We start from the raw sequence: 230686 nt of genomic DNA, 5'->3' as shown, positions 1-230686 counted from the left end.
CGATGGACGACACGCTGGCGGCGGTTCGCGATGCTGCCGCCGAGGTGCTCGCGAATCTGGTGTGACGGGTTGGGGGTTAGCACTCTCAGCTCTAGAGTGCTAACGGTCGCTGCGAAGACGGCGGCATCGTGACGCCCAGTCACCCCTTCCGAGAGTCATCCGAGACAGGAGCCACCTGATATGGCCAAGATGATCACGTTCGAGGACGAGGCCCGCCGCGCACTCGAGTCGGGCATGAACCAACTCGCTGATGCCGTGCGCGTCACGCTGGGCCCCAAGGGCCGCAACGTCGTGCTCGACAAGAAGTGGGGCGCGCCCACCATCACCAACGACGGCGTGTCCATCGCGAAGGACATCGAGCTGGAGGACCCGGTGGAGCGCATCGGCGCCGAGCTGGTCAAGGAAGTGGCCAAGAAGACCGACGACGTCGCCGGCGACGGCACCACCACGGCCACCGTGCTGGCGTGGACCATGGTGCGCGACGGCCTGCGCAACGTGGCTGCGGGCGCCAACCCGATGGCCGTCAAGCGGGGAATCGAGGCCGGCGTCGACGCCGCCGTGGGCGCCATCGAGGACATGTCGATCAGCGTCACCGAATCCAAGACCCATGTCGCGCAGGTGGCCGCCATCTCTGCGGCTGACGGCGACATCGGCCAGCTGATCAGCGATGCGTTCGACAAGGTCGGCAAGGACGGCGTGATCACCGTCGAGGAGTCGCAGACGTTCGGCCTCGAGATGGACCTGGTCGAGGGCATGCGCTTCGACAAGGGCTACATCTCGCCCTACTTCGTGACCGATCCCGACTCGCAGGAAGCGGTGCTCGACGACGCGAACCTGCTGTTCATGCAGGGCAAGATCTCCGCAGTCCGCGACGTGCTGCCGGTGCTCGAGAAGGTCACCCAGGCAGGCAAGCCGCTCGTGATCATCGCCGAGGACGTCGAGGGCGAGGCCCTCGCCACGCTCGTGGTCAACAAGATCCGCGGCACCATCCGCTCGGTGGCCGTGAAGGCCCCCGGCTTCGGCGACCGCCGCAAGGCGATGCTGGCCGACATGGCCATCCTGACTGGCGGTCAGGTCATCAGCGAGGACGTCGGCCTCAAGCTGGAGAACACCACGCTCGACCTGCTCGGCACGGCCCGGCGCGTGGTGGTCACCAAGGACGAGACGACCATCATCGAGGGCTCGGGCGACGAGTCCGAGGTGCGCGGCCGGATCGAGCAGATCAAGAACGAGATCGAGAACACCGACTCCGACTACGACCGCGAGAAGCTGCAGGAGCGGCTGGCGAAGCTGTCCGGCGGCGTGGCGGTGCTGCGTGTCGGCGCGGCCACCGAGGTCGAGCTGAAAGAGAAGAAGCACCGCATCGAGGACGCAGTCAGCACCACCAAAGCGGCCATCGAGGCCGGCGTGGTGGCCGGCGGCGGCGTCACGCTGGTGCGCGCCGAGCAGGCGGTGAGCGCAGTTGCGGACGGCCTCGACGGCGACGAGTCCACCGGTGCGCGGCTTGTCGAGCGCGCACTTGCCGGACCGCTGAAGCAGATTGCCGAGAACGCCGGCCTCGAGGGCGGCGTCGTGGTCAGCAAGGTGCGCGAGCTGGACGGCTCCATGGGTCTCAACGCCGCCTCCGGCGAGTACGAGGACCTGGTTGCCGCAGGCGTCATCGACGCTGCGAAGGTGACGCTGTCGGCGCTGCAGAACGCCTCGTCGATCGCCGCACTGTTCCTCACCACCGAGGCCGTGATCTGCGACGAGCCCGATTCGGGCGGCGGCGCTCCCGGCATGCCCGACATGGACTTCTAGCGGGAGCCTCCCCAACCCCCAAAGAACAGCCCAACCCAATCGAATCGGCCCGGGTCCCCCACCCGGGCCGCTTCGCGCTGTGCTGTCCGCTCTGACTCGCTGCGCTCGCGGGCCGCTCGGGCCCGGGCCCGATGTCTGACTGAGCGGGGCGGAGGGTGCCGGTACCCTGACCGGATGCGGCGGGGGCGCACGATGCGGGTGCTGGTGGACCGCCTGCGGCAGGGCACCTGGCGGCGGACGCCCGATGAGGTAGTGGTCGAGGAACCGCTCGAGATCCGCCTGGACGGGCACATGGTGGCCACCACCATGCGCACGCCCGGAAACGACTACGAGCTCGCGGCGGGCTTCTGCGCGGGCGACGGGCTGCTCGGCGACGCGGCCGTCACGGGCGTGCGCTACTGCGGCGAGGGCCCCGCGGCCGAGTTCGAGTACAACGTGGTCACCGTGGAGACCGGCGGCACGGCGCCGGTGCCGACCCCGCGTCTCGGCAACGTCAGCGCCGCCTGCGGCATCTGCGGCAGCACCACCATCACCGACATGGCCGCGCGTCTGGGACCGCTGGCGGGCACCCAGCACTTCAGCATCGACGCCGTTCGCGCAGCGCTTGCCGCTGTGCCGGGCACCCAGGAGATGTTCGGCCGCACCGGCGGGCTGCACGCCGCAGCGACCTTCGACGCGCAGGGCCGGCTCGACGTGGTGCGCGAGGACATCGGGCGGCACAACGCCGTCGACAAGGTCATCGGCCGCCGGCTGCTCGACGGGCGCAACGACGCCGCCTCCATGGCGCTGTTCGTGAGCGGCCGGGCCAGCTTCGAGATGGTGCAGAAGGCCTGGGCGGCGGGAATCGGCACCCTCATCGCCGTCAGCGCTCCCAGCTCGCTGGCCATCGAATCGGCGCGGGCCGCAGCCATCACGCTGGCTGGCTTCGCACGCGGCGACGAGCTGAACGTGTACAGCGGCAGCCTGGCCGGGATTCCCGAGCGTGCCGGCGAGGCCGCCGCGGGCGCCCGCTCATAGGCTGCCGGCGTGTCGCAGCAACCGGAGGTGACGACGTCGGTCGGCTGGGGTGTGCTGCACCTGTTCTGCAGGCTGACTCCCGCCGCGGACCGCTCCGGCGTGCTCGCCGCCGTTGCCGACACCGTCGATGACGACCACCAGGTGCTGTCCGTGGCCGTGCTGGGACACAAGGCCGATGTCGGCTTCATGGCGCTGGGGCCCGACCTGTGGCGGTTGCGCCGCCTGCAAACGCTGCTGCAGCAGGCCGGCCTCGAGGTTGCCGACAGCTATGTGTCGATGACCGAGGTGAGCGAGTACGCACCCGACCTGCCGCCCGAGATGAAGACGCCGCGGTTGTACCCGCAGCTGCCTCCCGAGGGCAAGCGGGCGTTCTGCTTCTATCCCATGTCGAAGCGCCGTGGCACCGTGGCTGAAGGCAGCGGCAACTGGTTCACGCTGCCGTACGACACCCGCCGCGAGCTGATGTACGAGCATGGCACGTCGGGTCGCAAGTTCCGGGGCCGGATTTTGCAGGTGGTGACCGGGTCCACTGGTGTCGACGATTTCGAGTGGGGCGTGACGCTGTTCGGCGAGCACCTCGACGACCTCAAGGAGGTCGTGTACACGATGCGCTTCGACGAGGCCAGTGCTGTGTATGGCGAATTCGGCACCTTCTACACGGGACTGCTGGCCGATGTCTCCACGGTGCTTGATCGCATCGGTCTCTAGGCGGCGGTTGCGCCCGCTGCGGAGGCGGCAGGGAATTCTGCGACCAGCGATCCGGCAGGTCGCAACGTCGCAGAATTCCCTGCCGCCTCCACAGCTGTGGCATCTGTGCCTGCCGGCTGAGCGTCTTAGTCTGTTCGCAGGCCGGTCCGCTACTGCGATGTCCCGGTACCGGCTAAGGCGTTTTGCGAGGTTGTGATGTCTGAGTACTCGGCTCCTGTTGACGACATGCTGTTCGTGCTTGAGCACATCGCCGGACTTGACGGGCTGGCCGCTCACGAGCAGTTCGCGCACGCCGATCTGGAGACTGCGGGGGCGCTGCTGGACGAGGCGGGGCGCTTCATGTCGTCTGAGGTGGCGCCGCTGAACGTGCCGGGCGACCAGCAGGGCCTGGACTTCGACGAGGGCGTCATCACCCACCCCGACGGCTTCGGCGAGGCCTACCAGAAGTTCGTGGGCGCCGGCTGGAACGGCATGGCCTTCGACCCCGATTTCGGCGGCGGCGGCATGCCGTGGTGCGTGGGCCTGGCGGTGCAGGAGATGCTGACGTCGGCCAGCATGGCGTTCAGCCTGTGCCCGCTGCTGACCCAAGGTGCCATCGACGCGCTGCTGCACCATGCCGACGAGACCCTGCAGCAGACCTACCTGCCCAAGATGATCAGCGGCGAGTGGTCGGGCACCATGAATCTCACCGAGCCCCACGCGGGCTCCGACGTGGGCGCCCTGACCAGCCGGGCCGAGCCCCGGGCCGACGGCTCGTACCTCATCTCGGGCACCAAGATCTTCATCACCTACGGCGAGCACGAGCTGGCCGACAACATCATCCACCTCGTGCTGGCACGCACGCCCGACAGTCCCCCCGGCACCCGCGGCATCAGCCTGTTCCTGGTGCCGAAGTTCCTCGTCAACCCCGACGGGTCGCTGGGCGAGCGCAACGACCTGCGAGCGGTGTCCACCGAGCACAAGATCGGCATTCACGCCAGCCCCACCTGCGTCATGTCCTACGGCGACAACGGCGGCGCAGTGGGCTACATGGTCGGTCCCGAGCACGGCGGCATGCGGGCCATGTTCACCATGATGAACAACGCGCGCCTCTCGGTGGGCCTGCAGGGCCTGTCGCTCACCGAGCGGGCCTACCAGCAGGCACGCGACTACGCCGTCGAGCGCAAGCAGGGTCGGGCCATCGGCACCGAGCTGCCGCCCGGGCAGTCCTCGCCCATCGTCGACCATGCCGACGTGCGCCGGATGCTGATGACCATGCGGGCCAACGCCGAGGCCATGCGCTGCGTCATGTACCTGAACGCGGCTGCCATCGACCAGTCGCTGTCAGCGGCAGATCCTGATGAACGGGCGCAGGCTGACGAGCTGGTGGCCATCCTGACGCCGATCAGCAAGGGCTGGGGCACCGACCTGGGCGTGGAGATGACCTCGCTGGGCGTGCAGGTGCACGGCGGCATGGGCTACGTGGAGGAAACCGGTGCTGCCCAGCACTGGCGCGACAGCCGCATCGCACCCATCTATGAGGGCACCAACGGCATCCAGGCCGCCGACCTGGCATTCCGCAAGCTGCCGCTGGACGGCGGCAAGGCCATGGCGCGGCTCATCGGCCAGATCGGCGAGACCGCCGCAGAGCTGGCGGCCAGCGACGACGCAGACCTCAAGGCGATTGCCGCCCCGCTGAGCGCGGGTGCGGAGGCCTTCGGCAACGCGGCGATGTGGCTGGGCACCCAGCTCGCGTCGGCGCCCAACGACGTGGCTGCGGGCTCGACGCCGTTCATGCGCCTGGCCGGTGTGGTGGTGGGCGGCTGGCTGCTGGCTCGCAGCGCCCAGGCGGCCGCGCAGCTGCTGGCCTCCCAGGGTCTCAGCGCTGCCGAAGCACGTGAAGCCGGCGGCAGCGGGCCCGCTTCGCCGCAGTTCCTGGCGGACAAAATCGCTACGGCACACTTCTATGCCACCCAGATCCTGTCGGGAGCAGCCGGATTGGTGCCCGCCGTCACCGGCGGCGCCGACCTGTTCTACGCCATCCCGGCTGACCGGCTTTGAGGGCACAGATCTCGCATCGATGGCACGGGGCGAGGGCGGGAGCGACGACATGACCGGCGCTGAGCCCGCGAACGGCTCGATCGAGCGGTTGCGGGGCGTCTTCTCTCAGTCGGGACCGGTAGTGGTGGCCTTCAGCGGCGGTGTTGATTCGTCGCTGGTGGCCTGGGCGGCCAACGACGTGCTCGGCGACCAGGCGTACTGCGTGACGGCCGTCTCGCCCAGCCTCGCGACCGATGAGGCGGCCGACTGTGCCGCCTTGGCAGCCGAGTGGGGACTCGCGTGGCAGACCGTCGAGACCGACGAGATGTCGCGCGCCGCGTATCGCGTCAACGACGCCGACCGGTGCTTCCACTGCAAGTCGGCCCTCATGGATCAGCTTGAACCCTTGGCGGCGGCGCAGGGCGCGACGGTGGTGCTCGGCGTGAACCTCGACGACCTCGGCGATCATCGGCCGGGCCAGCACGCAGCACGCGACCGTGGTGCGCGCTTCCCGCTGGTGGAGGCGGGCTTCACCAAGGCCGAGGTCCGCACGGTCAGCGCCGAGCTGGGCCTGCGCACGTGGGACAAGCCCGCCGCGGCATGCCTGGCCTCGCGGGTGCCCTACGGCACGCAGGTGACGGTGCCGCTGCTGGCGCGACTTGATCGGGCCGAGGCGGCACTGCGCCGGCTGGGCTTCGGGCAGCTGCGGGTGCGCGACTACGGGGACACGGCGCGCATCGAGCTGCCGCTTGACGACCTCGCCGAAGCAGTACGGCGGCGTGAAGCCGTCGTGGAGGCGATCAGCGGCGTCGGCTACCGCTACGTCACACTCGACCTGGAGGGCTTCCGCTCGGGCAACCTCAACGGCGCTCTTGCGGACGGCAACTGCGTGGTCCCCACGCCTGCCCAAGAGGCCGAACGATGAGCGCAACCGGCACGGCCGAGCCTGCGAGGCGCATAGACACGGCCGAGCCTGCGAGGCGCATAGACACAGTGGATGACGCCGCCGAGCTGCTGGCCGCCGGGGTGCTCGCTGCGTTGCCCGGCTGGGTGGAGCGTTGTGTCGTCGAGGCCTGCGAGCGGGCAGGCGTCGCCGCTGCGGGGCTCAGCGAGCAGGCACGAGCGGCTGGCGAGCACTGCGCCGCCGCGATCGGCCCGCCGCTGCGGGCGCTGCTGGCGACCGATGTCGACCAGCAGCACAGCACACCCCTGAGCGTGCTGCGCGGCGCCGTGCGGTTTCCCACGCAGGTGCTGGCGGACGGCGGCGTGCCGGCACCCGACCGCGACGACTTCGTCGCCTCCCGATTTCCTGATGATCCCTACGGGCTGACCCCGGCCTCGTTCGCCGACATCGATCCTGAGCTGGGCCCGGTGGGCATCGCCTGGGGCGCAGCGAAGGCGTTCGAGGTGCTGCAGCGCCGGCGTTCGGCCGAGCCTGCGAGGCGCGACGACACGGCCGAGCCTGCGAGGCGCGACGACACGGCCGAGCCTGCGAGGCGCGACGACACGGCCGAGCCTGCGAGGCGTGATGAAGCAGAGGGAATGCGATGACGTCGTTCGGCGAGCGGCGAGCGGCGCTGATCGGGGCTGCCGACGCAGCCGAACTGCCGGCGGCGCTGTCGGCACTGACCGACTCGTGGCTGGCTGAGCGCTTCGAGACGGAGGCTGCAGCGTGCGGGCTGGCTGGTTCCGAGGCTGAAGGCACGGGCGTGTCGCTGGTGGCCGTCGGCGGCTACGGCCGCGGCGAGCTGTGCCCCGGCAGCGACATCGACCTGCTCCTGCTGCACGACGGCCGTGATGCGCTGCTGGAGGGCGGCGGAGCACTCGGGGACAGCTCGCATGGCGGCAATCTGGCCGACCGCCTGTGGTACCCGATCTGGGACGAGAAGCTGAAGCTGGGCCACGCCGTGCGGTCGCTGCCGGAAACGCTGGAACTCGCCGCCTCGGACATCGACACAGCAACGGCGCTCGTGGATGCCCGCCACCTCGCAGGTGATGAGGCCCTGACGGCACGGCTCATCGAGGGAGTGGGGGCCGACTGGCACCAGAACGCCTCCCAGCGGCTCGACGAACTGCAGCGTGCCGTGAGCCGCCGTCACAGCCAGAGCGGCGAGGTGGCCTTCCTGCTGGAGCCCGACCTGAAGACCGGCCGTGGCGGGTTGCGTGACGCACACGCGATCGGCTGGGCACAACTGGCGGACGTCGAACTTCCCGCCGCAGACACCGAGCGTCTGGCCGAGGCCTACCAGACGTTGCTGCGGGCCCGGGTGGAGCTGCATCGCACCACCGGCCTGCGCAGCGACGTGCTGTCCGCCGACGACCAGGACGCCGTGGCGCAGCGTCTCCGTGCGGTCGACGCTGACGCCTTCATGGCCGAGATCGCGCACGCCGGGCGCATCATCGCGTTCCTGTCGGACCAGCTGTGGTCCAGCGTCGCCCGCGAGCACGCCGAGCCTGCTGGGTTCGATATCGATATCGCCGGGCTGTCGGTGCGCGACGGCGAGCTGGTAATCGACGGAGATCCGGCGGCCGACGTCGTGCTGGTGCTGCATGCGGCGGTGCAGTCGGCCCGCAGCGGGATGCCGATCAGCCGGACCAGCCTCGACAAGCTGGCCGAGCGCCAGGCACCCTTCCCGGATCCGTGGCCCCACGGCGCCCGAGCGCTGTTCGTGGAGCTGCTGAGCTGCGGGCACAAGGCCATCGATGTCATCGAGACGCTCGACTACTTCGACGTGTGGACCCGGGTGCTGCCCGAGTGGGCGCCCAACCGCAATCGCCCCCAGCGATCCCGCTACCACCGGTTCACGGTGGACCGCCACCTGCTTGAGGCCGTCGCCACCGCAGCCCGCTTCACGCATCGGGTGGCTCGCCCCGACCTGCTGGTGATGGGAGCGCTACTGCACGACATCGGCAAGGGCTACCCCGGCGACCACACGCAGGCAGGGATGCGGCTGGCAGGCCCCATCGCCCGGCGCTGCGGCTGGAGCGCCGACGACGCCGACACCCTGGTGCGCTTGGTGCAGCATCACCTGCTGCTGACCGACGTCGCTACGCGCCGCGACCTCGATGACCCGCTCACGGTCGCCACGGTCGCCCGGGCGGCCCAGACGCCGGAGTTCCTGGAGCTGCTGGCCGTGATGACCGAGGCGGACTGCCTGGCCACCGGGCCGATGGCCTGGGGGGAGTGGACGTCGAACCTGGTGACCGCCCTGGTCGAGATGACCACCGAGCACATGAGCGGTGCCGATCAGGCACCCCCGGGCCACCGTCGGCTGCTGACCCAAGAGGTGGTGGAGCTGATGGCGGCCGGCGAGGTGGCGCTGCGAGCCGAGGACGACGTGCTGACCGTGGTGGCGCCCGACGAGCGGGGCCTGTTCAGCCGGGCCGCGGGCGTGCTGGCGCTGCGCGGGCTCGACGTGCTGCAGGCCGACGCCTATTCGAGCCCGGCGGGCATGGCAGTGTCGTCGTTCCGCATCGTCCCGCCCGACACGCCGGTGGACTGGGACCGGGTCACCTTCGACGTACGCCGGTCGCTGCGAGGGCACCTGGCGCTGGAGGCGCGCATCGCCGAGCGCGCGCGGGTGTACCGGCGGCGGCGGGCACTGTCCGCCACGCGGGCTGCCACCAGCGTCACGTTCGACGCCGAGTCGGCCACCGGGGCGACGATCGTGGAGGTCCGCACTGAGGACCACATCGGCGTGCTGTACAAGGTGACGCGGGTGCTGGCCGAGATGGGGCTCGACATCCGATCGGCCAAGATCCAGACGCTCGCGAACGAGGTGGTCGACTCGTTCTACGTGGTCGGTCCCGACGGGCCGGTCATCGATGAGGCACACCAGCGCGAGGTAGAGCTGGCCCTGCGCCACGCCCTCGCCTAGCGCAATTCTCTTGCCGGTTGCCGCGATGCCCGGTTACAGTCCGAAGTGACGCAGCGCCCCCGGCTCAGTTGGCATTTCTGGTTCGCAGGGGCGCTGCGCCGCGTTCGACGCTAGCCCGCTGCTTCTCAGTAACTCTCGTGAATTTCGGCGCAGCTGATCAATCTGGTTCCTGCTGACGCAGGAACTGCTCCAGCTCGTCGATGAGGCCGTCGGGGTTCTCGACCATCTCGCTGAAGTCCTCGACGGCTTCGGCGGCGGACTCCTCGAGGATCTGTTGCGCGTACTGGGCCAGCGTGTCGTCGCCGGCGACCAGTTCGTCGATCTGGCGGCCGTAGTTGGCGGCGGCGCTGTGTAGCTCGGATTCGCCGAGCGAGACGCCCAAGAACTGCCCCACCCGCTCGGCGAGCGCCAGGGCGGCCTTCGGCGAGGGGTAGTTGTGCACGTAGGTGGGCACGGTGGCCCAGAATGACACGCTGTCAAAACCCGCCCGGTGGCAGGCGTCGTTCAGCACGCCGATGATCCCGGTGGGGCCCTCGTAGGTCGACTGGCGCAGCCCCATGTTCAGGTTGAGGGCAGCGTTGTTGGATGCGCCCACCACATTGACCGGCGCGTTGTGGTGGGTGTCGGTGAGCAGCGCGCCCAGCGTCACCACGGTGGACACGCCCAGCGAATTGGCCATCTCGATGATGACGTCGCAGAAGGTGCGCCAGCGCAGCCGAGGCTCCACGCCGAGCACGGTCACCACGGGCCGGCCGTCGTCGACCTCGCCGATGCGCACGTCGGGCGTGGGCCAGTCGATCTTCCGCTCGCCGTCGGTCACCTGCACGCTGGGCCGCACCGAGGCGAAGTCGTAGAAGTACTCGGGGTCGATATGGGCCACCGGGTGGCAGCGGAAGCGTCGGCGCAGGTACTTGGCGGACTCGGTGGCCGCATCGCCGGCGTCGTTCCAGCCCGAGAACGCTGCGATGAGGATGGTGTCCTTACCGGGTTCGGGTCGCTCCAACCACTCAAGATGGCCCACGTCGGCGAGGCTAGCGGCAGCCTGTTGCGGCCTCACCCTGCAATGAGGCGCGCCCGCTGCGGAGGCGACAGAACCCTCTGCGACCAGCGATCCAGCAGGTCGCAACGTCGCAGAGCCTCCTGCCGCCTCCGCAGCTATGACATCTGTGCCTTCCGGCCCACACCCTCTGCAAGTTCGGTGGCCGTACGATGCGCAGCGTGGCTGAAGCTGGCTCGGGGAACCCTGATGTCTTGATCGAGGTGTGCGAGTGGGTTGGCGATGAGCTGGTGGGCGCGTTCGCGCGGTTGCACCCGCAGCTGTCGTCGTCGCCGCCGCCTGATGCCGCAGCGTTGGAGCGCATCGTTGGTCATCCCGCCAACACGGTGCTGATCGCCCGCGACGGGGCAGACGAGATCGTGGGTGCGATGATTCTGGTGCTCTTTCCTCTGGCCAGCGGGCTGCGGGCTTGGATCGAGGACGTGGTGGTGGACGAAGCGGCCCGGGGGCGCGGCATCGGTGCCGCGCTCAATCAGCGTGCCATCGAGATTGCCCGGCATGCGGGCGCCCGCACGGTGGACCTGACCTCGCGGCCGGACCGGGAGGCTGCCAACCGCCTGTATGCCCGGCTCGGCTTCAACCTGCGGAACACCAACGTGTACCGGCTCGAACTCTGACTACCGTGCCCGAATCCTGCCAAGCCGACTGAGGAGGCCCGGCCGACATGGATCCTGACAGCATCAACTTGGGCCTGTTCGTCTTGCGGGTCATCGTCGGCGTCACCCTGGCGCTGCACGGCATCGCCAAGTTCCGCGGCGGCATCCGCGGTGTCGGCAACTGGTTCGCCGCCGAAGGTCTGCGGCCGGGCCTGCTGCACGCCTACCTTGCCGCTCTCACCGAGATCGGCGCCGGCTTCGGTTTGGCGCTCGGGCTGCTGACGCCGCTGAGCGCGATGGCGTTCATCGGCGTGATGACAACCGCAGGGTGGGTCGGCCACCGCAAGAACGGCTTCTTCATCATCCGGGAAGGCTGGGAGTACGTGTTTGTCTTGGCTGTGGCAGCAGCGGCAGTGGCGGCTACCGGTCCCGGCGACTGGTCGGTTGACAACGCGCTGGGCCTCGACTGGAGCGGGCCGGTCTGGTTCGTGGTCGCCATCGCCGGCGGTCTGGTCTCCACGCTGCTGCTGCTGGCGGTCTTCTACCGCCCGAATGCACCAGCGGAGCAGTGATTTCTGCGCTTCGCCTGCGACACCCCGGTCCACTGCCCCGCGCCCTGAAACTCCCGCAGTGAGGCACCGGCGATGAGGTGGGGGCTCTTCGGTCGGCTGGTCGGCTACAGCGCGGTCTCGGCCGGCACGGTGGTGGTGACCCAGACCGTGCTGGTTGTGGCCTATGCGGTGCTGGGGTGGCCTGCGGTCGTGGCCAACGTCGTGGCGGTGTGCGTTGCCGCTGGGCCGGCCTACTACGCCAACCGGCGATGGGTGTGGTCTCGCACCGACCGGCACTCGCTCACCGGCGAGATCCTGCCCTTCTGGGCATACAGCCTCGCCGGGCTCGGCATCTCCACTGGGCTGGTTGGGCTTGCAGACATGTGGTGGCAGTCCGCGGTGGCGGTCTCGGCGGCGAACCTCATCGGATTCGGGGTGCTGTGGGCGGGGAAGTTCATCCTGCTGGACCGGGTGCTGTTCGCCCGAGCCGAAACCCAGGCCGGTAGTCATCCCGATGCCCGTCCCGCGGCGGGCCCAACGTCTGAGCACCGATGAACCCCGAGCTGGCGGTGCTGGCCCAGCAGGTGAAGGGCTTCATGCCTCACGACGAGGGCTTGGCGCTGTACCGGGCTGCCGCCGAGGCCGCCCCGCGGGGACCGCTGGTGGAGATCGGCTCGTACTGCGGCAAGTCGGCGGTGTACCTGGGGGCGGCGGCTGCCGCGGTTGGTGAGGTGCTGTTCACCATCGACCACCACCGGGGCTCGGAGGAGATGCAGGCGGGCTGGGAGCATCACGACCCTGAGCTGCTGGACGCCCAAACCGGTCGCATGGATTCGCTGCCCCTCCTGCGGCGGACACTCATCGACGCCGGTCTGGAAGACACCGTCGTGGCCATCGTGGGCGACTCGGTCGCCGTGGCCGCGCATTTCGGCAGCGCGGCGCTGGTGTTCATCGACGGCGGCCACGGTGACGCCCCCGCCCACGCCGACTATGAGGCGTGGTCGCCCAAGGTGATGCCCGGCGGCCTGCTGGCCATCCACGACGTGTTCCCGAATCCCGCCGACGGCGGGCGGCCCCCATATGAGATCTGGCTGCGAGCCCTGGACGACGGCTTCGTCGAGCACGCCGCCAAAGGCAGCCTGCGCGTTGTGCGTCGGCCGCTCAGCTCGTCGACGGTGTCGTCGTCAGGCTCGCCGTCGACACCGCTGGCGTCGTGATGAGCGCGTCGGCGGCGCCGCTGCGCCGGTCGAGCGCGTCAGCGGCCAGCAGCACGGCCGCGGCGGTGTAGCTGGAGCGTTCGGCGTCCGGAAACGTCCTGCTCTGGGGCACCACCCAGCCGGTGTAGTAGCTGCCGTCGGCGTTTCGCATCGCCGACGTGGCCTCGAAGAGCCGGCGAGCGGCGACGGCGTCGCCGGTGCGCAGGTAGGCGAGCGCGCACTCGCAGGTCTCTGCTGCGGTCACCCAGGCCTGGTCGGCCACACAGCGCACGCCTTGAGGCAGCAGGAACTTCGGTGCGGCGGCCGCGAGATGAGCTCGTGCCTGCGCACCGTCGAGCGCGCCGCACAGCACCGGGTAGTACCAGTCCATCGCCCAGCGGTCCTTGGGCTCGAACGAGTCCGGTCGGTGACGGATCAGGCGCTCGATCTCGGTGGCAGACCGCTCCCAGCGCGGGCGCTTGCGTCCCAGCAGGCGCGCCAGGGCGATGCCGCAGCGAAGCGAGTGGGCGATCGACGACGACCCGGTGAGCAATGCATACGGCCACGGTGTGCCGTTGGCGTGCACCGCCCACGGGATGTGGCCGGTGGGTTTGCGCAGGCCGACAACGAAGTCGAGCGCCCGCTCGACCGTCGGCCACATTGACTCGACGAATCCGCGGTCGCCGGCGGCGAGCCAGTGATGCCACACACCGACCGCGACGTAGGCGCAGCAGTTGGTGTCGACCTTGGAATCCTTGATGCCGTCGGCGGTGTAGTAGTTGTGCCAGCTGCCGGCGTCGTGCTGGTTCGTCCGCAGCCACCCGTACGCGTCTTCGGCCGCCCGGTGGCGCCCCGCCGATGCGAGCGCCATGGCGGCCTCGACGTGATTCCACGGGTCCGCGTGCCCGCCGTCGAACCACAGGATGAGACCGTCCGGCTGCTGGCAGGCCTCGATGGCGTCGGCCGTGGCAGCGACCTGCTCGGGCGTGAGCAGCGGCGCAGTGCCGACCGCGAGCCGTGTGAGGCGGTCACGCCCAGTGTCGGGGTCCGCAGCGAGCTCTGAGGGTGCGAACTCAGGCTGCATGTGCGGCTCCCACTGGCTCGGCGACCGGCTCAGCCGCCTCATGGGCCCGGGCCTTGTGGGCGTACAGCACGATCGACTTGGGCAGCACGAGGTTGAGGAACCGGTCCAGCGTGCGCGTCGACTTCGGCGCTGCGGTCATGTCCCACACCAGCAGCCGGTGGTAGGCGCGCACCAGCGGGTGCTGGTCGTTGCGCGGCCCGACCAGGCAGCGCAGCCACCAGTACGGCGTGTGCAGGCCGTGCGCGCCGTGGCTGTCGGAGACGTACAGCCCTGCCGCTGCCAGCTTCGCTCGCAGTTCCTCCGAGCTGTAGATGCGCACGTGGCCGCCGGGCACCGCGGGTGCGTGGTAGTCGGCCGACAGCGCCCAGCAGACCCGTTCGGCGGCTCGCGCCGGAACCGTCACGGCGATGGTGCCGCCAGGCCGCAGCACCCGCGCCAGCTCGGCGATGGCCAGCTCGTCGTCGACGATGTGCTCGAGCACTTCCGCAGCGATGATCCGGTCGAAGCTGGCGTCGGGGTAGGGCAATGCGGTGGCATCAGCCACGACCGCATGGCCGATCTGGTGACCGGCCGGCGAATCGATCTCGCCGGCGTCGTCCATGGCCGAGAACATGTCGGTGACGGCGCGCAGCTCGTCGAGGTCGCGGTCAGACGCCAGGGTGGTGCAACCGCGGCGGGCGCTCTCGAAGGCGTGACGGCCCGCGCCGCAGCCCAGGTCCAGCACGCGGTCGCCGCGCATGGCGCCGAGACGCTCGTAGTCCACGGTGAGCATCAGCGGCCGGCGAACGCCCTGATTCTGGATGTGCGGGGCGGCTGCGTCGACGCATCGGCCAGCAGCGCCCGGTATTGCTCGACGGTCTTGCGAGCGGTAGCCGCCCACGAGTAGTTCGCCGCCACCCGCGCCCGTCCGGCAGCACCCACGGTGGCCCGCAGCTCGGGCTGGGCGAGGGCCCAGCCGATGCGCGCCGCCAGCGCCTCCGAATCGCCCGGGGGCACCTGCAGGCAGGTTTCGCCGTCGGCGCCGGTGACCTCGGGCAAGGCGCCCCCGGTGGTGGCCACCAGCGGCACCCCGCACGACATGGCTTCCACGGCAGGCAGCGAGAAACCCTCGTACAGCGACGGCACCACGGCCAGCTGCGCCTCGTTGTAGAGCTCGACGATGCGCTCGTCGGGCACGCCGCTCACGAATTCGACGCTGCTGGCCAGATCGAGCCGATCGATGAGCCGGCTTGCCGCCGAGTCGTCCTTGGGACGCCCGATCACCACCAGGTGCAGCGAGGGATCCTCGGTGCGCAGCTTGGCCAGGGCTTCGAGCAGGTACGCCAGGCCCTTCATGGCCACATCCGCGCTGGCGGTGGTCATCAGCCGGCCCGGCACCTGCGTCACGTTCTCGAGGGGCCGGAACTGCTGCGGATCGACGCCGACCGTCACGATGTTCAGCCGGGCGGGGTCCACCCCCAGGTCGGTCACGATGTCGTCGAAGCTGTTGGTCGACACGGTCACGATGCGGTCGAGGCGCCTTGCCACCCGGTTCTGCATTCGGGTAAAGGCATAGAAGCGCCGCATGGCGAGCCGCTTGCCGCGGGTCGGCGCATGGGCGATCTCGAGCCGGCGGTCCACGGTGATGGGGTGGTGGATGGTGCCGAGCGTGGGCATGCCCGACCGTCGCAGCCAGTCGATGCCGTAGCCGAGGCACTGGTTGTCGTGCACCAGGTCGAAATCGTCCAGCCGGCTGCGCAGGGCCCCGAATGCCCGCAGGCTGAACGTCAGCGGCTCGGCGAACGACGCCGTGCAGGTGATGGCCCACTCCAGCACATCGATGGGCGAGCGGAACTCGGCCAGCTTGGGCACCCGGAACGGGTCGGGCATGCGGTACAGGTCCAGGCTGGGCAGCTCGGTCAGCTTGATGCCGTCGTCGAGGTGGGGGTAGGGCGGTCCGCTGAACACCTCGACGCTGTGGCCGAGCACCGACAGCTCACGGGCGAGGTGACGAACGTAGATGCCCTGGCCGCCGACCCAAGGATGACCCCGGTACGTCAGCAGCGCGATGCGCAGCGGACGCTCAGCTTCGACCAGCCCAGTGTCGGGTGCCATCGGAGCCTCCGTCCGCAAGCGAGAACCCAGCGAGCGAGCATCCAGCAACGCACGTGCGAGCCGGGCCGCTTCGCCGGGGTCGCGTGAGGCTACTTGCCAGCCTGCCGACGCCGACCCGGACGCCCGGCCGGCGGCGGAGCATCCAGACCCCGTCCCGGTACCGTTCGCAGCGCATGTCTGGCACTTCTGGGGTTGGCGCGGCGCCGGCTGCCGCGCTGCCGGCGGATCATCCGATCCACCGGTTGGAGGACAGCCTGTACATGCGGGCGGCCCGATGCCGGCGGACCGAGCAGGTGCCGGTGTGGTTCCAGCGCCAAGCCGGGCGCTCGCTGCCCGAATACCGGGCGCTGCGAGGGCAGGGCAGCATTCTCGAGGCCATCGCCGATCCGCCTACCGCCGCCGAGATCACCCTGCAGCCAGTGCGCCGCTACGGGGTCGATGCAGCCGTGCTGTTCTCCGACATCGTGGTGCCGGCCTTCGCCGTCGGCTTCGGGATCGACGTGGTGCCCGGCGTGGGCCCGGTGGCGGGCAATCCGCTGCGCAGCCGCACCGATCTGGACCGCCTGCCCGAGTTTGACGCTGATCAGCACACCCCGTACGTGCTCGACACCGTCCGGCTGCTCGTGGCCGAGCTCGACGTGCCGCTCGTCGGGTTCGCCGGGGCACCGTTCACGGTGGCGAGCTATCTGGTCGAAGGCGCACCCTCCCGCCAGCACCTGCGGACCAAATCGCTGATGTACGCCGACACGGCGTTGTGGCACGACCTCATGGAACGGCTGGCATCCATCGCTGTGGCCTCGATGCGATCGCAGGTGCTCGCCGGCGCCAGCGCCGTGCAGCTCTTCGACTCGTGGGCGGGCACGCTGTCGCCAGCCGACTATGCGGAGTTTGTGGCGCCCCACAGCAAGCGGGTCTTCGACGAGCTGGCCGACCTGGGCGTGCCCCGGGCGCACTTCGGCGTCGGCACCGGTGAGCTGCTCGACCAGATGGCCCAGGTGGGCGCCGACATCGTGGGCGTGGACTGGCGGGTGCCGCTCGAGGTGGCTCGCGAGCGCGTCGGGCCCGGCGTGGCGCTGCAGGGCAACCTCGACCCGGCCCTGTGCGTGGCGGGATGGGATGCCGTGCGCCCCGCCGCCGACCGCATCCTGGCCGCAGGCACGCAGCAGCCCGGCTACATCTTCAACCTGGGCCACGGCGTGCTGCCCGAGACCAGCCCCGCCGTGCTTGAACGGCTGACCGACTATGTGCACGCGTACCGGCGGCCGCTGCCGACCCAGCAGGCGTCGAGCCAGCACGACTGAGTGGGGCCGATGACGCCGCAGCGGGTCGTGGTGGTCGGCGGCGGCATCAGCGGGCTGACTGCTGCGTACCGGCTGCTGCATCCGCCGGACGGCGCTCAGGCTCCGCGAGTGGTGCTGGTGGACAGCGCCGAGCGGCTGGGCGGCAAGATCCTCACGACCCCGTTCGAGGGCCGGCCCGTCGACGAGGGTGCCGATGCGTACCTGCTGCGGGTGCCGTGGGCGACCGAGCTCTGCGACGAGCTCGGGATCTCGGCCGAGCGCATCTCGCCGGATGTCGGCGGTGCATCTGTAGCCCATCCCGGCAAGAACAGTCCGCAGCTCACCGCCCTGCCCGACGGACTGATCGGCGGGGTGCCGACCCGTCTCGGACCGCTCCTGCGCTCCCCGCTGCTCGACTCGGCGGGCAAGCTGCGCGCCGCCGCCGACTATGTCCTGCCCCGCCGGTTGATGGCACGCCGATTGCAGCGCGAGGCAATCGACCGGCTGGAAGCGGCAGAAGCTGCCGCTTACGTCCTGCCGCGCCGCCTAGTGGCACGCCGAAGAGGTTCTGACCGGACCGACACGCTGACCGAGGGCGCGAGCGGCAACGTGCGCGTCCTGCCCGGCGCTCCCAGCGTGGGCGACATCGTGCGGATCCGGCTGGGAGCGGCGGTGGCGTCGCAGGTGGTCGGCCCGCTGCTCGGCAGCATCGGCGCAGGCGACATCGACCGGCTGGACGCCGCAACTTCGGCACCCATCCTCGGCCAGGCACTCCAGCGCAACCGCTCGCTCATGCGGGGTTTGCGCCGGATGCAACCGGCGCCCGCCGCGGGCGCTGCTGCGCCCATCTTCGGCAGCTTCGAAGCCGGGATGGGCCGGCTGGTCCAGGCGCTGCTGCAGCGGCTGGACGGATGCGTTCTGCGGCTGGGCAGCCCGGTGGGGGCAATCCGGCGTCCCGGAACCCGATTCGCTGTGGAAACCGGGAACGAAGTGCTCGACGCGGATGGCGTCATCGTCGCTGCTCCTGCTCACGCGGCGGCGCAAATGCTGCCCGGCGCGCCCCGTGCTGCCGCCGCGCTCGGCCTCATCACGTACGCCTCGGTGGCCGTGTTGACGCTCAGCGTGCGCCCCGACGCCATCGAAACGCCGCAGCAGGCTGGATTTCTGGTCACCCGGGATACCGGCTGGCTGACAACAGCCTGCAGCTACGGCTCGGCCAAGTGGCCCAGCTGGTCCGCGGCCACGGGCGGGGACCCCGGCGCTGGCGACGACAGCCACAGTGACGGCGCTCCCGACATCATCCTGCGGGTCTCGGTTGGCCGCGACGACGACGACCGCCACATGCGTCTCGACGACACCGAGTTGCTGGACACCGTGCTGGCCGAGCTGTCGAGCCTCGCCCCGCTGCGGGGCCTGCGCGAACCGGGCGCTGTCGGCGCATGGCGGGTCTCGCGCTGGCCGCAGTCGCTGCCCCAGTACCGGCCGGGTCACGGCCACCTCGTCGAACGGATCGAAGAGGCACTGGCTCAGGAGATGCCGGGCGTGTTCGTGACCGGCGCCGCTTACCGGGGACTCGGTGTTCCGGCCTGCATCCGGCAGGGCAATGAAGCGGCCGCGAAGGTGACCGCACATCTCGCCTCGGCAAGCGCCACCGCCTCGCCGTGAACCGGCTGCTGCGAGACGGCCTCGCCGTCGCCCTGGGTGCGCTCACCATGGGTTCGCTGCCGCCGTGGGGGCTGTGGCCGCTCGGCCCGATCGGCCTGGGCCTGTGGCTGCGCTTCTGCAACCGCGGCGCCGAGCGCTGGCGCGACCGTTTCGAGGTCGCCGCGGCGTTCTGGCTGGGCGCGTACCTGCTCGGCCTGTTCTGGATGACCGAGCTGACCGTGCCGGGATGGATCGTGGCAGTGCCGGTCGAGACGCTCATCATGGCGTTGCCGCTGTCGCTGGTCCCAGCGGCCGGCCGATGGCGCATCGCCGGCGTTCCGGCGGCACTGGTGCTGGGCGAAGCAGTGCGCTGGAGCGTGCCCTTCGGCGGCGTGCCCATGTCGAACCTCGCACTCGGCCAGGTGAGCGGGCCGTGGCTGGGCGCGGCGGCGCTGGCCGGCCCGCTGGGCGTGGTCGCCCTCGTCGGCGTGGGAGCTGTCGTCGTCGAGCGCCTGTTCGCCCGCGAGTGGTGCGCAGTGTCGTGGCCCGCACTGGTCGCGATCGGCGTCCCGATCGCAGCACTGGCGGTGCCCGAGACGACCGTCGACCGGACCGTTACGGCCGCCGTGGTGCAAGCCGGCGGCGAGCTGGGCACTCATGTCGACACGCCCCAGCGAAGCGTGCGACTGCGGCACCTCGACACCACCAACGCTTGGCAGGGCGACGCCGACCTCATGATCTGGAGCGAGAGCAGCAATTCGGCCGACGGGCCGCTCGAGGCCTCCGAGCAATCGGCCGAACTGGAGTCGCTGGCAGCGTGGCGCGATCTGGTCCTGATCGCCAACTTCTACGAGCGATCAGTCGACGCAGAACGCTTCCGCAACGCGACCGTCGCCGTCGATCCCGCGACCGGTCTGGCAGATCGCTACGACAAGGCTCACTTGGTGCCGTTCGGCGAGTACGTGCCCCTGCGCGGCATCGTGGAACCCTTCGCCGACCTGTCGCTGATCTCCCGTGAGGCGATTGAGGGCGAGGGCCCCGGCGTGCTGTCGACCTCGCTGGGCGACATCGCCGTCGTCACCTCCTACGAGGTGTACTTCAGCAACCTCGTCCGCGACGGGGTGCAAGCGGGAGGCCGCATCGTGGCCAACCCCACGCTCGCCTCGTCCTACACCACGTCAGTGGTGCCGGCCCAGTCGCTGGCCAGCGCCCGGCTGCGTGCGGTCGAGTCGGGACGCTGGGTGCTGCAGGCGTCCACCACCGGCTACAGCGCGATCCTCTCTCCCGAAGGTCACGTCATCGAGCGCAGCGACCTGCGCGAGGCCGTCGTGCTGGCCGGCGAGGTCGAACTCCGCTCGGGCACCACGCCGGCGATCTTCCTGGGCTCGTGGCCCCTGATCGTGCTCGCTGCCGCCGCCCTCGGCGGCCAGATGCTGCATTGGGGCCGGGTCCGCCGCAAGTAGCCTTGATTGGTTCCCCACCACGGTGACAGGCCAAGCGTGAGTCATCCGGAAATCCAGGCAGAACAAGCCCATATCGACCGCGCCTATGCGCTGCTGGAGTCGTCCCGGCAGCGGGCGACACGGCTGCGCGAGATGGTCGAGGTGGGCCGCGGCGGCACCCGCCAGGCTCGCTTCGAGCGCGACGTCATCGAGGACGCCGTGGCGGGACGGCTCAGCCAGCTCGAGCTCGGATCGTCGTCGCTGGTGTTCGGCCGCATCGACCGAGAATCGCCGACGAACCCAGCAGCGATCGGACCGGCGGCGAGCCCGGCAAAAACCAGCGCGGACGCGCAGGTGCCCGATGCCACCGGGCCCAGCGAGACCTTCTACATCGGCCGGCTCGCAGTCGCCGACGAGCGGCAGGAACCCGTCGTGGTGGACTGGCGAGCCCCGATAGCGGAGCCGTTCTTCCGCGCCACCGGCGGCAACCCGCTGGGACTGCTGCGCCGGCGGCACTTCGTGTGCCGCGGCCGCGTGCTCGCCGACCTCGAGGACGAGATCTTCGACCTCGACGCGCTCGACGGCGGCCCCAACGGCGGCAACGGCCCCCGGCTGAACGGCCACGGGGCGCTGTACGCCGCGCTCGAGCAGCGCCGCGACGGCCAGCTGCGCCAGGTGGTGGCCACCATCCAGGCCGAGCAGGACGAGATCATCCGCAGCCCGCGCAAGGGCATCCTGGTGTGCCAGGGCGGCCCCGGCACCGGCAAGACCATCGTGGCGCTGCACCGCGCCGCCTACCTGCTCTACACGTACCGCTTCCCGCTGGCCGGGCAGGGCGTTCTGGTGGTGGGCCCCAACCGGCTGTTCCTGCGCTACGTCGAGCGGGTGCTGCCCAGCCTGGGCGAAGCCGGCGTGCACCTGTTCGTGCTGGCCGACCTGTTCAACGAGATCTTCCCCGAGGTGCGTATCCGCGTGGCCGAGGGGCCCGAAGTGGCACGCATCAAGGGCGACGTCCGCATGTCGAACGTGGTGATGAACGCCGTGCGGGACCGGCAGCGCCCGCTGCGCGACGACCTGCGCCTCGAGTTCGGCCTCGGCTATGTCACGCTCGCTGCGAGCACGTCGCGCGCCATCGTGGCCGAGGCCCGCCGCCGCTTCCGCCATCACAACGCCGGCCGCGCCTACGTGGAGCAGGCGGTGTACTCGGCCATGTCGGCCTCGCACCGCCGCCGGCCCGACCCGTCCAAGCTGCGCGAGCGCTTCTCGCGCCATCCCGACGTCATGGCGGCGTTCGAGCGCATGTGGCCGCTGCTGACGCCCGCACAGCTGCTGCGCGATCTGTACGGCTCGCGCGCGCTGCTGCGGTCGGCGGCCGACGGGGTGCTGGACGATGCCGAGACTGAGCAGCTCTACCGGCCCCGCGGCGACAGCGAGATTGACTACGAGTGGAGCGATGCCGACGTGGCGGTGCTGGACGAGGCCTACTCGGTGCTTGGGCCCCGCTCGCGCTCGCGCAAGCGCCGCAGCGACACCGAGATGCGCACCTACGGCCACATCGTGGTGGACGAGTGCCAGGACCAGCCACCGATGGCGCTGCGGATGATCGCCCGGCGGTCGCTCAACGGCTCGATGACGCTGGTCGGCGACATCGCCCAGGCCACCTCTGCCCACGCGCCGGAGAGCTGGCACGAGATCCTCGCTCACCTGCCGTCGGGGCCGGTGGCGCCACGGCTGTCCGAGCTGACGCTGAGCTACCGCATCCCCCAGCCCAGCCTCGAGCTGGCCAACCAAGTGCTCGCCGCGGCCGCGCCCGGCCTGGCCCCGCCCGCTGCGGTGCGCATCGACGGCTCGCCGCCCCGCTTCGTCGCCGCATCGAATGGTGTGGCGCAGGCGGTGCTGGACACGGTCGTCTCGGAGGCGGCCGAGCTGGACGGCGGCTCGATGCTGGTGGTGTCGCCCGCTGAGCACATGGACGGCATTGCCGAACTGCTGGCCGCCGCCGGCGTGGACTTCGGCCGCGCCACCGCTGCGAGCCGCAACGCCACCGGAGCACTGCACCCGCACGTGACCCTCGCGCCGGTGCGGCTGTGCAAGGGGCTGGAGACCGACGGTGTGGTGGTGGTGGAGCCGGCCGCAATGATCGACGAGGAGCCTCAGGGGCTGCGGGCGCTGTACGTGGCGCTCACCCGCGCCACCAAGCGCGTTGCAGTGGTGTCGTCGCGGCCGCTGCCCGAACCGCTTCGCTCAGCGGCTGCGGCGTGCAACACTGGCCGCACTGCCGCACATGCCGATGCGGTCGAGGCGAGCTCGGGAGATTCACATGGCTGACGTCACGGTGACAGTGCTGGACAACGGACCGCTGCTGGTCCGCGGTCCGTGCCAGGTAGCGGACCACGAGGGGAACACGCTGTCCGACGGCGACTCGGTCGTGGCGCTGTGCCGGTGCGGTGAGTCGAACACCAAGCCGATGTGCGATGGCAGCCATAACCAGGGGTTCGATGGGACACTGAACCCGCCTAGCTAATCCGCGCCTAGCGCGCGCCCGCTACGGAGGGTCGGTGTGACACCGGGGCAGTAGTAATGGCGCTGGATGGCTTCTCCGATCCCTGACGGCGATAGTTCGGCCCGGATGCACCCGGCATTGGGGGCGTTTACTGCGCCTACTGCTGAGTGGTTTGCTTCTACTTTTGCGGCGCCTACTGAGTGCCAGGTTTCTGGGTGGCAGAGCATTTCGGAGGGGCGGCATTGTTTGATTGCTGCTCCTACTGGGTCGGGCAAGACGCTTGCCGCGTTCTTGTGGGCCATCGATCGGGTGATGAGCGAGCCCGAGCCGGATCGTGCGCAGCGCACTCGGGTGCTGTACCTGTCGCCGCTGCGGGCGCTGGCTGTGGATGTCGACAAGAACCTGCGGGCGCCGCTGGCCGGCATTTCGCTGGCCGCGGAGCGGCTGGGCGTGGACGTGCATGTGCCGACTGTGGGGGTGCGCACTGGCGACACCAGCGCCGCCGAGCGGCGGCGGCTGGTTACCCGGCCGCCTGACATCGCCATCACCACGCCTGAGTCGCTGTACCTCATGCTCACTTCGCAGGCGCGAGAGACGCTGCGGTGGGTGCGGTGGGTGATCGTTGACGAGATCCACTCGGTGGCGGCCACCAAGCGAGGCACGCATTTGGCGCTGTCGTTGGAGCGGCTGTGCGAGCTGACACGTGACACGGTCGGCCTGCCGCAGCGGATCGGGCTGTCGGCCACGCAGCGGCCGCTGTCGGAGGTGGCCCGGTTCCTGGGTGGCAGCGATCCGGAACATCCCGATTCACGTCATGTCGAGATCACCGATGCGGGCATGACCAAGCAGCTCGACGTGGAAGTCATCGTCGGGGTGTCCGACATGGGCGACCTGGCCGCTGCCAGTGCCGGGGCTGCGCCGAATGGCGCCGTTCGCGTCGATCACGACGACGACTTCGCGGCGCCGCCCGAGGTGGCTCCATCAGATGCAGCACTGGCCCCCGCAGCGGCGCCTCCAGCGACAGCACCGCCCGAGACGCAGTCCCGACCGGACCCGGTCGCACCGCCGCAGACGCACTCCAACAGCATCTGGCCGGCCATTCATCCGCGGTTGCTGGCGCTGGTCTACGCGCACCGCTCCACCATCATCTTCACGAATGCTCGCCGCTTGGCCGAGCGGTTGGCCACCCGGCTGAACGAGCTTCACCTGGAGGGTCTGAACCGAGCGGCCGAGGCCGAGGGCACCTCACCGCCCGAAGGCGCCGAGCTGGTGCGGGCGCATCACGGATCGCTCAGCCGCGAGCAGCGGTTGACCATCGAGGACGACCTGAAGTCCGGGCGGGTGCGCGCCATCGTGGCGACGTCGTCATTGGAGCTGGGCATCGACATGGGCGCGGTCGACTTGGTGATCCAGGTAGCGTCGCCGCCGTCGGTTGCGGCTGGAATGCAGCGCATCGGCCGGGCGGGCCACCAGGTGGGCGAGCCGAGCGTGGGCAAGATCTTCCCCCGTCACCGCGGCGACCTCGTGGAGGCGGCGGTGGTGGCGCAGCGCATGGGCACCGGCGAGATCGAGGCCATCCGCTTCCCGCGCCAGCCGCTCGATGTGCTGGCTCAGCAGGTCGTGGCCATGGTGGCGGTAGACGACTGGTCGGTTGAGGATCTGCTGGCGGTCATCCGGCGTGCCGCGCCGTACGAGCAGCTCAGCGAGGAAGTGTTCGCCTCGGTACTGGACCTGCTGGCCGGTCGCTACCCGTCCGAGGAGTTCCGCGAGCTGCGACCGCGCATCGTGTGGGACCGCACCACGGGGATGCTGCGGGCACGCCAGGGGGCGGGCCGTCTGGCGGTCACCAACGCCGGCACCATTCCCGACCGGGGCCTGTACGCCGTGTTCACCACCGACGGGTCGCGCGTGGGCGAGCTCGACGAGGAGATGGTGTACGAAGCCCGGGTGGGCGAGACGTTCCTGCTGGGGGCGTCGACGTGGCGCATCGCCGAGATCACCTTCGATCGGGTGGTGGTCACGCCGGCGCCCGGCGAGCCGGGGAAGATGCCGTTCTGGCACGGCGACGGGCCGGGCCGGCCGCTGGAGCTGGGCCGAGCCGTGGGGGCGTTCATCCGCACGGTCGGCGACGGGCTGCCTGCAGATCTCGAATCCCACCTGATGCAACTCGACGCCGAAGCGGAGCGCGCCGCGGTCGCAGCCCGGCGCGGCGACGCGGATGCGACGATCGAGCCGTCATCGGAGAACGGCGGCGAGGCAGCGCCGCCGCGTCGAGCGTCCAAAGCCGCCCAGCCGACTGCCCGGCTGCTCGAACAGCTGCAGCGGGAGAACTGCCTGGATCGCTCGGCGGCGGTCAACGTGCTGCGCTACCTGGACGCCCAGCGGGCTGCCACCGGAGCGGTGCCCGACGACCGCACGATCGTGGTGGAGCGCTTCCGTGACGAGATCGGCGACTGGCGCATCTGCATCCTGACCCCGTTCGGCGCCCGGGTGCATGCGCCGTGGGGCATCGCGTTGCAGGCCAAGTTGGCCGAGCAGAGCGCGAACAGCGGGGGCGCGCTCGCGGACGGCATGGGCGGGGTCGAACTGTTGTGGAGCGACGACGGCATTGTGCTGCGGTTGCCCGATGTCTGGTCGCCGGACGATCCCGATGGCGCGGCCCCCAACGGGTCTGCGTGGGACTCGCCGGGTGCGGGCGGCGCGCCGGTGCTGGATGCGACCGACCTGGCGCTCGATCCCGACGAGGTGCGCGAGGCCATCGTCGGTCATCTGCCCTCGACGGCTCTGTTCGCCTCCCGATTCCGGGAGGTGGCGGGCCGGGCGCTGCTGCTGCCCCGAAGGCGGCCCGGCGAGCGGGTGCCGCTGTGGCAGCAGCGCCAGCGCTCTGCAGGATTGCTGGAGGTTGCGGCCAAGTACCCGAGCTTCCCGATGCTGCTCGAGACGTCGCGGGAATGCCTGCAAGAGGTGTTCGACGTGCCGGCGCTGGCCGAGGTGCTGACCGACATCAGGTCCCGCAAGATCCGCATGGTCACCGTGGACACCGACGGTGCCTCGCCGATGGCGCAGAGCCTGCTGTTCGACTGGATCGCAGTGTTCATGTACGGCGGCGATGCGCCGCTGGCCGAGCGCCGCGCCGCAGCGCTGGCGCTCGACCGTGATCTGCTCGCCGATCTGCTCGGTGCCGAGGAGCTGCGCGAGCTGCTCGACGCTGAGGTTCTGGCAGAGCTCGAATTGGAGCTGCAGCGGCTCGCAGACGGGCGCCGGGCTCGCAGCGCCGACGAGCTCGCCGACGTGCTGGCCCGCGTCGGCGACCTCACCGCCGAGGAGCTGTCGTACAGGTGCGAACCGAGTGCCCCGGGTGAGGGTTGGCTGGCCGACCTGCTGGCCGAGCGCCGGGCCGTCGAGCTGCGCATCGCAGGCGAAGTCCGGTATGTGGCCGTAGAGGACGCGGCGCGGTACCGGGACGCGTTGGGCTGTGCCCTGCCCGTCGGACTGCCAGCGGCGTTCATGAACGACGTGCTGGTCGAGGGCACCGATCCCTTGGATGAGCTGGTAGCTCGCTTCGCGGCAACGCACATACCGTTCGAGGCCGAGGCTGCTGCGCTGCGCTGGGGCATCCCGGCAGTCCGGGTGACTGCGGCACTCAGCCGCCTGGAGACGGCGCGCCGGGTGACACGGGGGGCGTTCCGGCCCGATGGCACGAGCACCGAATGGTGCGACACGTCGGTGCTGCGAACGGTGCGGCGGCGCTCGCTCGCACGGCTCCGCCAAGAGGTGGAGCCGGTGCCGCCAGAGGCGTACGCCCGGTTCCTGGCTGCGTGGCACAGCATCGACCGGCCGCGGCGCGGCGCCGACGCGCTCGCCGACGCCATCACGCAGCTCGCGGGCGCGCCGGTGGCGGCATCGATCCTGGAAACCGATGTGCTGCCCGCCCGACTGGTCCACTACAGCGGCGCCGATCTGGACGGGTTGCTGGCCAGCGGTGAGCTGGTGTGGATCGGTGCGGGCTCGCTCGGTCCCAATGACGGCCGGGTCCGGCTCTACTGGCGCGACGAGGTCGCCACCCTGGCGCCGCCGCCCGACGACGCACCCGGCGACCCGATGTCTGCAGCAGTGCTCGCTCACCTCAGCGAACGCGGAGCCGCCTTCTGGCCCGACCTGCTCGCGGCGGTGCACGCCGCGATCTCGGGCGACGAACCCGCCGATGTGTCCAACCTGTCCGAGCGGCTGCTCACGGCGCTGTGGGACTTGGTGTGGGTGGGACTTGTCACGAACGACACGCTCGCGCCGCTGCGAGCGCTGGGCCCACGCCGCGGCGCTCAGCGTTCGCGCAGTACAGCCCGCCGATCCGCAGGCTCAGGGCGCCCGGGCGCCCGACGGGGCCGCTCGGGCGTGCTCACCCGCTCGAGCCCAGCCCGACGACGTCCGGGCCGGCTGCGCACGGGGGGCCCGCCGAGTGCGGCGGGCCGCTGGTCGCTCACCTCGCTGCTGCGCGAACCGGCACCGTCGCCCACCGAGCGTGCCCACGGCGCTGCGCAGGCGCTGCTCGAACGTCATGGCGTCGTCACCCGCCCGGGCGTGCTGGCCGAGGGCCACCCGGGAGGCTTCGCAGCGGCCTATGGCATCCTGCGGGCACTCGAGGAGCGGGGCAGCGTGCGCCGCGGCCATTTCACCGAGGGCCTCGGCGCTGCGCAGTTCGCCACTGCGGCCGCGGTGGAGCGGCTGCGCGACTACTGGGAGGGCACTGGCGACATCGTGCTGCTGGCAGCGGCTGATCCGGCGCAGCCCTACGGCGCCGCGCTCGCCTGGCCGTCCAGCGACGGCCGGCCCAGCCGCACGGCCGGCGGCCAGGTGGTGCTGGCCGACGGCGTCCCGCTCGTCATGCTGGACCGGGGCGGGCGCACGCTGCACACCTTCGAACACGCCGCCGCCGACCTGCGCTGGATCGAGGCGCTGCGCGACGGGCTCGCCGCCGGGCGCCTGGCCCGGGTCGAACTGGGCCGCATCGACGGCACCGACGCCGCCGAGCACCCGATTCACGACCTGCTCATCGAGCACGGCTTCACCCCCGGCTACCGCGGCCCCACGCTGCGAACCTGAGAAAAACCTGAACGTGAGCGCAGGCCGGGCATGCGTAGAGTTGCGCGCTGGCCGGCAACCCCTTGGGAGGCTCTGTGTCTGATTCGGCGACTGTCGCGGCTCCGCCCACGCAAGCAGCCGCACAAGCCATTGCGGCAACCAAGATCTACGGCTCGGGCGACACCGCTGTGCGGGCGCTCGACGCCATCGACGTCACGTTCGCCGGCGGCCAGTTCACCGCCATCATGGGGCCGTCGGGCTCTGGCAAGTCCACGCTCATGCACTGCATGGCGGGACTGGACCGGGTGACCGAGGGGCAGGTGCTCATCGGCGAGACCGACCTGTCCACGCTGTCCGAACGCGACCTCACGCTGCTGCGCCGCGACAACGTGGGGTTCGTGTTCCAGGCGTTCAACCTGGTGCCGACGCTGACCGCCATCGAGAACATCATGCTGCCGATGGACCTCGCCGGCAGCAAGGGCGACACCGCCTGGATCGACGACGTGATCGGGGCCACCGGTCTGGCCGACCGCCTCAAGCACCGGCCCAGCGAGCTGTCGGGCGGGCAGCAGCAGCGCGTGGCGGTGGCACGGGCGCTGGCCGGCCAGCCGCAGGTGATCTTCGCCGATGAGCCCACCGGCAACGTCGACCTCAACACCGGCGCCGAGATCTTGGGCTTCATGCGCAACGCCACCGACGAGATGGGCCAGACCATCGTGATGGTGACCCACGACGCGATGGCGGCGTCGTACGCAGACCGGGTGGTGTTCCTGGTCGACGGCAAGATCGTCGACGAGATCGACGACCCGACGCCCGAGCGCATCCGTGCACACATGAACCAACTCGGCGCCTAGCCGGCACCCGACTCCCATGCTGCGACTCGGCATCAAATCGCTGCTGGCCCACAAGATCCGGTTCGCGCTCACTGCGCTCACCATCGTCATCGGCGTGGCCTTCGTGGTGGCGGCCTTCGTCACCGCCGACTCGCTGCGCTCGGGTTTCGACCGGCTGGCCGAAGACATCAACACCGGCACCGACTACACCATTCGGGGCGAGCTCTCATTCGGCGACATCACCGACGCCGTATCACCCGCGGTGCCCGCCGATCTCGTAGACGACATCGCAGCGGTCGACGGCGTGGCGATCGCCAAGGGCGGGCTGTTCGTGGACGGCGTGATCCCGGTGGACGGCAACGGTGAGGCCGTCACCACCTTCGGGCCGCCGGTGGCGGGTGGCAACTGGCTTGAGGACGAGTCGCTGTCGCAGTTCTTCCTGATCGACGGCCGCTGGCCGGTCGGCGGCGACGAGTTCGCCATCGACGTCACCACCTACGGAGACGACAGCTACGACTTCGAGATCGGCGGCACCTACCAGGTGGTCACGCCCACCGGCCCGCGTGAGTTCACCCTGACGGGAACGGCACAGTTCGGCTTCCCCGAGAACGCCGGCATCGGCGCCATCTTCTCGCTGTTCGAGACCCCGACCGCCCAAGAGGTGCTGGGCTATCCCGGCGAGTTCACTCAGATCAACGCCCGGGCTGAGGCGGGAGCGGACATCGACGAGGTGCGCAGCCGCATCGAAGCCGTGCTGCCCGACGGCATCGAAGTCCTCACAGCGGAGGATTCCGTCGAGGAGTTCAGCGACGCCACCGAGACGTTCATCGGGCCGTTCCAGACGATCCTGCTGGTGTTCGCGTTCATCGTGCTGTTCGTGAGCATGTTCATCATCTCCAACACGTTCAACATCGTGCTGGGCCAGCGCGTGCGAGAGCTTTCGCTGCTGCGTGCTGTCGGCGCCACGCCCCAGCAGGTGCGGAGGTCGGTGCTGACCGAGTCGGCGATCATCGGCATCGTCGCCTCGGTGGCCGGACTGGGTCTGGGCATGCTGGGCGCGCTCGGGCTGAAGGGCCTGTTCAACGCGCTGGGGGCTTCGCTGCCTGGAGGCGCGCTGCCGCTGACGCTGCGCACCGTGCTGTGGGCCCTCGTGGTGGGTGTCGGCTTCACCGTGGCGGCGTCGCTGGTACCGGCGATCAAGGCTTCGCGCATCTCGCCGGTGGCGGGACTGGCGGAGGGCTCCACCAGCGACGAGCGTGCCAGCCTCGGCTGGAAGCGGCTGGCAAGCGGCGGCCTGCTGCTGGCGATCGGTCTGGTGCTGACGGGCATGGGGCTGTTCTTCGACTTCGACGGTGCGACACCGCAGCTCACGACGCTCGGCGCCGGTGCCGCGATCACCTTCGTGGCGGTGTCGGTGCTGAGTCCGCTTGTGGCCCGGTCGGTGGTGTCGCTGCTGGCGCGGCCGCTGGTGTGGATCATGCCGATCTCGGGCCGGCTGGCCCGTGCCAATGCTGCCCGCAACCCACGGCGTACGTCTGCCACTGCGGTCGCGCTCACGATCGGCCTGGCGCTGGTCACCATGGTGTCGATCGTGGGCCAGTCCCTCAAGGTGTCCTTCGGCGAGCGCCTTTCCAGCGCCTTCACTGCCGATTTCATCGTCACGGCGAACACGCAGGCGGGGCTGCCCAAGACGCTCAGCTCCGATATCCGTGCTGCCGGCATCGGCACCCCGGTGGGATTCGATTTCGACCTCGTGCAGATCGAAGCGGATGCGTTGGGGGTTCCGACCGTGATCGAGACCACCCTGACGGCGGCGCGCATCGAAGATCTCCACGAGGTGATCAACATCGATGTGACCGAGGGCGACCTGAGCGGCTTCGATCCCCTGACGGGACTGATGATCCACAGCGACGTTGCCGACAACGACGGCCTCGCACTCGGGGATCAGGTCGATCTGACCTTCGTCAGCGGCGACCGCATCACGACCACGGTCACCGCCATCTTCGACGGCAGCGGATTCTGGAGCAACTGGTTCATCGACAGCGCGCTGCACGCACGAGTGGCGACGAGTGCGTTCGACGACGTCGTTATGGTGCAATCGGCCATTGACGACCCCGAGGCTGCCCGCGCCTCCATCGACGAGGTTCTGGACGGCTACCCGCAGGCCGTGCTGGAGGACCGCCAGGAGTTCCAGGAGAGCATCGAGTCCAACCTCAACACCGTGCTCGTGCTGGTGAACGTGTTCCTGGGCTTCGCGTTGCTGATCGCGCTGGTCGGCATCGTGAACACGCTCACCCTGTCGGTGTTCGAGCGCATCCGCGAGATCGGGCTGCTGCGTGCGGTCGGCATGACCCGCCGACAGATGCGGCGCATGATCCGCTGGGAGGCCGCCGCTGTGTCGCTGTACGGCGCGGTGGTGGGCGTGGTGCTGGGCGCGGCGTTCGGCGTCGCCACTGCCACCGCGATCCCCGCCGACATCATCGACGGCGTGTCAGCGCCGGTCGGCCAGATCGTGTTCTTCTTGCTGATCTCCGTGGTGTTCGGTCTGATCGCCGCGCTGTTCCCCGCATTCCGGGCCAGCCGGATGAACGTCCTCGACGCCATCGCCGACGAGTAGCGGGGATCTCGGGGTGAAGCAGTGCTGAAGCTGGCCCTGCGGAACCTTCTCGACAAGAAGATCCGCTTCGCGCTCACGACGCTGTCGGTGGTGATCGGCGTGACGTTCGTGGTGGGCACCTTCGCGCTCACCGACAGCCTGCGCTCGACGTTCGGCGACCTGGCAGAGGACATCGCCGGCGAGACCGACTTGACGGTGCGGGCCCGCCAGGAGATCGGCAGCGAGGCCGACCGGCCGACTGTGCCCGATTCGTTACTCGGTCAAATCGCGGCCGTCGACGGGGTGGCCGAGGTTGCCGGCACGGTGCAGGCACGCAACGTGGTCATTGTCGACGGCGACGGCAACGCCATCCGGCCCCAAGGCCCGCCCGCGCTGGGCATGAATTTCTCGTCACGGGTCTTCTTCATCATCGAGGGGCGCTCGCCGCAAGGTCAGGAATTCGTCGTCGACGCGACGACGGCGGCGGGCAACAACCTGCAGGTCGGCGAGACCTACACCATCAACGGCCCGGTCCGCGCGGAGCCCTTCGAACTGGTCGGCATCTTCAACTTCGGATCACCGGACGCCAACACCAGCCTCGGGCAGACGATGTCGGTGTTCGACAACGACACGGCGCAGCAGTTCCTGGGCTTCGGTGACCAGCTCATCGAGATACGGGTGCTGGTCGAGGCCGGCGCCGATGTGGCCGAGGTGCAGTCGGCTATCGGGACCTTGGGTCAGGACTACGAGGTGATCACCCAGGAGATTGCCGCCGAGGAGCAGACCGAGCAGTTCCAGAGCGTCCTGAACATCTTCACCTCCATCCTGCTGGTGTTCGCCTTCATCGCCGTGTTCGTGTCGGCGTTCATCATCAACAACACGTTCCAGATCGTCTTGACCCAGCGCGTGCGCGAGATCGGGCTGTGGCGGGCCATCGGCGTCACGCCCAAGCAGGTGTCGCGCTCGATCGTGGTCGAGTCGGCGGTGGTGGGACTGCTCAGCACGGCGATCGGCATCGCCGTCGGCATGGCGGTGAGCGTGCTGATGAGAGCGATCATCCGTGCGAGCGGCTTTGGCCTGCCGTCAGGGCCCCTGGTGCTGCGGCCGCGCACCGTCGTGCTGGCCGTGGTGATCGGGCTGGGCGTCACGATGGTCGCCTCGATCGTGCCGGCCATGCGGGCGCGGCGCATCACGCCGATCGCTGCGCTGGCGCATGACTACCGCATCGAGCGCAGCGGGTGGCGTCGCCGGGTGGCCGTGGGCAGCGCAATCACCGCCATCGGCGTGGTGTGCCTGGCGCTGGGCATGGCTGGCGTCGGCAGCACCGCAGCGGTTCTGGCGCTGACGGGCGTCGGCGCGCTCGTGGCCTTCGTGGGCATCAACGTCAGCAGTCCGGCGATCGCTCGGCCGGTAGTCCGGCTGCTCGGACGGCCCATCGAGGCCATGTTCGGGACGCCGGGCAAGCTCGCACGCGAGAACGCGGCTCGCAATCCTCGGCGCACTGCGTCCACTGCGGGGGCCCTCATGATCGGCGTCACGCTGATGGCGACGGTGTCGGTCGTGGGCGCCTCGGTGAGCAACACCATCGCCGACGTCCTCAGCGACGCCGTGCGAGCCGACTACTTCGTCCGCAGCGAGGCATCGCCGTTCGATCCTGCGACAGGCTTTCCGGCGCAGGTCCTCGACGACCTCGACGACCGCGACGAGATCGAGAGCGTCGTCGGCTACCGGGTGGCATTCGGCGGCATGGTGGTGGGCGGCGAGGTTCGTGACGTCGTCACCGCCGACTTCGACACCGTGGCCCACCACATGGACGGCGATGTGATCGCCGGCCGCATCGCGAGCGGTGATCCGCTCAGCGGCATCGCGTTGCACGTGGACCCCGCCACCGACCTCGGCGTGGCCGTCGGCGACACGCTGGCGGCGACGTTTCCGAACAACGAGACCGTGACCCTGACGGTGGTGGCGGTGTTCACCGACGCCGCCATCTACGGCAACTGGCTGATCGACAACGCCCTGTGGGAACAGCATTTCGGCCGCCGCGACTACCGCTTCGGCACCGCAGTCGCGGCTGACTCAACCGAGCGCAGCCAGGCCGCCGTCGCCGAGGTGACCGCCCGCTACCCCGGCGTCATCGGCGAGAACCGGGTCGAGTTCCGGCAGGCCAACCAGGACCTGGTCGACTCGATCTTCGCCGTCATCACCGTGCTGCTGGGCCTGTCGTTCGTGATCGCGCTGGTCGGCATCGCCAACACGCTGGCGCTGTCGGTGTTCGAACGGACCCGCGAGATCGGCCTGCTGCGAGCCGTGGGCATGACCCGGCGCCAGCTGCGGCGCGCCGTGCGCTGGGAGGCGGCCATCGTGGCCACCTTCGGCGGCCTGATGGGCGTGGTGGTCGGCATGATCCTCGGCGTGGCGGGCTCGCTGGCCACACCGGACTCGTTCATCACCACTGTGGACGTGCCCTTCGGAACCCTCGCCATCTACGTGGTCGCTGCCGGGCTGGCAGGCCTGCTGGCCGCAGTGCTGCCCGCCCGCCGGGCCGGCCGCATGGACATCCTGGACGCCATCGGCCACGAGTGACCGATTTCAGCCAGTTTCAGCCGGATTGAGGCACCGTTTCTAGAATGCCGCGATGACGTGTCCTGCGTGCGCTACTGAGGTACCGCAGGGCGCACGCTTCTGCCCGAGCTGCGGCAACCTGCTTGTGCAGACCGAGGAACGCCGCGTCGTCACGGTGCTGTTCGCCGATCTCGTCGGGTTCACCTCGATGAGCGAGGCCGCTGACCCCGAAGAAATCAAGCATCTCATCGACCAGTGCTTCCAGCGGCTCGTGGCCGATGTCACCGCGTTCGGGGGCACCGTCGACAAGATCATCGGCGACGCGATCCTGGCGCTGTTCGGCGCGCCGACGGCTCACGAGGACGACCCCGAGCGGGCCTTGCGGGCTGCGTTCCGCATGCAGCGCTCGCTGGAGGCGTTCAACGCCGAGCGCGGCCTCGGCCTGCAGATCCGCATCGGCATCAACACCGGCGAGGTGCTGGTGGGGGCGCTGCGGGCGGGCGGCGACTACACGGCCATGGGCGACACGGTGAACATCGCGAGCCGCCTCGAGACGCTGGCCGAGGCGGGCGAGGTGCTGGTGGGGCCCACGACCCAAGCCGCCACGGTCGGCATCGTCAACTACACGCCCCGGGGCGAGATCGGCCTGCGGGGGCGTGACGAGCCGGTGCCGGTGTACCTGGCCAGCGGCGAGCTGGCGCCGCCGGGCCGTCACCGCAGCGCCACGCTCTCGCCGCTGGTGGGGCGCGACCTGGAACATGCCCTGCTGGAGACGGCGATCGACACGGCGGTGGCCCGCAGGCGTGCGGGACTGTGCCAGATCGTGGGTGAGGCCGGCATGGGCAAGACACGCCTGGCCCGAGAAGCGGCCCAGGGCGCCACCGAACGCCACGACGCCATGGTGCTCGAGAGCATGGCGCTGCCCTACGACGAGACCAACCCGCTGCGCTGCCTGGGCGATGCCATCGCAGCCGCGGCAGACGTCGGCGCCGGCGACTCGACGGTGGTGGCCACCCGACGGGTCTCGTCGCTGGTGGCCGATGTGCTGCGCTCTGACAACGGCGCCAACAGCGCGGTCAATTACGAGGAGATCGACGAGATCACCGATGTCGTGCTCGCCGTGCTGGGCCGGGTGGGCAGCGGCGACCCGGCCGAGATCGAGTGGCGGGCCGAGGCCACGTTCCGCTCCCTACGCCGCTTCCTGGGAGCGCTGACGCAGCGCCAGCCCGTGGTGCTGCTGCTCAGCGACGTGCACTGGGCAGAGGAGCGGCTGCTGAGCGTGCTCGAGCAGCTGCTGGCAGCGCTGGCGACCCAGCCGTTCGTGGTCATCACCACGGCCCGGTGGAACGTGGACGAGCAGCGCTGGACGGTGCCGCCGGGCCGTCACAGCACCGTGGTGCTGAACCTCGACCCGCTCAGCCGCGAGGCCACCGCAGAGCTGGCCGCCGAGCTGCTGGGCGGCAGCGTTCCCGCCTACCTGGCCGATCAGCTCTACGAGCGCAGCGGCGGCAACCCGTTCTTCCTCGAGGAGATGTGCGTGCTGCTGCGGGAGTCGGGCGTGGTGGGGCCCGGTGCCCGTCCCGATCATGAGGAGCGATCGCTGGCGGAGATGCCCGACACCCTGCGGGGACTGGTGGCCGCCCGCCTCGACACGCTGAGCTCCCCCGAGCGACGGCTGGTGGACGCTGCGTCGGTGCTCGGCGGCGGCGGCTCCATCAGCGAGCTGCTGGAGATGACGTCGGCCACGAACCCGACGACCAGCGCCGAGGGCGACCCGGCCACTTTCCAGCGGCTGGTCGACAAGGACATCTTCACCAGCGAGGCGGATGCCTGGACGTTCCGCAGCGACGTGGTGCGCGATGTGGCCTACAGCATGCTCACCAAGACTGACCGGGCCGAACGGCATCTCGATGTGGCGCTGTGGCTGGCGCAGAACCGGGACGATCCCGCCGCCGATTCGGTCGGGGTGATCGCCGATCATTTCGCCTCGGCAGTGGAGCTGGGGGCCGACGCCGGGCAGACGGCCGCAGGCAAGTCGGCTGCAGGCGTGGGCAGCAAGGGCGGCGACGGCGACGGCGACGTGTTCGAAGGCGGGATGACCGAGGTGGCGATCGAATGGCTGGGTCGGGCCGGGCAGTGGGCCGCCGCCCGCGACAGCCACTACGCCGCGGCGCAGTTCTACCGGCGAGCCATCGAGATGCTCGGCGACGCCGACCCGCGGCTCATCGACATGTCGTTGGGCAGGGCCTCGGCGCGCCTGCGGCTGGGCGAGTTGCACGGTGCCCATGCCGATGCCGAGCTGGCCCGGGCGCTCGCCACGCTGAACGGCGACCGGATGGCGGCAGCGCACGGGCTGCGGGTGCTGGGCGAGGTTGCGCTGGCCGATGACGAGCACGCCGCTGCCGACAAGCTGCTCGCCGACGCGCTGGACCAGTTCCGCACCCAGGGCGAGGTGCGCGAGGCGGCCGAGTCGCTGCGGCTGCGGGGGCTGGCGGCGCTGCGAGCCGGGGAATACGCCCGCGCCGACCGGTACATCAACGAGGCCAATGGCACGTTCGCGCATCTCGGCGATGAGAGCGGGGTGGCGTGGTGCCTGCAGAACCTTGCGTGGCTGTCGTTCGAGCAGGGCCTGATCGCCGAGTCGGGAGCGCGCCTCACGACGGCAATCGAGCGGTTCGGCGATCTCGGCGACACGGTCGGGCTGGCCACCGCCGAGGGCCTGCTGGCATTCCTGCGCTTCCACTCGGGCGAGCGGGACGAGGCCGAGGAGCTGGCCCGCTCGGTACATGGCATCGCCCACGAGCGGGGCGAGCGGTTCACCGAGGCCATGATGGACCTGCTGCTGGGGTCGCTCAGCCTGTGGTCGGGCCAGGCGGCGGAAGCCGTCGAGCGGGCGAAGGCCGCTGAGCAGGTCTTCCGGGACGTGCACAGCGACTTCGGCGAGGTGCAGGCGCTGGGGCTGCTGGGCCGGGCCTACGCGGCCGTCGGCGAGCTGCAGCGCAGCCGGGCGATGCTGGCCGAGTGCCTGCAGCGCGCGAGCGACATGCCGGGCCGTCCGCTGGAGGGGTTCGCCCGGGCGGTGCGGGCGGGCGCGGCGGTGCAGATGGGCCAGCCCGAGATGGTCACCGAGGACTTGGCCCGTGCCGGCTGGGAACAGTCCGAGAGTCCGCGGCAGCACGAGTCGGGGTTCAGTCCCGGCGAGGCCGCGGTGATCGGCCAGCGCGACCTTGACGTCTCGCTGGGGCTTGCCCTGGCGCAGCTCGGCCACCCGCACGACGCGATCGATGCGCTCGAGGCTGTGCCGACCGCCGACCTGCCGTCCACCTACCTGCATTCGTGTCTTGCCATCGCCTATGCCACCGCCGGGCGCACGGTCGATGCGCTCGAGCAGTCCCGCTTCGCCATGGCCAGCGGCACGGGCACCTACGTGGACGTGCGCAACGCCCTGGTGGCACGGGCTCTCGCACACGCCCGTGACGCGGACCTGCCGGCGATGGAGGCGGCGTTCGAGCAGGTGATGATTCTGAACGACGCCACCGACAGCCGCCTCAGCCAGACCGTCGTGCGCCTCGCCCGCGCCATCGGTCATGAGTCGTTCGATGCGCCCGACACTGCTGCGTTGCGCTCGGAGGCGGAGGTGGCGATCGCCCAGCTCGGGGCGCGGCCGACTGGCTGGGAGACGGCGTTTCGGCTCGCCGCCGGCTTGGAGGCCGCAGCGCCGGTGATCAGCGGTCCGCTGCCCGAGGCCATCCCCTTCCCCGGATTGATGGACCAGTAGCTAGGGTCGCTGCGATGTCAAGGGTGCTGGTTGCGAAGCTCGGTCTGGACGGGCATGACCGCGGGGTCAAGGTGGTGGCCCGGATGCTGCGCGACGCCGGCTTCGAGGTGATCTACACCGGCCTGTTCCAGACGCCTGAGAGCGTGGTGGCGGCCGCCGTCGACGAGGACGTCGACGCCATCGGCATCTCGATGCTCTCTGGCGCCCACGAGGCGCTGATGCCGCTGGTGACCCAGCGTCTGCGCGAGGCCGGCGCCGAGAACATCCCGGTGATCCTCGGCGGCATCGTGCCCGACGGCGATCTCGAGGCGATGCGCGAGGCGGGCATGGCGGCGGTGCTGACACCCGGCGCGACGGCCGACGAGGTGGTGGCCGCTGTGAGCGACGCCATCGAGCGCTCCCAGCAGACGGCTTGAACCTGCTCGCCCGGGACCCGGCGCACGCAGACCGGTAGATTGCCCTGCGTGTCTAGCAACGGTGCCATTGAACGGGTAGGGGTGGTCGGCTGCGGCCTGATGGGGTCCGGCATCGCCGAAGTCGCTGCCCGCAGCGGATGCGACGTCAGGGTCGTCGAGGTGGACGAGGATGCGCTCGCAGCCGGCATGGCCCGCATCGAGAAGAGCCTGAACCGGGCGGTCAACGCCGGCAAGCTCGACGACGCGGGGCGGGAAGCGGCGCTGGGCGCCATGTCCTTCGGCCTCGATCTTGACGAGCTGGCCGACCGGGAGTTCGTGATCGAGGCGATCGTGGAGGCCGAGGCGGCCAAGCTGGACGTGTTCGGCCGGCTGTCCAAGGTGCTCGACGATCCCAACGCCGTGATGGCCTCCAACACCTCCGCCATCCCGATCATGAAGCTGGCGATGGCCACTGACAGGCCGGCTCAGGTCATCGGCATGCACTTCTTCAATCCGGTCCCGGTGATGGGACTGGTGGAGGTCATCTCGTCGTTGCTGACTGCGGAGGACACCGCCAAGCGGTGCCGGAACTTCGCGTCCGAACGGCTGGGCAAGCGTGTGGTGGACAGCCAGGACCGGGCCGGGTTCGTGGTGAACGCATTGCTGATCCCCTACATCCTGTCGGCGATCCGGATGCTCGAATCGGGCTTCGCCTCCACCGAGGACATCGACGCCGGCATGGTGCTGGGTTGCAACCACCCAATGGGCCCGCTGGCCCTGTGCGACCTGATCGGCTTGGACACGACGCTGGCGGTGGCAGAGTCGCTGTACGAGGAGTTCCGCGAGCAGCTCTACGCCCCGCCGCCGATGCTCAGCCGCATGTGCGACGCCGGGCTGCTGGGGCGCAAGACCGGCCGGGGCTTCTACACCTACGGATGACTCCGGCTGGCGACGAGGTGCCGGCGGGAATCGACGCCCCTGCGGTCAGCGAGTGGTTTGCCGCCCATGTGCCGCAGGCCGTCCAGCCGCTTCGCTTTGAGCTGATCGCGGGTGGGCGTTCGAATCTGACGTACCGGGTGCACTGCGGCGATGGCTCGTCGGTGGTGCTGCGGCGGCCGCCCCTGGGTCATGTGCTGGCCACGGCGCACGACATGGGCCGTGAGCACAAGATCATCTCCGGTGTGGGGCGCACCGATGTGCCGGTGCCGCGTGCGATCGCGCTGTGCACTGACGAGGGGGTGAACGAGGCGCCGTTCTACGTGATGAGCTACGAGGACGGGGCGGTGCTGCACTCGGCGGACGAGTCGGCGCTGGTGCCTGACGGCGAACGGGTGCCGCTGAGCCGCCGGGTGGCCGATGTGCTGGCTGAGCTGCACGCGATCGAGCCTGACGATGTGGGGCTGGGCGACTTGGGGCGGCGGGAGGACTACCTGGGCCGGCAGCTGCGTCGCTGGAAGCGCCAGTGGGAGCAGTCCAAGACGCGTGAGCTGCCGATCATGGATGACGTGGCCGCCGAGCTGGAGGCCCGCAAGCCCGAACAGATCGGCTCGGCGATTGTTCATGGGGACTACCGGCTGGGGAACATGATCTCGGGTGCCGGGGAGATCGTGGCGGTGCTCGACTGGGAGCTGTGCACGCTCGGCGACCCGATGGCCGACGTGGGCTACCTGATGAACAACTGGGTGTCGCCCGATGAGCTGTCGGCGGGCACGTCGGCACCCACGCAGGCCGGCGGGTTCGCGACCCGCAGCCAGATGCTGGACTGGTATGCCGACGCGTCGGGGCGCGACCTGTCTCAAGTCGATTACTACCGCGCGTTCTCGTACTGGCGTCTGGCTGCTATATCGGAGGGAGTGCTGAACCGGTACCTGCGCGGGGCGATGGCTGACGCCGAGGAAACCGACACGGACCAGTTCCGCGAGAACGTGGATTTTCTGTCGACGAGCGCTGCCGAGCGGCTTGCCGTTCGCTGATGGCCGAGCAGGACCGGACCCCAGTCGAATCTGACGACCGGGCGACCGGCATGCCTGCCGCTGCCGCAGCCGAGCCGGCGGCGGGTTCGGCGGTCCAGCGCAGCGGCCCGACCAGCGGATCAACGCGGCGGCCCGGGTGCCTGCTGGTTGGCATTGCGGGTGCGGTAGGGGCGCTCATCGGGGCACTGACGGCCGGGTTGCTCCTGGTCATCGTGCTCGCCGGTGACGACAGCCCCGACACTGCTGCGCCGACGAATGCCCAAGCCGCGGCATTCGACTCATCCGCGCAAGCCGAGGCCGACAGCAACATCTCTCAACAAGAAGCGATCGGCGCTGGTGTCGCAGACGACGCTGCCAGTGACGACAACACCGCGGCCCAAGCGACGCCGCCCGAGGGTTCCACCGGCGATGCCGACTTCTGGAGCCAGGTGCTCGCCAACTCCAACCTGTTCGGCACCTCTCCAGATGGCGGGTCCGGCGCCCAGTCAGGCGACGGTTCGGTTGACCTCTCTCCGGATCTTCTTGCCGACATCTGGGCACAGATGCTCGCCGGCGAGTCAAGCGAGCCGGGGGCGCCGCTGGGCAGTCGCATCGAGGGCATCAACATCAAGGCTGTCCTCGAGGCAGTCCAGGAATCCGTGGTCATCGTGAACGCCCCGACCGCCGAGAACCCGGGCCGAGGGGGCTCGGGCTTCATAGTGGCGGCGGACGGCCACATCGTCACCAATGAACACGTCGTCCGGGATGCCGAGACGGTGGAGGTGCGGCTGTTCGGAGGCGAGCTGCTGCCCGCCGAGGTCGTCGCCAGCGACCCGACCCGCGATCTCGCCGTGCTGAAGGTTGACCGGGACGGGTTGCCGGCAGTCCGCCTTGGCTCCACTGAAGGCGTGGAAGTCGGGGACGAGGTGATTGCGATCGGCAATGCCCTCGGCATCGTGGGCGAACCCACGGTGACTTCCGGCATCGTGTCCGGGCTCAACCGCGACATCACGCTGCCGGACGACACGAGGCTGGTGCGGCTCATCCAGACGGACGCAGCCATCAATCCGGGCAACTCCGGTGGACCGCTGGTGAATGCGGCGGGCGAGGTCATCGGCGTCAATACGGCGATTCCGGCCCTGTCGTCAACCAACCGTGGCATCGCCGAAGGCATTGGCTACGCGATCTCGATCGATCATGCCCGCCCGATCATCGATCAGCTGCTCGAGGGCGTCGTGCAGGCCAAGGCATACCTCGGCGTGCGCGTCACGTCGGTGGAGGACTTCATTGCCGCCAACGAGACGCCCGAACAGGCGCCCGAAGATGACTCAGGCGGGGAGCTCGGCGACGGCGGCCCGGAAACCGTCGAGCCCGGCCCCGACCCCGACGACCCGTTCTCGGGCATCGAATTGCTGCCGGAGGTCACCTCCGGGGCGCTCGTGGTGGGCGTCGACCCGGGGGAGGCTGCCGAGCGGGCAGGCATCGAGCCTGGTGATGTGATCATCGAATTCGAAGGCACCGAGATTCTCACCAGCAACGATCTCGTGCTGGAGATCCTGGCGCGGCTGCCGGGGGATCGGGTCGAGATGGGGGTGATCGGCAACGACGGGAAGCTCCGGAAGGTCGAACTGGAGCTCGGTTCGTTCATTCCCGAGGACACCGAAAGTTGATCCGGCGCGTGTCACAGCGGTCCGCGATACTGCGGGGGCTTGCTGAGCGAGGAGAACATGATGACTGACCGAATCTTCGACACCGGAACCGACGACATCGCCGTCGAGATCGCCGACGGTGTGATGACCATCACGCTGAACCGCCCCGACCGTCGCAACGCGATGTCCACGCCGATGATGGAGGGCCTGGTGGCGGCGCTGGCCGACGCCGAGACGGCCTCCGACGTGGGGGCACTGGTGCTGACCGGAGCGGGCGGCGCATTCTGTGCCGGCGGCGATGTAAAGGGCATGGCTGCCGCCGGCGGCGAGGGCGGCGGCAGCCCGCTGCAGTACGACGCCCGGGTGCACAACCAGCGCCGCAGCCAACGGGACACCTCCGGGAAGCTGTACGAGATGCCCAAGCCGACCATCGCGGCGATTCCCGGGGCTGCCGCTGGTGCGGGCCTGTCGCTGGCGCTGGCGTGTGACCTGCGGTATGCCTCGCCGAACGCCATCATGACCACGGCGTTCGCCCGGGTGGGCTTCAGCGGCGACTACGGCGGCACGTGGTTCATGTCTCGGCTGATCGGCTCGGCCAAGGCGCGTGAGCTGTACTTCCTGTCCGACCGGGTCGACATGGACCAGGCGCTGTCGCTGGGCCTGGTGAACGGTGTCTTCGAAGCCGAGAGCCTGATGGACGAGGTGGATGCCATCGCCCGGCGGCTGGCCAACGGGCCCACGGTGGCCTACCGGTACATGAAGGAGAACCTGAACCGGGCAGTTCACGGTGACATGGGCGAGTGCCTCGACATGGAGGCCGCCCACCACATCCACACCGGCCAGACCGACGACCACAAAGAAGCCGCGCAGGCCTTCGTGGACAAGCGCGAGCCGGTCTTCCACGGTCGTTGATCACGTCCCCGGCAGGTTCTCGCCGGCTGGGGCGCCGTGCCTGGCGGCGATGCTCCTGATGGTTCTCTAACCAGCTTTCGATTTCTGCGATTGGCAGCCAGCGCAGAGCCGTACGCTGGTACGGATGCGGGACGAGGTCGAACCGGGTCAGGTTGACTTGGCCCGCGTTCCGCGAGTCCCTCCGGTGGAATCGAGCGAGGAAAACGCGGGCACACCTGCCATCCAGCGCGTTGATCATGACGCGGGGCGCAACGGCTCGGTTGTTGCCGCGGCACCTGTCCCGGCGGCGATTTCGCGAGTTGCCGAGCCGCCTGAGCAGCCGAGATCCCCAGCCCGCCGGGCCGCCGCCCCTGAGCCCGTCTCAGGCGCCGCGTGGCGAGCGCTTGCGGTTGCGTCCATGGGCACCGTGCTGGTGGGTTTCAACAGCACTGCCTCCAACCTGGCGCTGGCTTCGATCCGGGACGGTTTCGCAGGCGCCACGACCTCCGATGTGGGCTGGGGCATCGCCGGTTTCATGATCGGCACGGCGGCATTCCTGCCGTTGGCGGGCCGTCTGGCCGATCGGATCGGCCGCAAGCGCATCTTCCAGCTCGGACTGGCGCTGTTCGCACTGTCTGCTGTGTTCTCCGCCATCGCGCCCACCGTATGGACGCTGAACCTGGCACGGGTGCTCCAAGCCATCAGTGGCGCGGCCATCCTTCCGGCCTCATTGAGTCTTGTGCTGCCGCTGTTCCCCGAGTCCAGGCGGACCACTGCCGTAGGGCTGTGGTCGGCGTCAGGACCGCTCGCTGCTGCCATTGCTCCGCAGGTGTCCACGCTGGTGCTGGCCGTAGCGGGCTGGCGGGTGCTGTATTTCGTGAGCGCCCCCATAGCGGCGCTGCTGTTCGTGGTAGGCCTGCGGGTGCTGCGCGAGCTGCCCACGCCCCCGATGCGTCAGCGGCTGGACATCGTCGGGGCGACTGCTGGCACGATGGCATTGTTGGCCATCGTGACGCCCCTCATGCAGGGCAAGGAGTGGGGCCTCCTGTCGCCGGTGGCCCTCGCACTCGGCGGGCTCGGCGTCGTCGCGCTGGCGGTCTTCGTCGTCAACTCGTTGCGCCACCCCGAGCCGTTGCTGAACCTGCACCTGCTGCGGCGCCGTGCTGTGTGGACGACGCAGTTGGCCAACTTCCTCGTCGGCATCTCCTCGCAGTCGCTGTGGTTGCTGTGGCCGCTGTACCTGCAGAAAGTGTGGAATTACGACATCGCCGTCGTCGGGCTGGCACTGACGCTCGGGCCGATTGCGGCGGGTTTCTCGACGGTCTACTTCAGCCGATTGGGGGAACGCTGGCAGGCGATCCGGCTCTGCCGAACCGGGGCGGCGATACAGATCGCCTCGGTTGGGTGGATGGTGCTGACGCTCGGAACCAGTCCGAACTACTGGTTCGTGATGGCGCCCAGCATCTTCCTGTTCGGCATGGGATGGGGCATGTGCGTGCCGCTGCTGAACAGCGTGGCGCTCAAGGCGGTGCCCGAGAATTTCTTCGGCGAGGTCAGCGGGCTGTTCAACACGCTGCGCTATGCGGCCGCGGCCGTCGGCATCGGCGCGTTGTTCGCGTTGCTCACCGAGGATTCTGGGCCTGGTTCGCTCATCTACTACCAGCGTGCGCTGGTGTTCTTCCTGGTTGCTGCCAGCGTGGGGTTCTTGTCGCTGTGGATTCCGATGAATCGGCCGAACCACTCGCGTAGCTAGAAGGCCGAGCCGGGGGGCGAGCGTTCGTCTCCTTCCGTGTCTGCTGGCCGCCACGCTTCGTGCGCGGTGCCCTGCAGGCGTGTATGGCACGCTGAGCGGCGGTGTCGCTTGATCAGATGCTCCGGCTGTTTGCGGTGGCTGCGCTCGGCTGCAATGTCGCGACGCTCGGTCTGGTGGCGGCTGCGCTTCGGCGCCGCGGGCGTCCTCGGCGGGGCGGGCTCACGAGCGGGCCCGGGCTGCCGGGCGTGGGTGCCCGGACGGTCGTGGGGGCTGCTGCGCTGCTGGCGATTGCGGCCACGCTCGGCTCGCTGTACCTGTCGGAGATCGCCCACCTGGAGCCGTGCCGCTGGTGCTGGTTCCAGCGCATTGCCATGTACCCGCTGGCGCTGGTGCTGATCGTCGGGCTGCTGTTCCGGGACCGGACCGTGTACCGCTACGGGCTGCCGATGTGCGTGGCGGGCGCTGCGATGTCGACGTGGCACTACCTGCTGCAGCACTTTCCGGATCTTGAGGGCGCCACCACGTGCAGCATCACCAGCCCGTGCGCGGTGCGGTACGCGTGGGAGTTCGGGTTCGTGTCGATCCCGTACATGGCGGGCAGCGTGTTCGTGCTGGTGGGTGCGCTGCTGATCTTGTCGCGCCACCGGTCATGAACAGCTCCTGACCATGAGACGGTCCGCGTGGCTCCTACGGTTGAGGCATGAAGTACGAGGATTCATGAGGGAAGTTGCATGAGGTTCCTGTCAAGGCTGATACCCCGATCCACCGGCGGGCGCTGGGCGCTCGGCACCGGACTCGCCGCTGTGGTGGGGGTCGGCATCTACCTGGTCTTCTTCGTCTTTGCGTTCCACCTGATCTTCGTGGACGAGGTGGTCGACGAGGAGGGCCCAGAGTTCGCCGTCGAGGCCGACATCGACGCGCTGATCAGCGAAGCGCTCGACACGGCCACCACGACAGCCGTTGCCGCCGGCGACGCTGGCGAGACCGCTGAGTCCGAGCAGCCGGTCACCGACCAGTCGATGTCGGTGGGCGAACATGCTGATGAGTCGGCGGGGATGACTGAGGGAGGCGAGTCTGATCCCGCAGGCGAGAAGATTGCGAAGCCCGGCGCGACGAGCGACGGCGAATCGGCGGCCGACGCGGACGAACCCGCGGCCACCGCGCCGGCCACCACAGCGGCCGCTCCGCCGCCCACCACGGAGGCTGAACCGGCCGTCCGGGTTGCCTATGTCGGCAGCTTCGGACCCCGGTCGCACCCCGCCGAGGGGACGGCGGTGGTGCTCACCGACGGCACGCAGACCTTCCTGCGGTTCGACGACGACTTCGCCACCGACAACGGTCCCGATCTGAACGTGTACCTGCACACGGCGGGTCCGGACGCATCGGTCGGCGACCTCGTGGACGACTTCATCGACTTGGGCGACCTGAAGGGCAACATCGGGGCGCAGAACTATGTGGTTCCCGCGGGCATCGATCTTGACCGCTACAACACCGTGTCGGTCTGGTGCGTCCGCTTCCGCGTGGTCTTCGGCACCGCCGAGCTGGTGCCGATGAACTGACTTGCTGCCGCTTCGGAGCCGCGCGGTGAGGTGCGCCCGCTGCGGAGGCGGCAGGACCCTCGACGACCAGCGATCCAGCTGGTCGCAACGTCGCCGAGTTTCCTGCCGCCTCCACAGCTCTGGCATATGTGCTGACCGGCTGAGCCTCTTAGTGTTCTGGCATGACGCTGGCGGTGAAGGACGGGCAGGCACACCTGGCTGCGCTCGACACCGACCGGCAGGTGTACCTCGACGGCGAGCTGATCAAGCGGGTCGCGGAGCATCCGGCATTCGCCGAGAGCTGCCGGGCGATCGCCGGCCTGTACGACTTCCAGGCTGCGAATCAGGAACTGATGACGTTCGACATCGGCGACGGGCGGCGGGCCAACCGTGCGTGGCACATGCCTCGCTCGTACGAGGACCTGGTGGCCAAGCGTGTTGCCATGACGGCCTGGGCCGAACTGCATGCCGGCTACATGGGCCGCTCGCCCGATCATCTGGCGTGCGCCGTGTCGGGCCAGCTCATGAACCTTGAGCTGTTCGAAGAGCACAACCCCCGCTGCGCCAAGGCCTATTGGGACTACTACGAGTGGGCCCGGGCCAACGACATCTTCCTGACGTACGTGATCATCAACCCTCAGGGCGACCGGTCCAAGGCGTGGGGCGACCAGTCGAAGCAGATCACTGCCCGCATCGTCGACGAGGGGCCGGATGGGCCGGTGGTGCGCGGGGCGAAGATGCTGGGGACCGGCTCGATCATGGCCGAGGAGGTCTTCGTCGCGAACCTGCAGCCGCTGCAGTCGGGCGAGGAGGATCTGGCGATCTCATTCGCCCTGCCGCTCGACACGCCCGGCGTCACGATCGTGTCACGCAAGAGCTTCGAGCAGCATGCGGTCAGCCCGTTCGACAACCCGCTGTCGCACCGGTTCGACGAGAACGACGCCATCATCTACTTCGACTACGTCACGGTGCCGTGGGAGCGGGTCTTCGTGTACCGCGACACCGACATGTGCCGGCGGCAGTTCCACGACACGCCGGGGCACGTGTACCAGAACTACCAAGCGCAGGTGCGGCTGGTGGTCAAGCTGCGGTTCCTGCTGGCAGTGGCCCGGCGGCTCACCGAGACCATCGGCACGTTGAACATGGTGCAGACCAAGCTCGGCGAGCTTGCCGCCCGGGTGGCGACGGTCGAGGGCTTGCTGTTCGGCATGGAGGCCAGCGGCAGTCATGTCGGCGAGTACTACGTGCCCAACCGGCACCTGCTGTACTCCGCGCAGGTCACCACGCAGGCCCTGTACCCGGCGCTGATCACCGAGATCCGCGAGCTTGCCGGTGGCGGGCTGATCATGCTGCCGTCGTCGTCGGCCGACCTGTCGAGTCCTGAAGTGGCGTCGGTGCTCGACAGCACACTGGTGTCGGCACGCGAGGGCGAGGGCGCGTACGAGCGGATGAAGTTCCTGAAGCTGGCGTGGGATGCCATCGGCTCGGAGTTCGCCAGCCGCCACACGCAGTACGAGATGTTCTACGCCGGCGCCCAGTTCGTGACCCAGGGCCACAGCTTCCGCACCTACGACTGGGACGGCGCCGACCGATTGCTGGACAGGATGCTCGAGGGCAACGACGCCGACTGGGAGAGCCGCTGATGGAGATCCGCAAGATGATGACGTTCGTCGAGGACACTCGCAGCGAGGCGGGGGTCGACGTCGATCCGGTGCTGCGCAAGGTGGCAGTCGTCGCGGTCGTGAAGAACGACTACGCGGGCCGCCATGTTCAGGACCTGTCGCCCTACTACGAGGCCAGCGTCGAGCTCGGCCAAGAGATCTCGGCGCTGGCGGTGGAGCAGATGCAGCCCTACACGGTCATGAGCTACGGCAAGGCCGCCATCGTCGGGCTCGACGGCGAGCAGGAGCACGGCGTGGCGCTGCTGACCACGCCGTACGGCAACGTGCTGCGCGAGGCGGCCGGCGGCGGATCGGCCTGGATCTCCTCGGCCACCAAGCGGGCGCAGCCCGGGGCGTCCATCGACATCCCGCTGGCGTACAAGGATGCGTTGTATGTGCGCTCGCACTACGACGCCATGAGCGTCACGCTGCACGACGCCCCGCTGGCCGACGAGATCGCCGTGATCTGCTGCTTCGCCAACCGCGGCCGCCCCCACCACCGAGTCGGCGGCTTGAGCATCGAAGACGCAGTCGGCGAGGACGGTTTGACCTGATGTGCGTGACGGTCAACATCGGCCCTGTGCTGGCTGTCGAGATGACGACGAGCCGCCTCGCCAACTGCGGCCATCATCATGTCGGAAGGTTGAGCATCATGATGCGGCGGACGAGGACGGGCTGACCTGATGCGGACGGCGATCATCAACATCGGCAGTCTGTTGAGCGGCGACTGGCGCGAGCCCTTCATCGATGCCAACACCGTGGTGACCGACGGTGGGTTGATCTCGTGGATCGGCACATCCGGCGGCGTGGCCGAAGAGTTCGACTATTGCGACGTGGTGATCGATGCGGCCGGAGCCACGGTGGCGCCGGGGCTGATCGACTCGCACGTGCACGTGGCGTTCGGCGACTTCACGCCACGTCAGAACACGGTCGGCTACCTCGAGAGCTACCTGCACGGCGGCACCACGACGGCGCTGTCAGCGGGCGAGGTACACATCCCGGGCCGGCCGCACGACCTGGCCGGCGTGAAGGCCCTCGCGGTGGCTGCTCATAAGTGCTACGAGAACTTCCGGCCCGGCGGCATGCGGGTTCATGCCGGGTCGCTGCTGCTCGAGCCGGGACTGGAACCCGACGACTTCGCAGCCGTCCGGGCCGACGGAGTCTGGCTCTGCAAAGCCGGCTTCGGCGACGTGGAGGGCGCCAAGGACTACGTCGAGCTGGTGGCCATGGCCAAGGAAGCCGGCCTCGTCACCACATTGCACACCGGTGGCTGCTCGATCCCCGGCACGTTCCCAGTGACCGGCGAGGACGTGCTCGACATCAACCCCGACATCTCGTTCCACATCAACGGCGGTCCGGTCGCCATCGAAGACCGCTACTACGACATGATTGCCAAGACCGAGATCGGCATGCAGGTCTGTGCTGCGGGCAACCTGCGCACCGGCATCCTCGCCGCCGAAGCCGCACATCGCCATGACGCCTTCGACCGGCTGCTGATCGGCACCGACACCCCCACCGGCAGCGGCATCATGCCGCTCGGGATGCTCTACACGATCATCCACATGGCCGCCGTCAGCGACCTGGATGTCGTTCATCTCATCGGCGCCGCCACCGGCAACGTGGCCCGGATGTTCGGCCTGAACAACGGCACGATCGCTGTCGGCCGCGACGCCGACCTGATCGTGATCGACGCCCCGCTCGGCGGCACCAAGGACACCGCGCTCGATGCCATGAAGAACGGCGACATGGTCGCAGTGGGTGCCGTGGTCACCGACGGCGTGCCCCGCTTCGTGGGCCGCAGCCGCAACACGCCGCCCACGACCCGCCCGATCACCGTGAGCCGCTCGTCAGTCCTGCAGCAATTCTGACCTCGGCCCGCCCCCGCAGCCATCCTGCCGCTGCGGCTCAAGGCCGCGGCCTCGCTGGCCGCTGGCTCAGGCCGCTTTCATGAAGCGCACGTTGAGGTGCAGGTAGGCGTTCGGGTTGGGGTGCTTGGCCCAGACGTCCTGCCACTCCTGGCTGCCGAGCGTCGACCGGAACCCCTCCTCGCGGGCGGCCCGGCTGGCCCACCGGATGATCCAGCACACGTTGGGCTGGCCGTGGGGTGACACCTGCGGGTCGGACCCGGCGACCTCGGGCTCGTGCCCATCGTCGACCCAGAAATCGATGACGTCGAGGTTCTCCCGCAGCCACGGCGCCGCGTGCTCGGCGGCCCACTCCTTGTAGGCCTCGAACCACTCCGGATCGATCGTGTAGTCGCGGACTTCCACGATGGCTTCTGATGTGTCTGGCATTGCCGCTCCTTCCGTTGAGGTGACACGCAGTCTCGCAGGGGCCTGTGACGCGAACCTTGGGCTCAACTGCCGTCGGTGGGGATCGCCTGGATGTCCTGGATCACGTCGGGCGGCAGATCCGCGCCGATGTCCATGGCAACCGACGCGTTGACCTCGTCGACCAGCCCGTCGAAGTGCTCGGCAATGGCGCCGGCGATCTGGTCATGGCGTCCCACGGCGGCGAACAGCCTCACCACGTCGTCGTCGACGCAGCCGGCCATCTGGCCCCAGCCGTCGTTGCGGGACAGGTGATTGAGCTTCTCGCCCAGATCGCCGAGGTCGTGCTGCTCGAGCACCGGCCAGTACGCCCGGGTGCTGCCGTAGAAGCCGATCCGGTAGCGCACCCACTCGACCATGCGGTCGACGGTCTCGTCGTCGGGGCCGGTGCAGATGAACCCACCGCCGGTCACCCAGAAGTCGCTTCGGCTGCGGCCGGCCCGGTCGAGTCCGGTCTGCAGCTCGGGCATGACTTGACGTCTCAAGTAGTCGGGCGTGCAGAAGCCGTGCAGGCGGACCCCGTCGCAGTGCTGGCCGGCCACCCGCAGCATGGCGGGGCCGACCGCAGCGATCATGATCGGCGGAGTCGGGCCGTCGAGCGGTTCGGGCGTGAAGTTGGGCGTCATCAGCGAGAACTGGTAGTGCTCGCCGTCGTAGCTGAGCCGCTCGCCCGTCGACCATGTGTGCCAGATGGCCCGGATCGCTTGCACGTACTCGGCCATGCGGGGCGCCGGCGCCGACCACGGCACGCTGAACCGCCGCTCGTTGTGGCCCTTGACCTGGCTGCCGATGCCGAGCACGAACCGCCCGTTCGAGGCTGCCTGCAGATCCCACGCCGTCGATGCCGTCACCATCGGGCTGCGGGGGAAGCTGATCGCCACGCTGGTGGCGAGCTTCACCCGCTCGCTGTTGACCGCCGCGATCGCCAGCGGGATGAACGGCTCGTGGCGGTTCTCCATCGTGACGACGCTGTCGTACCCGTCGGCCTCGATCCGCCGCACCTCGTCGGGCAAGGCTGGCAGGTTGTGCTGGGGCAGTGTTGCGCTGACGTGCATGGCGTCCTCCGGTTCGCTGGGGCTCCATGTTGCCGTCGGCGCCGGCTGCCCGCGCTTCTACCGGGTGTGTCTGCGGCATTCGCCTGTCTGCGCGCTGCCTTCGTGCCGGCGTTCGCACATCTGGGTCCGCTGGCGCCGTACGGCCCGCCTCGCCCGTGCTCACCGCGATGCGCCTGGGCAGATGCGTCGCTGCTCAGCGTCGCCAGCCGCGTCAGCCAAACAATTGCCAGTCTCAAGGACAATAGATGGGATCGCCGCTAGGGTTGCGGGCGTGACCGAGACAACCACCACGCTGGCGATCCCGGTCGCCGCCGCCGAGGTGTGGGATGCGCTGGCGGACTTCGGGGAGATCGTCCGCTGGGCCCCGAACGTCGATCACTCGTGCCTGCTGAGCGCCCAGACCGAGGGCGTCGGCACGGTGCGGCGCATCCAGGCCGGGCGCAGAACGCTGGTGGAGCGGGTGGTCGAGTGGCAGCCCGGCGAACGGCTCGGCTATGTCATCGAAGGGCTGCCTGTCGTCCGGTCGCTGCAGAGCACGTGGCACCTTGACGAGCGGGGTCCCCGCACGGTGGTGTCGCTCACCACGGCTGTCGACGCGGGGTCACGCCCACCGCAGAAGCTGGTGGCGAAGGGACTGGCCCGCCAGCTCTCGAAGGTGTCCGACCAGATGCTGGAGGGCCTTGATCTCCATGTACGAGGGTCCACTCCGTGAAGCCGCGATGTCGGCGTGCAGATGCCCTGCCGACGCTGGGCCTGAGCTTGGACGAAGGGTTTTCTTCGTGACGGATCTGCTTCGTCGTCGGACTGTCCGGGTCATGCTGCGACGTGACAGGCAGGTGTCGGCGTCATGACTGCGCGCCCCGACGTGATCATCTTGATGACCGATCAGGAGCGTGCCGCGCCGCACTACGAGCCGGCCGAGGTGCGGGCGTGGCGTCGGCGTCTCGGCGCCGCCGCCTGGTTCGAGGACCACGGCGTGTCGTTCGAACGCCACTACACGGGGTCGATCGCCTGCGTGCCGAGCCGGCCGACGCTCTTCACCGGTCAGTACCCCGACGTGCATGGCGTCACCCAGACCAACGGTCTCGGCAAGATGGCCGATGACAGCAGGATGCGCTGGCTGCGGCCGGGTGAGGTGCCCACGCTGGGCCACTGGTTCCGGGCGGGCGGCTACGACACGCACTACCAGGGCAAGTGGCACATGAGCCATGCCGACTTGATCCATACGGGAGCGCGGCTGGACACCAACGACGACGAGGGCGTGGTCGACGCCGCTGCCGAGCAGGCGTACCTCGATGCCGACCCGCTCGGCCCGTTCGGCTTCTCGGGCTGGATCGGCCCTGAGCCCCACGGCGGGCGACCGGCAGACAGCGGGCTCGTGCGCGACCCCCTGTTCGCCGACCGGGTGGTCGCGTGGCTGGAGGATCGCTATGCCCGCCGCCGGGCCGGCGACGAGGCAGCACTGCGGCCGTTCCTGCTGGTGGCCAGCTTCGTGAATCCCCATGACATCGTGTTCGCCCCGGCATGGCTCGGCCGCCGCGGCCCCGACAACCCGCTGGCCGCCAGCGACGCCGATCCGCCGCCGATCCCGCCGTCGCCCACCGACGACGAGGACCTGTCCACCAAGCCGGCGGCACAGATCGCCTTCCGGGCGTCGTACCCGACCACCTACGGGCTGGCGCCGGCCGTCGACCGGGTGTACCGCAACCAGGCGGCCGAGTACCGCAGCCTCTACTACCGGCTCCATGCCGAGGTCGATGGTCCGCTCGACCGGGTGCGCCGGGCGGTGACCGAAGGCGGCTCCGATGAAGCGGTGCTGGTGCGCACGTCGGATCATGGCGAGCTGCTGGGTGCGCACGGCGGGCTGCACCAGAAGTGGTTCAACCTCTACGACGAGGCGACGCGGGTGCCGTTCGTGATCGCCAGGATCGGCTCGCAGGCGACGGCGGGCCGGGTCGTCGACGATGCGCCGACGTCTCATGTGGATCTGGTGCCGACGTTGCTCGGGGCGGCGGGCATCGATACAGCATCGGCGGCGGCCGAGCTGCGGAGCACCCATTCAGAGGTGCACCCGCTGCCCGGCCGTGACCTGATGGACGTGGTCGACGGCGTTGCGGAGCCGGACCGGGAGCGTCAGGTGTACCTGATGACCCGCGACAACATGCCCGAGGGCGATTCGGGTGCCAGTGCGATGGCCCGGCGGATGGGAAGAACGCCCCCGCCGCTGCGCATCCAGGTGCCGGCCCACGTCGGCGCCAACTTCGAGAGCCTCGTGTGCCGGATTGGTGACGCTCCACCTGATGCCGGTGTCGGCGAGGCCCGGCCTGCTGCTGATGCTGGCGACGCTTGGCCTGTCGCAGCCGCGGACGGTGGCGGCGACGGTGCCGGGTCTACCGGCGCAGGGCACTTGTGGAAGATCGTCCGCACGTTTGACGATCCGGCGACGTGGACGCAGCCGGGCGTACGGCATCTTGCAGCCGACGGCCCGGCAGGAGAGGTGTACCGCACCGAGCCGCTGCCCGATCAGTGGGAGCTGTACGACCTCGATGCCGACCCGGTCGAGGCGCACAACCGCTGGCGCGACCCGACCGCGGCCGAGGTGTTCGCAGAGATGACGGCACGTCTGGCCGACGAGCGAGCCCGGGCCGTGCCCGAGCGCAATCAGCCGTGGCCGTACGCGATGCGGCAGCCCGGCGGAGGCACTGGCAGCTCGACGATGAGCGGATCAGTCAGGGTTCGCCCGCCCGCTCGTGCGCTTCGCAAGGTGCTGCAGCGGCTCGGCATGCATCCCGACGACGTTGAGTCGATTGATGTTGACGTCAGCGGCCGGCGGGCGCTGATTGTCGCCACGAATCATGGCGTGCTGGACATCGGCAAGCCGACCGGGGTGTTCGCCAGCGAGATGACGGTGCCGTACTACGCGTTCGCCGATGCCGGCATGTCGGTGGATGTCGCCAGCCCCAAGGGCGGCGTCATCCCGGTGGACCCGCAGTCGCTGCGCGCCCCACTGCGCACCGAGGCCTGCGATCGCTTCCTCGCCGACGAAGTCTTCAGAGGCAAGGTGCAGGAGTCACTGGCCGTCGGCGACCTCGACGTTGCCGACTACGACGTCGTCTACCTGGCGGGCGGCTGGGGAGCTGCATTCGACCTCGGGTTCTCCGAGGAGCTCGGCCGCAAGATCACCGAAGCCGACGAGCAGGGCAGTGTGATCGGCGGCGTGTGCCACGGCCCGCTGGGACTGCTGCAGGCCAAGGCCGCCGACGGCAGCCCGCTGGTCGAGGGCCGCCGGGTGACGGCAGTGACCGACAAGCAGGTCCGAGAATTGCGGATCACCTCCACGCCCCAGCATCCCGAGACCGAGCTGCGCAAAGCCGGCGCCCTGTTCGAGAGCGTGACCCGGTTCCGGGACCCGCTCGCCAACCACTGGGTAGTCGACGGCAACCTCGTGACCGGCCAGAACCAGAACGCAGCGCCGATGGTCGCCCGCGAGATGCTGCGACTGCTGAGTCATGACTGATCGGGCGTCGACTGGCACGGTGCCGTCGCCTGATGCCGGTGTTCATGACGCGGAGCCCGTGGACGGCCGGGTTGCGCGGCGTGAGCGGAATATCGACGCCGTCCTCGATGTCGTACTCGAGATGTTCGCCGAGGAGTGGCTGTTCCCCACCATGGAGCAGGCAGCGAGCCGGTCGGGCCTGTCGTTGCGGTCCCTGTACCGCTACTTCGCTGATCCGGGCGAGCTGCTCGAGGCCACCATCAGGCGAAACCGGGAACTTGCCGTCCCCGTCGCCCACCTGCACGCCATCGGCGAGGGCCCACTAGCTGCCCGCATCGACGCCTTCGTAGCCATGCGGCTGCGCCTCTACGACACGTTCGGCCCGGTGTACCGGGCGACGCTGGCTCATGCTCACCGGCTGCCCCGCATCAGCGACCAGCTCGCCACGGTCCGCGACGAGCTGCGAGAACAGTTCGAGCTGCAGTTCGCCCCCGAGCTCGCCTCCCGTCCGCCGGCCGACCGTGACGCCGTGCTCGCGGCCGGCGACTTGCTGGTTCAACTCGACTCGATCGACTACCTCCGCCGCCACCGTGCCCTGTCCGCCACCGAGACCGCGGTCGTGCTGACATCAACCCTGAACACGCTGCTGGGCTGAGTCGGCCACAACACCGACGGCGCCTGGGGCCTCGTCGAACACGCCTGGCGCCCTCGGCAGGATTCGAACCTGCGACGCACGGTTTAGGAAACCGACGCTCTATCCCCTGAGCTACGAGGGCAAAATCGGCACACATCCCCAAGAGGGCTGCCCTCGAAGTCTGCCTGATTCGTGGTCCCGCCACGAATCCCATCACTTCTGACGTGATACAGGCTCGCGCCCCACTCGTCACGCATCGATGGATTCGCCACTTGGCAACTCCTCGTTGCCGAAGTGCACTTTGCGTGAGCTATCTGTCCGGTGTCGGTTCGCGGGCCTCGCAGCCCGTCGCGGCTTCACGGACCTCGGAGCCGCGGTGCGGGTCTAGGGCGCTCGGGGTCGGGCGCTGCCGGTTCGTTTTGCGTTTGCAGGTTCGGGTTCTGTCGCTGTGGTGGTGGTCCAGGCGCCGTCGGGTTGGGGGATCATCTTGTGGCCGTGCTGGTGGAGGTGATGGTGGTGGGTGTGGCACAGCAGCACCAGGTTGTCGAGGTCGGTGGGGCCGCCGTCGGTCCAGTGGTGGATGTGGTGGGCATCGCAGCGTGAGGGCGGCTGGTTGCAGCCGGGCCATTGGCAGTGTCTGTCGCGGGCGATGAGCAGCCGTCGCAGCCGCAGCGGCACGGTGCGGCGGGCTCGGCCGGCGTCGGCGGGCCCGCCGGGGCCGCCGAGGATCATGGGGATGATCTCGGCGTCGCAGGCCAGTCGTCGCACGATGTGGGGCGGCAGCTCGACCCTGGCGTCGGTGAGGCCCATCTCGTCGGTCTGGCCGCGCAGGGCGTCGAGGCCGATCAGCACGCTGATCTGCGCCGGAGGCAGCCTCCGCCCGATCGCTGCGTCGTCGTTGCCAACCGGCTGATCGGGGAGGTGGCTGTCTGGGAGGGCGAGGGCACGCAGCCGGTCGACGGCTGCTGTGTCGGTGTCGGTGAGGGTGATGCCCGCGAGCGCGTAGGCGAGCACGTCGGCGTCTCGTTGGGCGGGTGTGCGACGGCCGTTGCGCACTTGTTTGTCGTTGAGCCAGTACTGGCGGCGCAGCGCCTCCAGGCCGGCCTCGACCGCGGCGCCGACCTCGGGGTCGAGCTTGGCCCACAGGCGCAGCATCCCCTCGTGGTCTCGCTGCCAGCCCGCGCCGCGAGACCGGCGCTGCCGCTCGAAGCGCTCCATCGGGGTCTCCACTGAGTGGTCGGCCTCGGCCCGGCGCACCCGCCGACGCGTGGCGTCGGTGTCCTCGCCGGCCGCGGCAGCCGCCACCAGTTCGGCGCGCACCCCATCAGGCACACGCGCGTCGCACAGCGCCTCGGCCTGGGCAGCGTTGATATCCCCCACTGACAGCGCCTCCAGCACCCCATCGTGTTCGCGGGCCTTCTCAGCGCCACGCACCATCTTGCGGGCGTCACGCTCGGACACCCCCGCCGCATCGCGCAACGACAGATGCGGCGCAACATCAGGTGCAACACCAGAGCGGCTCAGCGCATCCAGCGCGCCCAGTACCTCGGCCCGATACCCCGCCAGCCGATTCGCGACCCGCTCGATGTCGCCCAGCACACCCAACAGCGCATCGCGCCCCAACCCGGCCAACGCCGCACCACCCAACCGGGACAGCGACAACCGCTCGGGCGAATCAGGCCGAACAGACAGGCCGGACCGGTCGGGGTAGCCAAGTTCGCGAGACGGCCGGAGCTGGTGAGGCAACGGCGACCTCGGTTTGGGCGATGCGAGTTGGGTCGATTGGGCGGAGCCGGTGACAAGGTGTTCTGCACGGGCGTGGTTGGCGGACGTGTCACCGGCGGAGAAGAGCTCAGCGGATGCGCCCACAGCATCATCGTCGGCAGCGCCCACAGCACCCGCCTCGCCAGCCCGTCCGGCCCCGCCAGGGGCGTTCCTCAACATGGGAACAACCGTACGGAGGGGGTGTCACACGAATACGAAACGGCTCATCGGTCGCCAGCCACCAGATCGATGATGCCGATCGAGGGGCGCACGCCCAATCGCAGCTGCGGGGCGTTGCCGCGTTCACGCCCCACTCCGGTCGACACGTAGATCGGCGTCCCGTGCAGCTCGTGCAGCCCGCCCGCCGCCACATGCCGGGGCACGCCGGTCAACGTCAGCGGGGGGCCGAACAGCGGCAGCGACACCTGCCCGCCGTGCGTGTGACCGGAAACCACCAGATCGACCGGCGTCTGCCGCACCAGCTCGATGGCGTCCGGCTTGTGCCCGATCAGAATCCGCACGCCCGGACCCGTCCGCACGCCCGGACCCGTCCGCACGCCCGGACCCGTCCGCACGCCCGGACCCGTCCGCACGCCCAGACCCGTCCGCACGCCCAGACCCGTCCGCACGCCGGCCGACCCTCCGTCGCCGCCGCCATCGCTGTCGCCATCGCCGCCGCCGGCTAGTCCCACACCATCACCGGTCAGCCCCTGCTCGCCACCAGCCAGTCGCCTCGCCATCCGCCGAGCCGCCGCATCGTCGCCGAACAGCGTCGTTCCGCCCACCCACACCGACACCCCCTTGAGCTCGAACGTGTCGATCTCGTTGTCGAGCACCCTCGCGCCAGTGCCCTCGGTGATCCGGCGCAGCCCCGCAACGGTGTCGGTGTTGCCGCTCACCAGGTACACCAGCGGCACCTCGCCCACAATTCGCCTGACCAGCTCCGTGAACCCCGGCGCCCGCTCGTCGAACAGCCCAGCGTCGAACTGGTACAGGTCACCCGGCAGCAGCACGATGTCGGGCTCGAAACCCAGCAACCGCTCCACCACATCGCGCTCGTACTCACCCACCGCCGTGGTCTGCAGATCGGCCAGCACGCCGATCCGGATCGGCCCGTCCGCGCCGTCCACCCCGTTCAACCCATCCACGGCCAGCGACACCGTCTCCACCCGCAGCCAGAACGGCTCCACATAGGTCGCATACACGCCGACCGGAATGGCAGCCAGCGCGACCACGCACACAGCCGTGACACCCCAGGGCCGCGGCTGCGCCCCCACCAGCACGATGCCCCCGGCCAGCGGCACCCCGACGGTCCCCACCACATAGGCCACATGGATCAGTGTGAACCCGTCCACACCGGTGATGAGCAGCGCCCCGGCACCCAGCACCACCGTGCCGGCGAAACCCACGCCCGCCGCACGCCCGACAACCCGTGCGCCCCCCAGACCAGCACGCAGCCACCGCACCGCGCCGAGCCCCGCGACGCCCCCCACCAGCACAGCGGCCGCAATGCAGTAGTAGTTCAAGATCACCGGCTGCTCGACCCCGACTGAGCAGGGTGCCACAGACGCACCACCCCAACAGGGCGGGTCCGAACATCGGACCAAGGCGGCCCGCAACTGTCGAAGCCGACCGTGTGGTGCCGTTCGCCGTTGACCGCCTCAGCTCTCGATGGCCTGATCCGCGGCGACGAGCCCGCCATCTGCGCCACCCTGAGCCGACTCACACTGACAGGCAAGCTATCACTTGCCTGTTACAGTGCCAGGCCAGTGGCCGACATCTACAAGGCCCTCGCGGATCGGACACGTCGGATCATTCTCGACGAGCTGTCCGAGCGCGATGGCCAGACACTGTTCGAGATCGGAGCACGGCTCGCCTCCAAGCATCAGCTGAGTTCGACCCGCCAGGCGATCTCTCAGCACCTCGGCGTTCTGGAGGACGCCGGACTCGTCTCGACCAGACGTGAAGGCCGCTACAAGTACCACTTCTTCAACCCGGCACCGCTGTCGGAGATCAACCGGCGGTGGCCAAGAAAGGACCCAACAATGAGGATCGAACTCACCGGCGTATTCGTTCATGACCAGGCGCAAGCCCTGGCGTTCTACACCGACGTGCTCGGCTTCCAGACGCGCCACGACATCCCGCTCGGCCAAGACCGCTGGCTGACGGTCGTCTCGCCCGAAGACCCCGACGGGCCCGAATTGCTGCTCGAGCCGTCGCATCACCCGGCGGTCAAGCCCTACCGCGACGCCCTGATGGCCGACGGCATCCCGCTGGCCCAGTTCGCCGTCGACGACGTCGACACCGAGCACCAGCGGCTGACCGAGGCCGGCGTCACCTTCACGGTGCCCCCGACCGATGTCGGCGAAGCCTGGATTGCCGTGTTCGACGACACCTGCGGCAACCTCATCCAGATCATCTCCGTCAAGCCCTGAGGACACTCCCTGGTCGCCTGACGTCAACCCGGGTCCGAAACTGCCTAGCAATCACGTGTGATCACTTGGCATTCTCTGAGGCATGCCTGAGCATCGCCGCCAGGGACACACGCTCAAGGGCAGCTCTGCAATCGATTTTCTGATTGACAAAGAGCGATTGGAGTCGGTGTCTGCGGAGGGACGAACCAGAGCCGCTGATCGATTGATCCAGGACGCGTCGAAGCGGCTTCGTTCTGCCCGCAGTCTTCTCGGTTCGGACAGCGGGTCGGCATTCTCGCTGGCCTACGACGCGTATCGAATGGCTGCAGATTCGCTCTTGGCTCGACAGGGTCTGCGGGCCATGGGCGGTGATGGCTCGCATCGGGCGATCGAGGAAGCAGTCTCGAGCCAGTTCGACGATCAGATTCCGGCATTCTCCAAACTCAGTTTCGAACAGTTCCGCCAGATGCGGAACGCCTCGCAGTACCCAGAGTTTGAATCGCCGGAGTTGACAGACAGCGATGCTCAGTGGGCGGTCGACTTGGCGGGCGATGCGCTCGCCGGCGTGCAAGATCTCATGAGCTCTGTGGAACTGGGCCCGTACCGAGCTGTTTCTTGATTTCGATTGCCACCACTGGGCGTTCGGTGACGGTCGCATGGAAACTGCCAGAGCCGTCTCGAAGCCAGCCGGCGTCTCGAATGACGACGTTGACCGGGCGGCCCAGACGTCCCTCGACGCCGCCGAGCGCTTCGTAAAGCTCGGCTCTGTCGGGCTCGCCCAGCACCAGCACGTCGATGTCGTCGACAGGCCGTCTTCCCGCGACGCCGTGCAGGCGCGCTGCCCACGAGCCGTACACATACGCAGCCTCGATCCCCTCGACGCCTTCCAGCGCCTCGGCGAGGACGAGCGGCGGCCCGAACGCCCTGACCAACAGATCGGACAGGCTGTCGTAGTACGGGCTGTCGGTGTCGGCTCGCACGAACCTGGTGTTGCCCAATCGGCGGCTGATGATGATGCCGGCCGCTTCGGCGCGCTCGACTTCGCGGTGCACCGAGCTGAGCGGCACCCCGACACGATGCGCCAGTTCGCTCATGCTGATTTCGCGATCTGGGTCGCACATCAGATAGGTGAGTACTTCACCTTGCTGACGCGACCGCAAGATGGGGAGCAGGCTCGGCGCCGACCTAACTTCCATACATCGGAAATTATATTCCGTTCAATGGAAGTTGGACATTTCTGACGAGCGATGGGCAGGCCGGCGGGTGGCGGCCGCCCGCGGCGTCAGCGGTCGGCGGGTGTGTGCTCTTCGGCGTGGACCGTGTGGCGGTACGACGTGACGGTGATCCGCAGGTTGACGCAGCCCTCGAAGCGCACCCGGAACGGCTGGTTGGTGTACTTGTGGCTGAGGGCGTCGAGCACGACCATGTCGGGGTCGGGCTCGATCTCGGCCACGCCGCGCAGCTGCAGTTCTTCATAGGGGTTGTCGAGGTCGACGACCGAGATGATCACGCGGGGATCCCGGCGCAGGTTGGCCACCTTGTGCGAGCCGTCCCCGGTGGACACGATCACCGTGGAGGCGTCGACGGGGTCGATCCATACCGGGGCGATGCTCGAGGTGCCGTCGGTGCGGATGGTGGCGAGGTGTGCGAAGTTCGGTCTGCGCAGCAGTTCCTGAACGTCGTCGCTCAAGGCTGCCGGTTCTGATGCCGTCATGGATGCTCCCGTCTCCCGCTGACCCAGCCCAGCATGCCCGCCTCGCGACACCAAGGCGAACCTCAGTCTCCGCGCGACCCCCGACCCCTCGCACGACCGAGCAAGTGGACTGTCAGAATTGACCGCGCAATGCGAGGTGAGTCATGAAGCTGCGAATCGACAAGGAGGACGACGCGCTGTACTTCCATCTTGACGACTCTGCGATCGTCGATTCGCTCGAGGTCGCGCCAGGCGTGGTGTTGGACTTCAACGCTGCCGAGCAGGTCGTCGGTATCGAGATGCTGAACGTGTCGTCCAGATCGCCTCAGCTCAACCTCAACGCGCTTCAATTCGAAACCACGTAGTGGCGCTTGCGGCACACCCTCGTGCTCTATGTTGACGGCCAACGGGAGGCGCGGAGCTCACCGCTTACGCAGGGGAACCTGAGCACTCGGCGTTGAGCCGACTTCAGGCGGACCGGCCTCCCGTTTTGCGCGTCACGGGTCGAAATCGACTGTGGCCTGCGGTTTCAGGGGGCCTACGGTGTCGGCTTCGGGTAGCGGTCCGGCCGACGCTCGTGGGAACGATGCTTCAAGAAGACGCAGCAGCGAATCAGTTGAGTTGGTCAGAAATATTAGATAGATTCCTGACAAACTCAACTAGCCGAAGGACACGAAGGGAGGTCACCCATGGCATCCGTGGCGAACGAGATCACTCAGCAGATGGCCGAGCGCGCCCCGGGGACATGGGTGTGCACCCCCAGAGATTTCCTGGGCCTCGGCAGCCGCGATGCGGTCGACCAGGCACTGTCGCGTTTGGTCAAGGCCGGCACGCTGCGCCGGATCGGGCAGGGCCTCTACGACATGCCGAGGTTCAGCATCAGGCTGAACCGGCCTGCGCCGGCCGACATGGACGCTGCGATAGCTGCGCTGGCGCGGCGGGACGGCGTGCGGATCATGCCTGACGGGCTGGTTGCCGCAAATCGCCTGGGGCTCACCAATGCAGTGCCGGCAAAGATGAGCTACCTCACCGACGGCGCATCCAGGACGCTCAAGATCGACGGCAGAACGGTTCGCTTCCGACATGGCCGGCCTCGGATCATGCAGTGGGCCGGCAGACCAGCGGCCCCGGTGGTTCAGGCACTGGAGTGGCTCGGCCCGGACGCCGCCACCGATGCCCAGGTTGTCGCGACGCTCCGGCGCCGCCTCCCTGACGAGGTCAAGCACGATCTCAGCGAGCACATCAACGACGTTCCCGGCTGGGCGATGCCGCTCGCGCGCAGCATCGTGAGCGGCCCAGCAATCGCCGCGTGAACAAGGCAGTCGAAGGGTGCCGTGTCGTACCTGACGACGACGATGCGCAGACTCTCCTAGTCGAATACCCAACCCTTTACCCCAGCAGCGTCGCTGCGTACGTCGCGCCGAGCGTGAAGATCGAGGCAGGAGCGAGATCAGCTCTTGACCCCAATCGGACCGGCGGCGTGACCGCGTTCATCGGAGATGAACTGCACGGTTTCTTGCTTGAAGCCGGCAACGTCAACGTGCTCTCACCGAACAGGACCTACTGGGAGAAGCTCCTGATTCTGCACGGAGCGCACTGCGGCTACCGAGACGAGCAGCGTCTGCCCGAAGACAGGAACCGGATCTCGCGCCACTACTACGACGCCGCAATGATCACGGCAACCGACCTCGGTGTGTCGGCCTTGACTGATCTCGAGCTTCTCGACGAGGTACGAAGCCACAACCTCGTCGCATTCAGGCAGGCATGGAAGCGATTCGAACAAGCCACGCCTGGCTCGCTGAGACTCGTACCGCAAGCTGGGCTACGGGAGGCGATCGAACAGGACTATGCGGCAATGCAGGACATGGTCCTCGGGGATGCTCCTGAATTCGATTGGATTAACGAGAGGCTGCGAGAAGCCGAGGCCGCCATCAATTGAGGACACGCGGACTTCAGTCAGGGCAGCGGGCGTCGAGCACGACCATCTCGGGGTCGGGCTCGATCTCGGCCACGCCGCGCAGCTGCAGTTCATGAGCCTCGGCGCCGCGGCAGCCGCTGCCAGACTGCGGCGGTGAGCGAGGAGCTGCTGAGCGGTGGGCTGGCCAACGCCGGCGCTGTGGTGCGCGACGGCCCGCATGTGCTGCGGCCCGTCACCCCGTACACACCGAGCATCCATCGCTTCCTGGCCTCGCTCGAACGATCCGGCTTCCAGGGTGCGCCGGTCCCAGTCGGGCTCGACCCTGACGGGCGGGAACGGCTGAGCTTCATCGACGGAGACGTCCCTGTGCCGCCCTATCCCGACTGGGCACAGTCGGATTCGGTCCTCGCATCGGCCGCCGACCTGATGAGGCGCTTCCACACGGCAGCGAGCTGCTTCGACCCATCCCCGATGGCGTGGAACACCGAGCTGGCCGATCCGGCGGGCGGAAGGGTCGTCTGCCACAACGACGTGTGCCTGGAGAATGTCGTCTTTCGAGATGGGCGGGCGGTGGCGCTGATCGACTTCGACTTCGCTGCCCCCGGCCGTCCGCTGTTCGATCTCGCCTATTTCGCCCGCATGTGCGTTCCGATCGACGATGACGTGAGCGCTTCCCGGCTCGGCTGGCACGATGCCGACCGGGGACATCGGCTGCGGTTGGTTGCCGAGAGCTACGGGCTGGAGGTCGCCGAGCGCGCCGAACTGCTCGGCCTGCTCGACCGGTCCATGCAGGTCGGCGGGGAGTTCGTCCGTCGCCGCGCGGAGGCCGGCGATCCCAGCTTCGTGAAGATATGGGAAGAGATGGGCGGTCAGCAACGGTTCGATCGCCGCCGGGACTGGTGGGCCAAGCACCGACCCCACATCGAATCGACCGTCTTGGCGATTGGCGGGCGATAACGAATCCCGCGCTTCGGGTCGCTCCTCGGCTGCGCGCTGCCGCCGACCTCAGTTGTTCTCGGAAGAACTGCTCGACTCGTCGCGGCGCTTCGGCGGCGGTGGCAGCGAGCCCTTCGGGAAGTCCTTCGGGCCGATGCTGTTCTTCGGAATGTAGCCGGCTCGCCTGTCCGGCGGCCTCGGCCGCCGACCTTTTCGCTTAAACATCGCCGTCGTCCTCCCGAGTCCCTGGGTTGAATTCTAAGTAGGCCACATTCGGCTGATCGATCAGGATCCCAGTGTGCGTGCGAGCCATGCGGCCGTCGTCATCCCAGAGCGGTTCTCCGGTTCGCTGATCTAAGTGCACGCCATCAGAGATGAAGAGATCGAACGACTCGCCACCGGGGTTGCCAGCGGCTCGGGACGTTCCAGCAGCAGCGCCACGTCGCAACAGCGGCCTATTGCTGACCTGCCAGTTCGGAGCAGCGAGCGATCAGCTCGTCAGCCACCTCGGCGGTGCGTCGGCCCAGCCCGCAGGCTGTCGCTACGTCCACCGTGCCTCCCCAGGCATCCTCGATGGTGCGCAGGAGCTGGGCGAGATCGTCCATATCGGGCTGCTCGTGCACGAAGCCCGCCACGAGACGTGTCCCCGACGGCAGCCTGAGCCGCCGCAGAGCGCCGTACGACGCAGCCTTCGTCGGCGCCGGGCTTGTGCCGGCGGCGAACGGAAGATGCACATAGCTGAGCTGCCGCGTTGACGGCCACCGGTCGATAAGCGCGTTGGCGAAGTCGATCAGCCGCCCGAACTTGGTCGGGGCGATCACGGCCTTGTTGTTGAGGTCGCCGTAACACATATGCAGCCCGACCGGCACTCCGTCGGGCAGACGCCTCGCCAGGTCCAGAGCTGTCTTCGTTGCCGTTCCGAGCAGCGGCTTCGGCAGTCTGTGCGCCATCACCACCTCGGCCGGGGCTTCGATCTGGAAGATCAGATTCTCAGCACCGAGCTCGCCCTCGATCACCGCGGCTTCACGTTCGAGACAGGCGGCGAATGCGCCGGCGAGCCGCATTGCGCGCCTCGGGCTGAACACCGCAGCCCCGATGCCGAGGCCTGTCGGCAGACCGACTTGCATTCGCAGATCCGGCCGCCCCGCAGAAGGTCGCAGCTGCTCGAACTGCTGCCAGCTGCGCAGCGCGTACGTGTCGTAGCGCAGCTCCAGCCGCTCGGCGAGCTCGTCGGAGTCATGCTTCGGACGCAGTCGTGCGGTCGACTTGAAGTCCACCGGAAAGCCCTGATCGCCCATCGTGCCGGCCTTCACGACGTCGAACAGGGCCGAGTCCGACGCGAGCCGGCCTGCGAGACCCGCCACCCACTGCGAGCGGTCACCGTTGGGGTACTGCTCGGAACGCTCCCCGATCTCGCCGTCGGGCAATGCGACGAGCTTGTCGCCAGCCAACTCGAGCGCCCGGGCCATCGCCGACGCCTCATCGTCGTAGGGAAGCGAGCCGACCAGCAGCACCCGTCTCGACGCTGTTTCAGGTGCCATCGGTTCAGCCTCCGCTTCTGACTCCGCTGTCGAGTATGTCAACCAGCATTGTCGCGACGGATCAAGCACGGCGAAATGCGGCCGCGAGGGCCAAAGCAACTCTGCGATCCCGCACCCCTCGGGACATTGCCGCCGCTGCTGGCAAGATGGTTGAACCATGAAATCTGAAGTGACCACCTTGGGACATCGCGTCGAAGTCGTGCGTTCTGGCGACTGGTGGGCGATCACGGTTCCCGCGCTCCGGGGCGTTTTCTCGCAAGCGAGGAACCTTGATGAGGTGCCGGCAGCAGCTCGCGAGGCGATCGCCTTGATGCTCGACGTCGATCCCGCTGAGGTGGGCCCGATCGACGTGAGTGTGCAACCGCAGCAGGGTTAGGCAGAGCTTCTGGCCGAGTAAGGCCGTCGCCGTCGAGTCGGTCCGGGAGCTGCCCAGTTGCTTGGAAATGACAGAGGTCCCTCACATGGAGGGACCTCGGGTCCTGTACGACGAAGCGAACAGGGTGTTGTGCCTCGAAACTACCGCCGCACTGCTGCAGCGCCTACGCGACGGCTGGGCCCATGCACGAACACGAGGCAGCCACCGCCAGTTTCGACATCCCGATAAACCGGGCGCGGTCACGATCCCCGTAGCTTGGGAGACGATGTACCGAAGGGCACGTGGCTCAACATCTTGAGACAGGCGGGCCTCCGGCGGAGTTCGTGATGAAGCTGACCTACGCAGTCGTCATCGAGCAGACCCCGAACAACTACGGCTCCTACGCGCCGGACGTCCCGGGATGCATCAGCACCGCCGCAACCCCCGATGAGATGCTCGCGAACATCCGCGAGGCGCTCGCCTTCCACATCGAAGGCCTGGTCGAGGGCGGCGACCCCGTACCGGTACCCACGATGTCGATCGACGACGCCATTGCGCACCACAGCGGGCCTGTTCCGGAGGACGTGCTCAGCTCCTACTCCGAGTTCGGCGACGCCGCCGAGACCCTGTCGACCCGGTTCGAAACGGTCGAAGTCGAGATCTCAACTCCTCAAGCGACGCTCGCCGGCTGACGTCAACCCGCCCCGTCGCTGATCTCTACGCCGTCAGCAGACGCTTGCGCTGGGCGTCGCACACGTAGGCGAAGCTCTGGGGCGGGCGAAAGCCGTGAGCCTGCCGAAGCGTGTGCAGCGGTATCGGGGCGGCCAGCGGCTCAGGGCGCTCCAGCAGCAGCGCCACGCCGCCGTCTCGGCCGTCGAGGTAGGAGTCGAACTCGGTCCTGGACAGGGCGGTGTCAGCGCCGTGCCGTCGCCACAGCTCGTCGGTCGGATACCAGGCGACACTTCGGACCACACACGTACCGACGAGCGCTCGCTCACTGCCCGACGCGTACAGCAGTGCCAGCGTGGGATCGGTGATGCGCGGCATGACCCGTCGCACTTCGACGATCTTGGTGCCAGCCAGAATCGCCTCGGCGAACCTTGGCTTCAGCGAGAGCACGAGCGCCCGTGAGGGATCGAGCGAGTCCTCAGCCATAAACAGCGCGGATTCTCGCGAGGCGCTATCTGACGAAGCCATTGATCTCGTCACCTTCGCATTCGTAGCAAGGGCCGGCCGATGGAGGGCAGTGGGACTCGGCGCCTAGATCGGCGCGGCGATCTCGATGATCTTGTGCAGAGTCTCCACCGCCGACATGGGGGCGAAAGTGTGCCGCCGTAGACCTTGCAGCAAGCCGTAGGTCGACTTGGCATCATCGATCTCACCCTTGCGAATCGACTGGTAGTACTCCACGAAAGCGTTCTCGTCACGGGGAACTTCCTGATCGCCGTGCAGCAAGAGCAACACTGCGTCTAAGAAGGTCATATCGAACATGGCCTCTGTCTTCGTCAGGTGCTCGCGCATGACGAGCAGGACTTCCCCTGTACCTGCGTCGCCTGCAACGAAGCGCTCGTAGCTGTCCCGGTCCAAGTACCGCAGCGCCAGCATGGTGATCAGTTGCAGCGGCCAGATCGGGTTGTAGTCCCGTGGCGGCAAGGCCAAATTGGCCTGCCGCACGATTTGCTCGATGTCGCGCAATCTGCCGCCGCAGTTGTCTGCGAGCAGCGTCAGCACCACTCGTGGCGTGTTGGATTCATCACCCAGAATGCGCGTGCAGTCCAGCAACGAGTCGCAAATGCTCGTCATGTACGCGGCCCATTCGACCGTCGTCGGCAGCTGCAACTGCATCGACAGATCAACGAAACGGCGCAGGTACCCGTCAACATCGCACTTGGGCCCGTACAGGGTCTCAACAGCGTGGCCGAGTTCCTCACGGTTCACGCCGAACACGATGACGACCCCGTCGATGTCGAACAGGTGGCGCGCCTTGTTGAGTAGATCGAGTGCGTAGGTCGGTTCGCAGCGGTCAAGCTCGTCGACGAGAATCACGAGCTTCTTGCCAGCTGCCTCGATTTCTTCGCGCAACGAAGCCCTGAACTCCGCAACGCCGTCGTCGATGTCGGCCCATTCTTGGAAGACGACGGGGCTGTCAGCCTCAATGGGTGCGACGATTCCTCTCGTCAGATAACCAGCAGTACGCCAGCCGGCGTGCCTCGCGGCATCTTTCACTTTGTCCCAGCTGCCTCGATCAGCGAGTCGCGTGCTTAGTGCCGCAACCAGGTCGATCAGCGGCCGCCCGGTGTGCCCCTGCTGCCATGCGTTGAACTCGACTGCCCACGCACCAAGTTGGGACATGCGTGAGGCGCACATCCGCAGAAACGACGACTTGCCTGTTCCGTAGGCACCCTCGACAGAGACCACCAGTGGCCGCCGTGCATTCTGGATGATCGTGCACAACGACTCGACTGATTCTTTGCGGTTGAGCCGGTCGTTGGCGAACGGATCATCGGGTGGGGACTCGAACTCCTTCGGGCGAAGATCAACAGGGCGAGGGTCTGCATCGGACATATGCGGCGCTCCTGAATCGAAGTCGGGTCAGGCTATGGACCGTGGGTAGACGGCATTCGGCTGCGCCGTACCCTCCGCCCGTGGCTCCGACGCAGGTCGATCCATTCGACGCCGACATCATCCAGGGCGTTGCTGACGTTTTGGGCGAGACCAGGGAAGGACTGACGAATTCCCAGATCGATCAGGCACTCGCACAGACCCGCATCCCGAACGTGAGTCCCGGCATCACCAAGCGGCACCGCATCTTCAACGCCCTGGCGGCGCACCAGAACAAGAACGGCAACGGCAAGAGCCTCGTGGCGCTCATCCATACGACGATGGCCTCGGTGCGATACCGCAACGAACAAGCGCTGCATGCGCGCCGCATAGCTGAGCTCAACGAGGTCCTGATCTACGCCGGTCTCGCCGTCAACGAGGAGGGCCGTGTCATCAGACTCAAAGGCGGGGCCGCATCCACTCTTGACGAGGCAGCTCAGCGCGCCGGAAGCATCCGCTCGGAGCTGCGCCGACGTGGAACCCATCGACGGGTCCTCGACTACTGCACCGATGAGCTGCTGCAGAAGAACAACTTCCACGCCATGCTCGAGGCCTCCAAGAGCATCCCTGCCCGTCTCCGAGAGATGGCCGGCATCCAAGGGGACGGCGCGTCACTGGCGGATACGACCCTGTCTCCGGGGAAAGGGCCGCTCGTAGCGATCAACGACGGAGTCTCAGAGACTGACCGAGGCGAACAGGCCGGCTTCGCCAACCTCGTCAAGGGCATCCTGGGCATGTTCCGCAACCCGGTCGCTCACGATCCTCGACTCCACCGGAAAGTCACAGACGACGAGCTGGTTGAGGCTTTCACGATGATGTCGATGGTTCATCGACACCTCGACACGGCTCGTCGTGCGCCGGCTCCCTAGAAGTCGCGGCGAGGACACCTCACCCAAGTACGCCAGTCTCGCCCTAGCGACGTCCCAATGCTTCTGAGATGTTCCGGTTGAGGGTCAGGGCATCTGCTGCGAAACGCTCGAGCCATTCCGTCGTGATCCAGTAGACGCGAGACGACTCGGCCTGAAGGTTGGGCTTGTGCCGACGCAGCCGTTGCAGGGATTCGCCGGTCTCGCTGATCTGCTGAGTAGCGGGATGTGAGTGCGCTATGTCCTCGCGTCGAGAGACGATTTCCGAGTACCGCTCGGCAAGGGCGCTCAGGTCACTGTCGTGCCCCCATCGTTCAGCCAAGAGATTGCTCAAAGTGCGTGGAGTCAGCTTCGACAGCGATGTGACGGTTCTGCCGGTCTCATCATGGAGTGTGTAGATGACGAGCCACTCCAAGTGGAGGAACGCGTACTTCGCCCAGCCGAGCGCGACGAGGTAGTCATCGTCTGGTCGCACGCTCAAGTCACTCGGCGTATGTGTCCTGACCGGAACCAGTGCACGAGCAGCGCTGCACACTGGACGAGCATCTGAGCCGTCTCGACGGTCGCTTCGGCGGGCTGGTTGGGATCGCCGTGCCGTCGGTACCCCTTCCAGATGAGGTCCATCATGGCGATGGCTGCATCGATGTCGTCTGACGCGTTCGAATCGGTTGTCCACTTGTGCGAAGCGTCGCTCATCGCCGTGATCATCTTGCCGAGCGTCGTCCGCGAATCACGTGGGGTCACGACGGGCTTGGCCGCGGCCTCGATTGCTCGCACAGCCTCGTCGCATGCGGCGGTCGGTTCCGGTTCGCGTCCGAATGCCAGTGACCACGCCTGCCGCAGATGATGCGACGCCGAATCGGCATCGCTGGTGGACACTTCAACGAGCTCAGTGAGTTCGGCGGGCTGCCGAAACTGCAACTCGTAGTCGCCGTTCTCGTCGACTCCGACTCTGTACACGCTGCGGGCTTCGTCCAGCATTGTCTGCAGCTCTGCTGCTACCGACTGATGCGGACGAGCTGCCAATGCGCTGTCGATCGCATCTAGGAGCAGTCCGTGGTCCTTCACGAGACGACTCATCAGATCCTGATGGCGACGGGGCAACACTTCTCCGAGAATGCGCTCAAGCCGATCGATGCCATTTCGTCGCGCGTACGTGCCTCCCGCTTCGCTGTAGAAGTACCGCTCGGAGATCCAGACAAAGAGTGATGGCATCAAGCTGTCGGGCACGCCTTCTTGAAGAACGCAGAAGGCGTCAAGCTTGTCCTGGTCCTGTCGGACTGAAAACGGCGGCTTCACCATCTCGCCTACTTCCATCACATGTCGTTGACGTCCGAACGCAGCGACGCTGCTTCCCGCAGTCGATTCCGTTTCCCCCACCCGGAACTTCTGCGGCCACGGTTTGATGCGAAATGACAGCGCGAAACGTGGCCGCGCGATGGTCGCGCGTCCGGCGACACGCAGCGCGGATGCTCTGTTTCCGGCTGTCAGTGGACCGCTCCGTATGCCGCTGGGGACGTTCTCGGTCGGGGATGGGCTCCGCCCGCACCTGTCCTGTCGGCACTCCGGCTCATGGAGCACTGGTAGCTGAAGTTGACCTCGGCGCAGAGGTTGTACGCCGCTGCCTCTGAGATCGGTTTCTCGGCCCCGTGAGGACAAGGGCATAGGCGTCCGACCGGCAAGCCGTGGTGATCGGAATTAGCAGATCGCGCGCTCGAGAAGGGGCCGATTCATCGAGAGAAACGCTCAATGAGGCCTTGTCCTGGTGCTCTCACACAGTCAAGATCGCAGCGGGGACAACTGCCGTTATCCATGACCTTGAGTCCCCTTGGCAGGCCGAATCCGCAGAGTAGCAACGCTGCCGAGGGCGGTCCGAGACCGAATCGCTCCTGTGGATCAAGTCGCCAGAGGCGGCTGGCGGGGATCCCGCGAGTGCCTGTAGAACTGCGCGACGGCTCCCCGATCGGCGGTCTCATTGCGGGTGTAGTGCGCAGGCATCGTCGGGGAACGCCACCGTCCCGCGGTCATCAGGCTTGGCAGCTCGACGCCAATCCGTGCAAGGTCCTGAGCCATGCCGACACGAGGTGAGTGCCCACTGAAACCGTCGCCCAGACCGGCCGCCAGGGCAGCCTTCTTGATCCGCAGTGAGATCTGATTCGGGCTTAGCTCGAACACACGGAATTCCGTTGGGGCGCCGTTGCGAATCGACGCAAGTGCAGCCATGGTCTGCGGCGAGACGAACACGACGGCGCCTTCGCCATCGGGGTCGGTCTTCGAGCGCCGAATCAGGAGCCGGCCGCTGCCATCGGACACCGTCTCGATGTCGCTCCAGGTCAGCGCAGCACATTCGGAGACTCGCAGCATCGCGTCGCGCATGAGCCTCACGAGAGCGATGTCGACGCTTCCTCTCCTGGCGGCAGCCTGTGCGCTCTCGCTTCTGCCGTTCTTGCCGAGACGTGGTTGGCAAGCGGTTGCTGCGATTGCGTCGAGTGCCTCCGCGGTGAGGCCCTTCGCCTGTTTCTGTGCCTTGCCTGCCATCCGAGTCGCTCCCCGCAGCGTTCTCCTGACATCCGGGTGGCTGCACGGGTTCTCAAGGCCGTAGTTGCTGTGGACATAGGCGATCGCTGCCGCGGCCACACGCAGCGTGGCTGGCTTGTGGCCGAGCTGCCCGAAGCGCTCGGCCAGGTATGCGGCGACGTGCTCAGGCTTGGCAGGGAGTGCCCGGGCGCCCCGAGTCGTGGCCCAGGCGGCGAATCTCCTCCATTGGCTCCTGTAGCTGCGGATCGTGTTGTGGGTGACCTCGTGGCGGAACAGCCCGTTCAGGTTTTCGGCATCGGACTCTGTGAGCGAGGCGAGGTCGGAAACTTCGTTGTAGGCGGGACATTGGAGGAGCGGGTCTGGAAGCGCTGGCTCATCGGTGACGATCGTGCCTCGGACCACTTCTTGCCAGCAGTCGGAGCGCTGCGGACTGCGCCTTGCCGTCGCGTCCTCGAGTCCCGACAATCCGGGTAGGTCAGACCCCTCACGAGAGCCGTTGGCCTCGTTGATCTGAGTGACCTTGTTCGGCGGTGCCGACGGGTGCGCTCCCGCGAGCCCAGTACCGGAAGCTCGCCCACGTGGTGTTGTCATGCGCTGACGCTGCAAGCGCAAGACCCTCGCGAACGGCACCGACAATGCGTGGATTTCGCAGAGTTACGCGTATTCATGTGAGGCCAGTATCCGGGGGATAACGGCAGTTTCACACCGCGGTCGGCCGCTGCTGGGCAGAACGGCAGTTGACGGAAATGGCCGACGAGCTGGCGGAAGCGGCCACAGAGGTCGACTACGACCCGTCAGTTGACCCAATCCTCTGTTCGCCTTTCGAGGAGCCGCATAGCTATTGGCCGCTCGATCGGACTGGTCGCGCCCTCAGCGGGATCAAGCCCGAGTCGGGTCGCCGTCCTTCGATGCTGCTGAGCCCTGTGCCCGACGACCAAAAGCCAGGCCATCTGCAGCTCTCGCTCGACGACGACGTGCACCTGAATCGGTTGATCAACGACATTCGCGGCAAGGTCTCGACGTGGCGAGCCGGCGGCTACCAAGGCGCGACGTCGGTGACCATCCGGCTGCTGGAGCACTGGGCCGACGAGCGAGGCTGCAAGCTCCGCCCGTTCTTCGCTCAGCGCGAAGCGATCGAGACCCTGGTGTGGCTGCGCGAGGTCGCTACCCGCCAAACCGCAGAGCGGCGCGAGCTCGAGACGCTGTCACGCCAACACAACGACGAGATCGTTCGCCATGCGGTGAAGATGGCCACCGGCACCGGCAAAACCGTCGTGATGGGGATGCTGATCGCTTGGCAGACCCTCAACGCCGCACGCACCACCCGTCGGCGCAACATCCAACACGGCGAACGATTCCTCGTGCTCACACCCGGCCTCACCGTGCGCAACCGCCTCGCCGAACTGAAGCCATCCAGCCCGCACAACGTCTACGAGGAAATGGGCCTGGTGCCTCGCGACCTGCGGCCGGTGCTGAACCGTGCCCGTGTCGAGATCATGAACTTCCAGGCGTTCACCCGTCAGAACCTCAACATGCTCGGCTTCCCGCGCAGCGGGTCCAAAGGCGGCCGAGCGCATCGTGACTTGATCGGACGGCCCACCGGCGACGAGCACCTCGAGAGCTACGAACAGTCCGCCCAGCGGGTCCTCAAGTCGCTGCTGACAGCCAACGCATACGGCAACCTCGTCGTGCTCAACGACGAGGCCCACCACTGCTACCTGCCCAAGTCGCAAACCCAACGCAGTGCCGAGGACAAGAAGGAAGACAAGCGCGCTGCGGTGTGGTTCAACGTCTTGCGCAGCTTGCGAGACATGGGCCAGCTCGGCGAGGTGAACCAGTACGGCCAAGCCTCGGTCGTATACGACTTCTCGGCCACGCCGATGTGGATCGACACCTCGGGGCGGGCCACGCCCGATCCGTTCCAATGGGTCGCATCGGACTTCGGCCTGATGGATGCAATCGAGTCCGGGCTGACCAAGGTCCCACGAGTGCCCGTCGACGACGACTCGATCCAAGAGCGAACCGTCTGGCGCAACCTCTACGAGGCCACCGACAAGAAGAAGATCCCGAGGCCCAGCGAGGACGGTCCGGCCGCAGAAATCCCAGTGCCGCTGCGCACCGCTCTCGACGCCCAGTACGACGACTACAAAGTCCACCTAGCGCTGTGGTCACGCGTGCGACCCGAGACAGCGCCGGTGATGATCGTGGTGGCGAACACCATCGACAACGCCAACGCCCTGTACGAGCACATCGCCGGCTGGGAAGACAGCGACGGCATCCTGCGCGAAGGCGCCTACCCGGAACTCTCCAACGTCGAGCAAGGCCAGTACACAGACGACCTGCGCACCATCGTCGTGCACTCGAACCTCGACGACAGCAGCGATCTGCCGGCCAAGGCGGCGAAGCTGATCAAAGCTCAGGGGCAGCGCCTCAACGAGCGGCGAGGACGCTCCAAGGACGCGCTCGAAACCGTGCGTGAGGTCCTGAACACGGTCGGCAAAGCGGGACGGCCAGGCGCCCGGGTGCGCTGTGTGATCTCGGTGGGCATGCTCACCGAAGGCTGGGATGCCCGCAACGTGTCTCACATCGTCGGCTACCGGGCGTTCTCGACGCAGTTGCTGTGCGAGCAGGTCACCGGCCGTGCGCTGCGCCGCACGTCCTATGAGGACTTCCGATTCGACGGCACCGGAAGGCTGCGTCCCGAGTACGCCGAGGTCGTGGGCATCCCGTTCGAGTTCATGCCCTCACGGGGCGGCAACATCGGCACACCTCCGGTACGCCCGGTCACCCATGTGCACACAGTGCGAGGGCGGGGGAGATACCGGATCGTCTGGCCGCAGGTGCGTGAGTACCGGCGGGTCACGCCCAGCCTCAAGCTCGCATTCGATGAGTCCAAGTCGAAGGCGTGGAAGCTGAAGCCGCCGTCGGGTGCGTCGAAGACGGTGCTCAGGCCGCATGTCGGCGAGAAGAAGATCCTTGAGGCCAAGAGCCGGCGCGGTGAAGCCGAGTTCAGGATCGCCCAGGACATCGTCGCCGAGTTCCGCAGCAGCACCGATGACGACACCGACGGCACGAGTCTGTCGCTGTTCAGATCGGCTCGGCGCATCGTCGGCCAATGGCTCAAGCTCGACTACGTCGAGTGCGACGACCCCGCGCTGCTGCTCTCGGAACCCCAGCAGCGCCGCGACGCGGTGCTGACGATTCTCGACGCATGCACCAGCGAACGCGGCCACGAGCATCAGCGAGTGGCAGTGCTGGACAGCCCGCCGCGAGTCGACACCAGCGATGTCAGTTTCGACACCACGCTGGAGCACATCCACGAGGCGAAGCGCAGCGAGCTCTCCCACGCAGCGTGCCACTCCAATCTTGAGAAGCAGGTAGCAGCGATCCTCGACACCCACGAGCGGGTCGAGGCATGGGCACGCAACTTCCAGACCAGTTGGTCGGTGCCGTATTTCTTCAACGGCTCATGGCGTCGCTACGAGCCCGACTTCATCGCCCGCCTCACTGACGGCACGAATCTGATCGTCGAATGCAAGGGTGTCCGCGACGACAAGGCCATCGCAGCCGAGACCTACGTGCTGCAGCACTGGATTCCGTGCGTCGCCGGCACTGCGGCATTGCCCGACGCCCTGCGCCGCTGGTCCTTCGTGGAGATCCGGGACGCCAAGTTCGCACGTCACCAGATCGATCAAGTCGGCGGCGCGACGCAGGAAGCCGAACTCGCCTTAACGGCGGCTGATTGACCACCCCAGAGGGCTCAGCGATGGCGAACGACTCGTACAGGCACAAGGCGGCCACCCGGCGCAACAATCCGACGCCGGAGACCGAGTCGCTGATGACGGACGAGGATCGCAAGCCCAAGCCGTTCACGATCGACCGACACGAGATCGCCACACCCGTGCTCGCTTGGCAGCGAGAAGGTGAGACATCGGCGCTCACCGGAGACGCGCCCGAGGACGCGCTGCTGCGCATGGAGGCGCTGCCGCTGTATGTGCGGGAGAAGATCGCGCCGTCGGAGTTCGTCAATCAGCTGCGCAAGCCCGACAGCGGAATCCAGCTCAGCACCGACGACTTCAACGGGCTGCCCGAAGGCGCCGACCCGCTCAACTTCTACGAGCACTCCGGCAACTGGCAGAACCGTCTGATCCACGGTGACTCAGCCGATGTCATGAAGAGCCTCATCGCCAAGGACGGTCTTGCCGGTCAAGTGCAGATGATCTACTACGACCCGCCGTACGGCATGTCGTATCAATCCAACTTCCAGCCGACCACCGACAATCTCGATGTCAAGGACAACGACAGCGCCGTGCCTGCGGGAGACGCGCTGCCCATCCGGGCGTTTCGGGACACGTACCGCAACGGCGTCCACTCGTACCTCGACGGCATCCACAAGCAGTGCGTCCTCGCCCGTGAGCTGCTCGCAGACAGCGGTTCGCTGTTCGTCCAGATCGGCGATGAGAACGTCCACCGGCTCGGGGTGCTGCTGGATGAGGTATTCGGCGCAGGCAACCGCGTTGCAACGATCACATGGCGACCCACCGGCATGCCCTCGGCCAAGCTGCTCGGCGAGAGTGCCAGCTACATCCTCTGGTACGCCAAAGACAAGGACCGGATCAAGTTCAATCCGGTTTACGAGCCGCGCGACCGGCAGGCTCACATGGACGATTTCACGTTTGCAGCGGGATTGGAGGTCCGTGGCAAACCGGATCGCGCCCCTACGAAGGATGAACGCAAAGACGTTGGACTCTTGCCGAGCGATGCGCGGCTCTTCAAGCGCTCGAAGCTCACCTCGCAAGGCTTCTCAACCACTGGCAGATCCGTCGACTACTGGTACAACGGTACGTGGCATTCGACCGGGCCCACGAGCCAATGGCGCGTCTCGGTGCACTCCCCTCAGCGCGAGAACGGCGAGCCTCCCCCAGATGGCGAACCGTGTCCAGGCGATCCTGACGGTCGTCAAGACGAATGCGGCATGTGTGCACTCAAGCAACAGGGCCGACTCTCCGACATGGGCACCTCGCTTCATTGGAAGCTCTTTGAAGAGGAGCGACCCGGTCGCAAGGTTGACAATGTCTGGCACTCAGTGGCCGCCCCATCCAAGAAGCGCTACGTGGTCCAGACGGCGGACCGCATTGTTGAGCGATGCCTCTTGATGACCACCGATCCGGGTGATCTGGTCGTGGACCCAACCTGCGGAAGCGGTGTAACCGCTGACCTCGCCGAGGAATGGGGCCGCCGGTGGGTCACCTGTGATGCGCAACGCGTAGCGGTCGCCGTTGCCCGCTCTCACCTGCTCTCGCGCGTGTACACGTGGCACAAGATCGCCGACGCCGGGTTAGACCCCGCTTCGGGCTTCGTCGAGGAGACAATCCCCCATGTCACGGCCGCCACGCTCGCCTACGGCACGGTTGAGGATCCTGAGAATCAGATCCGGCTTGTCGATCGCACCAGCGTCGATACAAGGCGACCTCGCATCTGCTCGGCGTTCACGGTCGAGTCGATTTCCCCATACACATACCTGCCGCTCGATGAAGGCACACAGAGCGACCTGCCGATAGCGGACCCAAACGATGCCGAGACGCTGTTGCAGTTGCTGCGCACTACGCCTGTATGTGATTCCGAAGGGCGACCGATCTTCGATGTTGTTGAGACGATCCCGTGGCCCGACACGAAACTCGTCGGCTACGGGGCACGCTGCGCGTCAGCAACTCGTGAGGGTGAATTCACGGCGGGCGTGACGATCGCGGCGGCCGATGCGACCGTCACCGTCGAAGTCGCCCGTCGAGCGGCAATCGAAGCCCGCGACAACGACCCGAAGTGCGAGAACCTGATCATTATCGGCTACGACTTCGAAGCTGGCATTCCTCCGGCGGTCGGCCCGGTCCACGTGCACCGCGTCGTCGCCTCGCGAGATCTGCGCCTGCCCGAGACCGTCAGCAAGTCCGCTGACGGCGGCTCTTTTGTGCTGCTCGCTGAGCCCGATGTGATCCTCGGCACAAGTGACGACGGCGAGATCACTGTCGAGCTGCTTGGCTGCGATACCTACGACCCGGCCGCGAACCGGGCACGTGGCTACGGCACCGACCAGGTCGAGTGCTGGATGCTCGACACCAACCACGACGGCTTCTCGTTCCGAGTGCGCCGCGCCTACTTCCCCAACGGATTCCGCAAGGGCAGCGACATCAAGAAGCTCATCGCCAAGATCCCCAAGCGCGAACGCGACGAACACGCCCTCGACAACGTCCAGTCCACCGTCTCGCAGCCGTTCGCACCGCCCGACCCCGGCCGCAACATCGCCATCAAGGTCATCACCACCACCGGCGCCGAAATGACCACCACCATCGACGACGGCTGGTAGCCGGCTCTCATGACCCGCACCCGCCGAACGAACTTGTCACACCCCTTCGCCATGCTGTAGCTGAGGTCGGCACGTGTACGCGAGGAGAAGCATGGCTCTACAGAAGACCTATACGGAAAGCGACCAGATCGGCGAGGAGGGCCAGCGTCTTGCTGCGCTCACGGTGACGCAGCTCGGCCACATCTGGCACGACCGACGCGTTGATCATGGTGTTGATGGTGCGATCGAGCTGGTGGACCCGCTCCGGCGAGCTGCGTCGAATGTGCATCTGATGGTGCAGAGCAAGGCGACAGCGAAGCGCTTTCCTGGCGAGACGACAAGTTCGTTCCACTTGCTGCTGGATGCCAACGATGTCACCTATTGGCGCGGAGGGTCCAACAGGGTGGTTGTGGTGTGCTCAAAACCAAGAGACGGCGACATCTGGTGGGCGCCGGTGGACCGGGCTACACCGCCGCCGCCTGGACGCAAGTCGTGGAGGATTGAGTTCGACAAGGAGCAAGACCGTCTCGACGCGAGCACCGTTGACCAGCTGCTGACATGGGCTGCCAACGATCGGCCGGGCCAGGAGATCTCCGGACGTCAGCGCCGAACAGAGATCCTTGAGACCAACCTCCTGCAGATCACAGACATGCCGCAGGAGATCTTCTTCGGCCCAACTTGGCAGTCGAATATCCGCCGCCTGGGCCCGGCCCTTCGAGAGCGGGGTTATATGAGGACCGACTGGATTCTCCGTGGTGGACAGATCTACAGCTTCACGCGGCCAAGGCAGGGTGGGCTTCGAGATTTCCTTGACGGTGGATTCGAAACCATCGACACCCGCGAGTGGGCCCAGAGCAAGGACAGCGACACGACTTCGATGTTTGCCGACCTGCTCCGTCAAGCACTGCTGGAACAGGAGCATCGCAACCTGCGCTATCACTCGAAGAAGAGGCTGTTCGTGTTTCGTAGCCCACGCGACGGCCGTGATGCCCTGAGAGTGAAAGTTGCCCCCAACAAGCCTGGTCGCACCGTGTATCAGCGCTACTTCAAGGATGACAAGGAGACTGAGCCGAAGGACTGCCGCCACTACGCCGCAGCTGTGCGGTTCGTGGACACCGATGTCGGCTGGGCGGCCGAGATAAATCCGACTTATCACTTCACCTTCGACGGCCAACGCGACCTGCCATGGGGCGAGGATCGAGTCAAGGGCATGAAGAAAATAGAAAAGAACGCCGCGGTACGCGGGCTGACGGGATTCTGGGGGGAGTACTTGGGACGGCCTCCCGAACTCGGCGAGGGTCAACGACCGCTCCAGTTCGGCCATCTGATGCAGCTTCAGGTCGAGGTGGGAATCAACGACAAGGATTGGCGGCCGTCTGGTGGCGACGAGGAAGGCCATGCAGACGACGGCCTTAGTCAACAGGAACTTTGGCGATGAGAGCGACGATCTTCGACGAGCCGCGTTTGGACTTCGCTCACGGAGGATCACACCAGGATCCCCGCGCAGGAATCGCTGACTATGGACCAGTTGATCTCGGCACTCCGGCCGCGCCGGTGAGAATTCGAGTCGGTCTAGTCGGTCCTGCAGACGCCGTTGCGGGCACTCGCCGCTGGCTCGAGAGGTGCCGTGAGCCGATCGAGGCCAAGGCCAACAATCGACACCCGCGACTCTTTCAGGGCTTTCCCGGGTTCAACGCTGAGTGCAGCTTCCGCTCCGAGTTGGTGTTCGATGACACCCTGACGAGGGCGATATCGCAGCGGCAGCTGGATCGAATCCTCACCAAGCCGATCAATCTGGCGACAGCCGAATGCGTGGACGTATATCGCCGTGAGATTGCGGACCTCTGTGACAAGGGTGCCGTAGACGTGGTCATCGTGGCGCGCCCTGACGATCTTGAAGATGACGTACCGAATACCAAGAGCGCCACGGCCGCGAAGGACGAGGCGAGCACCAAGGTCGACACGACTCGCGTCGACTTCCACGATCTACTGAAGGCTTCCTCGCTCAGTTGCGGCGTGCCACTGCAAGTAATGCGTTCGACCACCTGGGATCCTGACCGCGTCACGGCCAAGAGCCGATCGCGGCGGTCGCGGTCCATTCAGGACGAGGCAACCCGGGCGTGGAATCTGCACACGGCGTTGTACTACAAGGCCGGTGGTGTCCCTTGGCGCGTCCAGCGTCAGACCACAGATCTCGACTCCTTGTATGTCGGCGTGTCCTTCTTCCACACGGCGGACCGCGCAGAGGTACACACATCCGTCGCCCAGGTGTTCGACGAGCGCGGCGAGGGCGTCGTCGTGCGCGGCGGGCCCGCAGCCCGTCACAAGGAGGACCGGCAACCCCATTTGAGCAGACCTGATGCCGAAGACTTACTAGGCACTGCGCTCGACATCTACGAGCGCGAGCACCAGCACTTCCCGGCTCGTGTGGTGCTCCACAAGACTTCGCAGTTCGACGACGAGGAACTGACCGGATTCGAGGCAGCCATCGACCAACGGCACATCCGTCAACTGGATCTGTTGTGGATTGTGGACGCGAGCGAGGGAGTCCGCTTGTTCCGCAACGGCGATCACCCGGTGCTGCGGGGTACGTTCGCCACGGTCAAAAAGGACCGGCACATCCTCTACACGCGGGGCAGCGTTGACCTGTACCGGGTCTACCCAGGCATGTACATCCCAACCCCGCTCGGCATCCGGCCAGCAGTAGCCGAGCAGAGCATCGAATCACTTGCCGAGGAAATCCTCTCCCTCTCGAAAATGAACTGGAACCAGAGCCAACTAGACGGACGGCTTCCGATAACGCTGTCAGCGTCCAGGAAGGTCGCGAGGATCCTCAAGAATCTGCAAGATCAAGAGCCAGCTGCCAGCCGCTACGCGATGTACATGTAGCACTCGGTTGGGCCAATCTTCCCCGCCGTGCCGGCGAATTTCCATGCGCCTGGGTCCCTCGGCCAGAGGCCGACGGCAGGGTCCGCCTGCAGCTCTAGGAGCACGTCTGCAACTGCCACCGACACCGCAGCTCCGTCAGCGGCCCACCCTCATCGCGCGCATACAACCTCACGCGAAGCGACAGCTAGGCGGCTAGACGGCGATGCGGCCGGTACAGGGCCGCCGTCGGCGAAGGTCGCTTGACCGAGTACGGCCGGAGGTGGTCTGTAGTCAGTTCAAGAGTTCAGGTCACTGAGTGAGATCACGTTCCTGACCAAGGCGACCCTGAGATCGCCAAGTCCGGTGCCAGGACCCGAGTCATTCGGCGCTCCTCGAGGCGGAGCAGTGCCGTCCTGCTTGTCTCCACCGCCGTGCAACTCGCTGACGAATCTGGCTCCGCCCAACCTCGCAACCACTACTTCGCCGTCATATGCGCATTCGTCACCCGCAAGCTGAATCAGCACGATCTCGATTACCGTGCGTTCAATTGCGGATAAAGTCTCGCGCCGCACTTCGCATGAGCGATGGCGAGTTGACAGCGAGGTTCAGTCGCGCGAATCTAAGCGGTCCCGCACAAGGAGTTCTTGTGACCAAGAATCCCCGCACGTTTCGCGTCCGTCTCTTCTACTCGTACTCCCATCAGGACATTGAGTACAAGGAGTCAATGGAGAAGGTACTTGTCCAGTTGAGGCACGACGGGCTACTCCAGTCGTGGTCCGACTCCGAGATCCTCGGTGGAGAGAGTATTTCGGCATCAATTGACACTGAAATGCCCCAGTCCCACATCATCGCATTTCTCCTGAGTCCTGACTTCATTGCGTCCGAAGCGTGTCGCAAAGAGTGGGAGGATGCTAACCAGCTCGTCCACAACGGTGATGCCATCACCCTCTTACCTATCATTCTCCGACCTTGCGCATGGAAGGACCTTACAGGTGGCGATCTGAAGGCGCTACCACGGGACGCAAACCCAGTTTCACTTCATGAAGATGAGGATATAGCGTGGCACGACGTTTACGAAGGCATTAAGGCAATCACGCACAGCATTCGGGGGACGCACACCGTTAAATCAGCTTTCTTGAACAAGCTGAATACTGCGACCATTCCGTCCGTGCAACCGTTACCGCTGGATGACATTTATGTGTTCCCGCGGCTAGCATCGCAGTATGAGGATACCGAGAGTGGCGAGCTCTACGAAGAACTCGTGGAGTCGGCGCCGCAACTCCTGTCACGCAATCGCACCATCGTTCATGGACAAGAAAGATGCGGTAAAACCACGCTGGCCAGCCACCTCACGCTCACTCTTGTCAATGCGGCCAGACCAGTATTGTTAGTCGATCTAGGCGATTTCCAATATCGTTTGAATGAACGCAAACTGCGCGAACAGTACGAAGAGCAGTTCGACGGTGATTTTGACATCTGGATGCGGTCGTCTGATAAAACACTGATAGTAGACAATTTCTCGCAAGATGCCAAAAGCCTCGATTTCGTAGCTGAGAAGCTTGACGATTTCGAGCGAGTGATTTTGTTGACATCTTCCGATCTGTTCCACGCGTTCTTGGATGATGATGTCAGGTTGGCAGACTATGGCGAACTCTACTTTATGCCTCTGACGTTTCGTCAGCAGGAACAGCTGATTCGCAAGGGCCTGGCAACTCTAGAGCTCAAGTCTCCCATTACAGATCAGCTCGTGGACCAGGCGGAAGATCGAGTCAATTCAGTTATTGTTACGAACAAGTTGGTACCTCGCTATCCATTTTATGTGATGGCCATTCTCCAAACACTCGATATCGCAGGCCGGGATGAGACTACAGTTACCTCATACGGCCACTGCTATTACTTGCTCATCGTCGTGAGTCTCAAGCGAGCCGGCATCTCGGAGCGGGATGATTCCCTCAACGCTGCCTTCAATTTTGTCGAACATCTTGCGAGAGAGACGTTCGTGGCCCGTTTGACAGAATCTACTACGCGACTGAACTTTGACGAATTTATTGAACGCTACGAAGAACGATATATCGTTCCACGTTCGCTCATCAGTAGACTCACTGACGAACGCTTTGGCATTCTTGACAAGTCGGGCAGGTTCAAGAGTTCCTACATGTACTACTACTTCCTTGGCAAAGTGCTGGCTACCGATGCCGAATTCGCAAAGGAACATATCGACAACCTGGCGGAGCGGAGCTTCATCCAAGGGAACTATCTCGCATTACTGTTCACGATCCACCACGCGCGTGATGAAGAGGTAATCGACGACATCTTGATCCGAACGATGATTGAGTTTACGAGCGTTCCTGTAGCGTCTCTAAACAAAAAGGAGACGTCGAGGTTCTCGAGCCTCGTAACGACAATGCCGGAGCGAATTCTCTCTGAACGATCTGTCGACGACGAACGTGCCGAGGAGCGCGATCAGAAAGATGAGATGGAGGAAGAGAGTGTCGAAATTGAGCCTGATCCGTCAGCCGAAGACGTAGACACTCCTGGCAACAACATTCTTCGGGTACTCAAGAACAACAAACTGCTGGGCCAGGTGCTGCGCAACCAATACGGTAGCTTGGAGAGGCCGAGGATTGAACTCATCGTCGAAACTATCACAGACAGTTCGCTTCGGCTAGTTAATATTCTGCTTAGTAGCGATAGCGAGATCCACAAGAATGCCGCGAAAATTGCCGCTGAACACCCTGAGGCAAACGAAGAGGAGATTCGGCGAGGATTACGCTATCTTTCGCTGGTTTGGACGATTTGGAACTTGCTGCAAGCTGTTGAAGCCATCAATGTGCCCAATATTCGAGATGCCGTGTCAAACGTCGTCAAGCGCCATGGAACTCCGGCATATCAGATACTGGGCTACTTCAACGAGATCGACAGTTTGCCGCGACTCACCAAGAATACGGCTTCTAATCTGAAACGGTTGATGGACGGAACCTCGGACAGATTTGTGCAAATGTTGTTGTCGTACCGGACACAAATGTACATGAATACACATCGAAGTGACGAGAGCGTTGAACAAGCGATTTGCGCGGCTCTGAAGATCAAGTATAGCCCGAAGCGACGAGCGCTAATGGCTGCACGCCAAGAAAACCGGCGAAGCTAAACGTGCGGCTTGCAGTGTCGAATCTATAGTTGCGACTGCATTAGCCTCTTGATGGTCGGCGAGGGCTCTTGGTTGGGATTTTTGATGAATTCCGAAACCAGTGTGATCATCTGCTGATCTAAAGGAGAAACCGCGACCTTTCCTGTGCGCATTCGCTTTGTAGCCCCCACGACGTCATGTGACAGGTTTTGACGGGGATTGTTCATTTGGGGTGGTTCGGAGATCATGAGATAGCGTTTGTAGTTTTCCATCATGTTCTTGCCTCTGTGTTGGTGGTTGGTCCCGTAGCAGGTGCTCCGTTATGTAGCGCTTTCGTACGGTTGATAGTGTCCGGCCCCTCCAATTGCGAATCCGAGATGCGACTGGGTGAAAGGTCGTCCTGCGAGATTGCAACAGAAGTTCGTTCGCTGGTCCACAACTCGGCGTCGGCTGACTCGTTAATCGCTGGAATGCCTGCGATGATGAATGCGCTGCGATCGACATGCGACGTGCTTGGCTCGGACACAGAGACGCAAGCTAGTACGCGGGCTCCGACGTAGCCCCTGAATTTCTGAGCCCGCTGAGCATGGTGGACAGGCTGCCGAACGACTCAGGGAGAGTCGGCTTCCGAGTGGCTGACCAATTGGGCGTGCTCACCGTTGCAGGCCAGTTCAGCGTCTCCGCCTGAGCCGGAGACGCTGGTTGGTCAGGTAACCGAGTGCGTCACGATTGGCGGGACCCGTGGATGTCTTGCGGCCGAGTCGTCGGCGTCGGAGCAACAGCTGCTCATGCACTTCGAACACGCCGGCTTCGGGGGCGCGCCCCGATTCCTCGATACCGAACTCGACGGCTCGATCGTGCTCAGCTAGATCGGCGGATGGGTGCCGGCCGAGGTCGACTGCTGGCGACCGGGCTGCAGCGAGCTGGCATCGGTGGGCGAGCTGTCGCGGCCCTGTCACGACTGCGTCGCGGGGACCGGCTTCGAGGAGAGCCCTCAAGAGGTGTGCGATGTGGGACCTCGCGCACGCTGTGTGGCAGTTCGCTCCTGTCTGCGACGATGCCGATCGGTGGCTGGGTGGCTGGCCGAGCCCGCCCGACCGGTCGGCGCGCATCGCGGCGCTGGTGGGCGGCTGCCGACTGGGTCCCGAGCGGGCGATCCGCGTCGAGGACGGGCTTGCGGCCGTGCGCGAGTGGGAGCAGGAACATGGCGAGCTCAGCACCGAGGAGCTGGCCTGGGCTGACAAGGTGATCGCTTCGGACTTGAGGGCATGAGTCAGCGGCGTGCCGATTGAGGGCACCGGGGCGCGCAGGGGCACAATGGGCCGTCGAGGAGACACGTCATGGCGCAGGCATTCTCGGTCGAAGAGATCATCGGTCACCCGGCTCCGCAGGTGTGGGCCGCCCTGGTCGACTGGCCGAACGCTCACCGGTGGATGCCCGGGATCGACATGATCGCCGCCGACGGCCAGACCGCCGAAGGCACCCGGCTGACGTTCCGCGCTCGTGGCAAGGATCGCTCCAGCACCATCGTGCGGTGCGTCGCCGGGCAGTCGATCGTGCTGCGCTCGGTTCAGGGCGGCGTGAGGGCGGACTACGCCTACGAGGTCCACCCCCACGATGAGGGCACCTCACGGGTCACGCTGACCGCCGACTGCCAGAGCACGGGCGTGCTGTGGCGTGTGATGTGGCCCCTGCTGCGCATCGCCATCCGAGCGTCCGACGCCAAGCAGCTCAGACTCCTGCGAGCCACACTCGAAGACGCCTGACCGCCCGTGCTGCTGGCGGCAGAGTGATCCGCACCCGTGGGGCGTAACGGAACTCAGCGGGACGGGGCGGGCAAGGCTTCGCTCACTGCGCGTCGTACCCAGGATGACACGGAGCGATCCTCGGCTGCCGCAACCGCTCTGATCTGCTCGAGCACACCTGGCGGAAAGCGAATGGCGATTGGTTCGGACAGCCTCGGCGTGCGCCGCCGCGCCGGTCCTTGAGGGAGCAGGTTTTCTGGCTGGCCGTAGAACTCGAATTCCTCGGCAGGCGTCATGGGCTCAGCGTTCATCTGTCCTCCATGTACTGGGCGATGAGATGCGAGGGTGCCTCGTAGCAGCCGATGGGTCGGCATCGGGTCGGATCGCCCGAGTCCGACGGTGCGAGAGGGACAACCAGCACGGCTCCGCTGACGTCGGAAACCATGAGCCAGTGCGCCGGTGGGGTAGCGGGGTAGAAGAGGGGATCGTTTCGCCAGACGTCGACGATGTCAGACACGCCGAGGGCGCCGTGCTTGAACAGGTGCGGCAGCTGGTCGGTGATTTCGAACGGGTCATCATCGTTGAGGAGATCCAGGTCGAACAGGCTCTCTGGATAGGTCATTGTATTACAAACAAATACAGAATTGAGCCCGATGGCTGCCTGGTGCACCTGCTCGACGAGTCACGGTGTTTGGCGAACGCAGCGCAGTTGCCGGACATTTCGGCGACGTTATGTCTGGCGGTGTTTTCCACCAAACGAAAAAATGGGACCCCCAGAGGGGGTCCCAGCTGGACCTCGACAGAGGTCCGTAGCAAAGCGGGTTCCAACGGAACCCGGACCAAAATGGTGCCCAACAGGCGAGATCGACTCTAGCGTCGCCAACGCGTCGAGGGTTCGAGAGAGCGGTGGCACAACAGACTTGGTTCTGCTTGCCGCTTCGTGCCGAGTGACCTCAAAGTGCGAGGGCGCGGCGGCGACTACGTCTGGACGGGCGGCGGAATCTTGCTCAGGTGGGCCGATATCGAATCGCTAGGGTCTCAAATGGAACCCGCACCGGGAACGGAGAACACCGATGGCCAAGAAGCGCCGCTCGAGACGTAAGCCGTCCCGGGACTCACGCCCGACCTACGCGGGCGGCTACTCGCCCAATCGCCGGGTGAACCTGGCTGACTTGCCGAAGGACATGTTCCGTCCCAAGACAACAGACGAGCTCGTCAACGGCACCCACAGCTAGGACTCCTGCGCCGCTCGACAACGTGCCCCGCTTCGGCGCCATACGAAGCCGTCTGGTGGCGACATTGCGGGCATGGCGCGCTGGTTGACTGGCGCTCATGAGGGCGGCACCCAGTCTCGACGGGCGGGTCTTTGTCGGCGTTGCCAACGATCCTGGGGGCGACGTGGGGTCAGAGACGCGCTTCGAATACCACGAGGAAGCCGATGGGGTGGTGTGGGCGCGCTACCAGGGCGGCACGGTGCGGCTCGGTCATCTCGTTGGGCGGCGCGACGGCGACAATCTGGACTTCCGCTACTCGCACCTGACGACGAGCGGAACGACAGCCAACGGGCACTGCCGCAGCCGCATCGTCGTGTCAGATGACGGGCCGCTCGAGCTTCACGAGGAATGGGAGTGGGAGAGCCAGCCCGGCGCCGGCACCAGCCTCGTCCGCGAGATCGATGACCGCACATCAACCCGGGGCTGAGTCGGGGCTCTCGATCCTCACCCGGCAGGGGCATCCCGACTACTTGGACCTGCCGTGGGACCGGCCGCTCGAGCAGTGGCACGACGTCACCGAGCGGCTGATCCGGGTGCGGCGGGGGCTCAGCCGCCACGTCGTGCGGATGGTGCAGTACGACGGCCGGGTCTATGCCCTCAAGGAGACCTCCCAGGCGTTGGCCGAGCACGAGTACCGCGTGTTGCGGCAGCTCGAGGACGAGCGGCTCCCGGCGGTGCGCGCCGTCGGGGTGGTGAGCGGGCGCCGTGCCGCCGACGGCTCGGAGCTTGATTCGGTCCTCATCACCCGCTTCTTGGACTTCGCCCTTCCCTACCAGTACCTGTTCCGCACGACGTCGCCCTCGCTGCTGCGCGACCGGCTGCTCGACGCGGCCGTGGTGCTGTTCACCCGGCTGCACCTCGAAGGGATGTACTGGGGCGACATCTCGCTGGCGAACATCCTGTTCCGGCGCGACGCCGGCGCCCTGATGGCGTACCTGGTCGATGCCGAGACCGCAGAGTGCCGCCCGGCACTGACCGATTCGCTTCGGGCGCACGACCTGGCCGTCGGGGTCGAGAACATCACGGGGGGCCTGTACGACGCCATCGCCGGCGGGCTGCTCGAGGACGACGTCGATCCGGTCGAGATCACCGACGACCTCGTCGACCGGTACCACCGCGTCTGGGCCGAACTGACACGAGAAGACGAGATCTCCGCGGACGAACGCTGGCGCATCAATGAGCGAATCCAGCGCCTGAACGCGATGGGATTCGATGTGGAGGAGCTGTCGGTGGTGCGATCCTCCGACGGCTCCCGGCTGAGAATCCGGCCTGTGGTGGTCGAGGAAGGGCACGCGCACCTGCGTCTGCGAAAGCTGACCGGGCTCGAAGTGCAGGAGAACCAGGCCCGCACGCTGCTCAACGCACTCGACGCCTACGGCCTGTCGCTCGAGCACGAAGCCGGCGGGGCGCTGCCCGAGGCAGTGAAGGCGTACCGATGGCTGTCAGAGCGCTACGAACCGGTCATCGCGGCGATTCCGGCCCGGTACCGGGACCGGCTCGACGACGCCCAGCTCATCTATGAGTTCATCGCGCACCGCAATGCGCTCTCCCGGGCCGCCGGCCGGCAGATCGAGAACGAGGAAGCCTTGGTGACCTTCGTCAACGACGTGCTCGACGGGCTCCCCAAGGAGAAGGCCATCATCGACCAGGAGGACGAGGCCGATCCCTACGACGCATTCCTCCGCCGCACAGGAGAGACACGGAGCGCCTGAAGCTGCTGTCGCCGCGGAATCGGTCGCCGCGGCTCGTGCGGCTGAGTCGCTTCGGCCTGGCGCTCAGCGGGGGGTGGGGATGCGGCTGCCGCGGCTGGTGTGGAGCCAGTTCATGCCGTCGCGGACGTACTCGGCGGCGACGTTGCGCTGGGGGCTGTAATCCCACCACGGGGTTCCGGCGGCGTGCGTCGCGGCGCTGACGACCCGACGGGAGCGTTGCGATGCCAGGACCTGGTCGCGCAGGGCGGCGCTGTCCCAGCGCTGGGCGGTCTCTGCGGCGAAGGCTGCGGCGAGCTCGGCGTGGGCCGGATCGGCCGCCAGGTTGTTGCGCTCGAGGGGATCGTCGACCAGGTCGTACAGCAGGGGCGGGTCGCCCCCGCAATGGATCCACTTGTGGCGCCCCCGGCGGATCATGAACATGGGCTGGGTGGTGAGCACCGACGTGTACTCGCCGAACGCCTCGCCGCCGACGTCGATGCCACTGCCGCCGCCATCGCCCCCGTCGCCTTTGCCGCTGCCATCACCACTCCCGCCAGCCTCGCCATTCGAGGCCAGCTCCCACAGGCTGCGCCCCGCGGGCGGTGTGCTCATCTCGGGCCAGCCGGCTCTGCCATCCCCGTCGGTCGCAATGTCGAGCAGCGTCGGCAGCAGATCGACCAGCGAGCACACGTCGGGCACAGCACGGTTGGCCACCCCTGGGCCGGCCATCACGAACGGCACCCGCGCCGCCCGCTCGAAGAAGCACATCTTGAAGAACGTGCCGCGGTCGCCCAGCATGTCGCCGTGGTCGGCGATGGCGATCACGACCGTGTCGTCGGTGCGTCCGGTCTCGTCCAGCACCTCCACCAGCCGCCCCACCCACGAGTCGAAGTAGCTGGTGTTGGCGTAGTAGCCGTGGCGGGCGTTGCGGCACTGCTCGGGGGTGACGCCGACGCCCTCGGCCCCGATGCCGCGCCACAGTCGCCGGGTGTGCGGATCGACCGCGTCGGGAGCGATCGGGTCGGGCAGGTCGATGTCGTCGTGGTCGTACAGGTCCCACCACCGCTGGCGGGCCTCGTAGGGATCGTGGGGATGGGTGAACGACGCCACCAGGAAGAACGGCCGCTCGTCGTCGGTCGCCCGGGCCAGGTCGTACAGATGCCGCACGGCAGCGAACCCGGCCTCCTCGTCGAAGTCGTGCTGGTAGTTGGTCACCACCGGGCCCGCTTCGGACAGGCTGGCCATGGTGTACCAATCGCTCGGCGGCACCCCCGCCACCTCCCAGTCGGGCGTCAGCGCAAACCCCGAGGGGTAGATGTCGGTGGTCAGGCGTTCCTCGAAGCCGTGGAGCTGGTCGGGGCCGATGAAGTGCATCTTTCCCGACAGCGTCGTGCGGTAGCCCAGCAGCCGCAGGTAGTGCACGAGCGTCGGCACCGACGCTGCGAACTCGGCGCCGTTGTCCCACGCCCCGATCGACGCCGGCATCTGGCCCGACAGCATCGAGAACCGTGACGGCGCGCACAGCGGGAAGTTGCAGTACGCCGCATCGAAGCGCACGCCCCGCCCGACGAGCGCATCCAGCGCCGGGGTCTGCACCACCGGATGGCCGTAGGCGCCGGTGAAGTGAGGCGCCAGCTGATCCGCCATCACGATCAGGATGTTCGGGCGTCGTCCCGAGCGCGTCACCGAGCGGAACCTACACCCGCGCCCCGGGATGCCGGGACCGCGCCATCCGAGGTTCGACCGGGCTCCGGGATTGGCGCCGGTCAGTCGAAGTCGCTCGGCTGCGGCGGCCGCATCAGCGCATCGATGGCTGTCCACAAGGTGCGTGACACCGGGTCGAACAGCACCGGTGTCGCCACGCCGACCGGCAAGGCCAGCGCCGCCAGCAGCACGCCGCTCACATCAGTGCCCCAGATCAGCATCGCCGCAACGACGGTCCCCAGCACCGCGGCCGCGCTGACGACCGTGTTCACCGCCACAGCCCCCAGCCAATGACCCTCCATGCGTGCGAACTTCAGACCGCAGCTCGGGCAGCGCTCCCGAATGTCGTACAGCCTCCACCGACGAAACAACCCGCGACCACCACAAGCCGGGCACGCCAACGTCACCCCGCGCCACAGCATCCGCACCGCCGCAGTCTGCCCGCCGCTGACCGCTGGGCTCAGCTTGTGGCCATGCCGAGCCGGCGACTCTGCTCGCTGAGGATCCCGTCGTGGCGGGACACTGTCTGCTGCAGCGCAGCGATGTCCACCCGCATCGCTTGCAGTTCGCCTCTGACTGCGGCGAACTCAGCCCGCATTTCGGTGCGGAGCTGAGCGATGTCGGCCCGGATGCCGCGCATGAAGAAGAAGAGCATGGCCAAGAAGCCCGCACCCAACACACTGACAATCGCTGCGATCACGGCAGAGTCGTCGGAGGGGGCAGGCCTGCGGCGGCTTCGAGACGAGCGAGCCGCTCTGTGTGGTCGAGCAGGATTGCGTTGACTTCACGGAACCCTGCTTGGGTCTCGGCGCGCAGCGAGGCCATCTCGGCGCGCAGCTCGGTACCGAGGTTGTCGATGCGGTTGCCGAGCGAGTTGAACTGCACCACCATCAGCGCGCTCAGCGCGGTGAGCAGCGCTGCGATGAACCCGCCCAGCACGCTGATCACCACGTTCGGCGAGACCGTGCGCCGCGCTGCCTCCCGACCGCGCCGCGACTCCAGCGCGGCGGCAGGAGCAGCGGATGCCGCCGCGCCCTGGGCGCCGGTGTCGGGCGGAATCGAGCTGTCGTGCTCGGCCGGTGAGGTCATTGCGGCGGTCGTCTCAGTGGCGGACATCGGGCCTCGCCGGGCGTCGCGGCGCACACATGCGCTCGTTCGGGTTCTGGTAGACCGCCGCATCAGCCGGGCAGCGAGGCACGCCTGAACCTACCCGCGCACACTCACCGGCAGAAACCGATTTTCCGATGAAGCCGACCGGCCTCGGCGGAGCTGTGTCGAATCGACGGCAACTCGGTGTCAATCGGGCGCTGTGCCTGGCTGCCCCTCGGAGCGCGTAGTAAGCCGGACGGCATGGCAGCACGGTTGCGGCTGCGGGCCTGTGCTTGGGCCCTCGGAGCTGTCGCCGTTCTCGCTGCTGCAGCGTGCGGCTCGACCGGCCGGACCGAACAGGTCTCGACCGCCGGGTCCCTCGCCGAAGAGAGCGCTCAACCGTCCCCGGCAACCGTCGCCCCCACCATCGGTGCATTCGCGGCATGCGATGACATCCCCGACGTCGAGAGCATCTTCGGTCCAGGGCCGGCCTACGACAGCCTGCCCTCATCGGTATTCGACACCGTCGGCGAGTACGGGGCGAAGCACAGCGACGAGTTCGGCTTCATGTGGAATGGCGCGGCGCCCGGCGGGGCCATCGTTGCGGCGTTCACCGGCAACATCGAGGCCCACCGTCAAGCGCTGGAAGCGCTGCTGCCGCCGGACACGCCCTTCGACGTGGTCAAGGTCGATCATTCCCACGCAGCACTCCTGGACCTCCAGGCATCCATCGGGCGCCTCCAGGGAATGCAAGGCATCGGCATCTGGACCGTTCGGAACCGGGTGTCGCTTGACTTCGTGGACCCGACGGACGCCACGCTCGAACGCCTCGCCAACATCGTGCCCGCAGAGATGATCTGCCTGGAAGTCATCTACAGCGTCGAGCCACCCAGTGGGTCGCTCGACATCATCCCCCTCGACACCGCTGGCGAACCGCCGACCGACTGCTGGTGGGGCGGCCGTGGCCTCAGCTCCACCCGATGCGAGAACCGAGTGGTGCTGCCGCCGGGGCTCAGCCATGCCGCCGTCCATCTCGATCCAGCGGCGCTGCCGGAACCTGCCGACACCCGCATCCAGCTGCTGGTGACCGAAGCCGGCTGCACCAGCGGCCGTGAGATGGGCGATGCGCTGCGGGGACCGCAGGTCATCGAGACCGACGACGCCGTGCTGGTGGCCTTCGCCGTAGTGCCCTACGTCGGCATGGCCGACTGCCCCGGCAACCCGGACGTACACGCAATCGTCGAACTGTCCCGACCCTTGGGCGATCGGGCACTGCTCCACGGCGTCCTCGTGCCGCCCGAGCCAATCCAGCTCCGCCCCGACCGCAGCCTTCCGTAGGTCCAATCGTTGCGGAGAGTTCTTCTAGTATCCTTCCGTAATGGAGGCGATTGCGGAAGGAACAGCCGGGCGGTCAGCGGCCGTCGAGTGGCGCGGACACACGGTCGCGGCATGGGTTCCCGCCGAGCTGTCTCAGCGCGACTTGACGCTGTCGACACCGGATGTTCGCAGTGCCGAGCGGGCCGTCGCGGCATTGCGGCTCGCTGATCAGCGACTGCCCGTGACGTGGGAAGCGCTGGCACGCCTGCTGATGCGCCACGAGGGCATTGCCTCGTCGGGGATCGAAGGGCTGCGAGAACCGGTGACCTCGGTGCTCGTCGCTGAGCGCATCGGACTCGGCGGGGCGGCTGGGTGGGTGGCGGACAACCTTGCCGTGATCGACGGCTCCGTGCAGACCGCCCACGAGACGCTGACCATCACGATGCTGCACGACTGGCACAACCGGTTGATGCGCAACAGCGACCTGCCCCCCGAGATGATCGGCACCTTCAGGCCGGCCTTGGGATGGGTCGGCGGCACCTCGCCCTCCGATGCGGCCTACGTGCCCCCGCCGCCCGAGGAGATTCCGCGTCTGATGGATGACCTGGTGCGCTTCGCAGACGCCGACGATGACCTCGATGCGGTGTCACGCTCGGCGATCGCGCACGCGCAGTTCGAGGCGATTCACCCCTACGGCGACGGGAACGGTCGACTCGGGCGGGTGCTGGTCAGTCGCATCCTGCGGCGCGCTGGCGTGACACAGCGTTCGGTGGCGCCGATCAGCATGGCGATCGCCCGCGACGCCGGCGGGTATCTCTCTGGGCTCCGCATGTTCGAGACCGGGCGCGCCGGGCCGTGGGTGCGGTGGTTCGCTCAGGTCGTCGAGCGAACAGCGGATCTCACCAACGCCGTCGTCAACGAGTCGCAGGAACTCATCGAGCAATGGAGCCGGATGACCAGCTCGTTGAGACACGACAGCGCCGCCCGGGCGCTGCTTCGGTTCCTTCCCGGTCATCCGGTCATCAACTCGGCCGATGTCGCCAGCTTGCTCGACGTCAGCGAGCGCACTGGCAGGACCGCCCTCGAGGCGCTTGCCAGGCACGGTGTGCTGTCAGAGATTGAGGTCGGCACCGAAACCGTCGGCCGTGCGCGCCGCTGGTACGCGGCCAGCGAACTGCTCAGACTCTGGCGCGCTTGACAACTCTGGCGTTCTCGCGACACCCGAGCCGATCCAACACCGACCGGGTGCTAGGTGCGCTGCGACATCGCCGTTAGTTTCCATATTTGGCTTCTTGCTCAAATGAGGCTTTGGTATGAGACTGAGCGTGAGCATCCCGGACGAGGACGTCGAGACGCTTGATGCCTACGCGCAAGCGCACCGGCTGCCAACCCGGTCAGCGACGATCAGGCAAGCGATCCGCCTCCTGCGCACGTCGGATCTGGTGCTCGACTATTCCGAGGCGTTCGCGGAGTGGTCGGAGGCTGATGCGGCGCTCTGGGACACTGCTGCGGGTGACGCCTGATGCCGCCCACCGACCCTCATCGTCATCACTAGGTGCGCGTGTCGCAGGGCGCACCGACGGCCAGCTGTGCGGGAATCTCCTCGTCTTCCGACGAGACCACCACCTCGACGCATCCGGGTTCGTTTACCCAGATGCCGCCGGCCCAGACGACCCAGTCACCGCGATCGGAGTCACAGGGTCCGGCCGTGAGCGTGTCGGCGGGCCCGAATGCGCTGCTTCCGTAGTTGAAGAAGGCGCCGTCAGGAGCGCTCACGATCTCCAGCAAGGCCTGCCGCGAGCGCCGCACGAGCAGCCCGAATTTTGCGAATCGGTAGTCCTCATGGCCCGAGTCCGCTGATCCCGACCGCCCCAGTTGCAGTGTCCTCGTGGGCAACGCCACAAAGCCGCCGTCGGAACCGTGTGCCGTGTAGTCGGGAACGAGTTCGGCGACCGTGTCGATGATGTCTCGGCACTCGACGACCAGGTGCCGCAACCCGACGTCGGTCGCAGAATTCTCCGGATTGTCCCCGGTGCAGCCGCAGGCAAGCGCCAAAGTTAATGCAGCACAAGCGAATCGCGCCAACCCGGCGGGCTGGCGGCGTGGTCTCAGGCGGTGTTGCCGGTGAACCGGTGCTCCTCTAGATCGCTCAGGCTGGCCCATTCCAGCGTGCGGGCGTGAGTCGACTCCAGCACCACCGGGGGAGCGACGCCCGCCTCGAACGCTTCGGTCCAGCGTGAGGCGCACAGGCACCACTGGTCGCCCGGCTTCAACCCGTCGAAGCCCGTAGCTGGCTGTGGCGTTGATAGGTCGTTGCCGGCCGAGGCGGAGAACTCCAGGAACTCGGCCGTCATCACGGCGCACACGGTGTGCACGCCGAAGTCGCCCGAGTCGGTGTTGCAGCAGCCGTCGCGGAACCAGCCGGTCAGCGGGTCATAGGAGCACGGCTGCAGCTCGCTGCCGAGAACGTTCTGGGCCACGCCGCCAGTCTCTCAGGTCGCCGCCACGGTCGAACGAGCAGCCGATCGCGCACGCCGGCGCGTGGCCGCGGCGTAGGCCAGCCAGCCGAGACACCAGGCCGTGACGATGACGAGCAGCACTATCTCGCCGCTGGCGTCCAGTCCCGGGGCGTAGATCGGCTCCACGAAGTAGTGCGAGATGAATCCGCCGTCGTAGGGCGTGCGACCTGCGAGCCTCCACAGTTCCTTCTCCCAGACCGTCAGCACGCACGGCAGCCTGGGGATGTTGATGGCCGCGATCGGCAGCACCACGGCCAGGTACCACGGCATCATGCGCCGACGGCGCGCCGCCAGTGGCGCTCCCATAACGACGAAGACGGCCAGCAGCCCGTGTACGAGTGCCACGGCGGCCGCCGCCAACCACGCGGCCATGCATCCACGCTACGCGTCGTGGCTCCACCCGAGACTGCGGCCGCTCAGCCGACGATCAGCTCCCGCAGCGGCTCGAAGATCGGCGGGCTGGCGGCGAACACCAGGTCGTCGTTGAGCTCGTCGGGCAGCTCGACCCGTGCGCCCGCTTCCGCAGCGATCAACGCGCCCGCGGCCCAGTCGTACACCCGCAGGTCGTGCTCGAAGAAGGCGTCGCAGCGACCGTTGGCGACCCAGCACAGGTGCAGCGCCGCAGAGCCGAAAGCTCTAACGTCGCGGGTCTCTGGAAGCACACGCGCGAGCGCTGCGGCTTGCTCGCGTCGCCTGCCTGCGTGGTAGGAGAAACCCGTTGCCACGAGCGCCTGCGCCAGGCTTTCCTGTGCCGTGCTGGCAATGGGCGAGCCGTCCAGACGAGCGCCTGAGCCGAGTGCGGCCGAGAACACCTCGCCGCGCAGAACGTCGGCAACAGCACCTGCTACGACGGTGCCCTCGCGGGTCGCAGCAATGCTCACGGCGAACACCGGCAGGTCGTACAGGAAGTTGACGGTGCCGTCGATCGGGTCCACGATCCAGCAGATGCCGCTGCCGCCGACCTCGTCAGCCAGCTCCTCGCCAACTATCGAAGAACCGGGACAGCGACGCATCAACTCGCCGCGAATGAACTCCTCGGACTGGATATCCACGGCCGTCACCACGTCGGTCGGGGAGGACTTCGTGCGCAGAGCCTCGCCGGTGCCCACCACCCCCCGCAGGAACGTGGCCGCAACCTCGGCGACATCAACGGCGATCGTTTCCAGCTCGGCAGGCGTCATGCGCCGCTCACCTTGCCACGCTCGACCGCACCCGGCGTGGGGCGCACGCTGCTAGACGATGATCTCGTTGCGAATCCCTCGCACGTCCATCTCGAAATCGAGATCGATGACCGGCGGGCGCGACCGGTACCAGCGCATGCCGTGGCGGGTCGCCGGCCCCATCTGGCCGATGACGGCGTCTTCCAGAAGGCCTTCGTGCATGAACACCGTGTACACGTCGGTGGTGGTGACGAGGCTCCAGCCCGCACCCATGGCCGCCAGGCGTGAGCCCATGGTGGCGGCCACGAACGCCGCTTTCTCGCGCATGGCCTCGGGCCCGGTCTCGCCCTTGCGGATGATCTCGTTGTCGTCGAGCGAGGCCTCGGGAATCTCCCCTGCGCCCGACACGACGAAGGTGGTCGGCGCGTCTGCCGGCGCCTCGACGGTGTAGGAGAACGCGTGCAGCACGGGCTCGGCGGGCGGTTCGTTCGCGGGGGCGACGTTGGTGCGAGCCAGCGGGTTGTGATCGCCGACGTAGAGATCCCATGAGCGGACGAGCTCGACGTAGCCGGCGTTGAACTCGATGAAGTCGGGCATCGAGTACGGCGCAGGGCAGCGCAGCTCGATGGCGCACAGCGCCGGGCGTGACCGCCCTACAGCGGCCAGATGGGCGTCGATCTGCTCGAACCCTTGGCGCCATGGCACCTGGGCGTCGAGCGTGGCGTGAACGACCTCGTGGCCTGCGTTGGCCACCACGCCGCTCGAGAACGGCGAGATACCGGTGAGGAATCGGTAACCGCCAGTGGGATTGTCGATGAGCATTCGTGTCTCCTCGTAGAGGCTGGCCTCTACTTAGCAGAACGCCCCAGGGAACGGGATGGCAGCCCTAGCCGCTGGCCATCGTCCAGCTCAGGACCAGCAGGCATCCGGCCAGCGCCACGGCAACGGCGAGCATCCAATCGCCGGCGCGAGCCCGAGACTCTGTCGAGGTGTCCATGGTGGTTTCTCCGCTTCTGTGAAGCGTGCCCGAGAGGTGCACGTTGTCTTTCCCCGCAGTGCACCAGGGGGGTGTGACAACTAAGAGCTGCGGTCAGCGATGACAGCGGGCGGCAGGCCGAGGCGTCACCACGTTGGCCGGGTGAGCACCCCGCCGTCGACCACCAGGTCGACGCCGGTGATCCACCGCGCCAGGTCCGAGCAGAGGAAGACGCATGCGTCGCCGACATCCGCGGCGGTGCCCAGCCGGCCGAGCGGTGCCGCTGCGTGCCAGCGGGCCACGCCCTCGGGCCAGTCGTCGGCCAGGCCGGGCCGGTCGATGAGGCCCGGCGAGATGCTGTTAACACGAATCCCGTCAGGGCCGTAGGCGCCGGCTGCGGCCCGGGCATGCATCACCAGGCCCGCCTTGGCCGTGGCGTAGTGGCCGTGCAGGTCGGTGGGATGATGCGCCTCGATCGAGGCGATGTGGACGATCGAGCCGCCGTCGCCGCGGGTCCGCATCGCCGCCGACGCAGCGTGGGTCAGCCGGTGCACAGCCGTCAGGTTGACGTCGATCATCTCCGCCCACTCGGCGTCGCTCAGCTCGGCGAAGTGCACCAGCGGCTGGATGGCGGCGTTGTTGACCAGCCCGTCGATGCGACCGCACTCGCTCAGCGCGGCATCCACAACGCGTTGGGGCGCATCGGATTCGGCCAGGTCGGCCTGCACCGATGCGACGGGGTGCCCATCTGCGTCCACCAGATGATCGGTCGGCGACGAGCGGGTGTGGGCCACGACGGTGGCACCTGCGGCCATCAGCCGACGGGCGATGCCGGTTCCGATGCCCCCGCCGGCGCCCGTCACCACGATGACCCGGCCATCCAGCCTGATCAGCTCAGCTGGCGGTCGCAGTTCGTCCTGCGGCGCCGACTTGTCTTGCGGCGCCAGCTCGTCCTGCTCAGCCATCGGCTGCATCCTCGCGGGTCAGGCGAGCAATGTCTGCCGCGGCCTCGGGGTATGCGGCCGACAGCACTATCCGGTCGCCGAGTTCGAAATCGGCCTCCTCGTAACGGGGGGCCATCGTGGTGCCCACCAGCGACCAGTCCCCGGTGGTCTCCGCGGCCATCCACGTGCCCGGTTCCACCGCCACAATGGGCCGCTCGCCCCCAGCCAGATCGTCGCCGAGCCGGGGTCGGCTCACCGAACCTCCGGGCCCCAGCAACAGCATGTCCACTGCCGCGCCCGCATAGTGATGCCACAGCTCCACGCCGGCGAGCCGGTGCAGTGCTGAGAAGTCGTCGGGCTGCAGCAGGAAGTAGATGGCTGTCGAGTGCTCGTCGCGCCAGGTTTGGGCCCACTGGCCTCCCTCGCCGGGCAGCGGCTCGAGCCCCAGCAGCTCGATCACTTCGTCCGCGTCCACCGGCCCAACGTAACCCTGGGATTCCCGCACGGGTGCGTCAGGGGAGCCGCCTCAGTCGATGTCAGGCGCAATAGGATCGAGTCCGAGCAGGTCCTCGAGCACGGCGGTCGTCTGCAGCACACCCACGTCGTCAGTCTGGTGGCCGAACACGCTCAGCCCGATGGGCATGCCATCCGCCGTCAGGCCGGAGCACACCGTGCTGGCGGGGCGCCGGGTGAGATTGGCCAGCGGCGTGAAACGCACCCAGTTCTCGATCTCCACACCGTCGATGGTGCCGTCGCCTCCCACGACAGGCGTCTGGCCTGCCATGGTCGGCAGCAGCATCACATCGAAACCCGACATCGCCTCGCCGAGCTGCACCGACAGCCCGCCGCATTGCTGGCGAGCCGCGGACACGGTGTCGACGGTGATTCGTTCGAAGGCCTCTGCCAGCGCTACGGCCAGCCAGTCGGTGACGTCGTCCCACGCGTCGGTCCCGAACAACGGCCGGAAGGCCGGTGCGATCAACCCGCCCAGGAACAGCGGCAGGAACGCCTCGGTCACGATGCCGGCCGGTTCGAACAGCGGTCCGGCCTCAACAACTTCGGTGCCTTCAGCCGCCAGCCGCTCCACGGCGGCGGCGCACGACGCCATGATCTCTGAGTCGACCGGCCCGCCGTCGAACGACGGCACCCACAGCACCCTCGCCGGCAGCGGCGGGTCGTCAAGCGCTGCACGCCACGACTCGGTCGGTGCCGGCAGGCTGCGCAGATCTGAGGGATGGGGCCCGATGATCGCGTCGAGGCAGTACGCAACGTCGCGGATCCGGCGGGCCATGGGGCCGACACACGACAAATCCAGCAGCCCGGGCGGGGGCGGGCCGCTCGGCACACGCCCGTGGCTGGGCTTGAGACCCGACATTCCGCACATGGCCGAGGGGATGCGGATGGAGCCCCCACCGTCGGAGCCGGTGCCCACCGGCACCATGCCCGACGCAACCGCCGAGCTGGTGCCGCCCGATGATCCGCCGGCGGAGCGGCCGGACTGCCACGGATTCCACGTGGGGCCGAAGACGTTGTTGTAGGTGTCGCCCATGCAGCCGAACTCGGGCGTGTTGGTCTTGCCGAGGATCACCGCACCCGCAGCGCGCATGCGCGCCACTTCGGTGGAATCGGCAGCGACCGGCGCCGAGTCACGCAGGTGCATCGCCCCCCGCGTGGTGACGAACCCCGCGGCGTCGGCCAAGTCCTTGACACCGATGGGAATGCCCGCCAGCGCCCCCACGTCGTCGCCGGCATCGAGCCGCTCGTCGATGGCGGCCGCTTGCGCACGGGCGTCCTCGGCATTCAGCGCCACGAATGCGTTGAGCTGCGGGTTCAGCGCCTCGATGCGCTCCAGCGCATGCTCGGTCACCGCCGCAGCGGTCAGCGTGCGGTCGTGCACCATCGCCGCCAGCGCCTCGACCGACACCATCCGAAAGTCGGGCACGTCCATGGCTGCCTCCTCCTGGCTCATCCGATCCCCTCGCCGCGGGACACTAGCGAGCCGCTGAAACCCCGCCGGGCAGCGGCTTCCTCAGCGAGCGGATGCGCCGCCGTCGATGGTGACCGATGTGCCGCTGACGTGGCTTGCCCGGTCTGACGCAAGGAAAGCGACCACGTCGGCCACCTGCTCCACCGTGCCAGGCGCCGGGTCGGCGGGGATCAGCTCCTCCCAGCGCGACTCGTCGCCGAGCTCGTCGATGGCCTGGCGGCGGAGCATGTCGCCCATCCGGTCGGTGATGATCAGGCCGGGATTGACAGCCACCACGCGCACGCCGTCGCGCAGGCTCCGGCTGCCGAGCGCAGCGGTCATGGCGACGAGGCCGCTGTTGCCCACCCCGCCGGCGATGTACGACGGCTGCGGTCGCAGTGACGCCACGCCAATGACGTTGACGATGACCCCGCTGCCCCGAGACGTCATCCACGGCAGGAGAGCCCGGCACAGATCGATGTAGCCGAAGACCTTCAGGTTCCAGGCGTCGCGCCAGGTCGCATCGTCCACCGTCACGATGTCGCCGGCAGGAATCGCCCCGGCGTTGTTCACCCAGATGTCGACCAGCCCGGCGCCGCCGCCGTCGCAACCGGTCTCGGCGAGCAGTGTCTGGCGGCCCTCGGCCGTCGATAGGTCGACGGCATGCGTCGTGACAGCCACCCTGGACGCGGCAGCCTGAACTTCCTTGGCGGCCTGCGCCAGTACGTCCGCCGACCGAGCGGCCAGCGCAACGTCGCAGCCCTCACGGGCCAGCGCCACCGCGCACCCGAGTCCGATCCCCTTCGATGCGCCGGTGATCACCGCGCGCCTGCCCGTCAGCCCCAAGTCCATCGGCTCAACGTAACCCCGGCATCGACGAGGCGCCTGATGGTCGTGGGCTCAGTCGGGCTTCGGCGTTCGGGCGGCGCTTGGGCTTCGGTTCTACGCTGCGCGCATGGCGAGCGTCGACGAGGTGCGTGACGAAGCCCGCACCTGGCTGGAGGAGCACTGGCACCGTGAGCGGCCGCTCATCGAGTGGCGCAACCTGCTGGCCGACACCGGGTGGGGCACGCCGTCGTGGCCCGTCGAGTGGCACGGGCGCGGGCTGCCGCCGTCAATGGATGCCGTGGTGGCCCGCGAGTTCGACGCGGTCGGAGCAGTCGGGGTGGCGGCGGGCGTCAGCATGTACCTCGTCGCGCCGACCTTGCTCGCCCACGCCGATGACGATCAGAAACGGCGGCACCTGCGCCCGATTTTGACGGGCGAGCACAAGTGGTGCCAGCTCTTCTCCGAGCCCACGAACGGCTCAGACCTGGCGGGACTGGTGACACGGGCCGACCGGGACGGCGACGAGTGGATCGTCAACGGGCAGAAGGTCTGGAACTCCGGCGCCCACAAGGCCCGCTTCGGCATCCTGATGGCGCGCACCAACTGGGACGTGCCCAAGCACCAGGGCATCTCGTACTTCCTGATCCCGATGGACCAGCCCGGCGTGGAGGTGCGCCCGCTGCGCCAGATGAACGGCCACGCCACGTTCAACGAGGTGTTCTTCGAAGACGCCTGTGTGCCCGGAGACGAGCTGGTCGGCAACCCCGGCGACGGCTGGCGCATCGGCCTCACCACGCTGACCCACGAGCGGGCAGCAGTGGCCACCCGCCGCCCGCGCTACCGGGCCGACGGCGGCCCCACGGTCGAGCGGGCCAAGCAGGAGAGCGACGAGTACTTCGCCACCTACAAGTGGTACCCGCAGCGGGCCGGCCGGGCGAACCTGGTCATCCCTGAGGCGCAGCGCACCGGCCGAGTCGCTGACCCCGTCGTCCGTCAGCAGATCGCCCGGGTCGAGACGCTGCGGCGCATCTCGTCGTGGACCACCCAGCGTGCCCGGGCCGCACGTGCCGCCGGCAAGCCGCCCGGCCCCGAGGGCTCGCTGACCAAGCTGAACATGTCGGTGACTGCCCGGGAGTGCCACACCGCCCACACGATGATCGCCGGCTCCATGGGCATGCTCGTCGGCCCCGGCTCCAACGCCGACGGCATCGTGTCGGAGATCTTGATGTCCACGCCGGCCATGTCGATCGCCGGCGGCACCGACGAGATCCAGCGCAACATCATCGGCGAGCGGGTGCTGGGCCTGCCCAAAGAACCCGACGACGCCAAGGACATCCCCTACAAGGACACCCGCCGCAACTGACCCCCGACGAGCAGCGCGCAAGCAGTGCGCGGGCACCTCGGTACGATCCGGCACATGGCCACGCTGGGCTTGCGACACGCGGTGCTGTGGGTGAACGACCCCGAGGCGTCAGCCCGCTTCTACAACCAGGCGATCGGGCTCGAGGTCGTCAACCGCTACGGCACGGCGGTGTTCATGGCGTCACCCGACTCCAACACCGACCACGACCTCGGTCTGTTCGACGCAGCCGGCGAGGGTGCGCCGGCCCGCCACGTCGGCCTGTATCACCTGGCCTGGGAAGTGGCCACGCTGGCCGAGTTGGCCGAGGCCAAGACCCGGCTGTCCGAGATGGGCGCGCTCGTCGGCGAGAACAACCACGGCGTCAGCCGCAGCCTGTACTGCCACGACCCCGACGGCATCGAGTTCGAGGTGATGTGGGAGGTGCCGCCGGAGCTCTACGAACCCGACGCGCCCCGCAACATCCCGCTCGACCTCGACGCCGACATGGCCCGCTGGGGTGCCGACTGCCTCAGCCGCGGCGCCCGCCCCGCCGCCTAGCCACCTGAAGCATCGGCGGCGCTGGCCGCGCCAACCGCTACACGTCGATCTTGTAGAGCCGCGCCGCGTTGTCCTGCAAAATCTGCTTCTGCACGGCGGGGTCGAGGCTGCCGATCGCATCACGCACCCGCTCGACACTCTTCGGGTACAGGCACGTGGGGTGCGGGATGTCGGTCTCGAACATGATCTGGCTGGCCCCGATGTGGTCGATGGCCGGCGCCAGCGTCTGTGACTCGAACCAGAAGCAGCCGTAGAACTGCCGCCGGAAGTAGTCCGACGGCTTCATCGACAGGTGCGCGAGGTGCTCGGGCGCTGTCTCGCCGCACTGGTAGTCGAGCGCGTCGAGCAGGAACGGGATCCAGCCGACACCGCTCTCCACCGACACGAAGTTGAGGTTCGGGTAGCGCTCGGGCACGTCGCTGACCAGCAGGTTCACCATCCAGCGAAGCTGGCCCAGGAAGATGGCCGCCCCGCCGAGCGAGATCTTCACATCGCCCGACCAGGTGTCATATGGCACCTTGCCCGACCAGTCGATGTCGCCCTCCGAGGCGCCGATGTGGAAGTTGACCGGCATCTCCAGCGCCTCGCAGATCTCCCAGAACGGCCGCCAGTCGGGCTGAGCGAAGTTGGGCATGCCCGAGTCGTGCGGGTTGGAGCACATCACGATGCCCTTGGCGCCATTGCGGTGCATCCGGTCGACCTCGAGCACGCTGGCGTCGATGTCCCACCACGGCACCAGCGCCATCGGCAGGATGCGGCCGCCCGACCGCGCCTGCAGGTCGGCCATCCAGTCGTTGTAGATCTCCACGCAGGCGATGCGCAGCGCCCGGTCCTCCACCTTCAGGAAGTTCTGGTTCCCGAAGCCGCCGACGTTGGGGTACACGATGCCGTGCGACACGCCCATGGCGTCCATCAGCTCGAGCCGGGCATCGCAGTCATACGAGGCGGCGTGCACCATCTCGATGTCGTGCTTGAGGAACTTCAGCCCCAGCATCTTCTCGCCGTCGGGCAGGATCGCCGAGACGGCCGAGTCGCCCGCGATCGGGATGTCGCCGTTCACCACCCACTTGCGCTTGCCGTCGTGCTCGCGGATCTGCGGCACCAGGTCGCGGTACTTGGCGGGCGCCAGGCTGGTCCACAGGTCGTGCGGCTCGGTCCAGTGCGTATCCGAGTCGACGATCTTGATGCCCGGAAAGAACTCAGTGATCGGCATGTTGACATAACCCCCTCGGCGCCCACCGGCACCTCGGTCGAAACTACCAGTCACCCCTGCAGCAGTTCCGGGCTGGCCGTCTGCTCAACAGCGCAATCTGCGCGAAGCTCGCTCAGACACCGAGGAGGCGAGCGATGCTGCGACTGACGTTCTTGCTGCGGCGCAAGAAGGGCATGAGCCGAGCCGAGATGCAGGACTACTGGCTGAACGTGCACGGGCCGCTCGTGGTATCGCACTCGGCGACGGCCAAGATGCTGCGCTATGTCCAGGTGCACACCACCGACGACGACCACAGTCGCCTGCCGGGCCGGCGCGGCCAGATGGAAGAGCCCTACGACGGCGTCGCCGAGGTCTGGTGGGAGTCGAAGGAAGCGATGCTCGCCGCCATGCGCACCGATGGCGGCCGCGAGTTCGACCGGGTGCTCGTGGAAGACGAGCTCAACTTCCTGGACATCGAGAACTCCTCGGCGTACTACTGCTACGAGTACCCCCAGGTGAACCCAACGCCGGAGAACATCGTGGCCACCGAGCGCTCCAGCCTGGTGAAGCTGTACTTCAGCATCCGCCACCTGCCGTCGCTCAGCATCGACGAGGCGCAGTGGTACTGGCGCACCCACCACGGGCCGGTCATCCGCCGCCAGGCCCAGTCATCAGGCATCCTGCGCTACCAGCAGGTGCACGCCGACGAGCACTCATTCACCGCGGCGGTCAACCGCTCGCGAGGCTCGACGGTCGAGCCCTACACCGGGCACGCCGAGGTCTGGATGGACCGCAGCGCCATGGGCAACGCGATCCCCGAGAACCGGGCCGCGTCCCGCCGGGCGTACGAGGACGAGGCCAACTTCATCGACTTCGGCCGCTCGGTGATGTTCCTCGCCAAAGAGCACGTGATGGTCGATCACCGGTGAGCCCCCCGCCCGCCGACGGCGTCGAACCCGCTGCCGCAGCCGACTGGGCTGCGCTGGCAGAAGCCGACACCGAGGCGTGGCCGCCCCTGCCCGACGATGACGGGCCTCGCATCATGCCGCTGAGCTGGGACCGGGGACCCGAGCGGCTGTGGGGCACCTACGAGCGCGCCGAGCGAGACCACTACGGCTTGGCCGGCGAGGTCGACTGGGCCGCGCTCGCGCCTCACGACCTCTCGCCCGATGAGCGCCTCGGGCTGGCCTACTGGTTCACCATGCACGGCAGCTTCGAGGCCGCCGGCGTGCTCACGTTCGCCCGGGCGCTTATCGCGGCCTACGAAACCCAGGAGCACGACGCTGTGCGGCGGATGCTGGTCACCGTCACCCGTGACGAGAACCACCACGACGAGATGGCGATGCGCGTGTGCCGGGCCATGCACCCCACGTTCGGCGACGCCATGACGCCTGAGAACGAGCTGGAGCGCGCCGCGATGCGCAACATCGCCTGGGTGCAGTCGCAGATCAACCGTTACTGGCGCGGCTACCAGACCGCCCACCAGCGCTACCGGTTCGGCACGATCGTCTCCGCCTTCGCCGCGGGAGAGGCAGCGGGGACATTCATGTTCGGCCAACTCGGGCAGGACTCGACCCATCCGGTGCTGCGTGCGTTGATGCGGCTGGTGGCCCGCGACGAGTCACGCCACTTCAGCCTCGCCACCCATCTCATGCGCCGCTACCTGCCCAACATCTCACCCGACGAGCAGGCGGCCGTGCTGAAGAACCTGGTGGGATCGCATGCCTACTTCTCGGTGTTCATGGACGAGCCGAACCAGCAGTTCTGGGGGCACCTCCCCGCGGGCTGGGTCGAGACACACCACCAGCTCGAAGGTCTCGCTCGCCGAGCGGGTCTCGCCGTGCCCGAACCGGATCAGCGCACTGAGCTGTGGCGAGGGGCGTTCTTGCGGGTGAAGTCGATCGTGGACGACGTCGGGCTGGACTTTCCTGCGATTCCGGCCCTGGGAATCGACGGTGACGAGTTGGCCGTGTCGCCCGACGATGTGGTGGTGGCCGCGCTGTGATCGGCTCGACGGACTGACAGGAGAGGCCGATGCCAGAACCGCTGCTCATGCGCTACTTCGACGAGATCGAGGTCGGCGACACGCAGGTCACACGAGGGCGCACGATCACCGAAACCGATGTCGTGAACTGGTGCATGTTCACCGGCGATTGGTTCCTGCTGCACTCCGACGTCGTCACCTCGGCCGAGTCGATGTTCGGCCAGCGCATCGCCCCGGGGCTGATGGTGCAGGCCATCGCCGGCGGCCTGCTGCTGCCGGCCGACACACGCAGCGTCATCGCCAACTACGGCATGGATCGGCTGCGATTTCCCGTCCCGACCTTCATCGGCGACACGATCCACGTCGAGCTGGAGATCATCGAGAAGGAAGAACGCGAGGTCGGCGGGCTCGCCCACATCGAATGGCGCGTGCTGAACCAGAACGGCACGCTCGTGCTGACGTGTGTGAACTTGGCCCTGTTCGCCCTGACCCGCCCCGAGGACGATCCCCGATGAGCGCTGAGCACGATGAGACTCCCGCCGACCCGACCGGCTACGAGACCATTGCGGTCGACGACGATGGCGGTGTCCGCACCGTCACGCTGAGCCGGCCCACGGCCATGAATGCCGCCAACCGGGCGATGCTCGCCGAGCTGTCCTCGGCGTTCGATGCAGCGGCGGCGGACGACAGCGTGCGCTGCCTGCTGCTGACCGGGGCCGGACGGGCGTTCTGCTCGGGTCGTGACCTGACCGAGGCCGAGCCCGGCGAAGACGCCTACGCCATCATCTCCGAAACGATCACGCCCGTACTGGAACAGCTCTGGGAGTTCGACAAGCCCACCGTCGCGGCGGTGAACGGTGCCGCCATGGGTGTGGGCCTCGGCCTCGCCTTGAACTGCGATGTCGTGATCGCGGCGGACAATGCCCGTTTCAGCTCACCGTTCGCGAACTTGGGTGTGGCGCTCGACTCGGGCGGTCACTACCACCTGCCGCGCCTCGTGGGCATGGGGCGAGCACTCGAGATGATCTACACGGCCGATGTCATCCGGGGCCCGCAGGCAGCCGAGTGGGGGCTCGTGAACCGCTCGGTGGCGGGATCCCGCCTGCTGGCGGTGGCGACTGCCCTTGCCCAGCGCATTGCCGCCGGGCCCACGCTGGCGTTCCGCCGCCAGAAGGCGCTGCTGCGCCAGGCCACCGGCATGACGTGGGCCGAGGTCAATGAGGCCGAGGCGCGGCTGCAGGCCGAGCTGGTGCAGACCGACGACTATCGCGAGGGTCTGGCTGCGTTCGCTGAGAAGCGGCGGCCCCGCTTCAGCGGCCGATGAGCACGCTGTGGGACCTGCTGCGTCGCACGGCGCGGCGGCGAGGCGATCATCCGGCGTACATCTACCCGGCGCAAGGCTTGCAGTTCTCCTGGGCCGAGGTCGCAGAACGGGCTGAGCGCCTGGCCGCCGGACTGGCCGGAATGGGCGTGCGCCAGGGTGACCGGGTGGCCACGCTGTTCGCCGACGGACCGCTTCACAACGAGGCAATCTTCGCCTTGGCCCGGCTGGGCGCCGTGCGCGTCGGCCTCAACTACCGCTACTCGCCGGCCGAGCTCGACACGCTGCTGCAGCACAGCGGCGCCGGCTACGGGCTGTGCAGTGAGGAGTTCGCGCCGCTGGTGGCCGGGAGCTCGCTCGGTTTCGTCAGTTGCGGCGACGCCGCCACCGACTACGGCGAGCTGGCCGGGGCGATCGACGCCGCTGGCGATGCGCCGGCCGCGGCGTCCTCCGAAGGCGACCTGTCGACCATCTGCTACACGACCGGCTCGACGGGGGCGCCGAAGGGTGCCCGCTGGACGCACCGCAACGTCACCCACGCGCTGGCGCACACGGCGATGGATGCCGAGATGCGTCCCACCGACATCTGGCTGCACTGCCTGCCCGGCGCCGGCGTGCCGGGCTTGCTGGGCATCTGGCACGTGGTGCTGGGCTGGACGAACGTCGTCCTCGCGGCCTTCACGCCCGGCGACTGCCTCGATGCGATCTCGGGGCACGGCGTGACGGCGACGGTCTGGGTGCCGACGATGCTCGGCGCAGTGCTGGACGCACAGGAATCGGCGCCAGCCGATTGCTCCAGCCTGCGCAAGGTGGTTTACGGGTCGGCGCCCACCACGCCGGCCATGATCCGGCGCACCATGGCCACCTTTCCCGACGCAGAGATCGAGCAGTGGTACGGCTCCACCGAAGGGGCGGGCGGCTGGTTCACCCGCCTGTCGCACGCCGACCACCTGCGGGCGATGGCAGGCGAGGAGTACCTGCTGCGTTCGTGCGGCCGACCCATGCATCACGTCGAGCTGGACGCCGTTGCACCAGACGGCGCAGTGCTCGCGCCGGGGGAGCAGGGCGAGATCAGGGTGCGGAGCGCCTCGGTGATGGCCGGCTATCTCGATGAGCCCGAGCTGACGGCCGACACCCTGAGAGCCGGCTGGCTGCACACGGGCGACCTCGGGTACGTGGACAGCGAGGGCTATGCGTACCTCGTCGATCGCAAGCAGTTCATGATCATCACCGGCGGGTACAACGTGTACCCGGTCGAGGTGGAGAACGCGCTGGCCGAGCATCCGGCCGTCGCCGACGTGTGCGTATTCGGCGTGCCGGATGACCACTGGGGCGAGGCCGTGCATGCGCTGGTGGTGCTGCGGGACGGCCACGCCGCCACGCCGGCCGAGCTCGTCGAGTTCAGCCGCGGATCGCTCGCGACCTTCAAGGTGCCCAAGGCGGTCGAGCTGCGCGCCGAGCTGCTCAAGGGGCCCACCGGCAAGGTGCTCAAGCGCGAGCACAAGGCCGAGTACTGGCCCTCCTGAGCATTGTCACCGCTCAGGTGTGATCTTGGCGGCGGACCACGAAGAACCACGTCAGCGCGAACGACAGCACGACGAGGATCACGCTCATCAGCCCGGCTTCGGCGATGAATGCGTCCTCGAATGAGCCGAAGATGCGGGTGGTCAGCGTGGAGAAATCCAGCGGCGACACGAACAGGCTGATCGGCAGCTCCTTCATCACCGACAGCAGCACCAGCCCGCCGGCTGCGCCGAGCGCGGGCCCCATCACTGGCATGTCCACGGTGAAGAAGCGGCGCACCGGCCCGGCGCCGAGCAGCCGGGCGGAGTCGTGCAGCCGTTCGGGCACGCTGCGCACCGCCACCACGCTGATGCCCATGGCCAGCGACCCGAAACGCACGATGTAGGCGAAGATCAGCAGCACGGTCGTGTCGCCGAGCAGCTCCAGCACCACGTCAGTCCGCAGCACCCAGAAGCGCATCGACAGCGCGATCAGCAGGCCGGGCAGCGCGAAGGTGCTGATGACCACGGCGTGCGCGAGCGATCCGGTGCGGGACCGGTGGCGCCCCACCAGCATGGCGATGGGCAGCACCGCTGCGACTGAGATGGCGGCGGCGACGACGCTCACCCACACGGTGTTGAAGGTGGCGTCCGCAATGCTGCCGTAGTCGACGGCGAGCGCCCGCTCGCCGGTCACCGAGCGCAGCACGCCCCGCTGCGCCCAGTCCACCAGCGCGATGAAGGGCGCGGCGACGCTTGCGAACACCGTCAGCCCGACCGCGGCGGCGGCGACCGGCTTCCAGCGGCCCAAGCGGTAGTCGAGCGGCCGGTTCGAGCCTGAGCGTGCACCGTCGGGCAGCCGGCGGGAGAACCACCGCTCGGCCAGCACCACCACCGCTGCGAGCACCAGCAGCATCAGGCTGAGCGCCAGCGCCACCGGCGGGTTGGCCAGGTGGTTGGTGGCGATGGCGCGGGTCAGCGTGTCGTAGCGCATCAGCTGCACGGCGCCGAAATCGCTCAGCGTGTACAGGAACACCAGCAGCGTGCCCGCCCCGATGGCGGTGCCCGCGTGGGGCAGGCAGATGCGGCGGAACACCGCGAAGGCACTGTCGCCGAGCATCCGGGCGCTCTCCTCGAGGCTGCCGGGGAGCTGGCGCAGCCGGGCGGCAACCGGCAGGTACACGTAGGGGTAGGTCATCAGCAGCAGCACCAGCCAGGCGCCGAAGAACCCACGCAGCTCGGGCACCGTGGTGATGCCGATATAGGCGAGCAGGTCGTTGGCCAGGCCGCCCGGGTTGAGGGTGCGGATGAACGCCGCGGCACCCACGAAGGTCGGGTACACGAGCGGCAGCGGCAGCAGCACCCGCCACAACCGGCGCAGCGGCAGGTCGGTGCGGGCGGTGAGCCACGCCAGGCCGGTGCCCAGCACCAGCGCGCACGCCGAGACCGAGACAGCCAGCCGCAGCGACCGCCACAGCGGGCCGAGTGTGCGTGCGCTCCACAGCAGCCCGTCGGGGCCGGTGCCGTCGCGCAGCGCCCGGTACACCAAATAGACGCCGGGGAAGGCGAACAGGAATGCCAGCGCCACGCCGGCGAGGCGCAGCGCCGGCGGTGCCGTGCTGCGTCCCCGCCGGGTGGCGGCGATCATCTCAGCCACCCGATCGGGCCGGTGTCAGGACCGGTGTCACTCGTTCAGGATGCCGCTGGCCTCGATGATCTCGGTGGACCGGGCGAATCCCTCGCCGAGCGAGTCGAAGTCGAGGCTTCCGACCTCAGGTCCGTCGAGGCCTGGCAGGACATTGGCCGGAGCGACGCCTGCAGCCAGCGGGTATTCGAGGGTCTCGCTGCTGAAGTACTGCTGCACCGGTGCGCTCAGCAGGTAGGCGATGAAGTCGTTGGCTGCGGCCGTGTGCTCGCTGGAGGCAGTGACGGTGGCCGCCGTGATGATGAGCAGCGAGCCGATGTCGGAGCCGGCGAAGTCCCAGTTCGCAGCCCGGTGATCGTCACCGATGGCCTCGGCCACTTGGTACTGGTAGTAGTGGTTCACGAGGCCCATGTCGACCTCGCCGCGCCCGGCCGCCTCCACGATGGACCGGTTGTTGGGGTAGTAGCGGGCGTCGTTGGCCACCATGTCGTCGAGCCAGTGCGCGACGGCGTCGTCGCCGTGCTGGTGCCGGAAGACGGTGAACCAGTCCACGAAGGAGCCATTGGTGGCGGGGATGGCCACCCGGCCGCGGTAGCGCTCGTCGGTGAGGTCGAAGACCGATGCGGGCAGCTCGTCGCCGGCGACATTGTCGACGTTGTAGACGAGCACCCGCTTGCGACCGGTGAACCCGACCCAGGTGCGTGAGCCGGAACGGTTCTGGCTGTCGACGAGATCGGCGACGCCTGCGTCGACAGTGCCGAGCAGGCCCTTGTTCTCCAGGAAGCCCACGGGGCCCGGCGAGCGGGACAGGAACACGTCAGCGCTGGTGCGGTCGCCTTCCTCTGCCAGCAGCAGCGCCAGGTCGGTCGAGGCGCCCCAGCGGACTGCCACGTCGACGCCGGTCTCGCACTCGAACGCGTCCAGCACGGGCTGGATCAGGTTCTCGGTGCGACCCGAATAGACGGTGAGCTGCCGGTCACCGGCATTGGCGCATTCGCCGTCGTAGATCGCCGCCGCGGGCCCTTCGAGCGTGCGTGCAGACCCGCAGGCGCTGGCGATCAGGGCGGCGCTGGTGGCAAGCACCGCCAGGCGGATCAATCGTCTGCGCCGACTCGACGGCCGAGGCGCAGACGGAGGCGGCGGGGCGGAGGGGATTGGTGGCGTGAGCATGGCGCCGCACTATAGCCACAGTTTCCGAAGATTGTAAAGTTCACCTAACGAACGATGTGGAGCGCCCTGTTCAGATCGCCAGTGCCATGGGCGGAGAATCGGTTTGTGTAGCGTGGAGGCGTGGCCTAGGGTCACTGGTGGATCTCGACGGAATCGAACCGTCCGAGGAGGGCAATCACACCGGCTCGGCGCACCAGCGCGAGACCCACGAGAGCCGCACTCTTCGGGGTGCGGCTCTCGTCATGCTGGCAGGCCCAACTTCGTTGGTTCTCATTATTTTTCGATCAGGCGAAACGCAGCGGGTCGGCGGCGCTCCAGTCGACGGGCTGCTCGTCGAGGTTCAGCGCGAGCTGATGCCAGACCAGCTCCACCGGCGGGGGCCCGCCAGGGTCGGTCTCGGTGCCTTCGGCAGCGCTCACCATCAGCTCGTACATCGCGCCGTCGGTCTCGTCGGTCGGGCGGGCCAGCAGCGCCATGAACGCCTCGGCCATCTCACACGGCTCCAGCATCCGCGGCTGCCAGCGGCCGAAGACCCGCTCGTTGCCGGCGTACTCGTTGGTCATGCCGGTGCGCACGAACGGCAGCAGCAGCGTGAAGCAGCTCACCAGGTCGGCACTGCGGCCCAGGTTCACCTTCAGCACCTTGGGAAGCTGCAGCACTGCCCAGTTGCTGAGCGCGTAGCCGGGCACAGCCGGCCCGGGGTCGACCGCCTGGCGGGACGACACGTACACGAATTGGGCTTGCTCGCCGGCATGCACCGCCTCGCCCGCCCACAGGTGCGTCGACGCCAGAAAGCCGTCGACCTTGGTGTCGAGCACCAGCCGGGACTGCTCGAGGTTGTCGATGAAATGCTGGCGCACCCGGGCCCGCCGCAGCGACGTGGACTCGCCCTCCACCTGGCGCAGCGTGCGACCCAGGTTGTAGCCCGATTCGGTGAGCCCCGAATTGCAGATCACCAGATTCGGCGGCAGGCCGCCCATCTGGTCGATGACGTAGCTGCGGATGGCCCACAGGTCGCGCAGGTTGGTGACATCGGCCTGCACTGGGAAGGCATGCACGCCCTCGTCGCGAAGGCGGTCCACCAGGTCGAACCCGTCCTCATAGCTGCGATGGAAGTGAATGCCGACGGCCCCGGCGCCGTTGAGTCCGGCGCTGAGCGCCATCGCCTGGCCGATGCCGCCGTCCTTGCCGGCACCGGTGATGAGCACCCGCTTGCCCTCTACCGCGGAGCGGAACTCATCGAACCTGAATGCGTCAGTCGGCGCGGTGTAGGCCATGGCGTCGCTCCTCGTTGAGCTACGGGCTGAGCTGTCGGGTGCGGCCGGTTGGATATCCGTGTCGGGGGCAACCGGAGCAGACCGCGAGTCTGCCCTATGGACGGAGCGCTCAGAACGCCTCCGGGCTCAGCGGCCGGTCCAGACGGGATCGCGCTTCTCGACGAACGCCCGTGGCCCCTCCAGGAAGTCCTCGGTTCCCAGGATGCTGCGGAAGTGATCCTTGGTGATCTCCCAACCGTCGTCCTCGGAGCGGGCGTGGCTCTCGAGCACCACGGCACGGCTCTCGCGCACGGCCTTGGGGGCGTTCGCGATGATCCGATCAGCGAGGGCGATCGCGGCGGGCACCACCTCGCCCTCGGCGGCCATCTCGTTGACCAGCCCGAGCTGGAAGGCGCGCTCGGCCGAGATCGGGTCGCCGGTCATGGCCAGCTCCAGGGCCACGTTGCGGCCCACCACCTGCGGCAGCCGGAACAGCCCGCCCGCAGCGGCCACCAGCGACCGCTTCACCTCGGGAATGCCGAAGCGAGCCCGAGGCGAGGCCACCACCAGGTCGCACGACAGCACGATCTCGAGACCTCCGGCCAGCGCAGCCCCGTCCACTGCCGCGATCAGCGGCTTGGTGCGGGGGTAGCGGGCCAGCCCGGCGAAACCGCCCTTCTCTGTCTCGATGGGCTTCTTGGCGGCCACCGACTTCAGGTCGGCCCCGGCGCTGAACACCGTGCCGGTGCCGGCCAGGATGCCGACCCACACCTCGGGATCGGCCTCGAAGGTGTCGAGATGGGCTTCCATCTCCGATGACACTTCGTGGCTGATGGCATTGCGGGCTTCGGGCCGGTTCAGCGTGAAGATCGCGACCCGCCCCTGGACTTCGTAATCAACGACCATCGTGCAAATCTAAGAGGCCGGACGAAGCCCCGCTCAGCGACGGATGTCGGGGGCGCCGAGGCGGGCGGCGTCGGCGGTCTGGTCGTCAGGTCGGGTCTGGCTGTCGCGCTCGGCTTCCACGCGTGCCCGGTAGTGCCACACCTCGCGCTCGATGGTCTCGGGAGTCCAGCCGAGCTCAGCGGCCATCAGTTCGGCGGTGTCCTGCGCGGCGTCGACGCCGCGGTCGAATGATTCCACCGACAGCCGTGTCCGCCGGGTCAGCACGTCGTCGAGGTGCAGGGCGCCTTCGCTTCGCACTGCGTGGACGACCTCGGCTCGCAGGTACGGCAGCCCCTCCGCCAGCAGCCGGCCCAAGTCGGGCCGGTCGGCGATCAGCTCGAGCACCTCGTCGATCCGGTCGCCGTGGCGGTCCAGCAGATGCGCAGCCGCAGCGCGGCTCAGCCCCACACGGGCACCGAGCTCGTCGTGGCGTCGTCGCCGCTCCTCATAGCCCTCCGCACCCACGAGCGGCGTGACCAGCGTGGCCGATCGGCGAGCAGCAGCGTCACGGCGGCGGCGGGGAAGCTGCGGCGCCGGGCCGCCCCGGGCCGCCCACACCTCGCCGAGCGCCATCTCGACCGTGTCGGCAGCCATGACCCGGTAGGTCGTGTACTTGCCGCCCGCCACCGAGACCAGCCCCGGCGCCACCCGGGTGATCGCGTGCTCGCGGCTCAGCTTGGCGGACTGCTCAGCCGAATCCGGGGCATCGCCCGCCACCAGCGGGCGCAGGCCGGCATAGACGCCGCAGATGTCGTCGCGGCTGATCGGGCGGGCCAGCACGCCGTTGAGGCGCTCGAGCAGCAGTTCGATGTCGGCGCTGCTCGCGGCAGGGTGGGCGTAGTCGAGATCCCAGTCGCTGTCGGTGGTGCCGACGATCCAGCGCTCGCCCCAGGGCACCACGAACAGCACGCTGGGCGGTGTGGGCACGATCAAGCCGCACTGCAGGTCGATGCGATCCCTTGGCACCAGCAGGTGAATCCCCTTCGAGGCGCGGATCCGGGTGCGGGATCCCTCGGCGGGCTGGGTGCCGTGGTCGGCAAGCTGCTCGATCTGGCTCGTCCACACGCCCGTGGCATTGATCACCGCGTCGGCCTCCAGCTTGAAGGTGCGACCGGTCTCGCCGCAGTGCGCGATCACTCCCCTCACGGCGCCGTCGGCGACCACCAGTTCCTGCACGCGGGTGGAGGTGAGGATGCGCGCCCCGTTGGCGGCAGCGGTTCGGGCGATGGCCACCACGAGTCGGGCGTCGTCGGTCTGGCCGTCCCAATAGGTGATGCCGCCCCGCACGACGCGGGCATCGAGGCCGGGCGCCAGGCGCTGGGTGCCGCGCGCGCCCAGGTGCCGGTGCGAGCCGTGGGCGTGGCGCCCCCGGCCGGCCATCAGGCTGTACAGCGCGATGCCCAGCCCGGTGCGCAGCCGTTCGCGCCAGCCCCGCCGGATGGGATAGAGGAACTGCACGGGACGCACCAGGTGCGGCGCCAGCCGGCCCAGCAGCAGGCGGCGCTCGGTGAGCGACTCGGACACCAGGCCGAACTCGAGGCGCTGCAGGTAGCGCAGGCCTCCGTGGATCAGCTTCGACGAACGGCTCGAGGTGCCCGATGCCAGGTCGCGCTGCTCGAGCAGCGCCACGCTGTGGCCCCGCAGCGCCAGGTCCAGCGCGCAGCCGGCTCCGGTGACCCCGCCGCCGATGACCACCACGTCGACGCGGCCGTCGCCCTGGGTGCTGCTCAGCTCGTCGAGCCACGCGGCGCGCTGCGTCGGCCCCAACCGATCGCTGGCGGCGTGTGGGGATGCGACGGCGTCAGTCACTGCCCGCCCATCTTGATCTCTGCCGAATCAACCGAATCCGCCGCGGTTGGGGGATCAAGCGAACTCGTGCGGCAGGTGACGGCGTGCGGCCCAGCCGAAGAGCGTCCAGCCGAAGTCGGCCCCGGTCAGGTCTTCCCGGGCGATGCGTGCCGACTCGGCCGAGATCGGGATCGCTTCACGGGCCTTCATCTGCACCTCGGCGACTCGCTCGGCGAGCACGAACCAACCGACAGCATCGGCCGGGCTCGCACCGACGGTCAACAGGCCGTGGTTCGCCAGGATCACGGTGCGGCAGTCGCCCAGCGCGGCGGCGATGCGCTTGCCGCCGTCCGTCGACATGACCTGCACCTCTTCGTCATCGAAGAGGGCGTGGTCCTCGAAGAAGCAGGTGGCTTCCTGGTTGATGGGCTCGATCATGCGGCGCTCGGCCGAGAACGGCGTGCCCCACTGCGTGTGCGTATGGGCGGCAGCGCCGATGTCGGGTCTGGCCTCGTGGATCGGGTGATGGATGGTGTACGCGCTCTCGTTGATGGCCGCGGGCCGGCCCTGCTGGTCAGTCGCGGTGCCGTCGGGCGCCACCAGCACGAGGTCACCGGCGCTGGCCCGCTCGAACGGCACGCCGTAGCGCAGCAGCCACATGTGGTCGGGCTGAAGCGGGTCGCGGCAGGTGATGTGGCCGTCACCCAGCTCGCCCCAGCGCAGCACCCCGAACAGGCGGTACGCACGGGCCAGATCGTCCATCAGCCGGGCGCGTTCGGCGTGCGGATCGGATTCGAACGGTTCAGCCGCTGCCGCGGCGATGTCGCGAGCATTCACAGCGCGAAGTCTGCCACGCCGCCTCCCCACGACCCGTCCGCAATCGCTTGCGGACTAGCCTCGGCCGCGCAGGTGCGCGTGCCTGAGAGAGGGGTCATATGGCGACCGTCACCCTCGACCGGCTGACGAAGAAGTACCCGAACGGCTTCGTCGCCGTCACCGATCTGAATATCGACATCGCCGACGGCGAGTTCCTCGTGCTCGTCGGGCCGTCGGGCTGCGGCAAGTCCACGGCTCTGCGGATGGTGGCTGGGCTCGAGGAGATCAGCGACGGGGACTTGCTGATCGGCGACGAGCGCATGAACGACGTGGAGCCCAAGGACCGCAACATCGCCATGGTGTTCCAGAGCTATGCGCTGTATCCCCACCTCGATGTGGCCCGCAACATCGGCTTCCCCCTGAAGCTCGCGGGAGTGCCCAAGGCCGAGATCGAAAAGCGCGTGACCGAGGCCGCCCGGCTGCTCGAGCTGGAGCCGCTGCTGGGCAACAAGCCGGCGCAACTGTCGGGTGGCCAGCGCCAACGCGTGGCGATGGGCCGGGCGATCGTGCGCGACCCAGCGGTCTTCTTGATGGACGAGCCGCTGTCGAACCTCGACGCGAAGCTGCGGGTGCAGATGCGGGCCGAGATCACGGCCCTGCAGCACCGGTTGGGCGCCACCACCATCTACGTCACCCACGACCAGGTCGAGGCCATGACGATGGGCGATCGGGTCGCCGTGCTGAAAGACGGGGTGCTGCAGCAGGTGGACGGTCCGACCGACCTCTACGAGCACCCCGACAATCTCTTCGTGGCCGGATTCATCGGCGCACCGTCGATGAATCTGCGCATGGCCCGACTCAGCTCAGGTGCTGATGGCTGGCGGCTGCAGCTGGGCTCGCAAGTGCTGGAGCTGCCCGAGCGTGTTCTGGATGCGCGGCCAGCGCTGCGTGCCCACGACGGCGCCGACGTGGTGGTGGGCATCCGGCCCGAAGCGTTTGAGGACGCCTCGGTCGCAGGCGAGAACGGCAGGCCGCGCCTGTCAGCAGAGGTGTCACTGTCAGAGGCGCTGGGCTCGGACCTGCTGCTGCACTTCCCGCTGGATGCTCCCTCGGTGGAGGCGGGCGATCCCGATGCGCTCGAGGGGATCGAGGACCGCATGGTCATCGCCAGGGTTCACCCGCGCAGCACCGCCCGCCCCGGCTCAGCGATTGAACTCAGCGTGGATGTCGACGAGCTGCACTTTTTCGATGCGGAAACCGAGGCCGCCATCCGGTCCTGAGTTCTCAGGGGTTCCAGAGCTTGCGGTGCGGCATGGTCTGCAGCACCAGTTGGCCGAAGAGGTCGCATTCGGCGATGTGGGGGTAGCCGGACAGGATGAACGCATCGATGCCTGCGTCCCGGTAGGCGTCGAGCTTGGCGGCGACCTCGTCGGGGTCGCCCACGATGGCTGCTCCGGCGCCGCTCCTGGCTCGGCCGATTCCGGTCCACAGGCCTGCCTCGGCGAAGCCGTCGTCGTCGGCGCTGTCGCGTAGCTGGGCTTGCCGCTGCACGCCGACGGAGGCTGAGTCGAGCGCCCGTGCCCGGATCGATGCACCGGTGTCGTCGTCGAGCTGGCTGACCAATCGTCGGGTGGCATCGATGGCTTCTGCGTTGGTGGGGCGGACGATCACGTGGGACCGCAGGCCGAACTTCAGCTCGCGCCCCACTGCGCTCGCCCGGTCTCGCATCTCGCTGACTGTTGCCGCAACGCCTGCAACCGTGTCGGGCCAGGTGAGGAACACATCGGCGGCGACCGCTGCGGTGTGCTTGGCGTCGTCGGAGAAGCCGCCGAAGTAGAAGGGCGGGCAGCGACCGCTGACGGTGCCGACGCGTGGTGGGTCGAGCTGCACCGAGACGAACTCGCCGTCGAAGTCGACCGGCTGGCCGTCGAGCAAGGTTCGCAGCACCTCCATGTACTCCCGGGTGCGCTGGTAGCGGGGGCCTGAGGGCAGCGGGGCACCGGGCAGGTCGCTGGAGATGATGTTGATGGTGAGACGGCCTTCCGCCATCTGGTCGATGGAGGCGAGCTGGCGCGCGAGCTGAGGCGGCCACAGCTCGCCCATGCGCACGGCCAGCAGCAGGTTGATGCGCTGGGTGCGCGTGGCGATGCCTGCGGCGAACGCCGTGGCGTCGATGCCCAGCGTGTAGCCGGAGGGCAGCAGCACGTTGTCGAAGCCGTTGCGCTCTGCCGTGGTGACGATGTCGGCGCAGTGCTCCCACGTGCTGGCCAGCGTCGGGTCGGGCACGCCCAGGAACTCGTAGTCGTCGTCGCACAGCGCCGAGAACCAGGCGATCTCCGGCGCGGCTGTGCTCATGGCTGCGGCTCCGCAAGCTGGGCCGCAGTCACTGGCCCAGCTCCGCAGGGGTGAGCAGCTCGCTCATCTGCACGGGCCGGCCTTCGTCAATCGAGATGTGGGCGGCGCGGCCGATGGCCACCGACCACAGCCCGTCGGCCAGGGTGCACTCCGCGGGGCTCGACGTGAGCACGGCGTCGCGGAAGCGCTCCAGTTCGATGTACGACGAGCCGTGGTGGTGGCCAGTCACGGGCGCGGTGCTGGCGATCTGCTGCTCGGTCACGTTGCCGATCCAGTCGCGTTCGCGTACGCCGATTCGCAGCACATCGTCGGGGATCAGTGCTTCGAGCTTGCCGTCATCGCCCACCACCGACAGCTCTTCCTGGTTGCGGGTGGCATCGGCGAACATGCACAGGTCCAGCAGCGCCCGCGCGCCGGAGGCGAAGTCGACGATCACGAACGCGTTGTCCAAGATGTCGGGCGTCTCGTCGCCGTAGCGCTCGTCGAGATGGTTCAGATCCTGCGCGCCCGACGCCATGACGCGCACCGGCTCGCTCGGAACGATGACCCGCATGAGGTCGAAGAAGTGGCAGCACTTCTCCACCAGCGTCCCGCCGGTATTGCGATTGAACCGGTTCCAGTCGCGCACCTTCGGCTGGAACGGGAAGCGGTGCTCGCGGATGGCCACCATGCGGATCTGCCCGACCGCCCCGGCGTGCGCCTGGGAGATCAGCGCGGCCACCGGCGCCATGTAGCGGTACTCGAGACCCACCCACACCAGCGGTGCGTCAGCCCCGAGCGCCCCGACGCCGTCGATGATGCGGCGGCAGTCATCCAGCGTGGTGGCCAGCGGCTTCTCGACGAGCTGGGGCACGCCGGCATCCGCCGCGTCCAGGACGATGTCGGTGTGCAGGTGGTTGGGCGTCGCGACGACGACCGCATCGCACAGGCCGGCATCGAGCAAGTCTTGGTGGTTCTCGAACTCCGGCACCGGGTCGAGCCCGTGGCACGTCAGCTCGTGCTGGGCCGCCTTGAGCGACGGCTCCCAGTTGTCGCACAACGCCGCGACCTCGGCGCCGTCCAGCGCGATGACGTTGGCGATGTGCTCGATGCCCATCATGCCGGTGCCGATGACACCGAATCGCATCGGCTCACGGGCCGCTCGGGCCGCGGTTTCGCCTCCGTCCTCGGCCTCGTGCGTGCCGTCGCTCACGGCAATGGCTGACCTTCGGAGGCTTCGACAAGGTCGTATACGTCGTTGCGATCGAGCTGCACGCTGAGCGCTGCCTGCAGTGCTTCGAGCCGTTCGGGCTGCTGGCTGCCGACAATGGCCACCGGCGCAGTGGGATGAGCCAGCACGAAGGCCACGCACACCGCAGCCCGGTCGACGCCTTCCCGCTCGGCCAGGCGGTCCAGCGTGGCCAGCAGTTCTGGTCGAACGTCGCCGGCCGAGGCTCCCGACCCCACAAGTCGCCCGCCTGCCAGCGGGCTCCATGCCAGCGGCACCATGCCCATCTCCGAGCACAGGTCGAGCGTGCCGTCGCGTAGCGGATCGAGGCAGGCGGCCGAGTATTCGGGCTGGGTGCTCACGAGCGGTGCTTCCAGGTGGGCCGCCAGGGCCCGGGTCTGGGCCGGCGTGTAGTTGGAGACCCCCACGGCGCCGACGAGCCCGTCGGCGACCAGCCCGTCGAGCGCGGCAGCCACCTCGGACGGATGGGTGAACATGTCGGGCCGGTGCACCTGGTAGAGGTCGACGCGGTCGGTCCCCAGCCGGTCCAGCGAGGCCTCGCACGCCGACCGCATGGCTGCGGCGCCCGAGTCGTAGGGCACCGGCGGCACGATGCCGCCCTTGGTGGCCAGCACCATGCGATCGCGCAAGTCGGGCCGGGCCCGCAGCACCGCACCCAGGTTCTCCTCGCAGGCTCCGAAGCCGGTGCCGCCCCAGTCCAGTCCGTAGACGTCGGCGATGTCCACCAAGTTCATGCCGAGGTCCAGCCCGGCTTCGATCAGCTCCGCGTTCCGCCCGACGTCAGTGCCGGTGAAGCGCCACAGGCCCAGCGCCAGCGGCCCGACCTCGACGCCGCCCGGTCCGAGCCCTCGTGGGCCCGTGCGCACCAGATTCGAAGCGTCCACAGACGTCAAGACTTCACCGAGCCGGCCAACAGCCCGCGCACGAAGAACCGCTGCAGGAAGAAGAACACCAGCATCGGCACGCCTGCCTGCACGAAGGCACCGGCCGACAGCAGATGTTCGCGCAGGCCGAACTCGCCGGCCATCGAGGCGATCTTTATGGTGGCGGGGTAGTTCTCGCCTGCGGCGCCGAGCATGGTCAAGGCGATCAGGTAGTCGTTCCAGGTCCACAGGAACTGGAAGATGGCGAAGGCCGCCAAGGCGGGAACCGACAGCGGCACCACGATGCGCCAGAAGATGGTGAAGTGATCGGCGCCGTCGATGCGGGCTGCCTCGAACAGCTCGCCGGGCAGCGTCGAGATGTAGTTGTGCAGCAAGAAGATGGCGAACGGCAGGGCGAACGCGGTGTGGGTCAGCCAGACCGCCGTCGCGGTGCCGGCGAGGCTGAAGTCGGGGAACAGCGTGACGACGATCTCGGTGCCGGGAAGGGTCCAGTGGGCACCGCCGGCGAACATCTGCAGCAGCGGCAGCAAGGCCACCTGGTTGGGCAAGGCCAGCAGCGAGACGGTGCCGATGAAAAGCCACTCGCGGCCTCGAAACGGGATCCACGCGAACGCGTACGCCGCCAGGGCGGCGATGGCGATGGGGATGATCGTGGCCGGGATGGCGATGGCGAACGAGTTGAGCAGCGCCTGCCACAGCCCGCCGGTCTGCTCACCCGACGACAGCACATCGGCGTAGTTCTCCAGCGTCCAGTTGCCTTCGGTGAACGATGTCCACCAGCCCGAGGCGCGCTGATCGTCACGGTGCCGGAACGAGTTGAGGAACAGGCTGCCAGTGGGAACGCTCCAGACGATCACCATCAGCCACAGCACCCAGGCCGGTATCGAGCGCAGGAAGCGGTACACGGCCCGCCCGACGCGGTCGGGGCCGCGCCGCCCGCGCTGCGCCGAACCGCTGCCTGCCGGCCCTGCGGCCTCTGCGGTCGGGGTGGCGCTACTCACCGCGCTGCATCCGTCTGATGTTGAGGCCCATGACGGGCACCACGCCCAGGAACAGCACCACCGCCAAGGCCGAACCCAGCCCCAGGTTGAACTCGGTGAAGCTGCGCTGCCACATCTCGTTGGCGATGACCTGCGTGCCGAAGTTGCCGTTGGTCATCACCCGCACGATGTCGAACACCTTCATGACCAGCACGATCATGGCGGTCATGACCACCGTGATGGTGGGCACGATGGTGGGCAGCGTCACCCCGAAGAACACCTGGCGCTCGTCGGCGCCGTCGACGCGGGCCGCCTCGATCAGGTCGGCCGGCACGGCCTTGATCGCCGCCGACAGGATGACCATGGCGAATCCCGTCTGTATCCAGATGAGCACCACCATCAACCACACGTTGTTGAAGGGCGACTCCTGGACGAACAGGATGGTCCCCGCGATCGGCTCGTCATTGGGACCGAGCGCCGAGCCGCCCACGCCCGGACCCAGGAAGCGGTAGATCAGCCACAGCAGCGGGATGGCCGCAACCGCCGACCCCACAGCGATCGCCGACTGCCGCCGCCGCACGCCGAACGCGCACAGCGCGGTCAGCAGGACAGTGACGGCGGCCAGCACAGCAACGGCAGTCCACGCGCCGCCGGTGGACGGCCTCAGCGTGCCCAGCCAGACCCAGATGGCGTTGAGCAGTCCGGTCTGGGACTTCTGCGGCGGCCGGGCGATGTACATGAAGCGCCAGATGATCCCCGCGCCGACGAAGGAGATCGCCATCGGCAGGAAGATCAGGCTCTTGGCGAACGACTCGCGCTTGGTGCGGTCGGCGATCACTGCGGCCAGCAGGCCCAGCGCCGTGGACAGGAAGGTGACCGCCACCACCCACCACAGGTTGTTCATGACGGTGCCGCGCAGGTTGGCGAACACGGCGAAGCTCAGCAGCAGGCCGCCGCCGAGCCCGATCCCGACGGTGCTGGCCGACACGTCCGCCCTGACGCCGCGACTGCGGCCCCGACTCATCGCGATGAGGGTGGCAATGGCGAACAAAATGAGGCTGCCCCAGAACAACCGGCTGCCGAAGATGCCTGCCCAGCCCGACAGATCCACACTCTGCGCGTTGGTGAAGATCTCGCCGTAGTTGGCGAGCCCGCGGAAGCTCTCGCCTGCCTTGTCGAACAGCGACAGGTAGATGGTGCGCAGCAGCGGCACAATCAGCCCCAGCGCGACGAACACCAGGGCGGGCCCCACGAACGTGAGCGCTCGCAGCCGGCCCTGCAGCGTGGCGATGCGGTCACCGGCAGGAGACCGCATCACGCCGGCTGCCGCACCCGCCAGCCCGAACACGGCAGCTCCGATGACAATCCACATGAGGGTCGGGTTGATCCACCCGAATGAGGGACCGTCCAGCAGCGGCGTGCACTCATCGTTGCGGGAACCCTCGACTGCGACGCATCTGCGGAGTCCCGCCGCCACCGCGCCCGCGCCTGCGCCGAGGAGCACACCCGCCACCGCCGCCACGACGGCCCAGCGGCGCTCGACCAGTCCGAACAGCCGGTGGGTGCCCCAGAACACGGCGGCGCTGGCGCCGACGGAGATCACGATGCCCAGCAAGGCACCCCACAGCGCTGCCATCGTCGCAGTCTTACAGGCGACCGGCCGGCGGGGCGGACCGTGGGTGGGCGCCCCTTCCCAGGGGGCTCAACCGGATTCCGAACGCGCCGGAGGCCGGCCCACATCGGCGGGCCGGCCTCCGTTCACGCATGTTGTCGCTCAGCCGTCCTTGAACGACTGCCGCCGCCTACTGCGGCCAGCTGTCGTCGATGGCTTGCGTTGCCTCGGCGACGCTCTTGTCGCCGTTGACGACGGCGGTGCCCTCGGTCCAGAAGGTGCCGGCGCCGACTTCGGCGGGCATCAGGTCTGAACCGTCGAAGCGCACGACATCGGCGTTCTGCAGGATGTCGAGGAACGACTGCTCGAGCGGCTGGTACACGCTCGGGTCCTGGTTCGTCGCTGCCGACAGGAAGCCGGACAGGCCACCGCCCTTGCGCTCGGTCTGTGCCTGCTGGCGCACCTCGGCGTACTCGGAGCTGGCGAAGTACTTCATGACTTCCCACACCTCAGGAGCGTCGCGGAAGGCGCCCACCAGGGTGCCGGCGCCCAGCACAGGCTGGTCGCCCTTGACCGACGGGAAGTAGAAGGTGTCCACGGCATCGGCCGAGCCATCGGCGAATGCGGTTCCCTCCGGGATGAACGCCGCGTAGAAGGACGCCTGACGGTGCATCATGCAGTCGTCGTCGACCAGCGGCTGGCCGTTGTCGCCGAAGGGGGTGGCGGCGATGGAGCCGCCCGCGGCGAACACCATGCCCGGCGTGTTCCACAGGTCGAGCACCTCGGTGAACACACCGCTGACCTCGGCGCTGGAGAAGGCCAGATCGCCGGCGACCCACGCGTCGTATTCCGCAGGCGTGTGGAAGCGCAGCATCAGGTCCTCCACCCAGTCGGTGAATGTCCAGCCGGTGGCTGGACCGCTCTCGATGCCGATGCAGAACGGGGTGTCGCCGTTGGCGATCATCTCGGCCGACAGCGCCTTGAGCTCGTCCCAGGTGCCGGGCACCGAGTAGCCCTTCGACTCGAACAGCGCCGGCTTGTACCACACCAGCGACTTCAGGTCCGACTTGTTCGGAATGCCGTACTGGGTTCCGTCGACATCGCCGAACGCCGTCCACGCGGGCGTCCAGTGCTCGTTCATGGCCGCGATGACATCGTCGGGCAGCGCGATGAGGTGGCCGTCACGTGCGAAGTCGGCCAGCTTGCCCGGCTGCGGGAAGATGAAGATGTCCGGCGGGTTGCCGCCGGCAGCTTGCGCGTTGATCTGGTCCGCAGCGTCGCGGGCGCCGGTGTAGCTGATCTCGATACCGGTCTGGGCAGCGAAGTGGTCGAGCGCATCTCGCAGCGCTCCAGCCTCCTCGTCGCTGGACTCGGGACCGAAGACAGTCACCTTGGTGCCGGACAGGTCCATCATGTCGTCGGACATGTCGTCATCCATGGAGTCGTCCATCGACTCGTCATCCATGGAGTCGTCCATCGACTCCTCGGCCATCGCCTCGGTCGCGGCCGGCGCTTCTTCGGCGTCTCCGTCGTCATCGCTGCCGCACGCCGCCGCGATGAGTCCGAAGGCCAGCGCGATGGCCAGAAGACGCGCCCAGCGGAGTCGGGTGCGTCTGTTGCTGTGGTCTTTCATGTGTTCCTCCCTGGGGGGACGCAAATCGGTGCGCCCGTGCACGTTGCAAGCGCTTGCAGACGCGGTTGCCGAAGCCTAGCCGACTGTCGAATGGACGCGCCCGCCGGGGGCCCTACGGCGGACCCACTGAATCACGGACAATCAGCTCGGTGTCGAGCTGGATGTGCTGGGGTGCAGGCGTGGCGGTCTCCAGCGACCGCAGCACCAGCTCCGCAGCGGCGACACCCTGGTCGGCGACGTGCTGCCGCACGGTCGTCAAGCCCACGAGGCGGCTCTGGTCGTGGTCATCGACGCCGACGAGCGACAGATCGTCACCGACGCGCAGGCCCAGATCGCGCGCCGCGAGCATGGCGCCGAACGCCTGCTCGTCGCACATGGCGAAGATCGCACTCGGCGGCTCCGCGGCCCCGAGCAGCACATGGGCCGCACGTCGTGCCTCGGCCCAGCTGTTGCTCGTCGAAACGGTCATCGCCGGATCCGGCGTCAGCCCCGCTGCGCCGTGCGCCCGGGCATAGCCCTCCGCTCGCTGGCTGGGGATGGAGAAGTTGAGCGAATCCCCGCTGCTGAGGCTGAGCAACCCGATGCGCCGGTGGCCGTTGTCGAGCAGGAGCTCGGTGGCGGTGCGGCCGACCGCCACGTTGTCCACCGTCACCGAGCTGAGCGCCGCCGTCCGGAAGCCGACCGTGACAGCACAGCCGCCTTGCGCCACGAAGGCGCTCGCCAGATCGGGACCCACGGCGACATCGATCAGCACCACCGCATCGCTGCGGCCCGATCTGACGCCGTTCAGCTCGATGAAGCGACGGCGTTCGTCGGAGTTGGCGACGCCCGACAGCAACAGGTCATATCCCGCTGCGGTCGTGTGACGGCCCAGCGCACCCACGATCGTCGCGTTGAACCAGGCGGCTGGGTCGGGCACCGCAGCGGCAATGGTGTTGGTCGTCCCTGCGGCCAGCCGTGCTGCGGGCAGGTTGGGCCGGTAGTCGAGTTCGGCAGCGGCCGTGAGCACCCTCTGCCGTGTGGCTGAGGCGACATGCGGCAATCCCCGCAATGCCCGGCTGACCGTCGCAGTGGATACTCCCGCGGCTCGGGCGACGTCGCCGATCCGAACCATGGGGCCCATCATTCCTGCCACACCACCGCGCTCGCCGGGGCGAGCAGATAGGTCCCGTTCGACTGTCTCGAACCGGCGGTCGCTCCGGAGTCGGCCGCCCCGCCATAGGGATGGGGACACGCGGCCGATGAGTCGTACAGCACGGTGGCAGCGGCCGGGATCGCCACTTCGTGCGAGGCCTCGCCGACGCTCGCGGCGACACCGATGCGGCCCCGGCGGTACGAGATGACCGGTCCGCGGCCGCTGTCGATCCACTCCACGGCTTCCTCGCCGTCAGCAGACCCATTCGAGAGCACGGAACGTACCCGCTGCTGGGTGTCGAGCAGCGCCCGGTACGCCCCCAGCCACGACCGCTCGTCGCTGGACTGCGCAGCGGCTGTCTCGCCCGGGGGACGCGCCGCAGAGCGCAGCCACGGCTCAGCGGCCGAGAAACCGTTGTGCGGGCCGTCGCCCCAGGGCATCGGGGTGCGGCAGCCGTCTCGACCGGCGCTGACGTCGTCGTCGGGACCGACGGGATCCAGCTTGTCCTCCGCAGCCACCTCGCCGTCGGCCAGGCCGAGCTCCTCGCCCTGGTACAGCACCAGGGTGCCGGGCAGGAACGCGGCGAGCACGTTGAAGGCGAGGGTGCGCGCTGCACCCCAATGCTGCGAGGTCTCCGAGGCGCTGTCGGCGTCGGGCGCCGACGCGAAGCGGGTCGGCGCCCGTGGCATGTCGTGGCTGCTCATCGCCCACACCAGGCGGTCGGCCAGGGCGCTCGACGGGCCGCGGAGCGTTCTGCGGATCTCGCCGGCGTCCCAATCGATGTGCATCGGCGCGAACCAGTAGCCGCCGTGCATGCCGTCGGGCGGCAGCAGATCGTCCATGCCCCGCGGATCGAGGTGGTACGTCTCCCCGTGCAGGAACGCCCCGTAGGAATCGCAGATCTTGCGCCAGCGCCGGAACACGTCCTGGCTCTCAGGCTGGAAGACGTCGTAGAGATGCTCGAAGCAATCCCACTGCTCCCAGCGGGACGCTCGGGGCGGGATGGGAAGGAGCTGCGGATTTGAGCGCAGCCCGGCGTCCTTGACCAGGCCTCCGGCTACGTCGACCCGGAAGCCGGCGACACCGCGGTCCAGCCAGAACCGCAAGATGTCGTCCCACTCGTCGGCCACTGCCGGATTGCGCCAATTCAGGTCCGGCTGCGAGGTCAGGAACAGGTGCAGGTAGTACTGGCCTGAAGTCGGCTCCAGCGTCCATGCCGGGCCGCCGAAGTAGCCCACCCAGTTGTTCGGCGGACCGCCGTCGGGGGCGGGGTCGCGCCAGATGTAGTAGTCGCGGTAGCGAGCCCGCTCGGCTTCGCCGGCGTTGCCGAGTGCGGCCTGGAACCATCGGTGAGCGCTGCTCGTGTGGTTGGGCACCAAGTCGGTCACGACGCGGATGCCGCGATCGGCGGCGTCGGCCACCAGCGCGTCGAAGGCGGCCAGATCGCCGAACAGCGGGTCGACGTCGCAGTAGTCAGCGACGTCGTAGCCCCAGTCGTGTCCGGGCGTGGGATAGAAGGGCGTCACCCAGATGAAGTCGACCCCGAGGTCGCTCAGGTAGCCGAGCTTGGACCGGATGCCGGCGAGGTCGCCGACGCCGTCGTTGTTCGAGTCGGCGAAGGATCGCAGATACACCTGGTAGCCGACTGCGTCGGTCCACCACGGCAAAGACAATTGGGGCGAAGACGGGCGGCGGTCCGATGTCGGGCTGTCAGGCGTCACGCCGTCTCCAGTCATGTTCCGGGCAGCGCCACCACCTGCGGCAACGTGCCTGCGGTCAGTCTGCCCCGATTCTGCAACCGATTGCAGGATCAGATCATGCGGCGGCCGCGCCGTGCAACCCAAAGACCGGCCCGCAATATGCGAGCCGGGCTGTGCAACCCAAAGACCGGCCCGCAATATGCGAGCCGGGCTGTGCAACCCAAAGACCGGCCCGCAAAAGCGGGCCGGTCCTTGGTCTGTCAGTTTGGGTTGTGTGATGTGCAGCTCGGAGTTCACACCCCGAGCGGTGAACACGCGGCTTGTCTAGCGCAGCGCAACGAATAGTGTCAACTGTCCAAGCGCAGCCGCCCCAAGGCAGGCGAACAGAAAGGCACTGGTGATGCCACAACCTCCCAGCCCGTATGACTTCCTTCCTGCAGTTGCCTCGTTCGAGGTGCGAAGCGACGACGTTGCCGACGGGCAGATGCTGCCGATGCCGCAGGTCTCGGGCATCTTCGGCGCCGGCGGTGAGGACCGGTCCCCGCACCTGGCGTGGTCGGGTGCGCCCGCGGAGACGCAGAGCTACGCGGTGACCTGCTTCGACCCAGATGCGCCGACCGGCAGCGGCTTCTGGCACTGGGCGGTGTACGACATTCCCGCATCGTGCGCTGAGTTGGCTTCGGGTGCCGGTGACGCCGAGAGCAGCGGGCTGCCGGGCGGCGCCAAGCAGCTTCGCAACGACGCCGGACTGCCCGGCTACCTGGGCTCGGCGCCGCCGGCGGGCCACGGCCCGCACCGCTACATGTTCGCCGTGCACGCACTGAGCGTCGAATCGCTGCCGATCGACGAGAGCGTCACGCCGGCGATCTGCGGCTTCAACATGTTCGGCACCACGCTGGCGCGGGCACTCATCACGCCGATCTACGAACAGGGCTAGCCGTGGCCGTCGGAGTGCCCCTGCGGCATTCCGGACCCGCAGCCTCCCGCGAGTGGCGGTGCCCGTTCGCCGTCTCGCTCGCACTGACGACGTGGGGGAGACGTGCTTGAGGAAGATCACGACGTGACCGACGATGATCTTGCCGCCCTCGAGGTGATCTACCGCGTCATGTGGGAAGACGAGGGCTCCGGGCTGCACAAGCATGTGGCCCGGAGCTTTCGGGCGTGGGCCCAGATGCAGCACCCGCACCTCGACGTGGCCGATGTCGAAGGTGACAACGGGGACGGCGGCCACATTGCGCAGGAGAACGGAAGCCGCGTCGACCTGACGCGGGCCACCCGCACCAACGGCGGCGTCACCACGACGACCCTGGAACTCGCCCAGCACGCTGCGCTGGGCAGGTCGGTGGTCAGAATCCGCGTCCTCAGCGGCAACGGCGAAGCGTGGGTGTGGGTGGACGTCGAGGCACCACCGCTCGCTTCGGTGCCGGTGAGCCTCGGCGCGGCCGATCCGGCGGCAGCCACCGCGACCGGCTCCGACTCCGGACAGTCGCGCTGGGCTCAACTGCGCTCGACGGGAGCCGAGTCGCTGGTGTCCGAGCTGCTCGACACTGCTCACCGCCGGGGCGGACGGCCCCACCTCGGCCGCGAACCGCTGACCACGTCACCGGTGCCCATCCGTGATGCCGAGCACGCCAAGGCGATCCGCAACGCGGTCCTGTCGCCCGACCGTCCGGTCCCGTACCTGGTCCTGGCGTGGGATCCCATCAATCCCAACACGGCACTCGGCGACATGACCCGGCGAGCGCAGAGCGCAGCGTCCCAAGTCGCCGGTCTGGCTCGCGTCTTCGTCATGCCGCTGGAAACGCTGACGCCGTTTCAGCGCCTGATCGGTGGCGAGATGGACCTGGAGCCCGGCGAGGCCCGGCTCTACCTGCCGGGTCAGCACGAGCCGCACCGCCACCGCACCCTCGCCAAGGAGGTAGTGCGTTCAAGCCCGCATCAAGCCGGACGTTGGGCCAGTCAGTTGTTGAGCCTCGCCATGGTCGAACGTGAGCCGCCCACCCTCTTCAGTCAGTCTCAGGCCGAGCTCGGAAGCCAGCGCAGGGCACCCGAGCTTGCGTCCGGATCCGGCCTTCACGAGCGCATCGAGGCGCTCGAGTCCGAGCGCGACGATCTGTGGGAAGCGTTGTTCGAAACACGCGAGCAGCGACAGGCAGCCCGGGATCAGCGCGACGAGATGTCCCAGCAGGTCCTCGACATGCAGGACGAGCTCGAGCTGGCGCAGCTTCGCACCGAGGAGCTCCAGGAGAAGCTGATCGACAAGGAAGACCAGATGGTGGAGATGCTGGTGCGAGTCGGCGAAGCCGGCACCCCGATGGTCACCGATGCCGCGGGCAGGAAGTACCCGCCGGTCACGTCGGTGAGCCACGCGCTGCAGCTCGCCCGGGCCAACCTCGTCAAGGTGGAGATCCCTGCCGAGATCGACCAGCACGTCGCCGAGCTCGACAACTCCATCGAGGCGCGTTCATGGGCCCGCAGCGTGTTCGACGGGCTGCTCGCACTGGAGGCCTATGCGCATTCAGGCGCCGAGTTCGGCGACTTCCGGGACTGGTGCAAGTCGAGCAAGCATCCGCGCAAGTGGTTTGCGAACTCGAAGAAGCTGGCCATGCGCGAGTCGGAAGAGGTGATGAGGCGACCCGAGCTGCGACGCCTGCGGGAGATGCCGGTGTCTGCACGGGTCAGCGACGCCGGCCACATCGTCATGGAAGCGCATCTCAAGCTGTCCAACGGCGGGCTCGCGCCACGGCTCTACTTCCACGACGACACCGGCCGCGACACCGGCAAGGTGCATGTGGGCTACGTCGGCCCGCACCTGCCGACCAAGCGCTTCAGGTCCTGAGATCGAGACTGAGCCGCCGGAGTCCCGCGTCTCGGCGCCAATGCCGGGCCGTCAGCTCGATGCCCCTTGGGCGGTCTGGCGGTCGCCCTGGGGATCGCGGCGCGACACGAAGCCGTTGAGGTCGCAGGCGTCGCGCACCGGTGCGGACAAGTCGTAGGTGCCCGGGTCCAGCGGGGTCCCGGTGCCGTCGGCCACACGGGTCATCATGTGGAAGTTGGCGCTGACCGCGACGGCATCGACCATGACGTCGGCACCGGCGGCGTCGACCACGGCGGCACGCGCGGCAGCGGTGGCCGCGGCGTCGCCTTCCCACATGGCCTCGGCGAGGCGGGCGAGCAGCGCGCCGTGGGGCACGCCGCCGTCACCTGCGTCGGATCCGTTGACGGCCTCGTAGCCGACGTCCATGTCCTTTTGCTGGCCGCTCAGACCGAGCAGCAACGCATGGGCAGACGTTCAGTAGAAGCACTCGTTGAGCTTCGATGTCCGCGCCGCCAACACCTCGATCTGCGGCCGGGTCAGCGAGTTGCGGTCGGACACCACGTCGCCCCGCACCCGCTCCATCGGCACGTACTGGGCGTCGGACAGGATGAACAGCGCCTCGTTCTCGGCCGGCACAGCGCTGAGCGCCTTGATGACGTTGGGCATCTTGAGATCGGCCGTGGGAACCCAGTGGTACTTGACCGCCGCCGGCGCACCTTCCCGCCCCGGCGGGCCGTCGGTGGGCTCGTCCAGCTCAATCCGGGGCAGCTCCAGTGCGTCGGCGAACCGGTCCACGCAGTTGGACTGGGCGACGAGGCCCACCAGCTCCACGTACGCCAGCGGATCCACGCCACGGTCGATGATCGACTGGTACCAGTCCTCGGTCAGCGTCCCGGGGTGGTTGGTGATGCGCCAGACGGCGTCGATGGCGGCGGTGGGCAGCGGGCCGCCGGCGTCGACGAGGCCGTCAATGCTGCTGGGCTGCACCCATGGAGGCAGCACACCGCCGTCGTCGGAGCGATGGTCCCGCGCCGCTCGAACCTGCAGCACGATCTCGCTGCGCTGAACAGCAGTCCACCACGTGCCGGGCCGGGACCAGCGCGCTGCGATCTCGCCATGCGCGGCGCTCAGATCATCCCGTATCGGCAGCTCGGTGTCGTACGTGCGCTGTGGCGCTGCAATGCTCATGGCCGCATCTCCGCTGGTTGTGGGCACTGGCGATCGTCACATGCTGGCACACGCCGTGCGCCCAGACACCGGTCGCGCCAATCAGCGACAGCACGGGGTGCGCGCACTGCAGACGTTGGCCTACGATCAGCCTCGCAATCGCGCCGGGCCGGCACCTGTGCCACCCGGCGGGGTCGCTTTCGCTCGCGTCACCGAACCTCTCAAGGAGCACAGATGCCAACGCCGCAGAAGGCCATCTTCAACGAGATGGGCACCAACCAGTGGTATGTCCACCTGAGTCGAGTCGAGGGTGCCGACCTCGGTGTGATCAAGTCCACGCTTGCCGACCTGCGCGCTGCATGCGACGCACAGGGCATCAACCTGACGCTCGGCTTCGGTCCCGGGCTGCTGCCGGAGCTGACCGACGACGTGCCCGACGACTTCCAGCGATACGAGACCGTCAAGTCCGAGGACGGCTCGGGGCGCGAGGCCAAGGGCACCCAGGAAGAGCTGCTGCTCTGGCTGAACCACGACGACAAGGACAAGGTGTGGAAGGCGCAGTATGACGCCCGCACCGCGCTGGCCGGGCACATGGCCGTCGCCCGTGAGACGCCGACGTTCATCTACGGCGACTCGCTGGACATGACCGGCTTCAAGGACGGCACCGGCAACCCCGCGGATGAGGACCAGCCGGCCGTGGCCATCGTGCCCGACGGCGACCCGGGTGCGGGCGGCAGCCACATCATCGCCCAGCGCTGGGTGCACGACCTCGACGGCTGGAACGCCCTGTCGGACGAGCAGCAGGAGAAGAACTTCGGGCGCAAGAAGTACCCCGAGACCGACAAGACCGACAGCCAGGAGCCCTACAGCCACCTGAGCCACGTGGAGCTGCGCGCCGACGGCAACCACGGCAACGAGGGCAGCGACAAGATCAACGAGATCGCCCGCCGCTCCACGCCGTACGCGTTCCACGACGGCACCGTGGGGCTGTACTTCATGGCGTTCTGCAAGGACCAGGCGCCACTGCGGCGCCGGCTGCGGCGGATGTACGGGCTTGACGACGCCAATGGGGTGCGGGACGCGATCACCGACTTCTCGAACCCGGCTTCAGGGTCGTTCTACTTCGCCCCCAGCACGGAGACGCTCGACGCCATCACGGGCTGACTCAACCCTGATCTCGGAACCACTCCCGGGCTGACATCGAGGCGATTGCCTCGAGTGCCAGGCCGGTGTGCAGGTCGTCGGCCATGGCGCGCCGCAGCGGGCGCACCAGCGCGTGGCGCGTATTGCGCAGCAGGATCGGGTTCAGCTTGGCAAGGTCTGCGGCGATTTCCTGCGCGCGGGCCATCAGGCCGTCGGCGGGCAGCAACTCGCCCACGATGCCCAGCTCGTGGGCTTCGGCGGCATCGATCTGCTGGCCGGTGAGCAGGAAGTAGCGCCCCCGGTTCGGCCCGAGCAGCATCGGCCACACGATCTGCATGCTGTCGCCGGGCACCAACCCGCCGGGGAAATGCGGCGCGTCCTGGAAGTAGGCGTCCTCGGCAGCCAGCACGATGTCGCACAGCACGGCCAGTTCCGAGTGCACGGTGACCGGGCCGTTCACGGCAGCGATCATCGGCACCTCGATGTCGAGCATCTGGTCGACCAGCCGGTTTCCCTCCCAGATGATGCGGTCCCACACCGTGGCGTTGGCCCGTCCCTCGGCCAGTGCATTCACCTCATCGGGCAGCTCGATGAACGACTCGCCGGTGCCGGTGAGGATGACCACCTTGATGTCACGGTCCGAGGCCAGCGCCATGAACAGCTCGGGCAGCTCGCGGTGCGGCCGGCCTCCCCATTGCAGCGGCCCGCCGCGAGTGTGCATGCGCACGGTCACCACGCCGGCGTCGTCGCGGGTCACCTCCGCGGTGCGGTATCGGTCTGCGTACTCGTGAAACTCCATGGGCTCATGCTCGCAGAGCCGAGCCGTTCACGAGAGAGCCGGCGGGTTGCCCGATTACCATCGTTGTGACGGGGCTTGCCTTGGGGGAATGCGATGACTGACGTTGCTGATCCGGTACGGACGGCTGACACGCCGACGAGAGCGGAGCATCTCGCCGAGATGGCCGACTACCTCGCCGGGGGAGTGCAGCGCGCGCACGAGACTGGCAACCGGGGGCCGGTCCGGTTCGGCCCCGACGGCAAGCTGCACCCCGACATCCTGGCCGACTTCTGGAAGCACGGCTTCTATGTGTTCACCGGTGTGGTGGATGCCGACGAGATCGCCGAACTGCGGGCCGATGTGGCCGAGGTGATCGAGGGCGCGCCGGTCCGCAAGGGCGCTGACGTGGACAAGCACGGCCGGCCTGCGCTGGGGCGGGACTGCGCTGTCGAGCCCTACATCCACGTCGCGCCGCTCTCGGACCCGTGGGGCGGCACCAGCGCATTGGCAGGCCGTCACCAGGTGCAGATGGACCAGCCCGTGCCCGATGCCGATGCCCCGCCCGATGTGGTGTACCTGATCTTCGGCATGTGCCAGTCGATGCCCTCGGCGCTGCGCCTGTACGGGCACCCGGACCTGATGTCGATCGCCGAGAGCATCAACGGGTCGGACTTCGTTCCCTACAACGACGCCATCTTCGTGAAGGAGCCCGGGCTGGGCGGCTCGGTGTCGTGGCATCAGGACGGCGTGACTCACTGGGACAACCCCGACTGGGACATGGGCATCCACGGCTTCAACTTCCAGGTGCAGCTGTATGAGACCACGGCCGCGAATGCACTGTGGGTCGTGCCGGGTTCGCACACCGCGGGGCGCATCGACCTGCGAGCCAAGGTGGCCGACAACGGCGGCAGCGTGATGCTGCCCGACGCCATCCCGCTGCTGTGCGAGCCGGGCGATGCGACGGTGGTGAACCGTCACATGATCCACGGCTCGTACGCCAACACGTCGGCAGATCCTCGGATCTCGATCACGTTCGGCTTCCACCGGCGCAGTTCGGTACTGGGCGTCGCCGGCCAGCTTCGGGTGCACGAGCGTGACGCGGCGGTCGTCTATGACGAGGAGCGGGTGTTCAAGCGGTCGTCGGTGATCGCTGTGGCCATTGACGCCCGTGCTCAGCACCGGCCCGACGAGCGGCGCTACACCTATGCACCCTTCGTCGGCCTCGAGGACGACTTCCGCTTTAACGACGAGACCTTCGAGCGCGTCATCCGCGACTACAACCTCAACGACCTCGCCATCTGAGCCACGGTCGAGATTGACGACTCAGGCCGTCGACGCCGGGCCGTAGAGCTCGGCCACGACATCGAGGGCTTGGGCCACGAGCGGCAGCGGTTCGCCTGAGCGGGTGAGCAGCAGCAGGGGGACCGAGGCCGCGGCGTCGCTGATGGGGACGTAGTACAGGCCAGGCGGTCGGAACGTCTGCACGCTCGCGGGCACGATGGCGACGCCCTCGCCCGCCGCCACGAATCCGAGGATGGTGGTGTATTCCGTCGCTTCGATCGTCGGGTCATAGGCGGCGCCTTGGGCGCTGAGCATCCCGGCGAGCACAGCGTGCAGGCTGGGGGACACATTGCGGTCGAAGCCGATGATCGGCTCACCGGCGAGATCGCCCAAGTACGCGGCACCGGAAGCGGCGAGGCGGTGGGATGCGCTGGCTGCCAGCAGCAGCCGCTCGTGCATCACGAGGGTTGCCTCCACGCCGTCGGCATCGGCAGCGGCACGGCCGATGCCCAGATCGATGCGTCCGGCCCGCAGGGCCTTGACCTGCTCGTCGGAGCTCAGCGTGTGCAGCTCGAAGTCGACTCGGGGCCGGCGGCGGCGGTACTCGGCCAGCACGCGCGGCATCACCTCATACGCCGCTGAGTCGACGAAACCCACCCGCAGCGTGCCCGCCTGGCCGTGCCTGCGCTGTTCCATGAGGCGCTCGACGCCGTCCGCGGCAGCCAGCAGGCGGACAGCTTCGGGGTACAGGAACGCACCGGCGTCAGTGAGCGTGACCCGTCGCGTGCTGCGGTCGAACAGGGTGGCGTCCAGCTCGTGCTCGAGCAGGCGGATCTGCTGGCTGAGCGGAGGCTGGGACATGTGCAGGCGATCGGCGGCCCGTCCGAAGTGGAGTTCTTCGGCCACGGCGGCGAAGTAGCGCAGACGTTGGAGGTTCACGGTATTGCACCTGCTTCAAGTGATATGGGTTAGCTCTTAATCAATCCTAGATTGATACTTTTCGTCACCGAGAACCCTGCCTAACCTGCACGGTGATGAGGGGGAACGGCCGACTCGGACGGAAGCGTCCGCCGAAGTACTCGGCCGCAGCGCTGGCCTGGAAGGGCTTGCGGGGCGAATCGTGGCCCCGCGTGTGGCGCGACTGCGACCTGAAGCGTTCCTATGACGCGGTGGTGATCGGCGGCGGGGTGCATGGCTTGGCCACCGCCTACTACCTGGCCCGCAACCACGGCATGACCGATGTGGCGGTGCTGGACAAGGCCTACTTGGGCAGTGGCGGCTCGGGGCGCAATACCGCCATCGTGCGCTCCAACTACCTCACGCCCGAAGGGGTGGCCTTCTACGACCGGTCAGTCCATCTGTATGAGCAGATGGCTGTCGAGCTGAACATCAATGTGATGTTCAGCCAGCGCGGCCACCTCACGCTGGCCCACTCCGACGCCTCGCTGCGCACGATGCACTGGCGTGCTGAGGTCAACAAGCTGGGCGGCGTCGACTCCAGCGTGATCGGCCCCGACGAGATCAAGCGGGAGTGTCCGAGCCTCGACGTCTCCGACCATCCGCGTTACCCGATCCTGGGCGCCCTGTATCACCCGCCCGGCGGCGTCGTGCGCCACGACGCAGTGGTGTGGGGCTACGCCAGGGCCGCTGACCACATGGGCGTCGAGATGCACCAGAAAACCGAGGTCACCGACATCTTGTGCGAAGGCGGCGACGGTCCCGACGGCAAGGGTGCCGGCGGCCGTGTCACCGGGGTGCGCACCAACCGGGGCGATATCTCCACGCCGATCGTCATCAACTGCACCGCCGGCTGGGCGTCGCTCATCTCGGCCATGGCCGGCGTGCGGCTGCCCATCACCACCCACCCATTGCAGGCCGCGGTCACCGAGCCGGTGAAGATGTTCCTGCCGACCGTGGTGGTGTCGGGCTCGCTGCATGTGTACGTCAGCCAGACCGACCGGGGCGAGCTGGTGTTCGGCGCTTCGGTGGACCCCTATGCCAACTACTCGGTGCGCGGCTCGCTGGAGTTCACCGAAGGGCTGGCCGGCCACGTGCTCGAGCTGATGCCCGGCATCTCGCGCATGCGCGTGCTGCGCCAGTGGTCCGGGCTGTGCGACATGACACCCGACTACTCGCCGGTGATGGGGTTCACGCCCGTCGACGGCTTCCTGGTGGATGTCGGCTGGGGCACCTACGGCTTCAAGGCCGCCCCGGTGTCGGGAGAACAGATGGCTGAAGCCGCAGCGACGGGCCGAACGCCCGAGCTGATCGAGGCCTTCGCCCTCAGCCGCTTCGACAATGGCGAGTTGGTGGGCGAAAAGGGCGCAGCGTCGGTGGGCCACTGATGGGGGATTGCTGATGCTGCTTGTCCCGTGCCCCAACTGCGGCCCCCGCAATTCGACCGACCTCCGGTACGGGGGCGAGTCGCATGCCCGTCCCAATCCCAACACGGCCTCGCCGAGCGAGTGGCGAGCGTACCTCTACCTGCGCGACAACCCTGCCGGCTGGCTGCGCGAGAACTGGTACTGCGCGTCCGGCTGCCGCCGCTGGTTCTCGATCGAACGCAACACCGCCACCAACGAGTTCCGCCACCCGCCCCTGCCAGGCGATAAGCGAGGCGGTGCGGCATGAGGTTGTGTGTGCCCGGTGTTGTCTGGGCTTCTCAGCCCGACGGCGAGCAAGGCAGCGCGGCATGACGATGAGTCGGCAGGGCGTGCAGCCCAACGAGGTCATCGACCGCAGCACCAAGCTTCGCTTCCGCTGGAACGGCAAGCGGTTCAGCGGGTTCGAGGGCGACACGATCGCGTCGGCGCTGGCGGCCTCGGGCGAGCACATCTTCTCCCGCTCCATGAAGTACCACCGGCCCCGGGGGATCCTCACCGCCGACTTCTGGGACCCCAACCTGATGGTCCAGGTGGGCGACGACCCCAATGTCCGGGCCGGCCACCGCCGGCTGGAATCGGGCATGGATGTCCGCGCGCAGAACGCATGGCCGTCGCTGAACCGCGACCTGAAGGCGGCGAACGGCCTGGTGGGGCGCTTCCTGACAGCCGGCTTCTACTACAAGACCTTCATGCGGCCGCAGTGGCTGTGGCCCACCTACGAGCGGGTGCTCGCCACGTTCGCCCCGGGCGGCAAGATCGACCTCGACACCCCGCACGCCTACCACGACAAGCGCTACACCCACCCCGACGTGGTGGTGGCCGGGGCCGGGCCGGCTGGCATCGAGGCTGCGCTGGCGGCCAGCAGCGAAGGCGCCAGCGTGCTGCTGGTCGAACATGAGCACGCGGTGGGCGGCCACCTGCGCTATTCGAGCGACGCCGGCGATCAGGCGGCGCTCACCGATCTGCGTGCTGCGCTGGAGGCTTCCGACGTCGAGGTGCTCACCGACTCGACGGTGACGGGCCGGTATGAGGACAACTGGCTCGGCATCGTCCAGCGCAACCACCCGATAGCGGTCGAGCGGCTCATCAAGGCCCGCGCCAAGACGCTGGTGGTGGCACCCGGCCTGATCGAGCGCCCGTATGTGTTCGAGGGCAACGACCGGCCCGGCGTCATCACCCCGGGGGCCGCCCGGCGCCTGATCAACCTGTGGGGCATCAAGCCGGGCGAGCGTGCGGTGGTGTTCAGTGCCAACGCCGAAGGCGATGCGGCCGTCGCCGACCTGGAACGGGTCGGCACCGAGATCGCCGCCGTCATCGACGGTCGCACTGGCGGCAGCGTCAGCTCGACGGAGGGTTCGTCCAGAGCCGTCGAGGCAGTCATGGCCAACGGCGATCGGATCGAGGCCGACCTTCTTGTCGTGGCGGCAGGCTGGACCGCCCCCACCTCACTGCTCAACATGGCAGGCGACCGTCCCGTCTACGACCCGGCCGCCGCCAGGTTTTTTCCGTCAGACCCCCCCAGCAATGTGCTGGCGACGGGCGGGCTTGCCGGCGACGGCGATCTTGATCGACTGCGTCAGCATGGCGCTGAGACAGGTCGCCTCGCCGCATCCCGTGCGGCCGCGGTACGCCATCGCCTGCAGGCCCGCACGGCCCGGGCGCTGGCGGTTGAGGGCGACGAGCCTGCTTGGGCACCGGACGAGCGGACGGCGCTCGGCCGCGACCCCCATCCCGAGCTCTACCGCGCTGACACCCACGGCATGGTCGACATGTCCGAGGACATCAGCTCGAAGGACCTGGTGGCCGCCGCGCACGAGGGCTACGACTCGGTGGAGCTGGCCAAGCGCTACACCACCGCCACCATGGGACCATCGCAAGGCAAGCTCGAGACGGTCAACACTGTTGCGGCTATCGCCGAGGCGCGGGGCGAGACGATCAGCCAGGTCGGCACCACCGTGTGGCGCCCGCCCTACGCGCCGATCACGCTGGGCGCGCTCGCCGGCCGGATGTTCGAGCCGGTGCGCGTCTCGTCGATTCACCCCTGGCACGAGGCCAACAATGTCTCGGTCATCCAGGCGGGCCAGTGGCTGCGCCCCGATCACTACGGCGACCCCCAGGCCGAGGTCCGCAATGTCCGCGAGAACGTCGGGCTCATCGACGTCACCCCGCTGGGCAAGCTCGACCTGCGCGGCCCCGACGTTCCCAAGCTGCTCAGCCTGCTGTATGTCAACAAGTGGATGAAGCTGGGCATCGGCCGGGTTCGCTACGGGATGATGTGCGCCGAGGACGGCGTGGTGCTCGACGACGGCGTCACCGGCCGGCTGGGCGAAGACCACTACATGATGTCCACCACCAGCTCGGGCGCCGGCGGCGTCTGGGAGTGGGTGGAGAACTGGCTGCAGACCGAGCGCCCCGACTGGCAGGTGCACGTCACCCCGGTCACGACCGCATACGCCAGCATCAACGTGGCCGGGCCCAAGTCGCGGGAGCTCATGAGCAGGGTTTGCGAGGGCGTCGATCTCGACGCTGAGGCATTCCCGTACATGACGGTCCGCCAGGCCACGGTGGCCGGCGTGGAGGGCTGCTTCATGTGGCGCATCGGCTTCACCGGCGAGCTGTCGTTCGAGCTGCATGTGCCTGCCGGCCATGGCTGCGGGGTCTGGGAAGCCCTCATGGACGCCGGCAGCGACCTCGGCGTGGGCCCCTTCGGCCTCGAAGGCCAGCGCATCATGCGTCTCGAGAAGGGGCACTTCATCGTGGGCCAGGACACTGACGGCCTGACGCTGGGTCCCAGCACTGGCTTGGGGTCGCTGATCAAGCTCGACAAGGACGATTTCGCCGGCAAGCCCGAGCTGGCCTGGGCAGCCGACCGGTCGCTGCCGCTGATCGTGGCCATCCAGCCCGACGATCCCGACGTGGTGCCCGAAGAGGCCGCCCAGATCGTGCGCGGTGACACCAACGAGATCCTGGGTCGCATCACCTCGTCGCGGTACTCGCCGACGCTGAGCCGGTCGATCTGCCTCGGGCAGGTAGAGCCGGACCTGGCCGCAGGAGGCACCAAGCTGACGGTGCTGCTCGAATCGGGCGAGCGAATCAGCGCCACCGTCATCGACCATCACGCCCACTTCGACCCGGCAGGGGAGCGTCTCCGTGGCTGAGGCAGGAGCGTTCGAGAGCCCGGTCGTCCGGAACTATCCGACTTCGGAGGGCGGCAACCTGACGCTGACCGACGCCAGCGCCACCACCAAGTGGCTGGTGCGAGCCGACGCCGAAGGACCCACCGCGGATCGGCTCGGTGCCCGCTTCGGGTCGTCGCAGATGGCACCCGGCGGCGCGCTCGTGCTGGGCTCACGCCCCGGTGAGTGGATCATCGTGGGCACTCCGGGCGAGGTGGCCGCAGCGGTCGCCGAGCTCGACGGGCTCGGCGAGCAGGAGTTCATGACGGCGCTGGACTGGACCCACAGCCGGGCGATGTTCCGGGTTACCGGCGCGGATGCGGCACGCATGCTGGAGAAGGTGTGCGGCATCGACTGGGGCGACCACATGACGCCCGACGGTGCGGTGCTCTCGGCCTCGGTGGCCCTGACCACCTGCGACCTGGCCCGCAACGATGTCAACGGCACGCCCTCGTACCTGGTCTTCTGTGACCGATCCTTCGGCCAGTACCTCTTCGACGCCCTCATCGACGCCGGCGACGAATTCGGCCTCGCTGTTCTCGCCGGTGGAGCTCCCTAGGCCGTCCGGTTTGCGCAGCCCAGGCCGGCACGGCGGCTGCTGCGCTCAGGCGAGGACGACCACCGGTGTGCCGATGGACGCCCAGTCGAACAGGCGCTCCGCCTTGTCGTCGCGCTGACGGATGCAGCCCAGCGACAGGGAGTCGCCGAGTTGGCCTTCGGTCTGCACGGGTGTATCCCGCCAGCCCCGGGGGATGGAATGGAAGCCGATCCAGGCGCCCTCGACATCGGTCGTGAACCGCACCATGTGCTCCATGGTGAGCAGCCAGTTGTAGGAAATCGCTTCTTCCGACTTCGAGGTGACCTTGTAGCGGCCTGGCACCGGCGACTCGGCGTTGCCGCTGACTGTGTAGTTGTCGGCAACACGTCCGTCAGCGTCAACGAGCCAGACCCACTGCTTGCCCCGGTCGTAGACGATGTGGCGGGACCCGGCGAGTCCGACGTCGGGCGCTCTGTTGCCGCTCTGCCAGAGCATTCGTCCTTGCGGGGTGGCCACCGACAATGTGCCGTCGTCGCTGAGTTGCAGGACCGCACCTAGCTCGCTGCGGGTGTCCGCGTTCCACAGCATCGCCGCCTTTGGGTTGGATGCTGCATTCCCGAATGCGGAATTGGCGGTGTCGTAGAGCGCGAGCTCGCCGTCGGCGCGCATGAGCAGCAGCGGCGTCGCCGACGCGGCACGGCCGCTTGACCACAGCAGACCGTGGCGACCCAAACCGTCGTCCGTGGCGCGGAGGACGAGTCGACCATCGCGCTCGAGCGTCAGCCGGTACCAGCCGTTGGGGGAGGTGGCTGACTGTCCGACCGACAGGTATTCGCCGGGCTTGAGGACGACCGTCGACGGCAGCTCTGGCGAGGATGAGTCGGCACGATCGACGACGTGATTGATGCTGTCGAGCGGCCAAGACGCGTCGAACTCGGAGTGCCACAGCTGGCTCGGCTCGGCGCCGAGATCTGTGAGCGGGATAGCGGCCGATGCCGGACCGACAGGCAGCACAGCGAGCATGGCGGCCAAGCCGAGTGCGACGGCCATCCGCAGGGGCGTCCTCGAAATGAGCACGCATGGCGAGAGTACGGCAGTGCCAGTGATTTCTGCAATGCCTGCCGGCAAACAGCGCTCCTAACGGTGCAGCGCCGGCCCAGCAGTTCAGGCACACATGAGCAGGCGGCCCCTTGACTCAGACTGCCATTGTCAAGTCGCGCAGTTGAGTCTCGGTCACCTCAGCGTCGGCAGTGAAGCGGGCGGCGACGAACCCATCGGGCCGCACGAGCACCGCTTTATCGGCGCTGTACAGCCCATTGGCCGTCAGCACCCGCGTGTCCAGACGTTCGACGCAGATCGGGAATCCGCTGCCGGCGAGTGCCTGTGCCGCTGACTCTCCTGGTGCGGATGCAGGCATCGAGTCCGTTGCGACTTCGCCGGCGGGGGCGTCGCTCGGCACCACCAGCACCCAGCGTTCGCCGAAGCAGTCCAGCAGTGACACGCCCTCTGAAGGGTCCAGCCAGACATGCGGTGCCCGACGACCGTTGCGCACCACCGGCACGAACTCGGTGATCTCGTTCTCCACCACGGGAGCCTCATCGGCGTCCGGCACGCACAGCGACGACGAGTACTCGTGGCCCAGGATCAACCCTTCGAAGTTGCCGTATTGCAGAAGCCGCTGCGCGGCCGCCGGTACGTCGCCTCCGCTGAAATGCGTGCGGTACAGGTCGCCGGCGAGCCGGGCGTTGTCCACGCTGGCCACCCGGGTGCGGTCCGACTGCTCCCGCCGCTCGGCCTCGTAGGTGTCCAAGATGGCAGGGTCGGCCCAGCCGCGCAGCACCAACGCCAGCTTCCATGCCAGGTTGTGCACGCCGTGGTAGCCGAGGTTCATGCCGAGGCCGCCGGTGGGCACCAGGATGCGCGCTGCGTCGCCGGCCAGGAATACCCGCCCGGCGCGGAAGGCATCTGACAGATGGGCCTCGGGCGCCCAGGGCGCAATGGAGAGCACCTCAAGATCAACCTCACCGTCCGTATCGCCCATGGCGCTGCGGATCCATGCCTCGCACAGCTCGGTGGTGATCTCCTCCTGCTCGACGGGCGGCGTGAAGGTGGTGCATTGGGCGCGCCAGCGGTTCTTGGCATCTACCGGCTGGAACAGGCCATAGCCCATGGGGTGGAACACGAACAGCAGCGCTCCGATGCGGTCGCGTACCCAGCGAGACAGGTCGGCGTGGAACAGCACGTCCTGGATCAGCCGAGGCTGCGAGAAGCCCTCCATCAGCTCGCCCCCGACCAGCTCGCGGACCGTGCTGTGCCGGCCATCGGCGCCGATGACGTAGTCGGCAGTGACCGTCTCGGTCTCGCCGTCGTGCATGTCGCGAATCACCGCGGTCACGCGCTCGGGATCTTGGCTCAGCGCCACGAGATCGGTGCCGAAGCGGATGTCGGCGGCATCGTGGCGGCGGGCGGCCATGGCCATGATCGGCTCGACCAGGTCCTGGGAGGTCATCACCGGGATGGTGGGGCTGTACGGGCGGGGCACCGAGTGGTACGAGCCGGTCGGCAGCGCCCAGATCTCGGGCTCGGCCAGCGTTGTGGAATACCGCACGTGGGACACCCACTCGGGCGGCACGCCGGTGTCGATCACGGCGTCCGCCAGCCCGACTTGGCGCAGGATCTCGACAGTGCGAACGTCGATGAATCGAGCACGCGGATGGTCGCTGGTTGCGGGCCGTCGGTTGACCAGCAGGTGCTCGACGCCGTGACGCGACAGCAGATTCGAACCCGTCAGCCCGATCGGCCCACCGCCCACGATCAGCACCGGCACGTGCCGCGCCGCTTCCGGCCGCAAGCCCATGGAATCTCCTGTGATGGTCTCGATCCCGACCCGGTCATGATTGCCGATGTGGGCGTCGTCTGGGTGCGCTGCACGCCATAGCGCCTGCAATGCTTGCTCTACTGTGAGGAAAGAGCCGCTACTCACGTTAGACATCGCTTCGGATTCTGTGCTACGTTTCGGCGTGGCTTGGACACGCCCGAGAGCGGGGGTGCTGAGGCGCGAAGCTCAGGGCGTTACGGTTCGCATGAACCCGCCAGCCATGCCGAACAGGGGGAGCAATGGCCACAGATCTTGAGATGTTCGTCGAAGCCGACGGACGCGAGGAACAGATTGCAGAAGTCGAGCGCCGCATCGAGGCCGACGGCATCCAATACCTGTACTGCCAGTTCGTGTCGGTCACCGGCCGCATCATGGGCAAAGGCATCCCGGCCAAGCACTTCGGGATGATCGCCCGCAAGGGCTTCCAGCTGGTCTACGGCTCCACCGCCAACTTGTTCATCGACCGCCACGGCAACTACATCGGCTATGGCCCCGAGGCCCGTGAGCTGGTGGGCATCGGCGAGCCCGAGACGTTCATGCCGCTGCCGTGGGATCCCAAGACCGCTCGTGTCTGGTGCACCCTGTTCCGGGGCCGTGAAGAAGAGGTCGACGGCGGTGCCTTCCTCACCTCGGACTGCCGGGGCAACCTCAAGCGGCTCCACGCCGAGTTCGAGGCCAAGCACGGGCTGCACCTGCGGGCCGGCTGCGAGCCCGAGATGATGTGGCTCAAGGCCGACGCCGACGGCAAGCCGACCGTCGAGGGCATGACCAAGCCGAACTGCTACCACATCGACCAGTTCGCCGAGCTGCAGCCGCTCATCCACAAGGTCGTGGAGTACTGCGAGGCCATGGGCCTCGAGATGATCCAGGGCGACCACGAGGACGCTCCGGGCCAGCTCGAGCTGAACTTCCAATTCGACCGGGCCGAGCTCACCGCCGACCGGCTCACCACCTACCGGCAGGTGTGCAAGCAGGTGGGGCGCGAGCTGGGCGCCTTCCCGTGCTTCATGCCCAAGCCGTTCATGGGTGTCTCAGCCAACGGCTGCCACCACAACATCTCGCTGTGGGACGGCGATGGCAACAACAAGTTCCTGCCCGAGGGAGACAACCCGCAGCTCCCCGGCCCCGTCGGCATGAAGGCCATCGGCGGCATCCTCGAGCACGTGCGGGCGCTGACGTGTCTTTCCTCGCCGACGGTCAACTCCTACCGCCGGTTGTGGGACACCGGCTTCTGGGCGCCGGTCTTCGCGGACTGGGGCTTCCAGAACCGCACCACCGCCCTGCGGGTGAGCGCGCCGGGCCGGTTCGAGTATCGCTCGGCTGACAGCTCGGTCAACCCGCATCTGTCGTTCGCCGGGCTGCTGATGGCCATGGACGACGGCCTCGACCGCAACCTCGACCCGGGCGAGCCCGAGGAGCGCAACATTTATGAGGCCATGGAGGCGGGCAAGAGCGTGGAGAAGATCCCGCTCACGCTCGGTGAGGCCCTCGAGGCGCTGCGCAATGACGAGGTCGTCATGCGCTCGCTGCCCGGCGAGATGGAGAAGGTGTTCTTCCACTACAAGACCGACGAGTGGGAGCGCTTCCTGCACACCGTTTCCGACTGGGACGTGGAGGAGTACCTCGACGTCCTGCCCTGACCGCCCGCCGGCCCGCGGAGTCGGCGCCCAATACACACACTGAGACAGAACAGCACCCACGAAGGGGGACCCACCATGTGCGGCATCGCCGGAGTCATTCACCGCGACGGAACCGCCGACATCGGAGCGGAGCTCACCGCGATGCTCCAATCGATGAAACACCGTGGACCGGACTCCACCGGCTACGCGGTGTACGGACCGGCTGACGATCTGGTCGTGATCCGGTTCGTGCTGGCCGAGCCCAACAAGAGCGAGGGCATCGGCATGGCCGAGCGCCTCGAGCGCAACCGGGCCGAGGTGGAAAGCCGATTGGCCAAGATCGGCGCCGAGGTAGCCACGGTCACCAGCGAAACCGGGTACGCCTTCCGGGCCACCATCCGCTACGGCGGCGACCTCAAGGCGCTGGCCGACTACCTCGAGGACGTGCCCGGCTGCGAGGTGCTGTCGCTGGGCAGCTCGCTGGAGATCATCAAGGACCTGGGCGACGCCACCACAGTGAGCGACCAGTACAACCTGGGATCGTTCCGGGGCACCCACGGCATCGGCCACGTGCGCATGGCCACCGAGTCCGAAGTGGACCTTGCCAGTGCGCACCCCTACTGGGCGTACCCGTTCGCCGACGTGGCCGTGGTACACAACGGCCAGCTCACCAACTACCACCAGTGGAAGCGGCGCCTCGAGCAGCACGGCCATCGCTTCCAGAGCGAGTGCGACTCGGAGATCATCGCCGTGTACCTCGCCGAGTACATGTCGCGGGGCCTCACGCTGGAAACCGCGATGAAGCACAGCCTCGATGACCTCGACGGCGTCTTCACCTATGTGTGCGTCACCGGCAACCAGCTCGGCGTCGCCAAGGACGAGATGGCAGCAAAGCCGCTGGTGCTGTTCGAGTCAGATCCGCTGGTGGCCGTCGCCACCGAGGAGGTGGCCATCCGGTCGCTGGTGAAGCGCGAGGTCGTAACCCGTGATCCCTACGAGCGGGAGGTGCTGGTGTGGCAGGTGTAGGTTCCCGCAGCGGCGTCTCCTACGACGCCCGGGGGCTGGTCGAGCCCTATGCCGACATGCCTGACAACGTCGAAGTCGACGGGGGCCGGGCGCGCTTCGACGCAGCCGATCTGACGATTCGCCAGATCAACATGGCGCTGCGCAAGCTCATCTACGACGACGGCATCACCGACGTCACGATCCTGAATCCGGCGTCGAAGCACTCGCTGGCGGTGGGCATTCTCAAACGCTGCCGCATTCACTTCGAGGGCAGCCCCGGCTGGTTCGCCTGCGGGCTCATCGACGGGCCCGAGGTGACCATCAACGGCCGCGTCGGCTGGTCGGTGGCCGAGAACATGATGTCGGGCGTTGTCACCATCGAGCGCAGTGCCGGGTCGCTGACCGGCGCCGCCATCCGGGGCGGCGACCTGATCGTGAAGGGCGATGTGGGTGCCCGCACCGGCATCGACCAGAAGGGCGGCACGATCATCGTGCTCGGCGATGTCGGCATCAACACCGGCTTCATGATGCAGCGGGGCCGGCAGATCATCTGCGGCAACGCGGGCATGAACCTGGGCGACTCGATGTACGACGGCGAGATCTACGTGGCCGGCACGGTGGCCTCGCTCGGCGTCGACTGTGTTCCTGGTGAGTGGAACGATGCCGACACCGAGCTGATCGAGCGCAAGTTCCGCATCCACGGGCTGGGCGACCCGCCCGAATTCCAAAAGTTCGTCTGCGGCAAGGTGCTGCACAACTACGACCAGCTTGAGCCGTCCGAGCGCAAGCTCGTCATTCACTAGAGGCAGGGGGAAGAACAGTCATGGCTGACGAAAACGAGGTGAATGCGAGCACCGACGTGCTCGGCAAGAGCCGGATCTTCACTCGCGAGGTCATCAACGACATCCACGTGAAGGCCGAGTTGGGCCGTTACCGGATGCGGGGATTCTCCATCTTCAAGAAGATCCCGCACTGGGACGAGCTGGTGTTCCTGCCTGGCACGCTCACGCGCTTCGTGATCGAGGGCTACCGCGAGAAGTGCGAGACCAAGACGGTCATCGGCTCACGCTTCGCCGAGAAACCGCTGGAGCTGGACATCCCGGTGTACATCACCGGCATGAGCTTCGGCGCGCTGTCGCTGGAAGCCAAGATGGCGCTGGCCAAGGGCGCCTCGATGGCCGGCACCGCCACCTGCTCGGGCGAGGGCGGCATGATCCCGCCGGAGCGCGATCTGTCCACCAAGTGGTACTACCAGATCATCCAAAGCCGCTACGGCTTCAACCCCCACCACCTGATGCTGGCCGACGCGGTCGAGTTCTTCATCGGCCAGGGCTGCAAGGTGGGCCTGGGCGGGCATCTGATGGGCCAGAAGGTCACCGAGCAGGTGGCCGAGATGCGGTCGCTGCCGGCAGGCATCGACCAGCGGTCGCCGGCCCGCCACCCTGACTGGCTGGGCCCTGACGATCTCTCGCTGAAGATCCAAGAGGTGCGCGAGGCCACCGACTACCAGATCCCGATCCAGCTCAAGCTGGGTTCGGCCCGGGTGTACGACGATGTCCGGATGGCGGCCAAGTGCGGCCCCGACGTGATCTACCTCGACGGTGCGGAGGGCGGCACGGGCGCCGGGCCGCACCTGGCGACCGAGGAGACCGGCATCCCGCTGATGGCGGCCATCCCCGAGGCCCGCCGGGCGCTGGAGGACGTGGGCCTGGCCGACGACATCGACCTGGTGGTCGCGGGCGGCATCCGCAACGGCGGCGACGTGGCCAAGTGCCTGGCGCTGGGTGCGAATGCCGTGGCGCTGGGCACCGCTGCGCTCATGGCGCTGAACTGCAACAAGGAGATCCCCGGCGTCACCGACTACGAGGGCACGATCGGCGTCCCGGCGGGCGAGTGCTACCACTGCCACACCGGCCGCTGCCCCGTCGGCGTGGCCACACAGGACGTGGAGCTGCGCAAGCGCCTCGACGTCGACGAAGCGGCCCTGCGGGTCTACAACTTCCTGATCACCCTGACCATGGAAGTGCAGATGCTGGCCCGGGCGTGCGGCAAGACCGACATCCACTCGCTGGAGCCCGAGGACCTCGCAGCGCTGACGCACGAGGCGGCCGCCATGGCCAAGGTGCCGATTGCCGGCACCAACTACATCCCGGGCGTCACCGAGGAGCGGACGCTCCAAGAGATCCGTGATCTCTTTGACAAGCACGTGATCGACGGAGGACTCAGATGAGCAATGCAGCGAGCACGGGCGAGAGCCCACGCGAGACCCGCACCGTCGCCATCGATGCCGAGGTGCTGGCGGGCAAGCGGTTCCCGTACCAGGAGGACATGTCGCTCGTCGAGGACATCGATCTGCTGGCGCTCACGCCGGGACCCGACATCAACTGGCTCGAAGACATCACGCTGCTCGAGGAGGACGGCGTCCCGGCGGTGTTCGACCGGTACTCGAACTCGTTCCTCAAGATCTACTTCGACATCCCCGAGGGCCGTGAGGACGAGATCGCTCGCAAGGTGCTGATGAAGCACCTCACCGAGGGCAACAGCTACGGCATCACCCTCAAAGACATCCACTGCAAGTTCCCGCAGGTGGAGCTGGGACCGTGGGTAGAAGATTCCAGGATCGTCGGCACCGACTGGCGCCCGCCGGTGCTGGAGGGCTGGGAGGCCCCGGCTGGCCACTGAGCCCGCACCGGTCACCTGTCACACAAGCGCACCTGAACTACGAAGGCATCGGCCATGGCATTACCGACCAGCGCTCGTTACGTCATCATCGGCTCGGGCATCCACGGCCTGTCCACGGCGTGGAACCTGGCCCGCGACCTGAGGTCGTCGGGACGGGGTTCCAGCGCCGACATCGTCGTGATCGACAAGACTGGTGTCGGCGCCGGCGCCTCGGGCATCGCCTGCGGGGTCATCCGCAACAACTACTTCCAGCCCGCGATGCGCGAGCTGATGGCCCACTCGGTCGGCGTGTGGGACAGCGATCCCGAGGCGTTCTCCTATCACCCCGTGGGCTACATGCAAATCAGCCACGAGGCGATGCGCGCCGACGTGGCGTCCATACATGCGCAGCAGCAGGCCATCGGCTACTCGTCGACCTTCGTCGAGGGTGCCGACGCGTCCGATGCCTACATGAAAGGCATCTTCAGCGACTGGCAGGCCCAGGGCATCACCAGCGTCCTGCACGAGCACCGGGGCGGCTACGCCAACAACATGGCCTCGCTGAAGGGCCTGCTGGGCAAGGCCGAAGCCGAGGATGTGAACGTGGTGGGTGGCGTGACCGTCACCGGCTTCGAGCGAGACAGCTCGGGTGCCGTGACCTCGGTGCTCACCGACCAGGGCCCGGTTGCCTGCGAGCACGTCGTGGTTGCGGTGGGACCGTGGGTGCAGAAGATCTGGGCGATGCTCGACCTGCCGACCACCACTGACATCCTCGGCGGCGACGGCGAGCTGCACAACGTACCCACGTGGACCTACATGTGCCTGCAGGAAGGCACCCTGACGGTCGACCCCGGTTACCTCACCGACAATGAGGGCAACATGCCCCCGGTGGTGCATGTCGACACCGACGCCCCGCTGTATGACGCCGACGGCCTGGTCACCGAAGGGCCGTGGGGCATCTACTACAAGCCCGACTTCAACTTCGGCGGCGTGCAGGGCGGCTACATGCCCTACGTGGTCGACAAGCCGTCCGAGCAGGTGGCCGTCGACCCCTACGGGCCGGACTCACCCGACTTCGTGGTGGGCGGCGACTTCTATCGCACGTGGACCGCGGCGCTGGCGCACTGCCACCAGCGCTTCGAGGGCAAGAACCATCTGATCAGCGACGAGCCCTCCGGCGGCATCGGCAGCTTCTCGCCCGACAACTTCCCGGTGTTCGACACCTTCTGCGACAACGCCTACTTCATCGCCGATTCGAACCACGGCTACAAGATGATCGGCGTCGGTGCGCTGGTCGCGAAGGAGCTGCTGGGCGAGCCGCAGGCCCTGCTCGAGCCGTTCCGCTACTCGCGCTACGCCGAAGGCAAGCTGCACCCCGTCAGCAACTCGCCCTACCCCTGGAGCTGAGGTTCCCGGCGCCGGCTAGGCGCGGGCGCTGGGGCCGTAGGACAGGTGCATCAGGTTGCCGTCGGCGAAGCGTGAGGGCCGCAGCGCGCTGATGTCGATGGGGGGTGCGTCGCCCACCTGGTCGACGCCCAGCACACGTGCGGCAACGATCTCGCCGAGGGCTGGTGACAGCTTGAGCCCGTGGCCGGAGAGCCCGACCGCCAGGTACAGGCCGTCTACCGGGGCGATTTCCGAAGCCCAGCCCAGGATGGGGTGGTAGTCGGGCGCAACGTCGTAGGCCCCGGCGGTGGTGCTGACGGTGGCCGCCACCGTGAGGCTCGGAAGCCGCTCCGAGATGGCGGTCTTCAGGCGCACATCGTGGGCTGCGTGGTCGGCGTCGGATGCGTCGGCCAGCGGGTCGTCGACCTCTGGCATTTCCGGCGGGTAGGCCACTGCCACGATGTGGCGGCCCATGTCGGGACGGATGACCAGGTTGGAGTTCCCATCGGTGATGCATGTTCCCAACGCCCGTGCGCCGGCGTGCTGTTCGAGCACCGCCATTTCCAGCCGCCGACGTTCGACGGGAACCTCCACGCCTAGCGGGTCCAGCAGGTCACGGGCCCATGCGCCGGTGGCCGCGATCACGACCGGGGCCGCGATGTCGCCGGCAGCAGTGCTCACGCCGGTGACCGTCCCGCCTGAGGTCGTGATCTCCTCCACGGCGACGGGTGCCAGCACGTCGGCTCCTGCAGCGCTCGCCGCGGTGAGCCAGCTCAGCACCATCTTGGTGACGTCGATGTAGCCGCCTTCGGGCTCGTAGGCACCGCCTGCCAGGTCCTCGGCGTTCACCAGCGGTTCGATCTCGCTGATCTCGTTGCCGACCACGAAGCGGGTGTCCACTCCGAGCCCCTGACCTAGCTCGATGTTGTATCGGAGGCCGTCGAGCTGATCGGCGACCACCAGCAGCATGTAGCCGAAGCGCGCGTAGCCGGGGTCGCCGAAGCCCACCACGGAATCCCAGTTCTGGATGCAGTGGAAGCCCCGCTGGGCGATGCGCACCATCAGCTCGTTGGAATAGTGCTGGCGGATCTGGCCGAACGTACGGCCCGAGATGCCCCCGACCGGCGCCCGCGCATCCACGATGACCACGCGCAGGTCTGAGTGCCGGGCGAGCTGGTAGCCGATGCTGGCGCCGGTCACGCCGGCACCGATCACGACGACGTCGGCTTCGCGTGGCATATCGGCCTCGGTGGGCAACGCCCCCATGACGCCTACCGGACGAGTCCGTCTCGATCAGCCGTCGGCCAGGTACGACTCCAGCGAGTCGTCGAGGGCGTCCTCCCACGAGGTGTGGTGCACCGGCGCCAGCGTTCCCGTCACCGGCGAGGTGTGGCCGTGGTCGCGGTAGCCGATGATCGACTGCTTCTTGTGGCCCTTCCAGTCCTTGAACATCTTGTTGATGAGCTGCGTGTTCGGGTCGGGGCAGTCGGTCTGGTCGAGCAGATCCTGGGTGTAGTCGCCCTGGAAGTCGATGGCCCCGTAATCGTCGGGCACGGCATCTTCGGCCGCCTGGAAGTCGTCGATCCAGCGGGCCTGCTCGTCCGCGCTGGGCAGCTCGATACGACCCAAGATCACGTCACGGGCGTACCAGGCCTGGGCGTCGAACATGTTGAACGTGTACCACTGGTCCTGCATGCCCAGGTAGAGGATTCGGTTCTCGGGCTGGAACACGACGCCCCGGTACAGCATCGAGGAGGCCAGACGGTTGGCAGTCACCAGCCGCAGCTCGTCGTCCATGAACGGGAAGTGGTGCAGGTAGCCGGTGCATGACACGATGGCGTCCACGTCTGCGGTGGTGCCGTCTTCGAAGTGCACGGTGCGGCCGTCCACGTGGGTGAGGATCGGCTTCTCGCTGATGCCTGCCGGCCAGTCGAACCCCATGGGTCCGCTGCGCGATGAGCAGATGACCTCTGAGGCCCCGTACTTCCAGAGCTGCGACGCGATGTCCTCGGCCGAGTAGCTCGAGCCGATCACCATCACGGTTTGGCCTTCGAACTGCACCGCGTCGCGGAAGTCGTGGGCGTGCAGCAGCGTGCCGCCGAACGTCTCGTAGCCGGGATAGTGGGGCATGTTGGGCGTCGAGAAGTGCCCCGTCGACACGACCACCCAGTCGAAGTTCTCGCTGACGCTGGCGTCGGTGGCGTGATCGTGGGATGTCACGGTGAAGCCGTCGCCGGAGGCGGACCGGCTCACCCGCCGCACGGCGTGGTTGAAGCGGATGTTGTCGCGGACGCCGCTGCGCTCGGCGCGGCCGATGATGTAGTCGTAGAGCACCTCCCGGGGCGGGAACGACGCCACCGGCTTGCCGAAGTGCTCCTCGAAGCCGTAGTCGGCGAATTCCAGGCACTCCTTGGGGCCATTGGACCACAGGTAGCGGTACATCGAGCCGTGGCAGGGCTCGCCGTGCTCATCGAGGCCCGTGCGCCATGTGTAGTTCCACAGGCCGCCCCAGTCCTCCTGCTTCTCGAAGCAGACAAGTTCGACGCCCGCGGCCTCTGCCGAGGCGTCGCTGGCGAACGAGTGCAGCTGCGACAGCCCGCACGGTCCCGCACCGATGATGGCAACCCGTGTCATGTCCAAATCCCCCCTGTGAGTAGATGTTTATGCAATCAGAGTAGAACGTCGCCCAGTCTTGCACCTGCGTGCAAGCCCCCGGGACACCGGGCTAGGCGCGGACTCGGGACTTGTCGGGGTCGTAGAACGGGTAGCGCACGACCTCGGCGGCGATGCGTTTCTCGTGGCCGTCCAGCTTTCCCACCTCGACAGCCGTGCCGATCTCGTTGTAGGGCAGCGTCATGCGGCACAGGGCGATGTTCTTGCGCAGGATGGGAGAGATGGTGCCGCTGGTGACTTCGCCGACATGGTTGCGCCCCACGTACACGCCGTCGCCGAGCCCCGCCGGCTCGCCGCCTTCGAGCTCCAAGCCCACCAAGCGCCGCTGGGGGTTGTCGCGACGGTCGAACAGCGCGTCGCGCCCGATGAAGTCGTCGTCCTTGGTCTTGAGCGGGACCGTGAAACCGATGCCCGCCTCGTAGGGATCGGTCTGGTCGCAGAATTCGTGGCCGGCAAAGACCAGCCCGGCCTCGATGCGCAGCATGTCGAGTGCCGACAGTCCCATGGGCACAAGCCCGTGAGCGGTACCCGCCTCGAAGATCGCATCCCAGACCGCCGGGGCATCTTTGGGGTGGCAGAACACCTCGTAACCGAGCTCGCCGGTGTAGCCGGTGCGTGAGACCACCAGCGGGATGCCGTCGTAGTCGCCGATGCGGGCGATGGCGAACCGGAACCAGCCCAGCTCGGCAACCGTGGGCTGATCGGGCCGGGTCCAGATGACCTCGGAGAGCAGCTGCCGGCTGTTGGGGCCTTGGACCTGCAGGTTGTGCAGCTGTTCGGTGGAGTTGCGCACCCACACGTTCAGGCCCAGCCGCTCGGCCTGCTCGCGCAGCCAGATGCCGCTGTAGCCGAGCTGGCCGCCGATCCAGCGGAAGTTCTCGCGTCCGATGCGGAACACGGTGCCGTCGTCGATCATGCCGCCGGTGGGGTGGCACATGGCGGTGTACACCACCTGCCCGTCGGCGAGCTTGCGGACGTTGCGGGTGACGCAGGTCTGCATCAGCAGCTCGGCGTCGGGCCCGGTCACCTCGTACTTGCGCAGCGGTGACAGGTCGATGGCGGCCGCGGCCTGCCGGCACGCCCAGTACTCCTCGACGGCGCCGTGTGACGTGTAGTGGTCGGCCAGCCAGTAGCCGCAGTATTCGCTGAAGCTGCGCGTCAGTGCCGAGGTGCGCGGGTGGAATCCGGTCTCTTTGGTGAGCTGGGCTTCGGAGTCAGCGGTCATCCTGATCGCCGTCGCTTTCTTGAACAGGTTGGCTGCGGGGTACACCCGGACGGCAATGTCGGTGGGGTTCCAGCCGTTGGCAGCGTCGACATCGCACGGGCATGCGGTGCTGACGCACACCAGGTCTTCGAGCGCCCGCAGCAGCACGTAGTCGCCGGGGCGCGACCACGGCTCGTCGAAGTAGATCTGATTCGCGTCGTCCACCTGGGTGTTGTAGAAGAAGTTGATCGCCTCCCAGCCGCGCCGTGGGGCGACATTGAAGGGATCGAGCACCCCGTTGATGTTGTCGGTGCAGTTGACGTGGCCCGGGTAGCCCATCTCCTCGTAGTAGCGGGCGGTGCACGCCGTGTTGAAGGTGTCGTGGCGGCCCACGGTGTCCTGCACCACTTCCACCAGCGGCTGCATCTTGGCGTTGAAGAACTTCGAGTACAGGCCGGGTGCAGGGCAGCTCGCTCCCATGAGCGAACGGGTGATGGTGGCGTCGAGGCAGAGTTCCTCGCCGGCTTCGAGATCGGCCACGGCGAAGCACTGGAAGTCCGAGCACTGCCGTCCTTCGGCGTCCACCACCTGGAACCAGTCGCCCTTGGACACCTGGTAGGCGCGAGCAGTGCTCGCAAGGATGATGAAGTCCTGGCTGGGATCGGCCAGCGGCGTCGGCAGCAACGGCTCGGCATCGGTGCCGGCCGGGTCGTGGCGGTGGACGTAGGCGATGAGGTCGGTCGGCGGCGCGCCGCCGTGCGCCGACATGGTGCCGCCGGGCGCTGCGATCACACAAGCGAGATCGTCGAGCGCGGTGACCCGGGCCGAGCTGTTCGCCGCCGTGTCGCCGTCGAGGAGCCGGAGTGGCGTCGCTGCCTGGATGTCGGACATGCCGATGCCGGCACGCTCGAGACCGGCCCGTACGCGGCGGGCGTCGTGCAGCGGCGCTGAGAGGATGCCGACTGCGGCCGGATTGGACCCGCCGCCTGGCTGGGCGCTGCCGCGAGTGACGTCGAGCAGGGCCGGGTCCGACTGACCGCTGGCGTCGAAGGCCACCAGCTCGCACGGTTGGCAGCCCTCGGGATCGACGATCTCCAACTCGTCGCCTGCATCGAGGGCCAGCACCGTTGCGCCGCCCCCGGTGACCCGGTACCGCTCCACCCCCTCTCCGAGCATCATCAACCCGGGGACCACCACCGATTCGCCGGGCAGCAGCAGTGTCATCGCCGCCGGCCCAGCGGTCCTGAGAAGAACCAGCGCGGGGGTTCGCCGGGGTCGCGACCCTCACCGGCAGCAACGCCGGCGAACATGTTCCATCCCAGCAGCACCACGGCCGCTGCACACGTGATGAAGGCGATCTGGGGGCCCAGGCCCGGGTCGGGATTGCCGATGCCCGAAGGGCTGACGAGCTCACGGATCGCAATGGCACCTGCAAATCCCGCGCCGATCCACGCTGGGCGCCAGCGGAGCTGCACCAGCACCACGGTCACGATGCAGATGACCAGGAGAATCCGTCCGATGCCCGTGGAGACGCCACGCACGGTCTGGTTGCCGCCGAGTCCGGCGTTGACGTGCCACGGCAGGAACATCGCCGCGCCGGCCACCGCCACGCACACTTGGGCGATCCACTTGCGGGCGACGCTCACAACCTCAGGCTAAGTCTCTCGCGCGTGGGCAGACGCCACGCCGCCCCGAGGGACGGCGCAGCGCCTGCCACGTTGAACAATGTCAGTCCGCGTTCAGCGTCAGCCGACGACCTGAATTGCGATGATGGCAAAGACGATGCAGGCGATGGTGAACAGCACCACGCCCATCTCGACCGCCTTGTTGCCTCCATGCAGGCCCTGGAACTGGATTTGCTTTCTGCGTGCCATGTCAGTCCTCCTGGGCTAGCTGTACTTGTCGGTCAGCCGGTCGGCCGCGTGGTTGAGCAGACGGTCCTCCCGGATCGTCACTAGGAATCCCGAGACCACCGAGACGGCGATCCCGATGATGGCTAGGACGATCGAGGCGGTGTTGCCACCGGGACCCCAGGTGAAGTACCCGGTGGTGCCATCGGCTGCTTCGAGGGCGGCTTCCCAACTGTCGTATGGGAAGGTGTTCATTCAGTCCTCCTTAGTCCTGAACGAGATCAGTGTTCCTGTCGATCGTGTCCTGCTCGGGTCTGCTGGGCCCGCTTCCGCTTGCCCCAGTACCCGGCGGCCATCACCAGCAGGTACATGAAGGCAAGAGCGAAGATGAGCTGCAGCCATGAGCCGGACACGATGCGCTAGCGGTTGGCGGCGAGCTCGGCCCGCAGAGTCTCCTCTGCAGACCCCTCTGACCCGTCGGCGTGGACGATGGGCTCGGCAGCCCGGCCGAACTCCGGATAGAAGTCCGTCTCGAACTCGGCCATGTCGAGGCCTTCGACCTCAACCTCGGGCGGCACCCGCAGCAGGTTGAACTGCTTGAGTATCCACGATGCGCCGTAGCCCGTGACGAACGACAATGCGAAGATTGCCGCTGCGCCCACGGCCTGGCCCAGGATGGTGGTCGTCACCCCGTTGGGTCCTGTCGGGTAGCCGCTGGCAAAGATGCCCACGAGCATGACGCCCCAGAATCCCATGACGCCGTGCACCGACACTGCACCGACGGCATCGTCGACACGGGCCTTCTGCTCGATCCAGTTGCCCACGTGGTAGGCAAGGCCAGCCGAGAAGAACGCCAGGATCAGCACCAAGTTCGGGCTGTAGATATCCGCGCCTGCCGACACCGCCACAACGCCGGCCAGACCACCGGAGATGGTCCAGAACGGATCGCCCTTGGCGAAGATGTAGCCGCCGGCGAACCCGCCTGCGAAGCCCATCGTGATGGTGTACGTGATTGCCGACAGCGTGGCCGGATTGAAGTAGATGTTCGCCCAGCCTGGCGTGGTGTCCGCCGTGATGGCGAGGCATGCCGCGTAGAACGCGTAGAACGCCGTGAAGATGATCATCAGGCCCATCAACGTGAGATGGAGGTTGTGGGGCTTGAAGGCCCGTGTCCCTCCATTCGCGTCGTAGCGCCCGATTCTCGGCCCGAGGTTGAAGAGCACCCCGAGGGCGAAGATGCCGGCGACGCCGTGCACCACGCCCGATGCGGCGAAGTCGTGGTAACCGAAGTGGGTCACCAGCCAGCCGCCGTAGCTCCAGCCCCAGGCGGCCGCGACCACCCAGACGATGCCGCCCATGAGAGCGGTGAGCCAGAGGTACGCCGAAATTCGGATCCTCTCCAGTACGGCGCCCGACATGATCGAACCCGTCGTCCAGGAGAACAGCACGAACGCTGCCCAGAAGACGCCGGTGATGTTGTCACCCAGGTTCGGTCCAGCGGTGCCGTCCCACGGCAAGCCGTACTGATCGCCGCAGTAGAACGCACCTTCGCCGGCATTGCCGTTGCCGGTGGCGTCGCCTGTGAACTTCAGGCCCTCCTGCATGCAGAAGTACACGTACCAACCGACGTAGTAGAACGTCGGCGTCACGACGGCAATCGTCATGATGTTCTTCATCGCCGTCGACATGATGTTCTTGCGACGACTGACGCCGGCCTCATAGGTCATGAAGCCGACGTGCAATAGCCACATGATGGCGACGGTGAAGAAGTAGTACGCCTCTGTGAACACAACAGATGTGTCCATCGCGCCTCCCCCCGTTGTTGTTTTGCGCTTGGATCCCCAGCAACCCAGGGCCAGACCAAGTTGGGGGAGACCGTAACACGTTTGCAATGAACGGCAGAACATCATCCGCCCAATGGGTTGATATTGAACGTCGTGGGCGATTTTTGGGCGCGATCGATGGGGCACGCGCGCGCGACGCTCGAACGATCGGTGCGTGCCGGGCGCGGCCGATCGCGCTGCGCCGGTCAGCCGTCGTCAGGTTCGCCGACGTTGATCTGGCGCAGTTCCCCGGTTCCGGCGTGGACCCATACCGCAGCATGATGCAGGAACTGCTCTGAGTCTCCGTCGGGTTCGGGAACCGTGAACACCACGACCCACATGGGCGTCGGCGGGAACCCCTGTCGCAACACCTTGGCTTCCGTGCGTTCCGGCTCGAAGGCTTCGGGATGAGCCTCGAGCGCGGCGCGGGCAGTGTTGACGGCCTGGCCCTCGCTGATGTCGACACCTGAGCATCCACCCCGCAGGAACAGGACCACCAGGAACAACCCGACGGCCACGAGCAAGAGGGGGCGACCCGGCGCCACCCTCAGACGCTCGAAGAAGCCCTTGGGATAGTCCGGCGTCGAGGAGTCGTCTGACATGTCGGTGTCCAACCTTGTCGAGATCAGGCGTCGCGCGCCGGGCGCACGACGAAGCGCAGGATGACGTAGCCCACCACATGCGTGATGGCGACGAACGACACCCACCACAGCGTGACGGTCTGCCGGTAGCCGCGCTCGCGGCATTCCCAGTAGGCGAGGCCGACCGCTGCGGCCAGCAGGATCCACAGCAGGAGGCTGCGGCGTGCGAAGCCGGTGTCGCTGATCCAGTCGGCGACGAACATCAAGCCCACCGGCTCACCCCCCTGCCGCGCCGCGCGATTCGCCGGCCGGGTACACCTTGATGGAGATGAACCGGACTGGCAACTCGACGAGCTCCACCGGTCCGTGGGCCACCTCGCCGTGGATCTGCATGGTGTCGCCCGTGTTGAGCAGATAGGACTTGCCGCCGTAGCCGTAGTTGAGCGATCCCTCGAGGACGTGGAGGAACTCCACGCCGGGGTGCTGGTAGAGCGGAAAGACGCCGCCCGGCTCGGTGATGGTGGTGATCATCGGCTCGATGACCCGATTCGGTCCTCGCAGAGTGCCGAGGTCTTGGTACATGCGGTCGGGTCCGCCACGATCGTGGTGGATCTCGTGGCCTTCGCCTGCCCGCACGATGACCAGATCGTGCTCCTCGTCGAGGCCCCGGAACAGCGCGGTCACGGGCACCTTCGCTGTTCCGGCCAGGCGCGCGAGCGTGGACAAGCTGGGGGCGCTCTGGCCATGCTCGATCTTGGAGAGCATCCCCAGCGAGATGCCGGCGTCGTTGGCGAACGCCGACATGGTCATGTTCAACGCTTGGCGGAGCTCGCGCACTCGGCTGCCGACGACGCGGCAGAGTTCGGCGGTGGTCAACGGCGAGTCGATGGTTGATTCCGCGAGGCTCAGCGCGTCGGGGCCGTCGAGGTCTGCACTCTCGATGGTGTCATCCCGCTTGGCCGCGTTCATCGCCCTGATGTTGCCAGATGGCGGTCGCTGGCCGGTGCGCCCGCGACGGAGGCGGCAGGCAATTCAGCGACCAGCGATCCGGCTGGTCGCAACGTCGCAGAATTGCCTGCCGCCTCCGCCGCTGTGGCATCTGTGCCTGGCGGCTTGCGCCGACGGTCGTTCAATCGTTGAGGCCGGCGGCTGCGGCGAAGGTTCGGAGCTCGCGTTCTATGTTGCCCATGGGCTGGAAGGCGACCTCGGTGATGCCTGCGGCGGCGAGTCGTTCGATGCGTTCGGGTACCTCTGGGGCGTGGCACACGAAGGGGGCGATGCGCAGGGATTCGGGCGTGAGCACTTGGCGGTCGATGGCGTTGAGCTGGGTGAGGTGGCCTTCGTGGAGTGAGAGGTGGAGCGTGTCGGGGTCCCTGTCGCCAGTGACTTCGGCGAAGCGGTCGGCATTGGGCAGCGTGCTGAGCCGGGCGTCTCGTTGTTCCAGGAATGCGTGGTACGCGACGCTGACACCTGGGCCGGCGGTGTCGAGCACCCGGGGTGATTCGATCGTCTCGTTGTCGTCGAGGATCGTGCCGAAGCCGAGCAGGATGACGTCGTCGATGCCGGCGTAGTCGGCGTCGGGCCGGGGTCGTGAGGTGAACACGCCGCAGCCCATCTCGGCTGCCGCGGCGAGGCCACGGGGGCCGTTCACTGCCACGATCCACGGCACTTCGATGGGCCGCTCGACCGCTTGGCCCGGCCAGTGCAGCATCTTGGCGGCGCGACCGTCCACTTCGACGACTTCACCTCGCAGAAGTGCTTGGGTGTCGGCGACCATCTGCGGGAAGTCCGCCCAGCGCAGCGGCTTCTGGCCCATCGCTCGGCGGCCGGTGAAGCCTGTGCCGGCGCCGATGATGACTCGTTCGGGCCCGACGAGCCCGACAAGCGTGGCGATGGCTGAGGCCGTCGCCATCGGGTGGCGCAGCGAGGGGATCAGCACACCCGGACCCAGGCGGATGCGGTTGGTGCGGACGCCGGCCAGCGCAAGCGTCATCCACACGTCGAGCTGCAGCGCCGGTGTGTCGTACACCCAGGCGGTCTCGTAGCCCAGCTCCTCGGCCAGCACGATGTGGTCTGGCGTCTCGGGTACGGGCGGGAAAGCGGCAGAGATCTTCATGGCGGCAGTCTCGCGAAACTCGCCGAGCTGCACCCGAGTGCCGCTCCGGCCTCACGCAGCCCCATATGCGAGGCTGCCGCGATGGACATTTCCAAAGGTCTCGACTATGTGCGCAACAACGACCAGGCCGTACTGGCCACCAAGGCGCCCGATGGCAGCCCGCAGCTGTCGCCGGTGACGTTGGCTGTCGTCGACGACACGGTGGTGATGAGCACCCGGGAGACCGCGTACAAGATCAAGAACCTGCGCCGTGATCCGCAGTCGTGGCTCTGTGTTTTTCCCAAAAAATGGCTGGGCCGTTGGGTCCAGCTCGAGTGCCAGGCCGAGATCATCTCCGGCGAGGCGGCACTGGACCCGCTGGTCGAGTACTACCGGACGCTGCAGGGCGAGCACCCCGACTGGGATGACTACCGCCGCGCGATGGTGGAAGACCAACGCTGCCTCGTCCGCTTCCACATCACCAAGGCCGGCCCCGACCAGCACGGCTGACTCGGCGGGCGCCGTGAGGTGCCGTGCTGACGCCGAGCGTCGGCTGGCAGCCCTGCGCTGCGGCGCTCACTCCCAGTTGAAGGCAGCGTCGGTTCGTCGCGCCCACCCGGCTTGGCCGACGTGGCGCATGTCGGCGCCGAGGCGAGCCATCTGCGCGGCGTAGAGCTCAGCGCCGACTTGGTGCCACATGCCATGACCCGGGAACACCCACTCGGCGCGCACCTCGGACAACTGATCCATCGAGTCGGCGAGAGCGTCCCACGAGTAGAAGGTCTGCTCAGGCGTGACATCGAGCTCGCCCCGGCGGTGGTTCCAGTGCAGCGTGTCGCCGGTGAACAGCCACCGGTTGTCGATGTGGAAGACAACCGAGCCCTCGGTGTGGCCGGGCACCTGCAGTGCCACGGCGCCCGGCGACACCTCAGTGGGACCCGTGCCATGCAGGACGACTGTGGCGTAGGGCGCTGCGTCGGCGTCAGCTGCGTGGATCCACACCTGCGCGCCGTAGCGCTCAGCCCACTTGTCGGCATCGGCCACGTCGTCTCGATGGCTGAGCAGCACATGCCCGATGCCGCCGAGGTCGTCGACGCGCTCGGCGAGGCTGCGCAGGTAGCGAGGCGAGTCGACCATGAGGTTTCCGTCGGGTCGTTCGACGAGGTACGAGTGCGCGCCGAACGAGGACCGGGCGTTGTGGCCCAGCGCCCAGACGCCTGGTGTCATCTGGTGGGGGAACGATGGGTCAGGCGGTCGGCGGATCTCCATGTTGCCGATCGACTGCGTCGGGCAGGCCTCCGCAGCCCGCCACAGCGCAGCAGATTCGGTAGGGCCGTTCGGCTGGCGGGCCAGGTATGAGCGCCCGTCGCTGTCCATCTCGATGAGTCCCGGCGCCCAGTGCCGGGCCACGTCGCAGCGAATGCAGCGGGTGTCGACGAACCATGGGCCCTCGACGTTGTCGGGATGCGCGGAATCGAGACGTGCCATCGCATGCGCCCCCTCATGCCTCTCGCCTGAATGCTAAGGGCGGCCGGCAACCCCTGAGTGGCGCCGTTGACACCATCCGGAGCTCAGCTACCGGAAGCCTGCCAGTGGACGAGGGTGTAGGGCGGGCTGCCATTGTCGTGGTCTTCGAAGACTGCCTTGACGCTGCTGCCGATGGCGATGTCCTGCATCGGATCGCCGAGCAGGTTGCCGAGCATGCGCAGATTGTCGGCGTGGGGCAGTTCGACGAGTACGACGATGTAGGGGCCGTGGTCGGCCAGGGCCGGGTGCACTGGGTGGTGCACCCGTTGCCAGGAGTAGATGCGGGCCGTGGGCTCGACCGTCACCCATTCGACGTTGAGCGACTGGCAGGCGTGGCACATCCAGTCCGGACCCCACTGATGGGTGCCGCAGTCGGCGCAGCGCTGCACCCGCAGCTCGTGCTCGCGGGTGCCCTCCCAGTACGGCGCATCCAGCCCGTCACGCATCGGTGCGGGCTGGGTGAGACCCTCGGGCAGGTAGGTGCCCTCGGCGAGCGAGCTCATCCCAGCGCCTCTGCCGTCCCGTAGATCGCTGTCGATGCAACCTCCACCATCGGGCCGGCATTCGACAGCGACACGTTCACGTTGGGCACCTGGTTGGTGGAGTCGCCCCGCACCTGGCGGACTGCTTCGATCTGCATGCCGAGGCCGTGCATGTAGCACTCGGCCAGGTTGCCGCCGCTGGTGTTCAGCGGGATCGAGCCGCCGTCGGCCCGCAGGTTCTCGAAAGTGAGCACTTCGTTGGCGTTCTCATAGGTGCACAAACCGTGTTCGATCAGGCTCATCACCACCGCGCCAGTGAAGTTCTCGTAGCTCTGCACCACGTCGACATCGCCGGGCGTCACGCCCGCCTGCTCATACAGGTGCTGCGCCCCGAGCTTGAAGCTGGAGGTCGCGTAGTCGGTCGGGTTGTGCACCCACGCCCCTGAGCGGTGGCCGCCGCTCTGCTGGGCCGCCAGCACCAGCACCGGTGTGTCGCTGAGATCGGCGGCTCGCTCGGCTGAGGTGACGACCATGGCGGCGCCGCCGTCGTTCTCCAGGCAGCAGTCGTACAGCCGGAACGGCTCAGTGATCCAGCGGGACGAGTCGTAGGTCTCAGCGTCCAGCGGGCGTCCGTGCATGACCGCTCGGGGGTTGTTCTGCGCGTGGTGGTAGGCGGCCAGAGCGACCGCCCGCATGGTGGACCGGTCGATGTTGTGCTCGTGCATCAGGCGGGTGGTGCGCATGGCGTACATCTGGGCCGGGCTCATCACGCCGTAGGGCAGCGTGTAGGCGAACTCGCCCCGCACGGCAGGGCGGCGCCCGCCTTGGCCGAAGCGGCCGAACTGGCCCTGGGCCAGCCCCCGGTAGGCCACCACGACGCTGGCCGATCCGGCGTGCACAGCGCTCGCGGCGTTCTGCACGACAGCCGCCGCGCCGCCGCCCCCGCCGCCCCATTGCATGTTCGAATAGCGCAGCTCTTCGAGGCCGAGGGCGTTGGCCAGCCGCGCGGGCGTGTTGCGGTCGTTGCTGTACGAGCAGAAACCGTCGATCTCGCGGGGGTTGATGCCAGCGTCCTCGCACGCCGCCAAGATGGCCTTCAGCACAAGGACGAACTCCGGGTCGGAAGACTGGCCGCGCTTGTAATAGGTGGTCTCGCCGACTCCGGCGACAGCCGTGCGGCCGCGTAGGCCGTCGTTCGCACCCGATTGGCTCACGGCCGCAAACCGTAGCCAAGGCGCGGCCGGTGCCGCCCACGCCCGCCGGACCCCGCCGCGCAACTTCACGACCGCCTTGCCGGTGCCTGCGTCGACTCAACGGGCTAGAAACAGGGCCGATGACCGACGACGAGCTCGCCGCTCACCGCAGCAGCATCGACGAAGTCGACGCAGCGCTTGTGCGCCTCCTGGCCGAGCGCTTCCGCATCACACACGAAATCGGCGTCTACAAGGCCCACAACGACCTGCCGCCGGTGGATTTGGTTCGCCAGCACCAGCAGGTGGACGGACTGCGCCAGATCGCTCTGGCCGAGGGCCTGGACCCTGACTTCTGCGAGAGGTTCCTGCACTTCGTGATGGACGAGGTCATCCGCAACCACCGGCGGATCGCCGAGGCCGCCAGCGAGTTCACGATCGAGCAGGAGAGCCTCTAGAGCGTCGAGGCTGCTGGCCGGCTGAACGGGCGGTTCAGCGAGAGGCGATCACATCGATGCCGGCTTCGGCGAGCTGGGACCGTGCCGCTGCCTCGGTCTCGGGCGCCACTGAGGCGGAGAGCCCGTCGATCACCGTGGTCGCGTAGCCGTTCGCGGCAGCGTCCATCGCGGTGGCGCGCACGCAATGGTCAAATGCGATCCCGACTACGTCGACTTCGTGTACGCCTGCAGCGCTCAGGACGTCGTTGAGGGTCCGACCGTCGTTGTCGACGCCTTCGAAGCCCGAATAGGCGGCAGCGTGCATGCCCTTGCGCACGCCCGCGTCGATGCGGTCGGCGACAGCGCCGAGTGCAGGATGCAGCTCGGCCTCGGCCGTGCCGGCCACGCCGTGGGGCGGCCAGGTGTTGACGAAGTCGGGCTCGTCGCTGAAGTGGTCGCCGGGATCGATGTGCCAGTCCTGGGTGGTCACCACCAGGTCGTAGCCGTGCTCGCCGGCAAGCAGGTCCGCCACCCGCGACGCCACAGCGTTGCCGCCCTCGACCGGCAGAGCCCCGCCTTCGCAGAAGGTGGGCTGCACGTCCACGACGAGCAGGGCCGTGCGGGACTGCCGGCCTTCGGGATGCTGATCGGGATTCTCAGCCATGCCTGCTCTCCTGCGACGCGACTCGTGCCGCTGGGCGCGGCCGTCGCAGCGCTATGGCGCCAAATCTACCGTCGGCTCAAGAGGGCTCCAGCAGCGCTAGACGCCGAGCAGGAACGAGGCGTTGCCGGCCCAGAACGGTGCCGTCGCGCCCTCGCTGAGGCCAGCCTCGGTGAACGACGCCTGGAATTCCGCGATCGGGTCGCGGCCGCCTTCGGGGTGCGGCCAGTCCGACGAGAACAGGAACAGCTCGGGTCCGCTGTTGGACACCAGCCAGCCCACGTCCTCGAAGTGCCAGGGAGTGAACCGCACCTGCCGACGGATGTAGTCCGAGGGCGCCATAGTCAGCTTCGAGAGCTCGGGCTCGTGGCGTCCGAACGCCTTGACGCTGTTGTCCAGCGAGCGCAGCAGGTTCGGCACCCAGCCAGCACCCAGCTCGATCAGCCCGCAGCGCAGCTGGGGAAACTTCTCGAAGATGCCGTCGAGCACCATGCAGGCGAGCAGGTTCTCGGCGTCGTGGTACAGGTTCAGGAAGTCCTTCGAGCGCATGTTCTCGCCGCCGCCCACGAAGTCCTTTCCGGGGATGCGCCCGTTGTTGTGATACGTCTTCGGCAGCTGGTTGCCGCCGTTGGGCCCGAGATGCATGAGCACCGGCACGCCGGCTTCGGACAGCAGCGCCCACAGCGGGTCGAAGTCGGGATGTGTGGGGCTCAGCGTGGTCGGCACGCCGTGGGGGATCCATGCGGCCTTGCATCCCACCTCGATGGCCTCGCGGGCACACTCCACGGTGCGCTGCGGGTCTTCCAGCGGCACGAATGCCACGCCCAGCAGCCGCGGATCCACCGAGCAGAAATCGGCGATGCCGCGGTTGTGTGCCGAGGCGCCCCCATATGCCAGATCGACATCGCCTCGGGCGTGGAACTGCGTGTGCGCGAAGGTCGTGAACACCAGTTGGCTGGCGAAGCCCAGCTGGTCAAGCGCACCGACGCGCTCGTTGGCATCCATCGAGCCGTAGGCGAAGTAGCCCTTCGGCCCGCCCACCACATCGGCGGCCAGCTTGGCTGTTTCTTCGGCGTCGTCGCGGCGCGCCCAGCACTGCTCCACCAGATCGAACGTGGCCGCATCGCCGCCGCCCGCCAAGCTCAGGCTCCGGAGCTTGGCGGCCACCGAACTGTCGGCATAGCTGGCCAGCCAGTCCACCGGCTCCATCAGATGGCTGTCGGTGTCGTGAATCAGCCGCTCACCCGCATACGTGGTCATGATGTCCCCCAGGTTGTCGATGAGGTGTGCGGCTAGCCGCCGTGGCGGAGGAGCTGGCCGCTGTAGGTCTCGGTTTGGGTGTCCTCGGAGATGGTTTCCTGGCCGTTCACGATGACGCTGCGGTAGCCGCTGGCCTTCTGAATGCGGCGCCATTCGCCGCCCGGCAGGTCGTGCACCACCTCGTTCGGCCCGACCGTCAGATTCTCCGGGTCGTACACCACGACATCGGCGGGGCCGTGATGGCGGATCAGACCGCGATCGCGGAAACCGGCGAGCTGCGCGGGCAGCGCCGACAGGCGCCGGTGAGCTTCCTCGTAGGTGACCCACTGGTTCTCACGGACCTGCTCGGACAGCGTCTCGGTGGGGTAGCGCCCTGCGGTGAGGAACTTGGTGTGCGCCCCGCCGTCGGACACGCCGAACAGCATGTGCGGGTACTGCACCACGTCACGCAGCAGCTCTGAGTTGCCTTGCGGTGGCGCCACAAAGAACAAGGTGTCCAGCCCGTCCGTCACGGCGACGTCGAGCATGAGGTCCACCGGGTGCTTGCCGGCCGCCTCTGCGGCCTGGCCCACGGACATCTCCCGGTACTGCTCGGTCGATTCGCTGCGCGGGGACAGGATGGTCACGGTCTCGATGCCGGCGGTGGCGGTGCGCGGCATCGTGTCCTTGAGTGCTTGGCGCCGGCCGGGATCGGCCATCTTGGCCAGACGCTCGTCCTTGGAGCCCATGCAGGCCTCCATCCAAGCCTCTGAGTCGTCGTAGAGGTTCCAGTCCTCCAGCGTGAAGGTGAACCCGGCATCGCTGGTGACGCCTTGGCCGTACACCGGCACGCCCTGCTCGCGGCAGCGCTCCAGCCACTCGATCTGGCGCCGGTGGATGTTGGGCTTGTCCTCGAATGCCTGCACCACGTTGTGCAGCAGCGGCCGGCCGCTGATCGACGCGATCTCCTCAAGGTGGGCCATGTCATGGGCGACGTTGCCGCTGGTGAGCGTCATCTGCACGACGCCCTCGTTGCGCTCGGCCAGCACGCGGGCCAGCACCCGGGCCGTCTCGTCGTTCATCATGTCCGTCGGCATCGGCGTGCCGTCCCAGTCGCGTTGCACGGCGGCGGGGCCCGTCGGCGGCAGCCGTTGAGCCGACCAGCCGCAGCCGCCTGCGTCCATGGCCTCGTGCACGAGCTTGGCGAGCATCTCGTGCTCGCCTTCGGTGGGCAGCCGCCCAGACTTGGCGTCATCGAGGCCCAGCACCATCACCAGCATCGGCCCGATGGGCACGTACGGCAGGATGTTCAGCGCCTTGGGCGTCCGGTCGAGGCTGTCCAGATACTCCGGGAAGGTCACCCAATCCCAGGGCATGCCCTGGCGCATCGACTCGTACGGGATGGCCTCCACCCGGGTCATCGACCGCATGGCGTACTCGCGCATGTCCGGGTCGACCGGGGCGAAGCCGAACCCGCAGTTGCCGATGGCCACAGACGTGATGCCGTGCCAGCCCGACAGCGTGCAGTAGGGGTCCCAGAAGACCTGTGCGTCGTAGTGGGTGTGCAGGTCGACGAAGCCCGGCGCGATGTGCATGCCCGACGCGTCAATGACCTTGGCACCCTCGCGGGCATCCACCCGGCCCACAGCGGCGATCCGACCGCCGGCGATGCCGACGTCGCCACGCACCCTCGGTGCCCCCGTGCCGTCGAAGATCATGCCGTCCTTGATGACGATGTCGTAGGTGCTCATGTGATATCCCATCCCATCCGCTGAGCTGCGTAGAGCGTGTCGGTGTATTCCTCCATGTGGGCAATCAGGCCATCGCGGCAGTCGTACACCCAGCAGTACTGGTTGTCGTAGTCGCGACCGGTGGCCTTGGCGGTGGCTGTCAGCCGCTGCTGCACCACGGCGGTACTGCCGTCAACAATCATCCTGCGGACCTCGAGGCTGATCGGCTGGGAGATGTCGAAGGTTTGCCGCACGACACGGCCCCCCAGAGCCTCCACCACCTCTCTTGCGCCCGTCATCGTGTCGACTGCGTTGCCTTGGGCGGCCGTTTCGGGCAGCACCCAAGTGACCTCCGGGTCGAGACACGCCAGCATGGTGTCTCGGTCTGCGGTGGTCAGCGCTGCGTAGTAGCGCTCCATCAACGCCCGCGTCTCGGCACTCTCCATGGTCGTCATTCCTTTCCGTCGCGAAGCGACCTAGGGCGCCGTGGCGCGCAGCGCGTCGTCGAGCCGGTCGAACATCTGCCCGATCTCGTCATCGGTGATGATGAGCGGCGGGCAGAAACCGAGTGCGTTGCCGATGGGACGCGAGATCACGCCCCGCTTCATGAACGCCTCACGAGCCTCGGTGGCATCGCGGCCCAGATCGCACGCCCAGATGCCGCCGAGGCCCCGGTAGCTGTCGATCATGCCGTCGCCTTGGAGCGCCAGGAAGCCCTCTTCCATCCGGTCGCCGATGTGGTTGGCCCGCTCCACCAGCCCTTCGGATTCGATGACGCCGATGTTGGCGACACCGGCCGCACACGCCGTGGGGTGGCCCGAATAGGTGTAGCCGTGCATGAACTTGTTCTCGTCGGCTTCGAGCGCGTCCGCGATCTCGCGTGACACCACCACGCCCGACAGCGGGATGTAGCCCGACGTCACGCCCTTCGCGAACGTGAACATGTCGGGGACGACCCCGAAGGTCTGGCCGCCGAACCAGCTTCCCGTACGGCCGAAGCCGCAGATCACCTCGTCGAAGATGAGCAGCGCGCCGTGCTCGTCGCACAGCCGGCGCAACCCTTCGAAGTAACCCGGTGGGGGCGGGATCACGCCGCCCGCACCCTGGATCGGCTCGGTGATGACCGCCGCGATGCGCTCGCCGTGCTCTGCGAACAGCTGCGCCGCCGGCTCGACGTCGTCGTTGGGGATCTCGACGACATGGGGCAGCAGGTCACCCCAGCCGTCCCGGATCGGCTCGAGGCCCTGCACGCTGGTGCCGCCGACATTCACGCCGTGATAGCCGCCGGTGCGCCGCACGATGATCTGGCGGTCCTCGTGGCCGCGCAGCCGGTGGACGCGGCGGGCGAACTTCAGGACTGTGTCGACGGCCTCCGAGCCTGAGCAGCCCAGGAACACCCGGCCATCGGGGTGCTGCGAGCGCGCCCGGATCATCTCGGCTACTTCGGTGGCGGGTCCATTGGAGAAGGGCTCGAACGTGTTGTACGTCTGCAGCAGCTCCAGCTGCGCGTTGATCGCATCGATGACGGTGCGATTGCCGTGCCCGATCTGGCACAGCCACAGGCTGGCGAGCGCGTCGATGTACTCGTTGCCGGCGGCGTCGCGCAGCATGACGCCTTCTCCGGAAACGATCTCGATGAACTCGTTCTCATCGCGGCTGAGGACCGAGAACGGATGGATGAGTGCGTTGCTGCTCACCGTGGAATCTCCCTGTGTGGGCTGGCGTATCGAGGACACGAACCTGAGCGCAGCCTACGCGTGCGCTCCGGCCTGGGGCTCAGCCTCCTTAGGCTGATGGCGTTTGGCAGGGCGCTGGCAGGTGCGGCTGCCGGAGGGAGCTGTGATGTCGCTGCGATACGGCCGGCCGCTGGTCATGATTCCCGGCCCGTCGGTCATCCCTGATCGGGTGCTGAACGCGATGCGCCGGCCGATCCCCAATATCTACGAGGGCGAAGTGGTGGACCTCACCTACTCGCTGCTGGAGCGGCTGCCTGCCGTTGCTCGGACTGAGAACCGCGCCTACATCGCCATCTCCAACGGCCACGGTGCCTGGGAGATGGCCATCACCAACACGCTGTCGCGCGGCGACAAGGTGCTCGTGCTGGAAGTGGGCCACTTCGCCACGAACTGGGCCGAGATGGCCGCGATGAGCGGTGTCAAGTTCGAAGTGCTGCACGCTGCCGATCGAGCGGCCATCGCGCCAAAGGCCGTCACCGAGCGGCTGCTGGCCGATGTCGGGCGGGAATTCGCCGCCGTGCTCGTTGCGCAGACCGACACAGCGTCATCGGTGCGAAACGACATCGCTGCGATTCGCCGAGCGATGGACGATGCCGACCACCCCGCGCTGCTGATGGCCGATTGCGTTGCCTCGCTGGGGTGCGAGCCGTTCGAGATGGACGCGTGGGGGGTGGACGTCACCGTGGCCGGCAGCCAGAAGGGTCTGATGGTGCCGCCGGGCCTCGGCATGGTTTGGGTCGGTCCCAAGGCGTGGGAAGCGCATCAGCGAGCTGATCTGCGCACCGCCTATTGGGACTGGACGAGGCGCACCGATCCCGATGCTCACTACTGGATCTTCTGCGGCACGCCGCCCGTCCAGCACCTGTGGGGTCTGGCGGAAGCACTCGACATGATCGACGAGGAAGGCCTCGAGAACGTCTGGGAGCGCCATCGCGTGATGGCGAGCGCCATCCACGCAGCCGTCGACGCCTGGTCGGCTCCCGGCGGGCTCGAGCTGAACGTGGTGGATCCCGCGCATCGGTCGAACTCGGTCACGATGATCCGCACCGGCGGGGTGTCCGCCCAGCAGCTGCGCGCCACATGCGAATCCGAAGCGGGTCTCACGCTCGGGCTCAGCATTACCGGCAACGCCGACGCCGAGTTCCGCATCGGTCACATGGGCCACCTGAACCCGCCGATGCTGCTCGGCACGCTAGGCACCATCGAAGCCACCCTGGCAGCCATCAATGCCCCAGTTGGCGGTTCCGGCGCGGCCGCCGCCGCTCAGGTCATCGCCGAGGCAACAACGCCAGCACCTCGGCCGCCCGCCGGACCCGAGGATCCCTGGTCCTGACCGTCGCTCGCGGCCGCGGGGATTGAACTCAACCGCTGACGAGCTGGCGGATCAGCACCACCGTTGCGCTGCTCGCCGCCACTGACAGCACGATGATCCGGAAGCGTGGGCCCGCCAGGCGTGGCCGCAGCCACGATCCGAGCGGCAACCCGAGTGCAACCGCAGGCAGCAGAGCCAGGCCGAGCCAGAGCTGGCGCAGGCCGAAATCGCCGATGACTGCGTTGGCGGCGATGATGGCTGCGGCGACTGCCACCATGAACGTGCCCAGCGTGGCCCGGAGCGCTTCGGGCTTCCAATGGCTGGCGAAGACGGCGTAGACGGGGCCGGGCACCGCGGCGACTGCAGACGAGAATGCCGTGCCGGCGCCGGCGGCATAGTCGGCTCGACGGCCTTCGGGCGGCCGGAAACCCACAGCCTGCACTGCCACCGCGACGAGCACGAAGATGCTCACGGCAATGGCGAGCGAACGGTCGCTCAGGGTGGACGTCAGTGCCACACCGGCGACCAAGCCGATGGGAGCGGCAGTCAGCTGGCGACCCAGCGCGGGCTGATTCAGCGCTGCCCGGTCGGCCACGGCGTTGCGCAGGTTGACACCGCTGGCCACGAGCAGCATCGGCCCCGGCACGAATGTCGGCTCGATCACCACCAGTATCGGCCCGGCGATCAGCCCCATGCCGATGCCGATGCACGCTTGGGTGCCCGCGCCCGCGCCGATGAACAGCGCTGCGACGATGTACTCCCAGACGCTCACACGGGCAGGTTGCCGGTAGCGGCCCCGGTGCTGCCCGTGTCGGTGTAGGCGGCGATGGTGCGCTGCGCGATGCGCATCTGGTGCACTTCGTCAGCGCCGTCGGCGAAGCGGGCCCAGCGGGCGTGCTGGTACATGTGCGCCAGCGGGGTGTCGGTGGAGTAGCCGAGCGCGCCGTGCACCTGGATGGAGCGGTCGATGACCCGGCCGAGCATGTTGGCCACGAAGTGCTTCGCCATCGACACCTCGGCCTTGAAGTCCTCGCCGGTGCCGGCTTGGGCCCGGTCGACCTTGTAGGCGGCGTGCAGCACCATCAGCTTCGCCTGGTACAGCTCCATGGTGCTGTCGGCGATCATCCACTGGATGCCCTGCTTCTCCGCGAGCAGCGAGCCGTGGGCGAACCGGTTGAGCGATCGGTCGACCATCATGTCGAGCGCCGTCTGGGCCTGGGCGATCCAGCGCATGCAATGCGCCAGGCGCGCCGGCCCCAGCCGGTACTGGCCCAACAGGTGTCCCTGGCCCCGCCCGCCCAGCATCTGGCCCGCGCCGACTCGCAGATCCTCGATCAGGATCTCGCTGTGACCGGTCGAGCCATGCATGGTCTCGATCTGGCGCACCTCGGTCCATCCGTCGGCCGGCAGGTCCACGATGAACGCCGAGTTGCCGGCCTGTGGAATGTCGGGATTGTCCTCGGTGCGGGCGATGAGGATGGCGAACCTGGACCGGTGCGCATTCGAGATGAACCACTTGTGGCCGTTCAGCACCCACTCGTCGCCGTCGGGATAACCCTTGGTCTGGATGAGGGTCGGATCTGAGCCGGCCACTTCGGGTTCCGTCATCGCGAAGCACGACTCGGCCCGGCCCTCGCACAGCGGCGCCAGGTAGCGCTGCTTCTGCTCGTCGGTGCCCCAGTGCAGCAGGGTGTGCATATTGCCTTCGTTGGGCGCTTGGCAGTTGAGCACCCACGGGCCGAACCGGGTCTTGGCCGCCTCGGCCTGCACCATGGCCATCTCGACGTGGCCGAGCCCCATGCCGCCCCATTCGGCCGGCATGTGCGGCAGCCAAAGAGCTTCTTCGCGCGCCCGCTTGCGCATGCCCAGCAGTGCGGTCACGTACGCGTCGCGGTCGGTCTCCTCGAGCCGTTCGTCGTCGATGCGGCCTTCGACCGGTCGCACCTCGACATCGATGAACGCGGCGATCCGCTTGCGCAGCTCCTCGAGTTCCGGGCTCAAGCTGAAGTCGATGGCCATCGGGCGTCCTCCTCCGACGGTGCGGCGCGCTTGCTAGATCGTGAAGGGCTCCCCGTCGCCCCGTTCGCGCACCGCAATCTCCTCCACCGGCTTTCTGCTCAGCTTGGTGAGCTGCTTGGTGGGCTTGCCGATGGGGAGCAGCGCGCAGACGGCCTCCCAGTCCTCGAGACCGAGAAGCTCCTTGGCTGCGGGTTCCTTGGCCGAGAGCAGCGTCGTCATCGCACCGCCCAAGCCCTCGTTGCGGGCGCCGAGCAGGATGTTCCAGGCAAACGGGTAGACCGAGGCACCGCTGACCACGCCGATGCGGTCTTGCTCCTTGTCGATCGAAGCGACCACGCGCAGGTCCACGGTGATCACGAGCACGACCGGCACCTGATCCATCTGCTCGAACATCGGGATCCACACCGGAATCGACTCGTCGACCATGGCTTCTTCGATGTTCACCGATGACGGGCTGTAGCTCTGCCAGTAGACCTCGCCGGCCTTGACCTGCGCGGCGGCGACGCGCATCGCCGGCAGGCACAGCTCCCCGAGCTGCTTCTTGCGTGCCGGCTCGCGCACCACGATGACCTTGTGGCCCTGGCGGTTGCCGCCGCTGGCGGCGAAGCGGGCATTGTCGAAGATGCGATACAGCACCTCGTCGGTGACTTCGTCGTCGGTGAAGTCCCGAGCGGCGAACGTGGTGCGCATGACGTCGTAAATCTCCATCGCGACAGTCAACCATCGCCGCCGTATCGACGCTGCGGGCGGGCGGCACGCCTGGGGCGCAGCCCGTGCGCGACCTGCGGCGGTGCGCCACAATCCCGGTGTCGAAAACCAACGTGCAAGAGCCGCTGGGCCGAAACCGACGGGGTAGTGCCGTGCCGCTGAATCGAGTCCTGATCGCCAACCGCGGCGAGATCGCCATCCGGATCGCCAAGGCAGCGCATGCGCTCGGCGTCGACTCGGTGGCGGTGCATGCAGCGGTCGACGGCCGTTCTCTTCACCTGACCGCTGCCGACGAAGCCGCAGAGCTGCCCGGAACTGATCCTGTCGCCTCCTATCTCGACATCGACGCACTGATCGACGTCGCGCACCGGCACGGCTGCGACAGTGTCCATCCGGGCTACGGCTTCCTCGCAGAGAACGCTGCGTTCGCCCACGCGTGCGCGGACGCCGGGCTGATCTTCGTGGGTCCGCCGCCTGCTGCGCTGGAGCTGTTCGGTGACAAGGTGCGGGCGCGGGAGCTGGCCACCTCGTTGGAGATCCCGGTCGTCGCCGGTTCGGACGGTGCGTCGGCCGATGCGGCGGCTGCGCTGGCCGCAGCGGAAGCAGTCGGTTTTCCGGTGATGCTGAAGGCTGCCGCGGGAGGCGGCGGTCGGGGGATGCGCGCCGTGGAGAGCGCAGACGGCATGGCCGAGGCGTTCGACCGCTGTCGCAGCGAGGCCGCTGCGGCATTCGGCAACGGTGCTGTGTTCGTCGAGCGGCTCGTCGCTCGACCCCGGCACATCGAGGTGCAGATCCTCGCTGACAGTCAGGGGAACGTCGCCCACCTGTGGGAGCGTGACTGCTCGGTCCAGCAGCGCAACCAGAAGGTGATCGAGATCGCGCCGGCACCGGGACTCGATTCCGCATTGCGAGAGCGCCTCCATGCCGATGCAGTCCGGCTCGCGGCCGAAGCCGGCTTGGTGAACGCTGCCACCGTGGAGTTCCTGGTCTCGCCTGAGACCGGTGAGCACTTCTTCATCGAGACCAACCCCCGGATCCAGGTTGAGCACACGGTCACCGAGCAGGTGATCGGCATCGACTTGGTCGAAGCCCAGTTCCGCATCGCCGACGGGGCGACGCTGGAGTCGATCGGCATCGTTCCCGCCAACGTCAACCGGAGCCAGATCGCAGCTGCGTTCGCAGCTGCGAGCCAGCTCATGGCCGCGCCGCGCGGCTATGCCGTGCAAGCACGTGTCGTGGCGACGGGCCCGGGCACGATCTCGACCTATCAGGAGCCGTCAGGTGCCGGCGTCCGGGTCGACGCCGCGGGCTACGCCGGCTATTGCCCGCCGCCGAACTTCGATCCGCTGCTGGCGAAGGTGATCGGCTCGGCGGCCAGCTTGCACGGCGCCGTCAGCCGCACAGCGCGTGCCCTGGCGGACTTCCACGTTGGCGATCTGCCGACCAACATCGGTCAGCTGCGGGCAATCCTCGAGCATCCCGACGTGTCTGGGGGAGACGTCCGAACGACGCTGCTGTCGGAGAACCCGGCGCTGACGGCCGAAGCGTCGGGCGGGACGAACGGGTTCGCCCCTCCGCAGCAGTCGAAGCTCTCAGCACTGCTCGAGCCCGCATCGACGTCCGGCGCCGGCGGCGGCGCAGCCACGACGCAGTGGCCAGACCGGGCGCTGAGCGCGGGGGAGGTGGGCATTGCCAGCCCCGTGGGCGCCAGCATCGTCGAGGTTCGAGTCGCCGAGAGCGACGCGGTCACGGCCGGCCAGACGCTCGTGGTGCTGTCCGCGATGAAGATGGAGACAGAGGTCGTCGCCCCGGCTGCAGGAACCGTCGCAGCGTTACGGCCGATGCAGCCCGGCGACGCCGTGGCTGCCGCCGATGTGCTCGCAGTGATCGCAGCTGACGTCGCCGACGAAGCTGCCGGGGCGACCGGTGTCCCGACGGCCGAGGCGGACCGCGACGAAGGCTGGCTGCCGCAGCTCGACGATGTGCGCACGCTGCAGCGGCTCGCAGAGGATCGCCTCAGTCCCGAAAGCGAAGAACTGGGCGTCGTGCGCCAGCGGAACCGCGGCAAGCTCCACTGCCGGGACCGCATCCGCCTGCTCCTCGACGACGGCAGCTTCCGCGAGGTCGGCAGCCTTGCAGGCTTCGCTTCCTACGACGACGAGGGCGAGATCGCGGCATTCACGCCTGCCAACCACGTGGGCGGCACCGGCAAGATCGACGGCCGGGGCGTGATCGTCTGTGCCGATGACTTCACCTCCCGTGGCGGTCACGCCGACGGCGCCATCGGTGCCAAGAGCTTCCATTTGGACTTGCTGTCGATGGAGCTGGGCGTGCCGTCGATCCGCCTGCTGGACGGCTCGTCAGGCGGCGGCAGCGTCGCCTCCATGGTTCCCGAGCAGAAGCGGGAAGGGGAGAGCACCGCCAAGGAGAGCTCGGGCGCGATCCGCTCAGGTCGCCCCCGGGTGTCGGGCGGCGGCGGGTCGTTCCTGCCCTCTCACCTGGGCAGCACCGAGTACGCGGAGCAGCTCGCGACGGTGCCGGTGGTGAACATGCTGCTCGGCAGCGTGGTCGGCATCGGCGCAGCCAAGGCTGTGCTGGGCCACTTCGCCGTCATGGTGCGTGACATCGCGCAGCTCTTCGTGGCCGGACCGCCGGTCGTCTCTCACGCCATGGGCTACGACATCTCCAAGGAAGACCTCGGCGACTGGCGCATCCACTGCACCAATGGCTCGGTGGACAACCTGGCAGACACCGAGGAAGAGGCCGCAGCGCTGGTGCGGCGGTTCCTGTCGTACTTGCCGTCGTCGGTGTACGAAGCACCGCCGGTGCTGGCCCCCGATTTCGACGATCCCGCTGATCGCTGCGAGGAGGAGCTGCTCACGCTGATCCCGCGCAAGCGCACCACCACCTTCGACATCCGCCGCGGGATCGAGCTGATCTGCGACCGCGGCTCATTCTTCGAGATCGGGCCGCTGTGGGGGACCGATCAGGTCGTCGGCTTTGCCCGCATGAACGGTCATCCGATCGGTGTGCTGGCCTCCGACAGCCGCCATCGGAACGGGGGTGCCCTGACCGCGGACGGCTGCGACAAGCTCACCCGCCACATCGACCTGTGCGACATGTTCCACGTGCCGATCCTGAACCTGGTCGACAACCCCGGCTTCGCCGTCGGCAAGGAGCACGAGATCACCGGCACCATCCGCAAGGGCGCCACTTGGATGACTGCCTTCGCGCAGGCTTCGGTGCCGATCTACACCGTGCTGATGCGCCGCAGCTTCGGCGTGGCCGGCAACAACTACGCCACGCCGCGGCGCCAGCACAGCGCCAGGGTGGCATGGCCGGCCGCCGATGTGGGCGGCATCCCGCCCGAAGGCGGCATCGAGGCTGCCTACAAGCGACAGCTCGCCGAGGCGGAGGATCCGGTCGCGCTGCGAGCCGAGCTGGAGGCCCGCATCGAGGCCGCCCGTGGCCCCATCGGCCCGCTGAACCGCTTCCAGGTCGAGGAGATGATCGACCCACGCGAGACCAGGCCGCTGATCTGCGAGTGGATCGAGGGCGCGTACGACATCGTCCGTCGCCCCGTGCGGCTCACCCAGCGCCCGATTGCCTACCGCCCCTAGCGGCCCGGGAGCGAGCCTCTTGCGCGAGGCGTGCGACCAACCCGCGAAAGATCACCGTGTGCACGGGAATCAGCGCCCACCAATACAGGCGGCCCAACAGCCCTTTGGGGTGGAATCGGGCGCGCTGGCGCAGTTTCGCGCCGCCGGGAACCTCGCTGAGCCGCCATTCGAGCCACGCATCGCCGGGCAGGCGCATCTCGGCCCGGAGGCGCAGCAGGTGCGGTGGTTCGCATGCCTCCACGCGGAAGAAGTCGACGGCGTCGCCGACGCGCAGCTCGTCGGGATGCCGGCGGCCGCGTCTCATGCCGACGCCCCCGATGAGCTTGTCGAATGCGCCGCGCAGCTCCCACAGCTTCTGGCCCGAGTACCAGCCGCGGTCCCCACCGACGCCTGACACGGCAGCGAAGACGTCTGCGATCGGTGCATCCACCACCTCGACTCGCTCGTCCGAGTACACGGTCCCTCCGGCCCACTGGGGATCCTGGGGCATCGGCGATGCCGGGGTGCGCTGCGGAGCGCTGTCCATCCAGCTCGTGCTGACGTCGAGATCGTCGATGTGGCGCAGCGCATTCGCCAAGGCGTCGTCGAGCGACAGTGGTGCATGATCGATGACGGTGCGGATGTCCCGTGCGGGCGTGACGACCACGTCATTGACGAGGCTGTCCACCAGCGGGCGCGCGAGTCCGTAGGGCAGGGGCGTCACCAGCTTCACCCAGTGCGACGACAGCCGGGGTGTCAGCACGGGTACTGGCATCACGGCACGTCCGCGCAATCCGGCGCAGCGGGCGTACGCGCTCATCATGTCCCGGTACGAGACCACCTCAGGCCCACCGATCTCGAGGATCCGGTGATCGCCCGCGGGAAGGTCGAGCACGGCGGTGAGCCAGTGCAGCACGTCGGCGATGGCGACCGGCTGGCAGCGAGTCGCGGTGACCCACCGTGGGCAGATCATCACCGGCAGCACCTCGACGAGGTGGCGCAGCATCTCGAATGAGGCGCTGCCCGATCCGATGATGACCGCGGCCCGCAGCTCGGTGACCGGCACGTCGCCCGAGGCCAGCAGGCGTCCGACCTCGTGGCGGCTGGACAGGTGTGGTGACAGCGTTCCGGCTTCGTCGCCGCCGAGCCCGCCCAGATAGATGATTCGATTGGCCCCGGCGGCGGCCGCGGCTTGGGCGGTGTTGCGTGCACCGGCACGGTCGGCGTCGGCGAAGTTGTCGCTCGTGCCCATCGCGTGCACGAGGTAGTAGACGGCCTCGCATCCGTCGAGTGCGGCCGCCAGTCCGCCGGGATCGAGCACGTCACCGCGCCTGACCGAGACATCTCCCGACCACGGAAGGCCAGCGACTCGTTCCGGCTGGCGGGAAACGCACACGACGTCGTGCCCGCGTTCGACCAAGTGCGGGACCAGCCGGCCGCCGACGTAGCCGGTCGTTCCGAGCACCGCGATCTTCACGGCCACATCTTCGTTGCTTCCAGCGGCCGGGCGATATCGCGAGTCGGTCTTGATCAGCGGCTCCCGTCCCACGCCGCCGCTCTGGCTTTGAACACGTCCGGGTCGGCCAGCCAGTCGGCGAATCCGATCCGCCCGTTGTCGGTCAGCCACGCCACGGCTTGGTTCATGCGATCCAGCAGGTCGGTGTCGTCGATGTCGACCGTGCAGCCGCCGCGCTCGCGCAGGGTGTCGGTTGCTGCGACGGCGAATTCTCCCCCCGAAGCAGTCGCCGCTTCGGCATTGCCGACTGAGCCACGTGCGACTGCGGCGATGTCACCCGAGCGCAGTGCATCGGTGAGCGCTGCTTCGCCCAGCGGCGAGCCTTCGGTGTCGCCGAGGTAGAGCACCTGGGGGCTTCCCGACGCTGCGGGAATCAGCCGACGCCGAGACGCCAGCTGGGGCGAGGCGCTGGCAGCGTCGATCCTGAGCTCGCCGTCGGTGTGTGCCAACACTCGACCGGCATCGGTTTCGACCGTCGTGCCGGCCGCCAAGCCACCGTTGTCATCAGCCACGCCGATGATCTGCAGGAATCGAGCTTCTCCCGTGGTGCCCCGCAGCACGCCCACGAGATCACCTGCACCGAGGCCGTCGTAGACGGCCAGGCGCTCGGCGTCCTCAGATCTCACCAGCAGCGACTGACGGAAATCGATATGGCCGTCAGTGAATGCCACCGCCGGCCGACCGTCGGCACCCGAGGTTCGTGCTTCGAGAATCGTGATGCCGCCGCATGCCAAGTGGGCCTCATCGGATGCAGCCCGCAGCCAGATGTCATCCCAGTGAGCCACACCCCTGCGCTCGAAGTCGAGTCCGATGCCGTCCATGGATTCCACGCCGCTGAGCAGATCGGCTTCGTAGCCGCGATGCTCGTCGAACCCGTCCGATGACATATCGGGATCAGCCGAGTAGCTCACAGGCTCGAAGTACCCGTAGAACGCGACCGTAACGGTGCGTTGCGTCTGACTTTCGGGTGTGCCTGAGCAGCCTGCGCCGGCTGCCATCCCGGCGAAAGCAAGAGCTGCGAGCAGACGGCTCGCCGTCTGCCTTGGCCCGCGCGGTTGACAGCCGTCCATTGACATCGGGAGGCGAGCCCTCATGGCGCTCCCTCTGCCGCTCAGGCGGGTTCGACCGACCAGACTTCCGGAGCGGCGCGGCCGCGGGTCTGCTCGGTCTCGCCGAGTTCGGGCATGTCTTCGAGGGCGCCATTGATGCCGTTGCCGGTGAGCACTGGCCGGTCCGCTCCCTTCGGGAGTTCGCGGGAGATGGTCAGCACGGGAGTCGGCGTCGGCCGCGAGGATCGGGGCCGAATCGGAGCCGCCCACTCAGATTCGGGCAGTGGAGCCGTGAGGTAGTCGCGAGTGGGATTGCCGGCGAAGCTGTAGACGATCAGGCCCACCACGGCAATCGCCGCCAAGGTGAAGAACGCCGAGCGGTAGCTGTAGGCATCGTGCAGGACCCCGGCGATGAACGGGCCTCCCGCTAGGCCCGACACCATGAGCAGCGAGCCGAATCCGTAGATGCGCGGGTAGTCCTTCACACCGAACGCGTCGGCCAGGATCAGCGGGTGCAGCATCAGCAGGTTGCCCATGGCGCTGCCCAGCACCAGCACGCCGAACAGGATGGCAAGCCCGCTGCCGGCCACCGCCAGCATGCACAGCCCCACCGCCTGCACCACCATCAGCACCATCGTGAGCCAGCGCAGCGACACCTTCAGCGCCGCGATGCCGCCGCAGATCCTCGCAACCACGCTCGTGCCTGCCAGCACCTGCACTGCACCTGCGGCGGCGGTCTCCAGCCCCAGCCTGTCCCCGGTGAACTTGTACATGTGCTGGATGGCTCCGACCTGGCTGCTCATGACCAGCACGAATCCGATGGCGGTGAGAATGAAGAACCGCGTGCGGATGGCCTCCTGGTACGGCGTGCCGGGCGGTGGGCCAGCAGGGGTCTCGCCTGATCCGTTGGTTGACCGAACTCCGTCGGGCCGCAGCCCCACGTCCTTGGGCCAAGCCCGGATGAAGAACCAGGTGGAGACCAGCAGCAGCACGCAGTACACCACGGCGAACCGCGGTGCCCAATAGGCCAATGTGTCCGCTTCGATTCGAACGGTCAGCTGCGGCAGCAGGACGATGCCGCCAAGCGAGAGACCGGTGGACGAGATCGCCATCGCCACCGAGCGGCGGCGCTCGAACCAACGTGTCACCAGTGTCGTGGTGGGCACCAGGCCACACAGTCCGAAGCCGGTGCCGAAGATGGTCATCACGACGAACATCTGCCAGCCGCTGTGCACTTGAGCCAACAGCGCCATGCCCACGGTGCTGACGGCGGTACCCGCAGTGATCACCCAGCGAGAGTCGAAGCGATTGACCAGCTTGCCTGTGTAGTAGCCGCAGAGACCTGACGCGAGCAGGAAGACGCCCACCCCTGCACCTGCGAGACCGGTGCTGAAGCCCTGCTCGTCGACGAAGGCATCCAGGAAGGCACCGAGGGCATAGAAGACCATGCCCGAGGTGATCATCATCACCCCGAACACGCCCGCAAGCACCACCCAGCCTCGCACGAACGGCTGGCTGCGCTCGGCGCTGGCAACCGGCACATTCACGGCGGACAGCCTGCCAGCTAACTTGCCCCGATGCGCCCGCCGCGCCATGGCAGAAGTGGCCGATCGCGGTCGGTCGCCTGTGTGTCGGCACTGTTCGTGCTCGTCGCCGGGGCATGCACGTCGACGGACCAGGCGGTGGAAACGCCCACAGGTTGCGTGCCCGATGCCGAGCTCGCTGGAACGCAGAGTCGCCATCGCCTGACATCGGGAGGCAATGAGTACAGGTATCTGTTGTACGTGCCTGCATCAGCCCCGTCCAATACGCCGCTGGTCTTGAACTTCCATGGCTTGGGCGGCGACGGGGCCTCTCAGGCGGCGTACACGAGGTACACCGACCTGGCCGAGACAGAGGGTTTCGTGACGGTGCATCCGTCGGGGCTGTTGGTCGAGACGAACGAATGGGGCGCCACGCGCAACTGGGAGGGCATCGGGGAAGACAACTCAGGGCGAGACGACGTGCAGTTCGTCAGCGACCTCATCGACCAGGTCGCCGCCCAGGGGTGCATCGACCCGAAGCGCGTGTACGCAACTGGCTTCTCCAACGGCGGGTACTTCAGTGCCCAACTCGTCTGCCGACTGGCGGACCGGATCGCTGCGACATTCTCCGTCGGCGGCATCAGCCGCCCCGACGGCTGCCAACCTTCCCGCCCGGTGGCCATGGGAGCCATCCACGGGACCGCCGACGAGGTTGTGCCCTTCGATGACAGCAGCACCTCAGTGCTGCTCAAAGGTGCAGACATCGATGACGACAAAGCTCAGGAACTGGATGCGTTCTTCGCGGAGATCATTCCCGACGAAGTCGCCGAATTCGCCGCTGGGTTCAACTGCACGACGATGGCCGAGAGCATGTTCGACGCTGTGACCACCCTCACGAGCTACACCGACTGCGACGGCGATGTGGCGCTGCGCTTCTATGCGATGGAGGGTGCTGGGCACATCTGGCCGGGCTCGCATTGGGACAAGGGCACTGGCAAGTACCCCGCCGCCGAAGCGTCCGGCCTCGACGCAACCGCGGACGGCTGGGCGTTCATGAGCCAATATTCGCTGGACGAGTGAGCAGATTCAGCCGTCGCTCGGCGCGTGAGGAGTGAGCAGGCAGATGGAACTGATGAAAGCCGGCCGCATGGTCGACGTGGGGCGCATGGAGTGCGAAGAGATTCCCGTGCCGCCGCTCGACGAGGCCTCCTCGGACGCCGCCCCGGCGTCCCGGCCGGACGCCGCGCTGGGCATGACGGCGGTGAACTACGACGTGCTCATCCGGTCGGAGATGGCGTCGATCTGCGGCAGCGACCTGCACATGGTGATGATGGGTGCCGGCCTTGCCCACCGTCCTCCGTGCCCGCATGGGTTCCCGGGTCACGAAGGCATCGGCATGGTGGTGGAGAGCCGGGCGCCGGGCCTGCCCGAGGGTACGCACGTGCTGACGTTCCCGAACCCGCCGGTGGGCGAGTGCTTCAACGCCTTCCAGCGGATCAACTCCGGCTACTGCGTGCCGCTGCCGGCCGGCGATGTGCCGCGCTCGCATCTGCTGATGGGCCAGCAGCTCGGCACTGTCATTTATGCCATGCGCCAGCATCCACGTGACGTTGCCGGCGAGACCGTGATGGTCATGGGCCAGGGCTCGGCGGGGCTGTTCTTCACCTACTTGCTGAAACGAGCCGGCGCCGAGCGGGTCATCGTCTCGGACCTGTCGCCGACCCGCTTGGCGGTGGCTGAGGCCTACGGCGCGGACGAATGCCTGAATGCCGCTGAGCTCGGCAACGCCGGGGTCATCGAGGCAGTCAAGGACATGACCGACGGCCGCGGTGCCGACTACGTCGTGGAGGCAGTGGGACGTTCGGACACCTTCTTGGACTCGGTCGAGCTGGTGCGCATGGACGGGCAGCTCCTGTGGTTCGGGCTGCCGTCGACCGACGACAACATCCACGTGCGCTTCCAGAAGTTCTTCCGCAAGCGGCTGTCGGCCGCGAGCACCTACGGGGCGCAGGACGAGCCAGGCGCCATGTCATTCCGCCAGGCGCTGCAGCTCATCGCCTCCGGCGACATCGACGTGTCCCCGCTGCTCAGCCACGTGTTCGACGTAAGCGACATCGGCGACGCCTTCCGGCTCGCCCACGAACCCCACGACGCCGGAGCCCTCAAGGTCTCCGTCAGCTTCGATTGACGAATGGCTACCGCAGCATCGACTGAGGTCTGCCGCTCAGTCGAGTGCTTCGAGGATCCCCACCAATACGTCGAGTCCCTCGTTCAGCTCCGCTTCGGTCACGTTGAGCATGGGTGTGATGCGGATGACGTTGCCGTAGAGGCCGCCCTTGCCCACGAGCAGACCGCGGTCCTTGGCGGATTCCAGCACCGCAGCCGTGGTTGCCGCGTCGGGTTCGATGCTGCCTGCGTGGCAGAACTCGATGCCCTGCATCAACCCCTTGCCGCGCAGCTCGGCCACATGCGGCGATGCATCGCACACGGGCGCCAGGCGCTCGTGCATCTGCTCCCCGCGGGCGGCGGCGTTGGCCTGCAGGTCGTTCTCGAGCAGGTAGCGCAGGGTGGCCCTGCCCGCTGCGGTCGACAGCGGGTTCCCGCCGAAGGTGGTGATCGAATTGCGCGTCAGGCAATTCATGAGGTCGGCCCGGGCGACGATGCCGGCCAGGGTGATGCCGTTGCCGACGCCCTTGGCGAAGGTGATCGCATCGGGCGTGATGCCGTGGGCCTCGTAGCCCCAGAAGTGCTCGCCGGTGCGGCCCCAGCCCGACTGCACCTCGTCGGAGATGAACAGGATGCCCTCCGAGTGCAGCACCTTGCCCATCGCCCCGAAAAAGCCGTCGGGCGGCGTGGCAAAGCCGCCCACGCCCTGGATGGGCTCGGCAATCAGCGCCGAGAACCCCCCCGAGTCGGTCATGTCGATGAGCTGGACGAGGTCCTCCACGCAGGCATTGGTGAAGGCGTCGTCGTCGAGGTGCCTGAACGGGCTGCGCAGCCGGTAGCCGCCTTGCACGAACTGGACGTCGAGCCCGCTGTAGCTGCTGGTGGACCAGGCTCGGTGGCTGGTGATCGCCTGGGCGGTGAGCGAGCGGCCGTGGTAGCTGTTGCGCATCGCCAGCACCTGGTTGCTGTTGCGGTAGTTGGTCGCCAGCAGGATCGCGGTGTCGTTGGCCTCGCTGCCTGAGGTGGTGAACAGCACTCTCGGATCGGGGATGCCCGAGACGGCGGCCACCTCCTCGGCGAACGAGATCATCTCCTCGTTCAGGTACAGCGTGGATGTGTGCATCACCTTGGCTGCCTGGGCCTGCACGGCCTCCACTACGACGGGATTGGCGTGCCCGATCATGGTGGTGAGGATCCCGCCGAAGAAGTCGAGGTAGCGGGTGCCTTCGCTGTCGAATACGTAGCTCCCCTCGCCGCGGTCGATGGACACCGGCCGCTCGTACAGCGGGCTGATGAAGCTGGGCAATATTGCGCGGTAGCGCTCTGCCAGTTCGGCGTTTGTGGCCATTGCGACATCGTAGAGTTCGCGTTCATGGCGGGGTTGACGAGCTGGGTGTCGCAGGCCTACGAAACGGCCCGCAGCGTCATGCAGTTCGGCGAGTTCGAGCACGATGCCGACAAGCGACACCTGATCCGGGCAGCCGACGTCTCCGACTTGCGCCGCATGGCGAAACGCCGCATGCCGGGCGGCTGCTTCGACTACATCGACGGGGCAGCCGAGGACGAGGTCAGCGCGGAGCGCAGCGTGTCGGCCTATCACCGCTGGCAATTCCGGCCGCGTGTGCTGCGCGACGTGAGCGAGGTGGACATCTCGGGCAAGGTGCTGGGCACCGAAGTGCCGATCCCGCTGGTGATCGCTCCGACGGGTTTCGACCGCATCGCCCATTCCCAAGGCGAGCTGGCCGTGGCGCGTGCCGCTGAACGGGCCGGCATCCCGTACTCGCTTTCGACCATGGGCACACGCTCGGTCGAAGAGGTGGCAGAGGTGTGCGCAGGGCGAAAGTTCTTCCAGGTGTATGTCTGGCGCGACCGCGAGCTGATGGCTGACCTGCTCGAGCGCTCGGCCGCATCGGGCTACGAAGCGATCATGATCACGGTGGACACTGCCGTGCTGGGACGCCGTGAGCGCGACGTGCGGCACGGCTTCAGCCTTCCCCCCAAGCTCGGGCCCGACACGATCATCGACGGGCTGCTGCACCCGCGCTGGCTGCTGGACTTCCTCAGCAACGAGCCGATCAAGTTCTCGAATTGCGAGGGGGCGGCCGGCGGCGACGGCGGTGACGCCGTGGCGCTGGCCGACTACATCAACAGCCAGTTCGACCCGTCGCTGTCGTGGGACGACATCGAGTGGTTCCGCGAGCGCTGGGACGGCCCCGTGATGCTCAAGGGTGTGCTGTCGCCGGATGACGCCAAAATCGCGGCGGACATGGAGCTCGACGCCGTGATCGTGTCCAATCACGGCGGCCGCCAGCTCGACGGTGCCCCCGCGCCGGTGGAGTGCGTGCCGGCCATCCGCGAGGCGGTCGGCGATCGCTGCGAGGTGATCTGCGACGGCGGCATCCGGCGCGGCAGCGACATCGTGAAGGCGCTGGCCCTGGGGGCCGACTCGGCCATGATCGGCCGGGCGTACCTGTATGCCCTCGGTGCGGCCGGCGAGACCGGCGTGGACTGGGTGCTCAACTACTTCGTCGAGGGGATGACCCGCACGATGCGCCTCAACGGTGTTCGTTCGACCGCGGATCTGACCCCCGACCTGCTCGAACGCGTCTGAGGCGGCATTGATGGCAGAACAGACCTCACCCGGGCGCGCCCTGCGCGACCGCACCCTTCCCGAGCGCGCGGGGTCTCGGCGCACGATCCCAGATCGTGCCGAAGTGGTCGTGGTGGGGGGCGGCGTCGTGGGCTGCGCCGTTGCGTACCACTTGGTGCGGCGCGGCATCACCGATGTGCTGCTGCTCGAGCAGAACCAGCTCACCTCGGGCACTACCTGGCACGCGGCCGGGCTGGCGGCGCAGCTCAAGGCGACCTACAGCCTGACCAAGCTGGCTACCTACACGGTGCGCCTGTTCGAGGCGCTGGAGGACGAGACGGGTCAAGCGACTGGATTCCGGGCGCCGGGCTCGATCTCGGTGGCCTCCGACGCCGAGCGCTGGGAGGAGATCCTGCGCGGTGCATCGATGGGCCGTTCGGTCGGGGTCGAGTCTCGACTGCTCGACATGGACGAGCTGTCGGAGATGTGGCCGCTGATGCGCACCGACGACCTGGTGGGCGCGCTGTACCTGCCTGACGACGGGATGGTGTCGCCGGTGGACGTCACGATGGCGCTGGCCAAGGGTGCGCGCTCCCGCGGATGCCGCATTGTCGAGGGCGTTGCCGTCACCGGGCTCGAGACCCGCAACGGCGCCATCAGCGGTGTCTGGACTGAGCTCATGCCCGGCACCGCAAACCCCGTCGGTGAAGCCGCCGGGGGAGACCACCTGATCGAGACCGACACGGTGGTGCTGGCCACCGGCATGTGGACCCGCCACCTGGCAGCGCAGATCGGGGTGAACGTCCCGCTGCAGGCCTGCGAGCACTTCTACGTCGTCACCGAGCCGCTCGAAGGGCTCGACACCTCCACGCCCATCGTGCGCGACCCCACCAACTACACCTATTTCAAGGAGGAGACCGGCAAGCTGATGGTGGGCTTCTTCGAGCCGGCCGCCAAGGTGTGGCGGCTGGGCGGCATCCCGCGCGACTTCAAGTTCGGGACGTTGGACGAGGACTGGGACCATGTCGGCCCGGTTTACGAGCGTTCGTGCCACCGCATTCCGGTGCTGGCCGACTGCGGGGTGCAGCTGTTCTTCAACGGCCCTGAGTCGTTCACGCCCGACGGCACCTACTACCTCGGCGAGGCCCCCGAGGTCGACGGCTGTTTCATCGCTGCAGGCTTCAACTCGGTGGGCATCCAGTCAGCGGGCGGAGCGGGCTGGGTGCTGGCCGACTGGATCGCAGACCGGCACCCGCCGATGGACCTGTGCGCAGTGGACATCCGCAGGGCCATGCCGTTCCAGGCCAATGAGACGTACCTCGGCGAGCGCATCAGCGAGAGCCTCGGGCTGCTCTACGCCATGCACTGGCCGTTCTTCCAGTACACGAGCGCACGCGACCAGCGCCGCTCCGCGCTGCACGATGCCATGGACACTGCGGGCGCGGTGTTCGGCGAGACGGCCGGCTGGGAGCGGGCCAACTGGTTCGCCGAGCCGGGCCAGGAACGCGAGTACCGCTACAGCTACGGCAAGCAGAACTGGTTCGACAACTCCGGCAGCGAGTGCGATGCGGTTCGCAACGGTGTGGCGGTGTTCGACCAGTCGTCGTTCGTCAAGTTCACCGTGCGCGGCCCCGATGCGCTCGAGGTGCTCGACACGCTGAGCGTCGCCGATGTCGACGTGCCGGCCGGCCGGGCCGTCTACACGCAGTGGTGCAATGAGCGGGGAGGCATCGAGGCCGACCTGACGGTCACCCGGCTGGGCGACGACGACTTCTGGGTGGTCACCTCGGCTGCGTGCCAGACCCGGGACTGGGCCTGGCTGCGCCGTCACTGCCGAGGCAAGGATGTCGAGATTGCGGACGTGACCGACGACTGGGCGGTGCTCGGGCTGATGGGGCCGCGTTCACGGGAGCTGCTCGGCTTGGTGACCGGCGCCCCGCTCGACAACGAGTCGTTCGGCTTCGGCAGCGCTTGCCACATTGACATCGCGTCATCGGGGGGCCCGAAGACTGTCCTGGCGATTCGCATGAGCTATGTGGGCGAGCTCGGCTGGGAGCTCTACGTCCCCAATGCGGATGCGGTCGCGGTGTACGAGGCGCTCAGGGACGCCGCCGCGGCCGACGAGTCGCTGGAGCTGGGCCACGCCGGCTACCACGCCATGAACACGCTGCGCCTCGAATGCGGCTACCGCCACTGGGGCCACGACATCAGCGATGAGGACTCGCCGCTCGAGGCAGGGCTGGGCTTCGCCATTGCGTGGGACAAGCAGCGGGACTTCATCGGCCGCGCCGCGCTGGAGGAGCAGCGCCTGCTGCCACGAACGCGGCGTCTGATCCAATTCCGGCTCGAGGACCCCGACGTGCTCGCCTACCACGATGAACCCATCCGCCGCGATGGCGAGCTTGTCGGCCGCGTCACGTCGGCAATGTGGAGCTACACCGAAGATCGCTGCCTGGCGATGGGCTACGTGACCCATCCGACGGCGGACGGCCCGGAGCCGCAGGCAGTCACCAAGTCGTGGCTGGACGTCGGCAGCTTCGACATCGAGATCGCCGACCGCCGCATCGAGGCCACGCCTTCGATCCGCAGCTTCTACGACCCCACCAACCAGCGCGTCCGCATGTAACCCGTCGCATAACTGCACAATCTGCAAGTCCAACTTTCAGGTTGTGCAACCAGATGCCCACAAACGCGCAGACATGCGCGGAGTGAGTGATAATTTGCGCGCACCGCATCGGCATGCCATGGGGTCGGCACCCGGGGGGCCCGGCCCGAACATGGCCCGGACAACTGGGGACCTGTCTATGAGTGAGCAGGCCCGGCATGGCTGAGCATGCCTGAACAAGCGCGCTGCGTCATCATCGGCGGCGGGGCGATGGGGGCCGGTCTGCTGTATGCCCTCGCGCACGAGGGCTGGACCGACACGATCCTGGTCGAGAAGGGCGAGCTGACCTCTGGGTCGACCTGGCACGCGGCCGGCCTGATCCCGAACTTCATCGGCGATCTCAACATGGCCAAGGTCCATCAGGAGGCCATCGCGCTCTACCCGCAGCTGGAGGCCGAGACCGGGCTGTCTGCGGGCTGGCATGGCTGCGGCGCCATCCGTTTGGCGCGCACGGCCGATGAAGCCGACTGGCACCACTACGTCCACGCCATGCTCACCCAGATCGGTGTCGAGTCGCATCTCATCGGGCCCGATGAGATCGCCGAACGGCACCCGCTGCTGACCGATCTTGACGACGTACGGCTCGGCTTCTTCACGCCCAACGACGGCTGGACCGATCCGTCGAGCTGCACCAACGCCATGGCGAAGGGTGCCCGCGATCTCGGCTGCCGGATCATGCGCCACACGTTGGTGACCGGCATGTCGCAGCGTCCCGACGGCAGCTGGGATGTCACCATCGTGCGTGGCGGTGCCGATCCGGGTCGGCGCCGCAACGGCACAGCAATCGAGTCTGGCGGCGACGACGAGCAGGACACGATCCACTGCGAGCACGTGGTGAACGCCGCGGGGCACTACGCGCCGCAGCTCGGCGCCATGATCGGGCTCGACGTGCCGATCGTGTCGGTCATCCACCAGTACCTGGTGACCGAGACCGTGCCCGAGGTGGAGGCGCTCGACTTCGAACTGCCGGTCGTGCGTGACCCGCGAGCCTCCTGCTACTACCGCCAGGAGATCGACGGCCTGCTCATCGGACCGTACGAGATGTCCGGGTCGCGGCCGTACGGCGTGGACGGCATCGACTGGGACCTGCACTTTCACCTGCCCGGCGAGGACCTCGACGTGCTCGAGGAATGTCTGGACTTCGCACAGCAACGCATCGGCGTGCTGTCGGAGGCCGGGATCAAGCAGGTCGTGTCGGGACCGATCACCCACACCCCCGACTCGGGCTATCTCATGGGGCCTGCACCGGGGGTGCGCAACTACTGGCACTGCAACGGCGCGTCCATCGGGATCACTCAGGGCCCAGGCGCCGGGAGGTTCCTGGCGCAGTGGATGGTCCACGGGCAGACCGAGATCAACGTGCGCGGCATGGATCCGCGGCGCTTCGGCGATCACACCGGGCCCAAGTCGCAGTTCGCGCTGGAGAAGGCGCTGGACGAGTACCACGAGATGTACCAAGTGCGGCTGCCGGGCGAACAGCGCGACGCCGGTCGACCGGTCAAGACGACACCGCTGTGGGGGCGCTTCGATGCGCTGGGCGCGCAATGGCAGGAGATCTACGGCTGGGAGCGACCGCAGTACTTCTCGCCCGAGCGCACACCTGAGGCGCACTCGTTCCGCCGCTCCAACGCTCATGACATCGTCGGCGCCGAAGTGCGCGGCGTGCGCGAACGGGTGGGCGTGGCCGACCTCAGCGCATTTGCCAAGTTCGAGGTGAGCGGGCGCGACGCCGCGGCACTGCTGGATCGGTTGTCGGCCAACCGCCTGCCGGGACGCGACGGCGGCATCCGACTCACCCACATGCTGACGACGCTCGGCGGCATCGAGTGCGAGATGACGATCGCCCGCCTGGCGCCGGACCGGTTCTGGCTGGCCTCGGCGATCATGGGCCAGAGCCACGACCTGGACTGGCTGCGCGACCACATCGAATCAGGTGAGCAGGTCGAGGTGCGGGACGCCACCGACAGCACCGCCATCCTTGGCGTCACGGGGCCACGAGCGCGCGACGTGCTCGCGCCGCTGACCGACGCCGACCTCGGCAATGACGCGTTCAGCTGGCTCACCGCCCAGGAGGTCACGGTGGCCGGCGTTGCGACCAAGGCGCTGCGGGTGTCCTATGTCGGCGAACTGGGGTGGGAGCTGCACTGCGGCATGGACGAACTGGACCGGCTGTACGACGCGGTCGTCGAGGCCGGTGGTCCTCATGGCCTCGTGCACTTCGGCAGCTACGCCATGAACGTGATGCGTATTGAGAAGGCCTACAAGGCGTGGGGCAGCGAGCTGACCACCGAGATCACGCCGATCGAAGCCCGCCTCGGACGATTCGTGGACTACAGCCGCCCGTTCATCGGCCGCGATTCGGCCGTAGCGCGTCGCGAAGCTGAAGAGAACGGCGAGCCGCTGTCGATGGTGCTCGTGTACTGCGAGGTGGACGCAGGCGACAACGACGTGCGCGGCAACGAGCCCGCATTCGCGCCCGGCAGCGACGAGCCCATGGGCATCGGCACCAGCGGAGCTTGGGGCCACTCCGTGGGCCGCAGCCTGGCGTTCGTCTATGTCGATCCCCGCTTCGAGGCCCCCGGCAGCATGTTCGAGTTGGACCTGCTCGGCGAGCGGCGCACAGCCACCGTGCTGGCTGAGGCCGCCTACGACCCCCGCAACGCGGCACTGCGAGCCTGAGATGAACTTGAGCGACAGCGACTCATCGTCGACCGAGGCCCCGGAAGCTCCGCGCCGACGCCGCGGCGGTGGCCGAGCCGGCCGCATCGCCGTGCGCGAAGCGGCTCCCGAACGCGACCGACGACCGGTCCGTCCAGGCTTGCCTGCGGGACGATTCAAACCGCTGACCGAGAGCGATATGCAGCAGGTGTACGACACCGCGCTCGGGCTGCTCGAAGACGTCGGCATGGGCGACCCCCTCGACGAGTTCGTCGAAGCGGCGACGCCTGTCGGCGGGTGGGTCGACGACAACGGACGCATCCACCTGCCTCGCGGCGTCGTCGAGCGCGCCATAGAGACCGCGGCCAAGGAGTGGATCTGGCACGGCTTCGACGACGACCAATCGGTGCACGTGGGCGGCGAGCACGTCTATTTCGGCACGTCGGGCGCTGCGGTGATGATGTACGACCACGAGACCGGCACGTTCCGCGATTCGCTTGCGCAGGACGTGTACGACTGCGGCCGGCTGGTGGACACGCTCGACAACCTGCACTTCTACGTGCGCACGGTGGTGGCCCGTGACATGGTCGAGACCCGTGACCTCGACATGACCACGGCATACGCCGTGATGTGCAGCACTACCAAGCCGGGCGGATCGTCGTGGTTCGAGCCGGAGTGGGTGTACGAGTCGGTCGAGATGTTCGACCTCGTGCTCGGCGGCGAGGGCGAGTTCGCGAAGCGCCCGTTCATCGCGGCGAACAACACCTTCGTGGTCCCACCGCTGCGCTTCGCGTACGACTCGGCGAGATGCTTGGTCGCACAGGTGCGTACAGGCATGCCCATCAACCTGCTGTCGGCCCTGCAGGCCGGCGCGACTGCGCCCGCAGCGCTCGCCGGTGCTCTGGCGCAGGCGGTGGCGGAGTGCCTCGGCGGACTGACCTTCGTGAACCTGCTGTCGCCCGGGCATCCCTGCCTGCTGGGCTTGTGGCCGTTTGTCTCCGACCTGCGCACGGGTGCCATGAGCGGGGGGTCGGGTGAGGAAGGCATCCTCAACGCCGCCGCGGCCGAAGTCGGCCATTGGCTCGGGCTGCCCACCGGCGTCGCGGCGGGTATGACGGATTCCAAGGTGAATGACGCCCAAGCCGGCTACGAGAAAGGCCTGAACGTCGGGCTCGCCGGTCATGCCGGAGCCAACATCGTCTACGAATCGGCGGGGATGCTGGCGAGCCTGCTGGCCTGCTCGTACGAGGCGCTGGTGATCGACAACGACATGCTGGGCGCCATCAACCGCACCGTGCGCGGCATCGAGGTGAACGCCGACACCCTGTCCGCCGAGCTTATCGGCGAGGTCATCGCCGGGCCGGGCCACTTCCTGGGCTCACCGCAGACGCTCGAGCTGATGGAGACCGAGTACCTCTACCCGCTGGTGTCCAACCGGGACACTCCCGAGGACTGGACCGAGGCGGGCAGCCGAGCGGCGCACGACGTGGCCCACGACCATGTGGTGGCCACCCTGGACAGCCACTGGCCGTCGCACATCAGCCCTGCTGTCGACGCCGCCATCCGGGACGCGTTCCCGATCGGTCTGGCGCCCCAAGGCCCCGCGATCGAGGCTGCCGCGTCCTAGCAGCCGCCTAGCGTGAAGGGGTGGCACGAGTGCCCGAACGGAACGTGGTGCTGACGGGCTTCATGGGCTCGGGCAAGACCACCGTCGGCCGGCTCGTTGCGCGCGAGCTGGGCTGGACGTTCCTGGACACCGATGACGTGATCGTGGCCCGGCACGGATCGATCGAAGCCATCTTCGCCGAGCAGGGCGAGGACGCGTTCCGAGCACTCGAGCGGGAGGTGGCTGCAGAAGTCGCTCGCAGCCAGCATCACGTCATCGCGACCGGCGGCCGGATGCTGCTTGACCCAGCAAATGCCGATGCGCTGACCGCTACGGGCCGAGTCTTCTGTCTGGTTGCGGACGCTGACGAGATCGTCCGCCGCCTGCAGGCCGACATCGGCGGTCCGGTACGGCCGCTGCTCTCGGGCGGTGACCCGGCTGCCGCTGTTGCCCGGCTATTGGACGAGCGTGCGGCCGGCTACGGGCAGTTCGAGCAGGTTCTCACTGCGGACCGCCCACCGCTGGACATAGCAACGGACATCATCAGGCGCCTCGACGCCTGATCGGTGACGGCGCCGAGCCGCGGCAGCCTCAGGCCGAGAGACGTTCATTCGGCAGCGACGATGCCGCGCTCGGTCAGGTCGGTGATCTCGCTCTCATCCAGGCCGAGCAAGTCGCCGAGCACAGCGGCGGTGTGCTCACCGGCTCGTGGCGCGGGGCCGCGCACGCCCACGTCGGGGGAGTTGTGCATGCGGAACGGGGCGGCGATGGTTTCGAATTCCCCGGCTTCGGGGTGGTGGATGGTCTCGAAGGCCCCAGTCGCGCGCACCTGCGGATCCTGCGCAGCCTGCGCGGTGTCGTTGATCGGCGCCCAGATACAGCGGTACTCGTCGAGCCGGGGCATCCAGTAGTCGGACGGCTGTGACTTGAGGGTGTCGTCGATGTCGGCGAGCAGCGCGCGCATCGCCCGAAAGCGCTGCCGACCGGTTTGGTAGTCGGGGTTGTCCAGCAGGTCCTCGCGCTCGATGGCTTTGCAGAACCGCTCCCATGCGTCGCCGGTGTCGGGCATCGTGAAATGCAGCCAGCGCCCGTCAGCGCACTCGAAGGCTTCGAGCATCGGCGACAGGCCGCTGTCACGAGGTCGCTCGGTGTTGGGGCGACCGTCCACCAGCGACGTCGCCATGTCGATGGCGATGGTCCATGTTGCTGTGCGCAACAGCGAGGACTCCACGATCTGCCCCTCGCCCGTCACGTCCCGGGCGCGCAGCCCCGCCATGATCGCGCCGAAGAACGCCAGGCTCGTGGTGTGGTCTCCCTGGCCTGGTCGGGCGTGCGGAGGGACGCCGCCGGGAGGGGTCGAGGCGCCGTACAGACCTGACCGCGAGAAGAAGGCCGTCACGTCATAGCCGGGCCGGTCGATCTCGTCGCCCACTTCGCCGTAGCCCGACAGCACGCCGACTACCAGGTCAGGCTTCAGCGCCAGCAGATCGTCGGTGCCCAGGCCGAAGCGATCACGGCGCTCCGGCAGCAGGTTCATCACGACGACGTCGGAGGCTGCGACGAGACGACGAGCGATTGCCGAGCCATCGGGGTCCTCCAGATTGAGCTGGATCGACTGCTTGCCCCGGTTGATGAACTGGAAGGCCACGTCGGGGTTGTGTGCACCTTCGGGCACCTTGGCCTGCTTCATCAGCCCGCGAATCGGGTCGCCGCCGATGGCTTCCACCTTGATCACCTCGGCTCCGAGGTCGGCCATGATCGCCACTGCGGACGGTGCTGCAGCGAAATTGGCGAACTCGACGACGCGGATGCCCTCCAGTGGTGATGTCATTTCGATGTCTCCCAGATATCGGTGACTGTGAATTCTGTCGCGGGCTTGGCGGGGAGGCCGCCGAGCGCCCGGCACGCGATGGTCGGCACGGTCCGCCCGGCCTCCACCGACACCGTCCATGCTCGTCCGGTCTCAGCTGCGACGACCTCGACATCCCATCCGGCCCCCGATGGCCGGAAGCGGACTTGGCGAGCCATGTCCTCGAGTGGCCAGCCGACCCGTGCGAACACGGCACGCTCGGCAACCTGGGCTGGCCCGGTCGGCGCGCCCCACCATCCCCGGCAGCGCGATGCCATCGCGGCCGCATCGGCAGTCCGGTCCAAGATCGTGGCGATCTCTCCTGCTTCGATGCCGGCCCACATGCGGCCGTCGGGCAGCGTCATCGCCGTCGGAGCGAACCGGTGGCCTCCGGTGTGGCTGACGCGGTACACGGCAACCCGTCCGCTTGCGGTGGGCGCACCGGTGTACGGCTCGTTGACGTCTGCATCCCGGTAGGTGCGCAACACGGCTTCGAAGTCGGCCGCAAGGCGTGTGCCCTCGCTGCCGCAGCACACGTCATGGCTGCCTTGGGTGCAGATGAGCACCGCCCGCTCGTTCTCGGCGTACCCGACCGAAGCGAAGCCCGCTCCCTGCGGAACCGGGTTTGCGGGCGATTGATCGGCGAGGTGGGCGAACAGCCCACGGAGTCCGTCGGGCCCGTCGGCTTCGAAGTAGGCCGACTGGGTTCCCGCCCCGGCGCGCCAGTGCAGCGCGACAGGGATCGTGCTGCGCTGGGCACGTTCGTCGGGCGGCACAGCGGCGAGCAGCCGGGTCGGACCGACGTGAAGATCCATCATGGGCCGGAAGCCCTCGAGCAGGCCGTTCGCGAAGACCGGTTTCGGCCACGGCAGCGGCACCTCCACCAGTGCTACGGCGTCGGCGGCGATCGAGGTGCCGCCCGGGTCGGTGCCGATGCCGGCAGCGTGAGCTGAGCAGCGCGGCGCCTCGTCGGTCGCGGGCAGAAGCGCCAGCACATCTGGTTCGAGCGGCGGCAGCGCCGGTCGGGGCGCTGTGCCGTCTGGAGCCGCTGCCATTGGGCCAGCATAGGAAGCCATCCCCAGACAGGCCGGGAGAACTCGGCTCTGAGCGACCGTGCCCCAGGACGTCCCAGAGGTGCTGCGGCTACGGCGCCAGTTGGGCCCGCGGTAGGTTCGAGATCGTGCCGTGGTGGCTGTGGGGGCTGATCATCGTCGGGGTGTTGCTGCTGCTCGTGTTCATCCACGACAGCGTCCAGAAGCGCCACTCGATTCTGCGCACCTACCCGGTCATCGGTCATCTGCGTTTCCTGTTGGAGAAGATCGGCCCGGAGCTGCGGCAGTACATCGTCGCCCACAACGAGGAAGAGCGGCCCTTCAACCGGGACGAGCGGCGCTGGGTGTATTCCACCGCCAAGCAGCAGAACACCTACTTCGGCTTCGGCACCGACGACGAGATCGACAAGCCCGGCCACATCACGTTCCGCCACAGCCCGTTCCCGCTCGGCCGGACGGTGCCAGACGATGCGCCTCTGGCGTGCGGCAAGATCATGGGCGCCTGGCGAGAGCGCGAGAAGGCCTTCCGACCGGCGTCGATCGTGAACGTGTCGGCCATGAGCTTCGGGTCGTTGTCGGGAACGGCAATCGAGGCGCTCAACCGCGGCGCGAAGCTGGCCGGCTGCATGCACAACACCGGCGAGGGCGGTGTCTCGAAGTACCACCGCAGCGGCGGCGACCTGGTGTTTCAGATGGGGACGGGCTACTTCGGGTGCCGGAATCCCGACGGCACGTTCTCGATGGATCGCCTGCTGGAAACCGTCGACGGGGCGCCGGTGCGATCCATCGAGGTGAAGCTGTCCCAAGGGGCGAAGCCCGGTGTTGGCGGTCTGCTGCCCGGGGCAAAGGTGAGCCCTGAGATCGCCGAGGCACGTGGCGTGCCGGTCGGCAAGGACGTGGTGAGCCCCAGCCGTCACTCGGCGTTCGGCAGTGTGGCTGAGCTGGTGGACTTCGTGGAAGAGGTGGCCGGGGCAACCGGTCTGCCCGTGGGCATCAAGTCGGCCGTCGGCCAGGAAGCGTTCTGGACCGAGCTGGCACAGCACATGGCCGAAACCCGCCGGGGACCCGACTTCGTCACCGTCGACGGTGCCGAGGGAGGAACCGGCGCGGGACCGCTGGTGTTCACCGACCACGTCGCGCTGCCGTTCTGGCGGGCCTTCGGCATCGTGCACCGAGCGTTCGGCGAGGCCGGGCTCACCGACCAGATCGTGATGATCGGCTCGGCCAAGCTGGGCTTTCCCGCGCCCGCGGCACTGGCCTTCAACATCGGCGTCGACATGATCGGCGTGGCTCGCGAGCCGATGATGGCAATCGGCTGCATCCAGGCGCAGCGCTGCCACACCGATCACTGCCCGACGGGCGTGGCGACCCAGAACAAGTGGCTCTCTCGCGGTCTCGACCCCACGCTCAAGAGCGTGCGGCTGGCGAACTACGTCATCGGGCTGCGTAAGGAGCTCTTCCGGCTGGCTGATGCCTGCGGCGTGGAGCATCCGGGTCTCATCGGGGGCGACAACGTCAACGTGGTCAGCCCCTTTGGCGACCTGATCCCCGCGCACCACGCCTTCGGCGTCATGCAGGAGCGCACCCACAGCCCAGCCCGCATCGCCGGTCTGCTGGAGGCGGTGAGTGCCCGTTCGGCTGAAGACGCGCAAACCGACGCTGAAGCGCTGGCAGACTCACTCGCATCGAATTCGTCTGCGGCGTAGCGGACCCGAGCCCGGATACCACGTCGAGGAGGAGACATGAGTCGCCCTTATGGCCACCCGATCCAGGCCAGCTCTCGGGCCGGCGAACGCATCACCGACGAACACAAGGCGGTGTTCGCGGCCGATGGCGTGGTGAAGGTGACGCATGCGGTGTCGGCCGCTTGGATCGATCGGGTGCTGGGCGTGGCCGACGAGCAGCTGCGCGAGCCCGGCAAGTGGGTGTCGGACACGAACCCGGGTGCTTCGGAGAACCGGCTGTTCACCAGCCGCTACCGCTGGGAGATCGACCCGGTCATCGGCGACTTCGTCTTCAACTCCGGCATGGCGCAGATGGCTGCGGCGCTGATGGGGTCGGCCACTGCCCGCCTCTACTTCGATCACCTGCTCATCAAAGAGCCGCGTACCGCCAACCCGACGCCGTGGCACCAGGACATTCCCTATTGGCCGTTCCTCGGCAAGCAGATCTGCTCGGCATGGGTGGCCATGACGCCGGTGACCGTGGCGGAGAGCTCGCTCGAGTTCGTGCGCGGTTCGCACAGCTGGGACGCCTACTACGCGCCGGAGTCCTTCGACGGCAAGAAAGGCTTCATGGCCGACTTCGAGGGCGAGAAGATGCCCGACGTCGAGGCCGACCGGGCCGCCTACGACATCGTGGGTTTTGACGTCGAACCGGGCGATGCGCTGTTCTTCTCGTCGTGGATCATCCACGGTTCGCCTGGCAATGCCGGCGATCACCGGCGGGTGGCGCTGTCCACCCGCTGGCTGGGGGATGATGCGGTGTGGTACCCCCATCCCGGTTGCGATCCCATCGTGTGCGACGACGACACCACCTCAGTTCCCGGCGAATACCCCGCCGACGACCACAAGTTCCCGCTCGTCGCCGCGTAGCGCAGCGGTCGCCCTCCGGATGAGTCCCGGGCGACGGTCGGGGCGCGAGTAGTTTTCAGGTATGGACTACCCAGTTTCCGTTTCCGTCGACGCCCCGGACCGCGTTGCGAACTGGCGACCGCTCGTTCACTGGATCTTGCTGATCCCGCACTTCGTGATCTTGGCTGTATTCCACGTGGTGGCGTGGCTGCTCGCGATCTTGACCATGCTCGCGGTTCTCATCACCGGCAAGCTTCCGGCAGGTATCGCGAACTTCCAGACGATGTACATCCGCTATTACCCGCGCGTGCTGTCGTACGTGCACATCATCCATCACCAGTACCCGCCGTTTGAGTTCTCTTCCTCGGCAGAGGATCCGGGCGGTTCGCCGGTGGCGGTGAATGTCGAAGTGGCGCCGGGGAACCGCAATCGTCTGGCAGCGCTGTTCCGTCCGATATACGGGCTGCCGCAGATCGTTTTCGTCACCGTCTACTCCTATCTCGTTGTCGTGGTGGTGACGATCGCCTACTTCATCATCCTGTTCACCGGCCGCTGGCCTGCGAGCATGCGCAACTTCGTGACCGGGTTCTACCGGGCCCATGCGCGCTACTTGGCCTTCATCTACATGCTCACCGACAAGTACCCACCGCTCAGCACCGCCGCATAGGGCCAGTTCCCGCCCGCCTCTGGGCGATGCCCCGACCATTCCGAGCCTCCAAGTAGGTTCGGCGGCATGGCTTACCCGGCTTCTGTCACCGTCGAATCACCGGAGCGGATCGCCAACTGGCGACCCTTGGTGCACTGGCTGCTGCTGATCCCGCATCTCATCCTGTTCGAGATCCTGCAGCACATTGCCTGGCTGCTCAACCTGTTCGGGTGGCTCGCCATCGTGTTCACCGGCAAGCTGCCCAAAGGCTTGGCGGACTTCCAGTCCATGTACCTCCGCTACAGCATCCGGTTGTACGCCTACTTCGACTTCCTGCACGAGCGGTACCCACCGTTCGAGTTCGACATGTCGGCGCCCGAGCCCGGCGACACTCCAGTCGTTGTGGACATCGAGCCTCAGCTCACCGACCGCAACCGGCTCACGGTGCTGTTTCGTCTGATCCTGGTGATCCCGGCCTTGGTGTTCACCGCGATCACCGGTCTCATCACTGCGGTTCTGGTCGTGCTCGGCTTCTTTGCTGTGCTGTTCACCGGCCGCTGGCCCGAGGGCATGCGCGGGTGGGTCGTCTCGTGGTTCGGGGTGAACCTGCGCATGAACGCCTACCTGCATCTGCTGACGGACCAGTACCCGCCGTTCAGCCTCGACGCCTGAACCGCCGGCGGCGACAGCGGGCGGTCGGCGGTGCCGCAGGGCTACCGTGCGGGCGATGAGCGAGGCCCGAGGTGAGTGACTGCCATGAGTGAGATGACCGGCGGCGAGGCCGTCGCGGCGACGCTGGCGCGCCTGGGCGTGCGGCACGTGTTCGGCATCGTCAGCGTTCACAACCTGCCGATCTACGAGGCGCTGTCGGTGCGCGATGACATCGAGGTGGTCAAGGTCCGTCACGAGCAGGCCGCGGCGCACGCCGCAGACGCCTACTACCGCGCAACCGGAGAGATGGGTGTGCTGCTCACGTCGACCGGCCCGGGCGCCGCCAACGCCGTGCCCGGCATCTACGAGGCCGCCTTCACGAGTTCGGCCGTGCTGATGGTGACTGGCCAGACCGAGTCACGCTTCTATGGCAAGGGGAAGGGCTTCCTGCACGAGAACGAAGGGCAGGTCGAGATGCTGCGGTCGGTGTGCCGCAGCGTGGCGTCGGTACGGCATCCCAGCGAGATCTCGGCTGAGATCGCCCGAGTCGCCGACGACGTTCGCACGGGCCGGCCCCAGCCCGGCGCAGTCGAGATCCCGATCGACTTCCAGTACGCACGCGTCGGCGACGCGCCGATCGCCGGGTCTGCCGAGGTGCCCCGGCTGCGACCTGATGCCGCGCTGCTCGACGATGCAGCCGAGCGTCTGGCGGCAGCGCAGCGGCCGCTCATCTGGGCCGGAGGCGGTGTAGTCATTGCTGACGCCTCAGCCGAGCTCACCGCACTGGCGGAACGGCTCGGCGCCCCCGTCGTGACCACCATCGAGGGCCGCAGTGCCCTGAGCGAGCTGCACCCGTTGTCGCTGGGCTTCCGCTCGGACCGTCCCCAGATGGCTGACGTTTTCGCCGAGGCGGACCTGCTGCTGGCCGTGGGCACCCGGTTCCAGAACTACGCAACCCGGGTGTGGGCGTTGGGCCTGCCCGACGAGCTGATACACCTCGACGCCGATCCTGGCGTGATCGGTCTCAACTACCCGGCGTCGCTGGCCGTCGTGGGCGACGCCAAGCTCAGCCTGGCCGGACTGCTCGAACGGCTGGGTGACGGAGCGCCCACCATCGACGACGGCTACGTGGAGCGAGCTCGCAAGCATCGCTCGTCGGACATGGAGGCGATGCGGGACGAGATCGGACCAGACCACGCGGCGATCTGCGATGCGATCCGCCAGATGCTGCCCGATGAGGCCCGCATCGTGCGTGACACCACGGTCCCTGGCTACATGTGGGGAAACCGCCTGCTGCCGATCGTGGCGCCGCGCACATCGATCCGGGCGGCCAATGCCGCTATCGGCCCCGGCGTGCCGATGGCTGTTGGCGCAGCGCTGGCCACCGGCCAGCCGACCGTGGTGATCCAGGGCGATGGCGGCTTGATGCTGTCGGTGGGAGAGATCTCGACGCTCGCCGAGCATGGCCTTCCAGTCATCGTGTGCGTGTTCAACGACGGCGGCTATGGCGTGCTGCGCATCATCCAGGACGCGCTGTGGGACGAACACCACGGCACCGAGATCGGCGGCATCGATTTCGTCGGCGTGGCCGAGGCCATGGGTGTGCCCGCCAAGCGGGTCAGCAGCGTCGTCGAGTTCGAAGCAGCGTTCGGCGAGGCGGTGGTCCGAGCCAGCGGCGAATCCGGCCCGGTCGGGCCGTCGCTGATCGATATCGATCTCACTGCGCTGATCCCGATCACGTTCCCGCTCCCCGCCCACCAGCGCCGCCGCGAGGACTGAGCGGGATCGAATCGGCTAGAGGCCGGAGGTGTCGGCTTCGGGGTCGAAGTAGGTGCGGCCTGCCAGTTCCATGACCGGCATGGCCACCATGAAGTGGGCCGAAGCAGTCTGGGCATCGCGCAGATGGCGCTGCAGCGGGGATGCTTCGAACACAGCGGTGCCGCCGACGGCGGCGTTCATGGACTGGGCAACACCCAGACTTGTCTGCATCGCATGAGTCGTCGCGGTGCGCAGATCACGCCGCAGTTCCAGATCGGACAAGCCGTGCTGCGCCCGTGCCCACGCAGCATCAATCGACGAATACAGCAGATTCCGCGCAGCGCGCACCTCGGTGTCTGCCACCGCCACAGCCGAGTGCAGCGACGGCCGTTGGCCCAGCGTGCGCCGCGAGCCCTGCGGCACTTTCGACTTGGCGACATCGATCACCTCGTCGACGCACGCCCGGGCCATCCCCAGCGCGATTGCGCCGATCGGCAGCGCCAGCAGGCCGAACAGCGGCATGCGGTACAGCGGTTCAGCGGCGTATGGGGATTTCAGAATGGTGCGCTCATGGGCGATGCGAGTGGCGGGGAGCCAGACGTCATGGGCCTCGAACGTGCTCGAACCCGAGCCGCGCAGCCCGCTCGTGTACCAGTCGTCGTGCAACTCGATGTCGTCGGGCCGGAAGAACGCCCGGCCCAGCGCCGGCTGGGGGCCGTCGCCGCTGTCGATCTGCACGCCCCCCGAGATCCATTCCGAGTTGTGGGAGCCCGATGCCCACGCCCAACGGCCCTGCACCCGGTAGCCGTCGGCACCGTCGGGCCCCGCTGCGGCGGTCGCCGTCCCTGAATGGGCGAACACACCGGCGGTGATGACATCGGGGTTCTCCAGGATCTCTGCGAGCTGGGTCGCCTCGAGGGCGGCGAACATGATCTGTGAGGTCGATCCGATGAACGTGCACCACGCTGCCGAGGCGTTGCCCATCGCCAGCACCTCGCTGATGTTGGCCACGACCGCGGGCGACAGGCCCATCCCGCCGAGTGCCGGCGGGACCAGCGTGCGGTAGAAGCCATCGGCAGCCAGTGCATCGGCCAGATCCTGCGGCAGCTGCCGCAGCGAGTCGATCTCGGCGCTGCGTTCCCGCAACGTCGGACCCCACTCAGCGGCGAGCGCCAGCATCTTGTCGCTCGTGACGCCGCTCATGACGCTGCCGCCGGTGTGCAGTCGAACGGCACGCCCAGCTCGTCGCCGACTCGGCCCAGCGAGCGCACCACCGACGCGGGATAGCTGACCGTGCCGGCAGCACTGCGCCGGTCCATCTCGAGTTGCTCCAGCTCGCCCGGCAGGTACACGGTCTGGCCAGGCAGCACGTCCTCTTCGCCTGCAGCCCGGATCTGGGCGACCATGTCCTCGATGTCGTCGTAGTAGCCGTCACGGTCGCGGAACACGCCCGGGTCCATCAGCAGGAAGAACTGCCCTCGTCGCCCGACGGCCACGTCGCCGGTATGGGCTGATCCGGCCAGGATCCCCGCGGCGATATTCGACGCAGTGATCATGCCGATGCCCTTGTAACCGCCGATCGCCGGCACGATGCCGCGCATCGCCACATCGGGATCGACCGTGGGGTTGCCGTCCCGGTCCAGAAAGCCCCACTCCATCGGGATCTCCGCGCCCTCCGAGCGAGCCCGCAGCACCTTGCCCAGCGCCACGGGCGTGATCGCCATGTCCAGCACGATGGGCGGCTGGTCGCGGCGGGGGAACGTCCACACGATCGGGTTGTTGCCGAACAGCTTGCGACGGCTGCCGAAGGGCGCCAGGTTGGGCACCGACGTCGTGGTGCCGTAGCAGACGAAGCCGGCCTCGGCCGCATGGTACGGATAGTTGGCCCCGCATCCCCAGTCGTTGGAGTTGCGGATGACCCCCACAACGAGCCCGCTCGCTTTGGCCGCTTCGATGAGCTGCTCCATGAAGCGGGTGATCACCAGCTGACCGAGACCATGATGCCCGTCGGCCACCAAAACCGACGGTGTGCGGGTGACGATCTCGCATTGGGCAGCCGGGTCGGTGGTGCCGTCACGGAACCAGTTGACGTACCAGCTGATCCGCTGGAAGCCGTGCGTGTCGACACCGCGCCGGTCCGACCAGAGCTGGTTGTCGACCACGGTTGCTGCATCGTCGGCAGCCATGCCAGCGGCCACGTATGCAGCGATGCCCCACGGCCGAAGCTCGTCGAGGCGGAACGACACGGGGGCCCTGTCGTCGCCGTCCGCAGGCCGGTCGTCGGGAATGCCTCGTGGCAGCGTCTGGTCGTTCGCGCTCGTCTCGCTCATGTCAGATCGCAGCCTCCGCGGTGTCCCTCCGGTCGCAGTGTCTAGCGGCAGCGGGTTGCACCCGCGCTACAGCGCGTCGATGACGGCGGTGGCGAAGTCGTCCGTACCTGCGGTGCCGCCTTGATCCGGCGTCAACCGCTCACCTGCTTCGTACACCGAGGCCAGCGCCCGGTCCAGCCGGTCCGCCGGTGCCTCGAGCTCGAGATGGCGCAGCATCATCTCGGCTGACTCCAGCGTGGCCGTCGGGTTGATGATGCCCTGTCCGGCAATGTCCGGGGCGGTGCCGTGCGCCGATTCGAAGTACGCCCAGTCGTCGCCGTAGCAACCCGACGGTGCCAGGCCCATGCCCCCGATCGTGCCGGCGCCCTGGTCGGACAGGATGTCGCCGTACAGGTTGGGCAGCAGCAGCACATCGAGATCGTGCGGCCGCACCACCAGCCGGTGGGCCATGTCGTCGATGATGAACTGCTCGTACTCCAGTCCCGGGTACTCCTGCGCCACCTCGCGGGCGATGTCGCAGAACCACCTGTCAGTCGCCGGGAGCATGTTCGTCTTGGCCGAGACCGTCAGCTTGCCGCCGCGGCTCAGCGCCAGCTCGGCGGCGAAGCGGGTGACCTGCTCGGTGCCGGGTCGGGTGATGATCTTCGCCGCGAAGCGCCCGTTGGCGGCATCGGGCGGGACTCGGGAACGGCCCTCGGTCAGCCCCGCGTCCAGCAACCGCTGCGCGGGGCCCATGACGCCGACGTACATGTCCTCGAGGTTCTCGCGGACGATCACGTAGTCGATTCCCTCGGGTCGGGCCAGCGGCGAGGCATAGCCCGGCCGCCAGCGCACCGGTCGCACGTTGGCGTACGTGCGCTTGCCCCAGCGCATGAAGCCGGCCCCTGGGGTGGTGCCGTTCGACGAGCCGAAGAGCACCGTGTCAGCAGCATCGATGTGCTCGCCGACCAGCGCTTCGCGCTCGTCGAGCGTGAGCGTTGCCAGATCGTCGCCCACCGGCACATGGTCCCAGTCGATGGGCAGGTCCAACGCATCCAGGACACGCAGCGAGGCAGCCATCGCTTCGGGCGCGGCGTCGTCGCCGGGGATCACGCACACCCGGTGGCGCCGTTGGTCGATCATGCGCGCCGACGCTACGCGGCAGGGCCGGCAGCCGCGCTGCTGTTGCCACTACCAGCTGGGCTTGGTGACCATCACCACGATCGCGGCAACGATGACCAGGTTGCTCACCGCACTCCACAGCTCTGCCCGCCGTCGCAGCCGCTCAGCGTCACCCGCTGGTTCGGGGCTGCCGGGCTGGGCTGCGGCTTCCAGAGAAGCAGCGAGCTTGGCGCCCGTCGGACGCAAGGCGCCGTGCGCAATCGCCAACCAGGCGAAGTACAGGACAAACGCAATCGTCACCCAGTCCTGCCGGAAATTCCAGGGCCCGACGAGCACGGCGACGACGCCGGCGATGCCGGCGAGGTAGGCAGCCACGTCGACGAGACGGTTGGAGGCGAATTCAAACGAACGCCGGACGGCCGCCGCTGCGTCCGGTCCGTCGGCCCAGGCACGTCGCAGCATGACGGTGCCCACGGCGCTGCCGCCGAAGCCCACCACGGCGCCGGCCAGATGCACCACCAGCACCGCCTGATACCAACCCGAATCCACCCCCAGACCGAGAAGCGAACCGCTGAAGCCCAATGCCATGCCCGCGAGTATCGCGGTCCGGGGCACAGATGCCATATCGGGTGCAGTTCGAAGCGCCCGGACGGGCAGTGGTAAGTTCGCTGTGCCGCAGAGACACGGCCGGATCTCCAAGGGGAAGGGGAATCCATGCCGATCGAGTCATCAGGCCACAGCCCAGGCAACCCGAGGCTGTACGAGGTCATCGAGGGTGCGCCCAAGGAGGGTGCCAGCCCGACGATCTGGGCATGGCCGCAGATCATCGACTATCTGAAGGTCGCCGGTCAGCCAGTTCAGGGGCCGTGGCCGCCACACCAGGAACGCCGTCCCGATCCAGATGCCGAAGGCATGCCGAGGGCGGTCCCCGACCCCGGCGGCCCGGGCGCGCCCTAGCCGAGGAGCGGTCGCATGTACCCATCTCGATTCCGCTACGAGGCGCCCTCGACCGTCGCTGAGGCAGTTGCGCTGCTGGCCGCGAACGGCGACGCCAAGATCCTGGCGGGAGGCCAGAGCCTCATCCCCATGATGAAGCTGCGGTTCGCTGCGCCGGCGATGCTGGTGGACATCAACGGCATCGCCGGCCTCAACTATCACCGCCCCGACGGCGACGGCACGTACCGGATCGGGGCGCTGTGCCGTCACGCTGATCTCGAGAAGTCGGCAACGCTCGCCGACCACCAGCCCACCATTGCGGCTGCAGCTCCTGTCGTGGCCGATCCGCTCGTACGCACGCGGGGCACGCTCGTCGGCTCGCTGTGTCACGCCGACCCCCAGGGCGACTGGGCTTCGGTGATGGTTTCGCTGGGCGGATCCGTCGTTGCCGAAGGTCCGAACGGGCGAAGGTCCATCGCAGTTGACGACCTCATCGACGGTCCGTTCCAGACGGCGCTGGCCGACGACGAGATCGCCGTCGAAGCCGTGGTGCCGGCGGCGATCGGGACGAGGGCCGGCGGCTATCTCAAACTCGAGCGGCGAGTCGGCGACTTCGCCACCGTCGGCGTGGCGGTTTCCGCCGAGATGTCGGGAGACACCGTCTCCCGGGCTGGCATCGGGCTCACCGGCGTCGGACCGGCAACCATCAACGCTTCCGACGCTGCGGCCGCTCTGGTCGACACAGCGCTCGACGCAGATGCGGTCGATGCAGCAGCCCAGCTCGCCGCCGAGGCGGCGCAGCCACGCACTGACCACCGGGGGAGCGCCGACTACAAGCGCCACGTCGTTGCCACCTTCGTGCGGCGCATCGGAGCACAGATCCAGCGAGCCGGACACGAGGCGGCCTGACATGAGCACGTTGTTCGAAGAGGTCCCGCCGAGTTTCGGTGACGATGTTCCGGTTCGCCGGGTGGAGCTGACCGTGAACGGCGAGCAGCGAGCAGCTGATGTCGAACCGCGGCTGCTGCTGGCGCACCTGCTGCGCAACGGCTTCCGTTTGACGGGCACCCACACCGGCTGCGACACGACAAATTGCGGTGCGTGCACGGTGCTGTACGACGGCGTGCCGGTCAAGAGCTGCACGATGTTCGCCGTCCAAGCAGACGGTCACGAGGTGCTCACCGTCGAAGGTCTGGCGACGGCGAGCGAGCTGCATCCGATCCAGGAGGGCTTCAAGGACGAGCACGGCCTGCAGTGCGGCTTCTGCACGCCGGGCATGATGCTGTGCGCCAAGGCCCTGCTAGACGAGAACCCGAACCCCAGCGAGGACGAGATCCGCTGGGCGCTGTCGGGGAATCTCTGCCGCTGCACCGGCTACCAGAACATCGTCAAGGCGGTGATGTGGGCCGCCGAGAAGCTGGGCGGCGCACCTCCTGACGGCGACGAGACCGGGGAGGAGGGCTGAGATGGCGCTCGACGAGATCAAAATCGGCGGCCTCGGTGCCAGCCGGCGCCGGGTGGAGGACAACCGCTTCATCCGCGGCAAGGGCAACTACATCGACGACATTTCCCTGCCCGGCATGTTGCACATGGAGATCCTGCGCAGCCCGCTGGCCCACGCCCGCATCCGCTCCATCGACGTCAGCGCTGCCTGGGCCATTCCTGGGGTTCGCATGGTGCTCACCGGCGACATGCTGGCCGCCCGGAATCTGGCGTGGATGCCGACGCTGTCGTACGACACCCAAGCCGTCCTTGCTACCGACAAGGTCCGGTTCCAGGGTCAGGAAGTGGCCTGCGTCGTCGCCGACGACCCGTACATCGCCAAGGACGGCTGCGAGGCGATCGTGGTCGACTACGAACCGCTGCCGCCCATCGTCAACCCGACGCAGGCGCTCGCCCCCGATGCCCCGCTGATCCGCGACGACAAGACCGGTCAGGATTCCAACGTCGTCTTCGACTGGGAGGTCGGCGACCGCGAGGGCACCGATCGGGCCTTCGCTGCGGCCGATGTGGTCTCGTCCATCGAGATGCATTACCCCCGCTCGCACCCGTCGCCCATCGAGGCGTGTGGCTCGATCGCCGATTTCAACCGGGCGACCTCGAAGCTCACGGTGTACATGACCACCCAGGCACCGCACATCATCCGGGCTGCGGTGGCGCTGGTTGCCGAGCTGCCCGAGCACATGATCCGCATCGTGTCGCCCGACCTCGGCGGCGGCTTCGGGAACAAGGTACCGGTGTATCCGGGCTACGTCGTGTCGATCTTGGCGTCGATTCTGCTGGAGTGCCCGGTCAAGTGGATCGAGGACAAGAGCGGAAACCTCATCTCGACGGGCTTCGGCCGTGACATCTACCTCAAGGGCGAGATGGCGCTGCGAAACGACGGCCGCATCCTCGGCGTGCGGATGCACACCGACTCCGACCACGGTGCCTTCTTCTCCGACGCCCAGCCGAGCAAGTTCAAGATCGGCCTGATGCACTCGGCCTTCAGTTGCTACGACATCGGGGCCGCCCACCTCACCGCTCAGGGCGTCTACACCAACAAGGCTCCGGGCGGCGTCGCCTACCGGTGCTCGTTCCGCGTCACCGAGGCCATGTACTTCCAGGAGCGCATGGTGCAGGCCGCCGCCAGCGACCTCGGCATGGACCAGGCCGAGTTCCGCCGGATCAACCTGGTGCGCGACGACGACTTCCCGCACCGCACGCCGTGGGGATTCCTGACCGACTCCGGCCAGTACGCCAAGTGCCTCGACCTCGGACTCGAGGCGATCGGCTATGAGGACTTCTTGCGCCAGAAGGAAGAAGCCCGACAGCGCGGCCGGCTGCTGGGCATCGGCATCTCGACCATGACCGAGCCCCTCGGGGCAGGCAACAGCCGCGAGTACGACATCTTGGGCATCAAGATGTTCGACTCCGCCGAGCTGAAGGTCCACATGACCGGCAAGGCGCTGCTGCGGACGGGCGCCAAGACCCAGGGCCAGGGCCATGAGACCACGTGGGCGCAGATCGTGGCCCACGAGCTGGGCATCCCCGCCGAGGACGTCCTGGTCGAAGAGGGCGACACCGACACGGCCCCGTTCGGCATGGGCACCTATGCGTCGCGCAGCACGCCCGTGGCCGGGGCGGCGGTGGCCATGGTGTCGCGCAAGATCCGCGCCAAGGCTCGCCAGATCGCCGCGCACCTGCTCGAGGTGTCCGAAGAGGACATCGAGTGGGAGCTCGGCAGGTTCTCCGTGCGCGGTGCACCCGACCGGGGCGTGACCATCCAGGAATGCGCGATTGCCGCGTACAGCAACATGCCCGACGGCATGGAGCCGGGTCTGGAGAACAACGCCTATTACGACCCGCCCAATCTCACCTGGCCGTTCGCCTGCTACATCGCGACGGTCGAGGTCGATCCTGAGACCGGCGTGTGGGACGTCCTGCGGGTGGTGGCTGTCGACGACTGCGGTGTGCGGATCAACCCGATGATCGTGGAGGGGCAGATCATGGGCGGGCTCACCGAGGCTTACGCCATGGCGAACATGCAGTTCATCACCTTCGACGAGGACGGCAATTGCATCGGGTCGAACTACATGGACTATCTGCTGCCGACTGCATGGGAGACGCCGGGATTCGAGCTTCATGAAGTGGTGACACCGTGCCCGCACCACCCCATCGGGGCGAAAGGCATCGGGGAGTGCGCCACCGTCGGCGGTCCCGCAGCATTCGTCAACGCGGTCATCGATGCCATCGGCGACACCGGCGTCCGCAATATCGACATGCCGCTGCTGCCCGACCGGGTCTATGAGGCCATCACCGGAGGCCATGACATCTCCGGCGCACCGCCGGTGAAGACGGAGTGATGAACAGCAGCAGTCCCGCCGGGCCCGGTATCGGGGGGCACAGGGCCGTCGAGGGCTGGGGCGTGCTCGAACGCGCCACCGAGCTTGCGCGCAGCGGGGAGGCATTCGTGCTGGCCACCGTCGTGTGGCGTGAGGGTCCCACGTCGGGGCAGCAGGGATCTCGTGCCATCTACACGGCCTCCGGCGAGATCTACGGCTGGATCGGCGGCGCGTGCGCTGAGCCGGTGTTCATCCGCGAGGCCATCGCAACGCTCGAAGCCGGCACGCCGCGCTTGCTGGCCCTGGGCGCGAGCGACCGATTCGGCGATCTCCCGCAAGGCACGGCAGCGGTGCCCATGTCGTGCCAGAGCGAAGGCGCCCTGCAGATCTACTTGGAGCCCGTCGTGGCTGTACCTCATCTGGTGATCGTCGGCAGCTCGCCGATGGCAACCACCCTGTCGGTGCTCGCAGCCCAGCTCGACTGGCGTGTCGAGCTCGTCGACCGTGCCGAGTTCAGCGAGGGGTTGCTCACGCCGCAGTCAATGGTCGTGGTCGCCACCCAGGGGCACGGAGACGAGGACGTGCTGGCCGCAGCGTTCAAGGCCGATCCCGCCTACGTGGGCTTGGTCTCGTCCGCTCGACGAGGGCGCAGCGTGCGGGCCCTGCTTGAGGCCCAAGGTGTCGAATCGACCAAGCTCGATGCGCTGCGCGCTCCTGCCGGCCTCGATCTCGGCAGCACCTCGCACAAGGAAGTAGCGGTGTCGATCCTGGCCGAGCTGGTGCAGCTGCGGGCACAGGGCACATTCGCTGCCCCGGTTACAGCGCCGGCGTCGACGACAGGGACCGCTGTCGATCCTGTCTGCGGCATGACGGTCCAGATCGATGCGGGGACTGCGTCGCTGGAAGTGGGGGACGAGGTCTTCTACTTCTGTTGTGCGGGGTGCCGGACCGCCTTCGCACGTGAGCAGGGAGTCGCCTGATGCAGATCACCAACCAGTTCGAGGTCGCTCAGCCGACCGAGGCCGTGTGGGACTTCTTCGGCAATGTGCCGCAGGTCGCGGCGTGCCTGCCCGGCGCGGAGCTGAGCACCGATCTCGGCGACGACCGCTACGGCGGCACGGTGTCCATCGGACTCGGCCCCATCAAGCTCGATTTCGACGGCAGCGCCGAGATCACCCACCGCGACCCCGACGCCCGCACCATCTCGGTCAGCGCGAGCGGCACCGATCGCAAAGGCCGGGGCCAGGCCACGCTTGCTCTCGACGCAATCCTTGCCCCAACCGCAGGGGGCACCGCCGTGGACGTCGCCATGGACCTACAGCTCTCCGGTCCGGCCGCACAGTACGGCCGAGGCTTGGTGGGTGACGTGACGACGGTGTTGCTGGGCGACTTCGCCGCCAATGTGCAGAACCGGCTTTCGGCGATCGCCGAGGGGCGCGATCCCGACGAAATCGCACAGGTACAAGCCGCCGGTGGCCTCGCCATCGGTGTGCGCGCCGCAGGCATGGGCCTCGCCCGCGTCGTGCGTCGGCTTGCCCTGCCGTACCGCCCCGAGGCCGTCTGAGGAGGCGCTTGTGCTCTGGTGGATAGGAAACCTGATACTGCTCGTGGTGGTCGTGCCCGTCGCACTCGCACTGCTGAACCGGGTGCTTGCCGCCATTGAGCGGATCCGCAAGGCCAGCGACGACATCCTGGCCGGCGGCGTGGGGATCATCGGCGAGCTCGACACCACGCAGGACTTGCTCGCAACCACTGACGAGACGATCACCGAGGTAGCGGACGGCGCGGTCCGCTACGCCGGTTCGGTCGGGAAGCTCCTGGGCTGAAAGGAAATGTGATGCCTGTTGTCGCCTGGGTCACCGTCATCATCAGCGCCCTGATCATCTTGGCCGCAGCCGTCGGGCTGCTGCGCGTGGTGCTCCACCTGAGAGCGGTCCACAGCACGCTCGCCCAAGTCGCCGGGGGTGTCGCGGTCATCGCCGAGCAGACCTCAACGGTGCCCACCGTGCTGCCGTCGGTCAATTCGACGCTGATGCCCGTTCACGACTTCTGCGAATCGATCTGAGGGAGGGCTGCCATGCTGCATCTGCTCGCCCAGAGTTCGGACGCCGGGTCCACCACCGGATGGGTCATCGGCATCGTCATCGGCATCGTCGTGGTGATCGCCGTGGTCGCCCTCGTGGTGCCGATTCTGATTCTGGCCCGCTCGATCGGCAATCGAGCCACCGAGATCAACGACGGACTGGAAGATGCCGTCACCAACACGGCGGCGCTGTCGGTACTGAACACGACCATCGCTGCGGCATCGGTGATCGTCGCCGGCCTCAAGCGCGGCCGCAACCGGTTAGGAGGCTGAGATGGGTCTGCTGGCTCTGACCGACACGCAGGAGAACCTGTGGTGGGGCGTCATCATCGGCGGCTTCGTCGTGATCGTGGCAGTGGTTGTCCTGCTCACCATGCTGGTGCTGCTCGTGCGCACGATCGAGCGCCGGGTGGAGGTCATCAAGGACACGCTCGAGCGAGCCGCCGCCAACACCGGTGACACGGCTCTCATTGCGGAGACCGCCGACCAAGTCGATGCGGTCCTGACCGAAGGCCTGGAACACCACCTGTTCCTTGGCCGTGTACTCGACAAGGTGCGCTCATGACGACGCTCGTGGTTCTCTCCGTCATCCTGATCGGCCTGTTCATCGCGGGACTGGCCTTCTACCTGTTCGTAGTGGGCAGCCAGCTCACCCGGATCGCCGGTCTGCTCGAGGAGTGCTCGCAGATCGTGTGGAAGATCAAGTCCGACGCCGAGGCTGTTGAGCCGGGCGTCGAGCGCATCAACAACACAGCGGGCGTCATCGCTGGTGCACTGCCGCTGCTGTACGGCATGGCCGAAGGGATCGTGGCCGGCGCCACGTACGAGCCTGATCCCGAGCCGCGTGAGCCTTCGTCGGCCCGGCCTGCGATGGGCACGCGGCGCAGCCGATTCCACGAGGCTGTCGGCTACCACCCCGAATAGAACCGCGCGACCGCTGCGGAGGCGGCAGGGAATTCTGCGACCAGCGATCCGGCTGGTCGCAACGTCGCAGAATTCCCTGCCGCCTCCGCAGCTATGTCGTCTCTGTCGAACCACCCGGATCACGGGTGGTGGTGAGGGGGCCGGCGGTGGGAGCTTGGTAGCTGCCGATCCACTGGTCTTCCCATTTCTGGTCGTACTGGTCGGGTGCGCAGCCGGGTCGGTAGACGGCGATGAGCTCGCGGGCAATCTGTTCGCGGTGCGAGGGCAGGCCGCCCGGCACCTCGTAGGTGCAGATGTGGAGGTTCCACTTGTTGCCGGCGCGCCGCTCCCAGCACTTCGCTCTCGGGTGGCCGAACGGCAGGCCGGCCTCAGTCAGGTTGTCGGCGTGGTCGACGTCAATGACGGCGTAGTCGTGCGGCCGGTTCTCGGGATCGTCGCGATACAGGATCGCAAACACGGCTGCACTTGCCGGTGGCGTCCATCCGCCGAGCACCCTTGGTCCCTCGAAGGGGTATCCGGCAAGCGAGCCGAGCCTGATCATCTGGGTCCGGTCACTCGTCGAACTCCAGCTCGTCCTCGCCGATCACTTCCGCACGGGTCATCGGCCAGGCGGGGAGATCTGCTGTCTCGACGGCTGCGGCGAACGCTGCCATGGCGGCCTCGACGGCCTGATCGGAGCTCTCAGCGTCTACAACGATTTGGGCGCCGTAGGCCATCGCTCCGACGCCGGATGCGATGCCTTCGAGCGGCGCGACTGCGTCGGCCAGCGCGACCACCTCATCCAGTTCGACGGGGCGGTCGCCCTCGGCTTGGATGGAAACGCTCCAGCGGCTCACTGTTGCCATCCCAGCAAGAGGCGGCTCATCGGGGTCAGCCAACCTGAGCCAGCTCGGCAGCGAACGACTCCAGGCTCGCCAAGTCGTGGCCCGATTCGAGGCTGTCGATGAACGGACCGGCGGCCAGCATGCCCAGCGTGCTCGGCGGCGCATCGACGTTGCCGCCGATGAGCGGGTTCATCCAGATGATGCGGTGGCAGAGCCGGCTGAGGCGTTCCATCGCGTCAGCCAGAACTGCGGGGCTGCCGCGGTCGAGTCCGTCGGAGCAGATGACCACTGTGGCGCCCCGGCTGAGCCCCTTGCGGCCCCATTTGCGGATGAAGGTGTTCAACGACTCGCCGATCTGGGTGCCGCCGTCCCAGTCCAGCACGCGGGCCGCAGCGAGCTTCATGGCGTCGTCGGGGTTGCGGCGGTCAAGCGCCGGTGTGATGCGCGTCAGCCGGGTGCCGAAGCAGAACACCTCCACCTTCTGTGCCGCCCGTCGCATGGAGTGCGCGAACTGCAGCAGGTTCCTTGAGTAGTCGGCCATCGACCCAGAAACGTCGAGGATCAGCACCAGCGGGCGAGCCCGCTCGGCTCGCGTCAGACGATGAAGGACAGGGGCCGCATGGCTGAGCCGCATTGCGTCGCGTGCCATTCGACGAATGTCCAGGCGTGCCCCCGACGGATCGTTCCGCCGCCGGCGGGTGCGGCGTCGGGGCGGTTCGAGCCGGACCTGTGCCATGATCCGCCGCAGCGCGGCCAGCTCGTCGGGCGTGCAGTCGCCAAAGCGCTTGTCACGCTGTATCTCAACCCCGGAGGCCTGCCGCCCGAGCACCATCGGCCGGTCGTCGCCCGATTCGGCACCGGACTCGCTGTCGGGCACGTTCAGGGTGCCGCTGAGGCCCTGCGCGATCGGCTCGGCTGCGGGGGGTTCGGGGCCGGCCGGGGCCCGGTGTCCCAGGAAGTACCGGCGGAACACCTCGTCATAGAGCGGCAGGTGATCCCGGCGATGAATCAGTGTCGTCCGGCCGCTCCAGTAGACGTCTTCGAGATCGCTCGGCGTGAGCTCTGAGACCGCATAGCAGAACGTGACCGTGTCGTCGGAGCCCACCGGAAGGCCCGCGGCCCGCAGCGCATGGCCGAAGCCGACGAGCCTCGCCACGAATTCCGCCGGATCTGGGCCGGCGTCGTTTCCGAGCGCAGGCGTTCGCTCAGACATCGGCGACAACACGATCGAGCTCGGCTTCGACGAGTTCGAGGTCGTCACGGTCCTTGATGACGGCACCGACGGTGTCCGCAGCGGCTGCGGCATCGAGATCGTCGGTGCCCAGCACGCCCAGCGCATCGACCCAGTCCAGCGTCTCGGCGACGCCCGGTGGTTTGACGAGGTCCATGTCGCGCAGGCGCTGGACTGCGACGACGACCTTGTGAGCGAGCGTCTCGACGGCATCTGGCGCACGCAGGCGCACGATCTCGATCTCCTCGTCGAGGCTGGGATAGCCGATCCAGTGGTAGAGGCACCGCCGCTTGAGGGCGTCGTGCAGTTCCCGTGTGCGATTCGAGGTCAGCACCACCATCGGTCGGCTGGACGCGGTGATGGTGCCGATCTCGGGGATCGTGATCTGGAAATCCGACAGCAGCTCCAGCAGGAACGCCTCGAATTCGTCGTCGGCACGGTCGATCTCGTCGATGAGCAGTACTGCGCTGCTGCCGGCCTTGATCGCCGACAGCAGCGGCCGCTCGATGAGGAACTCAGGCCCGTACAGCCCGCTGACAGCCTCGACGTCGGTCAGCTCGCTCTCCGACAGCGCCCGGACGTGCAGCATCTGCCGTGCGTAGTCCCACTCGTAGAGCGCCTGGTAGGTGTCGATGCCCTCATAGCACTGCAGGCGGATCAGCTCCCGCCCGCCGATCTCTGCAAGGCACTTGGCCATCTCGGTCTTGCCGACGCCGACCTCGCCTTCGAGCAGGATCGGCCGGCCCAACCGCATCCCGATGAGCGTTGCAGTGGCCAAACCCCGGCTGGCCAGGTAGCCGGCTGAGCGGAGCTGCGCCTGGAGCTCGGCAACGCTCGCCGGCGTCTCGTTGCGGGGCGGGTCGCTCACCGTTCGAGCCCGGGACGCCGCCGGCCTCAGTCGCCTGATGTGGGACCGAGGACCAGGTCGCGCAGCGAGGTGCCGTCAGCAGACGCCTTGCCTTCGCGCTCGAGCAGGTTCCGCCACGACGTGGCGACGTCCTCGTCGCCTTCGGCAAAGCCATCGAAGGTGAAATGGCGCGCGTTGCGGCAGATCTTGACGTTGCTCTGCTCAGCGTCGAAGCCGACGCCGTCGTCTCCCTGCCAGACATCTGTCAGCACGGGCTGATCGGCGCCCGGCTCTGACTGCGCCGCCGTCGAATCAGCCGATGTCACGACCCCGATAGTAGCCCCAGGCGCAAAATCCCGATCATCGGCCGCTCGACATCGGTTGGGCCGTCGTGCAGCCAAGACCGGCTGGCACCGATGCGGCGTCGTAATCTCTGACACTCCGCCGCACGTTGCAAGAAGGACTCGCATGACCGATCGCCATATCCATATTCGAAGCTGCTCATTGTGCGAAGCGATGTGCGGGCTGGAGGTGCATCACGCCGACGGCGAAGTGAAGCTGATCAGGCCGAACCGCAATGACGTCTGGTCCAAGGGCTACATCTGCCCCAAGGGCACCGTTCTCGGGCACATGTACGCCGATCCCGATCGCGTGCGCAGGCCACTGATCCGCGATGCGTCCGGCGAGTTCGTCGAGGCCAGCTGGGAAGCCGCCTTCGAGCGCTGCGCCGAGCTGCTCGGCGGCGTCCGGGACTCCTACGGCGTCGAGGCCATCACCGCCTACCTCGGCAATGCCACCGGCTTCAACTACTCGATCAGCCGCTACGCAGGCATGTTCCTGCAGTTGGCTGGCATACCCACCGTCTATTCGTCGGGCACGGTCGACACCTGGTCCAAGAACGTGTGCTGCCAGCTGATGTACGGGCACTCATGGCGCATCCCGGTGCCCGACATCGATCGCACCGACTTCATGGTGGTGCAGGGCGCCAACCCGGGCGCCAGCCAAGGCAGCTTCATGGGCTGCCCCGACGTTCCGGGCTCGCTGGACGGCGTTCGCGAGCGGGGCAAGGTGGTGGTGATCGACCCGCGCCGCAGCGAGACCTGCGCCCATGCCGACCAGTGGCTGCCGGTACGGCCCGGCACCGATGCGCTGCTGCAGCTCGCGGTGGTGAACGTGCTGTTCGACGAGGGGCTCGTGCGGCTCGGGCACCTGGCAGATCGGCTTAAGGGTGTGGACGAGGTCCGGGCTATTGCCGCTGAGTTCCCGCCGGAGCGGGTGGCCGAAGCGTGCGGTGCGGACGCCGAGACGATCCGCACCCTGGCTCGTGAGTTCGCCGCTGCCGAACGGGCCGCGTGGTACGCCCGCATCGGCACCTGCAACCAGGAGTTCGGCACGCTGGCATCGTGGCTGCCTGACGTGATCTGCGCGCTCACCGGCAACCTGGACTCAGTCGGCGGGATGATGTGGGCGAAGCCAGTGGCGTGGTCGATGCTGCAGCAGGACTGGGGCTTCGAGGGCGGGTTCGACCGCTGGCGGAGCCGGGTCCGCGACATTCCCGAGGTGCTGGGCCAGTTCCCGATGGGCTGCCTCGCCGAGGAGATCGACACACCCGGCGAGGGCCAGCTCAAAGCACTGATCGTGGTGGGCGGCAATCCCGTGCTGTCGGCCCCCAACTCCGAACGCCTCGACAACGCCTTGCCGCAGCTGGAGGCGATGATCTCGGTGGACAACGCGCTGAATGAGACCTCCCGCCACGCCCATGTCGTCTTGCCGGGACTGGCAGCGCTGGAGCAGCACTTCTACTCCGAGATGCTGTGGGGCTGGGCCAAGCGCTCGGCGGCGAAGTACGCGCCGCCCCTGTTCGAGCCCGAGCAGGGGCGGCCCGACGAGTGGGAGATCCTCACCCGGCTCGGCGCGATGTGCGCCGGCCTGGGAGAGGTGAACGTCGCAGAGTTCGACGACCTGTATTTCTCTGCCCTTGCGGAGTTGGCTGGCGTGGATCCGGCGGTGGCGCTGGATGCGTCACCCGAGCCCGGGCCCGAGCGGCTCAACGACCTGGCCATCCGCACCGGCCCGTGGGGCGACCGCTACGGCGAAGACCCCGACGGCCTGAACCTCGACAAGCTGAAGGAGCTGCCGGACGGACTGGACATGGGTCCCATGGTCCCGCAGGTCGACGACATCGTGGTGAGCCCCGACGGCAAGATCGATCTGGCCCCTGAGCGCATCACCGCCGACGTCGAGCGCCTCACCGAGCGCCTCGCCCGTGCCGATTCCTCGCTCGTGCTCATCAGCCGCCGTCACGTGCGCTCCAACAACTCCTGGATGCACAACGTGGAGGTGCTGGTGCGGGGCAAGGACCGCTGCACGCTGCTCATTCACCCTGACGACGCAGCCGATGCAGGCCTGGCCGACGGCGAGCTCGCCAAGGTCTCGTCGTCCAGCGGCGCCGTCGAGGTGGCGGTGGAGGTCAGCGACCAGATGTACCGCGGAGTTGTGTCGTTGCCGCATGGCTGGGGACACAACAAGCCCGGAACCCGCCAATCGGTGGCAAGCCGGTACGCCGGGGTCAACTACAACGTGCTCGTCCCGCCCGACTTCGTGGATGTCCCGTCGGGCAACGCCGCGGTCAATGGCGTACCGGTCACTGTGGCACCGGCGTCTGGCGTGCCCGCTTGACCGACCGTCGAGGGGCATTCGCGGCGCGCGGATTCGCCCCGCTGTGGTTCAGCGGGCTGTGCTGGCACTGGGGCCGCTGGGCCATCGCTTTCTTGGCGAGCTACCACGTCAACCAGATGACCGGGTCGCCCCGCATGGTGCAGCTCACCGGCGCCGTCATGTGGGCACCGCTGCTGCTGGGCGGCGCCATCGGGGGCGTCATCTCGGACCGGTTCGACCGCCGCCGCACCGTGCGGCTCCAGACGGCGCTGCTCGTGCCGTTCGTCGCCGTCGTCGGGTTTGCCGAGCGGTCCGATCAGCTCGGCATCTGGCTGCTGTTCCCGTTCCTGCTGTTTGCCGGTGTCGGCTGGGTCGTAGACATGACCAGCCGGCGAGCCTTGGTGCTGGACATCGTGGGTCCGGACCGGCTGCACAAGGCGATGGCGTGGGAGACGATGGCGCTCGCATCCGGCGTCGCCGCTGGGCAGTTGCTCGGGGGAGCCGTAGCCGACCGCGCCGGCGTCGGCATGGCCTTCCTGGGTGTTGCGAGCATGCTCGGCGTCGGCCTGTTCCTGCTCATGTGGGTGCCACGCGTGCCCCCGGCCCGGCCCGCCGCCGCGGCGACCGACCGGTGGTCCGATGCACTCCGGGACCGGATCTTCGAGGTCGTGCCCCTCGGCCGAGCCAGCGAGGCGCATCAGCACGGCCGAGCCAGCGAGGCGCATCAGCACGGCCGAGCCAGCACCTCGACGCTCGCGGAGCTGCGGGCGGGCCTGCGGCTGGCCCGCACCAATCGCAGCCTGCTCAGCATCCTGGGCGTCACCGTGATGGCGAACTTCTTCATGTTCGCCTATTTCCCGGCCGTCCAGCTCATCGGCGATCAGGTCAACGCCACGGCGTCGCAGATCGGGATCATCGGCTCGATGACCGGCTTCGGCATGATCACCGGATCGCTGGTCACGGCGAGGTGGGGCGACGGTCGTTGGGGGATCGCCTACTCATTCGGCGTCTTCGTGGCCATGGCGATGCTCATCGTGTGGGCGCTGTCCCCGAACGTTCTCATCGCCGTGATCACGCTGTACGTCGCCAGCTGCGGCAGCGGGCTCTTTGCTGCGACGCAGTCGACCCTGGTGCTCACCGCCGTGTCGGAGGAGATGCGGGGCCGGGCGATGGGCTTGCTGAGCATGGCGATCGGCGCGCTGCCCGTGGGCACCTACGTGCTCGGCGAGGTGGCACAGCAGCTCGGCGCTCGCACCGCAGTCATCTTGATGGCTTCATTGGGCCTCGCCGGGTTGACGCTGTGGCTGCTGATCCGGCCAGAGGTGCTCCAGCGCTCGGGTCACGGCGTTGCCTCAGGGCCAGTTCGCGGGTGAGTACGCTGCGGCGTGGCCGGGTCGCGCCGCCGAAGTGCGTGACGGGAGGGGAAGCCGACCATGAAAGCTGCAGTGCTCAACGAGATTCCGGGCGAGCTCGACATCGAGGACATCTCGGTCGATGCGCCCGCTCCCGACGAGGTCCTGTTGCGGGTGGTGCACGCGGGCCTGTGCCACAGCGACCTGCATTTCATGGATGCCCACTGGCCGTACCAGCTCCCCGCCGTCATGGGTCATGAGAGTGCCGGTGTGGTCGAAGCAGTCGGCGACAACGTGTCCTACGTGAAGCCCGGCGACCACGTCATCAGCTGCCTGTCGGTGTTCTGCGGCCACTGCGAGCGCTGCCTGACCGGACGCCCGAACATCTGCGCCAATCCCGCTGCCGTCGCTCGGGCATCCGGCGCCTCACCACGGCTGGCCAAGCCAGACGGCACCGAGGTGGGCCAGTTCGCCCGTCTCGGCGGGTTCGCGGAGGAGATGCTGATCCACCAGAACGCTGTGGTGAAGATCCGCGACGACATGCCGCTCGACCGTGCGGCGCTCATCGGCTGCGGCGTCACTACCGGACTCGGTGCGGTGTTCAAGACGGCCCGTATCGAACCCGGTGCCACGGTGGCCGTCTACGGCGCCGGAGGGATCGGCCTGTCCGCGGTGCAGGGCGCACGCATTGCCGGGGCCGGCCGGGTCATCTCGGTGGACGTCGAGAACGACAAGCTCGAGACAGCTCGCCAGGTGGGTGCCACCGACACCGTCAACGCAAGCGAGGTCGACGACCCGGTGGAGGCCATCAAGGAGCTGACCGGCGGCGGTGTGGACTACGCCTTCGAGTGCATCGGTTTGAAGCAGACATGCGAGCAGGCGTGGTCGTCGTCGCGGCCCGGCGGCACCACAGTCATCGTGGGCATGATGCCGTTCGGCGAGAAGATCGAGATCACCGGCTATGAGGTGTTCATGCTCGAGAAGCGGCTGCAGGGCTCGATGATGGGCTCGAACGCCTTCCGGGTCGACATGCCCCGCTATGTCGACATGTATCTCGACGGCCGCCTGATGCTCGACGAGATGATCTCGGCGCACATGCCGCTGGAGGACATCAACGTCGGTTACGAGCAGATGCGCCAGCGCGTCGGCACCCGTACCGTCATCGACTTCGACTAGTCCGCAGTTCCGGCGAGGCCGGGCGGATCTGGGGCGTTCGGGCTGCCCGAGCGGAGGCACGAGCAGGCGAGCCGCCTGACTGTGCACCCATCGCACATCCAAGCCAGAATGGCCGCACGAGCGACAGAGCGGAGGGGCCATGGAGGTCGAGGGCAGAGTTGCCGTTGTGACAGGCGCGGCGAGCGGCATGGGCCGCGCCATGGCAGACACATTCGCGGCGGCGGGCATGAAGGTGGTGCTGGCCGACATCGAGGAAGCGCCGCTGAACGATGCCGCTGCAGAGGTACGCGCGACCGGCGCTGAAGCCATCGCCGTGCGCACCGACGTATCGAAGCTGGCCCAGATCGAGGCACTCGCCGAGGCGGCCGTCGAGCAGTTCGGAAGCGTGCATGTGCTGTGCAACAACGCCGGCGTCGGCATTCCCGGCCCGGTGGGGGACATGTCGCTCGAGGACTGGCGCTGGACGCTCGACATCAACCTGTGGGGACCGATCTACGGCTGCCACGTGTTCCTGCCGATCATCGAGGCGACCGGCGAGGGCCACATCAATTCGACTGCATCGGTGGCCGGGCTGTACGGGGGCGCCTCGCTGGGTGCCTACAACGTGTCCAAGCACGGCGTGGTGGCGCTGATGGCCACGTTGGAGCGAGATCTGCGGCTGCGGAACTCGCCGGTGCATGCCTCGGTGCTGTGCCCGGGCCCCATCAACACCAACATCGTGTACAGCCAGCGCAATCGCGACCCTGAAGACGCTGCGCACCACGTGCGCACCGATCAGGGCGACAAGTTCTGGGACATGCTCAAGGGCTACCTGTCCGAGGGCATGGACCCTGCCGACGTGGGGCCGATGGTGCTCGACGCCGTCCGCACCGACCGCTTCTGGGTGCTGACGCACCCGGAGATGGGCAAGATCGCCCGGTACCAGGCCGATGCGATGCTCGACGACGGGCACCTCACCCGCTGAGCTCTCGTGCATGTCGCCGCCACGTGTGGCGACGCTGAGGCAAACGGAGCAAGAGGGCGTTTACTGAGCCCGTGACACCGACCGCGTCGCAACGAGCGGACCGCTCGTCCGAAGCGCAGCCCTGTCGGTCCTGAGCACGTGAAGCCCGCGGGACGGAGCGTGCGCGCGCAAGCGCGGCTGACTGCAAGGCGGCCGTCGGTCTTCGCGGTCGCCCCGCAGATTCTCGATGCGGCCGGCCGGCCGATCGCCACATCGGTGGCACCCCCCGCCCCGCGCCCGCCGCCGCCTTCCGCTGCACCGCCGGCAGCTGATGTCGGGCCGCCGCAGGGCACTCGCTACCGGTGGATCTTGCTGGTGGTCATCGGTTTCGCCGTCCTCGGCTTCGGCTCGCTGATGACGCTGGTCAGTGCGGCGCTGGGAACCATCGCGGAGGACTTGGACACGAGCGTCCCGACGGCCGGCTGGGTGATGACCGGCCTCATGCTCGCAATGGCCGTCTCGACACCTGCGGGCGGCAAGCTCGCCGACATCTACGGCCATCGCCGGATGTTCATGATCGGCATGGTCGGCATGACGGCCATGATGATCGTCAACTACTGGGTGCCCGACATCGGCACCTTCATCGCCGTGCGGGTCGTGTTCGGACTGTGCGGCGGGATGCTGATGCCGTCAGGGATGGCGCTGCTGATGCACGCCTTCGGTCCGGCCGAGCGCGCACGGGCCGTGGGGTGGTTCCAGTTCGCCATGACCGGCGCGCCCACGATCGGCGTCGTCGCCGGGGGACCGCTGCTCAACGTCTTCGGCTGGCGCGGCATCTTCCTGCTCTTCGGCCTCATCGGGCTGCTGGGCACCGCGATGGCTGTGTTCATCGTGAAGCCGATCCCGCGAGGCGCCCGCGTTTCCATCGACGTTCTCGGCGCCCTGTTGCTGGGCGCGGGCACGCTGCTGGTCCTGTGGGCGATCACCCGGATCCCCACGCTGACTCGGTCTGGCATGTCGCTGCTCAGCGACCAGACGCTGATGCTGATGGTCGGCGGCGCGGTGGCGTGCTTCGTGCTGTTCGCGCTCTGGGAACGGCGTGCATCGTCGCCGTTGCTTGACCTGCGACTCTTCCGGCGCCCCAGCTTCACACTGCCGCTCGTGTCTGCCGCGTGCAACCAGTTCGCCTACATGGGTGCGTTCATCATCGTGCCGACGTTCCTGCTGCAGGACGGGTACGGGTACTCAGTGGGCGTGGCGGCGCTGTTGATGGTTCCCCGGCCTGGCGCCTTCGCTTTGGCGTCACCATTCGGCGGCACGCTTGTGACCAAGATCGGCGCCCGCGTCCCGATGCTGTTCGGCACCTCGGCGATGATCGGCTCGATGGTGGCGTTCGCCATCGGCGCCAACCCGGCGGGTTGGGGGCTCGCGCTGGTGATGGTGGGATTGGTGCTCTCCGGCGTCTCCGCGGGTTTCGGTTCGCCGGCGTACCAAGTGCTGGTTGCGAACTCGGTGGACGACAAAGACCTGGGCATCGCCAACGGTATGAACCAGACCGTCATGTGGATCGGCATCATCACCGGCATCCAGTCGATGCTGGCGTTCGCTGGGGACACACCGTCGATCAGCCGTCTGCAGGCGACATTCCTCTTCGGCGCAGTTGTGGCGGCTTTCGGATACATGGCGCCGCTGTTCGCAACCCGCCGCGCCACGCGCGCCGGATAGCTGCAGATTCCGCGGCGGCGGGCGCCGCTAGAGCGCGGCGAGGAAGTCGAGTAGTTCGGCGTTGAGCTCGTCGGCTGCTTCCTGCTGGACCCAGTGGCCGATGCCGTCGAGGATCACCGACTTGTGCAGGTTGGGCATGGTCTCGTCGAACTTGGCGATGGAGCCGGCACCCCACACCGTCGGCCCGTCGACCTCGCCGCCGACGAACAGGCTCGGCTGGGTGATGGCTGCGCTGTCGAAGGCGGCCATGTCCTCCCAGTCGCGGTCGACGTTGCGGTAGCGGTTCAACCCGCCCGACATGCCGGTGCGGGTGAATTCTTGGGTGTACACCTCGAAATCGGCTTCGGACATCCAGTGCGGCCAGTGACCGGGCTCGGGCCAGATGAAGTTGTCCGAGAGCTTCCCTCCGGGGGCCACGCCGAAGCCCCCGCCTGTTGAGTCGCCCGATGCCTGGCGGGCCCGCACGCCGTCGCCCGAGGCGGCGTAGTACATGCCCAGCAGCCAGTGGGGCAGGTTGACCTCCATCTCCGCCTCGGCCCGGCCGGGCTTCTGGAAGTACTCGATGTAGAACTCCTTGTCGCCGCCCATCATGCGGAAAGCGGCGCTGGGCTTGAAATCGCTGCGGGCGTTGTACGGAACGCTGACGAGGGCGAGCGCGGTGAAGATGCTGGGCCGCAGCAGCGCCGAGCTCCAGGCGATCGGCGCGCCCCAGTCGTGGCCGACGATGATCGCAGAGTCCTCGCCGAGAGCCCGCACCACGCCGACGTTGTCGGCGACGTGGCGCACCATCCGGTAGTCCTCGACGGCAGTGGGCGCACTGGAGCGGCCGTAGCCGCGCACGTCGATCGCCACTGCCCGATATCCAGCTGCAGCCACCGCAGGCAGCTGGTGGCGCCATGAATACCACGACTCAGGGAAGCCATGGACGAACAGCACCAACGGCCCCTCGCCCAGCTCGGCCACATGAATCCGCGTCCCCAGCGCATCCACGTCGTGGTGCTTCACGCCAGTCAGGTCAGGTGTCGTAGTGCCACTGCTCTCGCTCATGCCCGACAGTATTGGTCGCTGAAGGTGCAAAATGCTGACGTAGCCTCGCCGGTCACGGCCGAGATTCTGGCGTTCACGGAAGCGATGGTGACGGCCGTGAATTCGCTGGCGAAACGCTGGCAATGCTGGCAGAATGCTGTCATGGCTGTGCAGATCACCATCCGAAACGTGCCAGACGATGTGCGCGATGAACTTGCTGCGAAAGCTGCGGAGCGGCGTCAGTCGATGCAGGAGTACTTGCGGGGAGAACTGGAACGTCTCGCCGCGACGCCGTCTGTGTCGACCTTGCTGGAGGAGATACGACGACGCAAGGAAGCAGCGGGCACTCATGTCTCGGCGGCCGAGATTCTCGCCGCGCGTGACGCGGACCGGAAGTGAGCGTCGTCATCGATGCGTCGACGCTGGTAGCGGCATTCATTGACGACCGCGACGACGGCCAGTGGGCACTGGCACAACTTGCGCATCAACCGCTGGCCGCGCCCCAACTGCTGCCAGCTGAGACATCAAACATCCTGCGCCGCTTGGAGCTCTCGGGCCAGATTTCACGACTCGAGGCCACGGCATCACACCGTGAGCTTGATCGATTTGACTTCGAGCTCTACCCGTTCGCCCCATTTGCGGATCGCATCTGGGAACTTCGCTTCAGTCTGACCGCGTACGACGCGTGGTACGTCGCGCTCGCTGAATTGCTTGGCTGGCCTCTGGTCACACTTGATCGCAAGATGGCAAGTGCCAGCGGACCGCGATGCGAGTTCTGGGATCCGCCGCGGGCTGAACAGGCTGGGTGAGGCCTGAAATCGGACGGGCTAGTGCGGAACCGGCAAGGATGGGTGGCATGAGCTTGTTGTCGTTTGAGCTGCCTTCGTTGGAGACGATTGAGCTGGAGCCTGACGGTGAAACGCTGCGGGTGTGGCTGAACCGGCCTGAGTCGCGCAACGCCCACAACCAGCTGATGATCCGCGAGGTGGGTGACCTGTTCTCGGCGCTCAATGGGCAGACCCAGTTCCGGGTGGCGGTGCTGGGCGGGCGGGGGAAGTCGTTCTGTGCTGGCGCTGACCGCAAGGAAGGTCCGCCCGCTGCTGCGAATGACCGCGAGGCGCGCTACATCAACCAGCTCGGCCGGCGGGCCGCACGCGCCATCGAGGATTGCGAGGCGGTCACGATCGCCCGGGTGCACGGTCACGCCATCGGCGGCGGGAACTGCTTCGCCACGAGCTGCGACTTCAGGGTCACCACCGCGGACGCGCTCTGGTACGTGCCTGAGGTGGAGCTGGGCGTGCCGCTGCCGTGGGGCGCGACGCCCCGACTCATCGCTGAGATGGGCATGTCGCGCGCCCGCCAGTTCGTCATGACCAGCGAACGCGTCAACGGGCATACCGCCGTCGAATGGGGTCTGGCGCACGAGGTGTGCGACGGCGAAGAGGAACTGGATGCGGCCGTCGAGCGCTGGGTGGCGCGGCTGCTGGACTTGCCGTCACTGTCGGTGCAGATGGCCAAGCACCAGCTGCGCGGCTACGCCCAGCTCACCCGGCTCGGCGATCTGTCGGAGTTCGATGGCGACGCCTCAGCGCGGTCCATCACCAGCGAGGACGCCCAAGCCCGCTTCGGCACCTTCTAGCAGCGGGCGATGGTCTCGCCGCGGCGTCAGCCGCGGGTATCAATCTTCGTGAAGGCCCTCTTCATGGCTTGGTAGCCCTCGACGGCGCGGGGGATGCCGCCGTAGATGGTCATCTGCACCATGATCTCTTCGATCTCGGTGCGGGACAGGCCGTGGTTGAGGCCTGCCGGCACGTGGAAGGCCAGCTCGTCGACACGGCTCAGCACGGTCAGGATGGCGATGACCACGATGCTGCGATCGCGCCGCGAGAGCTCTTCCCGAGACCACAAGTCGCCGAACGCCCAGTGGTAGGCGATGCGCCCGACCTCGCCCAGATGCTCGACCAGGCGCTCCATGTCTTCGGACGGATCGCTGGACGCGCGGCCGGCGGTGAGCGTCCCGCGCACCTCAGCGGCCCGCCGCTCGCGCTCGTCGTCGTCAAGTTCCGCGGCGCCCGAGCGTTCGGGCAGCCGCTCTACTCCGTCGAGCGTGCGGAACCGCTCGTCCACCACCCGGGACGCGGCCATGGCCATCGGGAAGCCGGCGTACGCGGCCACCTGGATCAGGATCTCTTCGATCTCAGTGCGCGTGAGCCCGTGGTTCAGCCCGACCTCGGTGTGCAGCGACAGCTCCTCGGTGGAGCCGATGGTGGCGAGCACGGTGATGACGATCAGGCTGCGGTCCCGGCGCGACAGCTGCGGCCGCGACCACACGTCGCCCATGACCACGTCGAAGGCGAACGTGCCCAGCGCCCCGTGGCGCCTGATCATCCCTCGGCGCCCACGTTCCGGGTCGATCTGTCCGTTGGTGAAGCGTTCGAACACCTCGAGTGCGGCAGCCTGCCGCTCGGCGTGCGTGCGTGATCCAGTTTCTGCCATGTCTCCCCCCTGGCAACGCGACTACAGCTCGCCGGGCTCCTTGCCGGGCAGGTACGTGACCGGCAGCCGTGTCAGGCGGCGCACCCGCGACGGCAGGTCGGCACCCACCAGACGTGAGGCCCCGGCGGGCAGGGTCGACAGGATGATGCCGTCGAAGCTGGAACGCGACAGCACCGCCTGGATCGCCCGCAGGGGATCAGGGTCGCCGAGTTCCCCCGTCGCGGCGTACGACGCCGCGGCGATCTTCGCGAGCTGGGCGTCGAGCCGCTTCTGGGCCTGCTCCATGCCGAGCGTGTCGGGTCCCAGATAGTCGGCCGCGGGCACATGCTCTGACGGGATGCCCGTCACCGGGTCTGCCGCAAGCATCGAGAGCCGGCGTGCCCGTGCGTAGCTCTTCGAATGCGTCATCGGCACCAGCAGGTGGAACTCGCACGGACCGTGGGAGTTCAGCCGATCGATCTCGGCGACCACCTCACCAGTGCCCAAGGTCTGGTTCGCCACGATGAGCCAGCGCGTGACCTCCACATCTGGCGCACCCGGCGTCAGGCCGGGCCGCATCCGGTCCACCCGGAAGGCCACGCGCAGCTTGATGCGGTAGAGGGCGATCTCGCCGTCCACGATCATCACATCGCGCTCTTCGACGTGCGCCACCGACAGATCGCGGATGGTCTTGGTTGCCTCGGCGACTCCTCGACGCGCCGCGTCCTCCCAAGAAATCCGACTCGCCGCGACCAGCGTGATGACCTTCTCGACAGCGTTTCGGTTGCGCTGAGGTGATTCGTTCAAGATGCGGACCTGTTCGGTGTGCGGCTCGTTCCTGCGAGCGGGAAGCGGTGTGCTCCGGTGGGGCAGACTGTAGGGCACACCGCGTTCGTGCGGCACACTGCGCGCCGCCGGAGGCACCGAATCGGCGACGGTGCAGTGCGCCCCGCGAATTCCTCAAGGAGAATCCCAATGAGCAGCGTCTACAACGTGATCGAGCTGATCGGCACCAGCGAGGAATCGTGGGAGAAGGCGACGCAGAATGCGATTACTGAGGCCTCCAAGACCTTGCGGGACCTTCGGGTGGCCGAGGTGATCGAGCAGGACGTCGTGATCGAGGGCGGCGCGATCGCCGCCTTCCGTACGAAGGTGCGGCTGTCGTTCAAGCACGAGTCGCCTTGAATCGTCGCAGCTCTGCCAGAGCCAGCGGATGGCGCCGCGGCGCTTACGCGCGCGGGTCAGGCGCCCCTAGGCACCGAATCTGCGAAGGCCGCACGCTTCGATGACCGCGCGCGGTCTCGACGGCATCCGTGTCGTCGAGCTGGGACGGATGGTGGCGGCTCCGTGGACAGCCAAGCTGCTCGCCGACCTCGGCGCCGATGTCATCAAGGTCGAGCCGCCGGAGGGCGACACAGCGCGCCGTCGCGGACCGTTCGCTGTTGACGCTGGTCGTTCCGACCCCGAAGCCGGCTCGGGGCTGGTGGGCGGCCTGTTCGCTGCCATCAACACGAACAAGCGCGGCGTCGTGGCCGATCTCGCCCAACCGGACGGCCGCGCCACGCTGCAGGAACTGCTCGCAGACGCGGACCTGTTCATCCACGATCTGGCCCCGCGAACCGCAGCGGCGCACGGCCTGACGGCAGAGTCGCTGCGGGCGCAACACCCGTCGCTGGTGACGACGTCGATCACGCCATTCGGGCAGACCGGCCCCTACGCCGACTGGCGGGCCACCGAGCTGCAGGTCATCCACGGCGGCGGCTGGGGCTGGCTCACCCCTGGCTGCGTGCAGGACGCAGAGCTGCCCCCGCTGAAGCCGCACGGCCACCAAGCTGCCTTCCAGTCGGGTTTCGCCGCGGCGTGCGCCTCGCTCGCCGCTGTCGACCGGGCACAGCGCACCGGCCACGGCGAGCACATCGACTTCGCCCAGATGTCCTACGTGGTGGGGATGCTGGAAGCGGCGTTCATCAGCTGGTCGTACCGGGGCGAGAACCCCAGCCGCCTGGGTGCGCGCATCCTCAACCCGTGGGGCATCTTCCCGGCCAGCGACGGGCACATCTTCCTGGTGTGCGTCGAGGCCGATCAGTGGGAGCGGCTGAAGGACTTCATGGGCCGGCCGGAGTGGGCCGACATGGACATCTTCGCCACGCTCGAGGGTCGCTTCGAGAACGAGGACCTGCTGCGTATGTGGCTCGGCGAGTGGATCGCCGCGCAGCCCGTGACCGAGCTGTTCCATCGAGGCCAAGCAGAGCGGCTGGCGTTCGCCCCGGTGAACACGGTGGCGCAGATGGCAGCCGACCCGCACCTGGCCGCACGCGACTTCCTGGTCACCTACGACCAGCCAGGACTGGGCAGCGTCACCGTTCCCGGTGCGCCGTCACGGCTTGCGAACCGGTGGTGGTCCATCCGCCGGCCCGCTCCCGCATTGGGCGAGCACAACGGAACGGGTTTCGGCGACGCGGCGGAAGCAGCACCAGCGCAGCCGCCCCCTGCCGCACCCATGACACGGCCGTCCGACCGCCCGCTCGACGGCGTCACGGTGGCGGACTTCACCTGGGTCTGGGCCGGTCCGTACTGCACACTGCACCTAGCGCATCTGGGCGCGACGGTCGTCAAGATCGAATCAGCGGCCCGGCCGGATCTGGGCCGTCGACTGCCGACACAATCAGGCCGCCACACCCCGACGCTCGACACCAACGGCTACTTCAACCAGTACGGCCAGGGCAAGCAGAGCATCACCGTCGACATGGGCACCGCCGAGGGCCGTGGGCTGGCGAAGCGTCTGGCGCTGGCGTGCGACCTGGTGGTGTCCAACTACGCCACCGGCGTGATGGACGGGTGGGGTCTCGGCTACGAGGCCTTGGCTGCAGAGCGTCCCGACGTGATCGTTGGCGCCATCAGCGGCTACGGCCACCACGGGCCGTACAAGTCGTACATG

General features: G+C 67.7%; 211 protein-coding genes, 1 tRNA gene and 2 pseudogenes (2 of these 214 only partly in view). 120 read left to right on the top strand and 94 right to left on the bottom strand.

The features are described 5' to 3' along the window. From ACOGXE_RS06615 to ACOGXE_RS06580, 8 genes are all read left to right on the top strand, one after another. Positions 1–65 carry the end of a glycerate kinase gene (locus ACOGXE_RS06615; RefSeq protein ID WP_419933155.1) on the top strand. It extends 970 nt beyond the left edge of the window, so only the last 65 of its 1035 coding nucleotides appear in the window; the start codon falls outside the window, past its left edge; its stop codon occupies positions 63–65. A gap of 115 nt (positions 66–180) precedes the next feature. After that, positions 181–1800: a chaperonin GroEL gene (gene groL / locus ACOGXE_RS06610; protein ID WP_419933154.1), complete on the top strand. Its 1620-nt coding sequence runs from the start codon at positions 181–183 to the stop codon at positions 1798–1800. Between the two features lie 174 nt (positions 1801–1974). Then, positions 1975–2817, top strand: coding sequence for a formate dehydrogenase accessory sulfurtransferase FdhD (gene fdhD / locus ACOGXE_RS06605; RefSeq protein ID WP_419933153.1), 843 nt, complete (start codon positions 1975–1977; stop codon positions 2815–2817). 9 nt (positions 2818–2826) lie between these two features. Next, the gene (locus ACOGXE_RS06600; RefSeq protein WP_419933152.1) at positions 2827–3525 is read left to right on the top strand and encodes a chlorite dismutase family protein; all 699 of its coding nucleotides are present in this window, start codon (positions 2827–2829) and stop codon (positions 3523–3525) included. A gap of 195 nt (positions 3526–3720) precedes the next feature. Then, a complete protein-coding gene (locus ACOGXE_RS06595; protein ID WP_419933151.1) occupies positions 3721–5565 on the top strand; it encodes an acyl-CoA dehydrogenase in 1845 nt (614 codons plus the stop codon). 19 nt (positions 5566–5584) lie between these two features. Beyond that, positions 5585–6469: an ATP-dependent sacrificial sulfur transferase LarE gene (gene larE, locus ACOGXE_RS06590; RefSeq protein ID WP_419933150.1), complete on the top strand. Its 885-nt coding sequence runs from the start codon at positions 5585–5587 to the stop codon at positions 6467–6469. Further along, positions 6466–7095, top strand: a complete 630-nt coding sequence (locus ACOGXE_RS06585) for a hypothetical protein (RefSeq protein WP_419933149.1) — start codon at positions 6466–6468, stop codon at positions 7093–7095. The genes larE and ACOGXE_RS06585 overlap by 4 nt, the downstream gene beginning before the upstream one ends. Further along, positions 7092–9422 (top strand): [protein-PII] uridylyltransferase, encoded by a 2331-nt coding sequence (locus tag ACOGXE_RS06580; RefSeq protein ID WP_419933148.1) that lies wholly within the window; start codon positions 7092–7094, stop codon positions 9420–9422. Before ACOGXE_RS06585 ends, ACOGXE_RS06580 begins: the two co-directional genes overlap by 4 nt. A 157-nt stretch (positions 9423–9579) precedes the next feature. Here the strand turns inward: ACOGXE_RS06580 and ACOGXE_RS06575 are convergent, their stop codons facing one another. Beyond that, a complete protein-coding gene (locus ACOGXE_RS06575; RefSeq protein WP_419933147.1) occupies positions 9580–10443 on the bottom strand; it encodes a PAC2 family protein in 864 nt (287 codons plus the stop codon). Between the two features lie 197 nt (positions 10444–10640). On the opposite strand from ACOGXE_RS06575, the gene ACOGXE_RS06570 reads away from it, so the two are divergent. From ACOGXE_RS06570 to ACOGXE_RS06555, 4 genes are all read left to right on the top strand, one after another. Then, entirely contained in the window at positions 10641–11096 is a 456-nt protein-coding gene (locus tag ACOGXE_RS06570) for a GNAT family N-acetyltransferase (RefSeq protein WP_419933146.1), read from the top strand. A 47-nt stretch (positions 11097–11143) separates the two neighbouring features. Then, complete coding sequence (locus ACOGXE_RS06565; protein ID WP_419933145.1) at positions 11144–11647, top strand: DoxX family protein; 504 nt, start codon at positions 11144–11146, stop codon at positions 11645–11647. Positions 11648–11719: 72 nt separating this feature from the next. Continuing rightward, a complete protein-coding gene (locus ACOGXE_RS06560; RefSeq protein WP_419933144.1) occupies positions 11720–12181 on the top strand; it encodes a GtrA family protein in 462 nt (153 codons plus the stop codon). After that, positions 12178–12843: a class I SAM-dependent methyltransferase gene (locus tag ACOGXE_RS06555; protein WP_419933143.1), complete on the top strand. Its 666-nt coding sequence runs from the start codon at positions 12178–12180 to the stop codon at positions 12841–12843. The genes ACOGXE_RS06560 and ACOGXE_RS06555 overlap by 4 nt, the downstream gene beginning before the upstream one ends. On the opposite strand, the gene ACOGXE_RS06550 is transcribed toward ACOGXE_RS06555, so the two are convergent. From ACOGXE_RS06550 to ACOGXE_RS06540, 3 genes are read right to left on the bottom strand one after another with little or no spacing between them, the layout of a single operon-like run. Continuing rightward, positions 12788–13906, bottom strand: a complete 1119-nt coding sequence (locus ACOGXE_RS06550) for a prenyltransferase (RefSeq protein ID WP_419933142.1) — start codon at positions 13904–13906, stop codon at positions 12788–12790. The two genes, ACOGXE_RS06555 and ACOGXE_RS06550, sit on opposite strands and share 56 nt — an antisense overlap. Then, positions 13896–14678, bottom strand: a complete 783-nt coding sequence (locus tag ACOGXE_RS06545; RefSeq protein ID WP_419933141.1) for a class I SAM-dependent methyltransferase — start codon at positions 14676–14678, stop codon at positions 13896–13898. Before ACOGXE_RS06545 ends, ACOGXE_RS06550 begins: the two co-directional genes overlap by 11 nt. Further along, positions 14678–16000 carry a glycosyltransferase family 4 protein gene (locus tag ACOGXE_RS06540; RefSeq protein ID WP_419933140.1) on the bottom strand — a complete coding sequence of 441 codons (1323 nt, stop codon included), beginning with the start codon at positions 15998–16000 and terminating at the stop codon, positions 14678–14680. Before ACOGXE_RS06540 ends, ACOGXE_RS06545 begins: the two co-directional genes overlap by 1 nt. Before the next feature lie 173 nt (positions 16001–16173). Between ACOGXE_RS06540 and hemE the strand changes: the two genes are divergently transcribed. From hemE to ACOGXE_RS06435, 21 genes are all read left to right on the top strand, one after another. Next, positions 16174–17301, top strand: coding sequence for a uroporphyrinogen decarboxylase (gene hemE / locus ACOGXE_RS06535; protein WP_419933139.1), 1128 nt, complete (start codon positions 16174–16176; stop codon positions 17299–17301). A gap of 9 nt (positions 17302–17310) precedes the next feature. Continuing rightward, the gene (gene hemG, locus ACOGXE_RS06530) at positions 17311–18945 is read left to right on the top strand and encodes a protoporphyrinogen oxidase (RefSeq protein WP_419933138.1); all 1635 of its coding nucleotides are present in this window, start codon (positions 17311–17313) and stop codon (positions 18943–18945) included. Continuing rightward, a complete protein-coding gene (gene lnt, locus ACOGXE_RS06525) occupies positions 18942–20387 on the top strand; it encodes an apolipoprotein N-acyltransferase (protein ID WP_419933137.1) in 1446 nt (481 codons plus the stop codon). Before hemG ends, lnt begins: the two co-directional genes overlap by 4 nt. A 36-nt stretch (positions 20388–20423) precedes the next feature. Continuing rightward, positions 20424–22694, top strand: a complete 2271-nt coding sequence (locus ACOGXE_RS06520; RefSeq protein WP_419933136.1) for a HelD family protein — start codon at positions 20424–20426, stop codon at positions 22692–22694. Further along, entirely contained in the window at positions 22687–22890 is a 204-nt protein-coding gene (locus tag ACOGXE_RS06515; RefSeq protein ID WP_419933135.1) for a CDGSH iron-sulfur domain-containing protein, read from the top strand. The genes ACOGXE_RS06520 and ACOGXE_RS06515 overlap by 8 nt, the downstream gene beginning before the upstream one ends. A gap of 105 nt (positions 22891–22995) precedes the next feature. Next, positions 22996–27969, top strand: a complete 4974-nt coding sequence (locus ACOGXE_RS06510; RefSeq protein ID WP_419933134.1) for a DEAD/DEAH box helicase — start codon at positions 22996–22998, stop codon at positions 27967–27969. A 74-nt stretch (positions 27970–28043) separates the two neighbouring features. Then, a complete protein-coding gene (locus ACOGXE_RS06505; protein WP_419933133.1) occupies positions 28044–28802 on the top strand; it encodes an ABC transporter ATP-binding protein in 759 nt (252 codons plus the stop codon). Positions 28803–28818: 16 nt separating this feature from the next. After that, a complete protein-coding gene (locus tag ACOGXE_RS06500; RefSeq protein WP_419933132.1) occupies positions 28819–31398 on the top strand; it encodes an ABC transporter permease in 2580 nt (859 codons plus the stop codon). A gap of 21 nt (positions 31399–31419) precedes the next feature. Further along, positions 31420–33960 (top strand): ABC transporter permease, encoded by a 2541-nt coding sequence (locus ACOGXE_RS06495; RefSeq protein ID WP_419933131.1) that lies wholly within the window; start codon positions 31420–31422, stop codon positions 33958–33960. A gap of 52 nt (positions 33961–34012) precedes the next feature. Next, positions 34013–37717, top strand: coding sequence for an adenylate/guanylate cyclase domain-containing protein (locus ACOGXE_RS06490; RefSeq protein WP_419933130.1), 3705 nt, complete (start codon positions 34013–34015; stop codon positions 37715–37717). A 14-nt stretch (positions 37718–37731) separates the two neighbouring features. After that, positions 37732–38133, top strand: coding sequence for a cobalamin B12-binding domain-containing protein (locus tag ACOGXE_RS06485; RefSeq protein ID WP_419933129.1), 402 nt, complete (start codon positions 37732–37734; stop codon positions 38131–38133). A gap of 48 nt (positions 38134–38181) precedes the next feature. Then, positions 38182–39051, top strand: a complete 870-nt coding sequence (locus ACOGXE_RS06480; RefSeq protein WP_419933128.1) for a 3-hydroxybutyryl-CoA dehydrogenase — start codon at positions 38182–38184, stop codon at positions 39049–39051. After that, positions 39048–40085, top strand: a complete 1038-nt coding sequence (locus ACOGXE_RS06475) for a phosphotransferase family protein (RefSeq protein ID WP_419933127.1) — start codon at positions 39048–39050, stop codon at positions 40083–40085. Before ACOGXE_RS06480 ends, ACOGXE_RS06475 begins: the two co-directional genes overlap by 4 nt. After that, positions 40085–41734 carry a S1C family serine protease gene (locus ACOGXE_RS06470; protein WP_419933126.1) on the top strand — a complete coding sequence of 550 codons (1650 nt, stop codon included), beginning with the start codon at positions 40085–40087 and terminating at the stop codon, positions 41732–41734. The genes ACOGXE_RS06475 and ACOGXE_RS06470 overlap by 1 nt, the downstream gene beginning before the upstream one ends. 60 nt (positions 41735–41794) lie before the next feature. Further along, positions 41795–42625, top strand: coding sequence for an enoyl-CoA hydratase-related protein (locus ACOGXE_RS06465; protein WP_419933125.1), 831 nt, complete (start codon positions 41795–41797; stop codon positions 42623–42625). A gap of 397 nt (positions 42626–43022) precedes the next feature. After that, positions 43023–44357: an MFS transporter gene (locus ACOGXE_RS06460; protein ID WP_419933124.1), complete on the top strand. Its 1335-nt coding sequence runs from the start codon at positions 43023–43025 to the stop codon at positions 44355–44357. A gap of 101 nt (positions 44358–44458) precedes the next feature. Then, on the top strand, positions 44459–45010 hold the full coding sequence (locus ACOGXE_RS06455) for a disulfide bond formation protein B (RefSeq protein ID WP_419933123.1): 552 nt from the start codon (positions 44459–44461) through the stop codon (positions 45008–45010). A 78-nt stretch (positions 45011–45088) separates the two neighbouring features. After that, complete coding sequence (locus ACOGXE_RS06450; RefSeq protein ID WP_419933122.1) at positions 45089–45916, top strand: DM13 domain-containing protein; 828 nt, start codon at positions 45089–45091, stop codon at positions 45914–45916. 161 nt (positions 45917–46077) lie between these two features. Then, positions 46078–47538 carry a 4-hydroxyphenylacetate 3-hydroxylase family protein gene (locus ACOGXE_RS06445; protein WP_419933121.1) on the top strand — a complete coding sequence of 487 codons (1461 nt, stop codon included), beginning with the start codon at positions 46078–46080 and terminating at the stop codon, positions 47536–47538. After that, the gene (locus ACOGXE_RS06440; protein WP_419933120.1) at positions 47538–48110 is read left to right on the top strand and encodes an amino acid synthesis family protein; all 573 of its coding nucleotides are present in this window, start codon (positions 47538–47540) and stop codon (positions 48108–48110) included. The genes ACOGXE_RS06445 and ACOGXE_RS06440 overlap by 1 nt, the downstream gene beginning before the upstream one ends. Before the next feature lie 129 nt (positions 48111–48239). Beyond that, on the top strand, positions 48240–49424 hold the full coding sequence (locus tag ACOGXE_RS06435; RefSeq protein WP_419933119.1) for an amidohydrolase family protein: 1185 nt from the start codon (positions 48240–48242) through the stop codon (positions 49422–49424). Positions 49425–49490: 66 nt separating this feature from the next. On the opposite strand, the gene ACOGXE_RS06430 is transcribed toward ACOGXE_RS06435, so the two are convergent. Both ACOGXE_RS06430 and ACOGXE_RS06425 read right to left on the bottom strand, forming a co-directional pair. Beyond that, complete coding sequence (locus ACOGXE_RS06430; protein WP_419933118.1) at positions 49491–49850, bottom strand: hypothetical protein; 360 nt, start codon at positions 49848–49850, stop codon at positions 49491–49493. A 62-nt stretch (positions 49851–49912) separates the two neighbouring features. Then, positions 49913–50941 (bottom strand): TIGR03617 family F420-dependent LLM class oxidoreductase, encoded by a 1029-nt coding sequence (locus ACOGXE_RS06425; RefSeq protein WP_419933117.1) that lies wholly within the window; start codon positions 50939–50941, stop codon positions 49913–49915. A gap of 271 nt (positions 50942–51212) precedes the next feature. Between ACOGXE_RS06425 and ACOGXE_RS06420 the strand changes: the two genes are divergently transcribed. The 4 genes and pseudogenes from ACOGXE_RS06420 (at position 51213) to ACOGXE_RS06405 (ending at position 55092) form a co-directional block, all read left to right on the top strand. Next, a complete protein-coding gene (locus tag ACOGXE_RS06420) occupies positions 51213–51653 on the top strand; it encodes an SRPBCC family protein (RefSeq protein ID WP_419933116.1) in 441 nt (146 codons plus the stop codon). Between the two features lie 135 nt (positions 51654–51788). After that, positions 51789–53651: pseudogene (locus ACOGXE_RS06415) on the top strand (sulfatase-like hydrolase/transferase); the annotation flags it as partial. A 6-nt stretch (positions 53652–53657) separates the two neighbouring features. Next, positions 53658–54458, top strand: a complete 801-nt coding sequence (locus ACOGXE_RS06410) for a type 1 glutamine amidotransferase domain-containing protein (RefSeq protein ID WP_419933484.1) — start codon at positions 53658–53660, stop codon at positions 54456–54458. Beyond that, a complete protein-coding gene (locus tag ACOGXE_RS06405) occupies positions 54451–55092 on the top strand; it encodes a TetR/AcrR family transcriptional regulator (protein WP_419933115.1) in 642 nt (213 codons plus the stop codon). The genes ACOGXE_RS06410 and ACOGXE_RS06405 overlap by 8 nt, the downstream gene beginning before the upstream one ends. A gap of 45 nt (positions 55093–55137) precedes the next feature. Here ACOGXE_RS06405 and ACOGXE_RS06400 read toward each other — a convergent pair. From ACOGXE_RS06400 to ACOGXE_RS06390, 3 genes are all read right to left on the bottom strand, one after another. After that, a tRNA-Arg gene (locus tag ACOGXE_RS06400) sits at positions 55138–55213 on the bottom strand. 242 nt (positions 55214–55455) lie between these two features. Further along, on the bottom strand, positions 55456–56703 hold the full coding sequence (locus ACOGXE_RS06395) for a hypothetical protein (protein WP_419933114.1): 1248 nt from the start codon (positions 56701–56703) through the stop codon (positions 55456–55458). Between the two features lie 356 nt (positions 56704–57059). Then, positions 57060–58367, bottom strand: coding sequence for a metallophosphoesterase (locus tag ACOGXE_RS06390; protein ID WP_419933113.1), 1308 nt, complete (start codon positions 58365–58367; stop codon positions 57060–57062). 102 nt (positions 58368–58469) lie between these two features. Here ACOGXE_RS06390 and ACOGXE_RS06385 point away from each other — a divergent pair. The 3 genes and pseudogenes from ACOGXE_RS06385 to ACOGXE_RS06375 form a co-directional block, all read left to right on the top strand. Then, positions 58470–58781: pseudogene (locus tag ACOGXE_RS06385) on the top strand (winged helix-turn-helix domain-containing protein); the annotation flags it as partial. Positions 58782–58880: 99 nt separating this feature from the next. Then, positions 58881–59270: a VOC family protein gene (locus tag ACOGXE_RS06380; protein ID WP_419933483.1), complete on the top strand. Its 390-nt coding sequence runs from the start codon at positions 58881–58883 to the stop codon at positions 59268–59270. Positions 59271–59568: 298 nt separating this feature from the next. Beyond that, the gene (locus ACOGXE_RS06375; RefSeq protein WP_419933112.1) at positions 59569–59868 is read left to right on the top strand and encodes a hypothetical protein; all 300 of its coding nucleotides are present in this window, start codon (positions 59569–59571) and stop codon (positions 59866–59868) included. On the opposite strand, the gene ACOGXE_RS06370 is transcribed toward ACOGXE_RS06375, so the two are convergent. Together ACOGXE_RS06370 and ACOGXE_RS06365 are read right to left on the bottom strand one after the other, a co-directional pair. Continuing rightward, positions 59825–60445, bottom strand: coding sequence for a winged helix-turn-helix transcriptional regulator (locus ACOGXE_RS06370; protein WP_419933111.1), 621 nt, complete (start codon positions 60443–60445; stop codon positions 59825–59827). The genes ACOGXE_RS06375 and ACOGXE_RS06370 overlap by 44 nt on opposite strands. 86 nt (positions 60446–60531) lie before the next feature. Beyond that, positions 60532–60963, bottom strand: a complete 432-nt coding sequence (locus tag ACOGXE_RS06365) for a PPOX class F420-dependent oxidoreductase (protein WP_419933110.1) — start codon at positions 60961–60963, stop codon at positions 60532–60534. 143 nt (positions 60964–61106) lie between these two features. Between ACOGXE_RS06365 and ACOGXE_RS06360 the strand changes: the two genes are divergently transcribed. From ACOGXE_RS06360 to ACOGXE_RS06345, 4 genes are all read left to right on the top strand, one after another. Further along, positions 61107–61307, top strand: a complete 201-nt coding sequence (locus tag ACOGXE_RS06360) for a DUF2283 domain-containing protein (protein WP_419933109.1) — start codon at positions 61107–61109, stop codon at positions 61305–61307. 324 nt (positions 61308–61631) lie between these two features. Next, positions 61632–62255, top strand: a complete 624-nt coding sequence (locus tag ACOGXE_RS06355; RefSeq protein WP_419933108.1) for a DUF6088 family protein — start codon at positions 61632–61634, stop codon at positions 62253–62255. Then, complete coding sequence (locus ACOGXE_RS06350) at positions 62201–62881, top strand: nucleotidyl transferase AbiEii/AbiGii toxin family protein (protein WP_419933482.1); 681 nt, start codon at positions 62201–62203, stop codon at positions 62879–62881. Before ACOGXE_RS06355 ends, ACOGXE_RS06350 begins: the two co-directional genes overlap by 55 nt. 132 nt (positions 62882–63013) lie before the next feature. Further along, positions 63014–63817, top strand: a complete 804-nt coding sequence (locus ACOGXE_RS06345) for a phosphotransferase (protein ID WP_419933107.1) — start codon at positions 63014–63016, stop codon at positions 63815–63817. A gap of 434 nt (positions 63818–64251) precedes the next feature. On the opposite strand, the gene ACOGXE_RS06340 is transcribed toward ACOGXE_RS06345, so the two are convergent. Then, positions 64252–65337: a hypothetical protein gene (locus ACOGXE_RS06340; protein ID WP_419933106.1), complete on the bottom strand. Its 1086-nt coding sequence runs from the start codon at positions 65335–65337 to the stop codon at positions 64252–64254. Positions 65338–65494: 157 nt separating this feature from the next. Between ACOGXE_RS06340 and ACOGXE_RS06335 the strand changes: the two genes are divergently transcribed. From ACOGXE_RS06335 to ACOGXE_RS06325, 3 genes are all read left to right on the top strand, one after another. Further along, positions 65495–65713, top strand: a complete 219-nt coding sequence (locus ACOGXE_RS06335; protein ID WP_419933105.1) for a type II toxin-antitoxin system HicB family antitoxin — start codon at positions 65495–65497, stop codon at positions 65711–65713. Between the two features lie 67 nt (positions 65714–65780). Then, positions 65781–66011 (top strand): type II toxin-antitoxin system HicA family toxin, encoded by a 231-nt coding sequence (locus ACOGXE_RS06330; protein WP_419933104.1) that lies wholly within the window; start codon positions 65781–65783, stop codon positions 66009–66011. Next, positions 65995–66384 carry a type II toxin-antitoxin system HicB family antitoxin gene (locus ACOGXE_RS06325; protein ID WP_419933103.1) on the top strand — a complete coding sequence of 130 codons (390 nt, stop codon included), beginning with the start codon at positions 65995–65997 and terminating at the stop codon, positions 66382–66384. Before ACOGXE_RS06330 ends, ACOGXE_RS06325 begins: the two co-directional genes overlap by 17 nt. A 25-nt stretch (positions 66385–66409) precedes the next feature. On the opposite strand, the gene ACOGXE_RS06320 is transcribed toward ACOGXE_RS06325, so the two are convergent. Both ACOGXE_RS06320 and ACOGXE_RS06315 read right to left on the bottom strand, forming a co-directional pair. After that, the gene (locus tag ACOGXE_RS06320) at positions 66410–66847 is read right to left on the bottom strand and encodes an ASCH domain-containing protein (protein ID WP_419933102.1); all 438 of its coding nucleotides are present in this window, start codon (positions 66845–66847) and stop codon (positions 66410–66412) included. Between the two features lie 105 nt (positions 66848–66952). Then, positions 66953–68257, bottom strand: coding sequence for a KAP family P-loop NTPase fold protein (locus ACOGXE_RS06315; protein ID WP_419933101.1), 1305 nt, complete (start codon positions 68255–68257; stop codon positions 66953–66955). Positions 68258–68337: 80 nt separating this feature from the next. Between ACOGXE_RS06315 and ACOGXE_RS06310 the strand changes: the two genes are divergently transcribed. Next, on the top strand, positions 68338–69162 hold the full coding sequence (locus ACOGXE_RS06310) for a TIGR02391 family protein (RefSeq protein WP_419933100.1): 825 nt from the start codon (positions 68338–68340) through the stop codon (positions 69160–69162). 43 nt (positions 69163–69205) lie between these two features. On the opposite strand, the gene ACOGXE_RS06305 is transcribed toward ACOGXE_RS06310, so the two are convergent. The 3 genes from ACOGXE_RS06305 to ACOGXE_RS06295 form a co-directional block, all read right to left on the bottom strand. Next, positions 69206–69640, bottom strand: coding sequence for a hypothetical protein (locus ACOGXE_RS06305; protein WP_419933099.1), 435 nt, complete (start codon positions 69638–69640; stop codon positions 69206–69208). After that, positions 69637–70818, bottom strand: coding sequence for a hypothetical protein (locus ACOGXE_RS06300; RefSeq protein ID WP_419933098.1), 1182 nt, complete (start codon positions 70816–70818; stop codon positions 69637–69639). Before ACOGXE_RS06300 ends, ACOGXE_RS06305 begins: the two co-directional genes overlap by 4 nt. Positions 70819–71055: 237 nt before the next feature. Next, positions 71056–72288 carry a tyrosine-type recombinase/integrase gene (locus ACOGXE_RS06295; RefSeq protein WP_419933097.1) on the bottom strand — a complete coding sequence of 411 codons (1233 nt, stop codon included), beginning with the start codon at positions 72286–72288 and terminating at the stop codon, positions 71056–71058. Between the two features lie 317 nt (positions 72289–72605). Between ACOGXE_RS06295 and ACOGXE_RS06290 the strand changes: the two genes are divergently transcribed. The 7 genes from ACOGXE_RS06290 to ACOGXE_RS06260 all read left to right on the top strand — a co-directional run bounded on the left by ACOGXE_RS06290 (position 72606) and on the right by ACOGXE_RS06260 (position 85798). Then, positions 72606–75443 carry a DEAD/DEAH box helicase family protein gene (locus tag ACOGXE_RS06290; RefSeq protein ID WP_419933096.1) on the top strand — a complete coding sequence of 946 codons (2838 nt, stop codon included), beginning with the start codon at positions 72606–72608 and terminating at the stop codon, positions 75441–75443. A gap of 20 nt (positions 75444–75463) precedes the next feature. Continuing rightward, positions 75464–78058 carry a DNA methyltransferase gene (locus tag ACOGXE_RS06285; RefSeq protein ID WP_419933095.1) on the top strand — a complete coding sequence of 865 codons (2595 nt, stop codon included), beginning with the start codon at positions 75464–75466 and terminating at the stop codon, positions 78056–78058. A 91-nt stretch (positions 78059–78149) separates the two neighbouring features. Then, positions 78150–79475 (top strand): DUF4365 domain-containing protein, encoded by a 1326-nt coding sequence (locus ACOGXE_RS06280; RefSeq protein ID WP_419933094.1) that lies wholly within the window; start codon positions 78150–78152, stop codon positions 79473–79475. A gap of 284 nt (positions 79476–79759) precedes the next feature. Then, a complete protein-coding gene (locus tag ACOGXE_RS06275; RefSeq protein WP_419933093.1) occupies positions 79760–80926 on the top strand; it encodes an argonaute/piwi family protein in 1167 nt (388 codons plus the stop codon). Positions 80927–81551: 625 nt separating this feature from the next. Continuing rightward, the gene (locus ACOGXE_RS06270; protein ID WP_419933092.1) at positions 81552–84053 is read left to right on the top strand and encodes a TIR domain-containing protein; all 2502 of its coding nucleotides are present in this window, start codon (positions 81552–81554) and stop codon (positions 84051–84053) included. A gap of 987 nt (positions 84054–85040) precedes the next feature. Continuing rightward, complete coding sequence (locus ACOGXE_RS06265; RefSeq protein ID WP_419933091.1) at positions 85041–85304, top strand: hypothetical protein; 264 nt, start codon at positions 85041–85043, stop codon at positions 85302–85304. Between the two features lie 68 nt (positions 85305–85372). Further along, entirely contained in the window at positions 85373–85798 is a 426-nt protein-coding gene (locus tag ACOGXE_RS06260) for an SRPBCC family protein (RefSeq protein WP_419933090.1), read from the top strand. A 53-nt stretch (positions 85799–85851) separates the two neighbouring features. Here the strand turns inward: ACOGXE_RS06260 and ACOGXE_RS06255 are convergent, their stop codons facing one another. Together ACOGXE_RS06255 and ACOGXE_RS06250 are read right to left on the bottom strand one after the other, a co-directional pair. Beyond that, complete coding sequence (locus ACOGXE_RS06255) at positions 85852–86073, bottom strand: Arc family DNA-binding protein (RefSeq protein WP_419933481.1); 222 nt, start codon at positions 86071–86073, stop codon at positions 85852–85854. An 11-nt stretch (positions 86074–86084) separates the two neighbouring features. After that, a complete protein-coding gene (locus tag ACOGXE_RS06250; RefSeq protein WP_419933089.1) occupies positions 86085–86399 on the bottom strand; it encodes a hypothetical protein in 315 nt (104 codons plus the stop codon). A 451-nt stretch (positions 86400–86850) separates the two neighbouring features. Here ACOGXE_RS06250 and ACOGXE_RS06245 point away from each other — a divergent pair, with 451 nt between their 5' ends. The 3 genes from ACOGXE_RS06245 to ACOGXE_RS06235 all read left to right on the top strand — a co-directional run bounded on the left by ACOGXE_RS06245 (position 86851) and on the right by ACOGXE_RS06235 (position 88763). Further along, on the top strand, positions 86851–87012 hold the full coding sequence (locus tag ACOGXE_RS06245) for a hypothetical protein (RefSeq protein WP_419933088.1): 162 nt from the start codon (positions 86851–86853) through the stop codon (positions 87010–87012). A 97-nt stretch (positions 87013–87109) separates the two neighbouring features. After that, a complete protein-coding gene (locus tag ACOGXE_RS06240) occupies positions 87110–87478 on the top strand; it encodes a hypothetical protein (protein ID WP_419933087.1) in 369 nt (122 codons plus the stop codon). Further along, positions 87453–88763: a DUF4032 domain-containing protein gene (locus ACOGXE_RS06235; protein ID WP_419933086.1), complete on the top strand. Its 1311-nt coding sequence runs from the start codon at positions 87453–87455 to the stop codon at positions 88761–88763. Before ACOGXE_RS06240 ends, ACOGXE_RS06235 begins: the two co-directional genes overlap by 26 nt. 63 nt (positions 88764–88826) lie before the next feature. Here ACOGXE_RS06235 and betC read toward each other — a convergent pair whose 3' ends face one another. The 4 genes from betC to ACOGXE_RS06215 form a co-directional block, all read right to left on the bottom strand. Next, positions 88827–90428 carry a choline-sulfatase gene (gene betC / locus ACOGXE_RS06230; protein ID WP_419933085.1) on the bottom strand — a complete coding sequence of 534 codons (1602 nt, stop codon included), beginning with the start codon at positions 90426–90428 and terminating at the stop codon, positions 88827–88829. 80 nt (positions 90429–90508) lie between these two features. Continuing rightward, positions 90509–90748, bottom strand: coding sequence for a hypothetical protein (locus ACOGXE_RS06225; protein WP_419933084.1), 240 nt, complete (start codon positions 90746–90748; stop codon positions 90509–90511). Between the two features lie 158 nt (positions 90749–90906). Then, positions 90907–91146, bottom strand: a complete 240-nt coding sequence (locus ACOGXE_RS06220; protein WP_419933083.1) for a hypothetical protein — start codon at positions 91144–91146, stop codon at positions 90907–90909. Further along, positions 91143–91535 carry a hypothetical protein gene (locus tag ACOGXE_RS06215; protein ID WP_419933082.1) on the bottom strand — a complete coding sequence of 131 codons (393 nt, stop codon included), beginning with the start codon at positions 91533–91535 and terminating at the stop codon, positions 91143–91145. The genes ACOGXE_RS06220 and ACOGXE_RS06215 overlap by 4 nt, the downstream gene beginning before the upstream one ends. 261 nt (positions 91536–91796) lie before the next feature. Between ACOGXE_RS06215 and ACOGXE_RS06210 the strand changes: the two genes are divergently transcribed. The 3 genes from ACOGXE_RS06210 to ACOGXE_RS06200 all read left to right on the top strand — a co-directional run bounded on the left by ACOGXE_RS06210 (position 91797) and on the right by ACOGXE_RS06200 (position 94375). Next, the gene (locus ACOGXE_RS06210) at positions 91797–92873 is read left to right on the top strand and encodes a hypothetical protein (RefSeq protein ID WP_419933081.1); all 1077 of its coding nucleotides are present in this window, start codon (positions 91797–91799) and stop codon (positions 92871–92873) included. 40 nt (positions 92874–92913) lie between these two features. Further along, on the top strand, positions 92914–94050 hold the full coding sequence (locus ACOGXE_RS06205) for a Fic family protein (protein WP_419933080.1): 1137 nt from the start codon (positions 92914–92916) through the stop codon (positions 94048–94050). A 127-nt stretch (positions 94051–94177) separates the two neighbouring features. Beyond that, a complete protein-coding gene (locus ACOGXE_RS06200) occupies positions 94178–94375 on the top strand; it encodes a ribbon-helix-helix domain-containing protein (RefSeq protein ID WP_419933079.1) in 198 nt (65 codons plus the stop codon). 28 nt (positions 94376–94403) lie between these two features. Here the strand turns inward: ACOGXE_RS06200 and ACOGXE_RS06195 are convergent, their stop codons facing one another. The 9 genes from ACOGXE_RS06195 to ACOGXE_RS06155 form a co-directional block, all read right to left on the bottom strand. After that, positions 94404–94907, bottom strand: a complete 504-nt coding sequence (locus tag ACOGXE_RS06195) for a hypothetical protein (RefSeq protein ID WP_419933078.1) — start codon at positions 94905–94907, stop codon at positions 94404–94406. Between the two features lie 53 nt (positions 94908–94960). Further along, complete coding sequence (locus tag ACOGXE_RS06190; RefSeq protein WP_419933077.1) at positions 94961–95332, bottom strand: DUF2237 family protein; 372 nt, start codon at positions 95330–95332, stop codon at positions 94961–94963. A gap of 12 nt (positions 95333–95344) precedes the next feature. Further along, positions 95345–95743, bottom strand: coding sequence for a DUF2784 domain-containing protein (locus ACOGXE_RS06185; protein ID WP_419933076.1), 399 nt, complete (start codon positions 95741–95743; stop codon positions 95345–95347). A gap of 44 nt (positions 95744–95787) precedes the next feature. Beyond that, a complete protein-coding gene (locus ACOGXE_RS06180; RefSeq protein WP_419933075.1) occupies positions 95788–96552 on the bottom strand; it encodes an inositol monophosphatase family protein in 765 nt (254 codons plus the stop codon). A 51-nt stretch (positions 96553–96603) separates the two neighbouring features. Continuing rightward, positions 96604–97353: a RidA family protein gene (locus ACOGXE_RS06175; protein WP_419933074.1), complete on the bottom strand. Its 750-nt coding sequence runs from the start codon at positions 97351–97353 to the stop codon at positions 96604–96606. Positions 97354–97653: 300 nt separating this feature from the next. Further along, a complete protein-coding gene (locus tag ACOGXE_RS06170; protein ID WP_419933073.1) occupies positions 97654–98472 on the bottom strand; it encodes an SDR family NAD(P)-dependent oxidoreductase in 819 nt (272 codons plus the stop codon). Beyond that, complete coding sequence (locus tag ACOGXE_RS06165) at positions 98465–98926, bottom strand: cupin domain-containing protein (RefSeq protein ID WP_419933072.1); 462 nt, start codon at positions 98924–98926, stop codon at positions 98465–98467. Before ACOGXE_RS06165 ends, ACOGXE_RS06170 begins: the two co-directional genes overlap by 8 nt. A gap of 51 nt (positions 98927–98977) precedes the next feature. Continuing rightward, positions 98978–100420, bottom strand: a complete 1443-nt coding sequence (locus tag ACOGXE_RS06160) for an amidase (protein ID WP_419933071.1) — start codon at positions 100418–100420, stop codon at positions 98978–98980. A gap of 60 nt (positions 100421–100480) precedes the next feature. Then, a complete protein-coding gene (locus tag ACOGXE_RS06155) occupies positions 100481–101269 on the bottom strand; it encodes a short-chain dehydrogenase/reductase (RefSeq protein ID WP_419933070.1) in 789 nt (262 codons plus the stop codon). A 103-nt stretch (positions 101270–101372) separates the two neighbouring features. Between ACOGXE_RS06155 and ACOGXE_RS06150 the strand changes: the two genes are divergently transcribed. Both ACOGXE_RS06150 and ACOGXE_RS06145 read left to right on the top strand, forming a co-directional pair. Then, on the top strand, positions 101373–102608 hold the full coding sequence (locus ACOGXE_RS06150) for an acyl-CoA dehydrogenase family protein (protein ID WP_419933069.1): 1236 nt from the start codon (positions 101373–101375) through the stop codon (positions 102606–102608). A gap of 54 nt (positions 102609–102662) precedes the next feature. Further along, positions 102663–103145 carry a VOC family protein gene (locus tag ACOGXE_RS06145; RefSeq protein WP_419933068.1) on the top strand — a complete coding sequence of 161 codons (483 nt, stop codon included), beginning with the start codon at positions 102663–102665 and terminating at the stop codon, positions 103143–103145. A gap of 37 nt (positions 103146–103182) precedes the next feature. Here the strand turns inward: ACOGXE_RS06145 and ACOGXE_RS06140 are convergent, their stop codons facing one another. Next, positions 103183–104358, bottom strand: a complete 1176-nt coding sequence (locus tag ACOGXE_RS06140; RefSeq protein ID WP_419933067.1) for an amidohydrolase family protein — start codon at positions 104356–104358, stop codon at positions 103183–103185. Between the two features lie 134 nt (positions 104359–104492). On the opposite strand from ACOGXE_RS06140, the gene ACOGXE_RS06135 reads away from it, so the two are divergent. From ACOGXE_RS06135 to ACOGXE_RS06115, 5 genes are read left to right on the top strand one after another with little or no spacing between them, the layout of a single operon-like run. Continuing rightward, positions 104493–105266 carry an EthD domain-containing protein gene (locus ACOGXE_RS06135; RefSeq protein ID WP_419933066.1) on the top strand — a complete coding sequence of 258 codons (774 nt, stop codon included), beginning with the start codon at positions 104493–104495 and terminating at the stop codon, positions 105264–105266. Beyond that, the gene (locus ACOGXE_RS06130; RefSeq protein ID WP_419933065.1) at positions 105263–106342 is read left to right on the top strand and encodes a diiron oxygenase; all 1080 of its coding nucleotides are present in this window, start codon (positions 105263–105265) and stop codon (positions 106340–106342) included. Before ACOGXE_RS06135 ends, ACOGXE_RS06130 begins: the two co-directional genes overlap by 4 nt. 29 nt (positions 106343–106371) lie before the next feature. Continuing rightward, positions 106372–106836: a MaoC/PaaZ C-terminal domain-containing protein gene (locus ACOGXE_RS06125; protein ID WP_419933064.1), complete on the top strand. Its 465-nt coding sequence runs from the start codon at positions 106372–106374 to the stop codon at positions 106834–106836. Continuing rightward, on the top strand, positions 106833–107645 hold the full coding sequence (locus tag ACOGXE_RS06120) for an enoyl-CoA hydratase/isomerase family protein (RefSeq protein WP_419933063.1): 813 nt from the start codon (positions 106833–106835) through the stop codon (positions 107643–107645). The genes ACOGXE_RS06125 and ACOGXE_RS06120 overlap by 4 nt, the downstream gene beginning before the upstream one ends. Continuing rightward, positions 107642–109168, top strand: a complete 1527-nt coding sequence (locus tag ACOGXE_RS06115; RefSeq protein ID WP_419933062.1) for a class I adenylate-forming enzyme family protein — start codon at positions 107642–107644, stop codon at positions 109166–109168. The genes ACOGXE_RS06120 and ACOGXE_RS06115 overlap by 4 nt, the downstream gene beginning before the upstream one ends. A 13-nt stretch (positions 109169–109181) precedes the next feature. Here ACOGXE_RS06115 and ACOGXE_RS06110 read toward each other — a convergent pair whose 3' ends face one another. From ACOGXE_RS06110 to ACOGXE_RS06085, 6 genes are all read right to left on the bottom strand, one after another. Continuing rightward, complete coding sequence (locus ACOGXE_RS06110; protein ID WP_419933061.1) at positions 109182–110792, bottom strand: ABC transporter permease; 1611 nt, start codon at positions 110790–110792, stop codon at positions 109182–109184. Positions 110793–110828: 36 nt separating this feature from the next. Then, the gene (locus tag ACOGXE_RS06105; RefSeq protein WP_419933060.1) at positions 110829–111887 is read right to left on the bottom strand and encodes an extracellular solute-binding protein; all 1059 of its coding nucleotides are present in this window, start codon (positions 111885–111887) and stop codon (positions 110829–110831) included. Between the two features lie 356 nt (positions 111888–112243). Next, the gene (locus ACOGXE_RS06100; RefSeq protein ID WP_419933059.1) at positions 112244–113236 is read right to left on the bottom strand and encodes an SDR family NAD(P)-dependent oxidoreductase; all 993 of its coding nucleotides are present in this window, start codon (positions 113234–113236) and stop codon (positions 112244–112246) included. A 126-nt stretch (positions 113237–113362) separates the two neighbouring features. Beyond that, positions 113363–114121 (bottom strand): crotonase/enoyl-CoA hydratase family protein, encoded by a 759-nt coding sequence (locus ACOGXE_RS06095; RefSeq protein WP_419933058.1) that lies wholly within the window; start codon positions 114119–114121, stop codon positions 113363–113365. A 33-nt stretch (positions 114122–114154) separates the two neighbouring features. Beyond that, complete coding sequence (locus tag ACOGXE_RS06090; protein WP_419933057.1) at positions 114155–115969, bottom strand: glycerol-3-phosphate dehydrogenase/oxidase; 1815 nt, start codon at positions 115967–115969, stop codon at positions 114155–114157. 54 nt (positions 115970–116023) lie between these two features. Beyond that, entirely contained in the window at positions 116024–116785 is a 762-nt protein-coding gene (locus ACOGXE_RS06085; protein ID WP_419933056.1) for a class II aldolase/adducin family protein, read from the bottom strand. 98 nt (positions 116786–116883) lie between these two features. On the opposite strand from ACOGXE_RS06085, the gene ACOGXE_RS06080 reads away from it, so the two are divergent. Beyond that, positions 116884–118044 carry an ABC transporter ATP-binding protein gene (locus ACOGXE_RS06080; RefSeq protein ID WP_419933055.1) on the top strand — a complete coding sequence of 387 codons (1161 nt, stop codon included), beginning with the start codon at positions 116884–116886 and terminating at the stop codon, positions 118042–118044. A 4-nt stretch (positions 118045–118048) separates the two neighbouring features. On the opposite strand, the gene ACOGXE_RS06075 is transcribed toward ACOGXE_RS06080, so the two are convergent. The 8 genes from ACOGXE_RS06075 to ACOGXE_RS06040 all read right to left on the bottom strand — a co-directional run bounded on the left by ACOGXE_RS06075 (position 118049) and on the right by ACOGXE_RS06040 (position 128312). Next, positions 118049–119119 (bottom strand): LLM class flavin-dependent oxidoreductase, encoded by a 1071-nt coding sequence (locus tag ACOGXE_RS06075; protein WP_419933054.1) that lies wholly within the window; start codon positions 119117–119119, stop codon positions 118049–118051. Between the two features lie 28 nt (positions 119120–119147). After that, complete coding sequence (locus ACOGXE_RS06070; protein ID WP_419933053.1) at positions 119148–120311, bottom strand: Gfo/Idh/MocA family protein; 1164 nt, start codon at positions 120309–120311, stop codon at positions 119148–119150. Further along, entirely contained in the window at positions 120308–121231 is a 924-nt protein-coding gene (locus ACOGXE_RS06065; protein WP_419933052.1) for an aldo/keto reductase, read from the bottom strand. Before ACOGXE_RS06065 ends, ACOGXE_RS06070 begins: the two co-directional genes overlap by 4 nt. 5 nt (positions 121232–121236) lie before the next feature. Further along, positions 121237–122232 (bottom strand): carbohydrate ABC transporter permease, encoded by a 996-nt coding sequence (locus ACOGXE_RS06060; RefSeq protein WP_419933051.1) that lies wholly within the window; start codon positions 122230–122232, stop codon positions 121237–121239. Then, a complete protein-coding gene (locus tag ACOGXE_RS06055) occupies positions 122225–123847 on the bottom strand; it encodes a carbohydrate ABC transporter permease (protein ID WP_419933050.1) in 1623 nt (540 codons plus the stop codon). Before ACOGXE_RS06055 ends, ACOGXE_RS06060 begins: the two co-directional genes overlap by 8 nt. A 166-nt stretch (positions 123848–124013) precedes the next feature. After that, complete coding sequence (locus ACOGXE_RS06050) at positions 124014–125456, bottom strand: ABC transporter substrate-binding protein (RefSeq protein WP_419933049.1); 1443 nt, start codon at positions 125454–125456, stop codon at positions 124014–124016. Between the two features lie 112 nt (positions 125457–125568). Then, positions 125569–126570: a LacI family DNA-binding transcriptional regulator gene (locus ACOGXE_RS06045; RefSeq protein ID WP_419933048.1), complete on the bottom strand. Its 1002-nt coding sequence runs from the start codon at positions 126568–126570 to the stop codon at positions 125569–125571. 8 nt (positions 126571–126578) lie between these two features. Continuing rightward, a complete protein-coding gene (locus tag ACOGXE_RS06040; RefSeq protein ID WP_419933047.1) occupies positions 126579–128312 on the bottom strand; it encodes an alpha-amylase family glycosyl hydrolase in 1734 nt (577 codons plus the stop codon). Positions 128313–128691: 379 nt separating this feature from the next. Between ACOGXE_RS06040 and ACOGXE_RS06035 the strand changes: the two genes are divergently transcribed. Together ACOGXE_RS06035 and ACOGXE_RS06030 are read left to right on the top strand one after the other, a co-directional pair. Beyond that, entirely contained in the window at positions 128692–129228 is a 537-nt protein-coding gene (locus ACOGXE_RS06035) for a YbhB/YbcL family Raf kinase inhibitor-like protein (protein ID WP_419933046.1), read from the top strand. A gap of 123 nt (positions 129229–129351) precedes the next feature. Continuing rightward, entirely contained in the window at positions 129352–131130 is a 1779-nt protein-coding gene (locus tag ACOGXE_RS06030; RefSeq protein ID WP_419933045.1) for a hypothetical protein, read from the top strand. A gap of 51 nt (positions 131131–131181) precedes the next feature. Here ACOGXE_RS06030 and ACOGXE_RS06025 read toward each other — a convergent pair whose 3' ends face one another. Both ACOGXE_RS06025 and ACOGXE_RS06020 read right to left on the bottom strand, forming a co-directional pair. After that, positions 131182–131535 carry a hypothetical protein gene (locus tag ACOGXE_RS06025; protein WP_419933044.1) on the bottom strand — a complete coding sequence of 118 codons (354 nt, stop codon included), beginning with the start codon at positions 131533–131535 and terminating at the stop codon, positions 131182–131184. Positions 131536–131583: 48 nt separating this feature from the next. Next, complete coding sequence (locus ACOGXE_RS06020; protein ID WP_419933043.1) at positions 131584–132297, bottom strand: alkylhydroperoxidase-related (seleno)protein; 714 nt, start codon at positions 132295–132297, stop codon at positions 131584–131586. Between the two features lie 213 nt (positions 132298–132510). On the opposite strand from ACOGXE_RS06020, the gene ACOGXE_RS06015 reads away from it, so the two are divergent. Further along, positions 132511–133440: a Dyp-type peroxidase gene (locus tag ACOGXE_RS06015; protein ID WP_419933042.1), complete on the top strand. Its 930-nt coding sequence runs from the start codon at positions 132511–132513 to the stop codon at positions 133438–133440. A 1-nt stretch (position 133441) separates the two neighbouring features. Here ACOGXE_RS06015 and ACOGXE_RS06010 read toward each other — a convergent pair whose 3' ends face one another. Next, entirely contained in the window at positions 133442–134218 is a 777-nt protein-coding gene (locus ACOGXE_RS06010; RefSeq protein WP_419933041.1) for an enoyl-CoA hydratase/isomerase family protein, read from the bottom strand. A 93-nt stretch (positions 134219–134311) separates the two neighbouring features. Between ACOGXE_RS06010 and ACOGXE_RS06005 the strand changes: the two genes are divergently transcribed. After that, complete coding sequence (locus ACOGXE_RS06005) at positions 134312–135499, top strand: phytanoyl-CoA dioxygenase family protein (protein WP_419933040.1); 1188 nt, start codon at positions 134312–134314, stop codon at positions 135497–135499. Positions 135500–135520: 21 nt separating this feature from the next. Here ACOGXE_RS06005 and ACOGXE_RS06000 read toward each other — a convergent pair whose 3' ends face one another. Next, positions 135521–136417 carry a LysR family transcriptional regulator gene (locus ACOGXE_RS06000; RefSeq protein WP_419933039.1) on the bottom strand — a complete coding sequence of 299 codons (897 nt, stop codon included), beginning with the start codon at positions 136415–136417 and terminating at the stop codon, positions 135521–135523. A 95-nt stretch (positions 136418–136512) separates the two neighbouring features. Between ACOGXE_RS06000 and ACOGXE_RS05995 the strand changes: the two genes are divergently transcribed. From ACOGXE_RS05995 to ACOGXE_RS05980, 4 genes are all read left to right on the top strand, one after another. Then, positions 136513–137823, top strand: a complete 1311-nt coding sequence (locus tag ACOGXE_RS05995) for an FAD-dependent oxidoreductase (protein ID WP_419933038.1) — start codon at positions 136513–136515, stop codon at positions 137821–137823. A gap of 13 nt (positions 137824–137836) precedes the next feature. Next, on the top strand, positions 137837–138109 hold the full coding sequence (locus ACOGXE_RS05990; protein ID WP_419933037.1) for a sarcosine oxidase subunit delta: 273 nt from the start codon (positions 137837–137839) through the stop codon (positions 138107–138109). 61 nt (positions 138110–138170) lie between these two features. Continuing rightward, positions 138171–141020 (top strand): 2Fe-2S iron-sulfur cluster-binding protein, encoded by a 2850-nt coding sequence (locus ACOGXE_RS05985; protein WP_419933036.1) that lies wholly within the window; start codon positions 138171–138173, stop codon positions 141018–141020. Then, on the top strand, positions 141013–141597 hold the full coding sequence (locus tag ACOGXE_RS05980; protein ID WP_419933035.1) for a hypothetical protein: 585 nt from the start codon (positions 141013–141015) through the stop codon (positions 141595–141597). Before ACOGXE_RS05985 ends, ACOGXE_RS05980 begins: the two co-directional genes overlap by 8 nt. A gap of 45 nt (positions 141598–141642) precedes the next feature. On the opposite strand, the gene ACOGXE_RS05975 is transcribed toward ACOGXE_RS05980, so the two are convergent. Together ACOGXE_RS05975 and ACOGXE_RS05970 are read right to left on the bottom strand one after the other, a co-directional pair. Continuing rightward, complete coding sequence (locus ACOGXE_RS05975) at positions 141643–142653, bottom strand: L,D-transpeptidase family protein (RefSeq protein ID WP_419933034.1); 1011 nt, start codon at positions 142651–142653, stop codon at positions 141643–141645. Positions 142654–142771: 118 nt separating this feature from the next. Beyond that, entirely contained in the window at positions 142772–144433 is a 1662-nt protein-coding gene (locus tag ACOGXE_RS05970) for an FAD-dependent monooxygenase (protein WP_419933033.1), read from the bottom strand. 260 nt (positions 144434–144693) lie between these two features. Here ACOGXE_RS05970 and ACOGXE_RS05965 point away from each other — a divergent pair, with 260 nt between their 5' ends. The 6 genes from ACOGXE_RS05965 to ACOGXE_RS05940 all read left to right on the top strand — a co-directional run bounded on the left by ACOGXE_RS05965 (position 144694) and on the right by ACOGXE_RS05940 (position 151146). Then, positions 144694–146094, top strand: coding sequence for a glutamine synthetase family protein (locus ACOGXE_RS05965; RefSeq protein WP_419933032.1), 1401 nt, complete (start codon positions 144694–144696; stop codon positions 146092–146094). 75 nt (positions 146095–146169) lie between these two features. Further along, positions 146170–147099, top strand: coding sequence for a glutamine amidotransferase (locus ACOGXE_RS05960; protein ID WP_419933031.1), 930 nt, complete (start codon positions 146170–146172; stop codon positions 147097–147099). Next, a complete protein-coding gene (locus tag ACOGXE_RS05955) occupies positions 147087–147881 on the top strand; it encodes a GXGXG motif-containing protein (protein ID WP_419933030.1) in 795 nt (264 codons plus the stop codon). Before ACOGXE_RS05960 ends, ACOGXE_RS05955 begins: the two co-directional genes overlap by 13 nt. A 20-nt stretch (positions 147882–147901) precedes the next feature. Continuing rightward, a complete protein-coding gene (locus tag ACOGXE_RS05950) occupies positions 147902–149308 on the top strand; it encodes an FMN-binding glutamate synthase family protein (protein ID WP_419933029.1) in 1407 nt (468 codons plus the stop codon). Further along, on the top strand, positions 149305–149760 hold the full coding sequence (locus ACOGXE_RS05945; protein ID WP_419933028.1) for a hypothetical protein: 456 nt from the start codon (positions 149305–149307) through the stop codon (positions 149758–149760). The genes ACOGXE_RS05950 and ACOGXE_RS05945 overlap by 4 nt, the downstream gene beginning before the upstream one ends. 54 nt (positions 149761–149814) lie before the next feature. Next, positions 149815–151146: an NAD(P)/FAD-dependent oxidoreductase gene (locus ACOGXE_RS05940; protein ID WP_419933027.1), complete on the top strand. Its 1332-nt coding sequence runs from the start codon at positions 149815–149817 to the stop codon at positions 151144–151146. Between the two features lie 15 nt (positions 151147–151161). On the opposite strand, the gene ACOGXE_RS05935 is transcribed toward ACOGXE_RS05940, so the two are convergent. From ACOGXE_RS05935 to ACOGXE_RS05880, 12 genes are all read right to left on the bottom strand, one after another. Continuing rightward, entirely contained in the window at positions 151162–152391 is a 1230-nt protein-coding gene (locus ACOGXE_RS05935; RefSeq protein ID WP_419933026.1) for an NAD(P)/FAD-dependent oxidoreductase, read from the bottom strand. Between the two features lie 27 nt (positions 152392–152418). Next, entirely contained in the window at positions 152419–153759 is a 1341-nt protein-coding gene (locus ACOGXE_RS05930) for a flavin-containing monooxygenase (RefSeq protein WP_419933025.1), read from the bottom strand. Positions 153760–153850: 91 nt separating this feature from the next. Next, on the bottom strand, positions 153851–156226 hold the full coding sequence (locus ACOGXE_RS05925; RefSeq protein WP_419933024.1) for a DUF1989 domain-containing protein: 2376 nt from the start codon (positions 156224–156226) through the stop codon (positions 153851–153853). Next, positions 156223–156648: a hypothetical protein gene (locus ACOGXE_RS05920; RefSeq protein ID WP_419933023.1), complete on the bottom strand. Its 426-nt coding sequence runs from the start codon at positions 156646–156648 to the stop codon at positions 156223–156225. Before ACOGXE_RS05920 ends, ACOGXE_RS05925 begins: the two co-directional genes overlap by 4 nt. 99 nt (positions 156649–156747) lie before the next feature. Next, positions 156748–156876, bottom strand: a complete 129-nt coding sequence (locus ACOGXE_RS05915) for a hypothetical protein (RefSeq protein WP_419933022.1) — start codon at positions 156874–156876, stop codon at positions 156748–156750. Positions 156877–156891: 15 nt separating this feature from the next. After that, positions 156892–157107 (bottom strand): hypothetical protein, encoded by a 216-nt coding sequence (locus ACOGXE_RS05910; protein ID WP_419862902.1) that lies wholly within the window; start codon positions 157105–157107, stop codon positions 156892–156894. A gap of 26 nt (positions 157108–157133) precedes the next feature. After that, a complete protein-coding gene (locus ACOGXE_RS05905) occupies positions 157134–157265 on the bottom strand; it encodes a hypothetical protein (RefSeq protein WP_419933021.1) in 132 nt (43 codons plus the stop codon). Positions 157266–157271: 6 nt separating this feature from the next. Next, complete coding sequence (locus tag ACOGXE_RS05900; RefSeq protein WP_419933020.1) at positions 157272–158657, bottom strand: ammonium transporter; 1386 nt, start codon at positions 158655–158657, stop codon at positions 157272–157274. 224 nt (positions 158658–158881) lie between these two features. Next, complete coding sequence (locus tag ACOGXE_RS05895; RefSeq protein ID WP_419933019.1) at positions 158882–159277, bottom strand: hypothetical protein; 396 nt, start codon at positions 159275–159277, stop codon at positions 158882–158884. Between the two features lie 23 nt (positions 159278–159300). Further along, complete coding sequence (locus tag ACOGXE_RS05890) at positions 159301–159528, bottom strand: hypothetical protein (RefSeq protein WP_419933018.1); 228 nt, start codon at positions 159526–159528, stop codon at positions 159301–159303. Between the two features lie 4 nt (positions 159529–159532). Beyond that, positions 159533–160225 (bottom strand): helix-turn-helix domain-containing protein, encoded by a 693-nt coding sequence (locus ACOGXE_RS05885; RefSeq protein WP_419933017.1) that lies wholly within the window; start codon positions 160223–160225, stop codon positions 159533–159535. A 160-nt stretch (positions 160226–160385) separates the two neighbouring features. Further along, positions 160386–161372, bottom strand: coding sequence for an LLM class flavin-dependent oxidoreductase (locus ACOGXE_RS05880; protein ID WP_419933016.1), 987 nt, complete (start codon positions 161370–161372; stop codon positions 160386–160388). An 81-nt stretch (positions 161373–161453) separates the two neighbouring features. Between ACOGXE_RS05880 and ACOGXE_RS05875 the strand changes: the two genes are divergently transcribed. Continuing rightward, entirely contained in the window at positions 161454–161861 is a 408-nt protein-coding gene (locus ACOGXE_RS05875) for a PPOX class F420-dependent oxidoreductase (RefSeq protein ID WP_419933015.1), read from the top strand. A gap of 66 nt (positions 161862–161927) precedes the next feature. Here the strand turns inward: ACOGXE_RS05875 and ACOGXE_RS05870 are convergent, their stop codons facing one another. From ACOGXE_RS05870 to ACOGXE_RS05860, 3 genes are all read right to left on the bottom strand, one after another. Further along, the gene (locus ACOGXE_RS05870; protein ID WP_419933014.1) at positions 161928–162839 is read right to left on the bottom strand and encodes a 4Fe-4S domain-containing protein; all 912 of its coding nucleotides are present in this window, start codon (positions 162837–162839) and stop codon (positions 161928–161930) included. 83 nt (positions 162840–162922) lie between these two features. Further along, positions 162923–163381 (bottom strand): Zn-ribbon domain-containing OB-fold protein, encoded by a 459-nt coding sequence (locus ACOGXE_RS05865; RefSeq protein WP_419933013.1) that lies wholly within the window; start codon positions 163379–163381, stop codon positions 162923–162925. After that, positions 163378–164574 (bottom strand): thiolase C-terminal domain-containing protein, encoded by a 1197-nt coding sequence (locus tag ACOGXE_RS05860; RefSeq protein WP_419933012.1) that lies wholly within the window; start codon positions 164572–164574, stop codon positions 163378–163380. The genes ACOGXE_RS05865 and ACOGXE_RS05860 overlap by 4 nt, the downstream gene beginning before the upstream one ends. A 119-nt stretch (positions 164575–164693) precedes the next feature. Between ACOGXE_RS05860 and ACOGXE_RS05855 the strand changes: the two genes are divergently transcribed. After that, positions 164694–165008 (top strand): chorismate mutase, encoded by a 315-nt coding sequence (locus tag ACOGXE_RS05855; protein ID WP_419933011.1) that lies wholly within the window; start codon positions 164694–164696, stop codon positions 165006–165008. Positions 165009–165042: 34 nt separating this feature from the next. Here the strand turns inward: ACOGXE_RS05855 and ACOGXE_RS05850 are convergent, their stop codons facing one another. From ACOGXE_RS05850 to ACOGXE_RS05830, 5 genes are all read right to left on the bottom strand, one after another. Continuing rightward, positions 165043–165651: an isochorismatase family protein gene (locus tag ACOGXE_RS05850; RefSeq protein WP_419933010.1), complete on the bottom strand. Its 609-nt coding sequence runs from the start codon at positions 165649–165651 to the stop codon at positions 165043–165045. Between the two features lie 96 nt (positions 165652–165747). Then, positions 165748–166908 carry an amidohydrolase family protein gene (locus ACOGXE_RS05845; protein WP_419933009.1) on the bottom strand — a complete coding sequence of 387 codons (1161 nt, stop codon included), beginning with the start codon at positions 166906–166908 and terminating at the stop codon, positions 165748–165750. Positions 166909–166940: 32 nt separating this feature from the next. Continuing rightward, on the bottom strand, positions 166941–168638 hold the full coding sequence (locus ACOGXE_RS05840) for an N-acyl-D-amino-acid deacylase family protein (RefSeq protein ID WP_419933008.1): 1698 nt from the start codon (positions 168636–168638) through the stop codon (positions 166941–166943). Continuing rightward, positions 168635–169063, bottom strand: coding sequence for a nuclear transport factor 2 family protein (locus ACOGXE_RS05835; RefSeq protein WP_419933007.1), 429 nt, complete (start codon positions 169061–169063; stop codon positions 168635–168637). Before ACOGXE_RS05835 ends, ACOGXE_RS05840 begins: the two co-directional genes overlap by 4 nt. A gap of 30 nt (positions 169064–169093) precedes the next feature. Beyond that, the gene (locus ACOGXE_RS05830; protein ID WP_419862874.1) at positions 169094–170314 is read right to left on the bottom strand and encodes an aspartate aminotransferase family protein; all 1221 of its coding nucleotides are present in this window, start codon (positions 170312–170314) and stop codon (positions 169094–169096) included. A 103-nt stretch (positions 170315–170417) separates the two neighbouring features. Here ACOGXE_RS05830 and ACOGXE_RS05825 point away from each other — a divergent pair, with 103 nt between their 5' ends. Beyond that, positions 170418–171686, top strand: coding sequence for a pyridoxal-phosphate-dependent aminotransferase family protein (locus ACOGXE_RS05825; RefSeq protein ID WP_419933006.1), 1269 nt, complete (start codon positions 170418–170420; stop codon positions 171684–171686). A 28-nt stretch (positions 171687–171714) separates the two neighbouring features. On the opposite strand, the gene ACOGXE_RS05820 is transcribed toward ACOGXE_RS05825, so the two are convergent. From ACOGXE_RS05820 to ACOGXE_RS05810, 3 genes are read right to left on the bottom strand one after another with little or no spacing between them, the layout of a single operon-like run. Continuing rightward, entirely contained in the window at positions 171715–172437 is a 723-nt protein-coding gene (locus ACOGXE_RS05820) for a TSUP family transporter (protein ID WP_419933005.1), read from the bottom strand. Next, entirely contained in the window at positions 172434–173684 is a 1251-nt protein-coding gene (locus tag ACOGXE_RS05815; RefSeq protein WP_419933004.1) for an acyl-CoA dehydrogenase family protein, read from the bottom strand. Before ACOGXE_RS05815 ends, ACOGXE_RS05820 begins: the two co-directional genes overlap by 4 nt. A gap of 33 nt (positions 173685–173717) precedes the next feature. Continuing rightward, complete coding sequence (locus ACOGXE_RS05810; protein ID WP_419933003.1) at positions 173718–174392, bottom strand: nitroreductase family protein; 675 nt, start codon at positions 174390–174392, stop codon at positions 173718–173720. A 152-nt stretch (positions 174393–174544) separates the two neighbouring features. Between ACOGXE_RS05810 and ACOGXE_RS05805 the strand changes: the two genes are divergently transcribed. Next, entirely contained in the window at positions 174545–178012 is a 3468-nt protein-coding gene (locus tag ACOGXE_RS05805; protein WP_419933002.1) for a carboxyl transferase domain-containing protein, read from the top strand. Here ACOGXE_RS05805 and ACOGXE_RS05800 read toward each other — a convergent pair. The 3 genes from ACOGXE_RS05800 to ACOGXE_RS05790 all read right to left on the bottom strand — a co-directional run bounded on the left by ACOGXE_RS05800 (position 177981) and on the right by ACOGXE_RS05790 (position 182151). Then, positions 177981–179468 carry an SDR family oxidoreductase gene (locus ACOGXE_RS05800; RefSeq protein WP_419933001.1) on the bottom strand — a complete coding sequence of 496 codons (1488 nt, stop codon included), beginning with the start codon at positions 179466–179468 and terminating at the stop codon, positions 177981–177983. The genes ACOGXE_RS05805 and ACOGXE_RS05800 overlap by 32 nt on opposite strands. A gap of 53 nt (positions 179469–179521) precedes the next feature. Then, positions 179522–180505, bottom strand: coding sequence for a substrate-binding periplasmic protein (locus ACOGXE_RS05795; protein WP_419933000.1), 984 nt, complete (start codon positions 180503–180505; stop codon positions 179522–179524). A gap of 113 nt (positions 180506–180618) precedes the next feature. Beyond that, positions 180619–182151 carry an MFS transporter gene (locus ACOGXE_RS05790; RefSeq protein ID WP_419932999.1) on the bottom strand — a complete coding sequence of 511 codons (1533 nt, stop codon included), beginning with the start codon at positions 182149–182151 and terminating at the stop codon, positions 180619–180621. Positions 182152–182340: 189 nt separating this feature from the next. Between ACOGXE_RS05790 and ACOGXE_RS05785 the strand changes: the two genes are divergently transcribed. Together ACOGXE_RS05785 and ACOGXE_RS05780 are read left to right on the top strand one after the other, a co-directional pair. Beyond that, positions 182341–183159 carry an alpha/beta hydrolase family esterase gene (locus tag ACOGXE_RS05785; protein ID WP_419932998.1) on the top strand — a complete coding sequence of 273 codons (819 nt, stop codon included), beginning with the start codon at positions 182341–182343 and terminating at the stop codon, positions 183157–183159. 43 nt (positions 183160–183202) lie between these two features. Then, complete coding sequence (locus tag ACOGXE_RS05780; RefSeq protein WP_419862860.1) at positions 183203–184267, top strand: zinc-dependent alcohol dehydrogenase; 1065 nt, start codon at positions 183203–183205, stop codon at positions 184265–184267. 36 nt (positions 184268–184303) lie between these two features. Here the strand turns inward: ACOGXE_RS05780 and ACOGXE_RS05775 are convergent, their stop codons facing one another. Further along, on the bottom strand, positions 184304–185593 hold the full coding sequence (locus tag ACOGXE_RS05775; RefSeq protein ID WP_419862859.1) for an aspartate aminotransferase family protein: 1290 nt from the start codon (positions 185591–185593) through the stop codon (positions 184304–184306). 24 nt (positions 185594–185617) lie between these two features. Between ACOGXE_RS05775 and ACOGXE_RS05770 the strand changes: the two genes are divergently transcribed. The 5 genes from ACOGXE_RS05770 (at position 185618) to ACOGXE_RS05750 (ending at position 194327) form a co-directional block, all read left to right on the top strand. Then, positions 185618–186856 (top strand): alpha-hydroxy acid oxidase, encoded by a 1239-nt coding sequence (locus ACOGXE_RS05770; protein ID WP_419932997.1) that lies wholly within the window; start codon positions 185618–185620, stop codon positions 186854–186856. Positions 186857–186866: 10 nt separating this feature from the next. Then, a complete protein-coding gene (locus tag ACOGXE_RS05765; protein ID WP_419932996.1) occupies positions 186867–189461 on the top strand; it encodes a GcvT family protein in 2595 nt (864 codons plus the stop codon). Positions 189462–189668: 207 nt separating this feature from the next. Then, positions 189669–192179: a GcvT family protein gene (locus tag ACOGXE_RS05760; protein WP_419932995.1), complete on the top strand. Its 2511-nt coding sequence runs from the start codon at positions 189669–189671 to the stop codon at positions 192177–192179. A 1-nt stretch (position 192180) separates the two neighbouring features. After that, on the top strand, positions 192181–193785 hold the full coding sequence (locus ACOGXE_RS05755; RefSeq protein ID WP_419932994.1) for a trimethylamine methyltransferase family protein: 1605 nt from the start codon (positions 192181–192183) through the stop codon (positions 193783–193785). Between the two features lie 20 nt (positions 193786–193805). Next, positions 193806–194327, top strand: a complete 522-nt coding sequence (locus ACOGXE_RS05750) for a shikimate kinase (protein ID WP_419932993.1) — start codon at positions 193806–193808, stop codon at positions 194325–194327. Between the two features lie 44 nt (positions 194328–194371). On the opposite strand, the gene ACOGXE_RS05745 is transcribed toward ACOGXE_RS05750, so the two are convergent. Continuing rightward, positions 194372–195595, bottom strand: coding sequence for a CaiB/BaiF CoA transferase family protein (locus ACOGXE_RS05745; protein WP_419932992.1), 1224 nt, complete (start codon positions 195593–195595; stop codon positions 194372–194374). Continuing rightward, on the bottom strand, positions 195592–196668 hold the full coding sequence (locus tag ACOGXE_RS05740; protein WP_419932991.1) for a sucrase ferredoxin: 1077 nt from the start codon (positions 196666–196668) through the stop codon (positions 195592–195594). Before ACOGXE_RS05740 ends, ACOGXE_RS05745 begins: the two co-directional genes overlap by 4 nt. A gap of 125 nt (positions 196669–196793) precedes the next feature. Between ACOGXE_RS05740 and ACOGXE_RS05735 the strand changes: the two genes are divergently transcribed. From ACOGXE_RS05735 to ACOGXE_RS05715, 5 genes are all read left to right on the top strand, one after another. Continuing rightward, on the top strand, positions 196794–198371 hold the full coding sequence (locus ACOGXE_RS05735) for an FMN-binding glutamate synthase family protein (RefSeq protein ID WP_419932990.1): 1578 nt from the start codon (positions 196794–196796) through the stop codon (positions 198369–198371). Between the two features lie 36 nt (positions 198372–198407). After that, the gene (locus ACOGXE_RS05730; protein ID WP_419932989.1) at positions 198408–199259 is read left to right on the top strand and encodes a phytanoyl-CoA dioxygenase family protein; all 852 of its coding nucleotides are present in this window, start codon (positions 198408–198410) and stop codon (positions 199257–199259) included. Positions 199260–199320: 61 nt separating this feature from the next. Beyond that, positions 199321–199905, top strand: coding sequence for a DUF4389 domain-containing protein (locus tag ACOGXE_RS05725; protein ID WP_419932988.1), 585 nt, complete (start codon positions 199321–199323; stop codon positions 199903–199905). Positions 199906–199971: 66 nt separating this feature from the next. After that, complete coding sequence (locus ACOGXE_RS05720) at positions 199972–200556, top strand: DUF4389 domain-containing protein (RefSeq protein WP_419932987.1); 585 nt, start codon at positions 199972–199974, stop codon at positions 200554–200556. An 84-nt stretch (positions 200557–200640) separates the two neighbouring features. Beyond that, on the top strand, positions 200641–202314 hold the full coding sequence (locus tag ACOGXE_RS05715; protein ID WP_419932986.1) for a thiamine pyrophosphate-binding protein: 1674 nt from the start codon (positions 200641–200643) through the stop codon (positions 202312–202314). 15 nt (positions 202315–202329) lie between these two features. Here the strand turns inward: ACOGXE_RS05715 and ACOGXE_RS05710 are convergent, their stop codons facing one another. The 4 genes from ACOGXE_RS05710 to ACOGXE_RS05695 form a co-directional block, all read right to left on the bottom strand. Next, positions 202330–203496, bottom strand: a complete 1167-nt coding sequence (locus ACOGXE_RS05710) for an acyl-CoA dehydrogenase family protein (RefSeq protein WP_419932985.1) — start codon at positions 203494–203496, stop codon at positions 202330–202332. Next, positions 203493–204623, bottom strand: coding sequence for an Ldh family oxidoreductase (locus ACOGXE_RS05705; RefSeq protein WP_419932984.1), 1131 nt, complete (start codon positions 204621–204623; stop codon positions 203493–203495). Before ACOGXE_RS05705 ends, ACOGXE_RS05710 begins: the two co-directional genes overlap by 4 nt. Before the next feature lie 66 nt (positions 204624–204689). After that, positions 204690–205745 (bottom strand): isocitrate/isopropylmalate dehydrogenase family protein, encoded by a 1056-nt coding sequence (locus ACOGXE_RS05700; protein ID WP_419932983.1) that lies wholly within the window; start codon positions 205743–205745, stop codon positions 204690–204692. 48 nt (positions 205746–205793) lie between these two features. Continuing rightward, a complete protein-coding gene (locus tag ACOGXE_RS05695; RefSeq protein WP_419932982.1) occupies positions 205794–206312 on the bottom strand; it encodes a DUF2269 family protein in 519 nt (172 codons plus the stop codon). A gap of 126 nt (positions 206313–206438) precedes the next feature. On the opposite strand from ACOGXE_RS05695, the gene ACOGXE_RS05690 reads away from it, so the two are divergent. The 11 genes from ACOGXE_RS05690 to ACOGXE_RS05640 are packed head-to-tail and all read left to right on the top strand — an operon-like array spanning position 206439 to position 213491. Beyond that, positions 206439–206681 (top strand): hypothetical protein, encoded by a 243-nt coding sequence (locus ACOGXE_RS05690; protein ID WP_419932981.1) that lies wholly within the window; start codon positions 206439–206441, stop codon positions 206679–206681. Between the two features lie 15 nt (positions 206682–206696). Then, the gene (locus ACOGXE_RS05685) at positions 206697–207569 is read left to right on the top strand and encodes an FAD binding domain-containing protein (protein WP_419932980.1); all 873 of its coding nucleotides are present in this window, start codon (positions 206697–206699) and stop codon (positions 207567–207569) included. A 1-nt stretch (position 207570) separates the two neighbouring features. After that, positions 207571–208125 (top strand): (2Fe-2S)-binding protein, encoded by a 555-nt coding sequence (locus tag ACOGXE_RS05680; RefSeq protein WP_419932979.1) that lies wholly within the window; start codon positions 207571–207573, stop codon positions 208123–208125. Position 208126: 1 nt separating this feature from the next. Next, positions 208127–210505, top strand: coding sequence for an aerobic carbon-monoxide dehydrogenase large subunit (locus ACOGXE_RS05675; RefSeq protein WP_419932978.1), 2379 nt, complete (start codon positions 208127–208129; stop codon positions 210503–210505). Next, a complete protein-coding gene (locus tag ACOGXE_RS05670) occupies positions 210505–211464 on the top strand; it encodes an XdhC family protein (RefSeq protein WP_419932977.1) in 960 nt (319 codons plus the stop codon). Before ACOGXE_RS05675 ends, ACOGXE_RS05670 begins: the two co-directional genes overlap by 1 nt. Then, positions 211464–212048, top strand: coding sequence for an SRPBCC family protein (locus ACOGXE_RS05665; RefSeq protein ID WP_419932976.1), 585 nt, complete (start codon positions 211464–211466; stop codon positions 212046–212048). The genes ACOGXE_RS05670 and ACOGXE_RS05665 overlap by 1 nt, the downstream gene beginning before the upstream one ends. A gap of 10 nt (positions 212049–212058) precedes the next feature. After that, a complete protein-coding gene (locus tag ACOGXE_RS05660) occupies positions 212059–212310 on the top strand; it encodes a hypothetical protein (protein WP_419908370.1) in 252 nt (83 codons plus the stop codon). 11 nt (positions 212311–212321) lie between these two features. Beyond that, positions 212322–212549 (top strand): hypothetical protein, encoded by a 228-nt coding sequence (locus tag ACOGXE_RS05655; RefSeq protein WP_419932975.1) that lies wholly within the window; start codon positions 212322–212324, stop codon positions 212547–212549. Between the two features lie 12 nt (positions 212550–212561). After that, the gene (locus ACOGXE_RS05650) at positions 212562–212840 is read left to right on the top strand and encodes a hypothetical protein (RefSeq protein WP_419932974.1); all 279 of its coding nucleotides are present in this window, start codon (positions 212562–212564) and stop codon (positions 212838–212840) included. Between the two features lies 1 nt (position 212841). Further along, positions 212842–213132 carry a hypothetical protein gene (locus tag ACOGXE_RS05645; RefSeq protein ID WP_419862833.1) on the top strand — a complete coding sequence of 97 codons (291 nt, stop codon included), beginning with the start codon at positions 212842–212844 and terminating at the stop codon, positions 213130–213132. After that, complete coding sequence (locus tag ACOGXE_RS05640) at positions 213129–213491, top strand: hypothetical protein (protein ID WP_419932973.1); 363 nt, start codon at positions 213129–213131, stop codon at positions 213489–213491. Before ACOGXE_RS05645 ends, ACOGXE_RS05640 begins: the two co-directional genes overlap by 4 nt. 91 nt (positions 213492–213582) lie before the next feature. Here ACOGXE_RS05640 and ACOGXE_RS05635 read toward each other — a convergent pair whose 3' ends face one another. The 5 genes from ACOGXE_RS05635 to ACOGXE_RS05615 are packed head-to-tail and all read right to left on the bottom strand — an operon-like array spanning position 213583 to position 216719. Further along, on the bottom strand, positions 213583–214032 hold the full coding sequence (locus tag ACOGXE_RS05635) for a hypothetical protein (protein ID WP_419932972.1): 450 nt from the start codon (positions 214030–214032) through the stop codon (positions 213583–213585). Between the two features lie 10 nt (positions 214033–214042). After that, positions 214043–214327: a hypothetical protein gene (locus tag ACOGXE_RS05630; RefSeq protein ID WP_419932971.1), complete on the bottom strand. Its 285-nt coding sequence runs from the start codon at positions 214325–214327 to the stop codon at positions 214043–214045. A gap of 34 nt (positions 214328–214361) precedes the next feature. Continuing rightward, positions 214362–215528, bottom strand: a complete 1167-nt coding sequence (locus tag ACOGXE_RS05625; protein WP_419932970.1) for a vWA domain-containing protein — start codon at positions 215526–215528, stop codon at positions 214362–214364. Then, the gene (locus ACOGXE_RS05620; protein ID WP_419932969.1) at positions 215521–216414 is read right to left on the bottom strand and encodes an AAA family ATPase; all 894 of its coding nucleotides are present in this window, start codon (positions 216412–216414) and stop codon (positions 215521–215523) included. Before ACOGXE_RS05620 ends, ACOGXE_RS05625 begins: the two co-directional genes overlap by 8 nt. A gap of 26 nt (positions 216415–216440) precedes the next feature. Beyond that, positions 216441–216719, bottom strand: a complete 279-nt coding sequence (locus ACOGXE_RS05615; protein WP_419932967.1) for a hypothetical protein — start codon at positions 216717–216719, stop codon at positions 216441–216443. Positions 216720–216861: 142 nt separating this feature from the next. Here ACOGXE_RS05615 and ACOGXE_RS05610 point away from each other — a divergent pair, with 142 nt between their 5' ends. The 5 genes from ACOGXE_RS05610 (at position 216862) to ACOGXE_RS05590 (ending at position 224247) form a co-directional block, all read left to right on the top strand. Beyond that, entirely contained in the window at positions 216862–219072 is a 2211-nt protein-coding gene (locus ACOGXE_RS05610) for a molybdopterin-dependent oxidoreductase (RefSeq protein ID WP_419932966.1), read from the top strand. Next, positions 219069–220424: an MFS transporter gene (locus ACOGXE_RS05605; protein ID WP_419932965.1), complete on the top strand. Its 1356-nt coding sequence runs from the start codon at positions 219069–219071 to the stop codon at positions 220422–220424. Before ACOGXE_RS05610 ends, ACOGXE_RS05605 begins: the two co-directional genes overlap by 4 nt. Before the next feature lie 60 nt (positions 220425–220484). Beyond that, a complete protein-coding gene (locus ACOGXE_RS05600; RefSeq protein ID WP_419932964.1) occupies positions 220485–221579 on the top strand; it encodes a Zn-dependent alcohol dehydrogenase in 1095 nt (364 codons plus the stop codon). A gap of 139 nt (positions 221580–221718) precedes the next feature. Next, positions 221719–222543, top strand: coding sequence for an SDR family NAD(P)-dependent oxidoreductase (locus tag ACOGXE_RS05595; RefSeq protein ID WP_419932963.1), 825 nt, complete (start codon positions 221719–221721; stop codon positions 222541–222543). A 159-nt stretch (positions 222544–222702) separates the two neighbouring features. Beyond that, entirely contained in the window at positions 222703–224247 is a 1545-nt protein-coding gene (locus ACOGXE_RS05590) for an MFS transporter (RefSeq protein ID WP_419932962.1), read from the top strand. Between the two features lie 27 nt (positions 224248–224274). Here the strand turns inward: ACOGXE_RS05590 and ACOGXE_RS05585 are convergent, their stop codons facing one another. After that, the gene (locus tag ACOGXE_RS05585; protein WP_419932961.1) at positions 224275–225294 is read right to left on the bottom strand and encodes an alpha/beta fold hydrolase; all 1020 of its coding nucleotides are present in this window, start codon (positions 225292–225294) and stop codon (positions 224275–224277) included. Between the two features lie 96 nt (positions 225295–225390). Between ACOGXE_RS05585 and ACOGXE_RS05580 the strand changes: the two genes are divergently transcribed. From ACOGXE_RS05580 to ACOGXE_RS05570, 3 genes are read left to right on the top strand one after another with little or no spacing between them, the layout of a single operon-like run. Further along, positions 225391–225672 carry a FitA-like ribbon-helix-helix domain-containing protein gene (locus ACOGXE_RS05580; protein WP_419932960.1) on the top strand — a complete coding sequence of 94 codons (282 nt, stop codon included), beginning with the start codon at positions 225391–225393 and terminating at the stop codon, positions 225670–225672. Next, on the top strand, positions 225669–226082 hold the full coding sequence (locus tag ACOGXE_RS05575) for a type II toxin-antitoxin system VapC family toxin (RefSeq protein WP_419932959.1): 414 nt from the start codon (positions 225669–225671) through the stop codon (positions 226080–226082). The genes ACOGXE_RS05580 and ACOGXE_RS05575 overlap by 4 nt, the downstream gene beginning before the upstream one ends. Positions 226083–226129: 47 nt before the next feature. Then, positions 226130–226912 (top strand): enoyl-CoA hydratase/isomerase family protein, encoded by a 783-nt coding sequence (locus ACOGXE_RS05570; protein ID WP_419932957.1) that lies wholly within the window; start codon positions 226130–226132, stop codon positions 226910–226912. A 26-nt stretch (positions 226913–226938) separates the two neighbouring features. On the opposite strand, the gene ACOGXE_RS05565 is transcribed toward ACOGXE_RS05570, so the two are convergent. Then, positions 226939–227769 (bottom strand): carboxymuconolactone decarboxylase family protein, encoded by an 831-nt coding sequence (locus ACOGXE_RS05565; protein ID WP_419932956.1) that lies wholly within the window; start codon positions 227767–227769, stop codon positions 226939–226941. A 21-nt stretch (positions 227770–227790) separates the two neighbouring features. Next, on the bottom strand, positions 227791–228555 hold the full coding sequence (locus ACOGXE_RS05560; protein ID WP_419862817.1) for a dodecin family protein: 765 nt from the start codon (positions 228553–228555) through the stop codon (positions 227791–227793). Between the two features lie 168 nt (positions 228556–228723). Here ACOGXE_RS05560 and ACOGXE_RS05555 point away from each other — a divergent pair, with 168 nt between their 5' ends. Together ACOGXE_RS05555 and ACOGXE_RS05550 are read left to right on the top strand one after the other, a co-directional pair. Beyond that, positions 228724–228933, top strand: coding sequence for a dodecin family protein (locus ACOGXE_RS05555; protein ID WP_323672325.1), 210 nt, complete (start codon positions 228724–228726; stop codon positions 228931–228933). A gap of 100 nt (positions 228934–229033) precedes the next feature. Continuing rightward, positions 229034–230686 carry the 5' portion of a CaiB/BaiF CoA transferase family protein gene (locus tag ACOGXE_RS05550; protein WP_419932955.1) on the top strand. Its footprint extends 783 nt past the window's final position, so only the first 1653 of its 2436 coding nucleotides appear in the window; its start codon is at positions 229034–229036; its stop codon lies beyond the right edge, outside the window.

This window comes from Candidatus Poriferisodalis sp. (assembly GCF_965208555.1).
In the GTDB taxonomy this organism is placed as follows: domain Bacteria; phylum Actinomycetota; class Acidimicrobiia; order Acidimicrobiales; family Poriferisodalaceae; genus Poriferisodalis.
Note: the sequence above shows the minus strand (reverse complement) of the source record. Positions and strands in the feature narration are given on the sequence as shown.

Excerpts from the sequence above, each read along its gene's own strand:
- groL (WP_419933154.1), top strand. The coding sequence starts at position 181 with ATGGCCAAGATGATCACGTTCGAGGACGAGGCCCGCCGCGCACTCGAG.
- fdhD (WP_419933153.1), top strand. The coding sequence starts at position 1,975 with ATGCGGCGGGGGCGCACGATGCGGGTGCTGGTGGACCGCCTGCGGCAG.
- ACOGXE_RS06595 (WP_419933151.1), top strand. The coding sequence starts at position 3,721 with ATGTCTGAGTACTCGGCTCCTGTTGACGACATGCTGTTCGTGCTTGAG.
- larE (WP_419933150.1), top strand. The coding sequence starts at position 5,585 with ATGGCACGGGGCGAGGGCGGGAGCGACGACATGACCGGCGCTGAGCCC.
- ACOGXE_RS06585 (WP_419933149.1), top strand. The coding sequence starts at position 6,466 with ATGAGCGCAACCGGCACGGCCGAGCCTGCGAGGCGCATAGACACGGCC.
- ACOGXE_RS06580 (WP_419933148.1), top strand. The coding sequence starts at position 7,092 with ATGACGTCGTTCGGCGAGCGGCGAGCGGCGCTGATCGGGGCTGCCGAC.
- ACOGXE_RS06565 (WP_419933145.1), top strand. The coding sequence starts at position 11,144 with ATGGATCCTGACAGCATCAACTTGGGCCTGTTCGTCTTGCGGGTCATC.
- ACOGXE_RS06560 (WP_419933144.1), top strand. The coding sequence starts at position 11,720 with ATGAGGTGGGGGCTCTTCGGTCGGCTGGTCGGCTACAGCGCGGTCTCG.
- ACOGXE_RS06555 (WP_419933143.1), top strand. The coding sequence starts at position 12,178 with ATGAACCCCGAGCTGGCGGTGCTGGCCCAGCAGGTGAAGGGCTTCATG.
- ACOGXE_RS06550 (WP_419933142.1), bottom strand. The coding sequence starts at position 13,906 with ATGCAGCCTGAGTTCGCACCCTCAGAGCTCGCTGCGGACCCCGACACT.
- ACOGXE_RS06545 (WP_419933141.1), bottom strand. The coding sequence starts at position 14,678 with ATGCTCACCGTGGACTACGAGCGTCTCGGCGCCATGCGCGGCGACCGC.
- ACOGXE_RS06540 (WP_419933140.1), bottom strand. The coding sequence starts at position 16,000 with ATGGCACCCGACACTGGGCTGGTCGAAGCTGAGCGTCCGCTGCGCATC.
- hemE (WP_419933139.1), top strand. The coding sequence starts at position 16,174 with ATGTCTGGCACTTCTGGGGTTGGCGCGGCGCCGGCTGCCGCGCTGCCG.
- hemG (WP_419933138.1), top strand. The coding sequence starts at position 17,311 with ATGACGCCGCAGCGGGTCGTGGTGGTCGGCGGCGGCATCAGCGGGCTG.
- ACOGXE_RS06515 (WP_419933135.1), top strand. The coding sequence starts at position 22,687 with ATGGCTGACGTCACGGTGACAGTGCTGGACAACGGACCGCTGCTGGTC.
- ACOGXE_RS06510 (WP_419933134.1), top strand. The coding sequence starts at position 22,996 with ATGCACCCGGCATTGGGGGCGTTTACTGCGCCTACTGCTGAGTGGTTT.
- ACOGXE_RS06500 (WP_419933132.1), top strand. The coding sequence starts at position 28,819 with ATGCTGCGACTCGGCATCAAATCGCTGCTGGCCCACAAGATCCGGTTC.
- ACOGXE_RS06490 (WP_419933130.1), top strand. The coding sequence starts at position 34,013 with ATGACGTGTCCTGCGTGCGCTACTGAGGTACCGCAGGGCGCACGCTTC.
- ACOGXE_RS06485 (WP_419933129.1), top strand. The coding sequence starts at position 37,732 with ATGTCAAGGGTGCTGGTTGCGAAGCTCGGTCTGGACGGGCATGACCGC.
- ACOGXE_RS06475 (WP_419933127.1), top strand. The coding sequence starts at position 39,048 with ATGACTCCGGCTGGCGACGAGGTGCCGGCGGGAATCGACGCCCCTGCG.
- ACOGXE_RS06470 (WP_419933126.1), top strand. The coding sequence starts at position 40,085 with ATGGCCGAGCAGGACCGGACCCCAGTCGAATCTGACGACCGGGCGACC.
- ACOGXE_RS06465 (WP_419933125.1), top strand. The coding sequence starts at position 41,795 with ATGACTGACCGAATCTTCGACACCGGAACCGACGACATCGCCGTCGAG.
- ACOGXE_RS06460 (WP_419933124.1), top strand. The coding sequence starts at position 43,023 with ATGGGCACCGTGCTGGTGGGTTTCAACAGCACTGCCTCCAACCTGGCG.
- ACOGXE_RS06450 (WP_419933122.1), top strand. The coding sequence starts at position 45,089 with ATGAGGTTCCTGTCAAGGCTGATACCCCGATCCACCGGCGGGCGCTGG.
- ACOGXE_RS06445 (WP_419933121.1), top strand. The coding sequence starts at position 46,078 with ATGACGCTGGCGGTGAAGGACGGGCAGGCACACCTGGCTGCGCTCGAC.
- ACOGXE_RS06440 (WP_419933120.1), top strand. The coding sequence starts at position 47,538 with ATGGAGATCCGCAAGATGATGACGTTCGTCGAGGACACTCGCAGCGAG.
- ACOGXE_RS06435 (WP_419933119.1), top strand. The coding sequence starts at position 48,240 with ATGCGGACGGCGATCATCAACATCGGCAGTCTGTTGAGCGGCGACTGG.
- ACOGXE_RS06430 (WP_419933118.1), bottom strand. The coding sequence starts at position 49,850 with ATGCCAGACACATCAGAAGCCATCGTGGAAGTCCGCGACTACACGATC.
- ACOGXE_RS06425 (WP_419933117.1), bottom strand. The coding sequence starts at position 50,941 with ATGCACGTCAGCGCAACACTGCCCCAGCACAACCTGCCAGCCTTGCCC.
- ACOGXE_RS06410 (WP_419933484.1), top strand. The coding sequence starts at position 53,658 with ATGAGCGGATCAGTCAGGGTTCGCCCGCCCGCTCGTGCGCTTCGCAAG.
- ACOGXE_RS06405 (WP_419933115.1), top strand. The coding sequence starts at position 54,451 with ATGACTGATCGGGCGTCGACTGGCACGGTGCCGTCGCCTGATGCCGGT.
- ACOGXE_RS06380 (WP_419933483.1), top strand. The coding sequence starts at position 58,881 with ATGAGGATCGAACTCACCGGCGTATTCGTTCATGACCAGGCGCAAGCC.
- ACOGXE_RS06375 (WP_419933112.1), top strand. The coding sequence starts at position 59,569 with ATGGCTGCAGATTCGCTCTTGGCTCGACAGGGTCTGCGGGCCATGGGC.
- ACOGXE_RS06370 (WP_419933111.1), bottom strand. The coding sequence starts at position 60,445 with ATGGAAGTTAGGTCGGCGCCGAGCCTGCTCCCCATCTTGCGGTCGCGT.
- ACOGXE_RS06365 (WP_419933110.1), bottom strand. The coding sequence starts at position 60,963 with ATGACGGCATCAGAACCGGCAGCCTTGAGCGACGACGTTCAGGAACTG.
- ACOGXE_RS06360 (WP_419933109.1), top strand. The coding sequence starts at position 61,107 with ATGAAGCTGCGAATCGACAAGGAGGACGACGCGCTGTACTTCCATCTT.
- ACOGXE_RS06355 (WP_419933108.1), top strand. The coding sequence starts at position 61,632 with ATGGCATCCGTGGCGAACGAGATCACTCAGCAGATGGCCGAGCGCGCC.
- ACOGXE_RS06340 (WP_419933106.1), bottom strand. The coding sequence starts at position 65,337 with ATGGCACCTGAAACAGCGTCGAGACGGGTGCTGCTGGTCGGCTCGCTT.
- ACOGXE_RS06335 (WP_419933105.1), top strand. The coding sequence starts at position 65,495 with ATGAAATCTGAAGTGACCACCTTGGGACATCGCGTCGAAGTCGTGCGT.
- ACOGXE_RS06330 (WP_419933104.1), top strand. The coding sequence starts at position 65,781 with ATGACAGAGGTCCCTCACATGGAGGGACCTCGGGTCCTGTACGACGAA.
- ACOGXE_RS06320 (WP_419933102.1), bottom strand. The coding sequence starts at position 66,847 with ATGGCTGAGGACTCGCTCGATCCCTCACGGGCGCTCGTGCTCTCGCTG.
- ACOGXE_RS06315 (WP_419933101.1), bottom strand. The coding sequence starts at position 68,257 with ATGTCCGATGCAGACCCTCGCCCTGTTGATCTTCGCCCGAAGGAGTTC.
- ACOGXE_RS06295 (WP_419933097.1), bottom strand. The coding sequence starts at position 72,288 with ATGACAACACCACGTGGGCGAGCTTCCGGTACTGGGCTCGCGGGAGCG.
- ACOGXE_RS06290 (WP_419933096.1), top strand. The coding sequence starts at position 72,606 with ATGCTGCTGAGCCCTGTGCCCGACGACCAAAAGCCAGGCCATCTGCAG.
- ACOGXE_RS06285 (WP_419933095.1), top strand. The coding sequence starts at position 75,464 with ATGGCGAACGACTCGTACAGGCACAAGGCGGCCACCCGGCGCAACAAT.
- ACOGXE_RS06280 (WP_419933094.1), top strand. The coding sequence starts at position 78,150 with ATGGCTCTACAGAAGACCTATACGGAAAGCGACCAGATCGGCGAGGAG.
- ACOGXE_RS06265 (WP_419933091.1), top strand. The coding sequence starts at position 85,041 with ATGTGGGACCTCGCGCACGCTGTGTGGCAGTTCGCTCCTGTCTGCGAC.
- ACOGXE_RS06260 (WP_419933090.1), top strand. The coding sequence starts at position 85,373 with ATGGCGCAGGCATTCTCGGTCGAAGAGATCATCGGTCACCCGGCTCCG.
- ACOGXE_RS06255 (WP_419933481.1), bottom strand. The coding sequence starts at position 86,073 with ATGACGCCTGCCGAGGAATTCGAGTTCTACGGCCAGCCAGAAAACCTG.
- ACOGXE_RS06250 (WP_419933089.1), bottom strand. The coding sequence starts at position 86,399 with ATGACCTATCCAGAGAGCCTGTTCGACCTGGATCTCCTCAACGATGAT.
- ACOGXE_RS06245 (WP_419933088.1), top strand. The coding sequence starts at position 86,851 with ATGGCCAAGAAGCGCCGCTCGAGACGTAAGCCGTCCCGGGACTCACGC.
- ACOGXE_RS06240 (WP_419933087.1), top strand. The coding sequence starts at position 87,110 with ATGAGGGCGGCACCCAGTCTCGACGGGCGGGTCTTTGTCGGCGTTGCC.
- ACOGXE_RS06235 (WP_419933086.1), top strand. The coding sequence starts at position 87,453 with ATGACCGCACATCAACCCGGGGCTGAGTCGGGGCTCTCGATCCTCACC.
- ACOGXE_RS06225 (WP_419933084.1), bottom strand. The coding sequence starts at position 90,748 with ATGGAGGGTCATTGGCTGGGGGCTGTGGCGGTGAACACGGTCGTCAGC.
- ACOGXE_RS06215 (WP_419933082.1), bottom strand. The coding sequence starts at position 91,535 with ATGACCTCACCGGCCGAGCACGACAGCTCGATTCCGCCCGACACCGGC.
- ACOGXE_RS06210 (WP_419933081.1), top strand. The coding sequence starts at position 91,797 with ATGGCAGCACGGTTGCGGCTGCGGGCCTGTGCTTGGGCCCTCGGAGCT.
- ACOGXE_RS06205 (WP_419933080.1), top strand. The coding sequence starts at position 92,914 with ATGGAGGCGATTGCGGAAGGAACAGCCGGGCGGTCAGCGGCCGTCGAG.
- ACOGXE_RS06185 (WP_419933076.1), bottom strand. The coding sequence starts at position 95,743 with ATGGCCGCGTGGTTGGCGGCGGCCGCCGTGGCACTCGTACACGGGCTG.
- ACOGXE_RS06180 (WP_419933075.1), bottom strand. The coding sequence starts at position 96,552 with ATGACGCCTGCCGAGCTGGAAACGATCGCCGTTGATGTCGCCGAGGTT.
- ACOGXE_RS06175 (WP_419933074.1), bottom strand. The coding sequence starts at position 97,353 with ATGCTCATCGACAATCCCACTGGCGGTTACCGATTCCTCACCGGTATC.
- ACOGXE_RS06170 (WP_419933073.1), bottom strand. The coding sequence starts at position 98,472 with ATGGCTGAGCAGGACGAGCTGGCGCCGCAAGACAAGTCGGCGCCGCAG.
- ACOGXE_RS06160 (WP_419933071.1), bottom strand. The coding sequence starts at position 100,420 with ATGAGCCAGGAGGAGGCAGCCATGGACGTGCCCGACTTTCGGATGGTG.
- ACOGXE_RS06155 (WP_419933070.1), bottom strand. The coding sequence starts at position 101,269 with ATGGACTTGGGGCTGACGGGCAGGCGCGCGGTGATCACCGGCGCATCG.
- ACOGXE_RS06150 (WP_419933069.1), top strand. The coding sequence starts at position 101,373 with ATGGCGAGCGTCGACGAGGTGCGTGACGAAGCCCGCACCTGGCTGGAG.
- ACOGXE_RS06145 (WP_419933068.1), top strand. The coding sequence starts at position 102,663 with ATGGCCACGCTGGGCTTGCGACACGCGGTGCTGTGGGTGAACGACCCC.
- ACOGXE_RS06140 (WP_419933067.1), bottom strand. The coding sequence starts at position 104,358 with ATGCCGATCACTGAGTTCTTTCCGGGCATCAAGATCGTCGACTCGGAT.
- ACOGXE_RS06135 (WP_419933066.1), top strand. The coding sequence starts at position 104,493 with ATGCTGCGACTGACGTTCTTGCTGCGGCGCAAGAAGGGCATGAGCCGA.
- ACOGXE_RS06125 (WP_419933064.1), top strand. The coding sequence starts at position 106,372 with ATGCCAGAACCGCTGCTCATGCGCTACTTCGACGAGATCGAGGTCGGC.
- ACOGXE_RS06120 (WP_419933063.1), top strand. The coding sequence starts at position 106,833 with ATGAGCGCTGAGCACGATGAGACTCCCGCCGACCCGACCGGCTACGAG.
- ACOGXE_RS06115 (WP_419933062.1), top strand. The coding sequence starts at position 107,642 with ATGAGCACGCTGTGGGACCTGCTGCGTCGCACGGCGCGGCGGCGAGGC.
- ACOGXE_RS06110 (WP_419933061.1), bottom strand. The coding sequence starts at position 110,792 with ATGATCGCCGCCACCCGGCGGGGACGCAGCACGGCACCGCCGGCGCTG.
- ACOGXE_RS06100 (WP_419933059.1), bottom strand. The coding sequence starts at position 113,236 with ATGGCCTACACCGCGCCGACTGACGCATTCAGGTTCGATGAGTTCCGC.
- ACOGXE_RS06095 (WP_419933058.1), bottom strand. The coding sequence starts at position 114,121 with ATGGTCGTTGATTACGAAGTCCAGGGGCGGGTCGCGATCTTCACGCTG.
- ACOGXE_RS06080 (WP_419933055.1), top strand. The coding sequence starts at position 116,884 with ATGGCGACCGTCACCCTCGACCGGCTGACGAAGAAGTACCCGAACGGC.
- ACOGXE_RS06075 (WP_419933054.1), bottom strand. The coding sequence starts at position 119,119 with ATGAGCACAGCCGCGCCGGAGATCGCCTGGTTCTCGGCGCTGTGCGAC.
- ACOGXE_RS06055 (WP_419933050.1), bottom strand. The coding sequence starts at position 123,847 with ATGGCAGCGCTGTGGGGTGCCTTGCTGGGCATCGTGATCTCCGTCGGC.
- ACOGXE_RS06050 (WP_419933049.1), bottom strand. The coding sequence starts at position 125,456 with ATGAAAGACCACAGCAACAGACGCACCCGACTCCGCTGGGCGCGTCTT.
- ACOGXE_RS06045 (WP_419933048.1), bottom strand. The coding sequence starts at position 126,570 with ATGGTTCGGATCGGCGACGTCGCCCGAGCCGCGGGAGTATCCACTGCG.
- ACOGXE_RS06035 (WP_419933046.1), top strand. The coding sequence starts at position 128,692 with ATGCCACAACCTCCCAGCCCGTATGACTTCCTTCCTGCAGTTGCCTCG.
- ACOGXE_RS06025 (WP_419933044.1), bottom strand. The coding sequence starts at position 131,535 with ATGGACGTCGGCTACGAGGCCGTCAACGGATCCGACGCAGGTGACGGC.
- ACOGXE_RS06020 (WP_419933043.1), bottom strand. The coding sequence starts at position 132,297 with ATGAGCATTGCAGCGCCACAGCGCACGTACGACACCGAGCTGCCGATA.
- ACOGXE_RS06015 (WP_419933042.1), top strand. The coding sequence starts at position 132,511 with ATGCCAACGCCGCAGAAGGCCATCTTCAACGAGATGGGCACCAACCAG.
- ACOGXE_RS06010 (WP_419933041.1), bottom strand. The coding sequence starts at position 134,218 with ATGGAGTTTCACGAGTACGCAGACCGATACCGCACCGCGGAGGTGACC.
- ACOGXE_RS06005 (WP_419933040.1), top strand. The coding sequence starts at position 134,312 with ATGACTGACGTTGCTGATCCGGTACGGACGGCTGACACGCCGACGAGA.
- ACOGXE_RS05995 (WP_419933038.1), top strand. The coding sequence starts at position 136,513 with ATGAGGGGGAACGGCCGACTCGGACGGAAGCGTCCGCCGAAGTACTCG.
- ACOGXE_RS05990 (WP_419933037.1), top strand. The coding sequence starts at position 137,837 with ATGCTGCTTGTCCCGTGCCCCAACTGCGGCCCCCGCAATTCGACCGAC.
- ACOGXE_RS05985 (WP_419933036.1), top strand. The coding sequence starts at position 138,171 with ATGACGATGAGTCGGCAGGGCGTGCAGCCCAACGAGGTCATCGACCGC.
- ACOGXE_RS05970 (WP_419933033.1), bottom strand. The coding sequence starts at position 144,433 with ATGGGCTTGCGGCCGGAAGCGGCGCGGCACGTGCCGGTGCTGATCGTG.
- ACOGXE_RS05965 (WP_419933032.1), top strand. The coding sequence starts at position 144,694 with ATGGCCACAGATCTTGAGATGTTCGTCGAAGCCGACGGACGCGAGGAA.
- ACOGXE_RS05960 (WP_419933031.1), top strand. The coding sequence starts at position 146,170 with ATGTGCGGCATCGCCGGAGTCATTCACCGCGACGGAACCGCCGACATC.
- ACOGXE_RS05950 (WP_419933029.1), top strand. The coding sequence starts at position 147,902 with ATGGCTGACGAAAACGAGGTGAATGCGAGCACCGACGTGCTCGGCAAG.
- ACOGXE_RS05945 (WP_419933028.1), top strand. The coding sequence starts at position 149,305 with ATGAGCAATGCAGCGAGCACGGGCGAGAGCCCACGCGAGACCCGCACC.
- ACOGXE_RS05940 (WP_419933027.1), top strand. The coding sequence starts at position 149,815 with ATGGCATTACCGACCAGCGCTCGTTACGTCATCATCGGCTCGGGCATC.
- ACOGXE_RS05935 (WP_419933026.1), bottom strand. The coding sequence starts at position 152,391 with ATGGGGGCGTTGCCCACCGAGGCCGATATGCCACGCGAAGCCGACGTC.
- ACOGXE_RS05930 (WP_419933025.1), bottom strand. The coding sequence starts at position 153,759 with ATGACACGGGTTGCCATCATCGGTGCGGGACCGTGCGGGCTGTCGCAG.
- ACOGXE_RS05925 (WP_419933024.1), bottom strand. The coding sequence starts at position 156,226 with ATGACACTGCTGCTGCCCGGCGAATCGGTGGTGGTCCCCGGGTTGATG.
- ACOGXE_RS05915 (WP_419933022.1), bottom strand. The coding sequence starts at position 156,876 with ATGGCACGCAGAAAGCAAATCCAGTTCCAGGGCCTGCATGGAGGCAAC.
- ACOGXE_RS05910 (WP_419862902.1), bottom strand. The coding sequence starts at position 157,107 with ATGAACACCTTCCCATACGACAGTTGGGAAGCCGCCCTCGAAGCAGCC.
- ACOGXE_RS05900 (WP_419933020.1), bottom strand. The coding sequence starts at position 158,657 with ATGGACACATCTGTTGTGTTCACAGAGGCGTACTACTTCTTCACCGTC.
- ACOGXE_RS05895 (WP_419933019.1), bottom strand. The coding sequence starts at position 159,277 with ATGTCAGACGACTCCTCGACGCCGGACTATCCCAAGGGCTTCTTCGAG.
- ACOGXE_RS05885 (WP_419933017.1), bottom strand. The coding sequence starts at position 160,225 with ATGAACGCGGCCAAGCGGGATGACACCATCGAGAGTGCAGACCTCGAC.
- ACOGXE_RS05880 (WP_419933016.1), bottom strand. The coding sequence starts at position 161,372 with ATGAAGATCTCTGCCGCTTTCCCGCCCGTACCCGAGACGCCAGACCAC.
- ACOGXE_RS05875 (WP_419933015.1), top strand. The coding sequence starts at position 161,454 with ATGGACATTTCCAAAGGTCTCGACTATGTGCGCAACAACGACCAGGCC.
- ACOGXE_RS05870 (WP_419933014.1), bottom strand. The coding sequence starts at position 162,839 with ATGGCACGTCTCGATTCCGCGCATCCCGACAACGTCGAGGGCCCATGG.
- ACOGXE_RS05865 (WP_419933013.1), bottom strand. The coding sequence starts at position 163,381 with ATGAGCTCGCTCGCCGAGGGCACCTACCTGCCCGAGGGTCTCACCCAG.
- ACOGXE_RS05855 (WP_419933011.1), top strand. The coding sequence starts at position 164,694 with ATGACCGACGACGAGCTCGCCGCTCACCGCAGCAGCATCGACGAAGTC.
- ACOGXE_RS05850 (WP_419933010.1), bottom strand. The coding sequence starts at position 165,651 with ATGGCTGAGAATCCCGATCAGCATCCCGAAGGCCGGCAGTCCCGCACG.
- ACOGXE_RS05845 (WP_419933009.1), bottom strand. The coding sequence starts at position 166,908 with ATGACCACGTATGCGGGTGAGCGGCTGATTCACGACACCGACAGCCAT.
- ACOGXE_RS05840 (WP_419933008.1), bottom strand. The coding sequence starts at position 168,638 with ATGAGCACCTACGACATCGTCATCAAGGACGGCATGATCTTCGACGGC.
- ACOGXE_RS05835 (WP_419933007.1), bottom strand. The coding sequence starts at position 169,063 with ATGGAGAGTGCCGAGACGCGGGCGTTGATGGAGCGCTACTACGCAGCG.
- ACOGXE_RS05815 (WP_419933004.1), bottom strand. The coding sequence starts at position 173,684 with ATGGCCATCGACTTCAGCTTGAGCCCGGAACTCGAGGAGCTGCGCAAG.
- ACOGXE_RS05810 (WP_419933003.1), bottom strand. The coding sequence starts at position 174,392 with ATGGAGATTTACGACGTCATGCGCACCACGTTCGCCGCTCGGGACTTC.
- ACOGXE_RS05795 (WP_419933000.1), bottom strand. The coding sequence starts at position 180,505 with ATGGCAGCCGGCGCAGGCTGCTCAGGCACACCCGAAAGTCAGACGCAA.
- ACOGXE_RS05790 (WP_419932999.1), bottom strand. The coding sequence starts at position 182,151 with ATGGCGCGGCGGGCGCATCGGGGCAAGTTAGCTGGCAGGCTGTCCGCC.
- ACOGXE_RS05780 (WP_419862860.1), top strand. The coding sequence starts at position 183,203 with ATGGAACTGATGAAAGCCGGCCGCATGGTCGACGTGGGGCGCATGGAG.
- ACOGXE_RS05775 (WP_419862859.1), bottom strand. The coding sequence starts at position 185,593 with ATGGCCACAAACGCCGAACTGGCAGAGCGCTACCGCGCAATATTGCCC.
- ACOGXE_RS05770 (WP_419932997.1), top strand. The coding sequence starts at position 185,618 with ATGGCGGGGTTGACGAGCTGGGTGTCGCAGGCCTACGAAACGGCCCGC.
- ACOGXE_RS05765 (WP_419932996.1), top strand. The coding sequence starts at position 186,867 with ATGGCAGAACAGACCTCACCCGGGCGCGCCCTGCGCGACCGCACCCTT.
- ACOGXE_RS05760 (WP_419932995.1), top strand. The coding sequence starts at position 189,669 with ATGCCTGAACAAGCGCGCTGCGTCATCATCGGCGGCGGGGCGATGGGG.
- ACOGXE_RS05755 (WP_419932994.1), top strand. The coding sequence starts at position 192,181 with ATGAACTTGAGCGACAGCGACTCATCGTCGACCGAGGCCCCGGAAGCT.
- ACOGXE_RS05745 (WP_419932992.1), bottom strand. The coding sequence starts at position 195,595 with ATGACATCACCACTGGAGGGCATCCGCGTCGTCGAGTTCGCCAATTTC.
- ACOGXE_RS05740 (WP_419932991.1), bottom strand. The coding sequence starts at position 196,668 with ATGGCAGCGGCTCCAGACGGCACAGCGCCCCGACCGGCGCTGCCGCCG.
- ACOGXE_RS05730 (WP_419932989.1), top strand. The coding sequence starts at position 198,408 with ATGAGTCGCCCTTATGGCCACCCGATCCAGGCCAGCTCTCGGGCCGGC.
- ACOGXE_RS05725 (WP_419932988.1), top strand. The coding sequence starts at position 199,321 with ATGGACTACCCAGTTTCCGTTTCCGTCGACGCCCCGGACCGCGTTGCG.
- ACOGXE_RS05720 (WP_419932987.1), top strand. The coding sequence starts at position 199,972 with ATGGCTTACCCGGCTTCTGTCACCGTCGAATCACCGGAGCGGATCGCC.
- ACOGXE_RS05715 (WP_419932986.1), top strand. The coding sequence starts at position 200,641 with ATGAGTGAGATGACCGGCGGCGAGGCCGTCGCGGCGACGCTGGCGCGC.
- ACOGXE_RS05710 (WP_419932985.1), bottom strand. The coding sequence starts at position 203,496 with ATGAGCGGCGTCACGAGCGACAAGATGCTGGCGCTCGCCGCTGAGTGG.
- ACOGXE_RS05705 (WP_419932984.1), bottom strand. The coding sequence starts at position 204,623 with ATGAGCGAGACGAGCGCGAACGACCAGACGCTGCCACGAGGCATTCCC.
- ACOGXE_RS05700 (WP_419932983.1), bottom strand. The coding sequence starts at position 205,745 with ATGATCGACCAACGGCGCCACCGGGTGTGCGTGATCCCCGGCGACGAC.
- ACOGXE_RS05695 (WP_419932982.1), bottom strand. The coding sequence starts at position 206,312 with ATGGCATTGGGCTTCAGCGGTTCGCTTCTCGGTCTGGGGGTGGATTCG.
- ACOGXE_RS05690 (WP_419932981.1), top strand. The coding sequence starts at position 206,439 with ATGCCGATCGAGTCATCAGGCCACAGCCCAGGCAACCCGAGGCTGTAC.
- ACOGXE_RS05685 (WP_419932980.1), top strand. The coding sequence starts at position 206,697 with ATGTACCCATCTCGATTCCGCTACGAGGCGCCCTCGACCGTCGCTGAG.
- ACOGXE_RS05680 (WP_419932979.1), top strand. The coding sequence starts at position 207,571 with ATGAGCACGTTGTTCGAAGAGGTCCCGCCGAGTTTCGGTGACGATGTT.
- ACOGXE_RS05675 (WP_419932978.1), top strand. The coding sequence starts at position 208,127 with ATGGCGCTCGACGAGATCAAAATCGGCGGCCTCGGTGCCAGCCGGCGC.
- ACOGXE_RS05670 (WP_419932977.1), top strand. The coding sequence starts at position 210,505 with ATGAACAGCAGCAGTCCCGCCGGGCCCGGTATCGGGGGGCACAGGGCC.
- ACOGXE_RS05665 (WP_419932976.1), top strand. The coding sequence starts at position 211,464 with ATGCAGATCACCAACCAGTTCGAGGTCGCTCAGCCGACCGAGGCCGTG.
- ACOGXE_RS05655 (WP_419932975.1), top strand. The coding sequence starts at position 212,322 with ATGCCTGTTGTCGCCTGGGTCACCGTCATCATCAGCGCCCTGATCATC.
- ACOGXE_RS05650 (WP_419932974.1), top strand. The coding sequence starts at position 212,562 with ATGCTGCATCTGCTCGCCCAGAGTTCGGACGCCGGGTCCACCACCGGA.
- ACOGXE_RS05645 (WP_419862833.1), top strand. The coding sequence starts at position 212,842 with ATGGGTCTGCTGGCTCTGACCGACACGCAGGAGAACCTGTGGTGGGGC.
- ACOGXE_RS05640 (WP_419932973.1), top strand. The coding sequence starts at position 213,129 with ATGACGACGCTCGTGGTTCTCTCCGTCATCCTGATCGGCCTGTTCATC.
- ACOGXE_RS05635 (WP_419932972.1), bottom strand. The coding sequence starts at position 214,032 with ATGATCAGGCTCGGCTCGCTTGCCGGATACCCCTTCGAGGGACCAAGG.
- ACOGXE_RS05625 (WP_419932970.1), bottom strand. The coding sequence starts at position 215,528 with ATGTCTGAGCGAACGCCTGCGCTCGGAAACGACGCCGGCCCAGATCCG.
- ACOGXE_RS05610 (WP_419932966.1), top strand. The coding sequence starts at position 216,862 with ATGACCGATCGCCATATCCATATTCGAAGCTGCTCATTGTGCGAAGCG.
- ACOGXE_RS05600 (WP_419932964.1), top strand. The coding sequence starts at position 220,485 with ATGAAAGCTGCAGTGCTCAACGAGATTCCGGGCGAGCTCGACATCGAG.
- ACOGXE_RS05595 (WP_419932963.1), top strand. The coding sequence starts at position 221,719 with ATGGAGGTCGAGGGCAGAGTTGCCGTTGTGACAGGCGCGGCGAGCGGC.
- ACOGXE_RS05585 (WP_419932961.1), bottom strand. The coding sequence starts at position 225,294 with ATGAGCGAGAGCAGTGGCACTACGACACCTGACCTGACTGGCGTGAAG.
- ACOGXE_RS05570 (WP_419932957.1), top strand. The coding sequence starts at position 226,130 with ATGAGCTTGTTGTCGTTTGAGCTGCCTTCGTTGGAGACGATTGAGCTG.
- ACOGXE_RS05565 (WP_419932956.1), bottom strand. The coding sequence starts at position 227,769 with ATGGCAGAAACTGGATCACGCACGCACGCCGAGCGGCAGGCTGCCGCA.
- ACOGXE_RS05555 (WP_323672325.1), top strand. The coding sequence starts at position 228,724 with ATGAGCAGCGTCTACAACGTGATCGAGCTGATCGGCACCAGCGAGGAA.